Raw genomic sequence first — 165,882 nt, 5'->3', positions numbered from 1 at the left:
TTTGCTCTTCCGTGAACCTTGATCGCTTCATTCTGTCCGTCCTTCGTTGGGCGGACTCTAGCTATTCCTGGAGGAGTTTCAGGGGGTCACGTCAGCGAGCACACCCGCCCGCTGCACAGCACCCTTCTGATTTCGGGCTTTTCGGCGCGTTACTCCACGCTGGAGGACGGGTCGCGTCAGATCACGGAAATCAATGTGTCCGGCGACTTCATCGACCTGCACAGCCTGTTGATGAAGCAGATGGATCACGGCGTCGTCGCCCTGACCGACTGCGTGATCGCAGAGGCGCCGCACAGCGGCTTGATCGACATCACCGAGCGACATCCACACTTGGGCCGACTGCTTTGGCTGGACACCATCATCGACGCCGCCATCCACCGGCAGTGGCTGGTCGCCATGGGCCGGCGTAGCGGTCTGGGCCATCTGGCGCATCTTGTGTGCGAGCTTTACCTTCGGCTCCAGGCCGTCGGCCAGACAGGCGATCTGACCTTCGAACTCCCGCTGACGCAAACGACCTTGGGTGACGCGCTGGGCCTCTCGACCGTCCATGTCAGCCGCCTGATTTCCGAGCTTCGCAGCGAGGGGGTCGTCGCTTGGGCGGGCGGGCGCATCGATATTCTCGACTGGCGTCGCTTGGCCGAGATCGCCGAGTTCGACCCCACCTATTTGCGCCTGCAATCCGAGCCCGTCTGATCACTTAACGCATGTTATCGCACCGAACGGCGATCGGCCGTCTAGACGAGGCATGTCCCAGCCGAACCTCGCGCACGCCCTATTGTCCGCCCTTGCGGTGCAGGGCCTGGACGAAGGCGACGCCTTCTTCGCCGAGGCTGGCGCGCGAACCTCAGCCACACAGAGTGGCGAGGCTGTCGTCACGCTGATCTTGTCCGGTGTTCTGGCGCGGATCGGGCTCAACGGCGCTCTGTCGCATGGGCTGGCGTCCAGCGACGACGTGATCAGCTTCGACGCTGTATTGGGCGGCGGTGAGCCAGAGTCGGCCGTTTGGTTGACGGCCGGACGATACCTGACCGTCTCCGCTCGCAAGCTGGCGCAAAAGATCGATCGCGACAGTCTGGTCGAGATGGCGTTGATTGATCTTCGCCGTCGCAACATCGCCCTTCAGGCTGAGCTTTCGCGCCACGCCACATTAAAAGTCAGCCAGCGCCTGGCCGCCCTATTGCTCGATGTTCACGACCGAAAGGGAGGCGACGTCCTGGCCCTTCGTCAAACCGAGTTGTCGCATCTGATGGCCGTACGACGCGCCAGCATATCGACCGCCTGCACCGAACTCTGCGCCGCCGGCGCCGTGCGGCTGCGGCGCGGCGCGATCCAGATCACCGATGCAGACGCCCTGCGGCGGATGACCGACGCGGCCTATTCGACCGTGACGGATTTGGCCAGGTTGCGGGGCTGATCCACGTCAGTGCCCTTCTGAACGGCGGTGTAATAGGCCAGCAGTTGCACCGGCACGGCATACACCAGGGGCGCGATCAGCGGGTGACAGTCCGGGGCGTGGATTCGGCGAATGCCGGCGCCGTGCGGGTCGGGGGCCTTTTCCGGCGCGATCATGATGACCGGACCGCCCCGCGCGGCGACCTCCTGCAGGTTAGACGCGGTCTTTTCGAACACATCATCCAGCGGAGCCAGGGCGATGGTCGGGGTCTCTTCGTCGATCAAGGCGATCGGGCCGTGCTTCAACTCTCCGGCGGCATAGCCCTCGGCGTGGATATAGCTGATCTCCTTCAGCTTCAGCGCGCCTTCCATCGCCAGCGGGAACATGGCGCCCCGGCCCAGGAACAGGACGTCGTCCGCCTTCGACAGATCGTGGGTCACGGCGCGGATGCTGTCGCCCATCGTCAGTGCCTCGGCGATCAGGCGCGGGCTTTCGAACAGAGCCTTGACCAGCTCGGCCTCGTGAGCCGTATCGATCCGGCCGCGCGCCACGCCCGCCGCCACGGCCAGGGCCAGCAGGGCCGCGACCTGGGCGGTGAAGGCCTTGGTCGAGGCGACGCCGATCTCGGGCCCGGCATGGGTAGGCCACAAGACGGCCGCTTCGCGCGCCATCGAGGACGAGTGAACATTGACGACGGCGGCGGTCTGCAACCCCTGCGCCTTGCACCAGGTCAGACTGGCCAGGGTGTCGGCGGTCTCGCCTGACTGGCTGACGGCGACGGCCAGGGTCGATTTCGACACGGCGGGCGAGCGATAGCGGAACTCGGATGCGATCTCGACGTCGCAGGGCAGGCCGGCGAGCTTCTCGAACGCGTAGCGGCCGATCTGCCCGGCGTAGAAGGCGGTGCCGCAGGCGACGATCTGGATGCGGTCGATGGCGGCGAAATCGACGGGGTTGGTCTTGGCCTTTCCCGTCACCAGGTCGAGATATTCCGACAGGGTGTGCTGGACGCTGTCGGGCTGTTCATGGATCTCCTTTTCCATGAAGTGGCGATACTCGCCCTTCTCGACCATGGCCGAAGAGGCCGAGACCTGAACGATGGCGCGCTCGACGGGATTGCCCGCCACGTCGAACATCTGGGCGCCGGCCTTGGTCACGGCGACGTAATCGCCCTCTTCCAGATAGGAAATCTTCTGCGTGAACGGACCGACCGCGAGCGCGTCCGAGCCCAGATACATCTCGTCCTCGCCCCAGCCGACCACCAGGGGGCTGCCGCGTCGCGCGCCCAGGATCAGGTCGTCCGTCCCGTCGATCAACACCGCCAGCGCATAGGCGCCGGTCAGCCGGTCCAGCGTGATCTTGAACGCCTCCAATGGCGAGCGCCCGGTGTTCAGTTCGGCATTCAGCAGGTGAGCGATGACCTCGGTATCGGTCTGGCTTTCGAAAACATGACCCTCGGCCGCCAGTTCGGCCTTCAGCTCGGCGAAGTTCTCGATGATGCCGTTGTGGACCAGGGTAACGCGCCCAGCCTTGTGCGGGTGAGCGTTTGCGGTCGTGGGCGCGCCGTGCGTGGCCCAGCGCGTATGGCCGATGCCGACCGTCGCCGTCATCGGATTCTCTGCCAGCACGGTTTCCAGATTGCGGATCTTGCCCTTAGCGCGGCGGCGCTCGACCGAGCCGTCCACGACTGCGGCAACGCCAGCGGAATCATAGCCGCGGTACTCCAGCCGTTTCAGGCTGTCGATCAGCCGGGAAACGACAGGACCATTGCCGGTGACGCCGATGATGCCGCACATGAGCGAAGGCTCCGAGAAGTCAGGAAAGGGGCGCCGCTTTGCACTGGCGGCGATCCGAGGCTAAGCCACACATCAAGCCCCACCGGCCGTCTATGCAATCTTAAGGCGGGCTGCATCAAAAAAGGGGTTTCGGAACGTTACCCGAAACAAAGGACCAAGCCTTGGGCGACAGAAAATATTTCGGCACCGACGGCATTCGCGGCCGCGCCAACACCTATCCGATGACGGCCGAGGTCGCGCTGCGCGTCGGTTTGGCCGCCGGGAAACTGTTCCGTACCGACGACGACCGCCGCCATCTGGTGGTGATCGGCAAGGATACGCGTCTGTCCGGCTATACGATCGAGCCGGCCCTGGTCGCGGGGTTTGCTTCGGTCGGAATGGACGTGCGCACCTTCGGACCTGTGCCGACGCCCGGCGTCGCCATGCTGACCCGGTCGATGCGGGCCGATCTGGGCGTGATGATCTCGGCCTCGCACAACGACTATGCCGACAACGGGATCAAGCTGTTCGGCCCGGACGGCTACAAGCTGTCGGACGAGATCGAGCTGAAGATCGAGGCCATGATGGACCAGGGCCTGGACCAGGGCCTGGCGCCGTCGCACAAGCTGGGCCGGGTCAAGCGGATCGACGACGCCCAGGCCCGCTATATTGAGATCGCCAAACAGGCCTTCCCCAAGCGGCTGACGCTGCAGGGGCTGCGCATCGCCGTCGATTGCGCCAACGGCGCCGGCTACAAGGTCGCGCCGACAACCCTTTTCGAACTGGGCGCCGAAGTCTTCCCTGTGGGCGTCACCCCGAACGGCACCAACATCAACGCCGAGTGCGGCTCGACCCATCCGGCGACCCTGGCCGATGCGGTCAAACGCTACCGCGCCGATATCGGCATCGCCCTGGACGGCGACGCCGACCGGCTGATCATCTGCGATGAGACAGGCCGGGTCGTGGACGGCGATCAGATCATGGCCCTGGTCGGACTGGACTGGGCCAGGCGCGGCCTCCTGACCGGCGGGGGCGTGGTGGCCACCGTCATGTCCAATCTGGGGCTGGAGCGTAAACTGAAGTCCGAAGGCCTGACGCTGGAGCGGACCAAGGTCGGCGACCGCTATGTCATGGAACGGATGCGCGAAGGCGGCTTCAACATCGGTGGCGAGCAGTCGGGCCACATCATCCTGCACGACCACGCCACCACCGGCGACGGCCTGATGGCGGCGCTGCAGGTGCTGGCCGTCCTGGTCGAATCCGGCAAGCCGATGAGCGAATTGGCCCGCCAGTTCGATCCCGTGCCGCAAAAGCTGGAGAACGTCCGCTTCACCGCCGACAAGCCGCTGGAGACCGACACGGTCAAGGCCGCCATCGCCGAGGCCGAAGCGGCCCTGAGCGGTCAGGGACGGCTGCTGGTGCGTCCCTCGGGCACGGAAAAGCTGATCCGCGTCATGGCCGAGGGCGACGACGAGGCGCTGGTCAAGCGGGTGGTGGCCGATGTGGCGGGCGCGGTGCGCTCAGCCTAGGGCTTGCACGCCGCCGGCGGGTCGCCGTCGCGTTCCCACAGTTTGCAGGACCGGTTGATCTCCCCCTGGATCAGCTCGCAGGGGTTGGCGGCGTTGCAGGGCGGGCGGGTCGCCGGGCTGACCTGGATGCAGCGCTCGACCAGCCGGGCCGAGGCGGCGGCGCCGATGGCGTCGCGGCAGGGAACCTCACTGATCGGCACCAGCTGAGCGGGCATGTCTGGACCCTCGGGAATGCTGGCCTCAGGGTCCTCGGCCGGTTTGGCGGCTTCCTTCTCCGCAGCCGCCGGCTTGGCGGGCGCGGCAGGCGGCGGAGCGTCCGACGCCAGCGGAACCGCGTCGATGACGTTGCTGCTTGCAGCAGTGTCTCCGGACGCAGGCTGATCGGCTGGATCAGCGCGCTGACATCCGGCCATCAACACAACGCAGGCGGCCATCGAAAGCCAGGGGAATCGACGCATCGACTTGTCTCCGGTCAGGACTGACCGGACGAAGATGCCCGTCCGCGCCTCGAGGTGAAACCCCCTATCGCTTCACCGCCGCCAAGGCCGCCTTTTGCAGGGTGAACAGTTCGGTGCAGCCGATCTCGGCCAGCGAGAAGAGCCGGTCGAACTCGGCGCGTGAGAAGCCGCGCTTCTCGCCGGTGGCCTGGACCTCGACGATCTGGCCCGAGCCGGTCAGGACGAAGTTCGAATCCGCCTCGGCCTCCGAATCCTCTTCGTAATCCAGGTCCAGCACCGGTACGCCGTCGCATACGCCGCACGACACGGCCGCCACCTGGTCCGTGATCGGATCGGCCTTCAGCACGCCCTCGTCGCGCAGATAATTCAGGGCCAGGCTCATGGCGACCCAGGCGCCGGTGATCGACGCCGTGCGGGTGCCGCCGTCGGCCTGGATGACGTCGCAGTCGATCAGCACCTGACGTTCGCCGAGCGCCTTCAAGTCCACCACGGCGCGCAGGGAGCGGCCGATCAATCGCTGGATCTCTTGCGTGCGGCCCGACTGTTTGCCGGCGGCGGCTTCACGACGGCCGCGCGTGTGGGTGGCGCGGGGCAGCATCCCGTATTCGGCGGTCACCCATCCCTGCCCCGAGTTGCGCATCCAGCCCGGCACCTTGTCCTCGATCGAAGCGGTCACCAGCACCTTGGTGTTGCCGAAGCTGATCAGGCACGAGCCCTCGGCATAGCGGTTGACGCCGGTCTCGATGGTCACGGGACGCAGTTGATCGTCGGTGCGTTGCGAATGGCGCATGGGAGGGACTCTTGGAAGTCTGACCTTGGAAGCTGTGGCGGCGGTGCTTATCCTGAAACCGTGAGCCTGTATGCCCCGAAAAACCCGCCGTTCGACGCCGGCCCATCCCCGAATCTGGCCCTCTCGGGTCTGGCGGGGCTGGATGCGCGGGCGCGCGACATCTTCCGTCGTATCGTGGAATCCTATTTGGAAACCGGCGAGCCGGTCGGGTCGCGGACGCTGTCGCTGGGCGGCATCGCCCTGTCGCCCGCCTCGATCCGCAACACCATGCAGGATCTGACCCTCGCGGGCCTGCTGGCGGCGCCCCACACCTCGGCCGGGCGCATCCCGACCCATGCGGGCCTGCGCCTGTTCGTCGACGGCCTGCTAGAAGTCGGCGACCTGACCAAGGAAGAGCGTCGTGAGATCGACGGGCGCTTGGCGGGGCGTGGGCGAAATTTCGAAGCGGCGCTGGATGAAGCGTCGAACCTGCTGTCGGGCCTGGCCGGCGGTGCGGGCGTCGTCTCCAGCCCGGTGCGCGATTCCGGCGTCAAACATGTCGAGTTCGTCGCCTTGGGCGGCGATCAGGCCCTGGCCGTCATCGTCGCCGACGACGGCACGGTCGAGAACCGCATCATGACCTTGTCGGCCGGCGTCACGCCGTCGACCCTGGTCGAGGCGTCCAACTTCCTGAACGCCCGCCTGCGCGGCCGCCCCTTCGCCGACGCCCGGCGCGAGATGGCGCAAGAGCTGGAAATCGCACGGCGTGAACTGGACCAGACCGCCGCCCGCCTGGTCGAGGACGGATTCGCCGCCTGGTCCGGGGGCGCCGACCGGGAGCGCGCCCTTATCGTGCGGGGTCGCGCCAACCTGCTTCAGGAACGGGAAGGCCTGGCCGATCTGGAGCGGGTCCGCGTCCTTTTCGACGATCTGGAGCAGAAGGAACAGCTGATCGGCCTGCTGGACGGTGTCGACGCGGCCCAGGGCGTGCGCATTTTCATCGGCGCGGAGACACGGTTGTTTTCACTTTCGGGTTCCGCCGTGATCGCGGCGCCCTATATGAGCGGCCGACAGCGGGTTCTGGGCGCCATCGGCGTGATAGGCCCCGCAAGACTGAACTACGCCCGTGTCATTCCGTTGGTGGACTATACCGCCCGGGTGCTGGGCCGGATGCTGGACGGGAACGACAAGTGAGCGACAAGCCCCTTAACGACGAACTGAACGCCGTGGACGCCGACATGGCCGAAACCAACGCCGAACACGGCCTGGACGCCCATCCGTCAGACGATCTGGCGCCGCTGGACGCCGTGATTGCCGAGCGTGACGAATGGAAGGACCGCGCCCTGCGTGTCGCCGCCGAGATGGAGAATCTGAAGCGCCGCTCCGAGACGCAGCAGAACGACGCCCGCGCCTTCGCCATCCAGCGCTTCGCCAAGGACCTGCTGGGCGTCGCCGACAATCTGGAGCGCGCCCTGATGGCTGCGCCCAAGGACGCCGAGGGCGCGACCGCCGGTCTGGTGACCGGTCTGGAACTGACGCAGAAGGCCCTGCTGCAAGCCTTCGACGCCAACGGCCTGAAGCGCGTCGCGCCCCAGACCGGCGAGGCCTTCAACCCGCATCTGCACCAGGCGATGATGGAACAGCCGTCCGAGACCGTGCCCGGCGGATCGGTGATCCAGACCATGCAGTCCGGTTTCGAACTGTTCGGTCGCACCGTCCGCCCCGCCATGGTGGTCGTCGCCGCCAAGGGATCCGGCGCCCAGGCTCCCAACCCCTATGGCGCCGCCCCCGCCACCGACGGTCAGGCCTTCGACGGCAAGGCCTGATCCGCAGTCGTCAGGCGGCGTCGGTCAGAACTGACGCCGCCAGGCTCCGATCAAGGCGAACTCCGGCGGCGCGTCTGCGACATGGCGCGGCTCGCGGTTGGCGACCGCTTGAAGCGTCATGCTGGACCCGTCCCACAGCCGGCGTTCGCCACCGAGGATGAAGTCGATCTGACGGCCGCTGGGCGTCGCCGAGATGTTGCGGCGCGAATAGGTCAGCGGATCGAAATATTCGACTGGAACATCCGCCAGCATGGCCGAGAAGGTTCCGCGCTCGATCCTGAGCGGCTGAGCCAGGGTGAAGCTGATTCGGTCGCAGATCATCGAACAGCCCGTCAGCAGGCCCAGCCGCCAGTTCGAACTGATCGCTGCCTGATCCATCGACAGGAACCGGCCCTCGATCCGCGTCGACCCCATCCCCGCCTCGCCGATCAGGCGCAGGCCCGGCCGCAGGGTCCAGTCGCCACCCAAGGCATAGAAGCTGGTCCGTGACGGCAGGGCGAAGTCGGATCCACCCGGCAGGAAGGCGCCCAAAGGCCCGAGCCGTTCATCCAAGGCGCCCACGCTGAACGACAGACCGCCGTCCGCTCCGCGCCATCCGATCGCCGCGCGACTGTAGGTAGAGGCGTCCTGCTCGACACGACGCAGCGGCATCCGGCGATCGCCGCCGCCGCTCTCGCCAGAGACCGTCACCGCGCCGAGCCGCATAGCGCCGCGTACGGCGTGATCGGCCTGGGCCAGGGCGGCGAAACCGTCGCCCGCCGCACCGTTGAACGGCGAGGTCGCCCCGCCCTTGCCTTGCCAGACCGAGAAATTCATACGGCCCGTGGCGACGTCGAGCATCGCCTCCTGACGCGGCTCCTCCCCCATCCAGGGCGCATCGTAGAGATCGTGACGAGGGGCGATCGGGTCGGGTCGGGCGCTGGGTTGGGCCGCGATCAGGTTTAATCGACCGCCGCCCGGCAGGGCCAGGGTGGTTGTCGCCGTGGTGTTCTGCTCGAACGGCGCCGCCTGATAGGACCGGCTGGGCGCAGTCGGATAGGCGCCGCCCAGTTGGACGGCGAACATGCGACCGTAAGCGTCGTAGAGCACCGTATTCAGCGCCGTCTGTCGACGGAAAGCGTCCCCGAACGCCGCGCCGATGAAGCTGCCCGGTTCACTCATGCTGACGATAGAGCTTCCATCGGCCATCGGCGTCGATGTCGTCCCTGCCGGCCGGAAGGCGCGGGCCATGTCCAGCAGGCCGCGCCCATAAACGATGTCCGTGCCGGGATCGCCGGCGTCGCGGGCGGTAGTCAGCAAGATGTCCAGAGCCGCGCGCGCCGTCAGATTGGGGAAAGCCTGCATCAGCAAAGCGAGCGCGCCGGAGACATGCGGCGCTGAGAAGGATGTGCCGTTGACGCGCCAGCACGACGTGCCCTCGCACCCTGTAATCACATCCTCGCCCGGCGCAGAAATATAGCCGGCCGCCGTATCCCCTGCCCGGTTCGAGAAGCTGGACATCGCATCGGTGGCGTTGTGCGATCCGACCGCGCCGACGCTGCCGGCAAACCGGGGGTCGATAGCGTAACGCGCGGGCCAGCCCGGATTGGCGTTTCCGTCATTGCCCGACGAAGCCACGATCACGGCGCCCGAATTCACGGCTCGCAGCAGCGCCGCTTCGAACGCTGAGCCCAGCCTTCCATCGCCGCCCAGCGACATGTTGATGATCTTGACGCCATTGGCGACGGCGTAATCCAGCGCGCGCACCAGATCCGAACTGCTGAAACAGACCTCGGTATTCTTGTCCGTGCAGTCAGAGATATCGGTGCGGATCGACAGGATGGTCGAGTTGTACGCCACCCCGATCGTACCGAACCCGTTGAAGTTCGAGGCGATCACGCCCGACACGCGCGTGCCGTGACTGCTTGACGCCACATAGGGCGTATTGCGCCCCACGACGACGTCCGTCGAGGCGCTGGAGATACGCCCCTCCAACTCTGGCAAGGTATTGGCGATGCCGGAGTCGACAACGGCGACGGTGACGCCGGCCCCGGTCGCCCCGGCCTGCCAGGCGGATTGGACCTTCATATTGGCCAGGCCGTAGTTCCGCAGATACTCGCTCGACGTGACCGAGGGAGGCGGAGGCGGTGGTGGGGGCGGAGGTGGGGGAGGCGGCGGGGGTGGCGGGGGCGGAGGAACGGGGGGCGTGATCGTGCCGCCGCCGCCACCGCCTCCACCACCGCCTCCGCAACCTGCGAGAGGCAGAAACAGCAGACCGATACCCAGGACGATCGCCCCGCGAAGTCGCAATCCGTTCACGCCCTACTCTCCCATACTCGAGACTGCTCCCCGCAGCCTTCGCACCAGTAACACCCTAATTCTTTAACGCTTTATCGAACGTCGCCAGCAGCTTGGACCAGCCGTCCTTGGCGTCCGCCTCCGCGTAGCTGGCGCGGTAGTCGGCGTGGAAGCCGTGCTGGGCGTCGGGATAGACGATGATCTGGCTGCCGGTCTTGCCGGCGCGGGCCAGGGCTTCGCGCATCCGTTGGACGCTGGCCAATGGGATGCCCTGATCCTTGCCGCCGTACAGGCCGAGCACGGGCGCCTTGAGATCGTCGGCGATGTCGACCGGCCAGGGTTGGCCCGATGAGATCTGAACCGGCGTGGCGTCTGCGGCGGGCGCCAAACGGCCATACCAAGCCACGCCCGCGCCGATGGCGGCGAAGCGGGCCGCCGCCTGCCACACCACCTTGCCGCCCCAGCAGTAGCCGGTGATGCCGACCTTGCCGTCCTTGGACCACGACTGCTGGCTGGCCCATTCCAGCGTCGCCGACAGGTCGCCCATCACCTGCTCATAGTTCGCCGCGCCAACGATCTGCATGATCCGCTGCATGTCCAACAGCGGTGCGGGATCCTCGACCCGGACGAAGAAGGACGGCGCAATGGCGGCGTATCCCTGCTTGGCCAGACGGCGGCAGATGTCGCGGATATATTCGTGGACACCGAAGATCTCGGACACCACCACCACGACCGGGAACGGGCCGTCGCCCGCCGGCCGGGCGACATAGGCCGGAAGCTGGAACCCGTCCGGCGCGGCATAGGTCACGGTCTCGGTCGACAGGCCCTCGGCGTCGGTCGTTATGGGCTTGGCTTCCTGGGCCAGGGCCGCGACCGCATAGCCGGAAAAGAGCAAGCCCCCCAAGGCGCCCAGGGTTCGACGGTTCAGTTTCAGATCGTCGGCGCTCTGGCCTTCGGGGCGGATCAGCACGGTCATGGGACGCTCCAACGCGGGAAAGACGTGAGAGCATCACGGCCGACGGCAGTCGTCCAGTCACGATAAGGCGCGCTTTAAAACGGGAAGAAGGGCGCTCAAGCAGCGAGCGACCGCGTCGCGCGCGTTAGCGCCCTTCTTCCCTTCATCAATGCCTGAAGACCCGTACGCCGGTGAAGGCCATGGCGATCCCCTTCTCGTCGGCGGCGGCGATGACTTCGGCGTCACGCATGGAGCCGCCCGGCTGGATCACTGCCGTGGCCCCAGCCGCGACGGCTTCCAGCAAGCCGTCGGCGAAGGGGAAGAAGGCTTCAGACGCACAGGCCGAGCCCTCAGCAAGCGACTGGGTCAGACCCTTGGCCTCTCCAGCCTCCTTGGCGCGGATGGCGGCGATGCGGGCGCTGTCGCGGCGGTTCATCTGGCCGGCGCCGATGCCGGCGGTCTGGCCGTCCTTGGCGTAGACGATGGCGTTGGACTTGACGTGTTTGGCCACGGTGAAGGCGAACAGCATGTCTTGGATCTCGGTCGGCGTCGGCTGGCGCTGGGTGACAATCTTCAGGTCCGATGGCTTGATCAGCGACCGGTCGCGGCTCTGCACCAGGAAGCCGCCGGCGACCGAACGGAACACCTCGCCCGGCCCATGCGGATCGGGCAGGCCGTCGGTGATCAAAAGGCGCAGGTTCTTCTTGGCCGCAAAGACGGCCTTGGCCTCGTCGTCGGCGCCGGGGGCGATGACGACCTCGGTGAAGATGCCAGTAATGGCGCGGGCGTCATCGCCGTTCAGCGGGCGGTTGACCGCGATGACGCCGCCGAAGGCCGAGACAGCGTCGCATTCCAAGGCGCGGGCATAGGCTTCGGACAGATCCTTGCCCACGGCCACGCCGCACGGGTTGGCGTGTTTGACGATGACCACGGCCGGCTGTTCGAATTCGGCCACCAGCTCATAGGCGGCGTCGGCGTCCGCGATGTTGTTGTACCCCAGTTCCTTGCCCTGAACCTGTTCGGCATAGGCCACGCCCGGACGACGCTCGCCGGTACGGTAGAAGGCGCCGGTCTGGTGCGGGTTCTCGCCATAGCGCAGGGTCTGGGCCAGCGCGCCCGCGATGGATTTGCGGGCCGGCGCGGCATCCTCGATCTGACCGGCGAACCAGCCGGAGACGGCGGCGTCATAGGCGGCGGTACGGGCGAAAGCGCGGGCGGCGAGGCGCTTGCGCAGGGCCAGATTGGTCGAGCCTTCTGCCTTCAGCGCCTCGAGGATCAGGCCGATGCTCTCGCCGTCGACGGCGACGGCGACGTAGCCGTGGTTCTTGGAGCCCGAGCGGATCATGGCCGGGCCGCCGATGTCGATGTTCTCGACCGCCGCCTCGAACGCGCCGCCGGCCGCGACGGTGCTTTCGAACGGATAGAGGTCGATCCAGACGATATCGATGGCGCCGATGCCGTGGTCGGTCATGGCCTGGGCGTGGTCGGCCGCGTCACGCACGCCCAAGAGGCCGCCGTGAACGATGGGGTGCAGGGTCTTGACCCGGCCGTCCATCATCTCGGGGAAGCCGGTCAGATCAGCGACATCCTTGACCGGAAGACCCAGCTTCTCGATCGCCGCGCGCGTGCCGCCGGTCGAGACCAGTTCGACGCCCAGATCGTGCAGGACGCGCGCCGCATCCTCCAACCCGGCCTTGTCGGACAGGGAGATCAGGGCGCGTTTCGGCTTGACCCGGTCGGGAGCGGGCGGAAAGTCGGGAGCGGCGGGCATGGGCGGCGTCCGTGATGGCAGGGGAGGATGGCGCGCCGTCTAGACCCAAACCGCTTCGCCGTCACCCCACGGACGGTTTCAGGGCCTGATCGGCAGAGGTCAAATCGCTACGCGATTTGTCGATGCCGTGAATCAGGCTCTTGCGTCACGTCGGTTCGCCGCTGGCGCCGGCCGGGCTCAGCTTCCAGCGGATCTTTGTCTCGCTGTCGGTGCGAGCCGAGCCGCGCACCACGATCTGCAGCGAACGGCGGGTCAGGCCAGCGTCGATATGGACGCTGGGCTCAATGGCCACGTCCGGACCGTCGGTCCTGAACCACCAGCCCCGGCCCGAGGCGCCGCGCAGCAGGATCGAGCGCCGGTCACGCGCCAGAGAGGCCTGAACCCCCGGTTCCAGATGGAAACGGATGGCGTAGGGGGCCGCGATCTGGCGCACCATCTCCTTGCGGCCGGGCGTGGGGAACAGCTTTTCCTCGGCCCGCAGCTCGTCCAGCCGCTGGTCCAGATACAGTCGGCGCTGATGGTTCAGGCCGAACAACTCATTCCAGCCGTCGTGTTCGATCTCCAGCCAGACGGCGCCGTCGCCGTCGCGCAGGTCGGTGGTCACATGGATCGGCGGTCCGACCAAGCGTGGGCCCAACAGATCGCCCTTCCAGCCGCCCAGCGGTTCGTTCAGCGACCGCTCGCCCAGGGTCAGGGTCGAATGGGCGGGCGTCAGGCGCAGGGCCTGGCGGTCGGTGGAGGCCGGCGTCCAGCCCGATCCGGTCACCAGACGATCCTTGCCGCAGGCGATCTCTAGCGCCAGCGGCTGGGCGCAGGCGGCGGCCCCCCACGCGTCGCGCGCCGGCGGGGCGGTGTCGGCGATGATGGTCAGCAGGGGGCTGGCGATGCGCGTCAGGCCGGCGACCGCACCGGTCGCTGCAGGCGCATCTTCGCTTCTGGCCGTCGCTTCGTCGTCGTGGGCGCAGGCGGCCGCGACGCGTTCAATGGTGGAGGGGCCGCCGCCCTGGAAGCTGGCCAGACGACCGTCGGGCAAGGTCAGCAGGCGCAGGCCCTGCGTCAGCCGGGCGATCGCGGCCGAGATGCTCTCCGGCGTCGGTTCGGACAGTTGCGACAGGGCGTCGTCCAGCGTCAGCAGATCGAGCAGCAGCTCGAGGCCCGCCTCGGGACTGCGCGAGGCGTGGCCGCCGTCGGCCTGCACCGTCGTCTTCAGGGCGCCGTCCAGCCGCGACAGCGCGCGGCGACGCAAGGCCTGCCCTGGGGCCCCCGCCAGCACGCAGCCGCCGATGGCCGCCGCCGTCAACCGCTCGGCCCGGCTGGCCAGACCGCCGGGCGGACGCAGCAGTTGTCGGGTCTGGCGCGCCAGACTATCGGCCAGTTTCAGCCGCTCGACCTCGGTCGCAACGGCGCCCATCCGCCGGGCGCCGCACGCCAGATTGACGACCCGCCGCGCCAGGATTTCCGGGCCCCAGGCAAAGGGCGACCATCGTGCGAAGGCGTCGGCCCAGGCCAGGGTCAGACGAAGCGCCTCACGCGCGCCCCGGTCGCCTTGGGCCATCAGCCCCGGCATCCAGGCGAAGGCGTGAAGCTCAACCGCAAAGGGCCGCGAAGGACTGGGCCGGTTCCACGGATCGGACGGGGGCTCGACCTCCATCGAGGCGCCGGCCAGCATGAAACGCCCGGCCAGAACATTGCGCCCCGGCGCCGGATCATGCGGGCGGAAATCGCGCGGGGTGGCGGCGAAAGCGGTCACCTTGCCTCCGCCCAGCGGCGACCCCAGCGTCAGGCCGTAACCGGGCAGGCCGTAAAGCTCGATCCACAGCTGCCGCGTCGCCAACCGTCCGGCGATGGCGGGCCACAGGCCGGGTCCGGCAGTCGTGTCGCCCGATCGAACCGGCGTGCGCACCGGCGCGCCAGGCAGGCCGGGAATCTGACCCGAGGCGACGTCCAGCGTCGTTTCCTGGCCCCGCGGGGCGAAGGGGCCGAGCGGGCTCACGCGAACCTCTGAGCAGCCGGCGCGGCTTTCAGGGCGGCGATATTGGTCGCGTAATCGCCCTTGAACACGAATGAGCCGGCGACCAGCGCATCCGCGCCGGCGGCGACGCAGGCGGCGGCGTTGGCGGAGGTCACGCCGCCGTCCACCTGGAGGTGAGCCGACGAACCGGCGCGGTCGAGAATGGCCCGTGCGCCCGCGATCTTCTTCAGCGAACTGTCGATGAATTTCTGCCCGCCGAAGCCCGGGTTGACCGACATGATCAGCACTAGATCGACCAGATCGACCACCTCTTCCAGGATCGACAGCGGCGTCGCCGGATTGAACACGACGCCGGCCTTGGCGCCCAGCTGGCGAATGCGACCCAGGGTTCGGTGCAGGTGCGGCCCGCTCTCAGGGTGAACGGTTAGGACATCGGCACCCGCCTCGCGGAACGCCTCCAGCCAGGGATCCACCGGCGCGACCATCAGGTGCACGTCGAACGGCAGGGTCGTGTGCGGTCGGATCGCCTTAGCGATGTCGGGGCCGAGCGTGATGTTCGGCACGAAATGGCCGTCCATCACATCGACGTGAATCCAGTCGGCGCCCGCCGCCTCCAGCGCGCGGACTTCTTCACCCAGCCGCGCGAAATCGCTGGCGAGGATCGACGGGCAGATCAGAGGGGTAACGGCCATGGCCTTCCGGATAAGGCGGGTTGCGGGCAGGAGCAAGGCGCTCCCGCTCAGGACACCCGTTCCAGCCTGGCCGCGAAGAAGCCGTCCAGTCCGCCATGTTCGGCCCACATGGAGGGCAGGATGCGCAGCCAGCCTTCGGGCGTCAGCGCCTCGGGCGGAGCGCCGACGGCGGCCGGATCGGCGGCGACGGTGCGGAAGGCAGGGTTGCGACGCAGGAAAGCGATGATCTGGGTCTCGCCCTCCTCACGCTCCAGCGAGCAGGTGCAATAGACCAGACGGCCGCCCGGCTTCACGCGCTCGGCGGCGGCGTCGAGCAGGCGGTGCTGAACGTCGGCCAGCTTGGCGACCTCTGCCGGTTTGGTGGCGCGCAGGACCTCTGGATTGCGGCGGAAGGTGCCCGTCGCAGTGCAGGGCGCATCCAGCAGAACCGCGTCGAAGGTGCGAACATCCTCCCAGTCCTCGGCCGGGACGGCGACGACTTCGGCGGACAGGCCGGTCCGCTCAAGATTCTGCGTCAGGCGTTTCAGGCGCGGGACCGAACGGTCGAGCGCGACGACGGCGGCGCCGGCGGCCGCCAGTTGCAGCGTCTTGCCTCCAGGCGCGGCGCACATGTCGAGCGCCGTCTCGCTGGGCTTCACGTCCAGCAGCCGGCCGGGCACGGCGGCGGCCGCGTCTTGGACCCACCAGTCGCCGTCCTCGAAACCGGGCCAGCCGGCCACGTCGCCGCGACGGCCGGTGCGAACCGTGCCCCCGGGCAAGGCTTCGCCCTCGACAGCGGCAGCCACGGCGGCGGGATCCACGCCTATTTTCAGGCTGAGATCGGTCGCGGGTTCTTCGCGCGCGGCCAAGGCCAGACCTGCCAGGGCGGCCTCGCCATAGGTCGCCTTCCAGCGCGCCGCGATCCAGTCCGGCAGATTGCTTTCGGCCGTGGTCAGGCCGGGGCCTTCGCGTCCAACCCCGCGCAGCACGGCGTTGACCAGGTTCTTGTAAGGCCGGGTCTTGGGATCACGCTCGGCCAGTTTCACCGCCGTCGAGACGGCGGCGAAGGCGGGCGTTTCCAGCACCAGAGTCTGGGCCAGGGCGATGCGCATCAGGGTGCGCACGGCCTCGGGCGGCGACTTCTTCAGGCGGCGATCCAGGATCTGGTCGATCTCGCCCAGACGACGCAGGGCCGCCATGGCGACGGCGCGAGCGAAGGCGCGATCCACCGGCTCCAGCGCGCGGGCGGCAGGCTGGGACAGGGCTTCGTCCAGTCCGTTGCGCTTCTCCAGCGCGGCGTTCAGCAGAATGCCGGCGACGACGCGAGCCTCTACGCCGATGTCATCCTGCGACGGACCTTGAGGGGCCTCGGCCTCAACCGTGGCCGGGCGCGGGCGGCCCCTGGTGGCCATGCGACGCCCGCGCGCCTGCGAGCTCTGCCCGCCCCGTCCCTCGGTGCTCATACCGCCACCTGCGCGCCAAGCTCGACCACGCGGCCGGGCGGGATGTGGAAGAAGTCGGTCGGATTGGCGGCGTTGCGCATCAGGAAGATGAACAGCTTGTCCTGCCACAGCGGCATGCCCTGACGCGCCGACGGGATCAGCGAGCGGCGCCCCAGGAAGAAGCTGGTCGACATGATGTCGAACTTCAGCCCCTGTTTGCGGCACAGGCCCAGGGCGCGCGGCACGTTTGGCGTCTCCATGAAGCCATAGGTGACTGTGACCTTCTTGAAGTCGTCGTTGATCGGCTCCATCCGCACCCGGTCGGCCTCCTTGACGCGCGGGCGCTCGGAGGTGCGGACGGTCAGTATGACGTTCTTCTCGTGCAGCACCTTGTTGTGTTTGAGATTGTGCATCAGGGCGACCGGCGCGACGTCGGGATCCGAGGTCAGGAAGATGGCCATACCCGGCGCACGGTGCGGCGGCCTGGCCTGAAGCATCTCGATCAGATCGGTCAGCGGCAGGCTGTCCTTGCGCGTCTTGGCCGTCAGGATCTGCGTCCCACGCACCCAGGTCCACATCACGACGACCAGCAGGGCGCCCAGCACCAGCGGCATCCACGCCCCGTCCGGAATCTTCAGCAGGTTGGAGGTCAGGAAGACGCTGTCGATAAATGCGAACGGAAGCAAGGTTCCGACCACCGCCCACATCGGCCACTTCCAGCCCTTGCGGATGACCGAGTAGGCCATCAGCGTATTGACCAGCATGGTGCCCGTCACCGCCACCCCATAGGCGGCGGTCAGGTTATGCGAGCTCTGGAACACGACCAGCAGCACCAGAACCCCAACCATCAGGAAGGTGTTGACCGCCGGCACGAAAATCTGGCCGGCTTGGGTCTCGGAGGTATTCTTGATGTCGATGCGCGGCAGAAGGCCCAGCTGCACCGCCTGCTGCGTCACCGAGAAGGCGCCGGTGATCACCGCCTGGGAGGCGATGACAGTCGCGGCGGTCGCCAGGATCAACATCGGCCAATAGGCGAACTGCGGCACCATGTTCCAGAACGGGTTCTCGGACGCGGCCGGATTGTCCAGGATCAGGGCGCCCTGGCCCAGATAGTTCAGCGTCAGGCACGGCAGGACGAAGGCCAGCCAGCCCATGCGGATCGGCGCCTTTCCGAAATGGCCCATGTCGGCATACAGGGCCTCGGCCCCCGTGACGGCGAGGAAGACGCTGCCCAGGATCACAAAGCCCAGGAAGCCGTCGTTGAGCAGAAGCATGACGCCATAGTGGGGCGACAGGGCTCGCAGTACGCTGATGTCGTCGAAGATATGATACAGGCCCAGCGCGCCCAGGCTGAGGAACCAGACGGCGGTGATCGGCCCGAAATACTTGGCCAGGCTGGCTGTGCCGCGCGACTGGACTAGGAATAGGGCGATCAGGATGCCGGCCGAGATCGGCACGATGAAGGAATCCAGCCGCCCGGCCAGACCCGGCGCGTCCTGCAGGCCCTCGACGGCGGACAGGACCGAAATGGCGGGCGTAATGATGCCGTCGCCATAGAACAGGGCCGCGCCGCACACGCCAAGGATGAAGATCCAGGCGCTGCGCCGACCGACCGCGAACTGGGCCAACGCCATCAGGGACAGGGTGCCGCCCTCGCCCTTGTTGTCGGCGCGCATCAGGAAGAAGACGTATTTGAACGTCACCACCACCATCAGCGCCCAGAACGCCAGCGACACGACGCCGATTACGGCCAGATCGCCGCCGACGCCGGAGCGTGCATGGTCGATCGCCTCGCGCAGGGCGTAAAGCGGGCTGGTGCCGATGTCGCCAAACACCACGCCGATCGCGCCGATGGTCAGGGCCCAGAAGCCGCCGTGCTTGGCGGCCTGGCCGCCCGGGATGTGGGATTCCGGACCCGTGGCGTGGGTGGGCTTGTCCGGCGTGTTCGACGCGGGCGAGGGAGCGCTCGCGTCGTGGGGAGTGTCCCCGGCCATGCGTATCCTCCGGGTCTCCGACGCGGCGTCGGTCCCTTCAAAGCGGCGAGCCTTTAGGCCCATTCCACGCGGTCTTCAATCGCGCCGCAACGGATTCGGTTTCGGCGTTCTGCGGCGCGATTTGTGATTCGGACCCTGAACGCCTATTTTCGCACCAGGAACAGAACCATGTCAGACAGCCAACGCTTCCCCGTCGCCGCCCACGCCCTGGCCTATATGGCCCACAAGGGCGCGTTCGGGCCTGCGCAGGCGATGCCCAGCGGCGTGCTGGCGTCCTCGATCCCGACCAATCCCGTCGTGGTGCGCCGCGTGACCGCCCTGCTGGCCAAGGCCGGGCTGATCGCCACCCGTCCGGGCGCGACCGGCGGCTCCTGGCTGTTGCGCCAGCCCGGGGACATCCGGCTGGATCAGGTGCTGAAGGCTGTGAACGGCTGCGCCCACATCGGCTCGCCACCCGCCGGCGCCAAGGGCTGCCCGATCAGCGAACACATCCCCCGCCAGGTGGCCAAGGCCCTGACCGCCGCCGACGAGGCCGCGACCGAGGCTTTGTCCAAGATCACCATCGCCGACCTTCTGGCCGAAAACCCGATCGCGCTGGCGGCCTTTGAGCCGCACAAGTCCTGCCCCGTCGCGGCCTGATCGCGCCGTGAACCGGACCGTCCTGATCACCGGCGCCTCGGCCGGCATCGGCGCGGCCCTGGCCCGGACCTATGCGGCCGAGGGCTGGAATCTGATCCTGACGGCGCGTCGCCAAGCCCCGTTGCAGGCTCTGGCTGACGAACTGACCGCCGCCCGCGGCGTGACCGCGACCGTCATTCCCGAAGACCTGTCCGACCCCGAGGCGCCCGAGCGGCTGGTCGCGACCATCGCGGCCCGTGGACTGACCATCGACGGCCTGGTCAACAATGCGGGTTTCAGCCGGGTCACGGGTTTTCTGGACACCGACCTGAGCGCGCACCGCGCCATGATCCAGGTCATGCTGACCGCGCCGGTCGAGCTGTCGCGGCTGTTGCTGCCCGGCATGATCCAGCGCGGCTTCGGCCGAGTGCTGAACGTCGCCTCCCTGGCTGGCCAGATGCCTGCGACCGGGGGCGACACCCTGTACGGACCGATCAAGAGCTTTCTGATCAAGGCGTCGCAAGGCCTGCATCTGGAGACGCAGGGAACCGGCGTTCACGTGACGGTGTTGAACCCCGGCTACACCCTGACCGAGTTCCACGACGTCAACGGCTCGCGCGACCAGGTCTCCAGCGCCTACCCGGCCTGGATGTGGATGGACGCCGCGCGCGTGGCGCGCATCGGCTATGACGCCTGCGAGGCCAACCGTCCCAGCGTCACCCCCGGCGTCATGAACAACGTCATGGCCGGACTGGCCCGCTTCCTGCCCGATGGCCTGGCGCTCCGCATGGTGGCGAACCATGCGAAGCGGCTGGACCGGATCTGATCAGATGTGGATGGCGTGCCCGAGGGCGCGCAGGCTGGCCTCGTGGAAGGCTTCGCCCAGCGTCGGGTGGACGTGAATCGTCCCGGCGACGTCTTCCAGCACTGCGCCCATCTCCAGCATCTGGGCGAAGCTGTTGGACAGTTCCGACACATGCTGGCCCACCGCCTGGATGCCCAGGATGCGATGATCGCCCTTGTTCGCGATCACCCGCACGAAGCCGCCGTCCTCGCCCGCCTCGATGGCCAGGGCGCGACCGATCGCGGCGAAGGGGAAGACCGACTGGATCACATCGTCGCGGCCCGCGACCTCGTTCGAGCCCAGACCGGCCGAGACGATTTCCGGCTCGGTGAAACAGACGGCGGCGATGGTGACGGGATCGAAGATGCGGTCGTGGCCGGCGATGATTTCGGCGACCACTTCGCCCTGGGCCGAACCCTTGTGGGCCAGCATGGGTTCGCCGGTCAGGTCGCCGACCGCCCAGACGTTCTTCATCGAGGTGGCGCAGCGCTGGTCGATCTTCACGAACGGACCGGCCATGGCCACGCCCATGTTTTCCAGACCCCAGCCTTGCGTACGCGGACGCCGACCGACCGTGACCAGCACCTTGTCGGCGTCCAGTTGCAGCGGCTCGCCGTCCTTCGTCGTGATGGACAGCTTGCCGTCACCGAAGCCCCCGGCGCGCGCGCCCAGATGCAGTTCGACCCCGTGCTTCTCCAGCCATTTGGCGACCGGATCGGTCAGGGCCTTGTCGTAGAGCGGCAGGATGCGCTCGGCCATCTCGACGATGGCCACCTCGGCGCCCAGCTTGCGATAGGCGATGCCCAGTTCCAGGCCGATATAGCCGCCGCCCACGACGACCAGCTTCTTGGGGACGTCCGACAGGCTCAGCGCCTCGGTCGAGGAAATGACGTCGCCGCCGAACGGCAGGAAGGGCAGTTCGACCGGCTCGGACCCCGTCGCCAGGATGACGTGTTCGGCGGTGATGCGGATGTCGCCTTCGTCGGTTTTCACCACGCAGGTCTTGGCGTCGGCGAAATCGGCCCAGCCCTTAATGACCTTGACCTTGGCCTTCTTCAGTAGGGCCGCGACCCCCGCGTTCAGCTTACGGACGATGCCGTCCTTCCACGCGACCGTCTGCGACAGGTCGATGGCCGGCGCCGCCGCCGTGATGCCCAGCGTCCCGCCGCCGGCCGCCTTGGCCACCGTCTCGAACTTGCCCGCCGCATGGATGATGGCCTTGGACGGAATACAGCCGACGTTCAGGCAGGTGCCGCCCAGCCCATCGCCGCCGTCCACCAACACGGTGTCGAGGCCCAACTGGCCGCAGCGAATGCCCGCGACATAGCCGCCGGTGCCCGCGCCAATGATGAGGACTTTGGTTTTCAGGGTCTGGGTCAACGATAGGCCTCAAGGCGGGTGCTGAACTGCGGAGGAACTTGCTGGGGCTCGAAAACGCGGACCGCACCGGATCCGGATTCCATGGCCAAAACGATGTCGCCGGGTTTGACGCGCTGAAAGTCGACGCAAATCATGCCTTGATAGCCGCCCAGCGGACGGGCGGTTTCCGCAGCGGTCAGGGTGTATGTCTCTTGCGGAGCGCCTTGAAGCGTTTCCAGTCTGGCGATGGTCGCCTCGGACTGAATAACCTCGATGGTCGGCGTCCGCCTGGGTTCAGCCAAACGCTCCACCGTCGTCACGCGCCCGATGAACAGCGCCGGCCCATCGGACCGTAGCAGAGACGACCATGCCGGCGGCGGCTCGGGTATGCAGGCGTTCGCGGACGAGGCGACGACGGCTGCTAGCAGGCTGGCGCCAAAGGTCAGCGCTTTGACTTTGAATTGCCGCATCACATTACCCTTCCGATCCCGATGTTCCTCTCTCGGCGACGAGAAAGGATCATCAAGAGCCATGGCGCCAGTTTCGAGGTGATAGCCATAGACGCGGGCGGACCTCGCTTTCCCGCTTAGAAAATGGGCATCAACCCATCCAGAGCGTCGCCGGGTTCTCCAAAAGCCCCTTGATCCGCTGCACGAACACCGCCGCATCATGCCCATCAACGATGCGGTGATCGAAGCTGGAGGACAGGTTCATCATCTTGCGCACGACCATCTGGCCGTCCTTGACCACGACCCGTTCGGCGATCTTGTTCGGACCAACGATGGCGACCTCGGGGTGGTTGATGATCGGGGTGTGGACCACCCCGCCCAGCGTGCCCAGCGAGGTGATGGTGATGGTCGAACCCGACAGTTCCTCACGCTTGGCCGAACCTTCCTTGGCGGCGCCCGACACACGCGCGATTTCCAGAGCCGTATCGTAGGGGTCGCGCGCCTCGGCATGGCGGACCACCGGCACCATCAGGCCATTCGGGGTCTGGGCGGCGATGCCCAGATGGACCGGGGCGTGTTGGGTCAGGACGCCGGCTTCGTCGTCATAGGTGGCGTTGATCTGGGGCTGGTCGCGCAGGGCGACGACGATGGCGCGGGCGATGAAGGGCAGGACGTTCAGCTTGGGCTGATCCTTGGACTTCGTCGCGTTCAGGTGGGCGCGCAACTCCTCCACCGCCGTCATGTCGATTTCCTCGACATAGGTGATGTGGGGAATGCGGCGCACGCTCTCGGCCATCTTCTCCGCAATCTTGCGGCGCAGGCCGATGATCTTGACCTCGGTCGTCCCTTGCGCCTTCGCATAGGTCGAGCCGCCGCCGGACGGCGCCGACGCAGGTTGCGAACCGCCGCGCGCGATGAAGCCGTCCAGATCCTCGTGCGTGATCCGACCCGCCGGGCCGGACCCGGGCACGAAGGTCAGATCGACGCCCAGGTCCCGCGCGCGATTGCGCACGGCCGGCGAGGCCGACGGGCGTTCGCCAGGCGCGCGGCCCGTCAGGGCGGGAACAGGCTTGGACGGCGCAGTCGCTGAAGGCGCCCTTTGAGCCGTCGAAACCGCGGCGGAAGCCGCCGTCGCATTCTCCGCCGGCTTCGGGGCCGGTTTCGGCGCCGCGACGGGCGTCGAGACATTGCCCCGACCCTCGACATCGAACGCGACCAGCGGTCCGCCGACCGGCACCGACCTGCCCGCCTCGCCGTACAGGGCGACGACCGTTCCGGCGACCGGCGAGGTGATTTCGACCGTGGCCTTGTCGGTCATGATGTCGGCGATGATCTGGTCTTCCTCGACCGCGTCCCCGACCTTGACGTGCCAGCCCACCAGCTCGGCCTCGGCCGTGCCTTCGCCGACGTCGGGCAGTTTGAAGACATAGTTGCCGGATGTCGGCGCCTCGACAGCGGGGGCTGCCGGCGTTTCGACCTTCGGCGCCTCGGCGATCACGGGCGCGGGATCCGGCTTTGCGACGGCGACGGGCGTCGGTGCGTCATCGGCATTGCCCGCCCCCTCGACCTCGAACTCCACCAAGGGGCCGCGCACCGGCACCATGGCGCCGGGTTCGCCGTGCAGGGCGATGACCTTGCCGCTGACCGGGGCGGTGATCTCGACGGTGGCCTTGTCGGTCATGACGTCGGCGACGATCTGGTCCTCGGCGACCGTGTCGCCGACCTTGACGTGCCAGCCGACCAGTTCGGCCTCGGCGGTGCCTTCGCCCACGTCGGGCAGTTTGAAGACGAAACGACCCATGTCAGCGACCTCCCGTCATGACGCTCTTCAAGGCGTCTGCGACCCGTTGCGGACCGGGGAAATATTCCCATTCGAAAGCATGGGGATAGGGCGTGTCCCAGCCGGTGACGCGGGCGATCGGCGCCTCCAGCGAATAGAAGCAGCGCTCCTGCACCAGGGCCGACAGTTCTCCGCCGAAGCCCGAGGTCTTGGGCGCCTCGTGCACGATGACGCAGCGGCCGGTCTTCTTCACGCTGGCCTCGATTGCCTCGATATCCAGCGGCACCAGGCTGCGCAGGTCGATCACCTCGGCGTCCACGCCGGCGTGTTCGGCGCCGGCCAGGGCGACCCAGACCATGGTGCCATAGGCCAGGATGGTGACGTCGTTCCCTTCGCGCATGACCCGCGCCTTGCCGATGTGCTCGACATATTTTCCGGTCGGGACCTGGGCCAGGTCCTGCGCTTTCCACGGCGAGACCGGCTTCTCGTGCCAGCCGTCGAACGGGCCGTTGTAGAGGCGTTTCGGCTCGAAGAAGACGACCGGATCATCGTCCTCGATGGCGGCGATCAACAGGCCCTTGGCGTCATAGGGATTGGACGGAATGACGACCTTCAGCCCGGCGATATGGGTGAACAGGCTTTCCGGAGACTGGCTGTGGGTCTGGCCGCCGAAGATGCCGCCGCCATAGGGACTGCGCACCACGATAGGCGAAGTGAACTGACCGCCCGAGCGGTAGCGCATCTTGGCCGCCTCGGAGACGATCTGATCGTAGGCCGGGTAGATGTAGTCGGCGAACTGAATCTCGACCACCGGACGCAGGCCATAGGCGCCCATGCCGATGGCGGCGGCGACGATGCCGCATTCGCTGATCGGAGCGTCGAAGCTGCGGGTCAGGCCGTGCTTCTGTTGAAGCTTGTCGGTGACGCGGAAGACCCCGCCGAAATAGCCGGCGTCCTCGCCGAACGACAGGACGTTCTGATCCTCGGCCATCTTGACGTCGATGGCCGAGTTCAGCGCCTGGATCATGTTCATCGGCACAACGCCGCCGTCGGGCGCGACAGAGGCCGGAGCAGCGTTCTGGTCGACCATGTCCGGCTCGACGCCGTCATTGCGATCGGCGTCGGTGAAGGAGGTTTGCTCGCTCATGGTCAGACCCCCACCTCGCGGCGCTGTTCGATCAGCCGCCAGTCTTCGGTCGCATAGACCTCTTCGAACATCGTCTTCACGCTGGGGCGCGACTGGCCCAGGGTGCCGATGGCTTCGGATTCCTTGCCGGCGGCGCGGACCTGTTCGACCGCCTCGCGCAGGGCCGTGGCGTGGCGCTCGTCATCCCACTCGCCGATTACGGTCAGGTGCCGGCGCAGACGGTCCAGCGGATCGCCCAGCGGCCATTTCTCGTGCTCGTCGCCGGGGCGATAGCGGCTGGGATCGTCGGAGGTCGAGTGCGGGGCGCCGCGATAGGTGAACAGTTCGATCACCGTCGCCCCCCGGTTCGAACGGGCGCGCTCCTCGGCCCACTGGGTTGCGGCCCAGACCGCCAGGAAGTCGTTGCCGTCCACCCGCAAGGCCGGCAGGCCATAGCCGATGGCCTTGGACGCGAAGGTGGTCTCAAGCCCGCCGGCGATGCCCTGGAAGGAACTGATGGCCCACTGGTTGTTGACGACGTTCAGGATGACCGGCGCGCGATAGACGCTGGCGAAGGTCAGGGCGTTGTGGAAGTCGCCTTCGGCCGTGGCGCCGTCGCCGATCCAGCTGATGGCGATCTTGTCGTCGCCCTTGTAGGCGCTGGCCATGGCCCAGCCGACCGCCTGGGGCACCTGGGTGCCGAGGTTGCCGCTGATGGTGAAGAAGCCATAGTCCTTGGCCGAATACATGATCGGCAGCTGGCGGCCTTTGATCGGATCTTCGGCGTTGGAATAGATCTGGTTCATCATCGCGACCAGCGGATAGCCGCGTGCGATCAGAAGCCCCTGCTGGCGATAGGTGGGGAAGCCCATGTCCTCGCGGCTCAGGATCATGCCCTGCGCGACCGCAATAGCCTCTTCGCCGGTGCACTTCATGTAGAAGCTGGTCTTGCCCTGGCGGTGGGCGCGGTGCATCCGGTCGTCGAAGGCGCGCGTCAGGATCATGGCCTTCAGGCCGCGGCGCATCGTCTCGGGATCCAGACGTGGGTTCCACGGACCGACTGCGGAGCCCTCATCGTCCAGCACCCGAATCAGGCGGAAGGCGAGATCGCGCATCTGATAGGGGGTCGATCCGACCTCGGGCCGTTCGACGACACCGGCAGGGTCCATCTGCAGATGGCTGAAGTCCGGCGTATCGCCGGGACGGCCCGACGGCTCCGGCACGCGCAAGGACAGGGGCTGGCTGTTCTTTTTGTTCATTTTATCGTTCATGCGGGCGTCCATATCCGTTCTGGGGTCCGTCCGTGTTTCCTCTGGACGTGTGATAACACGCCGCTTAAGCAGGTGCTCGCTCAATTTGACCTTGCGCAATCCCGATATCGGGTATTTTATTTCGCGATAATCATAATCGGAGAAACGCATTGGCCGACGAACTCGACCCCATCGACGCCCGCATCCTGGATATCCTGCAACAAGACGCCGGGCTGTCGGTCGCAGAGGTCGCCGATCGCGTCGGACTGTCGGCCTCGCCCTGCTGGCGGCGGATCAAGCGGCTGGAGGATTCCGGCCTGATCACCAAGCGCGTCACCCTACTGAACGCGCAGCTGCTGGGCCTGGACTTCGAGGTCTACGCCATCGTGAAACTGATGCTGCCGTCGGCGGAAAACCTCAATGTCTTCGAGGCCGCCGTGGCCAAATGGCCGGAAGTGGTCCAGTGCGCCACCATCACGGGGCGCGAGGACTATGTGCTGCGCATCATCACCTCGGACATGCACGCCTTCGACCTGTTCCTGCGCGAGAAGCTGCTGGCCCTTGGCATCGTCTCGGACTGCGAAAGCCACATCGTCACGCGCGGCGTGAAGAATGTGACCGCCCTGCCTCTTGGCATCATCACGCCTCACGTCGGATAACGTGGCTCAGGCGGCGCGGGCCGCTTTGGGAGCCGACACATGATCGAACTGGTGATCGACGCGCGCCGCAAGGACCTGGGCGGGTTCGAGGTCGGGCGCGTCCTGCCCTTCCATTCGCGCCGGATGGTCGGGCCCTTCATCTTCCTGGACCAGATGGGGCCGGCCGAGTTCGCGCCGGGCGCCACGGCCATCGACGTGCGCCCTCACCCGCATATCGGCCTGTCGACCCTGACCTATCTGTTCGAGGGCGAGATCATGCACCACGACAATCTCGGCTACGATCAGGCGATCCGGCCGGGCGAGGTCAACTGGATGACCGCCGGCAAGGGCATCGTCCATTCCGAGCGCACCGATCCGCTGAAGAAGAGCAGGGGCGGGCCGATGCACGGCATGCAGGCCTGGGTCGCCCTGCCCGATGAGGCCGAAGAGATGGACCCGGCCTTCCATCACCTGGGCGAGGACGCCCAGCCGGCCTACGAGAACGGCGGCCTGTTCGCGCGGCTGGTCGCGGGCGAGGCTTACGGCGCCAAGGCGGCTGTGCCGGTGTCGTCGCCGCTGTTCTATATCCATTGGGAGCTTCAGCCCGGCGTGCGCACCGCCCCGCCGTCCGGCAAGGGCGCCGGGGGCATGAGCGAGCGTGCGCTCTATGTGGCCAAGGGCTCCATCGAGGTCGGCGACCGCACCTTCCACGAGGGCCAGATGATCGTGCTGGAGCCGACGGCCGAGCCGACGGTAAAGGCCGTGACCCAATCAACCGTCATGGTGCTGGGGGGCGAGCCGGTGGGTGAACGGCTGATCTGGTGGAATTTCGTGGCCTCCAGCCAGGCCCGCATCGATCAGGCCAAGGCCGATTGGAAGGCGGGCCGGATGACGCTGCCGGACGCGGACGATCTGGAGTTCATCCCCCTGCCCGACGAACCGGCAAAGGCGCAGGCGGAGCCTGCGCCAGTGACGCCCAAGCCGACTGATCCGGTCTAGCGGGCAAGCAGAAGGTGACGCGGCAAGGTCGGGTCGCTACATGCGGCCTATGAACTTCGATTTCGACGCCCAGGTCACCGCCGCCCTGTTCGACAACACCGGCGCTGTCTTCGCCCTTGGCGACGGCTCGGTCCGGTTCGAGGACCGGACGCGGGTGGAGGCGCACGACGGCGCCGTGCTGTGCGCCTGCGTTCATCCGTCCGGCGACGGGATCGTCACCGGCGGCGACGACGGCAAGGTCGTTTGGACGCGCCGCGACGAAGACGTCGTCGTCCTGGCGACGGCGAAGAACCAATGGATCGACGCCATCGACGCCTCGCCGGCCTCGGGCCTGATCGCCTTTTCCTTCGGCCGCACCCTGTCGGTGATCGACCCCAAGGAGGTGGGCTTCCGGCGCGACTTCCAGCACGAGCGCACCGTCTCCGGCGTCGCCTTCGAGCCCAAGGGCAGGCGCATCGCCACCTCGACCTATGGCGGGGCGGCCCTGTGGTATGCACGGATCGAGAAACAGCAACCGGTGAAGCTGGCCTGGGCCGGGTCGCACACCGGCGTCGCCTTCTCGCCCGACGGCGCCTTCGTCGTCACGACCATGCAGGACAATCAGATGCACGGCTGGCGCATCAAGGACGCCAAGAACCTGCGCATGGGCGGCTATCCGGGCAAGGTGCGCTCGATGGCCTTCCTGGCCAATGGTCAGCTGATGGCGACCTCAGGCGCGCAGGGCGCGGTCCTGTGGCCCTTCATCGGATCAAACGGACCCATGGGCCGCGAGGCGACCGAGATCGGCTATGACGACACGACCCTGGTCAATCTGGTCTCGGCCCGCGCCGATCAGGGTTTGCTGGCCGCCGGCCTGACCGACGGTCGGGTCTGGGTCGCGCATCCGGCGGCCCAGGGTCTGAATTTCGTCAAGGCCGAGAAGGGGCCGGCCATCGTCGCCTTGTCGCTTAGCCCCGCCGTCGACAAGGTGGCCTGGGCCGACGAAGACGGCGCCGCCGGGGTGTTGATCCTCTGATGGCGACGGGCCGCAAGAACTGGCGTCGCGTGGTGCTGACCGCGCTTTTGATCCTCGCCCTGATCCCGGTCGCGGGCGTGCTGATCGTCGCCATCGTCCCGCCGCCGCCCACCATACTGATGCTGCGCCAGCTCGCGAGGGGCGACGGCATGGACTATCAGTGGCGCGGTCTGAACCAGATCTCGCCCAATCTGGTGAACGCCGCCATCGCCGCCGAGGACGCCCGGTTCTGCAGCCACCATGGCTTCGACATGGAGGCGATCCAGAAGGCCCTGGACCACAACGCCGAAGGCGGGCGTCTGCGCGGTGGATCGACCATCAGCCAGCAGACGGCCAAGAACGTCTTCCTCTGGCCCGGCCGCGACTGGATCCGAAAAGGTTTGGAAGCGGGCTACACCGTCCTGATCGAGGCCGTGTGGTCCAAGCGCCGGATCATGGAGGTCTATCTGAACGTGGTGGAATGGGCACCCGGCGTCTATGGCGCCCAGGCCGCCTCTCGCCACTGGTTCGGCAAGGACGCCCGCGACCTGACCCCGCGCGAGGCCGCGCGTCTGGCGGCCATCCTGCCGGCCCCGCGCCGTTACGAAGCCGCCGCGCCCGGCCCCTATGTGCGTCGGCGCGCCTCGCGTATTCAGGCGGCCATGGGCACGGTGCGCAACGAGGGTCTGAACACCTGCGTCGTCGGCCGCTGAACCGCCACGCTTGACGGGCGACCGGGCCTGACCTCTCCTGCCCGCGCTGTTCAGGAGATCCATCATGAAGCGTCAGATGATGACCGCCGTCGCGGTCTGCGCCCTCGCCTTCGCCGCCGGCTGCGCCAGCACCAGCGAACCCGCCGCCGGCGCGCCAGGCGTCGAACAAACGGCCTCGACCACGCCCGCACCCGCCGTCAGCGGCATGCGCGCCGACTATCCGATCACCGCCGAGGGCGCGACCGCCTTCATCGCCGACGCCGAAACCAAATGGGCCGAGGTCAGCGAATATGTCGCCCGCATCCAGTGGGCGCGCGCCACCAACATCACCTTCGACACGATGTGGCTGGAGTCCAAGGCCAACGCCGAAGCGACCGAGCTTCAGGTCCAGCTGGCCAATCAGGCGGCCAAGTTCAACGACGTCCAGGTCGATCCGGTCGTACGCCGCAAGCTGAACCTGCTGCGGCTCAGCCTGGTCCTGCCCGCCCCCAACCGTCCCGGCGCAGCCGAAGAGTTGGCCCAGATCACCACGCGGCTGGATTCCACCTATTCGACCGGCAAGTTCGATTTCAAGGGCAAGCCGATCACGCTGGACGAGGCCTCGCTGATCCTGGCCGACAGCCGCGATCCCGCCGAGACCAAGGCGCTGTATGAAGGCTGGCGCACCATCTCGCCAGTCATGCGCGACGACTACGCCCGCATGGTCGAGATCGCCAACGAAGGCTCGCGCGAACTGGGCTTCGCCGACACCGGCGCCCTGTGGAGGTCAGGCTACGACATGCCCGCCGACGATTTCGCAGCCGAGACCGACCGGCTGTGGGCGCAGGTGAAGCCCTTCTACGAGAATCTGCACTGCTATGTGCGCGCCCGACTGAACGCCAAATACGGCGATGCGGTCCAGCCTGATTACGGCCCGATCCGCGCCGATCTCTTGGGCAATATGTGGTCGCAGCAATGGGGCAATATCTATGACGTGGTCGCCCCGCCCAGCGGCGGCGCTTCCAGCTACGATCTCACCGAACTGCTGAAGGCCGCCGATTACGACGCGACGAAAATGGTCAAGACGGGCGAGGGCTTCTACGTCTCGCTGGGTCTTGATCCGCTGCCCCAGACCTTCTGGGAACGCAGCCAAATCACTCGCCCGCGCGACCGCGAAGTCGTCTGTCACGCCTCGGCCTGGGACCTGGACAACGCCGACGACATCCGCATCAAGATGTGCACCAACGTCAACGGCGACGACTTCTACACCGTCCACCACGAGCTGGGTCACAACTACTATCAGCGCGCCTACAAGAACCAGCCGATGCTGTTCCGGAACGGCGCCAACGACGGCTTCCACGAGGCCATCGGCGACTTCGTCGGCCTGTCGGCCCTGACCCCCACCTATCTGAACCAGATCGGCCTGCTCAAAACCACCCCGGGCGCCGAGGAGGACATTCCCTTTCTGCTCAAGATGGCCTTGGACAAGATCGCGTTCCTGCCGTTCGGCCTGATGGTCGATCGCTGGCGCTGGGACGTCTTCTCGGGCGAGACGGCGCCGGCCGCCTACAATACCGCCTGGACCGCAGACATGCTGCAATATCAGGGTCTGGTCCCGCCCGGTCCGCGTCCGGCCAACGCCTTCGATCCGGGCGCCAAGTACCATGTGCCCGGCAACACGCCCTATACGCGATACTTCCTGGCGGCCATCTATCAGTTCCAGTTCCAGCGCGCGGCCTGCAAACAGGCCGGCTGGACCGGGCCGCTGCATCGCTGCTCCGTCTATGGAAACAAGGAGGTCGGCGCCCGCTTCAACGCCATGCTGCAAATGGGGCAGTCGCGGCCGTGGCAGGAGGCGATGAAGGCCTTCACCGGCGACGACGGCAACGACGCCTCGGCCATCGCCGACTATTTCGCCCCGCTGAACGTCTGGCTCCAGGAACAGAACCGGGGTCATCAGTGCGGATGGAACGCCGCCTGAGCTCTACTCGGGATTAACCGTTCCCTTTGAGGCTTCCCTTAACGGCCCAATGGCAAACTAAAGGCTATTCGGGCGGTATTCGGGCGATCTACGCCCTCGGGGAACGACCATAGTGACGGCTTCCACACTGATCGGCAGAGCGGTTCGAGGCCTGCGCAATCTGGCGGCACGCCTGTCGTCCGACCGCGGCGGCAACGTCGTGATGATCTTCGCCCTGGTCATGCCGGCGCTGGTGATGGTTACCTTGGGCGGCATCGACATCAACCGCATCACCACGGTGAAGGCCCGCGTCCAGGACGCCCTGGACGCGGCCGCTCTGGCCGCCGCAAGGTCGTCCTATACGAACCCGGACGATCTTAGGACTGTCGCCGTCGTGGCCCTGAGGGCCAACTTGCGCAACGCCTCAGTCGAACCCTTCTCCGACAGAGACCTGCAGATTGAACTGACCGACGAGCAGGTGGTGGTCGCCGACCTGACGGTCCAAGTGAAGACCCTGGTGGCCAACATCGTCCTGCCACCCTACGGCAAACTTCTGGATGATACCCTGCCGGTCAACGTCCACTCCGAGGTTAATCGCTCATCCAAGGACATCGAAGTTGCGTTGGTGCTGGACATCACCGGGTCTATGGCCGGCTCACGTCTAACCAGTTTGAAAGACGCCGCCCGCCAGCTTGCCACCATCGTCGTGCAGGACCAGCAATCCCCCTACTATTCTCGTATGGCGGTCATCCCTTATTCGACAGGGGTTAATCTGGGCGACATGGCGAACGCTGCTCGCGGTCCTGCCACTCAGTCCACCGCGATCACTACGGCAGGATGGTCGACGGGCGTGGCCCGGTCGATCACAGCGGTTTCCAAGGCCAACACGGGCTACGTCACCTCTTCCAACCACGGCTTCAAGGATGGCGATTTCATCTGGATCGATGGCGTGCGAGGCATGACGCAGATCAACGCCAAGGCGTATCGCGTCGCCAATGCGGCGACCAACAGCTTCTCGTTACAGTCATGGAACGGCTCGTCCTGGGCGAACGTCAACACATCGAGCAACAATAGCTATACGTCAGCGGGCACCGTGTCCGGCTGCAGGCTGTCGGACTGCACGATCATCGTCACGTCCCCCAATCATGGGCTTTCCGCGACTGATCCCGCGACGGGCGCGCAATCGGGCGTGCGCATCACAGACGTGGCTGGCATGACGCAGATCAACGCCGCCAATGCGAGCTCCTATTGGCTGATATCCAATGTCACCAAGGACACCTTCTCGATCAACGTCGTCGGCCCGCCGACCGGAACCTACTCGTCCGGCGGTAAGGTCTGGTGCGGCAATGACGGATGCCAGTGGCGAATCTATCGAAACGCGTCGGCGGCAATGAGGGTATATCAGATCAGCGACTGCGTGAGCGAAAGAACAGGGCAGCATGACGACGATGACACACGCCCGTCAGTCGCATATGTCGGTCGCTACTATCCAAACCAATCTGGTTCCAACACCAAGTGCACGGTTTCTCCGCTGCTGCCGCTGACCGACGATAGAGCCGAGATCAACAAGCTGATCGGGCCAGTCAATGCGCCCAGTCAAGGCCTCCAAGCTGACGGCTACACTGCAGCACAGATCGGACTAGCTTGGGGATGGTATTCGGTTTCGCCGGAATTCAACTCGCTTTGGAGCACCACCCCTGCGGCGGCCTATGATCAGAACAAGACCCTGAAAGCCGTTATCCTAATGACGGACGGCGAGTTCAATGCCCCCTACTGTTCTGGCGTCCTGGGCCGAGATGCATCCTTTGGGGGTTCAGATCGCGCGGATTGTGCAGCGACGAATGGCGAACCCTACGGTCAGGCCAAGGCTCTTTGCACGGCGATCAAAAACAAGAACATCGTTCTTTACACCGTCGGTTTCCAGGTCTCCGCCAGCAGCACGGCTGGCAAGTTCCTGAAGGATTGCGCCACCACCCCCGCCAATTTCTTCCTGCCTGCCAGCGGCGCCGATCTGACGGAATCGTTCAAGGCCATCGGACGCGACATCACCCGACTACGGATTTCCCGCTGACGGCCTAGAGCAGGCGGATTTCGCGCAGGCGTTCGGTCAGATAATCCTCGGCCAGGATGGTCTTGCCCGCATAGCGATCGGGATTGTCCGGCGTGATGGCGCTGGGCAGGGTCTCGATCGGAAAGTCCGGGTTGAAGTGCAGGAAGAAGGGCGTCGAATAGCGGGCGAAGCCGCGACGCTCAGGCGCCGGATTGACCACGCGGTGGGTCGTTGACGGCAGGACATGGTTGGTCAGCCGCTGCAACATGTCGCCGATATTGACGACCAGGGCGCCGGGCGGCGGGGCGATGTCGAGCCAGCTGCCGTCCTTGTCCTTCAGCTGAAGACCAGCCTCTTCGGCGCCGAGCAGCAGGGTGATGACATTGATGTCTTCATGCGCCCCGGCGCGCACGCCAGGCGCATCGGCCGGAACCGGCGGATAGTGCAGGATGCGCAGGACGCTGTTGCCCATCTCCACCTTGTCGGCGAAGAAGTCGTCGCCCAGCTCCAGATAGCGGGCGATGGCGCGCAGGATCTTGGCGCCCAGCGCATCGAGGTCCTCGAACATGCCATACAGGTGCTCGCGGAAGCCATCGACCTCGGTCGGCCAGACGTTGTCGCGCATATAGCGGCGATAGGGATGGCCTTCGGGCAGTTCACGACCGACGTGCCAGAACTCTTTCAGATCCACCGTCTTGGCGTCCTTGGCCGCCTCGACTCCGAAGGGGGTAAGGCCGCGCGCGCCGCCCGTACCGGGCTGATGGTATTGGCGCTTCACCTCTTCCGGCAGAGCAAAGAAGGTCTTGGCGTCGTCGATGGCCGCGGTGATGCGGGCCTCATCCAGACCATGGTCGGCGACCACAGCGAAGCCATAGCGCGAGAAGGAGGCGCCCAATGCGTCGCTGAACGCTTGAAAATCGGCGTCGTAATGCTTCATCGAAACCGGCTGAATGGCGCGGTCGGTCGTGTGGTCCGTCTGGGTCACGCTCACGGCGTCGTCCTCGATTTGGGGATGTGCGGCGGTTCCCATACGCCTAATCGGCAGCCTTGTCAGGGCCATGGCGAGCGGACGCGGCGGGCATTCATGCCCCGTACAGATTGGAACCTTCACAGTAAGCGCACGTTTCCGCGCCAGATCGCTCAAAAGAAAGGGACTATTCCATGCGCGCCAAGTTCATCGTCGCCAGTGTTTCCATCGCCGCCCTGCTGGGGGCCGCCGCCTGCACTACCACCGACCCCTATCGTTCGGGTCCGGTTCGCAACAACACCGGGACCGGCGCCATCGCGGGTGCGTTGGGCGGCGCGGTTCTCGGCTATCTGACCAACACCTCGAACGGCGAACAGGGCCGCAAGAACGCCCTGATCGGCGCCGGGATCGGCGCGCTGGGCGGCGCCGCCGTCGGCCAATATATGGATCGTCAGCAACGCGCGATGGAAGCTGAACTGTCCGGCTCCGGCGTCGGTGTAGCGCGCCAAGGCGACCTGCTCGTGTTGCGCATGCCGTCGGACGTGACCTTCGCCACGAACCAGTCCTCCATCGATCCGCGCTTCCTGCCGGTTCTGGACGATGTCGCTCGCGTTCTGCAGCAGTATGACCAGTCCACGGTGGACGTGATCGGTCACACCGACTCGTCGGGCGGCGACGCGATCAATCAGCCTCTGTCGGAGCGTCGCGCCAGCAGCGTCGCCTCTGAACTGGTTCGCCGTGGCGTGATCGCGCAGCGCCTCTATGTCGCCGGCAATAGCTCGCGCAACCCGGTGGCCTCGAACGCAACAACAGAAGGCAAGGCGCAGAACCGCCGGGTCGAGATCCTGATCCGTCCGTTCACCGGCTGATCGGGGTCAAAACTAGAGTGCTTGAGGGCGGCGTCGTGAGGCGTCGCCCTTTTCTCTGCGTGGACGCGTCACGCAGCAGGTGAGACGGCGCAAAGAAAAACGCCGCCTCCTATCGGAAGCGGCGTTCTGTCTTTCGACAACTTCGAAGGTTGAAGCTGATCGGGACGAACCAGATCGGCTCCTGAAAGTCTTAGAAGTTGATGTCGATGGTCGCGCGGCGGTTGAGCGGTTCGCGCACACCGTCGGCGGTCGGCTTGGCCAGGTTGGTCTCGCCCTTGCCGTCGAGGGCGATCACGCCGCCGTTGACGCCCGAGGCGACCAGCGCGTCCGCGACGGTGCGCGAACGACGGTTGGACAGACCCAGGTTATAGGCGGCCGAACCCGAGGTGTCGGTGTAGCCGACGATCAGGACGCGCGTCGGACGACCCGACTTGGCGTAGTTGGCGGCCTGCGTCACCACCGAACGGGCTTCCGCCGTCAGGTCCGAGCGATCCCAGTCGAAGTAGACCACGAACTGGCGAGGCATCGGGGTCTGAGCGACCGGCGCCGGCGGAGGCGGCGGGGGCGGAGGCGGGGGAGGCGGCGGGGGCGGAGGAGGCGGCGGGGGCGGAGCATCTTCCGCACCGAAGCTGTAGCGCAGACCCAGGGTCACGGTGTGCGACTGGTCGTAGTCGCCGTCCCATTCGCCGAACTGCGTGGAGCCTGCGCCCGTGCCGGCCGTCGTCGAGGCGAAGTTGGCGTCGCCCGTCAGATAGCGGTAGGTCAGGTCGATGTTGGCGCGGTCGCCGATGGCCCAGGCCAGACCGGCGATCGCCTGAGCGGCGAACTTGGTCGAGGTGTCGTCGGCGGCGAAGGTGGCCAGACGGTTGGCGCGCAGGGCGCCGATCGTGTTGGTGTCGACGCGGTTCACACCGGCGCCGAGACCGACGAACGGACGAACGCCCCAGTATTCGAAGCCGAAGTCATAGATGACGTTGGCCATCAGGGTGGCGGATTCGATGTCGCCTTCGGGCGAGAAGCAGCCGCCCGTCGCCGGGGTCAGGTTGCACAGGCCTTGCGTGCCGGTGACGGCGCGCACGGTGCCGATGTCGCCCGAGCGGTAGCCGCCTTCCAGTTCAACGCGCCAGTGCGGGTTGAAGCGGTAGCCGAGGCGAGCGAAAGCCGCCCAGCCGTCGTTCACTTCCCAGTTCCAGTTGGCGCCGGTCGTGGACGATTCAGCGTTGATATCGTCGATCATGTGGTAGCCGGCGTCGATGGCGCCGTACCAGCCATTGGGTTCTGCCGATGCAGCACCAGCAGACAGGGCCAGGGCGGCCGCTGTGCTGGAGGCCAGCACGAAAGTCTTCATACGCATAGGGGGGTATCCCTCCGCCTCTGTTATAGTAGGGGGCGGGTCAACCGCCTACGCGGGTCTTACCAGCCTTGCCTTATGAGGTCGAGGCGGAAACGTGACGACTTCCATCAGCAAAGCCGATACCGTGGCCTTGATGATACAGATGAATTTGGCGGTGAGGCGCAGAATAGTTAATCTCTGGCCGTTGATGCGTCACAATCTTCGGCAGCCCAACGCTATAACCTATGCGAGCGTCATGGCTCGTTTTTTGAACCGACCATCTGCATCCCGAGCCACTCCGCAATCAGCGCCGGCTTGTCAGCCCCGTCGATCTCGACCGTCAGTTCGTGCTTCAGCAACCAGCGTCCGCCGCCCTTGTCGTCGGCCGATAAAAGCTTGAAGCGACCGCGAATGCGCGATCCTGCCGGAACCGGCGCCAGGAACCGCAGCTTGTCGAAGCCGTAGTTCACGCCCATCACGACGCCCTCCAGCGGCGCGACGGCGTCATAGCTCATGGCCGACGCGAGGCTGAGGGTCAGGAAGCCGTGCGCGATCGTTCCGCCGAACGGCGTGGCCTTGGCCGCTTCCGGATCGACATGGATGAACTGGTGGTCTTCGGTGCAATCGGCGAAGGCGTCGATCCGGGCCTGGGTGACATCGAACCATTTCGACACCCCGATCTCCTGGCCGATCAATGTCTGAAGTTCACTGGCCTTGGCCATTGTGCGTTTCCTCAGTTCATTTGAGACGAGGTTGGCCGACGCTCGCTTCGAAGAAAAGACCTTCAGCCGCCGAAACGCCCCACGATGATCTCGGCGTACAGCGTCGGATCGACGTTGCCGCCAGAAAGCACGATGGCCGTCGTCCGTCCTTTCGTGCCCATCTTTCCGGCGAGCAGAGCCGCGAGCGAGACGGCGCCGCCCGGTTCGAGAATGGTCTTGAGATGGCGGAACGCGAACCGCATCGCTTCCGCGACTTCCGCGTCCGACACGGTGATCGCCCCCGCCAGCCGTCGATTGATCGGCCAGGTCAGCACGCCCGGCATCGGCGACATCAGAGCGTCGCAGATCGACGGCGCGCCTTGCGGATGACCGACCCGCTCTCCGGCCGCCAGCGATCGCGCGGTGTCGTCGAAGGCTTCCGGCTCGACCACGAACACCTGCGTCGCGGGACTGCGTTCGGCCATGACCAGATTGATCCCGGCCATCAACCCGCCGCCTGACGCCCCGCACAGCAACTGGTCGAACGGCGCATCCGCCTGATCCAGCATTTCCAGCGCCGTCGTGCCCTGGCCCTCGATGATGAAGGGATCATCGAACGGCGGAACCAGGATCGAGCCGCGCTCGGCGGCGATGGCCGCGCCGATCGCCTCGCGGCTTTCGGTCCAGCGGTCGTAGAAGCGCACCTCGCCGCCGAAGGCGATCACGCCCTCGACCTTCACCCTGGGCGAATCCGAAGGCATGACGATGATCGCCGGCGTCCCGACCATGGCGGCGGCAGCGGCGACGCCCTGCGCATGGTTTCCGGACGAGAAAGCGACGACGCCGCGCGCCTTCTCCTCGTCGGTCAGTCGGCTGATGCGGTTATAGGCGCCGCGGAACTTGAAGGCTCCGGCGCGTTGCAGGCTTTCCGCCTTCATCAGAACCCGCCCGCCGACCGCCGCGTTCAGAGCCGGGCTTTCGAGCAGGGGCGTGCGGACGGCGACTCCGTCGATCTGGCGGGCGGCGTCGAGGACGCCTTCATAGCTGGGCAGGTGCGTCGTCATATGCTCCCCTTAGCCCAAGACGCAGCCGGGAGAGAACCATGAGCCTGATCCTCGCCATCGACCAGGGCACGACCTCGACCCGCGCCATCGCCTTCGAGGTCGCACCTCAAGCCGCGCCAAGCGCGGTAGGCGGAGAAAAAGGGGACCTGAGGCCCGTCGCGGTCAGCCAGATCGAACTGGCCCAGCATTTCCCCAAATCCGGCTGGGTCGAACATGACGCCGCAGAAATCTGGACCGCGACGCTCCAGACCTGTCGAGAGGTGGTGCGCAAGGCCGGCGGCGTGGCCTGCTTCAACGCCATCGGCATCACCAATCAGCGGGAGACGGCCGTGATCTGGGACGCGGCGACCGGCGAGCCTCTGCATCGCGCCATCGTCTGGCAGGATCGCCGCACCGCCGACGTCACCGCCCGCCTGACCGCCCAGGGCCACGAGCCGAGGGTCCAGACCGCCACCGGCCTGATCCTCGATCCCTATTTCTCGGCGACCAAGTTCGCCTGGCTCTTGGATGCTGTGTCCGGATCGCGCGAGAGGGCGGCGAAGGGCGAGGTCAAGCTGGGCACGATCGACGCCTGGCTGATCTGGAAACTGACCGGCGGCCGGGTCCACGCCACCGATGCGACCAATGCTTCACGCACGTCTTTGATGGATCTGAAGACGGTCGAATGGCGTGACGACCTGTGCGCCTTGTTCGACATTCCGCGCGAAGCCCTGCCCGACATCGTCCCGTGCGCGGGTGTGATCGGCGAGAGCGATCCGGCGCTGTTCGGCCGGCCTCTGCCCATCGCCGGATCGGCGGGGGACCAGCAGGCCGCTCTGGTCGGACATGGGGCGCTGCAGGCCGGGGACGCCAAGATCACCTATGGCACCGGCGCCTTTCTGGTCGCCAATGTCGGCGCAGCGCCCGTGGCCTCGACCCGGCGTCTGTTGGGCACGCTCGGCTATCAGGCCGATGGGCAGTCCGCCTATGCGCTGGAGGGCTCGATCTTCTCCGCCGGCTCGGCGATCCAATGGCTGAGGGACGGGGTCGGGCTGATCTCGGAGTCGCGCCAGTCGGAGGCGATGGCGCAGGCCCTCAAGGACAACGGCGGGGTCTATATGGTCCCCGGCTTCACCGGTCTGGGCGCACCCTGGTGGGAACCGGAAGCGAGGGGAACGATCGTCGGGCTGACACGGGATTCCGGTCCGGCCCATTTCGTGCGCGCCGCGCTGGAGGCCTTGGCCTATCAGACGCGCGACCTGCTCGACGCCCTGGCCGCCGACGGCGCGCCGCCGCTTAAGACGCTGAAGGTGGACGGCGGCGTCACCGCCAACAGTTTCGCCATGCAGTTCGTCGCCGACATCTGCGAGGTGGAGGTGGAGCGTCCGGCCTTCCAGGAAATGACGGCCCTGGGCGCCGCGCGCTTGGCGGCATTGGGCGTCGGCCTTTTGCCGGACTTGGAGGCGCGCCCGGCCGAGGCGCCCGCCTGCTGGAAACCGCGCATGAAGGCGGACGAGCGCGAGCGTCTGCTTTCCGGCTGGCGTCGCGCGGTGAAGGCCGCCATCATCGCCGCGCCGGACCGGGCGTGAGATCCGGACGGCTCAAGGAAACGACGAGGACCGCCGCATGACCTACGCCGCCCCGCTGGACGCCCAGAGCGCCTTTTCCGGCACGCGCGAGGTCGATCCCCGCTATCGCCTGGACGAGGCGGCGCTGGACGCCTGGATGCGCGCCCACGTCTCGGGATACGCCGGCCCGCTAACGGTGCGCCAGTTCAAGGGCGGCCAGTCGAACCCGACCTATGAACTGGTGACGCCCTCGGCCGCCTATGTGCTGCGGCGCAAACCGCCCGGCGTCCTGCTGCCCAGCGCCCATGCCGTCGACCGCGAGTTTCAGGTCATCTCGGCTCTGGCCGCGCAAGGCTTCCCAGTCGCCAAGCCCCATGCCCTATGCCTGGATGAAAGCGTCATCGGATCGATCTTCTATGTGATGGACAAGGTCGAGGGTCGGATCTTCTGGGATTTGAAACTACCCGGCCTGACGCCCGTGGAGCGGCGCGCCGTCTATGAAGCCCAGACGGACACGCTGGCCCGTCTGCACGCCTTCGATCCCGCCGCCATCGGCCTGGGCGACTACGGCAAGGCCGGAAACTATTTCGCGCGTCAGGTCGGCCGCTGGACCAAGCAGTATCGGGCGTCTGAGACCGAGCCGGTTCCGGCGATGGACCGGCTGATCGCCTTCCTGCCCGAAAGCCTCCCGGCCGAGGGACCCAGCCGCATCGTCCACGGCGACTTTCGTCTCGACAACATGATCGTGGCGCCGGACCGCGCAGAGGTTCGTGCCGTGCTGGATTGGGAGCTGTCGACCCTGGGCGATCCGATGGCCGACTTCTCCTATCTGCTGATCGCCTGGGCCATTCCGGCTTCGCTGCGCAACGGCCTCGCCGGCGCTGATCTGGAGGCCTTGGGCATCCCGTCTGTCGAGGAGACCGTCGAACGCTACGCCGCCGCGACGGGAATGCGGCCCGCCAACCTCGACTGGCTCTACGCCTACAACCTGTTCCGCCTGGCCGCCATCTGCCAGGGCATCGCCGGCCGGGTCCGCGACGGCACCGCCGCCAGCGCCCACGCCAAGACCATGGCCGCCCAAGTCGGTCCGCTCAGCGACGCGGCCTGGGGCTTTGCGAAAAAGGCGGGCGCCTAGTCCCTGACGGCGGCGCCCAGGATACGCTTGTCCGTCTTGCCTTGCACCAGCACCGCCACGGCCTCGCCGGGGCGGGATGAGGGCAGGGCGTAGAGCATCGGGCGACCGCGCCATTCGCCAAGGCGCGTCACGCCGCGCACGACGTTCATGTGTCGCACGGCCTGACCGCGGTTCTCGCCCTGACGGACCTCGACCACCTGAGGGCCGGGCGTGTAGGTCACCGCCACCACCTCGGCGCCGCCGACCGGCGCGCGGCCGGAACCGACGCCGACGCCGGTTCCGTTCTCGCGGAACTCGATCTCCGGAGGCCAGGCCTGACGCACCGCCTCCTGACCGATGGCGGTTTCAAGCTCGACGCTGCGGGCGCCCGACACCTGACGTCGGCCGTCGATCACCACCTGGGGCGTCGAGACGCCGCGCTGGCGCAGGGCGGCGCGATAGGCGCGCTGGCGCTGAACGAACTCGGGCCGGGCGAAGGTGTCGGTCCAGCCGAGGTAATCCCAGTAGTCGACGCCGTAGGTCAAAGCGATGACGCCCGGCTGGGCCGCCGCCTTCTCCACCGCTGCATTGGCCTCGATGCAGCCGCCGCAGCCCTGGGCGGTGAACAGTTCGACGACCACCGGCGGGCCGTTGGCCGTCGCATGGCGCGGCGCAAGCGGCGGCCGCCCCGCCACCGGCTGGGCCGCCGAGGCGACGGACATGAGGGCGCCCGCCATGACCGTGCCCGCGATGATCCAGCCCTTGGTGTTCATGCCGTCGTTCTTAATCCTTCGGCTGCCAAGGAGCGCCTCATATTCGCGTGAGGCTCTCTCCGCTTCATTCAATCCATCAGCTGTTGCGACAGATAGACATAGTGGCGAGCCCAGCGACGGGCGTTGGCGACCGGGTCGGCGTCGTTGGAGTGGCCGCCGGCCGTGTCCTCATAATAAAGGTGGTCATAGCCCATATCGCCCAGGCGCGCGGCGAACTTGCGCGCATGGCCGGGGTGGACCCGGTCGTCGCGCGTATTGGTGGTCAGATAGACGCGCGGATAGGGTTGGCCCGGACGGAGCTGCTGATAGGCCGAATATTTGGCGATCCACGCGGCTTCTTCCGGGATGCGCGGGTCGCCGTATTCGCCGATCCACGACGCCCCGGCCGGCAGTTCGTGATAGCGCAGCATGTCCACCAACGGGCTCTCGATCACCGCCGCGTTGAACAACTCCGGGTGCTGGGTGATCGACACCGAGGTCAGGACCCCGCCGTTCGAGCGACCATAAATGCCCAGGCGACGCGGGCTGGTGATCCCGCGCTGTTCCAGATCGCGCGCCACGGCGGCGAAATCGTCAAAGGCCTTTTGACGGTTCCCGTCCAGCGCCGCCTGATGCCAGTCGGGCCCGAACTCGCCGCCGCCCCGGATACTGGCCTGGACGAAGACGCCGCCCCGCTCCAGCCACAGCTTGCCCATTTCGGGCTTGTAGGCCGGGTTCAGACTGACCTGGAAACCGCCGTAGCCCAGCATGACGGTCGGGTTCGACCCATCCAGCTTCATGTCGCGCGGACGGGTGACGAAATAGGGGATTTTCGTCCCGTCGGTCGAGGTCGCTTCGAACTGTTCGGTCACGTCGCGCGACGCGTCGAACTTGGCCGGCGCCGACTTCAGCGTGGTCAGGGTCGCGGCGCCCGCATCGGCCAGGCTGAGAGTCGGTGGAACGAGGAAGCCCTGGGTCGAGACGAAGACCTCGCCGCGTGATTTGGACGAGTCGCCCAGACCGACCGCGAGGTTGTCGGGGACGGAGATGTCAGTCGCGCCCCAGAACGAATACTGTCCCTCAGTCCCCGTCCGCTGAAAGCGAACCAAACGTCCCGCAACATTATCCGAGATGGCGGCGATGAGGGTGTTGTCGAGAACCGCCACACTCTGGAGAGATTGACGGGCATTCGGAACGAAAATCCCGACTGGATCGCGTCCGTCCGTCATCGGCGCCGGTGGAACGTTTGTGGGCGACGGAGCAGCGGACAATGCTCTTAAACCGACGACCAAAAGCGCTCCTGGCTTGTAGTCATGTGCGAGCCAACGCCACTGCTCGTCGTTCGAGAATACAAGCTGATCGCCAACTACGCCGAAGACGCTGACGCGGGCTGGCAGATTGAGCTTTGTCGCCTTGCCGTCGTGACCGAGGCTCCAGGTTTCCGACCGGAAGGTGTCCAGCGGGCGGGTGATGATGACGGCCGTCACCTGGCCGTCCTTGTCGCGATAGACGGCGGGGCTGACGCCATAGCCGCCGTCGCCTTGTTCGCCGCGATAGACCTCGGTCGCCTGGGCCAGGGTCTGACCGCGCTTCAGCGTCTTGACGATGAAGGGATAGCCGGACTCCGTCATGGTTCCGGCGCCGAAGTCGGTGGCGACCAGCAGGGTGTCGCGGTCCAGCCATTCGATGCGGTGCTTGCCTTCGGGCAGGCTGAAACCACCATCCACGAAACGTTTGGTGGTCAGGTCGAACTCGCGCACGACCACCGCATCCTTGCCGCCGTCAGACAGATTGATCAGGCAGCGCGTGTCGTCCGGCGCCAGGCAGTCGGCGCCCTTGAACACCCAGTCCTTGCCCTCGGCCTTGGACAGGGCGTCGATGTCCAGCAGCGTCTCCCACTGCGGCGTCGCGGTGCGGTAGCTGGCCAGCGTCGTGCGACGCCAGACGCCCTTGGGATTGGTCGCGTCCTGCCAGAAGTTGCCGATGCCATCGCCCAGGAAGGACGGACTGGGGATGCGATCGGTCGCCGTCAGGATCGCCTGGGCCTCGGCGCGGAAGGTCTCGTAGCGCGGATCGCCGGTCAGGGCGGCCAGCGACTTGCGGTTCTCTTCGGCGACAAAGGCCATCGCCTCGGCCCCGTCCACCTGCTCCAGCGCCAGATGATCGTCCGCGGCCGCGACGCCCGCCGGGGTCAGATCGCGGGGGAAGCGGGGCGGCGGGCTGTCGTTGGTCGAGACCACGATTTCGTCGACGCCGGTCGCGACGGGCGCCGTTGCGCAAGCGCACATGAGAAGAGCCGGGATGGCGGCGGACAGGATCAGGTGACGCATGGCTTCAAAACTTTCCGCTCATCCCCGCGAAAGCGGGGACCCAGACCTTTGGGCGTTCGGCGTCGCCCGTTCGTACTGAACCTGATCCCAGTCGCCGAACCTTCCGAAAGCACTGGGTCCCCGCTTTCGCGGGGATAAGCGGAACCAGAGACTATTCCTGCGCCGGCGTGTCCATCAGGCGGCGCGACAGATAGGTGTATTCCAGCGCCAGACGACGCGCGGTTTCGCGCAGGTTGGCCCCGGCCGCGTGGCCGCCGTCGACGTTCTCGTAGAACAGCACCGGATAGCCCAGCTCTTCTAGACGCGCCGCCGCCTTGCGGGCATGGCCCGGATGGACGCGGTCGTCCTTGGTCGAGGTATGGATGAAGACTTCCGGATAGGGCTGGCCCGCGCGCAGGTTCTGATACGGCGAATACTGCTCGATCCAGGCGCGCTGCTCGGGGATGTCGGGGTTGCCGTATTCGCCGATCCACGAGGCGCCGGCCAGCAGCTTGTGGAAGCGCAGCATGTCGAACAGCGGCACCTGGATGACGGCGGCGTTGATCAGGTCCGGCCGCTGGGTCAGCATCGCGCCCATGAACAGCCCGCCTTGCGAACCGCCCATGATGCCCAGCTTGGGCTGGCTGGTGATGTCGCGGGCGATCAGGTCCAGGGCCACGGCCTGAAAATCCTCATGCGCGCGCTGGCGGTTCTGTTGCAGGGCCGCCTCGTGCCAGCGCGGGCCGAACTCGCCGCCGCCGCGCGTATTGGCGATGACATAGACGCCGCCCCGCTCCAGCCACAGCTTGCCGACCGTCGCCGAATAGCCGGGCAGCAGCGAGCTTTCGAACCCGCCGTAGCCGTACAGAAGCGTGGGGTTGGAGCCGTCCAGCGGCATGTCCGCCTTATGCACCACGAAATAGGGGATCATTGTCCCGTCGGCCGAGCGGGCCTCGTGCTGATCGACCGTCATGCCGGCGGCGTCGAACTTGGCCGGCATGGACTTGACCTGATCGACCGCGCCCGTCGCCGCATCGGCCAGCCACAGGCTGGACGGGTTCAGATAGCCGGTGACGCTGACAAAGACCTTGTCGTCCTTCTCCGAGGCCAAACCGACGCCGACCGAGACGTTCTGGGGCAGGTCCAGTGTCGTGTGCGCCCATTCTCCCTGGCCAGGGGTGTAGACCCGCACCGAGCCGCGCACATTGTCGTACAGGGCGACGACCAGCCGGTTGCGCGTGACGTTGACGCCTTCGATGGCCTGACGTTCGGTCGGACGCAGCACCAGTTGGGCCGGGGTCGCCTGATCGGCCAGCCAAGCCTCCAGCGGCCAGGCGATCAGGTCGCCGGTCTTGAAATCCTGCCCCGACGGCGCGGTCCAATCCTGTTTCAGCGACACAAGAAGCTGGCCCTGGACCAGGCCGGTGATGTCGGACTTGGCCGGCAGTTGAAGCTGGGTCAGGGCGCCGTCGTCGCCCAGGCGCCAGGTCTCGGACGAATAGAAGTCCACCGAACGGTTGATCAGCGTCGCCTTCACCACCCCGTCGGCGTCGCGCAGCGTATAGCCGGACACCGAAACGTCGGTCGGCTGGCCGGTGAACAGGGTCTCGGCCTGGTCCGGCGTCTGGCCGCGCTTCATGCGCTTGACCACCATCGGATAGCCCGAGTTGGTCAGGGTGCCGGGACCGAAGTCGCGCGAGATCAGCAGGGTGTCCTTATCGATCCAGGATGCGCCGCCCTTGGATTCCGGCAGGGTGATGCCGCCGTCGACGAACTTGCGCTCGACCGTGTCGAACTCGCGCAGGGTCACCGCATCCTTGCCGCCGTTCGACAGGCTGATCAGGCAGTAGCGCTCTTCGGGCTGAAGGCAGGTCGAGCCCTTGTAGACCCAGTTCTGGCCCTCGGCCGCCGCCAGGGCGTCGATGTCGAGGATGGTCTGCCACTCGGGCGTGGCGGTGCGATAGCTGTCCAGCGTCGTGCGGCGCCACAGCCCGCGCACATGCTGGGCGTCCTGCCAGAAGTTGTCGATATGGCCGTCGTGGGTGAAGCCGGGCGACGGGATGCGGTCCTGGGCCTGGACGATCTCCAGCGCCTGCTGATGCAGGGTCTCGTAGCGGGGATCGCCCTGCAGGACGGCGAAGGTGCGTTCGTTGTGGGCCTTGACCCACTCCATCGCCCGCTCGCCCTCAACCTCTTCGAGCCACAGATAGGGATCGGTCGCGTCGCTGGTCGCGAAGCCGCCGGAGGCTGGAGCGGGAGAGGAGGCGGGGGTCTGGGCCATGGATACCGAGGTCAGGCTGGTGGAGGCGAGAAGCGTCGCAAGCGCGACGGCGGAAGCACGGATCATGGACAGGTCCCCGAAAACGAAGCCGGCACCTTAACGACGCCTTCCCGTGCGGCAAGCCGTGCGACCTTACCGTTTTGTCACACCGGTGGGACGCGCCGCCTCAACCCTCGTCGGGAATGCAAAGCAGCTTGCCGCACGCCTTGCAGTGGACGGCGTCGGGGTCGTGGTTCTGCAGGCCGCAGCGGTCGCACGGGAAATGCACCTTGTGCGGTCGGATCAGGGCCTGGGCCAGGCGCAGGAACAGGGTGATGCCGACCAACATGACGGCGATGGACAACAACCGCCCCCACGGCCCGGGCAGGGTGACGTCGCCGAACCCCGTCGTCGTCAGGGTGGCCACGGTGAAATACAGCGCATCGACATAGCCGGCGATGCCGTCATGCCCCCTGAAGGTCGCATAGACGAAGCCGGTGGCCACGAAGACGAAGGTGATCAGATTGGCCAGGGCCCGCGCGATCCCTTCCACCCGCGTATCGTCGAACCGCGCCCCCACGGTGCGCCAGAAGAAGTCCGAGTTCAGCAGGGTCCACAGCCGCAGCATCCGCAGGAAGCCGAGATTGAACAGCCAGGCCGGGAACAGCAGGGTCGCCAGCACGAACAGGTCGACCCAGACGATCGGCCGCTTCAGCCAGTCCTTGATGTTCGCATAGGCATAAGCCCGCGCGGCCAGGTCCAGGGCCAGGATAGCGGCGATGAAATAGTCCAGCGCATAGAAGGCCCAGCCCATGTTCTTCAGGATGGGCGCCGCCAGGAAAAAGCCGATGATCGCCAGGTCGATCACGATGACGGTCAAGCGGAACTTCACCGCCGCCGGCTGGCTGCCGTGATACAGGTATCGCAGTCGAGCGCGCAGTCGCAGGCCGTTGTCCTTGGGGTCGGTTTCGGTCTGGGACACGCTGGTTTCCGCGACGCTGGGTTGGGCCTATATGGCCTGCATGACCCGTCCTTTCGTCAAGATGAACGGCGCCGGCAATGACTTCGTCGTCGTCAATGCGCTGGAACAGCCGTTCGCTCCCGGCGAGGACCAGATTCGTGCGCTGGGCGACCGCCAGACGGGCGAGGGCTTCGATCAGCTGATCGCCATCGAATCGTCGGATACGGCCGACGCCTTCATGCGGGTGTGGAACGCCGATGGATCGATGGTCGAGACCTGCGGCAACGCCCTGCGCTGCGTCGGCTGGCTGTTGATGCAGGCCAACGGATCGGATCGCGTCGTCATTGATACGGCGGGCGGCCCGACCACCGCCACCCGCGCCGGCGACCACCGCGTGACCGTAGACATGGGCAAGCCTCGCCTGACTTGGGACCAGGTGCCGCTGGCCGAGGAGATGGATACCCGAGGGATCGAGCTTCAGGTCGGGCCGATCGACGCGCCGCTCCTGCATACGCCCGGCGCCGTCTCCATGGGCAATCCTCATGTGGTCTTCTTCACCGACCGCCAGGACGACGGCTTCGTCATCGGATCCGGCTCGCTGATCGAGCATCACCCGCTGTTCCCGCAAGGGGTCAATGTCGGCTTCGCAAACGTTCTGGATCGGGACCACATCCGCCTGCGGGTCTGGGAGCGGGGGGCCGGCCTGACCAAGGCCTGCGGCACCGGCGCCTGCGCCGCCCTGGTCGCCACCGCGCGGCGCGGCCTGACCGAGCGCAAGGCGAAGGTGGTCGTCGATGGCGGCGAACTGGTCATCGACTGGGATGCGGAAACCGATCACGTCCTGATGACCGGGCCGGTGGAGATCGAGCGGACGGGCGTGCTGGCGATCTGAGACGGCGATTGCGGAAATCCGCACGAGAGCCGACGCCGCCATCACCTTTTCCGCACAGCGTCGGCGTCGGTGATGCGTCCGACGCCCTTGGCGTCCAGAGACGGCGGCACGCGGCGTGCGCGGTTGTCCCGCCACGCCCGGAGCATTAGGAACATAGCGAGACGATAAAATCGACGCGCCCGGAAACGCCCAAATCATGCCCGATCAGACCGAAAAACAGACCTTCTCCGACGACGAAGCGCTGGACTTCCACCGCATCCCGACGCCGGGCAAGATTTCCATGGCGCCGACCAAGCCGATGGCGACCCAGCGCGATCTGTCGCTGGCCTATTCGCCGGGCGTGGCCGTGCCGGTCCTGGCCATCGCCGCCGATGCGGACAAGGCCTACGATTACACCTCCAAGGGCAATCTGGTCGCCGTCATCTCGAACGGCACCGCGATCCTGGGCCTGGGCAACCTGGGTCACATGGCCTCCAAGCCGGTGATGGAGGGCAAGTCGGTCCTGTTCAAACGGTTCGCCGATGTCGACAGCTTCGACGTCGAGGTGAAGACCACCGACCCGGACGAGTTCATCACGGTCGTCAAGAACATCGGCGACACCTGGGGCGGCATCAATCTGGAGGACATCAAGTCCCCCGAATGCTTCGTCATCGAAAGCGAGCTTCAGGACCTGCTGGACATCCCCGTCTTCCATGACGACCAGCACGGCACCGCCATCATCTCGACCGCCGGCCTGATCAATGCTGTCCATATCGCCGGCAAGAAGCTGGACGAGATTAAGGTCGTGCTGGCCGGCGCCGGGGCGGCGGGCCTGTCCTCCATCGCCCTGATGAAGGCCGCGGGCGTCAAGGCCGAGAACACTGTGATCTGCGACCGAGACGGCGTCGTCTACAAGGGGCGCGACCACGGTATGGATCAGTGGAAGGCCGCCCACGCCACCGATACGCCCCTGCGCACCCTGGCCGAGGCCATGGTCGGCGCCGACGTGGTGCTGGGCCTGTCGGCCAAGGGCGCGATCACCAAGGAGATGGTCGCCTCCATGGCGCCCAATCCGATCATCTTCGCCATGGCCAACCCCGACCCCGAGATCACGCCCGAGGACGTCAAGTCGGTGCGCTCGGACGCCATCATCGCCACGGGCCGCTCGGACTATGTGAACCAGGTCAACAACGTCCTGGCCTTCCCCTATCTGTTCCGCGGCGCGCTGGATGTGCGCGCGCGTCGCGTGAACCACGAGATGAAGATCGCCTGCGCCCAGGCCCTGGCCGCCCTGGCGCGCGAGGACGTGCCGGACGAGGTCGCCGCCGCCTATCGTGGACGCAAGCTGAAGTTCGGCCCGGACTACATCATTCCGACGCCCTTCGACCCGCGCCTGATCTGGTACATCCCGCCCTTCATCGCCCAGGCGGCGATGGACACCGGCGTGGCCCGCGTCCAGATCGAGGACATGGACGCCTATCGTCACGCGCTGCGTTCGCGCGTCGATCCGTCCGCCGCCCTGATGCAGAAGATCAGCTCGGCCGTGCGCGGCGGGCCGAACAAGCGTGTCGTCTTCGCCGAGGGCGAAGAACCCGCCGTCATTCGCGCGGCCTGGGGCTTCAAACAGGCCGATCTGGGCACGCCGATCCTGGTCGGCCGCGAGGATCTGATCCGTCAGAACGCCGCAGAGGCCGGTCTCAACTTCGACGAGCTGGGCATCGAGATCACCAACGCCCGCGTCTCCGACCACAATGTCGAGGACACCGACTGGCTGTACGAAAAACTCCAGCGCCGGGGCTATCTGCGCCGCGACGTGCAGCGGATGATCAATCAGGACCGCAACTATTTCGCCGCCACCCTGGTCGCCAAGGGCCGGGCCGACGCCATGGTCGCGGGCGTGACCCGCAACTTCAACATGGCGCTGAAGGAAGTCCAGCGCGTGCTGGACGTGGACGACACCCTGATCGGCCTGTCGATCCTGCTGGCCAAGGGCCGCACCCTGTTTGTCGCCGACACCACCATACACGAGCTGCCGAACGCCGAGGAGTTGGCCGACATCGCTATCAAGGCCGCCGATACGGTCAGGAAGCTGGGTCGCAATCCGCGCGTGGCCTTCCTGTCCTATTCCACCTTCGGAAACCCGCCCGGCGACCGCGCCGAGAAGGTGCGAGAGGCGATCCGCATCCTGGACAAGAAGGGCGTCGATTTCGAATACGAAGGCGAAATGCCGCCGGAAGTCGCGCTCGACCCCAAGGGTCACGCCGCCTACGCCTTCAACCGTCTTACCAAGCCGGCCAATGTCCTGGTCATGCCCGCCATCCATTCGGCCGCCATCTCGACCAAGCTGGTTCAGGCCCTGGGCGGCGCGACCGTGATCGGTCCGCTGCTGGTCGGCCTGGAGAAGCCGGTGCAGATCGTGTCGCTGGGCGCCTCGGTCAGCGAGATCATCACCGCCGCCACCTTCGCCGCCTATGACGCCGGTCCCGCCTTCCAGGGCTCGGGCCTGACCTCGGCGCCGCGCCCTCCCGCGGCCGTGGTCGAGCGTTGAGCGAACCCTCGCCCTTTCCCCCCGTCGCCCCGCCGCCCCGGCGGGTGGAGCCGGGCCTCTATCTGGTCGCCACCCCGATCGGGAACCTGCGCGACATGACGCTGAGGGCGCTGGACGTGCTGGCTGCCGCCGACCTGGTGCTGGCCGAGGACACGCGCGTCACCGCCAAACTTCTGAGCGCCTATGGGCTGAAGGCCAGGCTGGAACGTTGCGACGACCATGCGTCCGGCCGCGCCGCCGAGCAGGCGATAGAAAGGCTGCGCGAAGGACAGGTCGTGGCCCTGGTGTCGGACGCTGGCACGCCGCTGGTCAGCGATCCCGGCTTCGTCGTCGCCCGCGCGGTGATCGCGGAAGGCCTGCCCGTCCATCCGATCCCCGGCGCCTCGAGTCTGTTGGCCGCCCTGTGCATCGCCGGCCTGCCCGCCGACCGGGTGCTGTTCGCCGGCTTCCTGCCGCCCAAGACGGCCGGCCGCACCGCCGCGCTGGAAGCCTTGAAGAGCCAGCGCCAGACGTTGGTCTTCTTCGAAAGCGGGCCGCGCCTGAAAGACAGTTTGACCGACATGGCCGCCGTGCTGGGCCCGCGCCCCGCCGCCGTCGCCCGCGAACTGACCAAACTCTATGAAGAGTGCGTGCGCGGGACGCTGGACGACTTGGCCGTCGATCCCCGTCTGGACGCTCCCAAGGGCGAAATCGTCGTGGTCGTCGGCCCCGGCGAAGATGTCCAGGCGACCGAGGCTGACGCCGACGCCGCCCTGATCGACGCTCTGCAGACCCTGTCCACCGGCGACGCCGCCTCCGAGGTCGCCAAGGCCCTGGGTCTGAACCGAAAGACCCTGTATCGCCGGGCGCTGGAACTGAAGGGCAAGTGAAGCGCCTGTCTCGTCCCGCGCCGGTCCGTCGCCATAAGGCGGCGTGGCGTCAGGCGAAGGGCGGGACAGCGTTCAAGTCCGGTCACGCCGCCGAATGGATCGCGGCCTTCTGGCTCATCCTGCGCGGCTATCGCGTTCTCGGGTTTCGTCTCAAGAGCCGGGCCGGCGAGATCGACCTGCTGGTCTGTCGCGGTCCGGTGCTGGCGGTGGTCGAGGTCAAACGCCGCGCGACGATGGAGGCGGCCCTGCTGGCGCTGAAGCCGGTCCAGTACGATCGACTGGTCGCAGCGGGCGAGGCGATCCGGCGCAATCGGCCGGGTCTGCAACGTCTGGATTTGAGAATTGATATGGTGGCGCTGGCTCCCTGGCGCGTTCCACGTCATCTTCGCGGCGTCGAGAGGCGCTGACGAGGGGATCGCATGACGCGCGAGGAGGCCGAAGCCGTCCTGACCGCCGCCGGTCAGGCCGAAGACGACGCCTTCCCCCTGCTGGAGGCGGCGATCGCCTGCGCCATCCATGACCATCCGTTGCGCGATCCCGAGCCTGTTCGCGCCCTGGCTCGCAACGCCTGCGAGCGGCTGAAGGAACGGATCGGCGGCGAAGGTCCCGACGAGGCCTTGGCCGAAACCCTGTGCGCCGACCTGCGACTGAACGGCGACCTGATCCATTACGACCATCCCGACAACACCGACATCATCGCCGTCGCCGAGCGTCGGCGCGGCCTGTCCGCCGTTCTGGCGGTCTTCTATCTGCACGCGGCGCGCGCGGCCGGCATCACGGCGGCGGGCGTCGATTTTCCCGGCCATTTCATGGTTCGCGTCGAGACGCCGGAAGGTCCCGTAGCCCTGGATCCGTTCAGCCAGGGGCGGCTGATCCTGCCCAGCGAACTGACTCGCCGCGCTCTTCGCGCCGGTCTGATGCCGCATGTCGCGGATCGGCTGGATATCCTGATGGCGCCGGTGACGGATCGTCAGTCGCTGATCCGGCTGCAAAACGTGCTGTTCAGCCGCGCCATTCGCGGTCGGGACTATGAGGGCGCCGAGCGGTCGGCCCTGCGTCGCGCCTTGCTTGACCCCGAGGACCACCGGCCGTGGCTCGACGTCGCCACGGCGCGCGAGAAGCAGGGGGCGCTCGCGGGCTCTCTGCACGCCCTGGCGCGCGCCCAGGGCCTGGACGGCGTCGAGGAGGCGCGGCGGTTCACGACCTTCGAGCGCGTGCGGATGCAGTTGAACTAGACGACGGCCTCGCCACGCAGCAGCCGGGGCAGGTCGCCTGTCGCGCCGCCCGCCTCCTGCATGAAGGCGCGGCGTAGAGGGCCGATGCGATTGACGGCGGCCATGCCCAGGTCGCGCGCCAGACGCACCGGCGCGATGTCGTTGGAGAACAGGCGTACGAAGGCGTCGAAACCCGCCGCCAGGGCCGCGTTGTCGAACCGGCGCCAGCGGGCGTAACGCTCCAGAACGGTCTCCGACCCGATGTCCTCGCCCAGGCGCGCGGCCTCGGCCAGCACCTCGGCCAGAGCGGCCGCATCCTTCAGCCCCATGTTCAGACCCTGGCCGGCGACCGGATGCACTCCGTGTGCGGCGTCCCCGATCAGGGCGATGCGCGGCGCGATCAGTTTCTCCGCCAGGCTGAGCGACAGCGGATAGACGAAGCGCGGGCCCTCGACCGTCGCCCCGTCGAGAAACTCTCCGAACCGCCGCATCAGATGGGCGTGGAAGGCATCGTCCGAGGCGTCGCGCAGCGCCTCGCCCCGTCGCGTCGTCTCGGTCCAGACCAGGCTGGCGCGCTGATCGGTCAGGGGCAGGATGGCGAAGGGGCCGCTGGGCAGGAAATATTCGTGGGCGACATTGCCGTGGTCGCGACCCAGCCGCACCGTCGCCACCACGCCGCTCTGGCCGTAGCCCCAGCCGACGGTCTCGATCCCGGCCGCACGGCGCACGGTCGAGCCTCGTCCCTCGGCGCCGACGACCAGGGAGGCGATCAGGGTCGATCCATCGGCCAGGGTCACGGTCGCCTTGCCCGCGTCCGTCTCGACGCTGGCGACAGAAGCTGGGGCTCGCACCGCGATCCCCGCGCGCGTCACCGCCTCGGCCAGGGCCGCACGGATGCGACGGTTCTCGACCATATAGCCCAAGGGCTCGCCGCCGGTGCGGCCGCCGATCTCATCGGCGTCGAAGCGCAGGAAGGCGGGCGAGGCGGACCGGCTGGCCGCGCCCGGCCGACGCCCGTCCGTCACCAGAATATGGTCCATCCGGCAGGCGTGGGGACGCAGGGTTTCGCCCAGGCCGAGCGCGTCCAGCATGCGGAATGTCGAAAAGGCGACGGCGGTCGAACGCCCGTCGAAGGTCGGCGCCAGCTGGGCGCTGAACGGCTGCGGATCGACCATCACGACCTTCAACCCGCCTTGCGCCGCCGCCAGGGCGAACGCCGCCCCGGTCAGCCCCGCGCCGGCGATGACGATGTCGTAGCGTTCGGTGTCAGCCATGGAAGGCTTGTCGCGCCGTCGCGGCCAAAGGTCCAGAGGACGGTTTGTCCATCGCCAAGGCCAAGCTGGTAAACAGCCCCTTAACCCTGTGGATGCGACAAAGGCGTCGAACGTCAGCCGCCGGAAGGTTCGACCCTTCATGTCCACCGCCCTCGTCATCGGCCGTCAGGCCTGGATCAGCGCCCGCATCCTGTGGGACGCGCCCTTTGTGGTGCGGTTCAGGGGGGTCTTGCAGGCCCTGCTGGCGACCCTGCTGCTGGTCGCCCTCGTGTCGTGGAATCCGGCGGACGCCAGTCTGAACGCCGCCTCCAGCCTGCCGACGACCAACTGGCTTGGGGCCAACGGCGCCCTGTTCGCCGACCTGTTCATGCAATCGCTGGGCCTTTCGGCCTGGCCCGCCGCCCTGCTGCTGGTCGCCTTCGGCCTGGCGCGCGCGGTCGGCGATGCGATCCAGCAAAGGCTCAAGCCCACGCCGTTGAAAGCCCTGGCCGCGACCGGCGGGGTGCTTCTGCTGTCCAGCGCGCTCGCCGCCCTGGCCGCGCCCGCCGCCTGGCCTCTGGCGGCGGGTCTGGGCGGTCTGTGGGGCGATGCGGTGACAGGCCTGGCGGCGCGCGGTCTCGGCGCCCTGCATATCCCCGGCGGCCGCATCATTGCGGGCCTCGTGTTCCTGATCGCCGGGCTGTGGCTGGTCGGCTTCGCCATCGGCCTGCGGGCCATAGATTTCCTGGACGCCCTGCACTGGGGCAAGTCGTTGCGCGCACCCGCGTCGCCCCAGCCGAAGCCCCAGGCCGCCCGCGAAAAGGCGCCCGCCAAGGCCCGAGCGCCCCGCGCCGCCCCACCGGAAGAGACGCCGCTGGCCCCGACCTATGCCGAAGAGCCGCCTCAGACCGCCTATGACGACCTGCCGCCGTGGGAGGACGACGCCGTCCAGCCCGCGCCCCGCCCCTCGGCCGCCCGCCCGGTCGAGCCGCGCGTCGCTGCGGTCAAGGCGCCCAAGGCCCGTAAGGACGACGTGGACCAGCAGGCCTTCGACTTCACTCGGCCCGAGGGTGATTTCGACCTGCCGCCGCTGGGCATATTGAGCAAACCCGGTCAGCGCACCGCCTCGGTCGACGAGGAGTCTCTGAAGCAGAACGCCAAGATGCTGGAAGGCGTGCTGCAGGAGTTCGGCGTGCGTGGCGTGATCGACCAGATCCGCCCCGGCCCTGTCGTGACGCTCTATGAACTGGTCCCCGCGCCAGGCGTGAAGCACGGCCGCGTGGTCGCTCTGGCCGACGATATCGCCCGATCGATGTCCGCCCGCGCCTGCCGCATTTCCGTGGTCCAGGGCCGTAACGCCATCGGCATCGAACTGCCGAACGCCAAGCGCGAGACCGTCTATCTGCGCGACCTTCTGGCCAGCGCCGAATACGACAAGAAGGGCCATCTGCTGCCCCTGGCCCTGGGTGAGACCATCGGCGGCGAACCCTATGTCGCCGACCTGGCGCGGATGCCGCACCTGCTGATCGCAGGCACCACCGGCTCGGGCAAGTCGGTCGGGGTCAACGCCATGATCCTGTCGATCCTGTATCGCCACAGCCCGGCCGAATGCCGCTTCATCATGATCGACCCCAAGATGCTGGAGTTGTCGGTCTATGACGGCATCCCGCACCTGCTGGCGCCGGTCGTGACCGATCCGAAGAAGGCCGTCGTCGCCCTGAAGTGGACGGTGCGCGAGATGGAGGATCGCTATCGCCGCATGTCCAAACTGGGGGTGCGCAACATCGCCAGCTACAACGAACGCGCCCGCGAGGCCCAGGCCAAGGGCGAGCATTTCGAACGCACGGTCCAGACCGGCTTCGACGACCAAGGCCGCCCGGTCTATGAGTCCGAGAAGATCCGGCCCGAGCCCCTTCCTTTCCTGGTCGTGGTCATGGACGAAATGGCCGACCTGATGCTGGTCGCCGGCAAGGACGTCGAGGGCGCGGTTCAGCGTCTGGCCCAGATGGCCCGCGCCGCCGGCATCCACCTGATCATGGCGACCCAGCGCCCGTCCGTGGACGTCATCACCGGCACCATCAAGGCCAACTTCCCGACCCGCATCTCCTTCCAGGTCACGTCCAAGATCGACAGTCGCACCATCCTTGGCGAACAGGGCGGCGAACAGCTGCTGGGCCAGGGCGACATGCTCTATATGGCCGGCGGCGGGCGGATCACCCGCCTGCACGGCCCGTTCGTCGACGACAAGGAAGTCGAGGACGTCTGCAAACACCTTAAGGCCCAGGCCGAGCCCGACTATCTGGATCTGATCACCGACGAGCCCGACGGCGACGGCGACAACGGCTATGACGAAGGCGGCGCCGGAGGCTCGGGCGACGACCTGTACGACCGCGCCGTCGCCGTCGTCACCCGCGACCGCAAGGCCTCGACCAGCTATGTGCAGCGTCGACTGCAGATCGGTTACAACCGCGCCGCCTCCCTGATCGAGCGAATGGAGCAGGAAGGCGTGGTCAGCCCCGCCAACCACGCCGGCAAGCGCGACGTCCTGGCCGGCCCGCCGCCGATGGTGTGACGGTCCACAGATTTTTTTCTCGACCAATTTGACTTAGACGCAGAATCGAGTCCTCACGCCTTGAATCTCGATTCGAATCAGACGACCCTAAGCACAATAAAAAAAGGGGCGACCCCGAAAGGCCGCCCCAAGTCTACCAGTGTATTCCTAGCCTCGCGGCCAGGAGCGGTAGTGGGCGGTAACCCACTCCGTCTTGCCGTAGCGGAGTCGAACATAAGCGTGAACGAACACGTTTTTTTCGACTTCCGCGCGGTTTGCGGACACCATCTAAATCACCCCCTTTCGCTAAACGGCCGGATTGCCGCGCCGCAACAGCTCACCGCGCCGTAGCCGAAAGAGAGAATCAGACGATTTCCGTCGATATGTTGTGCGTGTTTGCGTCGCCACGTCAACTCATAGTGGTTGGGAACCATTAGCGATGAACAGGGCTTCATCGCAGCGCCGGAATATGGTCAGGCTCGCGTCATTCCGACGCCAAGCCGACCGGGCAAGACGGCAGGATCGACAACCATCCCGAACGGGAGACGAACTTCATGACCTCGCGCGCCAAGACCGTGGCTATGGCCACCTCCGACCTGCACCGCCGCAGCCTGCTGCTGGGCGCCGGCCTGACGACCGGCCTAATCGCGCTGGGCGCCTTCGACGCCGCCCACGCCCAGTCCAACCTGTCGGCCGAGGATCGCGCCGTGGTGCAACAGGCGCAGGGCTATCTGCAGGCCCTGACCTCGGCGCAAGGGACCTTCACCGAAACGGGCCCGAACGGACAGACGCGCCAGGGCCGCTTCTATCTGCAGCGTCCGGGCAAGATGCGGTTCGAATACACCAACCCGGCCGGTCTGCTGGTGGTGTCGGACGGCTATAACGTCAAACGCTACGATCCGCGCCTGAACAGCTTCCAGCAGGTGCCGCTGGGTCGCACCCCGCTGTCGACCTTCCTGGCGCGCAATGTGCGGCTGGACCAGGGCGTGCGCATTGAGCGCGTGACGCGGATGGCTTCGGGCGCCTTCGCCATCACGGCGCGGGATTCCAACCGCCCGAACGACGGTCAGGTCGTGCTGGCCTTCGCCGGCAATCCGATGCGTCTGCAAGAGTGGACCATCACCGATCCGCAGGGCGCCCGCACCCGGACCCAGCTGACCTCGCTGCAACCGGCGTCCGGCCTGTCGGCGCGCCTGTTCCAGCTCAGCGATCCGACCCGTCGTCCCGGCCGCAACTAGGGCTTTCGGGGGCGGGTGACCATTCCTCAACCCCTGTTCCCCTAGACTGGTCGCATGAGCGCGACCGCCCCGCCATCCGGCGTCCCATCGCTGAAATGGATCGCGGCGGTCGGCGCGGGCGCCTTTGCTCTGTTCATGCTGGGCGCCCTGGTGGTCGAACCCGCTCTGAACCGCCTGATCGCGCCGACCGATCTCTCCACCAGGCCTCGCGTGTCCGGACAGGTCGAGGTCGGGGAAGTCGTGCTGTCCGGGCGCTACGTTGCGACCAATTCCGATATGGCGCTCGATGTGGACGGCGGCGCGCTGAGCACGACCACGGGCGGCCGCCTGACCTCGGCGCCGCATCGGCTGGTTCAGGCGGATCAGCCGGCCAGCGTCTCCAGAAGTTTCGCCGACGCCATGGCCGTGCCGCCGATCGCCCAGATCGAGGTGCGGCGCGTCACGGCTGACGAAGACACGCGGCTGTGCGCCGGTCATCCCGTCGGATGGCTGGCCCTAGCCGTGCGGCGCGACGGCTTCGTCCTGATGCCGGTGCGACAGGGGCCGCCGCCGGGCGCTCTTTTGGCCGACGACCGCCTGTGCGCCGTGTTGGACCTCAGCCGATGATGCGAGCTCTGGTGCTGGCGGGGCTGGCCGGACTGGTCGCCGGGCTTCTGACCTGGACCCGACCGGGCGCGACGGATCGCGAAGCGACGGACCCCGTCGTCATTCAGGTGCTCGACAACGGCTTTCACACCGATATCGCCGTGCCGCGCGCCGCGCTGGAACGCCGCGGCGGCTCTCTGGCTCATGCGGTCCAATCCTTGGCGCCCGGCGACTGGATCCTGATCGGCTGGGGCGATGCGAAATTCTACGTCGATCAGCGCCCGATTTCGGATCGGCTGCCTGACGGGGCGCGCGCCTTCCTGCATCCCGGCAATCGATCGGTGCTGATGCTGGCCCCTCGTCGAGAGGATCCGCGGCTGGCCTATGGCGAAGACAGCGCCGCCCTGACCCTGAGCCGTGCCGCATTCAATCATCTGGCCGCGCGGGTCGAGGCCTCGCTTGATCTGTCGAACGGGCGGCCGCGCATCGCAGCCCTGCGGCCCGGCGACGACGCGCGCTTCTTCGCCAGCCGCGAGACCTTCTCCATCCTGCATCTGTGCAATCACTGGACGGCCGGCGTGCTGAACGCCGGCGGCGTCGCCATTCGTCCGGTGCCGGCCATCACCTCGGGCGAGGTGATGCGCTCGGTTCGGGCCGCCGAGCGGGCGCGACAACTGGACAGACCTCCGCTGCGGGACTAGACCGCCCGACTTTCGCCTATCCGGCCGGGTCCGATCCCCAGCGGGCGAACAGGAAGGAGAGGCCGATGGCCCACAAGCAACACACCCGCAACGCCTCCGGTCCTGCTGGACCCAGCCAGCGCCAGCTGCGCGCCGGCGAGCTGATCCGTCACGCCCTGGTCGACATCCTGCGCGAAGAGGATATCCACGACCCGGCCCTGGTCGGCGTCTCCGTCACCGTGACCGAGGTACGGCTGTCGCCCGACCTGAAGCACGCCACCTGTTTCGTCGAGCCGCTGGGGGCCGGGGTCGAGACCGCGCCGACGGCTGGACACGAGAGCGAGATCATCAAGGCGCTGAACGCCCACGCCAAGTTCCTCCGCGGCCAGCTGGGTCGTCGGCTGGACATGAAGTTCACCCCCGATCTGCGCTTCCGCCACGACGAAAGCTTCGACGCCGCCAGCCACATCGACCGCCTGTTCGACGACCCCCGCGTCCGCGCCGACCTGGAGCGCCGCGACGAAGACGAGGGCGATCAGTGATCCTCCGGCCTCAAGTAGCGCGAAGCGCGGTAGGCCAAGCATAATGGCCCGCAAGAAGAAGGGCGACATCGTCGACGGCTGGGTCTGCCTGGACAAGCCGTTCGAGATGGGATCGACCGAGGCCGTCAGCCGCATCCGTCGCCTGTTCAACGCCCAGAAGGCCGGTCACGCCGGGACGCTGGACCCGTTGGCCAGCGGCATCCTGCCTATCGCGCTCGGCGAGGCGACCAAGACCGTGCCGATGATGATGGAGGCGCAGAAGGTCTATCGCTTCACCATCAACTGGGGCGTCTCGACCGACAGCGTGGACCGCGAGGGCGAAATCATAGGCCGCTCCGACATGCGCCCCACGGTCGATCAGGTGAAGACCGCCCTGCCCGCCTTCGTCGGCGAGATCGACCAGACGCCGCCGCGCTTTTCCGCGATCAAGGTGGACGGCGCCCGCGCCTACGACCTGGCCCGCGACGGTGTGGAGTTCGAGCTTCAGGCGCGCCGGGTGACGATCCATTCGGCCGAGGTGACGGATGCGCCCGACGCCGACCACGTGGAGTTGACCATCCGCACCGGCAAGGGCGTCTATGTCCGCTCGCTGGCCCGCGACCTGGCCGCCGCCCTCGGCGCCGAGGGTCATGTCAGCGCCCTGAGACGCGAGCGCGTCGGGCCGTTCAGCACGCAAAACGCCGTCACTCTGGATTCTCTGGAGGAAATGGTGCATAGGGGCGCCGCCTCGGAAGGCTTGCTTGCCGTCGCGACCGCTCTGGACGACATCCCGGAACTGGCCGTGAACGAACAGGACGCCTTCTCGCTTCGGCAGGGACGCCCGATCGTTCTGCTCCCCCGTCAGGTGGAAACCCTCAAGGATCGTCTTACCGGCGGTTCGCGTACGGTTTCAGCCTTTCAGGGCCAGACCCTCGTCGCGCTGTGTCAGTTGCGGGCCGGCCGGCTAGAACCCGACCGCGTTTTCAACCTCTAGGCCCGCGCCATCCGGCAAGGGCCGAGACCCCACGGCCTCAAGTCGCGCGAAGCGCGATAGGCCAAGAAAGGACTCTTACGATGTCGGTTACTGCTGAACGCAAGCACGAGATCATCGCCGATAACGCCCGCTCCGCCGGCGACACCGGCTCGGCCGAGGTTCAGGTCGCGATCCTGTCGGAACGCATCGCCAACCTCACCGAACACTTCAAGACCCACAAGAAGGACAACCACTCGCGTCGTGGCCTTCTGAAGATGGTGTCGCAACGTCGCCGCCTGCTCGACCACCTGAACAAGGTCGACGCCGGTCGCTACCAGGCGCTCATCTCCAAACTGGGCCTGCGCCGCTAAAGCGTCGGATCAGTGTAGAATATGCTTTCGAGGCGCGGGCGGTCACGTCCGCGCCTCGTTGTGCAACTAAGCGCTTCCAGGCCAAGTGGCTGCCGGTTGGCCGCCCGGGAAGCGCGACTACAAGACACGACCTGTGCGCCGCAGGACTTACCGGCGCAGCTGCGAGGGCCATGACGGTCCTCTCCCGGTCGTCGCGATGGCGCGGCGGCCTCTGGATCGAAGGACTGAACGCCGACGCATCCGCCCCATGATGGGACCCCGCACGGAATACGCCGTCCGGGCTACGAAAGACGAAATATGTTCGACATCAAACGCAAGACGATCGACTGGGCCGGCCGCCCGCTGACCCTGGAAACGGGCCGCATCGCCCGCCAGGCCGACGGCGCCGTGCTGGCGACCTACGGCGAGACCGTGGTTCTGGCCACCGTCGTCTATGGCCGCGCGCCCAAGCCCGGCCTGGATTTCTTCCCCCTGACGGTCAACTATCAGGAAAAGACCTTCGCCGCCGGCAAGATTCCGGGCGGCTACTTCAAGCGTGAAGGCCGTCCGTCCGAGAAGGAAACCCTGGTTTCCCGCCTGATCGACCGTCCGATCCGCCCGCTGTTCGTCAAGGGCTTCAAGAACGAGACCCAGGTCGTCGTGACCGTGCTGCAGCACGACATGGAAAACGACCCCGACGTTCTGGGCATGGTCGCCGCCTCGGCCGCCCTGACCATCTCGGGCGTGCCCTTCATGGGCCCCATCGGCGCCGCGCGCGTCGGCCTGATCGATGGCGAGCTGGTTCTGAACCCGGCCATCGACCAGATGCCGTCCTCGGACCTCGACCTGGTGGTCGCCGGCACGCAAGACGCCCTGATGATGGTCGAATCCGAAGCCAAGGAGCTGTCGGAAGAGAAGATGCTCGAGGCCCTGATGTTCGCGCATGCGGGCATGCAGCCGGTGATCGACGCCATCATCGAACTGGCCGAACACGCCGCCAAGGAGCCCTTCGACTTCCAGGCCGAAGATCACTCCGACGTCGTCGCCTCGATCAAGTCGCTGGTCGGCGAAGACATCAAGAGCGCCTACACCCACGCCGGCAAATACGAGCGCCGTTCGGGCGTCGACGCCGCCAAGAAGGCCGCTGCCGCCAAGCTGGTGAAGACCGACGAGAACCCCGACGGCGTCGACGGTTCCAAGTTCTCGGCCGCCTTCAAGGAGTGCGAAGCCGAAGTCCTGCGTCGCGACATCATCGAGAACGCGCACCGCGTCGACGGCCGCGCCCTCGACAAGGTCCGCGCCATCGTGTCGGAAGTCGGCGTCCTGCCGCGCACCCACGGTTCGGCCCTGTTCACGCGTGGGGAAACCCAGGCCCTGGTCGTCGCCACCCTCGGCACCGGCGAGGACGAGCAGTACATCGACAGCCTGCAGGGCACCTACAAAGAGAACTTCCTGCTGCACTACAACTTCCCCCCCTATTCGGTGGGTGAAGCGGGCCGCATGGGTTCGCCCGGCCGTCGCGAGATCGGTCACGGCAAGCTGGCCTGGCGCGCGATCCGTCCGATGCTCCCGACCAAGGAAGACTTCCCCTACACCATCCGTCTGGTCTCCGAGATCACCGAGTCGAACGGCTCGTCCTCGATGGCCACGGTCTGCGGATCGTCCCTGGCCCTGATGGACGCCGGCGTGCCGCTGGTCCGTCCGGTCTCGGGCATCGCCATGGGCCTGATCCTGGAACCGTCGGGCGAGTTCGCCATCCTGTCGGACATCCTGGGTGACGAAGATCACCTGGGCGACATGGACTTCAAGGTCGCCGGCACGTCGGAAGGCATCACCAGCCTTCAGATGGACATCAAGGTCGCCGGCATCACCAAGGAGATCATGCAGCAGGCCCTGACCCAGGCTTCGGCCGGTCGCCTGCATATCCTGGACGAGATGTCCAAGGCCATGGATGCGCCGCGCGCCGAGCTGGGCGAACACGCGCCCAAGATCGAAACGGTCAAGATCCCGGTCGACAAGATCCGTGAAGTCATCGGTTCGGGCGGCAAGGTCATCCGCGAAATCGTCGAGAAGACCGGCGCCAAGATCGACATCGGCGATGACGGCACCATCAAGGTCGCCGCCAACGACCAGGAGAAGATCGACGCCGCCAAGGCCTGGATCCAGTCTATCGCCTCCGAGCCGGAAGTCGGAACCATCTATTCCGGCAAGGTCGTGAAGGTCGTCGACTTCGGCGCCTTCGTGAACTTCTTCGGCGCCAAGGACGGCCTGGTCCACGTGTCCCAGATCGCTCTGGAACGCGTCGCCAACCCGGCCGACGTCCTGTCGGAAGGTCAAGAGGTCAAGGTCAAGTTCCTGGGCTTCGACGATCGCGGCAAGACCAAGCTGTCGATGAAGGTCGTCGATCAGGAAACCGGCGAAGATCTGACGGACAAGATCAACGCCGAGCGCGCCGAGCGCGGCGAGGCCCCGCTGTCGGAAGACACCGGCGGTCGTCCCAAGCGCGACGGTGATCGCGGCGGCGATCGCGGACGTCGTCGTCGCGACTAAGCGACCTCGCATCCAAGACTGATGAGGCCCGGCGGAGCGATCCGCCGGGCCTTTTTCTTTGGTCCGGCGCACAGACTGTCCGCGATTTCACTTGCCGCTTCGGCCCATGCGGTTTCCATTGCCGCATCCAGTTTCGAGGGGCCGTTCCATGTTCGATCGTCGTCGTCTTCTTCAGTCCGCCGCCCTGGGCGCCGGTCTCGTCGCCGTGGGCGGCCCCGCCTTCGCGCGTCAGGCCGGGGCATCGCAGGGCGACGCCGCCGCCCAGCTGAAGACCTTCATGGACGCCACGTTCGAGCAGACGCTGGACAAGAGCCCGGAGGTCGTCACCATGTTCGGCCTGGACAAGGGCGACCGCGCCGCCGCCAAGTCCAAGCTGACCGTTCCGACCGGCGCCGAAGAAGACGACCAGCGCGCCTTCACCCGCCGCCAGCGCGCCGAACTGGCCCGCATCGACCGCTCTAAACTCGATGCACGCAACGCCAACTACTACGACAGCCTGACCCAGAATCTGGACGGGGTGATCGCCACCTACGACATCCCTTACGGGCAGGGCGGCTGGCCCAATCCGTACCGCGTCAGCCAGCAGGGCGGCGCCTATCAGTCCACGCCCGACTTCCTGGCCAACCAGCACACGATCGAGACAACCGCCGACGCCGACGCCTATGTCGCCCGCGTCAACGCCTTCGCTGACGTGCTGCTGGCCGAGACGGATCGATTGAAGGAAGACTATGCGCTGGGCGTCATCCCGCCCGACTTCATTCTGGCCAAGGCGATCCGCCAGCAGGACGGCGTCCTGGCGACGCCTGCGGCGACCTCACCCCTGACCCAGTCGGTCGTGGATCGGGCCCGCGCCAAGGGCCTGACCGGCGATTGGGGCGCGCAGGTGGAACAGCTTGTGACCGAGCGGGTCTATCCGGCCCTGGCCGCCCAGAACACCGTGCTGAAGGCGGCCCAGCCGAACGCCGTGCACGAGGCCTCTGTGCGCCGCCTGCCGCAGGGCGAGCAGTATTACGCCAACAGCCTGCGCTACATCACCACGACCCGGCTGACCGCCGACGAGATCCACCGCACCGGCTTGGAACAGATGGCGGATCTGACGGCGCGCGCCGATGTCCTGCTGAAGGCGCAAGGCCTGACGCAAGGCTCGGTCGCCGAACGGATCAAGGCCCTGGGGGACGATCCCAAATATGTCTACGCCAACACCGACGCCGGCAAGGCCGAGCTGATCACCAAGCTGAACGCCCAGATGGCCGACATGCAGGCCCGTCTGCCCAACGCCTTCGGCCGCCTGCCCAAGGCCAAGGTCGAGATCAAGCGCGTCCCGCCCGAGATCGAGGCCGGCGCGCCGATGGGCTATTACAACTCGCCCAGCCTGGATGGGACGCGACCCGGCATCTACTGGATCAATCTGAAGGACACGGCGGAATGGCCGTCGTGGACCCTGCCGACCCTGACCTATCACGAGGCGACGCCGGGCCACCATCTGCAGATCAGCCTGCAGCAGGAGAGCGAGTCGGCGCCGCTGCTGATGAACCTGCTGGGCTTCTCGTCCTACGTCGAGGGCTGGGGGCTATACGCCGAACAGCTGGCCGACGAACTGGGCGCCTATCAGAGCGATCCGGTGGGCCAGATCGGCTACCTGCAATCGCTGATGTTCCGCGCCGCGCGCTTGGTCGTCGACACCGGCATCCATTCTAAGGGCTGGAGCCGCGAACAGGGCATCCGCTACATGATGGAGGCCTATGGCGATCAGGAAGGCGCTGCGACGTCCGAGGTCGAACGCTATTGCGGCTGGCCAGGCCAGGCCTGCGCCTACAAGGTCGGTCACAACGAATGGGTCCGCCTTCGCGAAAAGGCCAAGACGACCCTGGGGCCCAGGTTCGACATCAAGGGCTTCCACGACACGGCCCTCGCCGCCGGCGGCGTGCCCCTGTCGGTGCTGGAACGGATCGTCGACGGCTGGGTCGCGACCCAAGCCTGAGCACGGCGGCCGCGCCGGGCCGACGAAAAGGATCGGGACGCGTCGGCGCGACGCGTCCGCCCTTTGAGAGTTGCCGCATGCTCGATCGTCGCCGACTTCTGCTGACCGCCGCAGCCACGGCTGCGGTCTCGCCCTCCGTGGCGCAGGCCCAAGCCCAGACCCAGACGACCGACACCGATGCGGACGGGCGCCTGAACAGCCTTCTGGACGGCTGGTTCGAAGCGGACATCGAGGAAAACCCGGAGGGTGCGACCAACCTTGGCCTGGACCGTGGCGCGCGGGCGGGGCTTTCGGCAAAACTCAGCGAAGCCGGGCCGGCCGCCATCCGCAAGGATCGTCAGAAGGCTGTGAGCCGCTGGGCGCACTTGGGCGCCTTCGACCAGAGCGGCCTGTCGCCCGCCGGGGCGCTGAATTACGCCATCGCGGCCTTCGGAGCCGAGACGGCCGCGCAGACGGCGCGCTTCGACTACGGATCGGGCCCGGGACGGCCGTCGCCCTATATCGTGACCCAGCTGTCGGGCGCCTATTTCAGCACGCCCGACTTCCTCGACAATCAGCACCGGATCGAGGACGCAGCGGGCGCCGACGCCTTCCTGTCGCGGCTGGAGGCCTTCTCCGGCGTGCTGGAGGGCGAGACGGCCAAGATCCAAGAAGATGCGGGTCTGGGCGTCATTCCGCCGGACTTCATCATCGACCGGATGCTGCCGCAGATTCGCACCCTGCACGACACGCCCGCCGCCGATCTCGCCATGCTGAAGTCTTTGGCGCGCAAGACCGCCGGGCTGAACCTGACCGGCTATGACGCCCGCGCCGCCGCTATCGTCGATCAGAAGGTCAAGCCGGCCCTGGCCGCCCAGATCGAAGCTTTGGAGGCCCTGCGCCCGCGCGCCACCCACGACGCCGGGGTCTGGCGCCTGCCGGACGGCGAGACCTTCTACGCCGCCGGGCTGAAGGCCAATACGACCACAACTTTGACGGCCAAGGAAATCCACGCGCTGGGTCGCGAACAGGTCGCCGAGATCAGCGCCGAGATCGACGCCATCCTGAAAGCGCAGGGCTATACGCGCGGCACGGTCGGCGAACGCATCCAGGCTCTGAACAAGGAACCGGCCCAACTGTTCGCCAATACAGATGCGGGCAAGGCCGAACTGCTGGCCTGGCTGAACACGCTGGTCGCCGATCTTGAGCCGAAGCTGCCGCAGGTGTTCGGCCGCCTGCCCAAGTCCCACGTCGAGATTCGGCGCGTGCCGGTCTCGATCCAGTCGGGCGCGCCGGGCGGTTACTATCAAGGACCGCCGCTGGATGGATCGCGGCCGGGCGCCTATTACATCAACCTGCGCGACACCGGAAACTGGCCGCGCTTCGCCTTGTCGACCCTGACCTATCATGAGGCGTCGCCGGGGCATCACCTTCAGGTCGCGCTGCAGCGCGAGTCCGGCGAACTGCCGCAATGGCGAAGGGCGGGGGGCTTCTCGGCCTATAATGAAGGCTGGGCCCTGTATGCCGAGGCGGTGGCGGCTGACGATCTGGACGTCTATGCCGGCAATCCATTGGGCCGGGTCGGCTTCCTGATGTCCTATTTGTTCCGCGCCGTGCGACTTGTGGTGGACACGGGCCTGCATTCCGAGCGCTGGAGCCGTGAACAGGCGGTCGACTATATGGCGGCCTCGGGCGCCAAGCCGTTGGATGCGTCCAACAGCGAGATCAACCGATACTGCGTCTGGCCCGGCCAGGCCTGCGCGTACAAGGTCGGCCACACCGTCATCGCGCGCCTGCGCGAAGAGGCCGAAGGCCGACCCGGCTTCGATCTACGGGCCTTCCACGACAAGGTGCTGGAGAACGGATCCTTGCCGCTGGCCGTCCTCGAACGCGTGGTCCGAGGGCAGGCCTAGTTGGCGACCGTCAGGCCGTCGGCCTGGCGCAGGCGGTTGTGGATGTCGGTGGCGGCGACGGCGGCTTCGGCGGTCGCGACGGCGATCTGGTTGAGGCCGCGCACCACGTCTCCGGCGGCATACAGGCCCGGCACGCTGGTGGCCTGGTGCAGATCGACCTCCAACCGGCCGTCGTCGGCGAGGCGCGCGCCCAGCCCTCGGGCCAGGTCGGCGTTCGGCGATGTGCCCAGCGCCGAATAGACCAGGTCGAAGGCGCGACTCTGGCCGGCGTAGGTCAGGGCCGTCACCCGGTCGTTCTCGATGTCGATCGCGTCCAGCGGCGCCAGGATCAGTTCGACGCCCAGCCGTTCCAGTTCGTCACGCCGGCTAAGGGCGTCAGGCGCGCCGATATGGATCAGGGTCACCCGGTCGGAATAGGTGCGCATGAATGCGGCCTCGCGCGCGCCCTTGTCGCTCTGGCCGATGATGGCCACGGCCTTGTCGGTCGCCTCATAGCCGTCGCAGATGGGACAGATGCGGACCAGCGCCTTGCGCACCGCGTCCTCGACGCCCGGCAAGTCGGGATGGTGATCGACGACGCCGGTCGCCAGCAGGACGGCGCGGGCGCGAACGGCGCGGCCATCCATCTCGGCGACAAAGCCGTCGCCGTCCTGGGTCAGCCGCTGGACGCGACCCGGTTCGACGACCGCGCCATACTCCTCGGCCTGTTCACGCATCCGCTTGAGGATGTCCGCGCCGGTGACGCCGGCGGGAAAGCCCGGCATATTGTGGCTGAGCGGGATCCAGCAGGCGCGGGGCGCGCTGCCATCCACCACCAGCGTCCGCCGCCGAAAGCGACCCAGATACGTCGCCGCCGTCAGGCCGGCCGGGCCGGCGCCGATGATCAGAACCTCCGGATCGGTCACCGCGTGCGCCAGGTGACAGCCCACAGGTCGGACGGCACGCCGGCGCATTCGCCCATCACGCTTTCCTGCGTCAGGGTGAAGCCCTGCCCCGTCCAGGCCCAGGTCTGCGCCGCGCCGCAATCGCCCAGGCCGCGCGCCTTGGCGAAGGCCGACAGAGTGCGGGTCTTGGGATCATAGGCGCCGTTGATAGTCGAATTGTCGGGCATGACCGGATCGGACCCCGGCCCTTCCGATCCGGCGAGAACCGCAGGTCGCGGATCGCGACCGCCCGGGCCGGTCAGATGCCAGTTGTGCGTCAGGTTGTAGGCGCCGGCGCCGCAGGGCACCGCCCACAGCTCGGTGCGGGCGTCCAGACGAGCGGACATGACCATGTCGCTGATGTCGGGCGTGGCGGATTCCTTGAGGCAGTCGCCGACGTCGGTGCGAGCGCGTAGCGCGGCGGGCAGGCGCTGGTTCTGATCGCCGAACCCGGCCTGCTCGACGGCCGGAGCGGGGGTGACGATCGGCAGCGGCGGCGCGATCGGCACAAGGGCGGCCGGACGGTCGCCGCGTCGGATCAGCGCGGTGGGCGTATCCAGACGTCCCTGCTTCTCGTCGATCCACAACAGGGCGGCGGCGGCGCCGTGCAAGGACACCTCCTGGGTCGAGGCTCCGCGAATGATCATGACCTTGCCCTGGGCCAGGGCGTCGAGGGCGGCGCGGGCGCCGTCGCGGATTTCACCGACCGGCGCCTCAGCGTCGCTCGTTGCGCCCGACACGGCCGGATAGGCGCGGCCGTCAATGGTCAGGCTGAGGGGGCCGGCGCCCTTGGCCTCGCCGTCGGGCCAATAGCCGAAGACGATCTGCGGCTGGGCGTCAGGGCCCGGCGCCAGGGTGACACGGACCCAGCCGGCGGCGAACTCTGGCGCGAAGCCGAAGGCCCAGCATGTCCCGCCGTTGCCGCAGGTGGCGCTCCAGTCGCGGAAGGTCTTGGTTTCAGGGCGGATCTGCAGCACCGGCGCAGCGGCGGCCGGTGCAGATGGACTGGCGGCCTGGGTCGCGGCAGGCGCCTTGGCCGCATCCCTGTCTCCGCATCCAGCGATGGACAGCGTAGACAGGACAAGGGCCGAAAGGGCGACGCCGCGCGACAGGCCGTTCAGGGTCATGCCTTCTTCAACTCCGACGGCTTGTGCGCCGCGCGTGCGCCGGTCTTGGCGCTCTCGACGATATACTCCGGATTGTCCTTGGAGGCCGCAACCTTGTGGCCCTTGATCTTGGTCTCCGAGGTGACCTTCTTGACCACCTTGCCGGTCGTTGTGCCCTGGCTGTGGTCCCACTTCACCTTGTCGCCGGCCTTGAACGTCTTTTCTGACATGATTGTGCTTCCTTCTGTGTCGCTTCCTGCTCAGCGATCAGCCTGCGCATCAGTTCCGCGTCGATCACGGGCGGCGCCTCGCAGAAGGTGACGATCCAGCGATCCACCAGCTGGCGCTCTTCCTCCGTCATCCTGCCGTCCGTCTCTGTTGCTGGGTTCAAGAGAAGTCCGGGGGCGGCAAAGGGTTCAGGAACGATCTGCGTTATTCCGGGCGGTGACGACGGGCGGCGGGGTTTGCGCGGGCGCGCGGCCTCGCTATACCGCCGCCACGACATTCCCTTCCCCACAGTCACAGGCGGACCGCACGCATGGCCAAGATCAAGGTCGAAAACCCCATCGTCGACATCGACGGCGACGAAATGACCCGCATCATCTGGCAGATGATCAAGGACAAGCTGGTCTTCCCGTTCCTGGATCTCGAGCTGGACTACTACGACCTGGGCATGGAGCACCGCGACGCCACCAACGACCAGGTGACGATCGACGCGGCCCACGCGATCCAGAAGCACGGCGTCGGCGTGAAGTGCGCCACCATCACGCCGGACGAAGCCCGCGTGCAGGAGTTCGGCCTGAAGAAGATGTGGAAGTCGCCGAACGGCACCATCCGCAACATCCTGGGCGGCGTGGTCTTCCGCGAGCCGATCATCTGCTCGAACGTGCCGCGCCTGGTTCCGGGCTGGACCCAGCCGATCGTCGTCGGCCGTCACGCCTTCGGCGACCAGTACAAGGCCACCGACTTCCTGATGCCCGGCCCCGGCACCCTGACGATCAAGTTCGTCGGCGAAGACGGCGAAGTGATCGAGCACGAGGTCTACAAGGCGCCGGGCGCCGGCGTGGCCATGGCCATGTACAACCAGGACGCCTCGATCCGCGAGTTCGCCCACGCCAGCTTCGCCTATGGCCTGCAGCGCAACTACCCGGTCTATCTGTCGACCAAGAACACGATCCTGAAAGCCTATGACGGCCGCTTCAAGGACCTGTTCCAGGAAGTGTTCGACGAGCACTACGCCGCCGAGTTCAAGGCGCGCGGCCTGACCTACGAGCACCGCCTGATCGACGACATGGTCGCGGCTGCGATGAAGTGGTCCGGCGGCTTCGTCTGGGCGTGCAAGAACTACGACGGCGACGTGCAGTCCGACGTCGTGGCCCAGGGCTTCGGCTCGCTGGGCCTGATGACCTCGGTCCTGATGACGCCGGACGGCAAGGTGCTGGAAACGGAAGCCGCCCACGGCACCGTGACCCGCCACTATCGCCAGCATCAGAAGGGCGAGGCCACCTCGACCAACTCGATCGCGTCGATCTTCGCCTGGACGCGCGGCTTCAAGCACCGCGCCAAGCTGGACGGCAACGCCGCCCTGGACCAGTTCGCCGACACCCTGGAGAAGGTGGTCGTGGACACCGTCGAGGCCGGCTTCATGACCAAGGACCTGGCGCTGCTGGTCGGCGACCAACAGGGCTGGCTGACCACCGAAGGCTTCCTCGACAAGGTCGCCGAGAACCTGAAGACCGCTCTGCCGGACGTGGGCTGAGGATAAGGGGAGCTGGAACGCCACGAGGCGTCCGGCCCCCTCCACCGCTTCGCGGTCCCCCTCCCCCGATGGGGGAGGAGACGTCCTCAAGCAGCGCGAAGCGCGATAGGACAAACAAGAATGGCCCCGCCGGATCGCTCCGGCGGGGCTTTTCGTTGTGCGAAGGGCCGGGGCGTGCATGATCGGCGGTAATGAGGATGCGTTCGTGAAGCGGCTGTTCGGAAACCTGGTGCTGGCGGCGGTTGTCGTGGCGGTGCTGTCCTTCTTCGCGGCGCCCGCGGTGGCCTTCTTCGCCGTTCGGTCGGCGGCCGAGGCGAACGACGTGGCTGGGCTGGCGCGGCTGATCGACTTCAACGCGGTGCGCCAGTCGTTGCGGCCGCAGCTGGCGGGACGGCCCGAGGCGATGGCGCCCGCGCCGTCCTTCCTGGAAGACCCCATCGGCGCCTTCCGGCGTCAGATCGAGCAGAACCCGATCCTGCGCCAGCCGGACGTGGACGCCTATCTGACGCCGGCCGCCCTCGACGCGCTGCTGAAGGGCGAGGGCCGATACGCCAGCCAGCGCACGTCGGCGGGCGTGGCGCCGGCCTCGGAGCGCAGCCGCAAGCCCTGGCCCAGCCCCGCCTACTGGAGCGTCAACCGGGCGCGCATGGCGGTGACGGATCAGGGCGGGTCGCGCACCCTGTTCACCTTCGAGCGGCGCGGGCCGTTCGAGTGGAAGCTGGTTCACATCGGCCTGCCCGACGGGACGGCGCCGGCGACGCCGGCCGTCACCGTCACCCCCCGATAAACCCGGCAACCGACGCCGCCCAGCCTGCGTTGGCTTTCCAAGGAGACGACATGAGCCGCAAGATCATAACCGGAGCCCTGATCGCCATCGTCGTCGGCGTGGTCGTCGCCCTGTTCGTCTCGCCCTTCATCGCCGCCCAGGCGCTGGTGCGGGCTGCGCGGACCGGGGATGCGGCCGGGCTGGAGCGGCAGGTGGACTTTCCGGCGTTCCGCACCAGCCTGAAGAGCGAGCTGAACGCCCGCGCGGCCCTGGAAATCCGCAACCGGACCAAGGGCGACACCGGCCTGGCGGCGCTGGGCATGCTGCTGGCCCCGTCGCTGGTCGAAGGCGCGGTCGACAACTTCGTCACGCCGCAAGGCATCGCCGCCATGGTCCGCTCCGGCGAGACGCCCGAACCGGAACGGCCCGTGCCCGCCAACGACACGCCGGCGGTGGACAAGGACAATATCCGCCAGTCCTGGGCCTATCGCGGGCTCAACACCTTCGCCGTCACCCTCACGCGCGACGACCGGCCGGACGATGCGCTGGTGCTGATCATGGAACGCCGCACGCCCTTTACCTGGAAGCTGGCCGGGGTCGATCTGACGCCCGACCCGATGGGTTGAGACGGTCGGGGACAAAAACACTGTCTAAAGTGTCTAATTCGTCTGATTGGACAGCGGGGCGCCGATCAGAATGTGAGTGCAATTGGTGCACTTTGCCTTGGGTGCGCGGCCTCCTCTATGGTGAGCGGAGAGTATAGGGCCGGTGTAGGGCACGCTCAGGAAGCGGACGCTGCGGCCGGCTAAGCCGCTGAGTTGCAAGGCTGTCAGGTTCGAGATTGCGATGGATTACCCTCTCCCTTTGGAGAGGGCTTGAGCGCACGAGCGCGCAGCGATCGTACTTGCGCGAAAGGGTGAGGGTCGGCTGGTGCGACATGGTCCGCCGGCCGACCCTCATCCGGCCCTGCGGGCCACCTTCTCCCACTGGGAGAAGGGCATCGTCATTTAGGCCAGCGCCGCGCGCACCGCCGCCAGGCCGTCTTCGGCCTTGGAGCCGTCGGGGGCGCCGCCTTGGGCGAAGTCGGGTTTGCCGCCGGCGCCCTGGCCGCCCATGGCGATGACGGCGGCGCGGGCCAGGTCGGCGGCGTTGACGCGGTCGGTCAGGTCGGAGGTCACGGCGACGGTGACCGCCGCCTTGCCCTCGGTGACGCCGATCAGGGCGACGACGCCGGTCCCGACCTGTTTCCTGAAGTCTTCGGCGACGCCGCGCAGACCCTTGCCGTCCACGCCGTCCAGCACGCGGGCCATCAGCTTGACGCCGTTGATCTCCTCAGGCGCGGACGCGGCGCCCGAGCCGCCGCCTAGAGCCAGTTGCTTCTTCAGCTCGGCGACCTGTTTCTCCAGCGACTTGACCGAGGCGGTCAGGCTGTCGACGCGGGCAGGGACGTCGGCGGTCTGGACCTTGAAGCTCTGGGCCAGCGAACGGGCGACGCCGGCCTGGGCCAGCAGATACTGACGCGCGGCCTCGCCGGTCAGGGCCTCGATGCGGCGCACCCCGGCGGCGACGCCGGTTTCCTGAACGATCTTGAACAGGGCGATGTCGCCGGTGCGGGCGACGTGGGTGCCGCCGCACAGTTCGACCGAATAGGGGGCGTTGTCGCTGACCAGCGAGCGGCCCAGAGTCAGGACGCGGACCTCGTCGCCGTATTTCTCGCCGAACAGGGCGATGGCGCCGGCCTTGATCGCCTCCTGCGGGGCCATCAGTTTCGTCTCCGCCGGGACGTTCTGACGGATGACCGCATTGACCTCGGTCTCGATGGCCGACAGCTCGGCCTCGGTGAGCGGGGCGCCGTGGCTGAAGTCGAAGCGGGCGCGCTCGGCGTCGACCAGTTGACCCTTCTGGGCGACTGCGGGGCCGAGCACATTCTTCAGCGCCGTGTGCAGCAGGTGGGCGGCGGAGTGGTTGGCGCGGCTGGTGCGGCGCTTCTCGGCGTCCACCAGCTGAGCGGCGCGGGTTCCGATCTCCAGCTTGCCGGCCGTGACCTGGGCCACCAGGACGTGCAGGTCGCCGGCGTGTTTGCGCACATCGATGACCTCGGCCTCTCCGCCCGGCCATTCCAGGGTTCCGTGATCGCCGGCCTGGCCGCCGCTTTCGGCATAGAAGGGGGTGGTGTCGAACAAGACTTCGACGATATCGCCGGCCTCGGCCGTTTCGACCGGCGCGCCGGCGTTCATCAGGGCCAGGACCTCGCCCGAGCCTTCGATATTGTCATAGCCGGTGAAGACGGTCGGCCCCATCCGGTCGCGGATCGCCAGCCATTCGTTGGTGTTGGCGGTCTGGCCCGAGCCCTTCCAGTTCTCGCGCGACCGCTGGCGCTGTTCGGCCATGGCGGCCTCGAAGCCGTCGACATTGACCGAGAAGCCGCGACGACGCGCCTCGTCCTGGGTCAGGTCCAGCGGGAAGCCGTAGGTGTCGGACAGGGTGAAGGCCGTCTGGCCGTCCAGCATGTCGCCGGGACGGAAGCCCTGAACCGCCGTGTCGAACAGGGCCATGCCGCGGCCGAGCGTGGTGCGGAAGCGGACCTCTTCCTGCTTCAGCGTGTCCTCGATGAAGGGCTGGGCGCGGGCCAGTTCGGGATAGGCGTCGCCCATCTGGGCGACCAGGGTCGGGACCAGACGGTGCATCAGGGGGTCGGCGGCGCCCAGCAGGTGGGCGTGGCGCATGGCGCGGCGCATGATGCGGCGCAGCACATAGCCCCGGCCTTCGTTCGACGGAGTGACGCCGTCGGCGATCAGGAATGACGACGAGCGCAGGTGGTCGGCGATGACGCGGTGGCTGGCGGCCTGATCGCCGTCCGACTTGGTCGAGGTGGCGTCTTCGGAGGCGGCGATCAGGGTCTTGAACAGGTCGGTCTCGAACACCGAATGCACGCCCTGGAGCACGGTGGTCATCCGCTCCAGACCCATGCCGGTGTCCACGCTGGGCTTGGGAAGGTTGCGAACGATCTGATCGTTCTCCTTCTCATACTGCATGAAGACGTTGTTCCAGATCTCGACGTAGCGGTCGCCGTCCTCGTCCGGCGAACCGGGAGGGCCGCCCGCGATCTTGTCGCCGTGATCCCAGAAGATTTCGGTGCAGGGGCCGCAGGGGCCCGAGTCGCCCATGGCCCAGAAGTTGTCCGAGCCGGCGATGCGGATGATCTTGTCGTCGGAGAAGCCGGTGACCTTTTTCCAGATCGCGGCGGCCTCATCGTCATCGATATAGACGGTGACCAAGAGGCGTTTGGGATCCAGGTCGAAGTCCTGGGTGACCAGGTTCCACGCCTTCTCGATGGCGTGTTCCTTGAAGTAGTCGCCGAACGAGAAGTTGCCCAGCATCTCGAAGAAGGTCAGGTGGCGGGCGGTATAGCCGACGTTGTCCAAGTCGTTGTGCTTGCCCCCGGCGCGCACGCACTTCTGCGAACTGGTCGCGCGCGGATAGGGCGGCTTGGCGGCGCCGGTGAAATAGTCCTTGAACGGCACCATGCCCGCGTTGACGAACAACAGCGAAGGATCGTTCTGCGGCACCAGCGGGGCCGAATGGACCTTGGCATGGCCGTCCGCCGCGAAATAGTCGAGGTAGGTGGCGCGGATCTCGTTCAGGCTGGGCATTCGGCGTGTCTTCGGCTGGGGCGGTCGCTAGGAACCGGCGTCATATAGGGTTTTGGCGGGGAGCGCATCATCTGCGGGGGGAGAGGCGCGCGCCAGAGAAGACGACGTCTCCTCCCCGCTTTGCGGGGAGGGGGACCGCGAAGCGGTGGAGGGGTTGTGGCCGCCTTACGGCCCTTGATCGGTGACGCTCCGAAGAGCCCCTCCGTCACGGCGCTGAAGAAGCGCCGCGCCACCTCCCCGCAAAGCGGGGAGGAGACGGAAGCGCCTGCTTCACACCCTCGGCGGCGGGCCGAACTTGCCGGACTGGTAGTCCTGGATCGCCTGGATGATCTCGTCGCGGGTGTTCATGACAAAGGGGCCGTGGCTGAAGACCGGTTCGCCGATGGGCTCGGCGTGGCCTAGTAGCACCACGGCGTCGGTGGTCGCCGTGATCTGGACCGTGTCGCCATCGGTCAGGGCGGCGAGGTTCCATTGCGGCACGGGGGCGCCCGCGACGGCGATCTCGCCCTTGACACCATACAGGAAGACATTGCGGCCGGGGGAGACGGACGTCTCGAACGTCGCGCCGGCAGGCAGGCGCACGACGGCCAGATGGATGTCGATCAAAGACTGGATGGGCGCCTTCACGCCCAGCCAGTCGCCAGAGACCGGCTGGACCGTGACGCCGGCCGCGGTGGTAAAGGTCGGGATCTCGGATTTCTGCAGCCCCACATAGTCCGGCCTGGTCATCTTCAGCCGCGACGGCAGGTTCACCCACAGTTGCAGGATCTCCATCGGCCCGCCGTCGCGCTTGAAGGCGGCCGGCGACAGTTCGGCGTGGATCAGGCCCGAGCCGGCGGTCATCCACTGGACGCCGCCCGCCTTGATGATGCTCTCGCCGCCGCCGGAATCGTTGTGGGCCAGCTCGCCATCGAGGATGAAGGTGACGGTCTCGAAGCCCCGGTGCGGGTGCGGACCGAACGGCAGGCCGGCGTTGCCCGGCGCGTAGGTCTGGGGCCCATGGTGGTTCAGGAACAGGAAGGGATCGATCTGGTCCACGCCGGGACCGGGCACTGGGCGACGGGTGGTCAGGTCGCCGATGTCGTCGCGATGGGCGGGGTGCAGGCGAAGGACGGAACGGGGCTGGGTCATTCGCTACATATAGGGTGGCGGATAGATGCTGGCGAGATCAGCCTGAACGGGTCGCCGTGACGGGACGGGCGCGGCCGTCCCGGATCCATTCGCCGGCCCAGCCATTCAAAGCCGGATGCAGATGCAGTTCGCCCTCCGACAGGGGAATGACGACGAGCTCACCCTGGGTCGAGACCGGGCCGGCGAAGCCCATTCGGTCGATCCCGGCCGGCGCGTCCAGACTTCGCCAGGCGCCCTCGACCCGACGGCCCTCGCCCCGGTCAGTCAGGGACAGCGACAGCAAGGGCTTTCCGTCCGGCTGGGCGATGCGCCAGCGGCCGTCCAGCGGACCCATTGCGGCTTCGGCGTCGATCGCGGCCTGGGCCATGCCCTGATCGTAGGTCGTCTGGCTGTCGGAGGGGCTGAACTCATAGTCCCCGGCGTAGTCATCGACCCCGACGGGGGCCGTCAGAGGGCGGCGATGCAGGTCGATCTCGCCGTCCCCCTCGGCCGTTTCGCGCCCGAAACGGGACGGCGGCTGATAGGGGCGGACGGCCGGCGCGCGATAGGTTTCAGGCGTCGCGTCCAGAAGCCCTGTCGTCTGGATGGCGGGCTCCAGGGCGACGGCGGACATCAGGGCGAGCAGCAACATGAGCCCACCCTGCCAAATCGTTCGGCGCGTCGCCTAGCCGTCGAACGGGCGCGGAACGCAAACGTGATCCGTCGTGATGGAACCGACGTAATCCGCACAATCCGTCGATCTGGGGGTCTGTGCGTTGACACCGGCTCCACAGGGTCACAAAAGCCTTGGCAACCGCACACGGCGATTGAATTCATTCGCTTTTGAGAACCATTCGCATGAACCAGCCCAACCCGACGCCGGGTGGCGCCTCAAGCGACCGGACGGGTCGCTTCGTCACTCAACCGAACGGACATATCACGCCGCTGTCGCCTCACATGGGCGTGTGGCGCTGGCACGTCACCATGACGGCCTCGATCCTGTTCCGCGCGACGATCATCGCCGCCACAGTCGGCGTGTTGTTCGTCCTGGCCTGGCTGGGCGCGCTGGCGTTCGGGCCCGAGGCGTTCCAGAGCGCGCTGGATCTGGCTGGATCGCCGCTGGGCCTGCTGGTCTTCTTCGGTCTGACGGTCGTGCTGTTCTCCTTCATCCTGAACGGCGCGCGCCACACCTATAACGACACCGGCAACGGGCTGACGGTGAAGTCGGCGACCGCCCTGTCGAACATCGCCGTCTGGGGGCCGATCCCGCTGGCCGTGCTGTTCTGGGTCGTGCTGTTCGCCACGGGGAGGGTTTCGCTGTGAGCGGCGCCGCAAAGTTCAAGAACAACGTCAAGGTTTCCGAGCGTCACGGCGCCGGCGAATGGCTGATCGAGCGCATCCTGCTGGTGGCCCTGCTGCCGTTGGGCCTGTGGGTCGCCTCGACCGGCTTCACCCTGGCTGGCGCCGGCTATGACGCGGCGATGGCGTGGTTCGCCAATCCGCTGAACGCCGCCCTGATGGCGATCACCGCAGTGATCTTCTTCGGCTACGTCAGCCTGGCTTGGAAAGTCGTTCTGGAAGACTACGTGCCCAACGTCGGAATGCGCGGCCTTCTGGTGCTGCTGCTGAACGTCGTCTTCCTGGTGCTGGCCGCCGCCAGCGTCTTCTTCATCGTGCGGCTGGCGCTGGGCTCGGCGCCGCTGCCCGCTGGTTTCGGAGCCTGATCAACTGATGGCCGCTTACGAACTGATCGATCACGAATACGACGTCGTCGTCGTCGGCGCCGGGGGCTCGGGCCTTCGCGCCGCGCTCGGCGCCGCCCAGCAGGGGCTGAAGGTCGCCTGCGTGACCAAGGTCTTCCCCACCCGCTCGCATACCGTCGCGGCCCAGGGCGGCATCTCCGCCTCGCTCGGCAACATGGGCGAGGACAGCTGGCAGTGGCACATGTACGACACCGTCAAGGGGTCGGACTGGCTGGGCGACCAGGACTCGATCGAATATCTGGTCCGTAACGCGCCCAAGGCCGTCTATGAGCTGGAACACTGGGGCGTGCCCTTCAGCCGCACCGAAGAAGGCAAGATCTATCAGCGCGCCTTCGGCGGCATGACCCGCAACTTCGGCGAAGGCCCGGTGCAGCGCACCTGCGCCGCCGCCGACCGCACCGGTCACGCCATCCTGCACACCCTGTACGGCCAGTCGGTGCGCCGCGAGGTGAAGTTCTTCGTCGAATATTTCGCGCTGGACCTGATCATGCAGGACGGCGCCTGCACCGGCGTGACGGCGCTGCAACTCGACAACGGCCAGCTTCACCAGTTCCGCGCCAAGATGGTGGTTCTGGCGACCGGCGGATACGGCCGCGCCTATTTCAGCGCCACCTCGGCCCACACCTGCACCGGCGACGGCAATGCGATGGTGCTGCGCGCCGGCCTGCCGTTGCAGGACATGGAGTTCGTGCAGTTCCACCCGACCGGCATCTATGGCGCCGGCTGTCTGATCACCGAGGGCGCGCGCGGCGAGGGCGGTTATCTGACCAACTCGGAAGGCGAGCGCTTCATGGAGCGCTATGCGCCGACCGTGAAGGACCTGGCGCCGCGCGACATGGTCTCGCGCTCCATGACCATCGAAATCCGTGAAGGCCGTGGTGTGGGTCCGAACAAGGACCACATCTTCCTGCACCTGGATCACCTGGATCCGAAGATCCTGCACCAGCGCCTGCCGGGCATTTCGGAGTCGGCCAAGATCTTCGCCGGCGTGGATGTGACCAAGGAGCCGATTCCGGTCCTGCCGACCGTGCACTACAACATGGGCGGCATCCCCACGAACTATCACGGCGAAGTCCTGACGCTGCGCGACGGCAACCCCGACAGCGTGGTGCCGGGCCTGATGGCCGTGGGCGAGGCGGCGTGCGTTTCGGTGCACGGCGCCAACCGCCTGGGCTCCAACTCCCTGACCGACCTGGTGGTGTTCGGCCGCGCCGTCGGCCTGCGCTGCGGTGAAGTCGTCGACAAGGCCTCGGCCGTGCCGTCCGCCTCCAAGAGCCAGACCGATCAGCACCTGGCTCGCCTGGACCGCTTCCGCTACGCCGACGGCTCGACCCCGACCGCCGAGCTGCGTCTGTCGATGCAGCGCGCGATGCAGGCCGATGCGGCGGTGTTCCGCACCGGCGAGACCCTGCAACAGGGCACCGACAAGCTGCGCGCCATCGAGGCGGCCGGCGCCGACATCAAGACCACCGATCGCGGCCTGATCTGGAATACGGACCTGGTCGAGACGCTGGAGTACGACAACCTGATCGCCCAGGCGCTGGTGACGATCGAGGGCGGTCTGAACCGCACGGAATCGCGCGGCGCCCACGCCCGCGAAGACTATCCCGATCGCGACGACGTCAACTGGATGAAGCACACCCTGGCGTGGAAGCGTCCGGGCGAGCAGGTCCAGATCGATTATCGTCCGGTCCACAACTACACCATGTCCGACGACATCGCGTATATCGAACCGAAGGCGCGGGTTTACTAAGATGGTCCAGCTGACTCTCCCCCGAGGCTCCAAGCCGACGACCGGCAAGGTCCACAAGGCCGCGCCGGGCTCCAAGGACGTGAAGACCTACAAGGTCTATCGCTACGATCCGGAGACCGACGCCGATCCGCGCTGGGACACCTACGAGGTGCCGACCGGCGACCACGGCCCGATGCTGCTGGACGCCCTGATCCACATCAAGAACACCATCGATCCGACCCTGTCGTTCCGGCGCTCGTGCCGCGAGGGCATCTGCGGCTCGTGCTCGATGAACATCGACGGGCGCAACGCCCTGGCCTGCACCAAGGGCTGGGACGAATGCGCGTCCAGCAACATCACCATCTCCCCCCTGCCCCACCAGCCGGTGGTCAAGGACCTGGTGACGGACCTGAGCCTGTTCTACGCCCAGTACGACTCGATCCAGCCGTATCTGCAATCGGATGAGCCGGACCCCGAGAAGGAACGTCTGCAGACCCCGGCCGAGCGCGAGAAGCTGGACGGCCTGTACGAGTGCATCCTGTGCGCCTGCTGCTCGACCTCGTGCCCCAGCTACTGGTGGAACCAGGAAGAATACCTGGGCCCGGCGGCGCTGCTGCAATCCTATCGCTGGATTTCCGACAGCCGCGACGACGCGACCCAGAAGCGTCTGGACGACCTGGAAGACCCGTTCAAACTGTATCGTTGCCACACGATCATGAACTGCGCCCAGGTCTGCCCCAAGGGTCTGAACCCCGCCAAGGCCATCGCCGAGACCAAGAAGCTGATGGTCGCGCCGAGCCGCAAGAAGGCGGCCTGATTATAGAAACCCCCGAAGCGGCGCTTCGGGGGTTTTTTCTGCGCCCTACTGCGCCAGCTTGAGCCCGCAATGGGCGGCGAAATGCCGAAAATCGGAATCGCCGGAGATCAACGGGATTCCCGCATCGATGCAGGATTGGGCGATCAGGGCGTCGGCCAGCCGCGCCTTGAGGCCCCGCATCGCAAGCGTGCGTCGATTGAGCGCCGCCCGTTCCCAATAGCCGTCGATTACCGGCACGAGCGGCGCCGCGGCCAGAAGACCGTCGAGATCGCTTTCGGGCGATGGGGCGGACAGCAGTTCCGTCAGGACGAGGGGCGGCAACACCAGCCTTTCGTCGCGCAGCGCCTGGCGAACGGCGGGGCGGGACGGACCGTCGAAGCCGTGCAGGAAGTGCAGGACCGCGCTGGTGTCGGCGGCGATCAAGCCGTGCGGTCCGATCCGCCTGGCGTCCGGTCCTGGCGTAGGTCGTCCAGATCGACCTGCAAGGGCGCGCGGCCTTCCAGAGCCAGCATGCGGCGGCTCCAGTCCGCGTGCGTCAGGGTTTCCAGCGCGCGGCGCAGGGTTTCGGTCACGCCTTGGCCCGTTGCATCCTGAGCGGCCGCGAGCAGGCGCGTGGGCAAAATAGCGGTGATCTTTCGCATGTCATTCATCGGTCGATGATGCCATATCGAGATGCTGGCGCCAACTTACGGCCTTGCGCCGCCGCCGTGGCTTGATAAGAGCGGCGCATGGCCAGCATCACCTATATCGAGCATGACGGAACCGAGCACGTCGTCGACGTGAAGCCGGGGCTGAGCGTCATGGAAGGCGCGATCCGCAACAATGTGCCGGGCATCGACGCGGACTGCGGCGGGGCCTGCGCCTGCGCCACCTGCCATGTTTATGTCGACGAGGCCTGGCGCGAGGCGACGGGCAAGCCGTCGGCGATGGAGGAGTCGATGCTGGACTTCGCCGAGGAGGTCGAGCCGAACAGCCGCCTGTCGTGCCAGATCCGGGTGTCGGACGCGCTGAACGGCCTGATCGTGCGGTTGCCGGAAAACCAGCACTGAGATGATCGACGCGCGGCTGATCGACAGGATCGGCCGATGGATCGAGCAGCGCGCCGAGGCGATGGGCCGGGACGGTCCGCCGCCGATCCTGGGGATCGCGGGATCGCAAGGGTCGGGAAAATCGACACTGGCCAAGGCCGTCGCCGAGCGGTTCGGCGGGGCGAGTCTGTCGATGGACGACGTCTATCTGACGAAGGCGGAGCGGGCGGCCATGGCGGCGCGGGTTCATCCGCTGTTCGCCACGCGCGGGCCGCCGGCGACGCATGATCTGGACCTTCTGAACCGTCTGCTGGATCGGTTGCAGACGGTGGGGCCGGACGACCTGACGCCTCTGCCGCGTTTCGACAAGCTGGCCGACGACCGCGCGGCCGTGGCGGACTGGCCTGTCGTGAAGGGTCGGCCGCGGGTCATCGTGCTGGAGGGATGGTGCCTCGGCGCGACGCCGCAGGCCGAGGGGGACCTGGTTGCGCCGATCAACATCCTGGAGGCCCGGCAGGACGTCGGAGGCGAATGGCGCAGGACGGTCAATGCGGCGCTGGCTCAGCCCTACGCCGGTCTGCGCGCGCGTTTGGAAGCCCTGATTTTTCTGAAGGCGCCGGCGTTCGATATCGTGCTGGACTGGCGCTGCGAGCAGGAGGCGGGGCTGAGGGGGCAGGAAACCGTCTCGCCTGAGCGTCGTGCGGCCTTGGCGGTCTTCATCCAGCACTACGAAAGACTGAGCCGTCACATGATGGACGGCGGCGTGGCCGCCGATGTCATCGTCGATCTGGATCGACAGCGCCGGATCGTCGGCTTGGCGAGCGCCGATCAGCCGGTTTAGGCGACGGGCGTCAAAGGTCGGCGGGCATGGAGCCGGCGTTGATGGCGATGCGGCCCACCAGCCCCTTGACGATCAGGTCCAGGGCCGACCCCTCGCGATAGTCGGCGGCGGCGACGAAGTTCACCCGGTCCTCCGAGATCAGGGAATAGACCTTTTTCTGATCCCGTTCGTTCGAGCGCGGGTCATAGACGGCGATCGAAAAGCCGCCCTTGGTGTGCATCATCTTCATGGTCGGCACGTCGGTGTCGCCGTCGCCGATGAAGATCATCCGGTCGAAGGGCACGGCGCGCTCGTCGTCAGGGATGAAGTGGTTGATGCGTTCGTGCTCCCAGTGGTTCTTCACGCCCTTGTTGATGCGGAACAAATACTGGGTCTTGGTGGTGTAGTTGACGCCGACCGCCGGCCAGGCGGCCTCGCCCTTGTCGTCATAGACGTAGTGGGAGGCGAAGACGTGGGTCAGGGCGGGGCGGATCGGCGTGCCGTCGATCATCTCCTCCAGCCCGGCGGAGATGATGTAATGCTCGATCTCCAGCCCGTATTTGGCCCCGAAGGCGTTCATCCGGTCGAACCAGCTGAGATCCTTCAGCCCCTCGAACAGGGCGACGGCCTCGCCGTGCTGGCGCAGGGTCTCGCGCGTCACCGGGGCGCCGTTCTGACGCGCGTGGTGCAGCATCAGCTGCATGTACATCAGGATGCCGTCGCCGTCGGCGTCCTTGGTCAGGCGCTCGGCCTCTTCCCAGAAGGCGCCGATGCCCATGCCGACGGAGGGGATGAAGGACACCTCCTGCATATTGCCGCGCGCCAGGGTGCCGTCGAAATCATAGATCAGGGCGGTCTTCAGCAGCGGGGTCTTGGGTTCGGCCGTATCGGACATGGGGGCGAGATCCTTGGTGGAACCCGCCCTCTATATCAGCCCGCCGCGCCCGTCGATTGGCGCCGCTGGCCGAAGGTGGGCGCAGCCGCCTTCTGCTCGGCCCAGTAGTCGGCGCCCGTCGTCGGCTTGAACATGGTGCGCGGCGAGCCGTTGCGGGCCACGACGGCGAAGGTGTTGGTCGAGGCCTGATAGATCAGGGTGTCGCCATTGGGCCGTTTGACGGTCTCGGCATCGCGCGGAGGTTTTGTCGTGAAAGCCGTGACCTTCGTCAGATAATCCTCGGCCGAGCGCGCGCCGAAGTCTGCGCCGTTGCGGTCATAGAGACGCGCGATCTTGGCGTCGACGGTTTCGCGCCGATTGGCGGTCAGAACAGGCTTCTCCTGAGGCGTCGCAGCCTCTTCACTTGCCGTCGGCATGGACGTCAGGGCGACGGGTTCGGCGCTCGCCGTCCGATCCCGCGTCTCGACCGCCGAGCTGTTGTCGCAGCCGGCAAGCGCCAGCAGACCGCACAGAATCAGCGCGCCCCCTCCCCTCGTCAGCGTTCTCATTCTTCCCTCCAGATACCCGCTGTACGCGACGAAAGCACAACTTTATTGTTCGTGCAATGTTCTCGTCTCGACGGCGTCACGCGCGGCGGCTAGACCGGGGGCATGGACAATTGCCCCCTTTCGAACCGCAAGATCCTGCTGATCGTGGGCGGCGGCATCGCGGCCTATAAGGCGCTGGAGCTGGTGCGGCTGATCGCCAAGGCGGGCGGGCGGACGCGGGTCCTTCTGACCGAATCCGGCGCCGAGTTCGTCACACCCCTGTCGCTGGCGGCGCTGAGCGGCCATCCGGTGCGGTCAGGGCTGTTCCACCCGGACGACGAGACCAGCATGGGCCATATCGAACTGTCGCGATGGGCCGATCTGGTGGTGGTGGCGCCGGCGACGGCGGGGCTGATCGCCAAGGCGGCGAACGGCCTGGCCGACGACCTGGCCTCGACGACCCTGATCGCCACGGACAAGCGGGTGCTGCTGGCTCCGGCGATGAATGTGCGGATGTGGGAGCATCCGGCGGTCCAGGCCAATATGGAGCGGTTGAAGGCCTTTCCGGGCTTCCACGGCGTGGCGGTGGTGGGGCCGGACGACGGCGAGATGGCCTGCGGCGAATACGGGCCGGGGCGCATGGCTGAACCCGCCGCGATCCTGGAGGCCATCGATGGGTTGCTGGCCGGCGCGGCGGGACGACCGCTCGAGGGACGCAAGGCCGTGGTTACGGCCGGGCCGACGTTCGAACCGATCGATCCGGTGCGGGGCCTGACCAATCGCTCCAGCGGCAAACAGGGCTACGCCATAGCCGCCGCCCTGGCCGAGTTGGGGGCCGAGGTGACGCTGGTGTCGGGGCCGACGGCGCTGGCTGCCCCGACCGGCGTGACGCGGATCGATGTCGAGAGCGCGCTGGAGATGCAGGCGGCGACGCAGAGCGCCCTTCCCGCCGACATCGCCGTGCTTTCGGCCGCCGTCGCCGACTGGCGCGTGGACACCATCGCCGGCGGCAAGATCAAGAAGGGACCCGGCGGCCCGCCGACCCTGGCCCTGATCGAGAACCCCGACATCCTGGCCGGCGTCGCCGCGCCCGGGCCGAACCGCCCGGCCCTGGTCATCGGCTTCGCCGCCGAGACGACGGATCTGGAGGCCAATGCCCGCGCCAAGCTGTCGCGAAAGGGCTGCGACTGGATCCTGGGCAACGACGTGTCCGACGACGTGTTCGGATCGGACGGCAACGCCGTGCTGCTGGTCACCGCCGATCGGACCGAGACCTGGCCGCGCCAGTCCAAGACCGCCATCGCCCGGGCTGTCGCCGCCCGCATCGCCGATCATTTCAAGGCCCCCGAATGACTGAGACCCCGATCCAGATCCTGCGCCTGCCGCATTCCGAAGGCCTTCCCCTGCCCGCCTATGAGACGGCCGGTTCAGCGGGCATGGACCTGCGCGCCGCCGTGCCCGAGGATCAGCCGATGACCCTGGCCCCGGGTCAGCGGATGCTGGTGCCCACGGGGCTGAAGATCGCCCTGCCGCTGGGGTGCGAGGCCCAGGTGCGGGCGCGCTCGGGACTGGCTTTGAAACACGGCATCATCTGCCCCAATGCGCCGGGCACCATCGACAGCGACTATCGTGGGGAGTGCGGCGTGATCCTGGCCAACATCGGCGCCGAACCCTTCGTCATCCGCCGCGGCGAACGCATCGCCCAGCTGGTGATCGCCCGGCATGAACGCGCCGACTGGATCGAGGTCGAGACGCTGGACGAGACGGCGCGCGGGACGGGCGGGTTTGGATCAACAGGGCGGTAAAGCTCCCCGTGACACGCCCGTCAGACGCTATCGCTGCTGCATCGTGCGGCAAGGGGCATCGTTGTGTGGGTATAGACGCTCTAATCGCGTTTATGGCTACGCTAGGACCAGATGCGGGTTGGATCGATCTTGTTGAAATCTATGAGATCGCAGGAAATCGGGAAATTCCGCGGATAGATCTCAGCATCTACGGCGATCACGGCGCGTACGATCAACCTACCGAGGAACGCCGACGCTTGGCCAGAGAGCGGGTTGAATGGATGCTGGATGCAGTCTCTCTCGAGCCAAAAGTGTTCATTTTCCAAATCTGGCTAGACAGTCCGAACTAAATTCCTGGCGACTAAACCAGCGGCGCGGTCGGCTGGATGAGGCTGGCCTTGCGGCGGATATGTTCGCGCCAGGCGGTGTAGAGACCGCTGCTGGCGATCAGGGCGGCGCCGGCCAGGGTGGTGAGGGTGGGCGTCACGGCCATCAGCCACCAGCCGAAGACGATGGCGCCGACGATCTGGAGATAGTCGAAGGGCGCGACCACGGCGACCGGGGCCTTTTGCAGCGAGGCGGTCATGAACAGCTGGGCCAGGCCGCCGGCGATGCCCGATCCGATCAGCAGGGCGAAGGTTGCAGGCGCGTGCCAGTGGCCGACGAAGGGCAGCAGGATCGCCCCCACGACCGACGAGCCGACGAAGAACCAGAAGACGATGGCGGCGACGTGTTCGGTGTCGCGCAGCTGGCGCAGGGTGACGGTCACGCCGGCCGTCAGCAGGGCGGCGACCAGGCCGAAGGCGATCCCCTCCATCGGCACGGCTTGATCGGTCGAGCCCGGCCGCATGACGATCAGCACGCCGATGAAGCCGACGGCGACGGCGGCCCAGCGACGCGGGCCGACCGCCTCCTTCAGGATCAGGAAGGACAAGAGGGTGGCGAAGATGGGGGCGGTGAAGCTGAGGGTCGTGGCGTCGGCCAGGGGGAGCAGGGTCAGGGTCTGGAACACACACAGGATCGAGACGATGCCCAGGGCGCTGCGCCCGAGATGGGCCAGGGGACGGCGCGTTTTCAGACCCGACAAACCGCCCGGCTGGGTCAGCACCCAGGCCAAGACGACCGGCAGGCCGAAGAAGGCGCGGTAAAACAGCATCTCGGGCGCGACGACGCCGTCCAGCGACGCCAGTTTCAGCAACGCCGCCATGATCGAGAAACAGCCGGCCGCCGCGATGCGCAGGGCGATGCCGCGCGCAATATCCTCGCCTGACTTGGCCGTCGCCGTCACTACTCTATCCGCGCCTTTCGATGCGGCCGGAACGCCAGAGGCGCCTGGCCGTCGTGCGGCTTACGCCTGGCCGGTTTCGACCGGCTGCTGGGCGATCTGCTGCTGGCGCGCGATGTAGATGGCCGCGAAGTCGATGGGATCCAGCTGGAACGGGGGATAGAAGCCGCCGTCGGCCGTAGCGCCCGAGATGATCTCGCGCGCGAACGGGAACAGGTAGCGCGGGCATTCGATCAGCAGCAGGGGCTCGATGTCCTGCTCCTGGACGTTGGCCAGCTGGAACAGGCCGCCATAGACCAGTTCGACGTGGAAGACGGGCTGGTTCTCGTGCGTCGCCTTGATCGACAGCTTCAGGTCCAGTTCGAACAGGCCGTCGGGGCGGCCTTGGGCGGCCATTTCAACGCCCAGGTCGATGGCGGGCTTACCGTCGATGCGCAGGGATTCCGGGGCGCGCGGGTTCTCGAACGAGAAGTCGCGGACGTATTGCGCCAGGATGCGGAAGCCGGGACCGGCGGGCTGGCCCTGTTGGGCGTCGCCTTGCTGGGGCTGTTCGGCGGGAGGAGCGGCGTCGGTCATGAAACGGTCTTTGGCGCAGTTTGGGGCCGATGAGGCCGGAATGAGGCGCCGCGACTACCATGCCGGGACGCTTGGCCGCAACGTCGCGCACGCGATTGGGGGCGCGCTTCGCCTTGCCTCACCCTATATGAGCCCGTAATCACGCCAGACTAAGTGTTTGGCGCACCCGTCGTTCGCTACAGGAATCTCCTCTTGAACATGCCGGTTCAGTTCCAGGTCGTCGTCTTCGCCTTCATCGCAGCCTTCGTGCTGTTCCAGCTCTACAATGTGCTGGGCAAGCGGGTGGGCCGTCAGCCGCAGGAAGACGCCAAGATCGCGCCGCCCGGCCCGGCCCAGGCCGAAACGCCCAAAGTCGCGGCGATCGACCCGGCGACCCTGGCCTCGATCGCCAGCCTGAAGGCGCGCGATCCGGCGTTCGACCCGGCCCGTTTCCTGGACGGCGCGCGCCAGGCCTATGAAACCATCGTTCGCGGCTACGCCGCCGGCGACCGGGCCGCGCTGAAGCCGTTGCTGAAGCCGAACGTCTTCGCCTCGTTCGAGACCGGCATCGCGGCGCGCGAGACGCGTGGCGAGACCGAGACCGTCGAGTTCCTGTATCCGCCCCGGGCTGATCTGGAAGGCGCGGTCGCCGAGGGCGACAAGGCCGTGGCCAAGGTGCGGTTCCTGGCCGAACTGCGCAGCCGGGTGACCAAGGCTTCTGGCGAAACGGCGGACGCGACGACGGGCGAGCCGCTGGTCGAGGAACGCCGCACGGCCGAACACTGGACGTTCGAACGCACCCTGGGCGCGACGGACCCGAACTGGGTGCTGGCGCGCGTCGAGCCGGCCAACGCCTGATGGCGGTTCGCGGCCGGTCGGGCGGACTGGCGACGCTGACGGCCGCCCTGGCTGTCGCCGCCTGTTCGACCGGGCCGATGACGCCGACTGGGGCGACAGGGCCGCAGACGGGGCCGATACCCTATACGCCTTCGCCGAACCCGACACCGCCTCCCGCGCCGTCCGACGCCCTGAGCCCCGCCGTGCTGCCGGGCTGGAGCCAGGAGGACCATCTGGCCGCCTTCCGGGCCTATGTGGACGGGTGCGGCGCGGCGCGTGAAGAGGCCGCACGCCGGGTCTGCGGACGCGCCAAGGCCATGGCGACGACAATGACGATCACGCCGTCGCAGGCGCGCGCCTTCTTCGAGGCCAGCTTCAGCGCGATCCCGGCTCAGACGCCGGACGGGCGACCGGGCCTGCTGACCTCCTATTTCGCCCCCGAATATCCGGCACGGCGACGGCCGGACGCCGAGTTCTCGGCCCCCGTCCTGCCCAAGCCCGCCAATCCACGCGCGGCCGGCGACCGGACCTATATCGAATCCGCCGCACGGCCTGAGCAGGCCCTGGCCTGGATGCGGGCCGAGGACCTGTTCTTTCTGCAGATCCAGGGGTCGGGCTATCTGACGTTCGAGGACGGCACGCGCGGCCGCGCCGCCTATGCCGCCGACAACGGCAAGCCGTTCGTGGGCATCGCCCGACCGATGGCGCAGCAGGGATTGTTGCCGCAGAACGGCACCTCCGGCGATGCGATCCGGGACTGGCTGGCCAGCCACCGCGGCTATGAGGCGCAGGCGGTCATGGCGCTGAACCCGCGCTACATCTTCTTCCGGCTGGACCCGGACGATGACGGCCACCCGGCGGGGGCGGCGGGCGTGCCCCTGACCGAGCGGCGAGCCATCGCGGTCGACCCGGCCCACTGGCGTTATGGCGAACTGGTCTGGCTGGAGGCCGACGGGGGCAATCTGCGCGGCGCCACGGCCAGCTATCGCGGTCTGGCCATGGCGCTGGATACAGGATCAGCCATTCGCGGACCGGTGCGCGCCGACCTCTATATGGGTCGCGGCGACCGCGCGGGGGCCGAGGCCGGGACCGTGCGCCACCCCTTGCAGATGTGGCGCCTGGTCCCGAAGGGTTAGGCGACGGTCAGGGTCACCGCGATATTGCCCCGCGTGGCGTGCGAATAGGGGCAGACGGTATCCGCCTCGGCGACAAGGGCTTCGGCCTCGGCGCGATCCACGCCAGGCAGGCTGACCTCCAGCGCCACCTCCAGGCCGAAGCCCTTGTCGCTGCGCGGACCGATGCCGACCGTGGCGTTGACGGCGGCGTCGGCAGGCACCTTGGCGTGACCGCCCTGAGAGGCGACGAACTTCATGGCGCCGAGGAAGCAGGCCGCGTAGCCGGCCGCGAACAGCTGTTCGGGGTTGTTGCCGACGCCGGCGCCGCCCAGCTCCTTGGGCGTGCCCAGGGCGACATCCAGAGCGCCGTCGGTGGTGGCGGCGCGGCCGTCGCGGCCGCCCGTTGCGACGGCGGTGGTGCGGTACAGGGTGTTGATGGACATGGGGATCAGCTCCGGGAGATCATCAATATCGTGCGCGATTTAATCGCGTGATGTAATTTAGTGAGTAGAGCTGGAGGCGTCAAGCTTGCGATTGTATCGCGTGCGATTATTATCTGCCTATGACCTCACCCGCCCGCTCCCCCGCCGCCATGGCCGTCGATGACATGCTGTGCTTCGCCGCCTATTCGGCAAACCTGGCGTTCAATCGGTTCTACAAGCCTCTGCTGGACCGGATGGGCCTGACCTATCCGCAGTTCCTGGCCATGGCCCTGCTCTGGCGTGAGGACGAACAGACGGTCGGCCGGCTGGGCGAGCAGTTGTTTCTGGAATCCAACACCCTGACCCCGCTTATCAAACGACTGGAGGCGGCCGGGCTGGTGACGCGCGCCCGCGACAAGGCGGATGAGCGGGTGGTGCGCGTCAGCCTGACCGACGCAGGACGGGCGTTGGCTGTCGAGGCCGCGTGCCTGCCGCAATCGGTATTGGACGCCACCGAGATGACGCCCGAAGCCTTGACCCACCTGCGCCAAGGCCTGGGGGCGCTGCGCGACAAGCTGCGGGCCGCCCAGTCGCCGGCCGAGGGCTAGGCCAGGTCTTCGATCTCGTCTTCGGTCAGTTCGCCGGGGACGATGGTGACGGGCAGTTTGCGGCCGCCGATCTGCGCGCCTTGTTTAATGATGGCCGAGACCAGCGGGCCGGGGCCGCGCGAGCTGGTTCCGGCGGCCAGGACCAGGATCTTGATGTCGGGATCGGCGGCGACGACCTTCTTGATCGCGGCCTGGGCCTCGCCCTTCTCGATCAGGAAGACCGGCGCGGCGCCGGAGCGGGTCTGCGCCTCCTCGCCCAGGCGGTTGAGCAGGATTTCCGCCTCCTGGCGCTGCTGGCGTTCGATTTCCTCGCGCACGCCCGACCAGTGGGCGTCGCTGTCGGTCGGCAGGACGCGCAGCATAACCACGCGCCCGCCCGTCGATTTCGCCCGGCGCGAGGCGAACCGCAGGGCGGCCTCGAACTCCGGACTGTCGTCGACGACGACGAGGAACTTTCTCGGCATTGCGGCCTCCCCAGCCTGATCAGCGGCTGAAGAGGCCGTGAGACGACGGCTTCGTCAAGCGAAGACCCGCTGCTCAGCCATTCACGGCCGCCGTCGCCAGATCGCGGATCGTCGCGTTGGCGATCGTCAGTTTGGCGAAGGTCCAGCCCGAGCCGGACTGTTCGATCTCGTCCACCGAGGCGCGCACGCCCTCGACCGTCGCCTGTTTGGAGCCGATCCAGGCGTCCACGGCGGCCTCGGCCGCATCCTCGCTGACGCCGACCGACGGATCGGAGGCGCGGGCGACGGCGCGGGTCAGGGCCGCCTGCTCGTTCATCAGATCCTCGATCAGACGACGGACGGCGAGACGATCAAAATGATCCGCAGACGGAATGGAGCCGGCGGCGGCGCGCAGACGGTCGAAGTCGAAGGCGGCGCCGACCTGGTGATACAGGCGCGCCATGGCTGCGACGGGCCAGTTCGCTTCCTGCGCCAGATCCCCGATGTCGGAGGCGGCGACGAGGGGGCGCATGATGGCGATGCTGCGGGTCAGATCCTCGGGCGCGCCGTGGTCGGCGAAGCGTTTGACGCGCGCATCCAGACGCCCCTGTTCGAAGCGCGACAGGACCGGCGCGCCCTCGGCCTGCAAGGCGTCGGCGATCGGGCGGTAGCGGTCGATCAGAGCCTGGACCGACAGACCGCCCTTGGCGCGGCGGGCCAACCAGAAGGTCTGGCGACGCAGGACGACGGCGATTTCCTGATAGAGGGCGATCTGGGCCTCGGCCGAGATCTTCAGGTCCAGGGCCGAAACGGCGTCCCAGGCTTCGTCCAGACGGAAGATACGGCGCGCCGCCTCGAAGGCGATGATCAGGGCGGTGGTGTCGCATTCCGCCGAACCGCGCAGGCGGTCGGGGAAGGTCGGGCCGCACATGTTGACGACTTCGTTGGCCATGACGGTGGCGATGATCTCGCGCCGCAGACGGTGGCTCTTCATCTCCGGTTCGAACCGGGCCAGGGCCTCGGGGAAGTAGCGGACCAGGATCTGTTCGAAGAAGGGATCCTCGGGCGCCTGCGAGGCGACGATGCCGTCCGACAGCTCCAGCTTGGCGTAGGCCATCAGAACGGCCAGCTCGGGCCGGGCCAGCGGGATGCCCGCCGTCATCAGCTCCTTGACGCGGGCGTCATTGGGCAGGCCCTCGACCTTGCGGTCCAGCTTGCCGCGCGCCGACAGGCTCTGCATGAACCGCTGCTGGGCGTCCAGGGCGCCGACGCCTTCGGCCTGTTGCAGGGTCAGGGCCAGGGTCTGGTCGTAGTTGTGGGCCAGCACCTTGAGGCCGACCTCGTCGGTCATGGAGGCCAGAAGCGGCGTACGCTCCTCGGCCGGCAGGACGCCGTTGGTCACGGCCGAACCGACCAGGATCTTGATGTTGACCTCGTGGTCGGAGGTGTCGACCCCGGCGGAGTTGTCGATGGCGTCGGTGTTGATCCGGCCGCCGGCCTGGCCGAAGGCGATGCGCCCCGCCTGGGTGAAGCCGAGGTTTGCGCCCTCGCCCACCACCTTGACCCGCAGTTCGTCGGCGTTGATGCGCAGGGCGTCGGTGCCCTTGTCCCCGACCTGGGCGTCGGTTTCCGCCGCCGATTTCACATAGGTGCCGATGCCGCCCAGATAGAGCAGTTCGACCGGGGCCTTCAGAATGGCGCGGATCAAGCTGACGGGGTCCAGTTCGTCCTCGGCGATGTCCAGGGCCGCCTTGATCTGGGGTGTCAGCTGGATCGACTTGCCAGAGCGCGAGAAGACGCCGCCGCCCTCCGAGATCAGGGCCTTGTCATAGTCCTGCCAAGACGAGCGCGGCAGATCGAACAGGCGCTTGCGCTCGACCCAGCTCGAGACATGATCCGGGTTCGGATCAATGAAGATGTCGCGGTGATCGAAGGCGGCGACCAGGCGCGTCGCCTTGGACAGAAGGACGCCGTTGCCGAAGACGTCGCCGGACATGTCGCCGACGCCGACCATGGTGAAGGGCTGGGTCTGGATGTCCTTGCCCATTTCGCGGAAGTGGCGCTTGACCGCCTCCCACGCGCCGCGCGCAGTGATGCCCATGGCCTTGTGGTCATAGCCGATGGAGCCGCCCGAGGCGAAGGCGTCGCCCAGCCAGAAGCCGTAGGCGGCCGAGACGCCGTTGGCGATGTCGGAGAAGGTCGCCGTGCCCTTGTCGGCGGCCACGACCAGATAGGGGTCGTCGCCTTCCCAGGCGATGACATTGGCCGGATGGGTCACCGAACCGTCGGCGGCGATGTTGTCGGTGATGTCCAGAAGCCCGGACAGGAAGGTGCGATAGGCGCGGATGGCCTCGCCCTGAATGGCCTCGCGGTCCGTCGTACGGGGCAGTTGCTTGGGATAGAAGCCGCCCTTGGAGCCGACCGGCACGATGACCGCGTTCTTGACCTGCTGCGCCTTGACCAGGCCCAGCACCTCGGTGCGGAAATCGTCGCGACGGTCCGACCAGCGCAGACCGCCGCGCGCGACGGGACCAAAGCGCAGGTGCACGCCCTCGACGTGCGGCGCCCATACGAAGATCTCGCGATAGGGTTTGGGCAGGGGCAGGTCGTCCAGCTCGCGCGACGCGATCTTGATCGAGATGTGCGGCTTGGGCTGACCGTCGGCGTCCAGCTGGAAATAGTTGGTGCGCTTGATCGCGCCGATCAGGGCGGCGATGCGGCGCAAGGCCCGGTCGTGATCCAGGCTCTTCACGTCCTGCAGCAAGATGACGATCTTGGCGTCCAGCTCGGCGACGGCCGGCGCGCGGTCGTCGGCGGAGCCGCCCAAAGAAACGTCAGAGTGGGGCGCGAACTTGGCCTTGAACAGCGACAACAGGGCGCGGGCGACGTCGGGATATTCGCGCAGGGCCTCTTCCTGCACCGTCTGGGAGGGGTCGAGACCCGTCTGCTGGCGATAGTGGGCCAGAGTGCGGATCAGGGCGGCGTCGCGCCATTCCACGCCCAGTTCGATCACCAGGCGGTTGAAGCCGTCGCTTTCATTGCGGCCGGTCCATACGGCGGCGAAGGCGTCCTCGAACGGGCCCTTCACATCATCGAAGACCAGCGCCTCGCCGCGGGGATCCTCCATCAGGAACTCGTGGACGTGGATCTCCTCTTCGCCATGCGGGCGGATCGGATAGCCGTATTCCTCCAACGTCTTCAGACCCATATCGGCCAGGATCGGCAGGACATCGGACAGGGGCACGGCGGGGCCGCGACGGTAAAGCTTGAAGCGGAACTGCAGACGGCTGTCGTCCGGCGTGCGGAAGGCGCGCACGGCGACGGCCTTGCCCTCGCCCGGCAGGCCGGTCTCGTTCAGCCGGTTCACATATTGCAGGTCGGTCGCGGCCTCATCGGCGTCATAGCGATCGCGATAGGCGGCGCCGAAGGCGCGGGCCCATTGGGCGCTCAGCGGGCCGACGGCGACTTCCTCGACGCCCGAGCGGCGCAGGGCGGCTTCGAAACGATCGACCCAGCCGCGACCAGCCTCGGCGACGTCGGCTTCCAGCTGGGCGGCGTCCGGGATCGGGTGGGCGCCGGGCTCCACGCCGATGATGTAGTGGATGCGCACCAGGGGCGCGTCGGACAGCTCCGGATACCAGGCCGAGATGCGGCCGCCCCAGGCGCGGGCGATGATCTGGCCGATGCGTTCGCGCACGGCGGAATCGAACTTCTCGCGCGGGATGAAGCACAGGACCGAAACGAAGCGGTCGAACGGATCCTGGCGCGAGAACAGACGGATGCGCGGCCGGTCATAGAGGTGAAGGATGCCCAGGGCGATGGACAGCAGCTCGTCCTCGCTGACCTGGAACAGCTCGTCGCGCGGATAATTCTCAAGGATGTTCTTGAGGCGTTTTTCGTTGTGGCTGCCGGGCGCCTTGTCGGCGCGGGCCAGGGCGTTGGCCACCTTGCGACGCAGCAACGGCACCTCGGTCGTCAGCTGGTCGTAGGCTTCCGACGTGAACAGGCCGACAAAACGGGTCTCGCCGGTCGCCTTGCCGTCCGGGCCGTAACGCTTGACCCCGACATAGTCCATGTAGGCGCGGCGATGGACGCGCGAGCGGGCGTTGGCCTTGGCCACCGTCACCGGTTCGCTGAGGTCCAACTGGCGGCGCATCTGGCGCGTCAGGACGGCGGGTTCCGACGCGCGGCGCAGCACGGTGCGCTCGGGGTCGGCCAGGATGCCCAGGCCGTCAGTGGACAGGCCCAGCGGCGCCTCGGCCTCATAGTCGCCGTCGGCGTTCAGCGGATAGTCGTAGTCGCGCGCGCCCAGGAAGACGAAATGGTCGCTCTTCAGCCATTTCAGGAAGGCGATGTTCTCGGCCAGGACGGCGGGATCGACCGGGGGCGGGGTCTCTTCCAGACGCTGCACGGCCTGGCGCATCAGGGACGTCATGGCGTCGTGATCGGCGACGGCGGCGTGGACGTCCGACAGGCTCTGGGCCAGGCCTTCGCCCAGGGCGTCGCGACGCTCCTGCGGCACGCTGTCGATGACCAGCATGATGATCGACAGACGCCGGCCGTCCAGCTCGACCACCGGGTGGAACAGGGCGCGCACGGACACGGCGGCCTCGGCCAGGGCGCCCATGACGCTGTCGACCAGGAAGGGCGCGTCGGACTGGACGATACGCACCAGATCGTAATCCAGAACCCTTTCCGACGCGCCGTGCAGCGGGCCGACGGTGATGGCGGGAGCGGCCGCGTCGGTAGGATAGGCCTTGGCGGCGGTCCAGGAGGCGGCGAGCAGGGCGGCCAGATCCTCGCCGCTCAGCTCGGGCGTCTCATCGGCGGAATAGTCTTCGTGCGCCTGAGTCAGATAGGTCTGTTCGACTGCGCCGGGCCCGGTCCCCACGATCTTGGCGAAGGCCGCCTCCAGCGCGGCCTTGGTGATCGGCTGAACGGGTTGGCGCAGATCGTGGGCGGTCATGGACGAGCAGTCTCGAACGACGCGGCAGGGCCGCAAGGGATGCGGCGCGACGGGGCGCCACCCCCGCTGACTAGGCCAGGTCCGGTCGCTCGGGAAGCCCCCGGCGACCGTTCATTGTAATGATCAGTGATCAGGTTGGAATTATTGTGCAGCGCCACAAAGCAGAAAGCCGCCGGACTGGGGGAGTCCGGCGGCCTGCGCGAGCGGCGCCTGGAGGGGAGGGGAGGGCGCCGGCTTCGCTTCGCTGCGGTTCGGAGGGGGAGTGTCCCGCAGCGTCGAAATCGGAAATGGGAAGCCGCCTGCGGCGTTCAAGAGCGCATCGGGCGGAATCTTTCGCGACATTTTGGCGCCTCGAGCAACGATGAAGACGTCGGCGAATGCGGGCGACAACGGATTCCGATGCTATGCGTTAGGAAGGGTCAACGGTGAAGCTGGAGCACCCGATTACATGCGTCGCTTTTTGATGGGTTCGATCGTGGCGGCCGTGGTCGGCCTGCTGCTCGCCGGCGCCGGATACTGGGCCTATTGGAACTTCTACTCGCGGTTCCAGCCGGTCACCATCAGCCGCAATCAGGCCGAGGTGCAACAACTGCTGGACGAGGCGTCCTGGGTGTCGGACGGCAGCGGGGGACAGGCCCTGTACATCGTCACCTATCGCGACAGCGCTTCAGCCCTGCGTTACGCGCGCGACGAAGCGCCCAAGCTGAAGGCGGCGGGGATCGAGACGCGCTACATCCTGTTCGCCCGACCCGATCTGGAGGGTGCGGCGCAATCGACGGCGGCGGAGCGGGCGACGGTCGCGGAGCTGTGGCTGACGCGCGACTGGCCGCTCTATCAACGCTGGATGGCGACGCCGGCGAACAGCTGGACCGCCGCCGGCGTGCCGCAGGCGGACGGCAATCTGGCGCGCACCGCCGTGGTGGAAGCCGGCCGTCGCTTCAACGAACGGCTGAGCCAGCTGCTCAAGGAGTCCGGCGTCGACATCAGCTATCCGCTGATCCTGTGGCGCGACAAGCAGGGCTTCCTGAAGGCCTGCGGCTGCTCGGACCGTCAGGCCTGGGCCTTCATCCGGGACGATGTCGGCGCGCCCGACCGATTGGGCCAGCCCGACGCGGGACCGATCGCGCCCGATCAAGCGGCGCCGGCGCAGGACGCCCGCCCTTCGGCCATGCCCTATCCGGACCTGCCGGCGATCCCTCCGGTCAATGCGCCGGCGGGAGGGACCATGCCGACACCGTCCTCGCCTGAAGCCCGCCCGGCGACCCCGCTCGCAACGAACCGACCGGCGCCGTCGCCGCGCACGGCGCCTGCGCCCAGCAAGCAGGACGACACGACCTTCTACTGATCAGAGGGATCGGCAGGCCGCGATCAGGCGATCGACGTCCTCGGCGTCCTGATACAGGCCGAAGCCGAAGCGGATGACGTCGTCACGCACATCGGTGACGATGTTGGCCGCCCGCAGACCCGCGCACCAGGCCTGGGCGTCGGGATGACGCAGCGCAAGGAAACGGGCGCGCGGCGCATGGCCCTCGACGGGATTGAGGATTTCGGCCTGCGACAGCACTCCGGCCTGTCCGGCCTGAACGGCCTGCTGGAACCTGGTCGCCAGATCGCGCGCACGGGCGGCGATGGCGGCGGTGTCGAGCCCCTGCTGATCCAGCATTCGGCGCACGGCGTTGAAACGATACAGCGGCGTACAGTCGAAGGTGGCGCCCCAGAACCGACCGCCGTCGCTGCGATACTGAACACCGCCGGGCGGTCCCGACAGGTCGCCGAACTCCGCGAACCAGCCGGTGACGACAGGACGCGGGCAGAAGTCCGGCGGGGCGTGCAGGAAGCAGACGCCTTCGCCCGACATGGCGTATTTGTAGCCGCCGGAAACATAGAAGACCCGGTCGGCCACCGCCGACAGGTCGGTCGGGGTCGCCATGAAGCCGTGATAGCCGTCTACCAGCACCCAAGGGCCTTCAGGTCTCGCCAGGGCGGCGAGCTCCTCGATCCGGTCGAACAGGCCCCCGGTGCGGAAGAAGACCTGGCTGACCACGATCCAGTCGTAGCCGCCCTTGGTCGCCTCGGCGACGAAGCGATCGGAGAAGGTGTCGAAGGGCGCGAGCGGAACGCGCGTGACCACGGCCGCGCCGACCTCTTCCCACCGTTCGGCCTGACGACGGAAGGAGTGGAATTCGCCGTCGGTCGCCAGAACGCGGACCGGCCTGGTCTCCACGCCCGAAAATAGGCGCAGCAGGAAGTCATGGGTGTTGGAGGAAAAGACGATGCTGTCGGGCGAGGGCAGTCCCAGCTCGGCCGCGACATGGGCCTGGGCCTCGGGGATCACCTGACCGAAGACGAGGTCCCACTTGTGGTCGGCATGCAGATTGGCGTCGAGCCAGGTCTGCTGCTGCGCCTCGAAACTGGCGTCGGGCCACAGGTGATGGCTGTGCGCGGCGAAATGCAGCCGACCGGGCGCCGCCGACAGGGCGCGGGAGAAGAGGGACTTGTAGCTCATCGCTTGACCAGATCGAACAGAACGGCGTCGTCCGCGCGCGAGCCATGGATGATGGCAAGGAAGCGAAGTTCGCCCGGAAGAACGGCGTAGTAGAGGTTATAGGCGCCATAGACTGAGCGGCGGATACGCGGATCGAAGGTCGCCTTGGGACGGCTTTCGGGCTCGCGCGCCAAGGCGCGGGCGGCGACGCGAAGTTCGCGGACGAAACTCAGGGCGCGGCGCGGGCTGTCCTTTGCGATGTGATCGGCGATCTGTTCGAGATCGGTCTCGCAGCCGCGCGAGAAGACGACCCTCATCCCTTGAGTTGATCCGCCGCAACAAGGGCGCTGTATTTGGCTTCGAGACGGTCGAACACCGCGTCGGCGTCGTTTCCAGGACCGTCCCGCTCAGTCTGCAGCCGATGGCGAAGTTCATCCATGGCCATCGGCGTTGTGGAACGGCCGATGAGCCAGTGCATCAGGGCCTCTCGCACCACCTCGTCGGTCGAAGCGAACTCTCCAGCGTCCACCGCCGCGCGCAGCTCGCCGACCATATAGGCTGGCAGATCTGTCGATATCCGTTCGTGCCTGCCCATCGCGGCCTCCTTTCGATCAGGATCGTCCAGAGACCGCCTTGAGGCAAGCGGCGCGGTTTAAACCAGCGCCCCGTGGCAGTGTTTGAACTTGCGGCCCGAGCCGCAGGGGCAGGGGGAGTTGCGGCCGGTCATTTCCCAGCCGGGCGGCAGAGCCTCGACAGGCAGTTTGGAGCGGTCGTCGCCGATCAGCGTGCCTTCGGGATTCTGGGCCGACGGATTGGCCATCTCGTTCTCGCCGGTGCCGGGGTTCAGGTGGATTTCCTGGAACTCGGGCAGTTCGGGCGGCGCCTGGAAGCGGAACTCGACCGTCATCAGCCAGCGGGTCACGTTGTGGCGCAGATCGTAGAGCAGGTTCTCGAACAGCGAGAAGGCTTCGGTCTTGTATTCGTTCAGCGGGTCGCGCTGGCCGTAGCCGCGCAGGCCGATGACGCCGCGCAGGTGGTCCAGATGGACCAGATGCTCGCGCCACTGCATGTCGATCATCTGCAGCATGAACTGCTTTTCCAGACCGCGCGTCTGTTCGGCCCCGATCATCTCCAGACGTTCGGCGGCGCGGGCGTCGGCGGCGGCCAGCAGCCGCTCCTCGATCTCCTCGTTCGACACGCCTTCCTCGGCGGCCCAGTCGTGCAGCGGCAGCTCAAGACCCAGGGTCGAGCGGACCTTTTCGTCCAGGCCGTCGATGTCCCACTGCTCGGCATAGGCCTTGGGCGGCATGTAGCGTTCGACCAGGTCCGACACGACGTCGCGGCGGAAGTCGCCGACCAGTTCCGACAGATCCTCGGAGTCCATGAACTCCTGGCGCTGCTCGAACACGGCCTTGCGCTGGTCGTTCACGACGTCGTCGTATTTCAGCAGGTTCTTGCGGATGTCGTAGTTGCGGGTCTCGACGCGCTTCTGGGCGGTCTCGATGGCGCGGTTCAGCCAGGGGTGGGTGATGGCCTCGCCCTCGGCCACGCCGAAAGTCTTCATGATCGAGTCGAGGCGGTCGCCGGCGAAGATGCGCAGCAGGTCGTCCTCGCAGGACAGATAGAATTTCGAGGTGCCGGGGTCGCCCTGACGGCCGGTGCGGCCGCGCAGCTGGTTGTCGATGCGGCGGCTCTCGTGGCGCTCGGTGCCCAGAACGAACAGGCCGCCGGCGGCCAGCGCCTTTTCTTTCTGGACGGCGATCTCGGCCTTGAACTCGGCCTCCTTGGCCGCTTCCATTTCCGGCGTGACCTCGACGGCCATATTGCGCTGTTCCAGCAGCCACTTCTGCATCTTCATCTCGAGGTTGCCCCCGAGTTGAATGTCGGTGCCGCGGCCGGCCATGTTGGTGGCGATGGTCACCGCGCTCGGCAGGCCGGCGTCGGCGACGATATAGGCCTCCTGTTCGTGCTGGCGGGCGTTCAGGACACTGTGCGGAATGCCGCGCAGCTTGGTCTCGTAGGTGATGTTATAGGCGGCGTCGCCGATCTTCTCGGCTTCCTTGGCCTTGCCCGCATATTCCGGCTTCAGCGTGCGCGAGGTCTCGACCTTATACTCGAAGCGGTTCAGCAGGTCCGACAGCTGTTCCGAACGCTCGATCGACACGGTGCCGACCAGGATGGGCTGACCGGCGAGGTGGCATTCGGCGATCTGGCGCGCGATGGCCTGGTTCTTCTCGGCGTGGGTCCGATAGACCTCGTCGTCATAGTCCTTGCGCTGGATGGGCCGGTTAGTCGGCACCTCCAGCACGTCCATCTTGTAGATGTCGCCGAATTCCTGAGCCTCGGTCGCGGCCGTGCCGGTCATGCCCGACAGCTTTTCATACAGGCGGAAGTAGTTCTGGATCGTCACCGAGGCCAGGGTCTGGTTCTCGGGCTGGATCTTGACGTCTTCCTTGGCCTCGATGGCCTGGTGCAGACCTTCGGACAGGCGGCGGCCGGTCATCATGCGGCCGGTGAATTCATCGATCAGGACGATCTCGCCGCCCTTGATGATATAGTCCTTGTCGCGCTGATACAGGGTGTTGGCGCGCAGGGCCTGGTTCGAGTGGTGAACCAGGCTGATGTTGGCGGCGTCGTACAGGCCGGTGGTGTCGGCGGCGAAGTGACCGCCGGCCTCCAGGGCCTCTTCCATCCGCTCGGAGCCCAGCTCGGTCAGTAGGACCTGCTTCTGCTTCTCGTCGAGCTCGAAGGTGTCCTTGTCCTTGATCAGGTCTTTTATCAGGCCGTCGAGGATCTTGTAGAGATCCGAACGGTCCTCGGTCGGGCCCGAGATGATCAGCGGCGTGCGCGCCTCGTCGATCAGGATGGAGTCGACCTCGTCGACGATGGCGAAGTTGTGCGGACGCTGCACCATCTCGCGCCGGTCATAGACCAGGTTGTCGCGCAGATAGTCGAAGCCGAACTCGTTGTTGGTGCCGTAGGTGACGTCGGCGTTGTAGGCCTGCTGGCGCTGGCCCTGGCTGAGGCCGTTGACGATGACGCCGACCTCAAGGCCCAGGAAGCGATAGACCTTGCCCATCGTCTCGGCGTCGCGGCGGGCCAGATAGTCGTTGACGGTGATGACGTGCACGCCCTTGCCGGGCAGGGCGTTCAGATAGACCGGCGCCACGGCGACCAGAGTCTTGCCTTCGCCGGTACGCATCTCGGCGATGCCGCCTTCGTGCAGGATCATGCCGCCGGCCAGCTGAACGTCGTATTGACGCTGGCCCAGCACGCGCTTGGAGGCTTCGCGCACGACCGCGAAGGCTTCGGGCAGGATCTTGTCCAGGGTTTCGCCGTTCGCCAGCCGATCGCGGAAGGCGTCGGTCATCATCCGCAGTTCGTCGTCGGACAGGGCGGCGAACTTGGGCTCCAGCGCATTGATGCGCTGGGCGTGGTCCTGGAAGGCCTTGACCTTGCGGTCGTTGGAAGAGCCGAAAAGTTTCTTGGCGAAGCCGAGCATATTGGATCCGGTAAGCGGTCGAGCGTCTGCGAGCTGAGCGGCTCTGAAATCCCGTGAGGGGCGGCGATACGGACGCCGTGAGAGAGGCCCTGACCGATCGCAGCCCCGGAGCGCCGCATCAGGCGCGCGCGAAGGGCCGCGCAGACGATCAAAACCCCTCGACTTGGGCGCAGGCGGGACTTAAGCACCGGCCTAACCCCTGTCAACGCGAGGGGCTTTCGGCCGCCTTCGACGGAGCGCCCCCTTGACCCCATTCCGGCGATCTTCACGCATCCTGACGGCGGCCTTGCTGACGGCGACGCTTTCGACCGGCGCCTGTTCGCGCGGCGGTGACAACCGGCCGCCCGAACAAGGGGACCAGGCCGTGGCCACGGTGCAGGACGAGACCATCTGGGCCTCGGATGTGAAGCGCGAGGCGGTGGCGCAAGGCCTGATCGGCGAGGACGAGGCGCTGGATGTGACGTCGGATCTTTTCCGCCGGGTGCTGGACGAGGTGATCGATCAAAAGCTGCTGGCCGGAGAGGCGCAGCGGCGGCGGCTGGATTCCTCGCCTCTGGCGCAGCGGCGTCTGGAAGCGACGCGTGAGCGCATCCTGGGCGACATGCTGGTCGAGAGCGTGGTCAACAAGGCCGTCTCGGACCAAGCGGTGCAGACCTTGTATAATGAGCAGCTGCGGCTGGCGAAGACCTCGGAAGAAATCCGCGTGCGGTTGATCCTGTCGCGCACCAAGCCCGAGGCGGACGCCGTGATCGGCATTCTGGGCCAGGGCGCCGGCTTCGAGGCGGTCGCGGCGGAACGGTCGATCGACGAGGCGACGCGGTTTTCCGGCGGGGACCTGGGCTATTCGACGCTGGACGTGATGCCCCAGGCCTATGCCGACGCCCTGCGCGACAAGCCGGCCGGTGCGACCGTCGGGCCGTTCCAGACCGAGGGCGGCTGGGCGGTTCTGAGGGTCGAGGACCGGCGCAAGGAAAACCCGCCGACGCTGGAACAGGCCCGACCGCAGATCGTGCGCTATCTCACCTATGAGGGCGTTCGGCAACTGCTGGAACAACTGCGCGGCAAGGCCAAGGTGGATGTGCGCCTGCCCGCCCAAACGCCGCCCGCATCGCCTGCTCCTTCCGCTCCTCCGGGCGCCTGACATGACCAAGCCTCCCTCCACGACCGGCCAGAAGATCGAGCACGCGTTCGAAAAGGCGCTGGACCCGTTCGCCACGGCGCTGAAGCGCGCCACCCGCACGCCGGGATCGGATGCCGCGCCGGCCGCCGCGGCTGCGCCCGCCGCCGCCGGCAAGCCCGGCTTGGCCATCTCGCCCCTGGCCGTGCCGTTCCCGACCATTCCGCCGATCGGCGGAGTCGAGATCGCGACCGCGCGCGCCGGCTTCTACAAGCATGAGCGCGACGATCTGGTGGTGTTCCGGTTCGCGCGCGGGACCAGCTGCGCCGGGGTCTTCACCCGCCACAAGATCGGGTCGGCGCCCGTCGATTGGTGCAAGAAGCATCTGGCCGGGGCCGACGGCGGCAAGGATGTGCGCGCCTTGGTGATCAACGCAGGCTGCGCCAACGCCTTCACCGGCAAGGCCGGCGCCGACGCGGCGCGGCGCACGGCCTCGGAGGTCGCCAAACGGTTCGGCTGTCGCCAGCGCGACGTGATGCTGGCCTCGACCGGCGTGATCGGGGTGGTGCTGGACGACAAGAAGATCGTCGCCAAACTGCCCGAGATCGAGAACGGACTGGAGGCGGACGCCTGGGCCCGGGCCGGTCGCGGCATCATGACCACCGATACCTTCCCCAAGGGCTCCTACGCCGAGGCCGAGATCGAAGGCTACAAGGTCCGGATCGCCGGCATCGCCAAGGGATCGGGCATGATCGCGCCGGACATGGCGACCATGCTGGCCTTCATCGTCACCGATGCGGACATCCATCCGAACGTGCTGCAGGCGCTGCTGGGCCTGCATGTGCGCACCACCTTCAACAGCGTGACGGTGGATGGGGACACCTCGACCAACGACACGGCCCTGCTGTTCGCCACCGGAACCTCGGGCGCGCCGCGTATCGGGCGGGTCGGCGATCGCCGGCTGAAGAGCTTCTCGGCCGCTCTGGACAAGGTGATGCTGGACCTGGCGCACCAGTTGGTGCGCGACGGCGAAGGCGCGACCAAGTTCGTCAAGGTGACGGTGGACGGCGCCGCTAGCCCCGCCTCGGCCCGCAAGCTGGCCAAGTCGATCGCCGACAGTCCGCTGGTCAAGACCGCCATCGCCGGTCAGGACGCCAACTGGGGCCGGGTCGTCATGGCGGTGGGCAAGACCGAGGAACCGGTCGATCGCGACCGCCTGGCCATCAAGTTCGGACCGCACCAGGCCGCCGTCGACGGCGCCCCGTCCCCGACCTATGACGAGGCCAAGATGACCGCTTACATGAAGAACCCCGAGATCGACATCACCGTCGATGTAGGTTCGGGCCGGGCGTCGGCGACCGTGTGGACCTGCGATTTGACCAAGGGCTACATCGAGATCAACGGCGATTATCGCTCGTGACCGACACGGCGCTTCCCACTGTCCTGGTCGTCGCCGTCGCCCTGATCGACGTGGATGGGCGGGTCCTGATCGCCAAACGTCCCGAGGGCAAGAAGCTGGCCGGCCTGTGGGAGTTTCCGGGTGGCAAGGTGGAGCCCGGAGAGCGGCCGGAACAGGCCCTGATCCGTGAACTAAAGGAAGAGCTGGGCATCGACGTCAGCGAAAACTGTCTGTCGCCGTTCGTTTTCGCCAGTCACGCTTACGATTCGTTTCACCTGTTGATGCCATTGTATCTGTGCCGACGGTGGGACGGCGTGGTCACCGCACGTGAACACGACGGCCTGGCCTGGGTGAAGCCGAGCAAGCTTTCGGACTATCCCATGCCGCCGGCGGACGAACCTCTGGTCGCCTGGTTGCGCGACCTGCTCTGACCACCGCCGACCAGGGAGGCCGGCCATGCGACGTCTTATCGGCCGGTTCCTGCGCAATGAGAGCGGGGCCACAGCCATTGAATACGGCCTGCTCTGCGCCCTGATCTTCCTGGCGATCGTGACTTCGATCAGCGCCTTGGCGAACAGCCAGAACGGCGGCCTGGCCGCCACGGTGAACAAGCTGAGCGCCGCCATACAGGCCGCGATCAGCTAGTCCGGCTCTTCGCCCGTCATTTCCTTGACGCCCAGCGCATCGGCCAGCCGCGTCTTGGCCGAGCCACGCGGCAGGGGCTTCTGCTGGCTGTCGTGGGGTTTCCAGCCGGCCAGATGAATGATCTCGAAGGTCGCCGGGATGCGGCCGTCGTCGAGACCGTATCGCTCGGCATAGAGGGCGGCGGCGCGCGCCACGATGCGGCGGCTTAAGGGTCGAACGGGCCCGTACAGCACATTGGTCTCGCCCATGGCGCGCAGGTCGCGGATCAGGGCGAACAGGTCGGTATATCGGACGGTGAAGCGGTCCACGTCCGACACCGGCAGGGCGAACCCGGCGCGCTGTAACAGGGCCGCCCCGTCATAGCCGTCAGCGAAAGGCGAAACCCGCGCTTGGGCGCCGCCGCGCTCTTCCAGTTCGACCTCGGTCAGGACGGCGCGAAGCTCTTTCAGCGTGCCCGCGCCGAACAGCGTGCCGATGAACAGGCCGTCTGGCTTCAACGCGCGCCGGATCTGGGCCAGGGCGCCGGGCAGGTCATTGGCCCAGTGAAGGGTCAAAAGTGAGACGATCAGATCGGTCGAGGCGTCGGCCAGCGGCAACGCCTCCGCCCCCGGCGCCGCACGCTGGGCCAGGGAGACGGGCGTCTGGACGGGACCGACCCGTCCCGCAGCGTCGCTTGACCGGACCGCCGTATCGAACACCCCTGAATGGGCGGACAGATCGACCGCAACGGGAAAATCGCGCAATATGGCTTCCAGGCTCTCGGCGGCGTTGGCGGCGGCGCGGGCATGCAGGAAGTCAGCCTGGGGGAACCGGGCGGCAGACCGCAAAAGCCGCGCCTGACGTCGAAGGGCGTCGAAGATGCGCGGGGGGCCGTCGGAAGGAGATTGGGGGGCGGTCATGGACGCACAGGATGGGGGCTGGCGACGCGCCTGGGAAGGGGCGGGCCGTCACTTGCGCGGAGCGGGGCGGGGACTGGCCGACCTGATCCTGCCGCCGATGGCGCACGACAGCCGTGAGGCGACGGCTGCGGCCGGCCTGACGCCCGACGCCTGGAGCCGGATCAAATTTCTGGAGGCGCCGGTCTGCGACGGCTGCGGAGCGGCCTTCGACTTCGACGGCGGCACCTTCGCCGAGGATCGCTGCGCCGCCTGTATCGCTAAGCCCTACGCGTTTGAAAGGGCGCGGGCGGCATGCCTGTACGACGAGGCGTCGCGCGGTCTGGTCCTGAGGTTCAAGCACGGGGACCAGCAGCAGTTCGCGCCCCTGTTCGCGCGATGGATCGGGCGGGCCGCCGCCGACCTGGTCGAAGACGCGGACGTCATCCTGCCCGTGCCGCTGCATCGGTTTCGCCTGTTGTCGCGACGGTTCAATCAGGCGGCCGAAATCGCCCGGCCGCTGGCCCGGCACGCCGGCCGCGACTATTTGCCCGACGCCCTGGTTCGCACGACCCACACGACCAGCCAGGGCGGCAAGAGCCAGCGCGGGCGGCGGCTGAACGTCAAGAAGGCCTTTGCCGTGACCGAGGCGGGCCGGCGTCGGATCCGGGGACGACGCATCCTTCTGATCGACGATGTGTTGACCACGGGCGCGACCGGAGAGGCCTGCGCGCGCGCCCTGATCGACGCCGGAGCGCGCGCCGTGGATCTCGCCGTCATCGCGCGGGTGCGAAACGCCCGTGAACTGACTATGTGAAGAGCGCCCTATCGCTCGCCGCGCGGCGGCTCGCGGCTTGAGGGCGCTGGATTTTATATTGGAGATCTGAACTTGGCCGACGTCGTCATCTATACCAAGCCTGGCTGCCCCTACTGCTTCAGCGCCATGTCGCTGCTGAAGAAGAAGGGCGTGGACTATACGGAGATCGTCGCCTCCAACGATCCCGACAAGAAGGCCGAGATGGTCGAGAAGTCGGGCGGCCGCATGACCTTCCCGCAGATCTTCATCGACGGCCAGCACGTCGGCGGTTCCGACGACATCCATGCGCTGGATCGCGACGGCAAGCTGGACGGACTTCTGGCCGCCTGATCCATGAGCAGCGGGCTAGACATCGCCCTGATCCAGACGCGCACGCCGGCGACGGCGCGAGCGGCGCTGGCCCATGTCGAGCCCCTGATCCGCGAGGCGGCGTCGGGCGGGGCGAAGTTCGTCCTGACGCCCGAGGGGACCAATGTCCTTGAGCAACGCCGCGACCGGCGCGATGCGGCGATCACGACCGAGGACGAAGATGTCGCCGTGCTGGGCCTGCGTCGTCTGGCGGCGGAGCTGGGCGTGTGGCTGCTGATCGGTTCGGCCATCGTCCGGTCGGGCCAGGCGGGAGACGGCCGCGCCGCCAATCGGTCGCTTCTGATCGATGCGTCGGGCGGGATCGTGGCCCGATACGACAAGCTGCATGTCTTCGACGTGAACCTGCCCAATGGCGAAAGCTATCGCGAAAGCGCGACGGTGAGGCCCGGCGACGGGGCGTCGGTGGCGGACACGCCCTGGGGCCGGCTGGGCCTGACCATCTGCTACGACATCCGCTTTCCCCATCTGCATCGCCAGCTGGCAAAGGCCGAGGCGGCGATGATCGCCGTGCCGGCCGCCTTCACCGCCCCGACCGGGGAGGCGCATTGGGAAACCCTGTTGCGCGCCCGCGCCATCGAAACGGGCGCCTTCGTCCTGGCCCCGGCGCAGGGCGGACGGCACGAGGACGGCCGTCGCACCTGGGGGCGATCCACCGTGGTCGGCCCGTGGGGCCAGATCATCGCCAAGGCGGATCACGACGAACCTTGCATCGTGCGTGCGAAACTGGACATGGAGGCCGTGGCCAGGGCGCGCGCCGCCGTGCCCAGCCTGACCCACGATCGCGATTTCCTGCCCGCCACCTGACGCCCCATGATCCGCTACGCCCTCAAATGCGACCAGGCCCACGCCTTCGAAGCCTGGTTCGGCTCCTCGACCGAATATGACGATCAGGCGGCGCGGGGGCTGGTGGAATGCCCGTTTTGCGGTTCGCACGCGGTCGAAAAGGCCGTCATGGCCCCGGCGGTCAGCGGCGCCCGCGAGGCCGATCCCGCCTCTGACGTCGCCGCCAAGATGCAGACGATGATGATGGCCGCCGCCCGCGAGATTCGCGCCCATGTCGAGGCCAACTTCGACTATGTCGGCGACGCCTTCGCCCGCGAGGCGCGCGACATCCACGAGGGTCGGTCCGAGAAGCGTGAAATCTATGGCGAGGCGACGCCGGCCGAGGTCCGGAAACTGAAGGACGACGGCGTCCCGGTCTCAGCCCTGCCGGCTGCGCCCGTCGATCCGGCAAAGGTGAACTGATGACCGTGCAATGGCGGTCCATGCGGCCGACGGACATCGATGCGGTGGTGGAGGTGGCGCGGCTGTCGTTTCCCGACCACTTCGAGGATCGGGCCTGTTTCCAAAACCGGCTGGCGCTTTATCCGCGCGGCTGTTTCGTGCTGGCGGAGGGCGACGGCGCCGCGCGGGGCTATCTGATCGCCTATCCGTGGAAGGCCGAGAGCGCGCCGCCGCTGAATACGGTGATCGAAGGCCTGCCGGCCGAGCCGGACCTGATCTATCTGCACGATCTGGCCCTGCATCCCGAGGCGCGGGGCGGAGGCGTGACCGGCGCCATCGTCGAGCGATTGGCCGAACAGGCGACGGAAGACGGCTGGCCCGCCATCGCCCTGGTCGCGGTCAATGACGCCGTCGGCTTCTGGTCACGACACGGTTTCGTCGAACAGCCCGCAGAGGCCATGGCGGCCAAACTGGCCAGCTACGGCGCCTATGCCCGCTATATGCTGCGACCGCTTTAGCGACGATTGAGCGCGGTCTGGCCGCCCGCGCGTACGAAGTGGATGCGTTGAGGACGGGGCAGGGCGACATAGGTCCGGCGTCTCATTTCACGCTCGCAGACGCTGGCGTCGCCAAGGCTGTCGGGCGTCAGGACGGCGCGATGGACGGCGCACCAGTCGCGGCTGGCGGCGCGGATCCGGCTGGCCAGGATCATGACTTCGCCCGGTCGGGCCATGTTCAACCCCTCGGCGTTCACATGCATGTCCGGCGCCTGGCCCGCGGCCAGGGCGGCGGCAAGCGCGGCTGCGATCATCAAACCCATATTCATCTCCCCTTCGGAATGGGCCTGCGCCAGGCCCGTCGTGGGAAGGAGGCGTCCGTCAGCAGCGTCGGATGCGGCGTCGGGGATGAAATATCGGTAAGGCGTCGATCGGCGCGACGAACGCCCGCTCTGGTCTTTCTGTCCACATGCCTGTAAGAGGCGCGCGCCTCCCGCATGCCTTTTCATGACCAGCGGCCGCCCGTATGCCGGCCGCGCCTTTTCGCGATACTCAAATGAACCTGCGCAACGTCGCCATCATCGCCCACGTTGACCACGGCAAAACGACCCTGGTTGACCAACTGCTCGCCCAATCCGGCGTGTTCCGAGCCAATGAGGCGACGACCGAGCGCGCCATGGACTCCAACGACCAGGAAAAAGAGCGCGGCATCACCATCCTGGCCAAGTGCACCTCGGTGCTCTGGAACGGCAAGGAGGGCGAAACCCGCATCAACATCATCGACACCCCCGGCCACGCCGACTTCGGCGGCGAGGTCGAGCGCATCCTGGGCATGGTGGACGGCTGCGTCATCCTGGTGGACGCGGAAGAGGGCGTCATGCCCCAGACCAAGTTCGTGCTGACCAAGGCGCTGAAGATGGGCCTGCGCCCGATCCTGTGCATCAACAAGGTCGATCGCGCCCACGCCGATCCGGACCGCGTCCACAACGAGACCTTCGACCTGTTCGCCGCCATCGGCGCGACGGACGAGCAGCTGGACTTCCCGCACATCTACGCCTCGGGCCGCAACGGCTGGGCGACGCTGGACCTGAACCAGCCCAACGACAATCTGGCCCCGCTGTTCGACCTGATCGTCGATCACGTCCCGCCGCCCGCCGTTCAGGCCAACAAGGACAAGCCGTTCCGCATGCTGGACGTGCTGATCGAAAGCGATCCGTTCCTGGGCCGCCTGCTGACCGGCCGGATCGAGAGCGGCAAGGCCGTGCCCGGCATGGCGATCCACGCCCTGGACCGTGAAGGCAAGGAAATCGAACGCGGCCGCATCACCAAGGTGCTGGCCTTCCGCGGCCTGAAGCGCCAGCCGCTGGACGAGGGTTCGGAAGCGGGCGACATCGTCGCCATCGCCGGCATGTCCAAGGCGACCGTGGCCGACACCCTGTGCGCCATGGAAGTGACCGAGCCGCTGGACGCCCAGCCGATCGATCCGCCGACCATCTCCATGACCGTCTCGGTCAACGACAGCCCCCTGGCCGGCCGTGAAGGCGACAAGGTCCAGTCGCGCGTCATCCGCGATCGCCTGCTGAAGGAAGCCGAGGCCAACGTCGCCATCCGTGTCACCACGACCGAAGGCGGCGACGCCTATGAGGTCGCCGGCCGCGGCGAACTGCAGCTGGGCGTTCTGATCGAGAACATGCGTCGCGAAGGCTTCGAGGTTTCGATCTCGCGTCCGCGCGTCGTGTTCAAGGAAGGCGAGAACGGCGAGAAGCTGGAGCCGATCGAAGACGTCATGATCGACGTGGACGACGAGTTCACCGGCGTGGTCATCGAAAAGCTGTCGGCCCGCAAGGCCGAGCTGGCCGACATGGGCCCGTCGGGCGCCGGCAAGACCCGCATCAGCCTGAAGGCGCCGTCGCGCGCCCTGATCGGCTATCAGGGCGAGTTCCTGACCGACACGCGCGGTTCGGGCGTGCTGAACCGCGTGTTCAGCCACTATGAGCCGCACAAGGGCGCCATCGCCGGCCGTCTGAAGGGCGTTCTGATCTCGAACTCGGACGGTGAAACCGCCGCCTTCGCCCTGTGGAACCTGGAAGACCGCGGCGTCATGTTCGTCGGCGCCGGCGAAAAGACCTATCAGGGCATGATCATCGGCGAGAACGCGCGCTGGGACGACCTGGACGTCAACCCGATCAAGGGCAAGCAGCTGACCAACGTCCGCGCCGCCGGCAAGGACGAGGCCGTTCGCCTGACCCCGCCGCGCCAGATGTCGCTGGAACAGGCCATCGCCTATATCGACGACGACGAGCTGGTCGAGGTGACGCCCAAGTCCATCCGCCTGCGCAAGCAGGTGCTGAACCCGTCGTTCCGCAAGAAGCGCGTTCGCCCGGAGTAGTCCGCAATCCCTGACTGACGTGCGGTGGAATGGGGCCTATAGACGGCTGACATGAACGCCTCGCCCAGTCTGGATGACCGCCTTGACGAGGCCGCCCGCGCGGAAGACCCGCGCGCGGCGGTCTCTGTCGTTTTGCGCGAGACCTATGACGCCGCGCGTGCTCGCGCCGAGCGCAAGCTGGACGGCGGCATGAAGGGTCGCGACGTGGCGCGTCTGTACGCCGCGGCCGCCGACGAGATGCTGGCCGGCCTGTGGCGGGTGGCGACCCAGGCGCTGTGGCCAACCTCGCCGGTCGAGGCCGAGCGGCTGGCCCTTGTCGCGGTCGGGGGCTACGGCCGGGGCGTGCTGGCGCCCCATTCCGATCTGGACCTGCTGTTCCTGAGGTCGTCGAAGGCGACGCCGCGCGGCGAGCAGGTGATCCAGTTCGTGCTCTATGTGCTTTGGGACCTGGGGGCCAAGGTCGGGTCGGCGGTGCGCTCGGTCGAGGAATGTCTGAGCCTGTCGCGAACCGACATGACGGTGCAGACGACCCTGCTGGAGGCGCGTCCGCTGGCGGGGGACGAGGCGCTGGCCCAGCTGATGATCGGCCGGTTTCGCGACATGGTGTCGAAATCCGATCCCCGCCCCTTCATCGCCGCCAAGCTGGAGGAGCGGGCCGCCCGGCACGAGAAGGCCGGCTCGACCCGCTACAAGGTCGAACCCAACGTCAAGGACGGCAAAGGGGGCTTGCGCGACCTGAACACCCTGTACTGGATCGCCCGGTCCCTGGCGCCCGAAAGCCGGCTGGGCGCGACGGTGATGGACGAACTGTTCACCCCGCGCGAGCGCCGCACGTCGGACGAGGCGTTCGACTTCCTGTGGCGGGTCCGCATTCATCTGCATCTGATCGCGGGCCGGGCCGAAGAGAAGCTGACGTTCGACATGCAGCCCGAGGTGGCCCGGCGCATGGGCTGGCGTGGGCGCGGCGACGAACCGGCGGTCGAGCGGTTCATGCGGCGATATTTTCTGGTCGCCCGCGACGTCGGCGCTCTGACCCGCGCCATGTCGGCCAAGCTGGAGGCGCGCCACCAGAAGACGGCGCACGGCCTGTCGCGGCTGATGGCGCCGTTTCGGCCCGCCCCCCGGCGCAAGCTGGAGGTCGAGGGGTTCTGGATCGACCAGGGCCGTCTGTCGGTCGAGGGGCCGGAGGTGTTCGCCGCCGATCCGGTCAAGCTGCTGACCCTGTTCGTCTGCGCCGACAAGCATGACCTGGACCTGCATCCGGACGCCTTTTCGGCGGTGACGCGGTCGCTGTCGCTGGTGACGCCCCGGCTGAGGCGCGATCCGGCGGCGACGCTGGCGTTTCTGGACATTCTGGCGCACGGTCAGCGGCCCTATCGCGTCCTGACCATCATGAACGAGACGGGCCTGCTGGGCCGTTTCCTGCCCGAATGGGGGCGGATCGTCGGCCAGACCCAGTTCAACATGTATCACGCCTATACGGTCGACGAGCACACGCTTCAGGCCATCGGCATCATCAACGACATCGCGCGCGGCAAGCTGAAGACCGACCACCCGATGGCCAGCGAGATCGTGCATCTGATCTCGGACATGGAAGCCCTGATGCTGGGCATGCTGTTGCACGACGTCGGCAAAGGCGGCGAGCGGGGGCAGTTGGAGGACGGCGCCATCGCCGCGCGCCGGGCGTGCGAGCGGCTGGGCGTCGATCCGCGCCGGATCGAACTGGTGGTCTGGCTGGTGCGCAGCCATCTGGCGCTGTCGGACTATGCCCAGAAGCGCGACTTGTCGGACCCAGCGACGATCCGCGCCTTCGCCGAACTGGTCGGCGACCCTGAGCGACTGCGGATGCTGCTGGTCCTGACGGTCGCCGATATTCGGGCCGTGGGGCCGGGCGTGTGGAACGGCTGGAAGGGTCAGCTGATGCGCACCCTCTACAACCAGGTCGCCGCCCTGTTCCGGGGCGAGGACGTGGCGCGCGAGGATCCGCTGGCGGCGCATCCCGCCCTGGTCCAGCGGGCGCGCGAGACGGGCGCGGCGGCCGAAGCGGCCCCGACCGCGCCGGTGCAGGGGCTGGCGGTCCAGACCACCGAAATCTCCATCGCCGCCGCCGACCGGCCGGGCCTGTTCGCCGATCTGGCCCAGACCATGGCCGCGCTTGGGGCCGACGTGACCGACGCCCGCGTGGCGACCGAGGACGGCGTCGTTCTGGACGTGTTTCGTGTTCAGGACGGAGCGGGCCTGCCCTATGGCCAGGCCGAGCCGCGTCGCCTGAAGGCTTTGGTCGAGGCCCTGGAAAAGGCCGCGCGGGGCGAGGGCCGCATCGGCCAGGCCCCCGATCCGACCGGCAATGCGCGCAAGGCGGCCTTCGAGGTCCGGCCCGTGGTCATGGTTGATCACCACGCCAGCGAGGTCGCCACCGTGGTCGAGGTGTCCTGCGCCGACCGACCGGGGCTGCTGGCGGACCTGTCGCGCGTATTCAACGACGAAGGCCTGAGCATCCGCTCCGCCCACGTCGCCGGCTATGGCGAGCGGGCGGTGGACAGTTTCTACGTCGTGGATCGCAAGGGGCGAAAGATCACCTCGGAACAGCGGATCGCCGAATTGCGCACCGCGCTTGAGGCCGTGCTGGACAGCCGCGCGCCCGCGCCCGCCGGACGCAAGGTCGCCTCGGCCCGCGCCAGCGCGCGCGACGTCTCCGACCTGGGCCGCCGCAGCCCGCGCGCAAAGCCCGTATCGCCCGGCGAACAAGCGCGCTAAGCGACAGGATCAGATGTCCGCTCATCCCCGCGAAAGCGGGGACCCAGGTCTTTGGGCGATCAGGCCTTTCCAGTTGGCGATATGCCAATCCCGGACAGGTCAGTGCGCCCCGAAAGCACTGGATCCCCGCTTTCGCGGGGATGAGCGGGGAGAATAGAGCCAAAGATCGCATGAGCCTCGCCCGAAACACCCTGGTGCAGTCGACCCTGACGCTGGGCAGCCGAATTCTCGGCTTCGTGCGCGACATGGCGCTGGCGGCGCGCTTCGGCCAGGGGCCGATGATGGACGCCTTCACCACGGCGTTGATGCTGCCCAACATGTTCCGCCGCCTGTTCGCCGAGGGCGCCTTCGCCCAGGCCTTCGTGCCGGTCTATGGCGGGGTTCGGGCGCGCGAGGGCGAGGAGGCCGCCGCCGTCACCGCGTCCGAGGCGCTCAGCTTCATGCTGGCGGTCGTCGCCGGCTTCTGCATCTTGCTGCAGATCGTGATGCCGTGGATCATGCCGTGGCTGCTGTCGGCCTATCGGGGTCAGCCCGAGGTGCTGCGCGCCGCCGTGATCGCGACCCAGCTGGCCATGCCCTATCTGGCCTGTATGACCGTGGCCTCGCTGCTGTCGGGCGTGTTGAACACGGGCGGTCGGTTCGCCCTGTCGGCGGCCGTGCCGGTGTTTCTGAACCTGTGCACCCTGGCCGCCCTGATGCCGCCGCTGATCCTGCCGATCCCGCAGGAGACGGTGCTGCTGATGGTGACGGCGGCGGTGACGGTGTCGGGCCTGATCCAGGCCGGTCTGCTGTGGTGGGGCGTACGGCGTCTGGGCGTTCGGCTGAAGATCGGCCTGCCGCGCATCACGCCGAACGTGCGTCACACCCTAACGCTGGCCGTGCCCGGCGCCCTGGCCGGCGGGGCGCTTCAGATCAACTCTCTGGTGTCGCAGTTCCTGACCGGGTCAGACGAGGGCGCGCGCTCGGTGCTCTATAACGCCGACCGCCTTTATCAACTGCCGCTGGGCCTGGTGGGGGTCGCCATCGGTCTGGCCCTGGTGCCGCGCCTGACCAAGGCGTTCGTCGACGGCGATCACGAGGGCGGGCAAAAGACGCTGGACGACGGCATAAATCTGGCGATGGCCTTCACCCTGCCGGCGGCGGTGGCCCTGTTCGTCATTCCCTTCTTCATCATCGACGCGACCGTAACGCGCGGCGCCTTCACCTCGGCCGACGCCGCCCGCACCGCCGATGTGCTGCGTCAGTTCGCCTGGGGCGTGCCGGCCTTCGTCCTGGCCAAGGTTCTGACCCCGCCCTTCTTCGCGCGCCAGGACACGCGCCGTCCGATGATCTTCGCCGTGGCCAGCGTGGTCATCACCGTCATCCTGGGCTCAGCCCTATTCTTCTGGTTCCGCCGTCAGGGCTGGGACGGGGTGCTGGGCCTGGCCATCGCCACCAGCGCCTCGGCCTGGGTCAATGTCGCCCTGCTGGGCGGCGTCCTGATCCGCGAGAACAGCTGGCGGCCGTCGCCGGCCTTCCTGTCGCGCATCGCCCGCGTGATTGCGGCCAGCGCCATGATGGCCGCCCTGCTGTTCGCCGCCGACATCTTCTATCCGCAGCTGAGCCGCCTGTTCCTGGCCAAGGAGATCGCGGTGCTGGTTGTCTGCGGCGCCGGAGCCGGGCTTTACGGCTTCTGCCTGCTGGCGTTCCGGGCCGTCACGATCACGGAACTGAAGGCCACGTTGAAGCGCGAGCCCGGCGGCGGCGCGGTCTCCGGTCTGGACTGACCGGCGGGGAACCGATAAGCGCGAGGCCATGACGACCTCGGGCCTGATCCATGACCTGCGATGGCGCGGCTGAACCGCCGCCTGCCCCGCCACGCCTGCCTTTCGACCTTCCGAGACCCGATCCCATGACCGACCAAACCCCCGCCGTTGCGACCTATGACGGCCCTCGCCGCATCTTGTCCGGCATCCAGGCCTCAGGCGCGCTGCACCTGGGCAACTACCTCGGCGCCCTGAAGCGGTTCGTGGAACTGCAGGACCAGGGCGCGCCGGTTTATGTCTTCGTCGCCGACATGCATGCCATCACCGTGTGGCAGGATCCGGCCAAACTGACGGCCCAGACGCGCGAGATCGCCGCCGCCTATCTCGCCTCGGGCCTGGATCCGGGAAAGGCGATCATCTTCCCGCAGTCGGCCGTGCGCGCCCATGCGGAACTGGCCTGGATCTTCAACTGCGTCGCCCGCCTCGGCTGGCTCGACCGGATGACCCAGTTCAAGGAGAAGTCGGGCAAGCACAAGGAACGCTCCTCGGTCGGTCTCTACACCTATCCCGTGCTCCAGGCGGCCGACATCCTGTTGTACAAGGCCACCGAAGTGCCGGTCGGCGAGGACCAGAAGCAGCATCTGGAGCTGACCCGCGACATCGCCGCGAAGTTCAACAACGACTTCGGCGTTCCCGGCTTCTTCCCCGTGCCTGAGCCGATCATCCAGGGGCCGGCGACCCGCGTCATGTCCCTGCGCGACGGGGCGGCCAAGATGTCCAAGTCGGACCTGTCCGACAACAGCCGCATCAATCTGACCGACGACGCCGACACGATCGCCTCCAAGATCAAGAAGGCCAAGACCGATCCCGAGCCTTTGCCGGAAACCCTGGACGGCCTGAATGAACGGCCCGAGGCCAAGAATCTGGTCGCCATCTATGCGGCGCTGGCGGGCCTGACCCGCGAACAGGTGATCGCACAGTTCGGCGGCCAGGGCTTCGGCGCCTTCAAGCCGGCGCTGGCGGACCTGGCAGTGTCGTCGCTGGCGCCCGTGACGGCCGAGATGCGCCGCCTGATGGACGATCCGGCCGAGATCGACCGCGTGCTGAAGGCCGGGGCCGAGCGCGCCGCCGAGGTCGCCGATCCCGTGGTGGACGAGGTCAAGAAGATCGTCGGCTTCTGGAGGGCGTAATGGGCGTCTACGAGGCCAAGGTCGTCTGGAACCGGGGCGACCAGCCCTTCCTGGACAAAAGCTACAGCCGCGCCCATTCCTGGAGCTTCGACGGCGGGGCGGTGGTGCCGGGATCGTCGGCGCCGTCCAGCGTGCCCGTGCCGATGTCCGATCCGGCCGGCGTCGATCCGGAGGAGGCGATGATCGCCTCCCTGTCCAGCTGCCATATGCTGTGGTTCCTGGCTTTCGCCGCGAACGCCGGCCTGTTGGTCGACACCTATGTCGACGAGGCCTCGGGCAAGATGGGCAAGGACGATAACGGCAAGCGCTACCTCGCCGAGGTGACGCTGCGCCCCTTCACCAGTTTCACCGGCCGCGAGCCCGATCAGGCCGAGATCGACGCCCTGCACCACCAGGCCCACGACCATTGCGAAATGGCCCATTCGGTCCGCGCGACCATCACGGTCGAGGCGACGATCGGCTGACGGCTCAGCCGTGTGGGACGGCGTCGGTCAGGAAGGCGCCGAAACGGCGCAGGGCTTCGGTCGTCAGTTCCGGGTCGTGGCGCATGGGGCCGTTGTTGGTCGGTTCGTCGAAGGCGTGAGTGCCCCCGGCGATCCAGCTTTCGACCTGGGAGCCGCAGTTGCGGATCATGGCGTTGACCTGCTCGGCGTTGCGGACGGTCGTCAGGTGGTCGCGCTTGCAGGTGACGGCCAGGACGCGTGGGCAATGCCGCCAGGGCTTCAGCCGGTTGAAGGCGAACGGGCCGATGTAGGGATAGGCCAGCCAAACCGCCTTGACGCCGGATAGATCGGCCTCGGCGGGATCGGCCACGCCAAAGGCGCCGGGCGTCGGCGCGCCGCTCATCATCTCCATGATCGACCAGCCGCCGTGGCTCCAGCCGGCCAGGGCCAGCTTCGTCGCGTCGACATCAGGGCGGGCCGAAACGCCTTGGATCGCCGCCAGCACGTCGCCCACCCGCTCATAGCCCCGGAACGACAGGCCGGTGCAGACCGCTGCCAGGGTGAAGACCCGGCCCCAGCCGCGCGGGCCGTAGGAATCGACGATGACGGCGCGCCAGCCCGCCGCCTTGGCGACCTCGGCGTAGCGGGGCAGGTGATCGCGCAGCCCCCCGCAGCCATGGAACATCAGCACGGCGGGCCGGGGCCGGTCGTCGTCCGGGCCCACGACAGTAATGTGGGGCTCCAGCCGGGCCCAACGACGCTTCAGATCATCCATCTCCGACATACGCCGCAGCCGGACGGCGAAAGCCAGTCCAAAAATCCGGTGCTCAACCGGCGCAGCGCAGCGTCAGGTTCAGCCGGCCGCCGCCGGGGATCAGGCGCGACGATCCGGCCAGCACGCGGTCGACGCCGTGTCGGGCCAGGCGCGCGGGGCCGGTCAGGGCGCAGACGTCGCCGCTGTCCAGCCTCAACGTCGTGGTGCGTCCGCCCTCCGCCGCGCCGATGCGGAACATCGCCGTGTCTCCCAGCGACACCGACAGGACGGGCGCGCCGAGGTCGGCCTCATCCTTGTCCTGGTGCAGGCCCATCTTGGCCGCATCGCGATACAGATTGACCAGACAGGCGTCCGGCGGCGTGGGCCAGCCGACCGTGGCGTCCCACAGGTCGAGCAGCACAGTCGGGATCGCCGGCCAGGGTCGCCCGGTTTCGGGATGGGTCGACTGATAGCGATAGCCGCCCCGGTCGGAGACCCAGCCCAGCGGCCCGAAGTTGCTCATTTGAACCGAAAAAGGTCGCCCGCCCGGCGTGGTCGGCCGATACAGCGGCGCGTCATCCAACCGGGCGAACACCTCGGCGACCAGATCAGCCTGCGCCGCGGCGTCGAGCGCCCCCGGCCAGAGCCGGAAGCCCTCGCCGGCGGTCTTCACCTCAACGGGTGTAGGTGTATTCGCTGACCTCACAGACATTGATGCGCGACCGCGTCAGCTCCTGACCGTTGGTGAACTCGGCCTTGAAGTCATAGATGCAGGCGCCCGAGCCGTCATCGATGTTGATGCGCACATCCTGCCCGCTTTCCAGCACGTCCGAGCCCAGGATGTCCTCTTCCCAATCGTCGCTGCGCGAATCCGACGCGTAGAATCGCAACATGGTCCAGCCGGTGCGGTTCTTGATGGTGACGTGGCGATCATAGCCGTCACGCGACTGTATGGCCGGCGCCCCGGCAGGCGGCGCGGCGGCGGCGGCCGCAGCGCCGACCAGAATGGCGGCGGCGACGGCCGCCTTGAGCATGGTCTTGATCATTGTTTCCTCTCCCTTCCTTCATCGCGGTCCCCTGAGCGCGATGGGAAATCTTATGCCCGACGATCGCTGTCTCCGCATCTTCGAATTTCGGCGTTCTTCGAAAGCGTTTCATCGCATAACGCCCTTGCGGGCGGGGGGGATTTTCCCATATCGGGGCCAGCTTCGGAGAAACCCCGCGAAACTTGGGGCTATCCAGCCTGATCCACGCCAACCCAACCGGGGGCGGTCACGCGCGGCGCTTCGTCGAAGGCCGCCGCATCGCCCGCCGAACCAGAGAGACTGAAGAACACATGGCCAAGATTATCGGCATCGACCTGGGCACCACCAACTCGTGCGTCGCCGTCATGGACGGCAAGACGCCGAAGGTGATCGAAAACGCCGAGGGCAACCGCACGACCCCGTCGGTCGTGGCGATCCAGGACGGCGCGGAAGTGCTGGTGGGTCAGCCCGCCAAGCGCCAGGCCGTCACCAACCCGTCCAACACCTTCTTCGCGATCAAGCGCCTGATCGGCCGCAACTTCGATGATCCCGTCGTCGCCAAGGACAAGGGCATGGTGCCCTATGAAATCGTCAAGGGCCCGAACGGCGACGCCTGGGTGCGCGCCTTCGGCAAGGACTATTCTCCGCAGCAGATTTCGGCCTTCACCCTGACCAAGATGAAGGAAGCGGCCGAGGCCTATCTGGGCGACAAGGTCACCCAGGCCGTGATCACCGTGCCGGCCTACTTCAACGACAGCCAACGTCAGGCGACCAAGGACGCCGGCAAGATCGCCGGCCTGGAAGTGCTGCGCATCATCAACGAGCCGACCGCGGCGGCCCTGGCCTATGGTCTGGAAAAGAACGACGGCCAGAAGATCGCCGTCTATGACCTGGGCGGCGGCACCTTCGACGTTTCGATCCTGGAGATCGGCGACGGCGTGTTCGAGGTGAAGTCGACCAACGGCGACACCTTCCTGGGCGGCGAAGACTTCGACCTGCGTCTGGTCGACTACCTGGCCGACGAGTTCAAGAAGGAGCAGTCGGTCGACCTGCGTCAGGACAAGCTGGCCCTGCAGCGCCTGAAGGAAGAGGCCGAGAAGGCCAAGAAGGAGCTGTCGACCACGACCCAGTACGAGGTCAACCTGCCGTTCATCACCATGAACGCCTCGGGTCCGCTGCACCTGAACATCAAGCTGACGCGCGCCAAGCTGGAAAGCCTGGTCGAGGATCTGGTCCAGCGCACGATCGAGCCGTGCAAGAAGGCCCTGGCCGACGCCGGTCTGAAGGCCTCGGACATCGACGAAGTGGTGCTGGTCGGCGGCATGACCCGCATGCCCAAGGTCGTGGAGGCCGTGAAGGCCTTCTTTGGCAAGGAACCGCACAAGGGCGTGAACCCTGACGAAGTCGTGGCCCTGGGCGCCGCCGTTCAGGCCGGCGTTCTGCAAGGCGACGTCAAGGACGTGCTGCTGCTGGACGTGACGCCGCTGACCCTGGGCATCGAAACCCTGGGCGGCGTCTTCACGCCCCTGATCGAGCGCAACACGACGATCCCGACCAAGAAGAGCCAGACCTTCTCGACCGCCGACGACAACCAGTCGGCCGTGACGATCAGGGTCTTCCAGGGCGAGCGTCCGATGGCGTCGGACAACAAGATGCTGGGCCAGTTCGACCTGATGGGCATCCCGCCGGCGCCGCGCGGCATGCCGCAGATCGAGGTCGCCTTCGACATCGACGCCAACGGCATCGTCAACGTCTCGGCCAAGGACAAGGCGACCAACAAGGAGCAGTCGATCCGCATCCAGGCGAACGGCGGCCTTTCGGACGCCGACATCGACAAGATGGTCAAGGAAGCCGAGGCCAACGCCGCGACGGACAAGGCCAAGAAGGATCTGGTCGAGGCGCAGAACGCCGCCGACAGCCTGATCCACTCGACCGAAAAGGCCCTGGCCGAGCACGGCGACAAGGTCGGCGCGGACGAGAAGACGGCCATCGAGACCGGCCTGGCCGAGCTGAAGACCGCGCGCGAAGGCACCGACCCGGAAGACATCCGCGCCAAGACCAACACTCTGGTCCAGGCCTCGATGAAGCTGGGTGAAGCCATGTATGCCCAGCAGCAAGGCGACGCCGCCGCCGAAGGCCAGCCGGCCGACGACGGCGTGGTCGACGCCGAGTTCGAGGAAGTGTCGGACACGGACGGCGACGACAAGAAGAGCGCCTGATCCGTCACAGGTCGCTGAAATGATACGGCCCCGCTTGTCTTGCGATAGGCGGGGCCTTTTCATGAAACTTGCATCATTGGTCCCGGACCCCATGTCAGCCGGGACATCGATTTCGACCAACGCTCGATAAGAGGCGAGGCGAAAGCGAACGGGGAAGTATGAGGACGAACGCCCGATGGCGCGTGATTATTACGAAGTTCTGGGTGTCGAACGCACGATCGACGCCCCCGGCCTGAAAGCCGCCTACCGCAAGCTGGCCATGATCCACCACCCGGACCGCAACGGCGGCTCGGAAGAGTCGATGGCCAAGTTCAAGGAGCTGTCCGAGGCCTACACAGTGCTGTCGGACGACAATAAGCGCGCGGCCTATGATCGTTACGGCCACGCGGGCGTGAACGGCGGCGGGGGCGGCAATCCCTTCGGCCAGGGCGGCCAGGGCTTCTCGGACATCAACGACATCTTCTCCCAGGTCTTTGGCGATGCGTTCGGCGACGCGTTCGGTGGACGCCAGGGCCGGGGCCAGCAGGGCGGACCGCGCCGGGGCTCGGACCTGCGCTACGATCTGGAGATCACCCTGGAGCAGGCCTACAAGGGCGAAGACGTCGAGATCGACATCCCCTCGACCATGACCTGCGACACCTGCGAGGGGTCGGGCGCCAAGCCGGGCACCAAGCCCGTCACCTGCACCACCTGCCAGGGCGCCGGTCGCGTGCGCCAGGCCAACGGCTTCTTCCAGGTCGAGCGCACCTGCCCCCGCTGCCACGGCCAGGGTCAGATGATCGCCGATCCCTGCACCACCTGCCACGGGCATGGCCAGGTTCGCAAAACCCGCACCCTGAACCTGAAAATCCCCGCCGGCGTGGACGACGGTTCGCGCATCCGTCTGTCGGGCGAGGGCGATGCGGGCCAGCGCGGCGGACCGCGCGGGGATTTGTACGTCTTTATCTCGGTCACGCCGCACGACCTGTTCGAGCGCGACAACCTGGACCTGCTGGTCACGGTACCGGTGCCGATGACGGTGGCGGCCCTGGGCGGCGAGATCGACGCGCCCTGCCTGGTCTCCACGGCCTGCGACGGCAAGTGCAAGGCCTCGGTCGCCGTGCCGGCCGGCGCCCAGACCGGCAAGACCGTGCGCATCAAGGGCAAGGGCATGCCCCATCTGAACGGCCGCAACCGCGGCGATCTGGTGGTCGAACTGTTCGTCGAGACGCCCACCGATCTGACCGCGCGCCAGCGTGAGTTGCTGGAAGAGCTTGCCCTGTCGTTCGGGGAGGGGCAGAACCCCAGGAATTCCAGCTTTGCCGGAAAGGCGAAGCGTTTCTGGGCCGACATCCTGGGCAATCAGGACGCGGACGGGTCGAAAGAGAACGCGGTTTGAGCGCAATCTTCCACGCCGGCATTTCCGGCTATCGCGGCCGGATGGGGCGTGCGGTCTCTCAGGTTCTGGACGCCCGCGAGGACGTGGTGGTCGCCGCCCGCTTCGATTGGGGCGAAACCGCCGACCTGTCGCTGTGCGACGTGATCATCGACTTCTCCACCCCGGCCGCCTCGGTGGCCTTGGCCCAGGGCGCAGCCGAGCGGGGCGGCCCGGCCCTGGTGATCGGCTCGACCGGCTTCACGGACGAGCAGGAGGCCGACCTGATGAAGGCCGCCGAAAAGGTCGCCATCGTCAAGAGCGGCAACTTCTCCCTGGGCGTGAACATCCTGATCGGCCTGGTCCAGCACGCGGCCCAGCGTCTGGACGCCCAGGACTGGGACATCGAGATCACCGAGGCCCACCACCGCCGCAAGGTCGATTCACCCTCGGGCACGGCCCTGATGCTGGGCGAAGCCGCCGCCGAGGGGCGGTTCGCGGATCTGGATGACCTGCGCTCCAAACCCTACGACGGGGTCCAGGGCGAGCGCGAGAGCGGCAAGATCGGCTTCTCCTCCATCCGCGCCGGCGGGATCATCGGCGAACATACGGTGCTGTTCGCATCGGAAGACGAGGTGCTGACCCTGAGCCATTCGGCGATCGATCGGTCGCTGTTCGCCAAGGGCGCTGTCGCCGCCGCCGCCTGGGTGCGGACGCGAGGCCCCGGTCTCTACGACATGCAGGACGTGCTTGGCTTTCGGCAGGCTTAAGCCTGGGGCGCTGCGCGCCGCGCTATGTTCGCGACGCGGTCGCTCACGACTTGAGCGCTAAAAGAGACTAAGCCGCGTCTTCCTGAACAGGCAGGCCGTAGGCTTCCCACAGCGACCGGTCCTTCAGCGCCTTGGCGAGGAAGGCGACGTGGGCGGCCTGTTCCTCGGGCGTGGAGCGCGGCGCCAGGGGGCGGGGACGCTGACCATAGGCGGCGGTTTCGATGCCGCCGCCGGGGCCACGACCGACCGGCGCGGAGGACAGGTCCAGCACCCGTTCCTTGCCGCCGCGAAGCTCCAGATAGACCTCGGCCAGCAGACGGGCGTCGATCAGGGCGCCGTGCAGCGTCCGCTCGACCAGCGACACCTTGTAGCGTTTGCACAGGGCGTCCAGCGAGTTGGGCATGCCGGGAAACCGCGTCTGGGCCAGTTTCAGCGTATCGATCCAGCGCGCCTCGCCGGTGATCGGCCGGCCGCACCGCGCATATTCGAAGTCGATGAAGTTACGGTCGAAGGCGGCGTTGTGGGCGATCATCTGCGCATCGCCGATAAATTCGATCAGCTCGTCGGCGATCTCGGCGAACTTGGGCGCATCCTTGACCTTTTCGTCGGTGATGCCGTGAACCCGGATGGCGTCGGGCGGGATCAGCCGCTCGGGATTGACGAACCGATGGAAAGTCCGCCCCGTCGGCAGCAGATCCTGAATCTCGATACAGCCGACCTCGATCAGCCGGTCGCCCGTCTTGGGGTCGAAGCCGGTGGTTTCGGTATCCAGAACGATCTCGCGCGCCATTCGCCCTTAATGGCGGCATTCGCCTCAGCGCGAAAGGCTCGCCGCGCCGCGCCGGGGAGATATCCACGACGGGTCGAGAACGGCGGCGACGATCGCCTCGACCTCGGCCCGCGCGGCCTCCAAACCCCGGCCGGTGTCGATGACGAAATCGGCGCGGGCGCGCTTTTCCGCGTCCGGCATCTGGCGCGCCAGGATGGCGTCGAACCGTTCGCGGGTCATGCCGGGACGGGCCAGGACGCGCTCCGCCTGGATCGCCGGATCGGCGGTGACCACCACGACGGCGTCGACAGCCCTGTCTCCACCCGTCTCGAACAGCAGGGGGATGTCCAGAACCGCCAGTTTCACGCCCGCCGTGCGCGCCGCCTCCAGATCTGCCGCGCGCCCCTGGGCGACCAGGGGGTGCACGATAGCCTCCAGACGACGGAACGCCGTGTCGTCTTTCCCGAGCGCCTCGGCCAGACGCGTGCGATCGACCGCACCGTCCACCACGACCCCGGGGAAGGCCTCGCCCACAGGACCGACCGCCGCACCGCCGGGCGCGTAGAGGCGGTGGACCGCGTCGTCGGCGTTCCAGACGACGGCCCCCAAATCGGCGAACATGGCCGTCGTCGTCGACTTACCCATGCCGATGGAGCCGGTGAGACCGAGCAGGATCATGCCGCCTCGCCCAGATGCGTCATCAACAGGGCGCGAAGATCGAGAGGCGGCGGCGGGCGGCGGAACAGGGCTTCGAACGACGGCGCCGCTTGGCCGATCAACATGGCCAATCCATCCACCGTCGGCAGGCCGCGTTCGCGCGCCGCCTTCAGGAACGTCGTGGCCAGCGGCTTGTACGTCATGTCCATCATCACCGTGGCGGACGCGATCTGGTCGAAGTCGATGCTGGGCGCAACGCTGAGCGCATTGATGACCAGAACCGCGCCGTCGAAGGCGTTCTCGGCCGCCATGACCCGAACCGAGGGTCCAAGATCAACGGCCAAAGCCTCAGCGCGTTCGAGCGAACGGTTGACGATGCGCACCTCGGCGCCGGCCTCGACCAGGGCGCCGGAGCCTGCGCGGGCCGCGCCGCCGGCGCCCAGCATCACCACCGGCCGCCCGGCCACGTCGAGTTCCGACGCCTGTTCCTTCAGGCCGCGCATCAGGCCGATCCCGTCGGAACTGTCGGCCAGCACCCGCCCGTTTTCGAACTGCAGGATATTGGCCGACGACGTCAGCCGCGCCGCCGCCGTCGCCTGATCCGCCAGGGCGAAGGCCTGTTCCTTGAACGGCGCGGTGACGTTCAGACCCATGATCAGACCGGCGCGCCCCGCCGCGACCAAGGCCTCGAAACCGGCTGCATCGGCAGGGGCGAAGGGGACATAGGCGCCGTCGATCCCGCCGGCCGTCAGCCAGGCGTTGTGGATGACCGGGCTGAGCGAATGGCCGACCGGGTTTCCGGCGATCCCGGCGACCATGGCGGCCCCGGTAATGCGGTGCGTGCTCATGCCGCGATCACCCCCGCCCGACGCAGCTCTTTCAGCACCGGCCAGAGCGGCAGGCCCAGCACCGTGAAATAGTCGCCGTCCACCGCCTCGAACAGCTGCGAGCCCAGCCCCTCGAGCCGATAGGAGCCGACACAGGACAGCAGGGCCTCGCCCTCGGCCGCCAGATAGGCGTCGAGGAAGGCGTCCGAGAAATCGCGCATCCGCATCTGAACCGTATCGACGCCGGACCAGACGATCTGGCCCTTGGTCGCCAGCGCTGCGCCGGAATGCAGTTGGTGCGACTTCCCACGCATGGCTTTCAGCCGCTCACGCGCCGCGTCCAGAGACCTGGCCTTGGACACCAGGCCGCCGTCAAAGGCTAGCGTCTGATCCGAGCCCAGGACCCAGGCGGTTTCGTCGTCGCGCGAGACGGCCAGGGCCTTGGCTTCCGCGAGACGAACGGCGAGGGCGGCGGCGTCCAGGTCGGTCGAAACGGCCTTGATGGCGTCCTCGTCCACATCGGCGACGCGCACCTCAAAGGCGACGCCGGCGTTTTCCAGCATGGCGCGGCGGGCAGCGCTCTTGGACGCCAGGATCACGGTTTCGCTCTCAAGCAGCCCGGAGGGCGATAGCGCAACAGAAACACTCATCACCAGGTCGTCCCGATCTTGTGGTTGCGATGCTCGCTCAGAAGATTGGTGATCGCCGCCGCCGTCTCTTCCACCGAGCGGCGGGTCACGTCGATGGTGGGCCAGCCGCGCCGCTCGAAGGCCCGCCGGGCCTTGATCGTCTCGTCGCGCACAGCGTCCTGATCGGTGTAGTTCGACGACTGGCTGGCGTTCAGAGTGTCGATGCGGTTGCGCCGGATCTGAACCAGCCGATCGGGCGACACGGTCAGGCCGATCACCAAGGGGTTCTTCAGCTTGGTCAGCCGCTCGCCGTCCTCCTGGCCCGGCACCAGGGGCACGTTGGCCGCCCGGATGCCCCGGTGGGCCAGATAGATGCAGGTCGGCGTCTTGGACGTCCGGCTGACCCCGCACAGGACGACGTCGGCGCCCTCCAGCTGATCCAGCGAGCCTTGGCCGTCATCGTAGGCCATGGCGAAGTCCAGCGCCGCGATCCGGTTGAAATAGTCGTGGTCCAGCGCGTGCTGGGCGCCCACGCGGGTGGACAGGGCTGCGCCGAGATAGCGCGACATGGCGCCGACCAAGGGATCCAGCGCCCCGATCTGGGGCATGTCCAGACGACGACAACCCTCTTCCAATTGCTCGCGCAGATCGCGGTCCACCAGGGTATGGAGAACGACGCCCGGCGCGGATTCAACCTCCTGCAGCACCCGCTCCATCTGCTTTGCCGATCGCACCAGGGAATAGATGTGCTCGATCGGAATGACGCCGTCGAAGCGTGCGGTCACCGCCTTGGCCATGGCGTTCAAGGTCTCGCCGGTGGAGTCCGACACCAGGTGAACGTGGAAATAGGTGGCCAGACGGGCCGGTCCCGAGGGTCTCGCAGGGCTCATGAGACTGTCTGTCTCCCTGTTGAAAGTTGGGGGACGGCGTTGGACCGTCGGGGCGCCGTTTTTCTTAGCCGCTGATCGATCCGCCCGCGAGCGGGGATGATGGTGGATCGCGTTGGTCGTCCGCCGCCGGATCATCCCAAGGCGGGAAACCGAATTTCTAACCGCTGTGGAAAATCCTAATGAAAGGTTAACGACGCTTAACCGTGTTCACAGGCGCACGTCCCCGCAAACCCTTGCTTGTTAAGGTTTCGTTAGGGATTGTCCACCGGCGGGATCAGTCGTTTCGCCATCCCCGTTAAGGATACGGCAGGCGTGGATATCCGCTTTTGTTCCGCCGCCACCGATCGAGTCATCCCCGCCATTCCACCGCCCTACCTGCCACTTCGAATCTTTTAATTCTTAATCTGATTAGGGATTGAGAGCGGGGGGCTGTGACCTTAATCCTCCGGCATGACCGATCAGACCCAGACTGCCGATCCGACACCCCTGGTGCTCCGGGCTCTCCGCGGGGAGACGCTGGAGCGTCCGCCGGTTTGGTTCATGCGCCAGGCCGGTCGGTATCTGCCGGAATATCGTAAGCTGAGGGCCGAGGCGCCCGACTTCATCGCCTTCTGTCTGAACCCCGAAATGGCCGCCGAGGCGACGCTTCAGCCCATGCGCCGGTTCGGCTTCGATGCGGCGATCGTCTTCGCCGACATCCTGCTGATCCCGCGCGCCCTAGGCCAGGACGTCTGGTTCGAGACGGGGGAGGGGCCGCGTCTTGGCGAAATGCCGATTCCGGGTCGGATGGCCGAACTGGCCCCGGCGGCGGGCGAGCATCTGTCGGCGGTGGGGGAGACCCTGTCGATCGTGCGCGCGGCCCTGGAGCCTGAACGCGCCCTGATCGGGTTCGCCGGCGCGCCCTGGACCGTGGCGACCTATATGCTGGACGGCCAGGCGCGCACCATCGGCAAGGGTGAACGCGCCCAAGCCCGCACCTACGCCTATGCCGATCCCGAGCGCGTCGACGAGACGCTGGAGGTGCTGGTTGAGGCCACGGCCCGATATCTGAAGATGCAGGCCGACGCCGGCGCGCAGGTTTTGAAGATCTTCGAGAGCTGGGCCGAGGGGCTGCCGGACGACCTGTTCGAAAGACTGGTCCTGAAGCCCCACCAGGCGCTGGTGAAGCGTACGCGGGAGCTGGGGGTCACCATACCCCTGATCGGCTTCCCACGGGGCTCTGCGGCGCTTGCAGAGCGGTATGCCGAGGCGGTCGAGGTCGACGCCGTCGCCCTGGACACCGCCTGCCCGCTCGAGGTCGGCAAACGGGTGCAGCAGATCAAGCCGATCCAGGGGGCGCTCGACCCGCTGTTGCTGCGCGCCGGCGGCGATCTGCTGGACCGACGCGTCGATGAACTGATGAAGGCCTGGGGGCAGGGGCCCTGGCTGTTCAACCTGGGCCACGGCATCCTGCCGGACGTGCCGATCGACCATGTCGAACAGGTTCTGAGACGGATCGGCGCCCAATGAGCGATATGAACCCCAGCCGCCGCATTGCGGTGGTTCTGTTCAATCTGGGCGGGCCGGACGATCAGGCTTCGGTCAAGCCGTTCCTGTTCAACCTGTTCAACGATCCGGCCATCATCGGTCTTCCGAGGATCTTGCGCACGCCTCTGGCCAGGCTGATCTCCAGCCGGCGCGAAACCAGCGCCCAGGCCAACTACGCCCTGATGGGCGGAGGATCGCCGCTGCTGCCCGAAACCCGTCGCCAGGCGGAGGCTTTGCAGGCCGTGCTTGGCGCGCGGCTTGGCGGCGATGAGGTCAAGGTCTTCATCGCCATGCGCTACTGGCATCCGTTGACCGAAGAGACAGCGGCCGAGGTCGCCGCCTTCGGACCCGACGAGGTCGTCCTACTGCCGCTCTATCCGCAGTTTTCGACCACGACGACAGAATCCTCGCTGAAGGCCTGGAACGCCTGCTATGCCGGGCCGGGCGTCAGCCGCGCCGTCTGCTGCTACCCGGCCGCGACAGGCTGGGTCGAGGCCCAGGCCCAGGCGATCGGCGAGAAGCTGGACGAGGCTGTAGGTCAGCCGGTGCGAGTGCTGTTCTCCGCCCACGGCATCCCCGAGAAGCTGGTGACCGGCAAGGGCGATCCCTATCAGGAGCAGATCGAGAGGACGGTCGCCGCCGTGGTCGCCGCCATCGAGGCGCAGCGCGGGCCGATCGACCACGCCATCTGCTACCAAAGCCGGGTCGGGCCGATGAAATGGCTGGGCCCGTCAACGCCTGAAGCCATCGAAACCGCAGCCAAAGACGGCGTGGGGGTCGTCGTCACGCCTATCGCCTTTGTCTCGGAGCATATCGAGACCCTGGTCGAGCTGGATATCGAATACGGCGAACTGGCCCACGAAAAAGGGGCCAGTCCCTATTTGCGGGCGTCGGCTGTCGGGATCGCGCCTCTATTCATCGGCGCCTTGGCCGATGCGACAGTGGGCGCACTGTCTCACCGGGGCGTCGCGCCGTTTGGCCAGGGGTGCAAGGCCGACTGGAAGGCTTGTCCGCATCGCAAGGGAAGACAGGCGGCATGAACACCTACGATCTCGCACGCGGGCTGCACATTCTGGCGGTGATCGCCTGGATGGCGGGTCTGCTGTTCCTGCCTCGGCTCTACGCCTATGACGCCGAGCAGAACGCCAAGCCCGAACCGCTGAAAAGCGAGATGCAGACGTTGTTGCGCCTGTGGCAGACGCGACTGCTGCGCATCATCCTGAACCCGGCGATGATCCTGGCCTGGGGCTTCGGGCTGTGGCTGATCCACATCGACGTCTCGGCGCGCGGCGCGGCGTTTCTGGGCGAGCCTTGGATGGTCGCCAAGCTGGCTGGTGTCGTCCTGCTCAGCGGCTGGCACGGCTTCCTGGCGGCCCAAAGGAAGAAGATCGCGGCCGGCACGTCGAAATATTCCGGCAAGTTCTGGCGCATGACCAACGAGGTTCCGTTCGTCCTGGCCATCATCATGGTGCTGTCGGTGACGACGGAGTGGACGTTCCGATAAGCGGCTCCGCTTGACCTCGTCCGCCGCCTGTGGTTCCGCTGGCGGCGAACCGTTCGGCGTCCTGCGCCGGCGGTCCCTCTCTTTCGTGACGCCTGCAGGCCTTGTAGCCAGCGGGAGCCCGTCGCACCTCCCTTCGGCCTTTCGGCCAGACATTTTCAGAGACCCGCGCCGCAGCCGTCTGGCCGCGTGCGCCCGCGAGCCTGCATCATGACCGACGTCCGCGACACCCAGCCCGACACTCCCGAGACCGAAGGCGTGGAGGTCGAAGCCCCCACCCATCACGGGGCCGCGCACGAAGCCGGCGAGGCGGCGGGCGCCGATTCCGGCGTGGACACGACGGCGGATGACGAAGAGGACGACGAGCCCGTCGTCGCCAACGGCCGCATTACGCTGGCCGAACTGAACGAGAAGACCCCGGCCGACCTTGTCGCCTTCGCTGAACAGCTGGAGGTCGAGAACGCCTCGAACCTGCGCAAACAGGATCTGTTGTTCGCCATCCTGAAGGCTCTGGCCGACGAAGAAGTCGAGATCATCGCCGACGGCGTGCTGGAGATCCTGCCGGACGGCTTCGGCTTCCTGCGCAGCTCGGACGCCAACTATCTGCCGGGTCCGGACGACGTCTATGTCTCGCCGTCGCAGATCCGCCGCTTCGGCCTGCGGTCGGGCGACACCGTCCACGGGGCCGTGCGCGCCCCGCGCGAAGGCGAACGCTACTTCGCCCTGCTCAAGGTCGACACGATCAATCTGGAAGATCCGGAAGCGGTCAAAACCAAGGTCCTGTTCGACAACCTGACGCCCCTCTATCCAGAGGAGCGTCTGCACATGGAAATCCAGGATCCGACGTTGAAGGATCGCTCGGGCCGGGTCATCGATATCGTCGCGCCTTTGGGCAAGGGCCAACGCTGCCTGATCGTGGCGCCGCCGCGCGTGGGTAAGACAGTGATGTTGCAGAACATCGCCAAGTCGATCGAGCGGAACCACCCGGAAGTCTTCCTGATCGTCCTGCTGATCGACGAACGCCCTGAAGAAGTGACGGACATGCAGCGCACGGTGAAGGGCGAGGTCGTCGCCTCCACCTTTGATGAGCCCGCGACCCGCCACGTCGCCGTCGCCGAAATGGTGATCGAAAAGGCCAAGCGCCTGGTCGAACACAAGAAGGATGTGGTGATCCTGCTGGACTCCATCACGCGCCTTGGCCGCGCCTACAACGCCACCGTACCCTCGTCGGGCAAGGTGCTGACGGGCGGTGTGGACGCCAACGCCCTGCAACGGCCCAAGCGGTTCTTCGGCGCCGCGCGTAACGTGGAGCAAGGCGGTTCGCTGACGATCATCGCCACGGCCCTGATCGACACCGGCAGCCGGATGGACGAGGTGATCTTCGAAGAGTTCAAGGGCACCGGCAACTCGGAAATCGTGCTGGACCGCAAGGTCGCAGACAAGCGCATCTTCCCCGCCATCGACGTGCTGAAGTCCGGCACGCGCAAGGAAGACCTGATCACGCCGAAGGATCAGTTGGCCAAGACCTATGTTCTGCGCCGCATCCTGAACCCGATGGGACCGCAGGACGCGATCGAGTTCCTGCTCGACAAACTGCGTCAGTCGAAAAACAACTCGGACTTCTTCCAGTCGATGAACACGTAATCCATCATCCTCAAGCAGCCACGCGCCGCGCGCGTGGCGTTAGGGCAGAATTGACGTTTCACGTGAAACAGGAGACCGGGCGATGAAGGTCAATGTGGAAGTCGAGTGCACACCGGCGGAGGCGCGCGCCTTTCTCGGTCTGCCGGACGTGACGCCGCTGAACGACGCCATGGTCGCGGAGATGCAGAAGCGGATGGAGGCCAATGTCGCCGCCATGCAGCCCGAGGAATTGATGAAGACCTGGACCAGCTTCGGCCTCCAGGCTCAGGACCAGTTCCGTCGCCTGATGGAAGCGGCGGTGAAGTGAGGACGCGCTCGCTTCGGAGCCGCTCGGTCTGAGTTGATGATCGACACCATCTTCGCCTTGGCGACGCCGCCCGGCCGAGGCGCCATTGCGGTTCTCCGCCTGTCGGGCCCCGGCGTCGAGGCCGCGTTGACGGCGCTGGGCGCAATCCGTTTGAAACCGCGCATGGCGTCGGTTCGTGACCTCAGCCATGCCGGCGGCAACATCGATCAGGCGCTAGTCCTGCGTTTTGTGGCGCCCAACAGCTATACGGGCGAGGACGCCGCCGAACTGCATCTTCACGGCGGTCGTGCGGTCGTCGAGGCGGCCAGCCGCGCATTGATCGCGTTGGGCTTGCGCCCGGCCGAGCCCGGCGAATTCACACGCCGCGCGTTTCAGAATGGCCGCATGGATCTGGCGCAGGCCGAGGCGGTCGCCGATCTCATCGACGCGGAAACCAGCGCCCAGGCCAAACAGGCCTTGGGGCAGTTGGACGGCAAGCTCAGCGAGACCTATGCTGGTTTTCGTCGTGACCTTCTCCACGCCTTGGCTCTGGTCGAGGCCGAGATCGATTTTCCCGATGAAGAGGTGCCGGACAATCTGGCCCGTACGGCGGGGCCGGTGTTGGACCGACTTGGCGCAGACCTGCGACGCGCGGTTGATACCGGGCGGCGTGGCGAACGGGTGAGGGACGGTTATCGCATCGTCCTGATCGGAGAGACGAACGCCGGCAAGTCGTCGCTGTTCAATGCGCTGGTTGCGCGTGAGGCGGCCATCGTGACGCCGATCGCCGGCACCACGCGCGATGTGCTGGATGCGGATCTCGTGATCGGCGGCTATGCCGTGACGTTGTCGGATACGGCCGGCTTGAGAGACAGCGATGACCCGGTCGAGGCGGAGGGCGTGCGCCGCGCCCGGCTTCGCGCCGAACACGCAGACCTCCGTCTTTGGGTTCGCGCACCTGGCGATCCGGACGGTGTAGCTGCGGCCTACGTCGAGGATGGCGATCTGGTCGTGGCGACCAAGTCCGACCTTGGCGTCAGTTTAGCACGCGGCGGGCATGAGACTCTGGCGGTCAGCACCACCACTGGCGATGGCTTGGCCGAGGTTCGGGACTGGATTGCTGCTCGTCTTGCGAAAGATCTGTCAGGCGCCGATTTCCCTGCCGTGACCCAGGAACGGCATCGGCTGCGTTTGCTTGAGGCGTTGGAAAGCGTCGATGCGGCGCGCAAGGCGCTTGATGTTGCGCCGGAAATGGCGGGCGACGATCTGAGACGGGCGGCCGACGCGCTGGCGCGTGTCACCGGCGCAATCGGCGTCGAGGACATTCTGGGCGAAGTCTTTTCAACCTTCTGTATCGGAAAGTAGGTCCAGCCATACCAGCGTTTCACGTGAAACAGAGGCGGGTCGCGAGCCGATCCGATTGGCCCACCTCTGGCGATCACACGCGTTTTGGCTTATGTGGCGGCGATGAATTCTCCCTTTGATTTCGTGTTCGACGTCGTCGTTATCGGCGGCGGCCATGCCGGCTGTGAAGCGGCGGCGGCTTCTGCGCGCGCCGGCGCCAACACGGTTCTGCTGACCCAGAAGCTGGATACGATTGGCGAGATGTCGTGCAACCCGGCCATCGGAGGGCTGGGGAAGGGCCATCTGGTTCGCGAGATCGACGCCATGGACGGCGTCATGGGGCGGCTGGCCGATGTGTCCGGCATCCAATTCCGCCTTCTGAACCGATCCAAAGGGGCCGCAGTTCGGGGCCCGCGCAGCCAGATCGACCGCCGCCTCTACCGCGAGGCCATGCAGGCCGAACTGAACGGCACACCCAACCTGACCCTGATGGCGGGGACGGCCGAGCGACTTATCCTTGAAGGTGAGCGGGTCGTCGGCGTCGTGACCGGCGACGGAGAGACAGTTCGCGCAGGGGCGGTCGTCTTGACGACCGGCACCTTCCTGAACGGGGTCATCCATCGCGGCGACGAACGCATCCCGGCGGGGCGGCATGGCGAGGAGCCCTCGACGGGTCTGGCCGCCGATCTTCACGCCGCCGGCCTGATGATGGGACGTTTGAAGACGGGCACGCCCGCACGCCTGGACGGCCGGACGATCGTCTGGGACCGTCTGGAAATGCAGCAGGCGGACGAGGCGCCGTCAGCCTTTTCCTTCCTGACCGACCGGATCGACGTGCCCCAGATCGCCTGCGGCGTGACCCACACGACGGAAGAGACTCACCGGATCATCGCAGAGAATCTCGGTGAGAGCGCCGTCTATGGCGGCAAGCTGTCGGGACGGGGGCCGCGGTATTGTCCGTCGATCGAGGACAAGGTCGTTCGGTTCGCCGACAAGACCAGCCATCAGATCTTCCTGGAGCCGGAAGGCTTGGACGATCCGACGGTTTATCCGAATGGAATTTCGACCTCGGTATCGGAGCCGACGCAACTCGCCTTCCTGCGCACCATTCCCGGCCTGGAAGCGGTTGAGGTCTTCCGATACGGCTACGCCATAGAATACGACTATGTCGATCCGCGCGAACTGACAGCGGCGCTGGAGGTCAAGAAGCGCCCGGGGCTGTATTTGGCCGGACAGATCAACGGCACGACCGGTTATGAGGAGGCTGCGGCTCAGGGGCTGATGGCGGGGCTAAACGCCGCGCGGTCGGCGGCCGGGCAGGAGCCGGTGATCCTGGGGCGTGATCAGGCCTATATCGGCGTCATGATCGACGATCTGGTGACGCGCGGTGTCACCGAACCTTATCGAATGTTCACCAGCCGGGCGGAATATCGGCTGACGCTGCGAGCCGACAACGCCGACCTTCGGCTCACACCGCTTGCGATCAAGCTGGGCATCGTCAGCGATGAGCGGCGCACTCGTTTTGAAGCCAAAGCTTCGGCGCTTGCGGCAGCGAGCGCTGTTTCACGTGAAACGCTATTCACGCCCAACGAGGCCGGTGCGCTCGGCATTTCGGTCAATGCTGATGGTCGTCGGCGCTCGATGCGCGAACTGTTGGCCTTCCCCGATGTGTCTTTGGATAAGTTCGTTTCGGCAGTGCCCGTCATCGCCGATTGGACCGACGACGTTCGCGAGCAGGTTCAAATCGACGCTGCATACGCCAACTATCTGGATCGACAGTCGCAGGATGCGGATGCGCTGAAGGCGGAGGAGGGTCTGATGCTGCCGACCGATCTCGACTACGGCGCCGTCGGCGGTCTGTCGAACGAGGTGAAGGAAAAGCTGGCGCGCGTCCAACCGCGCACCTTGGGTCAGGCCGGACGGATCGAGGGCATGACGCCTGGCGCTTTGACGGCGCTCTTGGCCTACGTGAAGCGCGCGCCCAAGGCGTCGGTCGCGGCCTGATGTTGGAGGCAGAACAACAGTCGTTCCGCGCACGTGCCAGTGCATCTGCGGAACAGATCGCCGACCTTGAGGCCTTTCGACTGCGGTTGGTCGAGACCAATGCGGTGATGAATCTGGTGGGGCCGGATAGTCTGCCGGACTTCTGGAACCGCCATGTCTGGGACAGTGCGCAACTGCTCGATCTGGCCCCGGAAGCGAAGACCTGGGCGGATCTGGGGGCAGGGGCCGGCTTTCCCGGACTGGTTCTTTCCATCATGCTGAAGGGGCGGGAGGGGGCGCATGTCTGGCTGATCGACAGCCTGGCAAAGCGCTGCCGATTTCTTCAGGAGATGGTGAATGTGCTGTCCTTGCCGGCGACGGTCATCGTCGGCCGGGCGGAGGCGCAGTCCGTGACGTGTGACATCGTCACCGCCCGCGCTGTGGCCCCGATGGACAAACTGCTGGGTTATGCACAGCCCTACTTCCAAAGGGGTGCACAAGGTCTGTTCCTGAAGGGGGAACGTGCCGGATCCGAGTTGATCGAAGCGCGGAAATCCTGGCATTTCGAGGCTGAACTGGCCCCGTCGCAAAGCGACGTGCGCGGCCGCATCGTGACAATCCGGAGCCTCCGCCGTGCCCGCTCAACGCGCTAGAAAGCCCGCCCGCGTCCTCGCTGTTTCCAACCAGAAGGGCGGGGTCGGCAAGACGACGACGGCGATCAACCTCGGCACCGCCTTGGCCGCCATCGGCGAGCGTGTGCTGATCGTGGATATGGACCCGCAGGGCAATGCCTCGACGGGCCTGGGTGTTCCACGTGAAACACGGCGTGTCACGATCTATGATGTCGTCGTGGATCAGCGCTCCATCGCCGATGCCTCGGTGCAGACGACTGTGCCGGGTTTGTGGATCGTCCCGGCCGACGCCGATATGTCGGGCGTTGAGATCGAGCTTAGCCAGGCGGATCGCCGATCCTACCGGCTGCGCGACGCCCTGCGCGCCCACGACGATGGCCCTACCGCGTATGACTATGTGCTGATCGACTGCCCGCCGTCGCTGAACCTGCTGACGCTGAATGCGATGGCGGCGGCGGATGCGGTGCTGGTGCCGCTGCAGTGCGAGTTCTTCGCCTTGGAAGGCCTGAGCCAGCTGATGCGCACCATCGATATGGTCAAGCACAGCCTCAACCCATCGCTGGAAATCCAGGGCCTGGTCCTGACGATGTTCGATCGTCGCAGCGCCCTGTCGGGACAGGTGGCGAACGACGTCCGCGCCCACTTCGGCGACAAGGTCTATGAGAGCGTGATCCCGCGGAACGTCCGCGTCGCCGAGGCGCCGTCGTTCGGCAAGCCGGCGCTGATCTATGACCTGAAGTGCGCCGGCAGCCAGGCCTATCTGCGGCTGGCCAAGGAAGTGGTGAAGCGCGAACGCCAGCGCCTGAAGCTGGCCGCCTGAGTTTTAATAGAACGGAACAGTATCTTGGCTGAACGACAAAGAGGTCTGGGCCGCGGCCTGTCGGCGTTGATGGGACAGGACGCCGAAGCGCCGGTCGCATCCGACGCGCCCGTGCCCGCCGGCGTGCAACGCGTACCGATCGAAAGCCTGAAGCCGAACCCCGACCAACCGCGCAAGACCTTCCGCCAGGAGGATCTGGAGGAACTGACCGCCTCGATCCGCGACAAGGGAGTGCTGCAGCCGATCCTAGTGCGGACTCAACCGGGCGAGGACGGCGTCTGGCAGATCATTGCCGGCGAACGCCGCTGGCGCGCGTCGCAGGCGGCGCGCCTGACCCAAGTGCCGATCGTGGTCCACGAGATGGACGACGTCGAGGTGTTCGAAGTCGCCATCGTCGAGAACGTCCAGCGCGCGGATCTGAACCCTCTGGAAGAGGCCGAAGCCTACCGCGTTTTGATGGAGCGCTTTGGACGGACGCAGGATGCCGTTGCGGGCGTGGTCGGCAAGAGCCGCAGTCATGTGGCCAACACTATGCGCCTGCTGCAACTGCCTGAGCGGGTGCTGTTCTATGTGCGCGAAGGCAAGCTGTCCGCGGGTCACGCCCGCGCGCTGATCAATACGCCCGATCCGGGTCAGTTGGCGGACATCGCCTTCGTGGATGGTCTGAGCGTCCGTGAGACCGAGGCCCTAGCGCGCCGTGCGGTCGAGGGGCCGAAGCCGACGAAGGCCAAATCGGCGCCGGCGGCCGCAGGCGGGGAGGGGGCGGCCGATGTCGCCGCCTTGCAGCAGGACCTGGCCGATGCGCTGGGCTTGAAGGTGCAGTTGTCGGACAAGGGCGGAAAGGGCGAACTGACGATCGGCTACGGCTCGCTGGAGCAGCTCGACGACCTGTGCCGCCGTTTGATGCGCGGTTGAGCGAGGACTGTGCTAGGGTGTCGATATGACTGAAGACACGACACCCACCGCCGCCGACAAGCTGAAACAGGCGCTCGCCGCCAAGAAGGCCAAGGCGGGTCATGGGTTCAACGCCCAACCGGGCGCCAAGGCCGAAGAGAAGGCTGTGTCGGCGCGCAATGTCGCCATGGCCCAGCCCGCCTTCCGCAAGGCGTCAAAGCGCGGCTAGGGCTACAGCCCCAGCCGTCTGGCGCGACCTGCGATTTCCAGCAGCAGGCGTTCGGCGATCAGTTGGTCCGGCATTCCGGTCGTCTTGGTGGCGATGTCGGCCGTGTTGATGCTGTCCAAGACCTCGTCCAGGGCTTCGAGCCGCCAGGACCGCGCCTGACGCAACATTTCCGCCTCCTGTTTCCAGAAGACGCCGGCGGCCTTGGCGGCCTCCTTGGCGTTCGCGCCATTGGCCTGCAAGATGTTGATCCGGCGTAACTTTCCGAGATGGATGGCGGCGGAGCGAACGGCGAGCACCGACGATTCGCCCTCGGCGAAGGCGCGCCTGAGCCCCGCTTGCGCCGGACCCGGCCGCGCGCCGAAAGCCTGAAGCGCCGCATCCGACAGGGAGGCGTCCGGCTCGACGCCGAGATGATGCTCCAGCGCGTCCATATCCAGCGTCTTGCCGGAGCCGGGGCCGATGAACAGGGCCAGGCGCTCGATCTCCTGCCGCATCAAGCCCCGCTCGCGCGGAAGGCGCGCGACGAAACGGTCCAGAGCGTCGGAGGTCAGGCCGACCTTGTCGGCGGCCAAGGCCTCTCGGACCATGCGGGCGACATCGCCGGTCTCATCCTCATAGCAGACGATGCCGACCGCGCCGTTTTCCTTCTCGGCCGCCTTTCTGAGCGCGGATTCGCGGCCCAGCTGGTCGGCCTCGACCACCATCATGGCGTCGGGATTGTAGCCGCCATCGGCGTGGATTTTCAGCGCGGCGGCGACAGCCTTGTCCACGCCCGGCTTCAGCGCCGACAGACGGATGCGCACCAGACGACGGCCGCCCATCAGGGACATGGCCGTCAGCGCCTCTTCCAGCTTCGTTTCATCGCCATCGATGTCGCTGTCGGTCAGGACGGTGACGTTGAAGGGGTCGTTCAGGTCGGGCGTGACCGTCTTGCACAACACTTCGGCCCGCTCGGCGACGCCCGACCGGTCCTTGCCGTGGATCACCGCCGCCCGGATCGCCGGATCGGGCGCCTTCAGGAAGCGATCGATCTCAGGGCGTTTGGCCAGGATCACGGGTTCGACAGCGCCTGCATGAGATCCAGTCGGATCAGGCGAGCCAGTTCGGCCGCGGCGCGCTCCTCTCCGTCCTGCTGGGCGGCGATGGCGGCATAGGGCTGGTCGGCGGTGGCGTAGGTCGTGGTGACCGTTTCCGTGCCACTGACGGGCGTTCCCCCGGCGGCCGGGGTCAACGTCCAGGTCGCCTTGACCGTCAGTTCATAGCGGGTGGCGGTGTCGTCGATGCGGCGACCCAGCGAGCGGCGGTTCTGCTGGACCTCTGTCGTCAGACGATACAGCGGCGTCGCGCCGCGATCCCAGGCGAGGACGTCTTCCAGCTGCTCGCGCAGGCGATAGCCCAGACGGTCATCCTGGGTCGTAACGGCGATCCGGCGCAGGGATGAACCCACGGCCGGCTCGGCATACATGGGCGTGAAGCCGCAGGCGGAAACCGCCAGAGACGCGAGAACCGCGAGAGCCATCGCGATACGCATCAGCCGGCCACCAGATTGACGATGCGGTCCTTGACCACGACGATCTTCTTCACGCTCAGACCCTCCAGCCGCGCCTTGACCGTTTCGTCGGCCAGGACCAGCGCTTCGACCTCGGACGGCTCCATGCCGCGCGGCACGCGGATTTCCGCGCGACGCTTGCCGTTGATCTGGATGGGCAGGACCACCTCGTCGTCGGCCGCGAGCGCAGCGTCCCACACGGGCCACGGCGCGTCCAGAACCATCCCGTCCTCACCCAGCCGCGTCCAGGCTTCTTCGGCCAGATGTGGGGTGAAGGGGGCGATCAGGCGGGCCAGCGCCGACAGAGCCTGACGCCTGGCGTCGCCGCCGGCCTGGGCATTGTCGCGGATGGTGGCGACGAAGGCATAGAGCTTGGCTATGGCCGAGTTGAAGCGGAAGCCTTCCACCCCTTCGGACACGGCCTTGATGGCCTTGTGCGTTTCGCGCAGCAGCTCGGCGTTGGCCTTGTCCTCGCCCGCGAAGCCGGCGTCATAGGTGTCGAACAGGGTCCAGGCGCGCTGGACAAACCGGCTGGCGCCCTCGACGCCGCCAGGGGTCCACTGCACGTCCCGCTCGGGCGGGCTGTCGGACAGGACGAACAGGCGGCCTGCGTCCACGCCGTGGCTTTCCAGGATTTCGGCCGGAGCGACGACGTTCTTCTTGGACTTGGACATCTTTTCGATGTCGCCGATGACCAGGGTCTCGCCGGTCGAAAGCTGGCGGGCGGAACGCACGCCGTTGTCGTTCTTGAGCTCCACGTCAGTCGGCTCGACCCAGGCGCCGTCGGCGCGGCGATAGGTCTCGTGAACCACCATGCCTTGCGTGAACAGGCCGGCGAACGGCTCCTTCACCGACAGCATGCCGGCGTCAGACAGGGCGCGGGTGATGAAGCGAGCGTACAGCAGGTGCAGGACCGCGTGCTCGACCCCGCCGATATATTGATCCACGGCCAGCCAGCGGTCGGCGGCGGCCTTGTCGATCGGCGCCTCGGCCGTCGGATCGGTGAACCGAGCGAAATACCAGCTGGAATCGACGAAGGTGTCGAGCGTGTCGGTCTCGCGCGTCGCCTCCGCGCCGCACGAAGGGCATTTGACGTGCTTCCAGGTCGCGTGACGCGCCAACGGGTTGCCGGGCACGTCGAAGGTCACATCATCAGGCAGGACGACCGGCAACTGATCGGCAGGAACCTCGACGACGCCGCAGGATGGGCAGTGGATGATCGGAATCGGGCAACCCCAATACCGCTGGCGTGAAACGCCCCAGTCGCGCAGGCGATAGATGGTCTCGGCGCGGCCCTGGCCGGCGGCCTCGACCTTGGCGATCGCGGCGGCCTTGGCGGCCTCGACGTCCATGCCGTTCAGGAAGTCGGAGTTGAAGATGCGGCCGGGGCCGACATAGGCCTCGGTTCCGATCTCGACCGTGTCGGCGTCGTCGGGTTTGACCACAGGCGTCACCGGCAGATCGTATTTGCGGGCGAAGTCCAGGTCGCGCTGGTCGTGGGCCGGGCAGCCGAAGATGGCGCCCGAACCATAGGTCGACAGCACGAAGTTGGCGGCCCAGACGGGCAGGGTCTTGTCCGGATCGAAGGGATGGCGGACGCGAACGCCCAGATCCACGCCCAGCTTCTCGGCCTTTTCGATCTCGGCTTCGCTGGTGCCGGTCTGAGCACAGGCCTTGATGAAGTCCGCCACGTCCGGCCGATGTTCGGCGATGGCCTTGGTCAGGGGATGGTCGGGCGCCAGGGCCAGGAAGCTGGCGCCGAACAGGGTGTCGGGGCGGGTGGTGTAGACCTCGATCGGATCGCGAGCGTGGTTGGGCTCGCCCTCGGGGGAGGCGGGCAGGAAGTCCGGCGCCTCGGCGATGTCCCACCACAGGGTCGCGCCCTTGGACTTGCCGATCCAGTTCTCCTGCATCAGCCGGACCTTTTCGGGCCAGCGGTCCAGGGTCTTCAGACCGTCGATCAGGTCGTCAGCATAGTCGGTGATGCGCAGGAACCACTGGTTCAGCTTGCGCTTCTCGACCAAGGCGCCCGAGCGCCAGCCGCGTCCATCGATCACCTGTTCGTTGGCCAGGACGGTGTTGTCGACCGGATCCCAGTTGACCACCGCATCCTTGCGATAGACTAGACCGCGCCGATACAGCTCCAGGAACCAGGCCTGCTGCTTTCCGTAGTATTCCGGGTCGCAGGTGGCGAACTCACGCGACCAGTCCAGCGACAAGCCCAGCAGCTTCAGCTGCTCGCGCATGTTGGCTATGTTGGAGTAGGTCCAGCCTTTCGGGTGGATGCCGCGCTCCATGGCCGCGTTTTCGGCCGGCATGCCGAAGGCGTCCCAGCCCATCGGATGCAGAACGTCGTACCCCTGCGCGCGCTTGGACCGCGCCACCACGTCGCCCATCACATAGTTGCGGGCGTGACCCATGTGGATGTTGCCCGACGGATAGGGGAACATCTCCAGCACATAGTATTTCGGCCGACCGGTGTCCTTCGTGACGAAGGCGGAAGCCTCGGCCCATCGGGCCTGCTGGCGGGGTTCGGCGGTCTTGGGTTCGTAACGGGCCACGGTCGTCCTGAAAGTCGAAAGGGCGCTGACGCCCTCCCGGCTCAACTAGCCCGAAGGACGACAGCGCCCAAGAAGTAATCCGTTTCGGCGTTCCCAGCAGGTCCGACGAAACTAAACCAGTCGGCGCTCAAGCAGCCGAAAGGCGGTAGCGCCAAAATAATGCGAGCGCCCGCGTTAGCGGGCGTTCGACAGATTCAGCTGGCGCGCCTTGGTCAGGATGGCGTTTTCCAGATCGGCCTCGGTCTGGGCGGCGACCGGGGCGGCGGTCCACTGACCATCGGCGCCCTTCACTTCCTTGGTCACCGTGACGTTCAGCGCGTCGGCGCGCAAACGGGTGTCCAGGATGAAGACGGTCGCCTTGAAGCGCTCGTTCGGCGTCTGGGGGTTGATGTACCAATCATAGTTGATGACGCCGCCCCACGGATCGGCGGTCAGCAGCGGCATGAAGCTGAGGGTGTCGAGCGAGGCGCGCCACAGGAAGGCGTTGACGCCGATGCCCTGTTGCACGTTCGTCTTGGGCGCAGACTTTTTGCCGCCGACGAAGGGAATGCTCGAGCAGGCCGACAGGGACGCGCCCAGGGCCACGCCCGAGACCAGCACGACCGCGACGTTCCGAACCAGGGCCTTGTTGAGGCTCATCAAGAGAAGTCTCCGTAAACTCAGGGACGTGAGAGCCCTCGCCCGCACGCGCGCACGGCACGAGGAATGCCGACTGCCAGGCTCTATAACACGGCGAAAAGGGGCGATGACAAGGCGAAGTCGGTTCCCGTGGCATCGCACGTCGCGGTGTTTTGTGAAGGGCATGTGAGATTTCGCCGGAATCCGCCCGAATCCCGTGACGCTTGAGACACATACGCCACAACAATGCGCGGGAACCTTGTTATCGCCGGCTCATTGCGTTGACCGCGCAGACACCCGGTGTCTAATCGCGGGGCTCACGACCATATAAGGTCGGTTCAGGGTTGAAACGCCGCTTCATGGCGGGGTTCGAAGGATTTGGTATGCGGTTCGGTGGTTTCCTGGCTGTGATGATGGCGACGACGGCGATGGCCGCGTCGACGTCGGCGCTCGCCCAAAGCACGTCCGCCGTTTCCCTTTCGGAGGCCCAGGCGGCGCAGCGCAACGCGCCGGCGCCGCAGCGTCGCGGTCTGCGCCTGAACGACCGTGGCCGCTGGGGTCTGGATTTCAACCTGAACCAGCCCGTGGGTCGCGAGACCGACTGGGGTGATGTCGAGGCCGGCGCTTATTACCGGCTGAACGACCGTCTGCGTGTGGGCGCCGCCGCCGCCGTCAGCACGCCGGAAGCCGATCCGGCCCGCGCGCCCGAAACCAACGGCCGGGCCCAGCCCCGCGTCCGTCTAGAAACCATCTTCAAGTTCTGATCTCGACCGTTCAGCGAAACGCTGACTGGATCGCATTTACCGCCGCCAGGCCGCAGGCGCCTGTGTGTGCGAGCTTTGCGGCGTTCTCTGGCGTGACGCCGCCCAGCGCATAGACCGGCAGGCGGGCGGCTTTCACGTTCTGCTCGAATGCCGCGACGCCCAGGACGGGTTTAGCTGCGGACGCGCCGCCCGCCGGAAACACCGGCGACAGGATCAGCGCGTTCAGGTCTTCGGGCGGGGGGGATAGACCGTGCCAGGCCGCCGTCAAAATCCAGCCTGGTCGGTTCGATCGAATGCGCGCCGCTTCGTCCGCCACACGTTCGGGCAGGTGCAGCCCGTCGGCGTCGATCGCCTCGGCCAGATCGGGGTCCAGCCCGACCAGCAGTTTCACGTCCCGATCGGCCGTCTCTTCCCGAAGTCGATATCCCGTCTCGACGGCATCGGAGGCGCCAAAGGCGCGATAGACCACCGCCGAACCGGCAGGCAGGCGCGCCACCGTCTCCCACGGTCGGGGCGTGCGATCGGGGTCGGTGAAGAACAGCATCGGCGGCAAGGCTGCGGCGGCCGGGCTGACAGCGGCGGCGGCGCGGTTTAGAGCGGTCGCGGCGTTCCAGAGCGCGCGCGCATCGTCGCTGTAACCGGCCGGCAGGATCATGACCTCTTCTTCCTCCGCTTTTTCCGCCCCGTCCATCGCCGAAAGGGTCGCCGAGGTGCGGGCGCGCATCGACGCGGCCTGCCATGCGGCCGGTCGGGATCCAGCGGACGTGACCCTGACCGCGGTCTCCAAGACTCAGGCCCCAGAGGCTATCGACGCCATCCTGGCGACGGGTCAGCGGATCTTCGGCGAGAACCGGGTGCAGGAGGCCCAGGGCCGGTGGACTGACCGTCGCGGGGAAGTGCCGGGTCTGGAACTGCGGCTGATCGGCCCCCTGCAGACCAACAAGGCCGAGGATGCAGTCGCCCTGTTCGATGTGATCGAAACCTTGGACCGTGAAAAACTGGCGCGCGCCTTGGCGCAGGCGGGCGAAAAGCGCGGCCGATCGCCGCGCGTCCTGGTCCAGGTCAACACCGGCGCGGAGCCCCAGAAGGCCGGGGTCCTGCCCGACGCCGCCGACACCCTGATCGCCGCTGCCCGCGACACCTATGGGCTGACGGTCGAGGGATTGATGTGCATTCCTCCTGCGGATCAGGACGCAGAGCCGCATTTTCAGATGTTGCGGGGCATTTCCGAACGAAACGGTTTGTCGGTCCTGTCGATGGGCATGAGCGGCGATTATGAAACTGCCATCCGATGCGGCGCGACGCACGTCAGGGTCGGGACGGCCTTGTTCGGGGAACGAAATCGACCCGAAACGCCCTCTAGCTCGTAACCCTATATGAATATTCGCACCCCCAAGCCTTGGCGCGGGGGCCAAGCCTCGCCATTGTCTGTCCCATGCCTACGCCCAAGACCATTCTGATCATCGACGACGACGACGACCTGCGCGAGGCCTTGGCCGAGCAGCTGAACCTGCATGAGGAATTCAAGACCCAGCAGGCCGCGACCGCCACGGACGGGGTGCGGATGGGACGCGAGATCCGCGCCGACCTGATCCTGCTGGACGTCGATCTGCCCGATATGGATGGCCGCGAGGCCTGTCGCCTGTTGCGCAAGGACGGGGTTTCGACCCCGGTCATCATGCTGACGGCGCAGTCGGCGGACGCCGACGCCATCCTCGGCCTGGACGCCGGGGCCAACGACTATGTCACCAAGCCCTTCCGGTTCGCCGTGCTGCTGGCGCGCATCCGCGCCCATCTGCGCAGCCATGAACAGTCGGAAAACGCGGTCTTCACCATTGGTCCCTACGAGTTCCGGCCCGCCGCCAAGGTGCTGATGGACGCCAAGGGTAAGAAGGTGCGGTTGACCGAGAAGGAAACCAATATCCTGAAATACCTCTATCGCGCCGGGGCCAAGCCGGTGTCGCGCGAAGAGCTGCTGACAGAAGTTTGGGGCTACAACGCCGGGGTCACGACCCATACGCTGGAAACCCATATCTATCGTCTGCGCCAGAAGATCGAGCCGGAGCCGGGTTATGCCCGCCTGTTGCTGACCGATGCGGGCGGATACCGGCTGCAGCCTTAAGGGCTCAGTCGGCCGTCTTTGGGCGGATCGTGAACAGCGGCAGGAAGATGTGCACCAGCGGGCCGATGGTCAGGGCGTAGAGCACCGTGCCCAAGCCGACCGAGCCGCCCAACAGCCAGCCGACGGCGATAACGGTCAGTTCGATGGCCGTCCGCACCCATTTCACCGGCCAGCCTGTGCGCGCGACAATGCCGGTCATCAGGCCGTCGCGCGGGCCGGGGCCGAGGCCTGCGCCGATATAGGCGCCACTGGCAACGCCGTTCAGGACGATGCCGGCGATCAGCAGGCCGGCCCGGAGCGGTAGGCCCAGGTCGGACGGGATCCAGTCCAGGCCGAAATTGGCGATCGTTCCGAATGATCAGCACATTGGCGACGGTCCCGATCCCCGGCTTCTGGCGCAGGGGAATCCATAGCAGCAGCACGGCCATACCGATCAAATTGACCACCAGACCGAAGCTGACTCCGGCGGGTTTCGCGAAGCGCTCGAACACGCCTTGGTTCAGCACGTCCCACGGATCGAGCCCAAGATCGGCGCGGACGATCAGGGCGATGGACAGGCCGTAAAGGACGAGGCCGATGAACAGCTGGATCAGACGACGGGTCATAAACAGACGAAATGCCTGATACTGGCTATCGAAAACAGGGCCAGTTATGGCATTCTGGCGTGATGTTGTCGCGATCGATCGGTCTTGTTTCCCTGACGCGCCATCTCGGCGCCTGGCGGTCGCCGGGTACTGGCGCAGCCTATCGGCAGCTGGCAGGTGCAGTACGGCTTCTGATTCTGGATGGCCGACTGCCCTTAGCGGCGCGGTTGCCCGGCGAACGTGAACTGGCCCAGGCGCTGGGCTTGAGCCGCACGACCGTGTCCGCCGCCTACGGGCGCTTGCGGGACGACGGGTTCCTGACAGGCGGGCAGGGCGCCGCCGCGCGCACCAGCTTGCCAACCGGACCGGCGCCACGTCATGAGACGACGCCAACGGACAAGGCCGGCCTGATCGACATGACCGCCGCCGTCCTGCCGGCCGATCCGAATGTGCACGCGGCCTATGCGCGGGCGCTGGAGCGGTTGCCGGCGAACTTGCCGGGACACGGTTATGAGACGGCGGGGCTGGAGGAACTGCGTGAGGCGGTGGCGGCCGGCTATCGGCGGCGCGGCCTGGCGACCTCGTCGGGGCAGATTCTGATCACGCACGGCGCGCACAACGGCCTCGTGCATCTTCTGCGCCTGACGACGCGCCCCGGCGCCCCGGTGGTGTTCGACCATCCCACCTATCCGCAGGCGATCGACGCCATCCTGGCGGCGGGCGGTCGCGCCGTACCCGTCGCCTTGCCGGACGGCGAGGGCGAGGAGGGTTGGGATGTCGAGGGTCTGGTTGCGGCCTGCCGAAGCAGCAACGCGGCGATGGCCTATCTGGTGCTGGACCACAACAATCCGACCGGGCGGATGATGCGCGCGGCGGACCGGACGCGGTTGCTGTCGGGGCTGAAGGGGTCGGAGACCCTGCTGGTGCTGGACGAGACCTTGGTCGAACTGACCTTGAGCGGACCGCCGGCGCTCAGCGCCTCGGCCGTCGACGCGCCGCGGATGGTCAGGCTGGGTTCGATGTCCAAAAGCGTCTGGGGCGGATTGCGGATCGGCTGGATCCGCGCTGACCGGGCGGTGATCCAACGTTTGGCCCAAAGTCGCGCCAGCTTCGATCTGGGCGTTCCGATCCTGGAGCAGCTGGCGGCGGTCGAACTGTTGAACGACGGCGGCAAGGCCCTGGCGGCGCGCCGGCCCCTTTTGCGCGCGCGGCGGGATCATCTGAGGGCGCGGCTCGCTGAAAAACTGCCCGACTGGGTCTGTCCGCGCCCGGCTGGGGGACTGTCCCTGTGGGCGCGGCTGCCGGAGACGATCAGTTCCGCTCTCACGATCGCGGCGGAGGCCGAAGGTCTGCGCCTCGCCGCCGGTCCGCGATTCGGCGTCGACGGCGCCTTCGAACGCCGGCTGCGCCTGCCCTACACCTTGCCGGAAGATCAGCTGGACGAGGCGGTGGTCCGGCTCGGGCGCGCCGCCAGAAAGGTCGGCCGGGGGCGAAAGGCGCCGGCGTCGGTCAAGCCGGTCGCCGTCTATTGAGGATCAGACGTGCAGATCAACCGTGACCGGCGCATGGTCGCTGGGACGATCCCATTCGCGGACGTCGTCGTGGATGCGGGCGGTATCCTTGACCACGGCGGGGGTCAGGCCGGGCGACGTCCAGATGTGGTCCAGGCGCAGGCCGCGATTCGATTTGCGGAAGTCGGCGGCGCGATAGCTCCACCAGCTGGCCAGTTTCTGGGGCTCGGGGAAACGGTCGCGCAGCACATCGGCGAAACCGCCCGTCTCCTGAAGCCGGTTCAGGGTCTCGACCTCGATCGGCGTGTGGCTGACGATCTTGGACATGTAGCGGTGGTTCCAGACATCGCCTTCGCCCGGGGCGATATTGAAGTCGCCGGCCATGACCAGGGGGCGAGACTTGTCCTGCCTGGCCACGATCGCGGTCAGCTGCTCGTAAAAATCCATCTTGTGATCGAACTTGGGATTCAGCGCCCGGTCGGGAACGTCGCCGCCGGCCGGGATGTAGAAGTTCTGCACGTCGATGCCGGACACGCGGGCCGAGACGCAGCGCGCGTGACCCAGTTTGCAGACCTGGAAGGTGTCGCTGTCCTCAAGCGGCAGGCGGCTGGCGATGGCGACGCCGTGCCAGCCCTTTTGGCCCGCCACGCGAAGGTGGGGCATGCCCATCTCCTCGAAGGCGCCGCGCGGGAACTGGTCGGTGGTGCATTTGATCTCCTGCAGCATCAGGACATCGGGCGCGCGTTCGGCGACGAAGCGGGCGACCTGGTCGATGCGCAGGCGGACGGAGTTGATGTTCCAGGTGGCGAGGCGAAGGGTCATGCCCCCGTCTAGCAGGCGCGCGGCGTAAAAAAAGCCCGGCCGCGACGGGCCGGGCTCTGGGAGGTTCGTCTCTCTCGCCGCCGGGGAGGGGGATATTCCAGGGCGGTAGAACGGCCGCCGCCGCTCGTGTGCCTAAAGTGTCACTGACGATTATAAAAGTCAAATCGTCACAATTGTCCTCTTGTCCGTGCTGATTATGAAACAGTCAGGACGCGGATCAGTCTCGCGGGGTTTGCGTCTGCGGCGCCGTGGCCCATTCGCCGCGCCAGTCGTAGCTGAGCGTCACGCAGTGTCGGTAGGCGCCGTCCGACCAACGGCCCACGGCCTGCATGGTCAGGGGACGCGGCGCACGGACGCGACCCATGATCAGCCAGACCTCGTCGGCGCCGGGACACAGGGCGCGCGACAGGCCGCGGCCGTCGCCGTCCTGATCGATGGCGTAGATATCGTTTTCCTCGGCGCCCTGAGGCATGACGCGTCGCGCGGCGTCCGGTCCGCCGCGCGTGAAACCGGCCGTGCCGCGCGCGGTGGTGGAGAACAGACGTTCCACCTGCACCGCGCCGAACAGACCGCGCCGCACTTGCAAGGTGACGCCCTTGGTCAGCGCCTGGGTGATCCGGTCCGACGCATTATAGGCCAGGTAGCGGGTGTCCGCATGGGCGGGCGCCGCCGCCGAAACGCTGGCGATCAGGGCGAGTGCGGTGGCGGTGATACGGCGCATACGTTTCTCTTCCTCAGTTTTTGCGGCGAGAACGGGGCCTGATCCGATCAGTGCTCGCCGAGGCAGCGCAGCGCGACTTCGAGATTGCGCAGGCCGTCTTCGCCGGTGACGGCTGGCGTTTCGCCGGTCGTGATGGCGTGCGCGAAGGCTTCCAGCTCCTTCTTCAGCGGTTCGGCCGGCCAGCTGTTCAGCATCCGGGTCGAGTAGGAGCCGTCCGGCTGCTGGCCGAAATATTCGGTGACCTGGCGCGTGATCAGATCGGCGACGATGAATTTGGTCTTGGTCGCGACCTGCAGCGTGCGGGTCTTGTAGGGGGTGACCCAGTTGGTGGTGATGTGGGCGATCACGCCGCTGTCCAGGCGGAACTGAAGCAAGGCCGTGTCCTCGCGATCGGCGCGCGTTCGGGCCAGTTGCGGCTGGACCTCGACGATCTCGGAGCCCGTCAGGTGGCGGATGATGTCGATGTCGTGCACCGCCAGGTCGATGACCACGCCGACCTCGCCCATGCGGGGCGGGAAGGGACCGACGCGAGTGACCTGGATCGAGATGATGTCATCGTCGGCGACGGCGCGCTTGACGGTCTCGACCGCGGGATTGAAGCGCTCGACCTGACCGACCATCAGAACGCGGTCATTGGCTTTGGCCGCATCGATCATGCGCTGGGCGTCGGGGACGCTGGCGGCGATCGGCTTTTCGACAAGGACGTGGACGCCCTTTTCCAGCAGGGCGACGCCGATCTCGGCGTGGAATCGGTTGGGCGTGGCGACGATGGCGGCGTCCAGACCGGCGTCGACGAAGGCCTGGGCGGTCGTGACGGGCGATGCGCCATAGGCGGCGGCGACGCCCTCGGCCGTCACCGCATCGGGATCGAAGACGGTGGTCAGGTCGAACTCGCGCATCTCGGAGGCGACGCGTGCATGGTTGCGGCCCATGACGCCGACGCCGGCGACGCCGATCTTGAGGGCGGGGGTGTTCGGCATCGGCTTAGCCCTTGTAGCTGGCGACGGCGGCGACGACCTTGTCCTGGGTCGCCTCGTCCAGATCGGCGTGCATCGGCAGGCTGAGGACCCGGTTCCTCAGCCGTTCGGTGACGGGCAGGCCGCCCGCGCCCTGCGGGAAGCGCTGATAGGCCGGCTGCATGTGCATGGGCACCGGATAATAGACGGCGGTGGGCACGCCGTGATCCTTCAGGTGCGCGGCCAGACCGTCGCGATCCTCATGCTCGATCGTGTATTGCGCCCAGATAGACACCCCGCCGTCGATGACATGGGGCACGGCCGCGACATGGGGCGCGAGGCGTTCGTTGTAGCGGGCGGCGATCCGGTTGCGCCATTCGATCTCCTGACCGAAGACCTTCAGCTTCTCGATCAGGATGGCGGCCTGGATAGTATCCAGCCGGCTGTTCATGCCGATGCGCATGGCCAGATACTTGGGGTCGTGGGCGAAGGCGGCGGCGCCGGCTTCCAGGTCCTTGGCGACGACCTTGCCGTGCACGCGAAGGGAATCCATTTCCTGCGACAGATCGTCGTCGTCGGTCAGCACCGCACCGCCGTCGCCGTAGCAGCCCAGGGGCTTGGCCGGGAAGAAGCTGGTCGTGGTGACATCGGCCCACTTCAGCGGGTGATCGCCGTTCAGGGTGCAGCCGAAGCCTTGCGCTGAATCCGAGATCAGCTTCAGGCCATGGCGGTCGCAGATGGCGCGGATGGCAGGATAGTCGGCGGGCTGGCCGAACAGGTCAACGGCGATGACCACCTTGGGCGTCAGGCGCCCTTCGGCCTTGACCGCTTCGATGGCCGTCTCAAGCTTGGCCGGGTCCATATTGTAGGTGTGGGCGTCGACGTCCACGAATACGGGCGAGGCGCCCAGCCACGGCACGACCTCGGCCGTGGCCGTGAAGGTGAAGCTGGGGCAGAAGACAGCGTCGCCGGTGCGGACGCCCCAGGCGATCAACGGCAGGATCAGGGCGTCGGTGCCGTTGCCGCAGCCCAAGGCATGTTTGGCCTGACCGAAGGCGGCGAGGTCTGCCTCGAACTGACGGACCTGCGGACCCATGACCCAGGCGCCGCCGACGACGGCCTCCTGAACGGCGGCCTCGATCTTGCCGCCAAGGCGCTGGCGCTGGGCCTGAAGGTCGATGAAGGGGATCATGGGGGACGCTCTCCACGGGGGATCGGGGGCGGCGGCCGGACAGGCGGGCCGCGAATGTCGGGTCGTCCTAGCAAGATCGGGCGCGCGGGCCAAATCGCGCGGCGTCACATCGCGTTGCCCTTTGCTACCGCACACAGGCCTTGGCGCCCGTCGGCTTGCGGCCTAAGCCAGCGCCATGACGACACTTTCCGCCGCCCGGACCAGGGTCTCGAACTGGCTGTTCGACCAAGCCCTGCCATTGTGGGCCGAGCGGGGCGTGGATGCGCAGGGGCGGTTCTTCGAGCAACTGGCTTTCGACGGTCGGCCGGTGACCGGCCTTCGTCGTCGCACGCGGGTTCAGGCGCGTCAGGTCTATGTGTTCTGCGAAGCGGCGGCCTTGGGATGGGCGCAGGGTCGTGCGTTGGCCAAGGCCGGGCTGGATCAACTGATAGCCGACCGCCGATGTGAGGACGGCCTTTGGGTCGCGGCGACCGATGACGACGGCGTGGTAATCGATGAGACGCCTGATCTTTACGACCTGGCCTTCGTCCTGTTCGCGCTCGCGGCGGCGCACCGCGTCCTGGATGATGCGCGAGCGCGGCCTCTGGCGCTTGAGACGCTGGCCGCGATCGATCGGTTGATGGCGTCTTCGCGGGGAGGATGGGAGGAGGCCCTGCCGCCGCGCCTGCCGCGGCGTCAAAATCCTCACATGCATATGCTGGAGGCGATGCTGGCCTGGCAGGCGATCGCGCCCAATCCCGCGTTCGAGGCGGCGGCGCGGATGTCGCTGGACCTGTGCAAACAGCACTTCCTGATCGACGGCGCGATCCGCGAATATTTCACCGAGGACTGGTCCGCCGATCCGGCGACGGGTCATGTGATCGAGCCGGGCCACCTCGAAGAATGGGCCTGGCTGGTGAAGCAAGCCGGGGACGACTCGGATCTGGCCACGGCGCTGCATCGCCGAGCGACAGCGCAGGGTTATCGCGACGGATTCGCCATCCGCGAGATCGGCCCGGCGGGAGAGGCGCTGGATGGCGGACGGCGCCTGTGGGCGCAGACCGAGGCCATCCGCACGGGGTTGAGTTTTGGCGACGCGGGCGTTTCGGCACTGATCGCCGCCGTGTTCGACACGCATCTGGCCACCACTGTGCCGGGCCTCTGGGTGGACAGCTACGACGCCCAAGGCCGCTCTCATGACGCGGCGGCGCCGGCGTCCAGCCTCTATCACCTGATGACCGCCTTTTCTGAACTGCTCCGGAGCGACGCATGACCGGCCGGCCCGCCGCCTTTCTGGATCGGGACGGGGTGCTGATCGAGGACAGCGGTTATCCGCATCGTCCGGAGCATCTGATGCTGATCCCCGGCGCTGCGGCGGCGGTGCGGCGGATGAACCAGGCCGGTTATCGCACCGTGATCGTGACGAACCAGTCGGGCGTGGCGCGAGGCCTGTTCAGCGAAGAGACGATGAACGCCTTCAATGATCTGCTGGTCGCGCGACTGGCCGAGGAGGGCGCGATCATCGACGCCGTTTATTCCGCGCCCTTCCATCCCGAGGCGATCGAGGCGCGCTATCGCCATCCCGACCACCCTGATCGCAAACCCAATCCGGGCATGTTGCTGCGCGCCATCGCGGAGCACGATCTGGACCCGACGCGGTCCTTCATCATCGGCGATCAGAAGCGGGATCTGCAGGCCGGAGAGCGGGCCGGGGTGGCGGGCTACCTCTTCAAAGGCGGCGATCTGGACGCCTTCGTGCGCGATGTGGTGGGCCTCTGACGCCGGGCGGTAAGCGGGCGTCGCATTTCCTCGCCTGGTGAATTACTCTGATCGAAAATCGGAGGAGATCGCCAATGAACGCGTCCTATCCCTTTGTCGAACGGCGTTGGACCTCGCCGGATGGTCTCAGCCTGTTCGCGCGCGAGTATGCACCCGGTCCCGGCGTCGCGCGGCCGCCGGTGATCGCCATCCACGGCCTGACTCGCAACAGCGCCGATTTCGAAGCCATAGCGCCGCTTCTGGCCCAAAGCGGGCGGCGGGTGCTGGCGGTGGATGTGCGCGGGCGCGGCCTGTCGGACCGTGCGCCCGACCCCATGACCTATATGCCCGACGTCTATGCGCGCGACGTTCTGGCCCTGATGGAGCAGGCTGGAATCGATCGAGCGGTCTTCGTCGGCACCTCGATGGGCGGGCTCATCACCATGGCGCTGACGGCGATCCGGCCCAGGGCGGTGGTCGCGGCTATCCTGAACGACATCGGGCCGGAGGTGGCGCCGGAAGGTCTGGCGCGGATCGCCGCCTACAGCGGTCAGCCGGTGGAGATCGGCTCCTGGGCCGATGCGGCGGCCTATGCGAAGCGGATCAATGCGGTGGCCTTCCCGCACTATACGGAGCGGGACTGGGACGCCTTCGCGCGACGCATTTTCCGCCAGCAGCCCGACGGCGAGATCACGCTGGACTACGATCCCGACATCGCCGTACCGATCCGCGCGGCGGGGGCCAAGGCGTTGGTCCCCAATCTGTGGCCCATGTTCCGGCGGCTGGCGAAGAAGAGGCCGACGCTGCTGGTGCGGGGAGCCAACTCTGACTTGCTGAGCGCCGACATCGCCGCGCGGATGAAGAAGGCGGCCCCGACGATGTCTTATGTCGAGGTTCCTGGCATCGGCCACGCGCCCATGTTGGACGAGGCCGAGGCCAAGGCGGCGATCTTCGAATTCCTGGCCGAGGTCGATTAGTCCTTGGTCGGATCGACCCGCGACGTATCGCCGTATGTCAGGGCCAGGAAGACGTCCTCCAGGTCCGGATCTTCGGTGGTGATGTCGGCGATGGTGACGCCGGCGGCGCGCACGGCGTTGATGACCTGCTCGACCGACGACTGCCCCTTCTTGTAGGCGACCGCGAAGGCGCCGCCCGGCCGGGGCGTGACCTCGAAGCCAGCCAGCACCGGCGGCGTCGCCTGGGGCGTTTCCGGGGTCACGACGACATTGCGGCTGTCCAGCCGGCGCAGAAGCTGCGGCGTCGGCTCGCAGGCCACAACCTCGCCCCGGTTGACGATGGCGATAGTGTCGCAAAGCTCCTGCGCTTCTTCGAGATAGTGGGTGGTCAGGACGATGGTCACCCCCTCTTCGTTGATGCGCCGGACATAGGCCCAAAGCTGGCGACGCAGTTCGACGTCCACACCGGCCGTCGGCTCGTCCAGGATCAGGATCGGCGGATTGTGGACCAGGGCCTTGGCCACCATCAGGCGGCGCTTCATGCCGCCGGACAGGGCGCGGACATAGGCGTTGGCCTTGTCCGACAGGCCCAGCGCGGCCAGAAGTTCGTCGGACCGGCGCTCGTCCTTCGGTACGCCGTAAAAGCCCGCCTGCACCTCCAGCGATTCGCGCGGGGTGAAGAAGACGTCAGCGACGATCTCCTGCGGCACGACGCCCAGGGCGGCGGCGGCGTCGCGCGGCTCCTTGTCGATGTCGCGGCCCCAGATGGTCACCGAGCCCTCGGACTTCTTCACCACCCCGGCCAGGATGTTGATCAGGGTCGACTTGCCGGCGCCGTTCGGGCCCAGCAGGCCGAAGACCGAGCCGCGCGGAATGACCAGGTCGACGCCGCGCAGGGCCGTCTTGGGCGCAGCCTTCTTGGACCCGGCATAGGTCTTCTTCAATCCCCGCACCTCGATGGCGTTGTCGGGCAGGGCGGGGGTCTCAGACATGGTCGGTTATTCACTCGGACGGGACGGCGAGCGGCATAGGTAGGGCGAGGGACCGCAATCGCCAACCTGTCTAACCAACAGCATCAGACAAGCAGGCTTATCCATGTGTCAATGTTGCTTGACTTGCACGACTGACGTGTCTAGCGTGCTTGTCATAAAGACAACCGCACTTGATGGAGATCGCCGTGACAGCCGTTCAAAAAGCCAAGCCGCCTCTGACCCGCACCCGCCTGATCGGCTTCGTCGCCATGGCGGTCTGCGCCATCGGCTACATCGGTGGAGGACTGGCGCTGCTGGCGGGCAAGACGGATCAGATCGAGATGACGCATGCCGCCATCGCCGGCGCCGCCCTGTTGCTGATCGGCGAGATCGGTCTGTGGGTCGGCGCGGCCTGTCTAGGCCTGACACTGTTCAAGAAGCGCAAGGCGATGCTGAACCGTCTTCTGGGCCGTCGCCCGGCGGCGCCCAGCGAGGTTTGACCTTCGGGGCCGGTCCGCCTAGGAAGCCCGCAAGCCTTTCAGACCCGGACCGGACCATGCCTCCCCGCCATTCCGACGCCATCATCCCGCCGCCCGAAGAGATCGTCGTCTCGACCAAACGCGTGGCCTGCGACGGCGGCGGCGGGGCTCTGGGCCATCCGCTGGTCTATATGGACATGGGCGAGGACGACTTCATCGAGTGCGGCTATTGCGACCGGCGTTTCGTCCTGTCGGCCCAGGCCCACGACGAGAACGAATATCTGAGCCCCGCGGCCCGCGCGCCCGAGGCCCACTGAGACCGTAACCTCAGTTCAGTCGCGGTGTCGCGGCGGTTGGGTCTATAGACGGCTGACACGCTGTTCGGACGGAGACGAGCCTTGCGCTATCTGCACACCATGGTCCGGGTAAAGGACATCGACGCCTCGCTGCATTTCTACTGCGACCTGCTGGGTCTGCAGGAGGTGCGCCGCACCGAGAATGAGGCGGGTCGGTTCACGCTCGTGTTTCTCGCCGCGCCCAAGAATCTGGAACAGTCGGCGGCGGAACGCTGCCCCGAGGTCGAGCTGACCTTCAATTGGGACCCGGAAGAGTATCAGGGCGGCCGCAACTTCGGTCACCTGGCTTACAAGGTCGATGACATCTACGCCGCCTGCCAGAAGCTGATGGACGGCGGGGTGACGATCAACCGTCCGCCGCGCGACGGCAACATGGCCTTCGTCCGCTCGCCCGACGGCATCTCCATCGAACTGCTTCAGGAGGGCGCGCCGCTGGCGCCGGCTGAGCCCTGGGCATCCATGCCGAACGTCGGCGCCTGGTGATGACGGTGCGGACGGCGGCTCTGCTGACGGTTGCGGCGGTCGTGCTGTCGGCCTGCGCCTCGACCACCGAGAGCAACACCGGCCGCACGGCGACGGAGCAGCTGCTCCTGGCGCGCGCCTCGGACCGGGCGGTCGAGGGGCTGGTCCTGCCGTTGCCGACAGGCGCTTCGGTCTTCATCGACGACGCCTATTTCCAGGGCGAGGGCACCCGCTATGCCGTCAGCGCGATCCGGGGGGCGATCTCGGACGCCGGTTTCAGCCTGGCCCGCAACAAGGACGAGGCGAACGCCGTGTTCGAGATCCGCGCCGGCGCCCTGTCGCTGGAGCAGATGCGCCGGGTCTTCGGCATTCCCGAGATGCGGATCCCGATCAACGAGACCTTCAATGTCGTCTCCCTGCCGGAACTGTCGGTCTACAGCCACCGCGACCGTGTCGGGGTCGCCGAGTTTTCCGGCTTCCTCTATGAGGCCAAGACCGGTGCGCCGCTGGGCGCCGTTGTGCCGATGATCGGCACCTATCGCATCCGCAGCCACAAGGCCTTCATGGTCGTGTCCTGGGGCCAGCAGCAGGCCCAGCCGGGTCAACGCGATCCCGGATCGAGCTGGACCGAATTCTGACGCTGACGCGGGGGCGTTGGAGCCCTATGTTCTCGCGATGACCGAGACGACTGCGCCCGAAAATCCAGAGACCGAACGCCCGATGACGCAGGACGGCCCTGCGCTGCGGCTGTGGATGATCGACGCCTCGGCCTACATCTTTCGCGCCTATCACGCCCTGCCGCCTCTGACGCGCAAGTCCGACGGCCTGCCGGTCGGCGCGGTCCAGGGCTACTGCAACATGTTGTGGAAGCTGCTGAAGGACATGAAGGGCGCCGATGGCCCGACCCATCTGGTGGCCATCTTCGACCACTCGGAAAAGACGTTCCGCAACACCCTCTACGATCAGTACAAGGCCCATCGCCCCCCGCCGCCCGAGGATCTGGTCCCGCAGTTTCCGCTGGTGCGCGAAGCGACGGCGGCGTTCGGCGTCCATTGCGTCGAACTGCCCGGCTATGAGGCCGACGACCTTATCGCCACATACGCCTGCAAGGCGCGCGATGCGGGCGGGGAGGCGGTGATCGTCTCGTCGGACAAGGACCTGATGCAGCTGATCGGCGGCGGCGTCGTGATGTGGGATCCGATGAAGGACCGACGTCTGGCCGAGCCTGAGGTCTTTGAAAAGTTCGGGGTTGCGCCTGAGAAGATGGTCGATCTGCAAGCCCTGATCGGCGACAGCGTGGACAACGTCCCCGGCGCGCCAGGCATCGGGCCCAAGACGGCGGCGCAGCTGCTGGACGAATACGGCGATCTGGACACTCTGCTGGCCACCGCCGGCGAGATCAAACAGCCAAAGCGCCGCCAGACCCTGATCGACTTCGCCGACCAGATCCGTCTGTCGCGCGAGCTGGTGCGCCTGACTTGTGATGCGCCGGCCCCCGAGGCGATCGAGGATTTCGCCGTGCGCGATCCCGATCCCGCGATCCTGTCGGCCTTTTTGGAGACGATGGAGTTTCGCTCGCTGCAACGCCGCGTCGGCGACGGCAAGGCCGGGCCCAGCGACGTCTCGGCCTTTGCGCCCAAGCGTGCGCCGAACCTGAACGCGCCGGTCGCAACCCCTCGCTACGGCCAGGTCGTCGAAGGCCCGGCCGAGGTTCAGACCTTCGATCACGCGGCTTACGAATGCGTCCAGACCGAAGAGGCGCTGGATCGCTGGATCGCCCGCGCGATCGAGGTCGGCGTCGTCGGCTTCGACACCGAGACCGATACGTTGTCGGCGACCCATGCGGGGCTGTGCGGCGTGTCGCTGGCGGTGGGGCCGAATGAGGCCTGCTACATCCCCCTGACGCACGAACACGAGCCGCAGGCCGGCGAGGGCGGACTTTTCGGCGAAGCGGGCGAGGCGCCCGAGCCGATCCATCAGCTGGACAAGCCCACGACCCTGGCCAAGCTGAAGACGCTGCTGGAAGACCCGTCGGTCCTGAAGGTGCTTCAGAACGCCAAATACGACATCGCCGTCATGGCGCGCCGGGGCATTCGCGTCGCGCCTTATGACGACACGATGCTGATTTCCTATGTGCTGGAGGGCGGACTACACGGCCACGGCATGGACGAGCTGGCGCGCCTGCACCTGGGCCACGAGCCGATTCCGTTCAAGAGCGTGGCGGGGACCGGCAAGAGCCAGAAATCCTTCAAGCACGTTGCGCTGAAGCCGGCCTCGGAATATGCCGCCGAGGATGCAGATGTGACCCTGCGGCTATGGCGGATCCTGAAACCCCGGCTGGCGCGTGAGGGCCTGTCCACCGTCTATGAGACGCTGGAACGCGGCATGCCGACGGTGCTGGCGGACATGGAGTTGAACGGGGTTCGCATCGATCCCGATCGGCTGAAGCGCCTGTCCAGCGAGTTCGGCCTGCGCATGGCCGAGCTGGAGGCCCAGGCTCATGAGATCGCCGGGCGTCCCTTCAACATCGGCTCGCCGCGCCAGATCGGCGAGATCCTGTTCGGCGAACTGAACCTGCCGGGCGGTAAGAAGACCGCCTCGGGCCAGTGGGGCACCGACGCCAGCGTGCTGGAGGAACTGGCGCTAAGCCACGATCTGCCGCGCGCGATCCTGGACTGGCGCCAGCTGTCCAAGCTGAAGGGCACCTACACGGACGCCCTGACCGCGGCGGCCGATCCAAAGACGGACCGGGTGCACACCAGCTATCAACTGGCCGCCGCCACCACGGGTCGTCTGGCGTCCAGCGATCCCAACCTGCAGAACATCCCGATCCGCACCGAGACGGGCCGCGAGATCCGCCAGGCCTTCATCGCCGCGCCCGGCAATGTTCTGATCAGCGCCGACTACAGCCAGATCGAACTGCGTCTGCTGGCCCATATCGGCGATATCCCCGAGCTGAAGCGGGCCTTCAAGGCCGGGCTGGACATTCACGCCGCGACCGCTTCGGAGATGTTCGGCGTGCCGGTCGAGGGGATGCCGTCCGAAACCCGCCGTCGCGCCAAGGCGATCAACTTCGGCATCGTCTACGGCATTTCGGCCTTCGGCCTGGCCAACCAGCTGAGCATCGATCAGGGCGAGGCCGGGGCCTATATCAAGACCTATTTCGAACGCTTCCCCGGCATCCGCGCCTATATGGACAAGACCAAGGCCGAGGTGCGCCAGACCGGCTTCGTCTCGACCGTCTTCGGCCGCCGAATCCATATCCCGGCCATTCACTCCAAGTCCGGCGCCGAGCGCCAGTTCGGCGAGCGCGCCGCCATCAACGCCCCGATCCAGGGCGCGGCCGCCGACATCATCCGCCGCGCCATGATCCGCATGCCTGCCGCTCTGACCGAAGCGGGCTTAAGCACGCGCATGCTGCTTCAGGTCCACGACGAACTGGTGTTCGAGGCGCCGGAAGCCGAGGCCGAGCGCGCGATCTCTGTGATCAAGCGCGTGATGGAGAACGCTGCAGACCCGGCCGTGGCCCTGACAGTTCCGCTGGTGGTGGATGCTCGCGCGGCCTCGAACTGGGACGCGGCGCACTAGGATCGGGCTAGGCGGCGATCATGCCGATGTCGTCGGGGAGTTCGCCGCGGCCGAGCAGGCCGGTTTCGAAGTCCATGAAGATGTCCATCAACTCCTCGACGTTCACCGGGGAGGCCGACGGGCCGAAGCGGAAGCGCCAGTAGCTGACGATGTGCTGGACGGCCCCCAACTGGTCGCCCAGCTTGGCGAACATGGACGGGGCGTCCAGCAGGAAGTCGCGAAAGGCGATGGGTTGGCCTTCCTGGGTCAGTTTGGCGTAGGCGTCGTCATAGACGCGCAGGGTTCGGCTGACTTCGTCGCATGTCTTGATGATGCGGCCGCGCAGGACGTCGCGACTGCGCCCCAGATATTCCTTGGCGGCGTGATCGACCTTGCCGGCGGGCTTGATGGTGCGGACGGCCTCGGCGACGCCGGCGACCTCGCCCAGCAGGGCGGCGAGCGTCCATTTGTAGTAGAGGAAGCCTTTCCAGCAGAAGACGCCCTCCTGATACTGTTCGGGCGCCAGGCGCAGCGTCAGTCTCAGGGCATCCAGCTGATCGCCGGGCGTGTTCGACAGAATCTTGGACGCCATCCGCCCGGCGGAGTCCGAATTCACGGCCACCGTATCCGCGCCCAGGCTCAGCGTCACCAGCGGCTCGATCTCGCTGCGGACGAAGGCCAGCATGCGCTGAAGGTCGCTGTCGCTGATCGAGAAGTAGCAGGGCGAGGGGTCCAGGCCGCCGCGACGCAATTGCTCGCGCAGCAAAAAGGGGTCCAGCGACGGCAGTTTGTCGATCAGGCGCAGGGTCTCGATGTCGGGATGGTTGGGCGCAACGCCGAACGCCTCCATCATCATCCGCTCGAAGCCGATCTGATTGACGAAGACGTATCGGCCGCCGGTCTTCAGGTCCGCATCGTCGATGGGGATGACCACTTTGGTCGCGACCTGGCGTCGGCCGGTGAATAGATCGGTCTCATTGCGCCGGAGACGATGTTTGATGATCAGGGCGCGGTTCAGCGCCGCCGTACGAAAGATCGGCCGCGCCGCCCAGTCGGGATTGCGCACGGCGCCGTCGGGCCCGCTGTCTCCGTTTTCTTCCCACACACGCAGCAGGTTGAGCACGCGTGCGGTGGAGGCCGAGCCCTTGAGGTGCTCGAGGTTGCGGACGGCGCGATCGGTCATGGCGCTGACGTTAAGCCAACAATCGTCACCAAATGGCTTAGCTCGCGAAATAAAATAGCTGCGGTTGGTGAACTGCTGCCGTTCGACACTACCCGTGGAACAAAGGCTTTGCGCGCCATGCTGGCGCGTGACGGCGATCCGGGTCTAGAACGGCGGCATGCAGATTTTCGACATTCTGATCATCCTCGCGATCCTGGCCGTGACGATCACCTTGGGCTTCGGCCTCTATTCGCTGTTTCGGGGCGGGGACTATGCGCGCAGCCATTCCAACAAGCTGATGCGCCTGCGCGTCGGGCTTCAGGCGGTGGCCGTCATCCTGCTGGTCGTCGGCATGATGTGGAAGGCGACGCAGGGGGCCTGATCATGGTGACGCTGAACAAGATCTACACCCGCACGGGCGATGACGGTCGCACGCGGCTGGCGTCCGGCGCGCCGGTGTCCAAGAGCGATGCCCGGGTCGAAGCCTATGGCGCGGTGGACGAGCTGAACGCGGTGATCGGCGTCGCCCGCCTGAACAGCGGCCAGAACGACCGGATCGACTCCATGCTGGGCCGGATCCAGAACGAACTGTTCGACTTGGGCGCCGATCTGGCTACGCCCCTGGACCCGCCACCTGCGTGGGAGGCCCTGCGCATCGTCGAGAGCCAGGTCGCGCGGCTGGAGCAGGAAATCGACTGGATGAACGAGAGCCTGAAGGCGCTCGACAGCTTCATCCTGCCGGGCGGCGCGCCCTTGTCGGCGCATTTGCATGTCGCGCGCACCGTCTGCCGACGGGCCGAACGCGAGGCGGTGCGCCTGATCGAAAACGGCGAGGCCGTGAACGTCGATGCGGTCAAATATCTGAACCGTCTGTCCGACCATCTGTTCGTCGCCGCGCGACGCGCCAACGCCAACGGCGCCGGCGACATCAAATGGAAGCCCGGCGCGACCCGCTAGGCGAAACCGGTCAGGCGGCGGGACGCGCCGCCGCCAGTGCGGCTTTCTGACGCTCGGCCTCTGCGGCGCGGGCGCGGCTCTGGGCGGCGAGGTCCTGTTCGATCCGAACCAGCTCGCGGTTCTTCTCGGCCGACGCCTCGGCGCGCGACACGCCATTGGGGCGGCCGGTGATCTGGGCGATGGAGATGGGCTGGGCGCAGATGCGGCTTTCCATATCGTACCATTTGCCGGCCGCCTCGCAGCGTTTGCCGGGCGCGACCCAGTAGTCCTGTAGGACGAAAATCCCGACGACCGTGATGCCGAACAGGCCGAAGAAGATCATCGCCAGGCGGGGAAAGGTCAGGAAACGCTTCATCTCGTGGTCCGTTGGATAGGGATCGAAGCCACAGCTTGACCCCACGTTACGTTGACAGGCCTTCGCGACCGCTCCATGTCCTGCCCACACATTCAGGCGATTTCACGGATAGACCCATGAAGGTACTCGTCCCCGTCAAACGGGTGATCGACTATAACGTCAAGGCCCGCGTCAAGGCGGATCAGTCGGGCGTCGATCTGGCCAACGTCAAGATGAGCATGAACCCCTTCGACGAGATCGCCGTCGAAGAGGCGGTTCGGCTGAAGGAAGGCAAGGAACACCATGCCGCCGGCACCGCGACGGAAATCGTCGTGGTCTCCATCGGCGTCACCCAGGCCCAGGAAACCATCCGCACGGCGCTGGCCATGGGCGCGGATCGGGGTCTGCTGATCCAGTCGGACACGGATCTTGAACCGCTGGCGGTCGCCAAGCTGCTGAAGGCGGTGGTCGAGGAAGAAAAACCCGACCTGGTCTTGATGGGCAAACAGTCGATCGACGGCGACAACAATGCGGTCGGCCAGATGCTGGCCGCCCTGCTGGACTGGCCCCAGGCGACCTTCGCCGGGAAACTGGTGATCGATGCCGGCAAGGCCACGGTCACGCGCGAGGTCGATGGCGGCCTGCAGACGATCGCCGCCGAACTGCCGGCGGTGGTGACGGTGGATCTGCGGCTGAATACGCCGCGCTACGCCTCCCTGCCGAACATCATGAAGGCCAAGAAGAAGGAGATCGCCATGAAGGCGGTCGCCGACTACGGCGTTGATGTCGCCGACCGCCTGAAGGTGGTCAAGGTCACCGAGCCGCCCAAGCGCGCCGCCGGCGTCAAGATCGACAGCGCCGCCCAACTGGTCGAAACCCTCAAGTCCGCGGGAGTGCTGTAAGATGGCCGTCCTCGTCATCGCCGATCACGACGGCTTGGCCGTTCGCGACACCACCAATAAGACCGTGACCGCCGCCCTGGCTCTGTCGTCCGAGGTGGACGTTCTGGTCGTGGGGCAGGGGGCGCAGGCCGCCGCCGATAGCGCCGCCAAGATCGCGGGCGTCCGCAAGGTTCTGCTGGCTGAAGGCGCCGGTCTGGGCAAGATGCTGGCCGAGGCGGTCGAGGCGACCGTCCTGCCGCTGGCCTGGGGCTACGACGCCATCCTGACGCCTGCGACCACGGACGGGAAGAACTTCGCCCCGCGTCTGGCCGCCAAGCTGGATGTCGCGCCGATCTCGGACATCATCGAGGTGGTGTCGGCCGATACCTTCGTGCGCCCCATCTATGCCGGCAATGCGCTGGAGACGATCCAGTCGCCGGACGCCAAGAAGGTGATCACGGTGCGACCGACCGCCTTCGCGGCCGCTGCTGATGGCGGTTCGGCCCCGGTCGAGAGCGTCGCCGGCGCCGATGCGCCCAAGACGGCCTTCGTGTCCGAGGAAATGGTCAAGTCGGACCGGCCCGAACTGGGCGCCGCCAAGATCATCGTCTCGGGCGGTCGCGCCCTGGGCTCGGCGGACGAGTTCCATGCCGTGATGGAGCCGCTCGCCGACAAGCTGGGCGCCGCCATCGGCGCCTCGCGCGCGGCGGTCGACGCCGGCTATGCGCCCAACGACTATCAGGTCGGTCAGACCGGCAAGGTGGTCGCCCCGGCGCTCTACATCGCCATCGGCATCTCGGGCGCCATTCAGCACCTGGCCGGGATGAAGGACTCCAAGACCATCGTCGCCATCAACAAGGATGCGGACGCCCCGATCTTCCAGGTCGCGGACTATGGTCTGGTCGGCGACTACAAGACGGTTGTGCCGGAACTGATGGCCGCCTTGGGCTAGGCCCAGGTCGCATCGATCTGAAAAGGGCGCGGCGCCGATCGGAGCCGCGCCCTTTTTCTTGCCCGCAGAGGACCGCATGGCGAATTTGCCTGTAAGGCTGCAGCCCGGCGCTGCGGTTGACCGCATCGACGGCTGGATGAGCGACGCCGAGGGACGACCCGTGCTCAAGGTGCGCGTCCGCGCCCGCCCGATCGAGGGAGAGGCCAACGACGCCCTGACCCGGCTCCTGGCCAAAAGCCTTGGCGTCCCCAAGTCGGCGGTCAGCGTGGGACGCGGTGGACAGTCGCGCTCTAAGATGATCGTCGTGCACGGCCTGGATGACGAAGAGCTGCGCTTGCGCCTCGTCGACGGTCTTTCTGGCGATTGAGGAGAGCCATCCGGCCGATTGGTGCGTTCTATATCTGAACAGGAGACCAGCCCAATGACGATGGACGCCCGCATCCTCCACGCCCGCAGCGGCGTTACGCTCGAGCAGAAGGGCGATGTCTACGCGGTCTCGAGCCTGCGGCTGTCCGAGCCGGCGACCTTTAGCGAAGAAGCGGATGCCCAACGCGCCTTCGATGATGAGGTCGCGGCCTGCGAGCAGGATCCAGAACTGATGTCGCGTCTCGGCGGGGCCTGAGAAGGCGAAACGCCTGTATTTACGGGCTTCAAATTGCCCGGAGGATTACGATTCCTGATCGACGATCTCGGTTTTGCGAGAAACTTCCTCCGAACTCTCAGAATCCGCTTGCTGACAAATCAGCCTCTCCGTATAGAGCCGCCTCGCTCGGAAACGGGCCGGCCGGCGGGGTCGCGGGGGTGAAGATCTCCAAGGTCCCACGGAAGAAAGAGTTGAAAAACTTCTTGCTTTCATCGGTTGGTTTCACTAGGTTCCGCGCTCCAATCGAATCGCCGACGGGTTTTTAGAGGTAAGCCTCGCTTTCCTCCGGTGGTTTCTTGCGGTCTGAAGGGTTCGCTCTTCTCTCCGAAAGATCTCTGAAAAGAGCGGTTGACACGGGG

At 66.9% G+C, this 165,882-nt stretch carries 159 protein-coding genes and 1 pseudogene; 92 read left to right on the top strand and 68 right to left on the bottom strand.

Going from position 1 to position 165,882, the window contains the following annotated elements:
- Positions 1-18 precede the first annotated feature (18 nt).
- Positions 19-693, top strand: coding sequence for a Crp/Fnr family transcriptional regulator (locus ABIB58_RS12425; protein ID WP_354041209.1), 675 nt, complete (start codon positions 19-21; stop codon positions 691-693).
- 52 nt (positions 694-745) lie between these two features.
- On the top strand, positions 746-1,414 hold the full coding sequence (locus ABIB58_RS12420; protein WP_354041207.1) for a Crp/Fnr family transcriptional regulator: 669 nt from the start codon (positions 746-748) through the stop codon (positions 1,412-1,414).
- On the opposite strand, the gene glmS is transcribed toward ABIB58_RS12420, so the two are convergent.
- Positions 1,375-3,189: a glutamine--fructose-6-phosphate transaminase (isomerizing) gene (gene glmS, locus ABIB58_RS12415; RefSeq protein ID WP_354041205.1), complete on the bottom strand. Its 1,815-nt coding sequence runs from the start codon at positions 3,187-3,189 to the stop codon at positions 1,375-1,377. The two genes, ABIB58_RS12420 and glmS, sit on opposite strands and share 40 nt — an antisense overlap.
- Before the next feature lie 161 nt (positions 3,190-3,350).
- On the opposite strand from glmS, the gene glmM reads away from it, so the two are divergent.
- On the top strand, positions 3,351-4,697 hold the full coding sequence (glmM, locus tag ABIB58_RS12410) for a phosphoglucosamine mutase (protein WP_354041203.1): 1,347 nt from the start codon (positions 3,351-3,353) through the stop codon (positions 4,695-4,697).
- Here the strand turns inward: glmM and ABIB58_RS12405 are convergent.
- Entirely contained in the window at positions 4,694-5,155 is a 462-nt protein-coding gene (locus tag ABIB58_RS12405) for a hypothetical protein (protein WP_354041201.1), read from the bottom strand. The two genes, glmM and ABIB58_RS12405, sit on opposite strands and share 4 nt — an antisense overlap.
- Positions 5,156-5,219: 64 nt before the next feature.
- Positions 5,220-5,945, bottom strand: coding sequence for a ribonuclease PH (gene rph / locus ABIB58_RS12400; protein ID WP_354041199.1), 726 nt, complete (start codon positions 5,943-5,945; stop codon positions 5,220-5,222).
- Between the two features lie 114 nt (positions 5,946-6,059).
- Here rph and hrcA point away from each other — a divergent pair, with 114 nt between their 5' ends.
- Together hrcA and grpE are read left to right on the top strand one after the other, a co-directional pair.
- Complete coding sequence (gene hrcA, locus ABIB58_RS12395; protein WP_354041225.1) at positions 6,060-7,118, top strand: heat-inducible transcriptional repressor HrcA; 1,059 nt, start codon at positions 6,060-6,062, stop codon at positions 7,116-7,118.
- 44 nt (positions 7,119-7,162) lie between these two features.
- Positions 7,163-7,750 (top strand): nucleotide exchange factor GrpE, encoded by a 588-nt coding sequence (gene grpE / locus ABIB58_RS12390; protein WP_354041223.1) that lies wholly within the window; start codon positions 7,163-7,165, stop codon positions 7,748-7,750.
- Between the two features lie 24 nt (positions 7,751-7,774).
- Here the strand turns inward: grpE and ABIB58_RS12385 are convergent, their stop codons facing one another.
- From ABIB58_RS12385 to ABIB58_RS12355, 7 genes are all read right to left on the bottom strand, one after another.
- Positions 7,775-9,817, bottom strand: coding sequence for a S8 family peptidase (locus tag ABIB58_RS12385; protein WP_354041197.1), 2,043 nt, complete (start codon positions 9,815-9,817; stop codon positions 7,775-7,777).
- 286 nt (positions 9,818-10,103) lie between these two features.
- A complete protein-coding gene (locus ABIB58_RS12380) occupies positions 10,104-11,003 on the bottom strand; it encodes a dienelactone hydrolase family protein (protein ID WP_354041195.1) in 900 nt (299 codons plus the stop codon).
- A 145-nt stretch (positions 11,004-11,148) separates the two neighbouring features.
- Positions 11,149-12,753 carry a bifunctional phosphoribosylaminoimidazolecarboxamide formyltransferase/IMP cyclohydrolase gene (gene purH / locus ABIB58_RS12375; protein ID WP_354041193.1) on the bottom strand — a complete coding sequence of 535 codons (1,605 nt, stop codon included), beginning with the start codon at positions 12,751-12,753 and terminating at the stop codon, positions 11,149-11,151.
- A gap of 145 nt (positions 12,754-12,898) precedes the next feature.
- A complete protein-coding gene (locus ABIB58_RS12370) occupies positions 12,899-14,746 on the bottom strand; it encodes a heparinase II/III family protein (RefSeq protein ID WP_354041192.1) in 1,848 nt (615 codons plus the stop codon).
- Entirely contained in the window at positions 14,743-15,417 is a 675-nt protein-coding gene (gene rpe, locus ABIB58_RS12365) for a ribulose-phosphate 3-epimerase (protein ID WP_354041190.1), read from the bottom strand. Before rpe ends, ABIB58_RS12370 begins: the two co-directional genes overlap by 4 nt.
- Before the next feature lie 47 nt (positions 15,418-15,464).
- Positions 15,465-16,859 (bottom strand): RsmB/NOP family class I SAM-dependent RNA methyltransferase, encoded by a 1,395-nt coding sequence (locus tag ABIB58_RS12360; protein WP_502909755.1) that lies wholly within the window; start codon positions 16,857-16,859, stop codon positions 15,465-15,467.
- Positions 16,856-18,832, bottom strand: a complete 1,977-nt coding sequence (locus ABIB58_RS12355) for a potassium transporter Kup (protein ID WP_354041188.1) — start codon at positions 18,830-18,832, stop codon at positions 16,856-16,858. Before ABIB58_RS12355 ends, ABIB58_RS12360 begins: the two co-directional genes overlap by 4 nt.
- A gap of 168 nt (positions 18,833-19,000) precedes the next feature.
- On the opposite strand from ABIB58_RS12355, the gene ABIB58_RS12350 reads away from it, so the two are divergent.
- Both ABIB58_RS12350 and ABIB58_RS12345 read left to right on the top strand, forming a co-directional pair.
- The gene (locus ABIB58_RS12350; protein ID WP_354041186.1) at positions 19,001-19,471 is read left to right on the top strand and encodes an Rrf2 family transcriptional regulator; all 471 of its coding nucleotides are present in this window, start codon (positions 19,001-19,003) and stop codon (positions 19,469-19,471) included.
- A 7-nt stretch (positions 19,472-19,478) separates the two neighbouring features.
- Entirely contained in the window at positions 19,479-20,276 is a 798-nt protein-coding gene (locus tag ABIB58_RS12345) for an SDR family NAD(P)-dependent oxidoreductase (RefSeq protein WP_354041184.1), read from the top strand.
- On the opposite strand, the gene lpdA is transcribed toward ABIB58_RS12345, so the two are convergent.
- The 5 genes from lpdA to ABIB58_RS12320 form a co-directional block, all read right to left on the bottom strand.
- On the bottom strand, positions 20,277-21,674 hold the full coding sequence (gene lpdA / locus ABIB58_RS12340) for a dihydrolipoyl dehydrogenase (protein WP_354041182.1): 1,398 nt from the start codon (positions 21,672-21,674) through the stop codon (positions 20,277-20,279).
- The gene (locus tag ABIB58_RS12335; RefSeq protein ID WP_354041180.1) at positions 21,671-22,186 is read right to left on the bottom strand and encodes a hypothetical protein; all 516 of its coding nucleotides are present in this window, start codon (positions 22,184-22,186) and stop codon (positions 21,671-21,673) included. The genes lpdA and ABIB58_RS12335 overlap by 4 nt, the downstream gene beginning before the upstream one ends.
- Positions 22,187-22,253: 67 nt before the next feature.
- A complete protein-coding gene (locus ABIB58_RS12330) occupies positions 22,254-23,903 on the bottom strand; it encodes a 2-oxo acid dehydrogenase subunit E2 (protein ID WP_354041178.1) in 1,650 nt (549 codons plus the stop codon).
- Position 23,904: 1 nt separating this feature from the next.
- Positions 23,905-25,029, bottom strand: a complete 1,125-nt coding sequence (locus ABIB58_RS12325; RefSeq protein WP_502909753.1) for an alpha-ketoacid dehydrogenase subunit beta — start codon at positions 25,027-25,029, stop codon at positions 23,905-23,907.
- A gap of 2 nt (positions 25,030-25,031) precedes the next feature.
- Complete coding sequence (locus ABIB58_RS12320) at positions 25,032-26,267, bottom strand: thiamine pyrophosphate-dependent enzyme (protein WP_354041176.1); 1,236 nt, start codon at positions 26,265-26,267, stop codon at positions 25,032-25,034.
- A gap of 161 nt (positions 26,268-26,428) precedes the next feature.
- On the opposite strand from ABIB58_RS12320, the gene ABIB58_RS12315 reads away from it, so the two are divergent.
- From ABIB58_RS12315 to ABIB58_RS12290, 6 genes are all read left to right on the top strand, one after another.
- Positions 26,429-26,917 carry an Lrp/AsnC family transcriptional regulator gene (locus ABIB58_RS12315; RefSeq protein WP_066553406.1) on the top strand — a complete coding sequence of 163 codons (489 nt, stop codon included), beginning with the start codon at positions 26,429-26,431 and terminating at the stop codon, positions 26,915-26,917.
- A gap of 39 nt (positions 26,918-26,956) precedes the next feature.
- Entirely contained in the window at positions 26,957-27,895 is a 939-nt protein-coding gene (locus tag ABIB58_RS12310; RefSeq protein WP_354041173.1) for a pirin family protein, read from the top strand.
- A 49-nt stretch (positions 27,896-27,944) separates the two neighbouring features.
- Positions 27,945-28,910: a WD40 repeat domain-containing protein gene (locus ABIB58_RS12305; RefSeq protein ID WP_354041217.1), complete on the top strand. Its 966-nt coding sequence runs from the start codon at positions 27,945-27,947 to the stop codon at positions 28,908-28,910.
- The gene (gene mtgA, locus ABIB58_RS12300) at positions 28,910-29,602 is read left to right on the top strand and encodes a monofunctional biosynthetic peptidoglycan transglycosylase (protein WP_354041171.1); all 693 of its coding nucleotides are present in this window, start codon (positions 28,910-28,912) and stop codon (positions 29,600-29,602) included. The genes ABIB58_RS12305 and mtgA overlap by 1 nt, the downstream gene beginning before the upstream one ends.
- A gap of 64 nt (positions 29,603-29,666) precedes the next feature.
- Positions 29,667-31,562, top strand: coding sequence for a M2 family metallopeptidase (locus ABIB58_RS12295; RefSeq protein ID WP_354041169.1), 1,896 nt, complete (start codon positions 29,667-29,669; stop codon positions 31,560-31,562).
- Positions 31,563-31,674: 112 nt separating this feature from the next.
- The gene (locus tag ABIB58_RS12290; RefSeq protein ID WP_265150496.1) at positions 31,675-33,612 is read left to right on the top strand and encodes a ubiquitin-activating E1 FCCH domain-containing protein; all 1,938 of its coding nucleotides are present in this window, start codon (positions 31,675-31,677) and stop codon (positions 33,610-33,612) included.
- Between the two features lie 4 nt (positions 33,613-33,616).
- On the opposite strand, the gene ABIB58_RS12285 is transcribed toward ABIB58_RS12290, so the two are convergent.
- On the bottom strand, positions 33,617-34,528 hold the full coding sequence (locus tag ABIB58_RS12285) for an isopenicillin N synthase family dioxygenase (RefSeq protein ID WP_265150510.1): 912 nt from the start codon (positions 34,526-34,528) through the stop codon (positions 33,617-33,619).
- A gap of 224 nt (positions 34,529-34,752) precedes the next feature.
- On the opposite strand from ABIB58_RS12285, the gene ABIB58_RS12280 reads away from it, so the two are divergent.
- The gene (locus ABIB58_RS12280; protein WP_265150498.1) at positions 34,753-35,427 is read left to right on the top strand and encodes a YiaD family glycine zipper/OmpA-like lipoprotein; all 675 of its coding nucleotides are present in this window, start codon (positions 34,753-34,755) and stop codon (positions 35,425-35,427) included.
- A 190-nt stretch (positions 35,428-35,617) separates the two neighbouring features.
- On the opposite strand, the gene ABIB58_RS12275 is transcribed toward ABIB58_RS12280, so the two are convergent.
- The 3 genes from ABIB58_RS12275 to ABIB58_RS12265 form a co-directional block, all read right to left on the bottom strand.
- Positions 35,618-36,775: an OmpA family protein gene (locus ABIB58_RS12275; protein ID WP_354041215.1), complete on the bottom strand. Its 1,158-nt coding sequence runs from the start codon at positions 36,773-36,775 to the stop codon at positions 35,618-35,620.
- Between the two features lie 239 nt (positions 36,776-37,014).
- Positions 37,015-37,482 (bottom strand): MaoC family dehydratase, encoded by a 468-nt coding sequence (locus tag ABIB58_RS12270; protein ID WP_265150668.1) that lies wholly within the window; start codon positions 37,480-37,482, stop codon positions 37,015-37,017.
- Positions 37,483-37,544: 62 nt separating this feature from the next.
- Complete coding sequence (locus tag ABIB58_RS12265) at positions 37,545-38,525, bottom strand: threonine ammonia-lyase (protein ID WP_265150666.1); 981 nt, start codon at positions 38,523-38,525, stop codon at positions 37,545-37,547.
- Between the two features lie 38 nt (positions 38,526-38,563).
- Here ABIB58_RS12265 and glpK point away from each other — a divergent pair, with 38 nt between their 5' ends.
- A complete protein-coding gene (glpK, locus tag ABIB58_RS12260) occupies positions 38,564-40,093 on the top strand; it encodes a glycerol kinase GlpK (RefSeq protein ID WP_354041166.1) in 1,530 nt (509 codons plus the stop codon).
- Positions 40,094-40,130: 37 nt separating this feature from the next.
- Complete coding sequence (locus ABIB58_RS12255; RefSeq protein ID WP_265150661.1) at positions 40,131-41,207, top strand: phosphotransferase family protein; 1,077 nt, start codon at positions 40,131-40,133, stop codon at positions 41,205-41,207.
- Here the strand turns inward: ABIB58_RS12255 and ABIB58_RS12250 are convergent.
- The 4 genes from ABIB58_RS12250 to ABIB58_RS12235 form a co-directional block, all read right to left on the bottom strand.
- Entirely contained in the window at positions 41,204-41,959 is a 756-nt protein-coding gene (locus ABIB58_RS12250; RefSeq protein WP_265150660.1) for a DUF1223 domain-containing protein, read from the bottom strand. The two genes, ABIB58_RS12255 and ABIB58_RS12250, sit on opposite strands and share 4 nt — an antisense overlap.
- Positions 41,960-42,027: 68 nt before the next feature.
- Positions 42,028-44,268, bottom strand: coding sequence for a prolyl oligopeptidase family serine peptidase (locus ABIB58_RS12245; RefSeq protein WP_354041163.1), 2,241 nt, complete (start codon positions 44,266-44,268; stop codon positions 42,028-42,030).
- Between the two features lie 151 nt (positions 44,269-44,419).
- A complete protein-coding gene (locus ABIB58_RS12240; RefSeq protein ID WP_354041161.1) occupies positions 44,420-46,594 on the bottom strand; it encodes a prolyl oligopeptidase family serine peptidase in 2,175 nt (724 codons plus the stop codon).
- A 100-nt stretch (positions 46,595-46,694) separates the two neighbouring features.
- Complete coding sequence (locus tag ABIB58_RS12235) at positions 46,695-47,489, bottom strand: potassium channel family protein (RefSeq protein WP_066627342.1); 795 nt, start codon at positions 47,487-47,489, stop codon at positions 46,695-46,697.
- A gap of 40 nt (positions 47,490-47,529) precedes the next feature.
- On the opposite strand from ABIB58_RS12235, the gene dapF reads away from it, so the two are divergent.
- The 5 genes from dapF (at position 47,530) to ABIB58_RS12210 (ending at position 52,991) form a co-directional block, all read left to right on the top strand.
- Positions 47,530-48,360 (top strand): diaminopimelate epimerase, encoded by an 831-nt coding sequence (gene dapF, locus ABIB58_RS12230; protein WP_354041159.1) that lies wholly within the window; start codon positions 47,530-47,532, stop codon positions 48,358-48,360.
- A gap of 196 nt (positions 48,361-48,556) precedes the next feature.
- The gene (locus ABIB58_RS12225; protein ID WP_137720507.1) at positions 48,557-50,887 is read left to right on the top strand and encodes an NADP-dependent malic enzyme; all 2,331 of its coding nucleotides are present in this window, start codon (positions 48,557-48,559) and stop codon (positions 50,885-50,887) included.
- The gene (gene rsmI, locus ABIB58_RS12220; protein ID WP_354041156.1) at positions 50,884-51,756 is read left to right on the top strand and encodes a 16S rRNA (cytidine(1402)-2'-O)-methyltransferase; all 873 of its coding nucleotides are present in this window, start codon (positions 50,884-50,886) and stop codon (positions 51,754-51,756) included. Before ABIB58_RS12225 ends, rsmI begins: the two co-directional genes overlap by 4 nt.
- Before the next feature lie 5 nt (positions 51,757-51,761).
- Positions 51,762-52,163: a YraN family protein gene (locus tag ABIB58_RS12215; RefSeq protein ID WP_045811032.1), complete on the top strand. Its 402-nt coding sequence runs from the start codon at positions 51,762-51,764 to the stop codon at positions 52,161-52,163.
- Positions 52,164-52,175: 12 nt separating this feature from the next.
- A complete protein-coding gene (locus ABIB58_RS12210; RefSeq protein ID WP_354041154.1) occupies positions 52,176-52,991 on the top strand; it encodes a transglutaminase family protein in 816 nt (271 codons plus the stop codon).
- Here ABIB58_RS12210 and ABIB58_RS12205 read toward each other — a convergent pair.
- Positions 52,988-54,244, bottom strand: a complete 1,257-nt coding sequence (locus ABIB58_RS12205; protein ID WP_354041152.1) for a UbiH/UbiF/VisC/COQ6 family ubiquinone biosynthesis hydroxylase — start codon at positions 54,242-54,244, stop codon at positions 52,988-52,990. The genes ABIB58_RS12210 and ABIB58_RS12205 overlap by 4 nt on opposite strands.
- A 139-nt stretch (positions 54,245-54,383) precedes the next feature.
- On the opposite strand from ABIB58_RS12205, the gene ABIB58_RS12200 reads away from it, so the two are divergent.
- From ABIB58_RS12200 to ABIB58_RS12155, 10 genes are all read left to right on the top strand, one after another.
- The gene (locus ABIB58_RS12200; protein WP_354041150.1) at positions 54,384-56,795 is read left to right on the top strand and encodes an FtsK/SpoIIIE family DNA translocase; all 2,412 of its coding nucleotides are present in this window, start codon (positions 54,384-54,386) and stop codon (positions 56,793-56,795) included.
- A gap of 533 nt (positions 56,796-57,328) precedes the next feature.
- Positions 57,329-58,012: a LolA family protein gene (locus ABIB58_RS12195; protein ID WP_265150647.1), complete on the top strand. Its 684-nt coding sequence runs from the start codon at positions 57,329-57,331 to the stop codon at positions 58,010-58,012.
- Positions 58,013-58,066: 54 nt separating this feature from the next.
- Positions 58,067-58,618 (top strand): hypothetical protein, encoded by a 552-nt coding sequence (locus ABIB58_RS12190; protein WP_265150645.1) that lies wholly within the window; start codon positions 58,067-58,069, stop codon positions 58,616-58,618.
- Entirely contained in the window at positions 58,615-59,298 is a 684-nt protein-coding gene (locus ABIB58_RS12185) for a DUF2459 domain-containing protein (RefSeq protein ID WP_265150643.1), read from the top strand. The genes ABIB58_RS12190 and ABIB58_RS12185 overlap by 4 nt, the downstream gene beginning before the upstream one ends.
- A gap of 65 nt (positions 59,299-59,363) precedes the next feature.
- Complete coding sequence (gene rbfA, locus ABIB58_RS12180) at positions 59,364-59,819, top strand: 30S ribosome-binding factor RbfA (protein ID WP_039246761.1); 456 nt, start codon at positions 59,364-59,366, stop codon at positions 59,817-59,819.
- 43 nt (positions 59,820-59,862) lie between these two features.
- Complete coding sequence (gene truB / locus ABIB58_RS12175) at positions 59,863-60,792, top strand: tRNA pseudouridine(55) synthase TruB (RefSeq protein ID WP_265150641.1); 930 nt, start codon at positions 59,863-59,865, stop codon at positions 60,790-60,792.
- A gap of 80 nt (positions 60,793-60,872) precedes the next feature.
- Positions 60,873-61,142 (top strand): 30S ribosomal protein S15, encoded by a 270-nt coding sequence (gene rpsO / locus ABIB58_RS12170; RefSeq protein WP_017506665.1) that lies wholly within the window; start codon positions 60,873-60,875, stop codon positions 61,140-61,142.
- A gap of 297 nt (positions 61,143-61,439) precedes the next feature.
- Complete coding sequence (pnp, locus tag ABIB58_RS12165) at positions 61,440-63,671, top strand: polyribonucleotide nucleotidyltransferase (protein WP_185224896.1); 2,232 nt, start codon at positions 61,440-61,442, stop codon at positions 63,669-63,671.
- Positions 63,672-63,819: 148 nt separating this feature from the next.
- Complete coding sequence (locus ABIB58_RS12160; protein ID WP_265150639.1) at positions 63,820-65,652, top strand: DUF885 domain-containing protein; 1,833 nt, start codon at positions 63,820-63,822, stop codon at positions 65,650-65,652.
- Between the two features lie 77 nt (positions 65,653-65,729).
- Positions 65,730-67,544: a DUF885 domain-containing protein gene (locus ABIB58_RS12155; protein ID WP_265150638.1), complete on the top strand. Its 1,815-nt coding sequence runs from the start codon at positions 65,730-65,732 to the stop codon at positions 67,542-67,544.
- Here the strand turns inward: ABIB58_RS12155 and ABIB58_RS12150 are convergent.
- Genes ABIB58_RS12150 through ABIB58_RS12135 form a run of 4 tightly spaced genes read right to left on the bottom strand, consistent with a single transcriptional unit; the run spans position 67,541 to position 69,934 of the window.
- The gene (locus ABIB58_RS12150) at positions 67,541-68,449 is read right to left on the bottom strand and encodes an NAD(P)/FAD-dependent oxidoreductase (RefSeq protein ID WP_265150637.1); all 909 of its coding nucleotides are present in this window, start codon (positions 68,447-68,449) and stop codon (positions 67,541-67,543) included. The genes ABIB58_RS12155 and ABIB58_RS12150 overlap by 4 nt on opposite strands.
- Positions 68,446-69,594, bottom strand: a complete 1,149-nt coding sequence (locus ABIB58_RS12145; RefSeq protein ID WP_265150636.1) for a DUF1176 domain-containing protein — start codon at positions 69,592-69,594, stop codon at positions 68,446-68,448. Before ABIB58_RS12145 ends, ABIB58_RS12150 begins: the two co-directional genes overlap by 4 nt.
- Complete coding sequence (locus ABIB58_RS12140; RefSeq protein ID WP_017506660.1) at positions 69,591-69,803, bottom strand: hypervirulence associated TUDOR domain-containing protein; 213 nt, start codon at positions 69,801-69,803, stop codon at positions 69,591-69,593. The genes ABIB58_RS12145 and ABIB58_RS12140 overlap by 4 nt, the downstream gene beginning before the upstream one ends.
- A complete protein-coding gene (locus tag ABIB58_RS12135; RefSeq protein WP_265150635.1) occupies positions 69,767-69,934 on the bottom strand; it encodes a hypothetical protein in 168 nt (55 codons plus the stop codon). Before ABIB58_RS12135 ends, ABIB58_RS12140 begins: the two co-directional genes overlap by 37 nt.
- 177 nt (positions 69,935-70,111) lie before the next feature.
- On the opposite strand from ABIB58_RS12135, the gene ABIB58_RS12130 reads away from it, so the two are divergent.
- From ABIB58_RS12130 to ABIB58_RS12120, 3 genes are all read left to right on the top strand, one after another.
- Positions 70,112-71,332, top strand: a complete 1,221-nt coding sequence (locus ABIB58_RS12130; protein WP_265150634.1) for an NADP-dependent isocitrate dehydrogenase — start codon at positions 70,112-70,114, stop codon at positions 71,330-71,332.
- A 178-nt stretch (positions 71,333-71,510) separates the two neighbouring features.
- The gene (locus tag ABIB58_RS12125) at positions 71,511-72,119 is read left to right on the top strand and encodes a DUF2939 domain-containing protein (protein WP_354041143.1); all 609 of its coding nucleotides are present in this window, start codon (positions 71,511-71,513) and stop codon (positions 72,117-72,119) included.
- Positions 72,120-72,169: 50 nt separating this feature from the next.
- Entirely contained in the window at positions 72,170-72,724 is a 555-nt protein-coding gene (locus ABIB58_RS12120) for a DUF2939 domain-containing protein (protein ID WP_265150632.1), read from the top strand.
- A gap of 381 nt (positions 72,725-73,105) precedes the next feature.
- Here ABIB58_RS12120 and alaS read toward each other — a convergent pair whose 3' ends face one another.
- The 3 genes from alaS to ABIB58_RS12105 form a co-directional block, all read right to left on the bottom strand.
- Positions 73,106-75,751: an alanine--tRNA ligase gene (gene alaS, locus ABIB58_RS12115; RefSeq protein ID WP_354041140.1), complete on the bottom strand. Its 2,646-nt coding sequence runs from the start codon at positions 75,749-75,751 to the stop codon at positions 73,106-73,108.
- A 270-nt stretch (positions 75,752-76,021) separates the two neighbouring features.
- The gene (locus ABIB58_RS12110) at positions 76,022-76,882 is read right to left on the bottom strand and encodes a pirin family protein (protein ID WP_354041138.1); all 861 of its coding nucleotides are present in this window, start codon (positions 76,880-76,882) and stop codon (positions 76,022-76,024) included.
- Between the two features lie 37 nt (positions 76,883-76,919).
- Positions 76,920-77,513: a hypothetical protein gene (locus tag ABIB58_RS12105; protein WP_354041136.1), complete on the bottom strand. Its 594-nt coding sequence runs from the start codon at positions 77,511-77,513 to the stop codon at positions 76,920-76,922.
- A gap of 206 nt (positions 77,514-77,719) precedes the next feature.
- Between ABIB58_RS12105 and sdhC the strand changes: the two genes are divergently transcribed.
- Genes sdhC through ABIB58_RS12085 form a run of 4 tightly spaced genes read left to right on the top strand, consistent with a single transcriptional unit; the run spans position 77,720 to position 81,173 of the window.
- Entirely contained in the window at positions 77,720-78,184 is a 465-nt protein-coding gene (gene sdhC, locus ABIB58_RS12100; RefSeq protein ID WP_205618599.1) for a succinate dehydrogenase, cytochrome b556 subunit, read from the top strand.
- Entirely contained in the window at positions 78,181-78,585 is a 405-nt protein-coding gene (sdhD, locus tag ABIB58_RS12095; RefSeq protein WP_354041134.1) for a succinate dehydrogenase, hydrophobic membrane anchor protein, read from the top strand. Before sdhC ends, sdhD begins: the two co-directional genes overlap by 4 nt.
- A 7-nt stretch (positions 78,586-78,592) precedes the next feature.
- Complete coding sequence (sdhA, locus tag ABIB58_RS12090; RefSeq protein WP_039246736.1) at positions 78,593-80,377, top strand: succinate dehydrogenase flavoprotein subunit; 1,785 nt, start codon at positions 78,593-78,595, stop codon at positions 80,375-80,377.
- A gap of 1 nt (position 80,378) precedes the next feature.
- Positions 80,379-81,173 (top strand): succinate dehydrogenase iron-sulfur subunit, encoded by a 795-nt coding sequence (locus ABIB58_RS12085; protein ID WP_017506650.1) that lies wholly within the window; start codon positions 80,379-80,381, stop codon positions 81,171-81,173.
- 45 nt (positions 81,174-81,218) lie between these two features.
- Here the strand turns inward: ABIB58_RS12085 and ABIB58_RS12080 are convergent, their stop codons facing one another.
- On the bottom strand, positions 81,219-81,596 hold the full coding sequence (locus tag ABIB58_RS12080) for a PIN domain-containing protein (protein WP_354041131.1): 378 nt from the start codon (positions 81,594-81,596) through the stop codon (positions 81,219-81,221).
- On the bottom strand, positions 81,593-81,814 hold the full coding sequence (locus tag ABIB58_RS12075) for a hypothetical protein (protein WP_265150625.1): 222 nt from the start codon (positions 81,812-81,814) through the stop codon (positions 81,593-81,595). Before ABIB58_RS12075 ends, ABIB58_RS12080 begins: the two co-directional genes overlap by 4 nt.
- Positions 81,815-81,901: 87 nt before the next feature.
- On the opposite strand from ABIB58_RS12075, the gene ABIB58_RS12070 reads away from it, so the two are divergent.
- Positions 81,902-82,222: a 2Fe-2S iron-sulfur cluster-binding protein gene (locus tag ABIB58_RS12070; protein WP_039246732.1), complete on the top strand. Its 321-nt coding sequence runs from the start codon at positions 81,902-81,904 to the stop codon at positions 82,220-82,222.
- Position 82,223: 1 nt separating this feature from the next.
- Complete coding sequence (locus ABIB58_RS12065; RefSeq protein ID WP_265150624.1) at positions 82,224-83,042, top strand: kinase; 819 nt, start codon at positions 82,224-82,226, stop codon at positions 83,040-83,042.
- A 10-nt stretch (positions 83,043-83,052) separates the two neighbouring features.
- On the opposite strand, the gene ABIB58_RS12060 is transcribed toward ABIB58_RS12065, so the two are convergent.
- Both ABIB58_RS12060 and ABIB58_RS12055 read right to left on the bottom strand, forming a co-directional pair.
- Positions 83,053-83,916 carry an HAD family hydrolase gene (locus ABIB58_RS12060; RefSeq protein ID WP_354041128.1) on the bottom strand — a complete coding sequence of 288 codons (864 nt, stop codon included), beginning with the start codon at positions 83,914-83,916 and terminating at the stop codon, positions 83,053-83,055.
- A gap of 35 nt (positions 83,917-83,951) precedes the next feature.
- On the bottom strand, positions 83,952-84,464 hold the full coding sequence (locus ABIB58_RS12055; protein WP_354041126.1) for an S-type pyocin family protein: 513 nt from the start codon (positions 84,462-84,464) through the stop codon (positions 83,952-83,954).
- Positions 84,465-84,566: 102 nt separating this feature from the next.
- On the opposite strand from ABIB58_RS12055, the gene coaBC reads away from it, so the two are divergent.
- Positions 84,567-85,796 carry a bifunctional phosphopantothenoylcysteine decarboxylase/phosphopantothenate--cysteine ligase CoaBC gene (gene coaBC, locus ABIB58_RS12050; RefSeq protein WP_354041124.1) on the top strand — a complete coding sequence of 410 codons (1,230 nt, stop codon included), beginning with the start codon at positions 84,567-84,569 and terminating at the stop codon, positions 85,794-85,796.
- Complete coding sequence (dut, locus tag ABIB58_RS12045) at positions 85,793-86,248, top strand: dUTP diphosphatase (protein ID WP_265150618.1); 456 nt, start codon at positions 85,793-85,795, stop codon at positions 86,246-86,248. The genes coaBC and dut overlap by 4 nt, the downstream gene beginning before the upstream one ends.
- 340 nt (positions 86,249-86,588) lie before the next feature.
- Here the strand turns inward: dut and ABIB58_RS12040 are convergent, their stop codons facing one another.
- Both ABIB58_RS12040 and secB read right to left on the bottom strand, forming a co-directional pair.
- Positions 86,589-87,515, bottom strand: coding sequence for a DMT family transporter (locus ABIB58_RS12040; RefSeq protein WP_265150615.1), 927 nt, complete (start codon positions 87,513-87,515; stop codon positions 86,589-86,591).
- 60 nt (positions 87,516-87,575) lie between these two features.
- On the bottom strand, positions 87,576-88,088 hold the full coding sequence (gene secB / locus ABIB58_RS12035) for a protein-export chaperone SecB (RefSeq protein ID WP_017505358.1): 513 nt from the start codon (positions 88,086-88,088) through the stop codon (positions 87,576-87,578).
- A 198-nt stretch (positions 88,089-88,286) separates the two neighbouring features.
- Between secB and timA the strand changes: the two genes are divergently transcribed.
- A complete protein-coding gene (timA, locus tag ABIB58_RS12030) occupies positions 88,287-88,925 on the top strand; it encodes a TIM44-related membrane protein TimA (protein ID WP_039246722.1) in 639 nt (212 codons plus the stop codon).
- On the top strand, positions 88,925-90,040 hold the full coding sequence (locus ABIB58_RS12025; protein ID WP_265150614.1) for an MltA domain-containing protein: 1,116 nt from the start codon (positions 88,925-88,927) through the stop codon (positions 90,038-90,040). The genes timA and ABIB58_RS12025 overlap by 1 nt, the downstream gene beginning before the upstream one ends.
- On the opposite strand, the gene ABIB58_RS12020 is transcribed toward ABIB58_RS12025, so the two are convergent.
- The gene (locus ABIB58_RS12020) at positions 90,037-90,456 is read right to left on the bottom strand and encodes an organic hydroperoxide resistance protein (protein ID WP_320442876.1); all 420 of its coding nucleotides are present in this window, start codon (positions 90,454-90,456) and stop codon (positions 90,037-90,039) included. The genes ABIB58_RS12025 and ABIB58_RS12020 overlap by 4 nt on opposite strands.
- Before the next feature lie 125 nt (positions 90,457-90,581).
- Here ABIB58_RS12020 and ABIB58_RS12015 point away from each other — a divergent pair, with 125 nt between their 5' ends.
- On the top strand, positions 90,582-91,049 hold the full coding sequence (locus tag ABIB58_RS12015; RefSeq protein WP_265150613.1) for a MarR family winged helix-turn-helix transcriptional regulator: 468 nt from the start codon (positions 90,582-90,584) through the stop codon (positions 91,047-91,049).
- Here ABIB58_RS12015 and ABIB58_RS12010 read toward each other — a convergent pair.
- Together ABIB58_RS12010 and ABIB58_RS12005 are read right to left on the bottom strand one after the other, a co-directional pair.
- Entirely contained in the window at positions 91,046-91,513 is a 468-nt protein-coding gene (locus ABIB58_RS12010; RefSeq protein WP_017505361.1) for a universal stress protein, read from the bottom strand. The two genes, ABIB58_RS12015 and ABIB58_RS12010, sit on opposite strands and share 4 nt — an antisense overlap.
- A 73-nt stretch (positions 91,514-91,586) precedes the next feature.
- On the bottom strand, positions 91,587-96,458 hold the full coding sequence (locus ABIB58_RS12005; protein WP_354041119.1) for an NAD-glutamate dehydrogenase: 4,872 nt from the start codon (positions 96,456-96,458) through the stop codon (positions 91,587-91,589).
- A 448-nt stretch (positions 96,459-96,906) separates the two neighbouring features.
- Here ABIB58_RS12005 and ABIB58_RS12000 point away from each other — a divergent pair, with 448 nt between their 5' ends.
- Positions 96,907-97,803: a hypothetical protein gene (locus ABIB58_RS12000; protein WP_354041117.1), complete on the top strand. Its 897-nt coding sequence runs from the start codon at positions 96,907-96,909 to the stop codon at positions 97,801-97,803.
- On the opposite strand, the gene ABIB58_RS11995 is transcribed toward ABIB58_RS12000, so the two are convergent.
- The 4 genes from ABIB58_RS11995 to secA are packed head-to-tail and all read right to left on the bottom strand — an operon-like array spanning position 97,804 to position 102,445.
- Positions 97,804-98,964 carry an aminotransferase class V-fold PLP-dependent enzyme gene (locus tag ABIB58_RS11995; protein WP_354041115.1) on the bottom strand — a complete coding sequence of 387 codons (1,161 nt, stop codon included), beginning with the start codon at positions 98,962-98,964 and terminating at the stop codon, positions 97,804-97,806.
- Positions 98,961-99,260: a type II toxin-antitoxin system RelE/ParE family toxin gene (locus ABIB58_RS11990; RefSeq protein ID WP_039246714.1), complete on the bottom strand. Its 300-nt coding sequence runs from the start codon at positions 99,258-99,260 to the stop codon at positions 98,961-98,963. The genes ABIB58_RS11995 and ABIB58_RS11990 overlap by 4 nt, the downstream gene beginning before the upstream one ends.
- On the bottom strand, positions 99,257-99,538 hold the full coding sequence (locus ABIB58_RS11985; RefSeq protein WP_039246711.1) for a ribbon-helix-helix domain-containing protein: 282 nt from the start codon (positions 99,536-99,538) through the stop codon (positions 99,257-99,259). Before ABIB58_RS11985 ends, ABIB58_RS11990 begins: the two co-directional genes overlap by 4 nt.
- Before the next feature lie 57 nt (positions 99,539-99,595).
- A complete protein-coding gene (secA, locus tag ABIB58_RS11980; RefSeq protein WP_354041112.1) occupies positions 99,596-102,445 on the bottom strand; it encodes a preprotein translocase subunit SecA in 2,850 nt (949 codons plus the stop codon).
- Positions 102,446-102,689: 244 nt separating this feature from the next.
- On the opposite strand from secA, the gene ABIB58_RS11975 reads away from it, so the two are divergent.
- Genes ABIB58_RS11975 through ABIB58_RS11960 form a run of 4 tightly spaced genes read left to right on the top strand, consistent with a single transcriptional unit; the run spans position 102,690 to position 105,606 of the window.
- Positions 102,690-103,586, top strand: coding sequence for a peptidylprolyl isomerase (locus ABIB58_RS11975; protein ID WP_372342825.1), 897 nt, complete (start codon positions 102,690-102,692; stop codon positions 103,584-103,586).
- 1 nt (position 103,587) lies between these two features.
- Entirely contained in the window at positions 103,588-104,982 is a 1,395-nt protein-coding gene (gene argJ, locus ABIB58_RS11970) for a bifunctional glutamate N-acetyltransferase/amino-acid acetyltransferase ArgJ (RefSeq protein ID WP_265150603.1), read from the top strand.
- Complete coding sequence (locus ABIB58_RS11965) at positions 104,979-105,392, top strand: (deoxy)nucleoside triphosphate pyrophosphohydrolase (RefSeq protein ID WP_045810978.1); 414 nt, start codon at positions 104,979-104,981, stop codon at positions 105,390-105,392. The genes argJ and ABIB58_RS11965 overlap by 4 nt, the downstream gene beginning before the upstream one ends.
- 25 nt (positions 105,393-105,417) lie before the next feature.
- A complete protein-coding gene (locus ABIB58_RS11960) occupies positions 105,418-105,606 on the top strand; it encodes a Flp family type IVb pilin (protein WP_039246696.1) in 189 nt (62 codons plus the stop codon).
- On the opposite strand, the gene ABIB58_RS11955 is transcribed toward ABIB58_RS11960, so the two are convergent.
- Complete coding sequence (locus ABIB58_RS11955) at positions 105,603-106,505, bottom strand: class I SAM-dependent methyltransferase (RefSeq protein ID WP_354041108.1); 903 nt, start codon at positions 106,503-106,505, stop codon at positions 105,603-105,605. The genes ABIB58_RS11960 and ABIB58_RS11955 overlap by 4 nt on opposite strands.
- Between ABIB58_RS11955 and ABIB58_RS11950 the strand changes: the two genes are divergently transcribed.
- The 5 genes from ABIB58_RS11950 (at position 106,504) to ABIB58_RS11930 (ending at position 109,409) form a co-directional block, all read left to right on the top strand.
- Positions 106,504-107,298, top strand: a complete 795-nt coding sequence (locus ABIB58_RS11950; protein ID WP_354041106.1) for a ComF family protein — start codon at positions 106,504-106,506, stop codon at positions 107,296-107,298. The two genes, ABIB58_RS11955 and ABIB58_RS11950, sit on opposite strands and share 2 nt — an antisense overlap.
- 72 nt (positions 107,299-107,370) lie before the next feature.
- Positions 107,371-107,628, top strand: a complete 258-nt coding sequence (gene grxC, locus ABIB58_RS11945; protein ID WP_055755096.1) for a glutaredoxin 3 — start codon at positions 107,371-107,373, stop codon at positions 107,626-107,628.
- Between the two features lie 3 nt (positions 107,629-107,631).
- Positions 107,632-108,471 (top strand): carbon-nitrogen hydrolase family protein, encoded by an 840-nt coding sequence (locus ABIB58_RS11940; protein WP_354041104.1) that lies wholly within the window; start codon positions 107,632-107,634, stop codon positions 108,469-108,471.
- Between the two features lie 6 nt (positions 108,472-108,477).
- Positions 108,478-108,912 carry a DUF1178 family protein gene (locus tag ABIB58_RS11935; RefSeq protein ID WP_354041102.1) on the top strand — a complete coding sequence of 145 codons (435 nt, stop codon included), beginning with the start codon at positions 108,478-108,480 and terminating at the stop codon, positions 108,910-108,912.
- Positions 108,912-109,409, top strand: a complete 498-nt coding sequence (locus tag ABIB58_RS11930; protein WP_354041100.1) for a GNAT family N-acetyltransferase — start codon at positions 108,912-108,914, stop codon at positions 109,407-109,409. The genes ABIB58_RS11935 and ABIB58_RS11930 overlap by 1 nt, the downstream gene beginning before the upstream one ends.
- Here ABIB58_RS11930 and ABIB58_RS11925 read toward each other — a convergent pair.
- Positions 109,406-109,711, bottom strand: a complete 306-nt coding sequence (locus ABIB58_RS11925; protein ID WP_354041098.1) for a UrcA family protein — start codon at positions 109,709-109,711, stop codon at positions 109,406-109,408. The two genes, ABIB58_RS11930 and ABIB58_RS11925, sit on opposite strands and share 4 nt — an antisense overlap.
- A 233-nt stretch (positions 109,712-109,944) precedes the next feature.
- On the opposite strand from ABIB58_RS11925, the gene typA reads away from it, so the two are divergent.
- The 5 genes from typA to ABIB58_RS11900 all read left to right on the top strand — a co-directional run bounded on the left by typA (position 109,945) and on the right by ABIB58_RS11900 (position 117,933).
- Positions 109,945-111,777 (top strand): translational GTPase TypA, encoded by a 1,833-nt coding sequence (gene typA, locus ABIB58_RS11920; protein ID WP_354041096.1) that lies wholly within the window; start codon positions 109,945-109,947, stop codon positions 111,775-111,777.
- Between the two features lie 51 nt (positions 111,778-111,828).
- The gene (gene glnD, locus ABIB58_RS11915) at positions 111,829-114,534 is read left to right on the top strand and encodes a [protein-PII] uridylyltransferase (RefSeq protein WP_354041094.1); all 2,706 of its coding nucleotides are present in this window, start codon (positions 111,829-111,831) and stop codon (positions 114,532-114,534) included.
- 170 nt (positions 114,535-114,704) lie between these two features.
- On the top strand, positions 114,705-116,300 hold the full coding sequence (gene murJ, locus ABIB58_RS11910; protein WP_265150586.1) for a murein biosynthesis integral membrane protein MurJ: 1,596 nt from the start codon (positions 114,705-114,707) through the stop codon (positions 116,298-116,300).
- A 125-nt stretch (positions 116,301-116,425) separates the two neighbouring features.
- Complete coding sequence (gene trpS / locus ABIB58_RS11905) at positions 116,426-117,469, top strand: tryptophan--tRNA ligase (RefSeq protein ID WP_354041091.1); 1,044 nt, start codon at positions 116,426-116,428, stop codon at positions 117,467-117,469.
- A complete protein-coding gene (locus ABIB58_RS11900; protein ID WP_354041089.1) occupies positions 117,469-117,933 on the top strand; it encodes an OsmC family protein in 465 nt (154 codons plus the stop codon). Before trpS ends, ABIB58_RS11900 begins: the two co-directional genes overlap by 1 nt.
- A 4-nt stretch (positions 117,934-117,937) precedes the next feature.
- Here ABIB58_RS11900 and ABIB58_RS11895 read toward each other — a convergent pair whose 3' ends face one another.
- From ABIB58_RS11895 to ABIB58_RS11885, 3 genes are read right to left on the bottom strand one after another with little or no spacing between them, the layout of a single operon-like run.
- On the bottom strand, positions 117,938-118,696 hold the full coding sequence (locus ABIB58_RS11895) for a dienelactone hydrolase family protein (RefSeq protein ID WP_354041087.1): 759 nt from the start codon (positions 118,694-118,696) through the stop codon (positions 117,938-117,940).
- Between the two features lie 43 nt (positions 118,697-118,739).
- A complete protein-coding gene (locus ABIB58_RS11890) occupies positions 118,740-119,378 on the bottom strand; it encodes an alpha-ketoglutarate-dependent dioxygenase AlkB (RefSeq protein ID WP_354041085.1) in 639 nt (212 codons plus the stop codon).
- Positions 119,341-119,712, bottom strand: coding sequence for a hypothetical protein (locus tag ABIB58_RS11885; protein WP_354041083.1), 372 nt, complete (start codon positions 119,710-119,712; stop codon positions 119,341-119,343). Before ABIB58_RS11885 ends, ABIB58_RS11890 begins: the two co-directional genes overlap by 38 nt.
- 257 nt (positions 119,713-119,969) lie before the next feature.
- Here ABIB58_RS11885 and dnaK point away from each other — a divergent pair, with 257 nt between their 5' ends.
- The 3 genes from dnaK to dapB all read left to right on the top strand — a co-directional run bounded on the left by dnaK (position 119,970) and on the right by dapB (position 124,034).
- Positions 119,970-121,910, top strand: coding sequence for a molecular chaperone DnaK (gene dnaK / locus ABIB58_RS11880; RefSeq protein ID WP_255353582.1), 1,941 nt, complete (start codon positions 119,970-119,972; stop codon positions 121,908-121,910).
- Between the two features lie 175 nt (positions 121,911-122,085).
- The gene (gene dnaJ / locus ABIB58_RS11875) at positions 122,086-123,288 is read left to right on the top strand and encodes a molecular chaperone DnaJ (protein ID WP_017505388.1); all 1,203 of its coding nucleotides are present in this window, start codon (positions 122,086-122,088) and stop codon (positions 123,286-123,288) included.
- A complete protein-coding gene (gene dapB, locus ABIB58_RS11870; RefSeq protein WP_045810963.1) occupies positions 123,285-124,034 on the top strand; it encodes a 4-hydroxy-tetrahydrodipicolinate reductase in 750 nt (249 codons plus the stop codon). The genes dnaJ and dapB overlap by 4 nt, the downstream gene beginning before the upstream one ends.
- 67 nt (positions 124,035-124,101) lie before the next feature.
- Here dapB and dnaQ read toward each other — a convergent pair whose 3' ends face one another.
- Genes dnaQ through ABIB58_RS11845 form a run of 5 tightly spaced genes read right to left on the bottom strand, consistent with a single transcriptional unit; the run spans position 124,102 to position 127,806 of the window.
- A complete protein-coding gene (gene dnaQ, locus ABIB58_RS11865; protein WP_354041080.1) occupies positions 124,102-124,824 on the bottom strand; it encodes a DNA polymerase III subunit epsilon in 723 nt (240 codons plus the stop codon).
- Positions 124,825-124,848: 24 nt separating this feature from the next.
- Positions 124,849-125,481, bottom strand: a complete 633-nt coding sequence (coaE, locus tag ABIB58_RS11860; RefSeq protein WP_354041078.1) for a dephospho-CoA kinase — start codon at positions 125,479-125,481, stop codon at positions 124,849-124,851.
- A complete protein-coding gene (locus ABIB58_RS11855) occupies positions 125,478-126,308 on the bottom strand; it encodes a shikimate dehydrogenase family protein (protein WP_354041076.1) in 831 nt (276 codons plus the stop codon). The genes coaE and ABIB58_RS11855 overlap by 4 nt, the downstream gene beginning before the upstream one ends.
- Complete coding sequence (locus tag ABIB58_RS11850; protein WP_184279980.1) at positions 126,305-126,937, bottom strand: Maf family protein; 633 nt, start codon at positions 126,935-126,937, stop codon at positions 126,305-126,307. The genes ABIB58_RS11855 and ABIB58_RS11850 overlap by 4 nt, the downstream gene beginning before the upstream one ends.
- Entirely contained in the window at positions 126,937-127,806 is an 870-nt protein-coding gene (locus tag ABIB58_RS11845) for a pyruvate, water dikinase regulatory protein (protein ID WP_265150572.1), read from the bottom strand. The genes ABIB58_RS11850 and ABIB58_RS11845 overlap by 1 nt, the downstream gene beginning before the upstream one ends.
- 450 nt (positions 127,807-128,256) lie before the next feature.
- Between ABIB58_RS11845 and hemE the strand changes: the two genes are divergently transcribed.
- The 11 genes from hemE (at position 128,257) to ABIB58_RS11790 (ending at position 138,666) form a co-directional block, all read left to right on the top strand.
- Positions 128,257-129,315 (top strand): uroporphyrinogen decarboxylase, encoded by a 1,059-nt coding sequence (gene hemE / locus ABIB58_RS11840; RefSeq protein WP_265150571.1) that lies wholly within the window; start codon positions 128,257-128,259, stop codon positions 129,313-129,315.
- Between the two features lie 5 nt (positions 129,316-129,320).
- Positions 129,321-130,373 (top strand): ferrochelatase, encoded by a 1,053-nt coding sequence (hemH, locus tag ABIB58_RS11835; protein WP_354041211.1) that lies wholly within the window; start codon positions 129,321-129,323, stop codon positions 130,371-130,373.
- Entirely contained in the window at positions 130,370-130,837 is a 468-nt protein-coding gene (locus ABIB58_RS11830; protein WP_354041073.1) for a CopD family protein, read from the top strand. The genes hemH and ABIB58_RS11830 overlap by 4 nt, the downstream gene beginning before the upstream one ends.
- A gap of 207 nt (positions 130,838-131,044) precedes the next feature.
- On the top strand, positions 131,045-132,478 hold the full coding sequence (gene rho / locus ABIB58_RS11825) for a transcription termination factor Rho (RefSeq protein ID WP_354041071.1): 1,434 nt from the start codon (positions 131,045-131,047) through the stop codon (positions 132,476-132,478).
- 82 nt (positions 132,479-132,560) lie between these two features.
- Positions 132,561-132,785: a DUF6489 family protein gene (locus tag ABIB58_RS11820; protein ID WP_137720449.1), complete on the top strand. Its 225-nt coding sequence runs from the start codon at positions 132,561-132,563 to the stop codon at positions 132,783-132,785.
- Positions 132,786-132,821: 36 nt separating this feature from the next.
- Positions 132,822-134,129: a tRNA uridine-5-carboxymethylaminomethyl(34) synthesis GTPase MnmE gene (gene mnmE / locus ABIB58_RS11815; RefSeq protein WP_354041069.1), complete on the top strand. Its 1,308-nt coding sequence runs from the start codon at positions 132,822-132,824 to the stop codon at positions 134,127-134,129.
- Positions 134,130-134,231: 102 nt separating this feature from the next.
- On the top strand, positions 134,232-136,112 hold the full coding sequence (gene mnmG / locus ABIB58_RS11810; protein WP_265150563.1) for a tRNA uridine-5-carboxymethylaminomethyl(34) synthesis enzyme MnmG: 1,881 nt from the start codon (positions 134,232-134,234) through the stop codon (positions 136,110-136,112).
- On the top strand, positions 136,112-136,744 hold the full coding sequence (gene rsmG / locus ABIB58_RS11805) for a 16S rRNA (guanine(527)-N(7))-methyltransferase RsmG (protein WP_265150561.1): 633 nt from the start codon (positions 136,112-136,114) through the stop codon (positions 136,742-136,744). The genes mnmG and rsmG overlap by 1 nt, the downstream gene beginning before the upstream one ends.
- The gene (locus ABIB58_RS11800; protein ID WP_039246649.1) at positions 136,725-137,543 is read left to right on the top strand and encodes a ParA family protein; all 819 of its coding nucleotides are present in this window, start codon (positions 136,725-136,727) and stop codon (positions 137,541-137,543) included. The genes rsmG and ABIB58_RS11800 overlap by 20 nt, the downstream gene beginning before the upstream one ends.
- Positions 137,544-137,567: 24 nt before the next feature.
- Entirely contained in the window at positions 137,568-138,458 is an 891-nt protein-coding gene (locus ABIB58_RS11795; RefSeq protein ID WP_265150558.1) for a ParB/RepB/Spo0J family partition protein, read from the top strand.
- Between the two features lie 25 nt (positions 138,459-138,483).
- The gene (locus tag ABIB58_RS11790; RefSeq protein WP_055755069.1) at positions 138,484-138,666 is read left to right on the top strand and encodes a hypothetical protein; all 183 of its coding nucleotides are present in this window, start codon (positions 138,484-138,486) and stop codon (positions 138,664-138,666) included.
- A 2-nt stretch (positions 138,667-138,668) separates the two neighbouring features.
- Here ABIB58_RS11790 and holA read toward each other — a convergent pair whose 3' ends face one another.
- The 4 genes from holA to ABIB58_RS11770 form a co-directional block, all read right to left on the bottom strand.
- Entirely contained in the window at positions 138,669-139,721 is a 1,053-nt protein-coding gene (gene holA / locus ABIB58_RS11785; RefSeq protein WP_265150556.1) for a DNA polymerase III subunit delta, read from the bottom strand.
- Positions 139,718-140,197, bottom strand: a complete 480-nt coding sequence (gene lptE / locus ABIB58_RS11780) for an LPS assembly lipoprotein LptE (protein ID WP_265150555.1) — start codon at positions 140,195-140,197, stop codon at positions 139,718-139,720. Before lptE ends, holA begins: the two co-directional genes overlap by 4 nt.
- Positions 140,197-142,776 (bottom strand): leucine--tRNA ligase, encoded by a 2,580-nt coding sequence (gene leuS / locus ABIB58_RS11775; RefSeq protein ID WP_265150554.1) that lies wholly within the window; start codon positions 142,774-142,776, stop codon positions 140,197-140,199. The genes lptE and leuS overlap by 1 nt, the downstream gene beginning before the upstream one ends.
- Before the next feature lie 174 nt (positions 142,777-142,950).
- On the bottom strand, positions 142,951-143,415 hold the full coding sequence (locus ABIB58_RS11770) for a DUF3576 domain-containing protein (protein ID WP_159847019.1): 465 nt from the start codon (positions 143,413-143,415) through the stop codon (positions 142,951-142,953).
- A gap of 338 nt (positions 143,416-143,753) precedes the next feature.
- Here ABIB58_RS11770 and ABIB58_RS11765 point away from each other — a divergent pair, with 338 nt between their 5' ends.
- The gene (locus ABIB58_RS11765) at positions 143,754-144,158 is read left to right on the top strand and encodes an NtrZ family periplasmic regulatory protein (protein ID WP_242077602.1); all 405 of its coding nucleotides are present in this window, start codon (positions 143,754-143,756) and stop codon (positions 144,156-144,158) included.
- 10 nt (positions 144,159-144,168) lie between these two features.
- On the opposite strand, the gene ABIB58_RS11760 is transcribed toward ABIB58_RS11765, so the two are convergent.
- The gene (locus ABIB58_RS11760; protein WP_265150551.1) at positions 144,169-144,813 is read right to left on the bottom strand and encodes a thiamine phosphate synthase; all 645 of its coding nucleotides are present in this window, start codon (positions 144,811-144,813) and stop codon (positions 144,169-144,171) included.
- On the opposite strand from ABIB58_RS11760, the gene ABIB58_RS11755 reads away from it, so the two are divergent.
- Together ABIB58_RS11755 and ABIB58_RS11750 are read left to right on the top strand one after the other, a co-directional pair.
- Positions 144,812-145,528 carry a YggS family pyridoxal phosphate-dependent enzyme gene (locus ABIB58_RS11755; RefSeq protein WP_354041062.1) on the top strand — a complete coding sequence of 239 codons (717 nt, stop codon included), beginning with the start codon at positions 144,812-144,814 and terminating at the stop codon, positions 145,526-145,528. The genes ABIB58_RS11760 and ABIB58_RS11755 overlap by 2 nt on opposite strands.
- A 65-nt stretch (positions 145,529-145,593) precedes the next feature.
- Complete coding sequence (locus tag ABIB58_RS11750) at positions 145,594-146,280, top strand: response regulator transcription factor (RefSeq protein WP_265150548.1); 687 nt, start codon at positions 145,594-145,596, stop codon at positions 146,278-146,280.
- A 4-nt stretch (positions 146,281-146,284) separates the two neighbouring features.
- On the opposite strand, the gene ABIB58_RS16420 is transcribed toward ABIB58_RS11750, so the two are convergent.
- Together ABIB58_RS16420 and ABIB58_RS16415 are read right to left on the bottom strand one after the other, a co-directional pair.
- The gene (locus ABIB58_RS16420; protein ID WP_502909756.1) at positions 146,285-146,590 is read right to left on the bottom strand and encodes a YczE/YyaS/YitT family protein; all 306 of its coding nucleotides are present in this window, start codon (positions 146,588-146,590) and stop codon (positions 146,285-146,287) included.
- 139 nt (positions 146,591-146,729) lie between these two features.
- Positions 146,730-146,885 (bottom strand): annotated as a pseudogene (locus tag ABIB58_RS16415) (DUF6198 family protein); the annotation flags it as partial.
- Between the two features lie 11 nt (positions 146,886-146,896).
- On the opposite strand from ABIB58_RS16415, the gene yczR reads away from it, so the two are divergent.
- Positions 146,897-148,396 carry a MocR-like transcription factor YczR gene (gene yczR / locus ABIB58_RS11735; RefSeq protein WP_320442875.1) on the top strand — a complete coding sequence of 500 codons (1,500 nt, stop codon included), beginning with the start codon at positions 146,897-146,899 and terminating at the stop codon, positions 148,394-148,396.
- A gap of 3 nt (positions 148,397-148,399) precedes the next feature.
- Here yczR and ABIB58_RS11730 read toward each other — a convergent pair whose 3' ends face one another.
- The 4 genes from ABIB58_RS11730 to ABIB58_RS11715 all read right to left on the bottom strand — a co-directional run bounded on the left by ABIB58_RS11730 (position 148,400) and on the right by ABIB58_RS11715 (position 152,066).
- Positions 148,400-149,197: an exodeoxyribonuclease III gene (locus ABIB58_RS11730; protein ID WP_265150543.1), complete on the bottom strand. Its 798-nt coding sequence runs from the start codon at positions 149,195-149,197 to the stop codon at positions 148,400-148,402.
- A 217-nt stretch (positions 149,198-149,414) separates the two neighbouring features.
- A complete protein-coding gene (locus ABIB58_RS11725) occupies positions 149,415-149,918 on the bottom strand; it encodes a hypothetical protein (RefSeq protein ID WP_265150541.1) in 504 nt (167 codons plus the stop codon).
- A gap of 47 nt (positions 149,919-149,965) precedes the next feature.
- On the bottom strand, positions 149,966-150,898 hold the full coding sequence (locus tag ABIB58_RS11720; protein ID WP_265150540.1) for a Gfo/Idh/MocA family protein: 933 nt from the start codon (positions 150,896-150,898) through the stop codon (positions 149,966-149,968).
- A 4-nt stretch (positions 150,899-150,902) separates the two neighbouring features.
- Positions 150,903-152,066, bottom strand: coding sequence for a DegT/DnrJ/EryC1/StrS family aminotransferase (locus ABIB58_RS11715; protein WP_265150539.1), 1,164 nt, complete (start codon positions 152,064-152,066; stop codon positions 150,903-150,905).
- Between the two features lie 175 nt (positions 152,067-152,241).
- On the opposite strand from ABIB58_RS11715, the gene ABIB58_RS11710 reads away from it, so the two are divergent.
- The 3 genes from ABIB58_RS11710 to ABIB58_RS11700 all read left to right on the top strand — a co-directional run bounded on the left by ABIB58_RS11710 (position 152,242) and on the right by ABIB58_RS11700 (position 154,780).
- A complete protein-coding gene (locus ABIB58_RS11710) occupies positions 152,242-153,318 on the top strand; it encodes an AGE family epimerase/isomerase (RefSeq protein ID WP_354041057.1) in 1,077 nt (358 codons plus the stop codon).
- Positions 153,315-153,824 (top strand): D-glycero-alpha-D-manno-heptose-1,7-bisphosphate 7-phosphatase, encoded by a 510-nt coding sequence (locus ABIB58_RS11705; RefSeq protein ID WP_265150536.1) that lies wholly within the window; start codon positions 153,315-153,317, stop codon positions 153,822-153,824. The genes ABIB58_RS11710 and ABIB58_RS11705 overlap by 4 nt, the downstream gene beginning before the upstream one ends.
- Positions 153,825-153,898: 74 nt before the next feature.
- Positions 153,899-154,780 (top strand): alpha/beta fold hydrolase, encoded by an 882-nt coding sequence (locus tag ABIB58_RS11700; protein ID WP_265150534.1) that lies wholly within the window; start codon positions 153,899-153,901, stop codon positions 154,778-154,780.
- On the opposite strand, the gene ABIB58_RS11695 is transcribed toward ABIB58_RS11700, so the two are convergent.
- Entirely contained in the window at positions 154,777-155,751 is a 975-nt protein-coding gene (locus ABIB58_RS11695) for an ABC transporter ATP-binding protein (RefSeq protein ID WP_265150533.1), read from the bottom strand. The genes ABIB58_RS11700 and ABIB58_RS11695 overlap by 4 nt on opposite strands.
- Positions 155,752-155,936: 185 nt before the next feature.
- On the opposite strand from ABIB58_RS11695, the gene ABIB58_RS11690 reads away from it, so the two are divergent.
- The 5 genes from ABIB58_RS11690 (at position 155,937) to polA (ending at position 160,615) form a co-directional block, all read left to right on the top strand.
- A complete protein-coding gene (locus ABIB58_RS11690) occupies positions 155,937-156,230 on the top strand; it encodes a hypothetical protein (protein ID WP_265150531.1) in 294 nt (97 codons plus the stop codon).
- A gap of 56 nt (positions 156,231-156,286) precedes the next feature.
- Positions 156,287-156,526, top strand: coding sequence for a zinc-finger domain-containing protein (locus ABIB58_RS11685; protein WP_017505425.1), 240 nt, complete (start codon positions 156,287-156,289; stop codon positions 156,524-156,526).
- A gap of 81 nt (positions 156,527-156,607) precedes the next feature.
- Positions 156,608-157,048, top strand: a complete 441-nt coding sequence (locus ABIB58_RS11680) for a VOC family protein (protein WP_017505426.1) — start codon at positions 156,608-156,610, stop codon at positions 157,046-157,048.
- Entirely contained in the window at positions 157,048-157,665 is a 618-nt protein-coding gene (locus ABIB58_RS11675; protein WP_055809524.1) for a DUF6655 family protein, read from the top strand. Before ABIB58_RS11680 ends, ABIB58_RS11675 begins: the two co-directional genes overlap by 1 nt.
- A 37-nt stretch (positions 157,666-157,702) precedes the next feature.
- Positions 157,703-160,615: a DNA polymerase I gene (gene polA / locus ABIB58_RS11670; RefSeq protein ID WP_354041052.1), complete on the top strand. Its 2,913-nt coding sequence runs from the start codon at positions 157,703-157,705 to the stop codon at positions 160,613-160,615.
- A 7-nt stretch (positions 160,616-160,622) separates the two neighbouring features.
- On the opposite strand, the gene ABIB58_RS11665 is transcribed toward polA, so the two are convergent.
- Entirely contained in the window at positions 160,623-161,777 is a 1,155-nt protein-coding gene (locus tag ABIB58_RS11665) for a hypothetical protein (RefSeq protein WP_354041050.1), read from the bottom strand.
- A gap of 157 nt (positions 161,778-161,934) precedes the next feature.
- Between ABIB58_RS11665 and ABIB58_RS11660 the strand changes: the two genes are divergently transcribed.
- Both ABIB58_RS11660 and ABIB58_RS11655 read left to right on the top strand, forming a co-directional pair.
- The gene (locus tag ABIB58_RS11660) at positions 161,935-162,138 is read left to right on the top strand and encodes a twin transmembrane helix small protein (protein WP_055755048.1); all 204 of its coding nucleotides are present in this window, start codon (positions 161,935-161,937) and stop codon (positions 162,136-162,138) included.
- A gap of 2 nt (positions 162,139-162,140) precedes the next feature.
- The gene (locus ABIB58_RS11655; RefSeq protein WP_354041047.1) at positions 162,141-162,713 is read left to right on the top strand and encodes a cob(I)yrinic acid a,c-diamide adenosyltransferase; all 573 of its coding nucleotides are present in this window, start codon (positions 162,141-162,143) and stop codon (positions 162,711-162,713) included.
- Positions 162,714-162,723: 10 nt separating this feature from the next.
- On the opposite strand, the gene ABIB58_RS11650 is transcribed toward ABIB58_RS11655, so the two are convergent.
- Positions 162,724-163,068, bottom strand: a complete 345-nt coding sequence (locus ABIB58_RS11650; RefSeq protein WP_354041045.1) for a hypothetical protein — start codon at positions 163,066-163,068, stop codon at positions 162,724-162,726.
- 116 nt (positions 163,069-163,184) lie between these two features.
- On the opposite strand from ABIB58_RS11650, the gene ABIB58_RS11645 reads away from it, so the two are divergent.
- The 4 genes from ABIB58_RS11645 (at position 163,185) to ABIB58_RS11630 (ending at position 165,502) form a co-directional block, all read left to right on the top strand.
- On the top strand, positions 163,185-163,949 hold the full coding sequence (locus ABIB58_RS11645; protein ID WP_184280012.1) for an electron transfer flavoprotein subunit beta/FixA family protein: 765 nt from the start codon (positions 163,185-163,187) through the stop codon (positions 163,947-163,949).
- 1 nt (position 163,950) lies between these two features.
- Entirely contained in the window at positions 163,951-164,880 is a 930-nt protein-coding gene (locus ABIB58_RS11640; RefSeq protein ID WP_354041042.1) for an electron transfer flavoprotein subunit alpha/FixB family protein, read from the top strand.
- A gap of 76 nt (positions 164,881-164,956) precedes the next feature.
- Entirely contained in the window at positions 164,957-165,247 is a 291-nt protein-coding gene (locus ABIB58_RS11635; RefSeq protein ID WP_161642926.1) for a DUF167 domain-containing protein, read from the top strand.
- A 54-nt stretch (positions 165,248-165,301) separates the two neighbouring features.
- Positions 165,302-165,502 (top strand): hypothetical protein, encoded by a 201-nt coding sequence (locus ABIB58_RS11630; protein WP_242077583.1) that lies wholly within the window; start codon positions 165,302-165,304, stop codon positions 165,500-165,502.
- Positions 165,503-165,882: the final 380 nt, after the last annotated feature.

This window comes from Brevundimonas sp. UYEF29 (genome assembly GCF_040546195.1).
Classification (GTDB): Bacteria; Pseudomonadota; Alphaproteobacteria; order Caulobacterales; family Caulobacteraceae; genus Brevundimonas; species Brevundimonas huaxiensis.
This window is presented reverse-complemented; position numbering and strand designations above follow the sequence as displayed.

Excerpts from the sequence above, each read along its gene's own strand:
- ABIB58_RS12420 (WP_354041207.1), top strand. The coding sequence starts at position 746 with ATGTCCCAGCCGAACCTCGCGCACGCCCTATTGTCCGCCCTTGCGGTG.
- glmS (WP_354041205.1), bottom strand. The coding sequence starts at position 3,189 with ATGTGCGGCATCATCGGCGTCACCGGCAATGGTCCTGTCGTTTCCCGG.
- ABIB58_RS12405 (WP_354041201.1), bottom strand. The coding sequence starts at position 5,155 with ATGCGTCGATTCCCCTGGCTTTCGATGGCCGCCTGCGTTGTGTTGATG.
- rph (WP_354041199.1), bottom strand. The coding sequence starts at position 5,945 with ATGCGCCATTCGCAACGCACCGACGATCAACTGCGTCCCGTGACCATC.
- grpE (WP_354041223.1), top strand. The coding sequence starts at position 7,163 with ATGGCCGAAACCAACGCCGAACACGGCCTGGACGCCCATCCGTCAGAC.
- ABIB58_RS12385 (WP_354041197.1), bottom strand. The coding sequence starts at position 9,817 with ATGAAGGTCCAATCCGCCTGGCAGGCCGGGGCGACCGGGGCCGGCGTC.
- ABIB58_RS12380 (WP_354041195.1), bottom strand. The coding sequence starts at position 11,003 with ATGACCGTGCTGATCCGCCCCGAAGGCCAGAGCGCCGACGATCTGAAA.
- purH (WP_354041193.1), bottom strand. The coding sequence starts at position 12,753 with ATGCCCGCCGCTCCCGACTTTCCGCCCGCTCCCGACCGGGTCAAGCCG.
- rpe (WP_354041190.1), bottom strand. The coding sequence starts at position 15,417 with ATGGCCGTTACCCCTCTGATCTGCCCGTCGATCCTCGCCAGCGATTTC.
- ABIB58_RS12360 (WP_502909755.1), bottom strand. The coding sequence starts at position 16,859 with ATGAGCACCGAGGGACGGGGCGGGCAGAGCTCGCAGGCGCGCGGGCGT.
- ABIB58_RS12355 (WP_354041188.1), bottom strand. The coding sequence starts at position 18,832 with ATGGCCGGGGACACTCCCCACGACGCGAGCGCTCCCTCGCCCGCGTCG.
- ABIB58_RS12350 (WP_354041186.1), top strand. The coding sequence starts at position 19,001 with ATGTCAGACAGCCAACGCTTCCCCGTCGCCGCCCACGCCCTGGCCTAT.
- ABIB58_RS12335 (WP_354041180.1), bottom strand. The coding sequence starts at position 22,186 with ATGGCTCTTGATGATCCTTTCTCGTCGCCGAGAGAGGAACATCGGGAT.
- ABIB58_RS12330 (WP_354041178.1), bottom strand. The coding sequence starts at position 23,903 with ATGGGTCGTTTCGTCTTCAAACTGCCCGACGTGGGCGAAGGCACCGCC.
- ABIB58_RS12325 (WP_502909753.1), bottom strand. The coding sequence starts at position 25,029 with ATGAGCGAGCAAACCTCCTTCACCGACGCCGATCGCAATGACGGCGTC.
- ABIB58_RS12320 (WP_354041176.1), bottom strand. The coding sequence starts at position 26,267 with ATGAACAAAAAGAACAGCCAGCCCCTGTCCTTGCGCGTGCCGGAGCCG.
- ABIB58_RS12310 (WP_354041173.1), top strand. The coding sequence starts at position 26,957 with ATGATCGAACTGGTGATCGACGCGCGCCGCAAGGACCTGGGCGGGTTC.
- ABIB58_RS12305 (WP_354041217.1), top strand. The coding sequence starts at position 27,945 with ATGAACTTCGATTTCGACGCCCAGGTCACCGCCGCCCTGTTCGACAAC.
- mtgA (WP_354041171.1), top strand. The coding sequence starts at position 28,910 with ATGGCGACGGGCCGCAAGAACTGGCGTCGCGTGGTGCTGACCGCGCTT.
- ABIB58_RS12295 (WP_354041169.1), top strand. The coding sequence starts at position 29,667 with ATGAAGCGTCAGATGATGACCGCCGTCGCGGTCTGCGCCCTCGCCTTC.
- ABIB58_RS12285 (WP_265150510.1), bottom strand. The coding sequence starts at position 34,528 with ATGAAGCATTACGACGCCGATTTTCAAGCGTTCAGCGACGCATTGGGC.
- ABIB58_RS12280 (WP_265150498.1), top strand. The coding sequence starts at position 34,753 with ATGCGCGCCAAGTTCATCGTCGCCAGTGTTTCCATCGCCGCCCTGCTG.
- ABIB58_RS12275 (WP_354041215.1), bottom strand. The coding sequence starts at position 36,775 with ATGAAGACTTTCGTGCTGGCCTCCAGCACAGCGGCCGCCCTGGCCCTG.
- ABIB58_RS12270 (WP_265150668.1), bottom strand. The coding sequence starts at position 37,482 with ATGGCCAAGGCCAGTGAACTTCAGACATTGATCGGCCAGGAGATCGGG.
- ABIB58_RS12265 (WP_265150666.1), bottom strand. The coding sequence starts at position 38,525 with ATGACGACGCACCTGCCCAGCTATGAAGGCGTCCTCGACGCCGCCCGC.
- glpK (WP_354041166.1), top strand. The coding sequence starts at position 38,564 with ATGAGCCTGATCCTCGCCATCGACCAGGGCACGACCTCGACCCGCGCC.
- ABIB58_RS12255 (WP_265150661.1), top strand. The coding sequence starts at position 40,131 with ATGACCTACGCCGCCCCGCTGGACGCCCAGAGCGCCTTTTCCGGCACG.
- ABIB58_RS12250 (WP_265150660.1), bottom strand. The coding sequence starts at position 41,959 with ATGAACACCAAGGGCTGGATCATCGCGGGCACGGTCATGGCGGGCGCC.
- ABIB58_RS12245 (WP_354041163.1), bottom strand. The coding sequence starts at position 44,268 with ATGCGTCACCTGATCCTGTCCGCCGCCATCCCGGCTCTTCTCATGTGC.
- ABIB58_RS12240 (WP_354041161.1), bottom strand. The coding sequence starts at position 46,594 with ATGATCCGTGCTTCCGCCGTCGCGCTTGCGACGCTTCTCGCCTCCACC.
- dapF (WP_354041159.1), top strand. The coding sequence starts at position 47,530 with ATGACCCGTCCTTTCGTCAAGATGAACGGCGCCGGCAATGACTTCGTC.
- ABIB58_RS12225 (WP_137720507.1), top strand. The coding sequence starts at position 48,557 with ATGCCCGATCAGACCGAAAAACAGACCTTCTCCGACGACGAAGCGCTG.
- ABIB58_RS12210 (WP_354041154.1), top strand. The coding sequence starts at position 52,176 with ATGACGCGCGAGGAGGCCGAAGCCGTCCTGACCGCCGCCGGTCAGGCC.
- ABIB58_RS12205 (WP_354041152.1), bottom strand. The coding sequence starts at position 54,244 with ATGGCTGACACCGAACGCTACGACATCGTCATCGCCGGCGCGGGGCTG.
- ABIB58_RS12200 (WP_354041150.1), top strand. The coding sequence starts at position 54,384 with ATGTCCACCGCCCTCGTCATCGGCCGTCAGGCCTGGATCAGCGCCCGC.
- ABIB58_RS12195 (WP_265150647.1), top strand. The coding sequence starts at position 57,329 with ATGACCTCGCGCGCCAAGACCGTGGCTATGGCCACCTCCGACCTGCAC.
- ABIB58_RS12190 (WP_265150645.1), top strand. The coding sequence starts at position 58,067 with ATGAGCGCGACCGCCCCGCCATCCGGCGTCCCATCGCTGAAATGGATC.
- ABIB58_RS12185 (WP_265150643.1), top strand. The coding sequence starts at position 58,615 with ATGATGCGAGCTCTGGTGCTGGCGGGGCTGGCCGGACTGGTCGCCGGG.
- rbfA (WP_039246761.1), top strand. The coding sequence starts at position 59,364 with ATGGCCCACAAGCAACACACCCGCAACGCCTCCGGTCCTGCTGGACCC.
- truB (WP_265150641.1), top strand. The coding sequence starts at position 59,863 with ATGGCCCGCAAGAAGAAGGGCGACATCGTCGACGGCTGGGTCTGCCTG.
- rpsO (WP_017506665.1), top strand. The coding sequence starts at position 60,873 with ATGTCGGTTACTGCTGAACGCAAGCACGAGATCATCGCCGATAACGCC.
- pnp (WP_185224896.1), top strand. The coding sequence starts at position 61,440 with ATGTTCGACATCAAACGCAAGACGATCGACTGGGCCGGCCGCCCGCTG.
- ABIB58_RS12160 (WP_265150639.1), top strand. The coding sequence starts at position 63,820 with ATGTTCGATCGTCGTCGTCTTCTTCAGTCCGCCGCCCTGGGCGCCGGT.
- ABIB58_RS12155 (WP_265150638.1), top strand. The coding sequence starts at position 65,730 with ATGCTCGATCGTCGCCGACTTCTGCTGACCGCCGCAGCCACGGCTGCG.
- ABIB58_RS12145 (WP_265150636.1), bottom strand. The coding sequence starts at position 69,594 with ATGACCCTGAACGGCCTGTCGCGCGGCGTCGCCCTTTCGGCCCTTGTC.
- ABIB58_RS12140 (WP_017506660.1), bottom strand. The coding sequence starts at position 69,803 with ATGTCAGAAAAGACGTTCAAGGCCGGCGACAAGGTGAAGTGGGACCAC.
- ABIB58_RS12135 (WP_265150635.1), bottom strand. The coding sequence starts at position 69,934 with ATGACGGAGGAAGAGCGCCAGCTGGTGGATCGCTGGATCGTCACCTTC.
- ABIB58_RS12130 (WP_265150634.1), top strand. The coding sequence starts at position 70,112 with ATGGCCAAGATCAAGGTCGAAAACCCCATCGTCGACATCGACGGCGAC.
- ABIB58_RS12125 (WP_354041143.1), top strand. The coding sequence starts at position 71,511 with ATGATCGGCGGTAATGAGGATGCGTTCGTGAAGCGGCTGTTCGGAAAC.
- ABIB58_RS12120 (WP_265150632.1), top strand. The coding sequence starts at position 72,170 with ATGAGCCGCAAGATCATAACCGGAGCCCTGATCGCCATCGTCGTCGGC.
- alaS (WP_354041140.1), bottom strand. The coding sequence starts at position 75,751 with ATGCCCAGCCTGAACGAGATCCGCGCCACCTACCTCGACTATTTCGCG.
- ABIB58_RS12110 (WP_354041138.1), bottom strand. The coding sequence starts at position 76,882 with ATGACCCAGCCCCGTTCCGTCCTTCGCCTGCACCCCGCCCATCGCGAC.
- ABIB58_RS12105 (WP_354041136.1), bottom strand. The coding sequence starts at position 77,513 with ATGTTGCTGCTCGCCCTGATGTCCGCCGTCGCCCTGGAGCCCGCCATC.
- sdhC (WP_205618599.1), top strand. The coding sequence starts at position 77,720 with ATGAACCAGCCCAACCCGACGCCGGGTGGCGCCTCAAGCGACCGGACG.
- sdhA (WP_039246736.1), top strand. The coding sequence starts at position 78,593 with ATGGCCGCTTACGAACTGATCGATCACGAATACGACGTCGTCGTCGTC.
- ABIB58_RS12085 (WP_017506650.1), top strand. The coding sequence starts at position 80,379 with ATGGTCCAGCTGACTCTCCCCCGAGGCTCCAAGCCGACGACCGGCAAG.
- ABIB58_RS12075 (WP_265150625.1), bottom strand. The coding sequence starts at position 81,814 with ATGCGAAAGATCACCGCTATTTTGCCCACGCGCCTGCTCGCGGCCGCT.
- ABIB58_RS12070 (WP_039246732.1), top strand. The coding sequence starts at position 81,902 with ATGGCCAGCATCACCTATATCGAGCATGACGGAACCGAGCACGTCGTC.
- ABIB58_RS12065 (WP_265150624.1), top strand. The coding sequence starts at position 82,224 with ATGATCGACGCGCGGCTGATCGACAGGATCGGCCGATGGATCGAGCAG.
- ABIB58_RS12060 (WP_354041128.1), bottom strand. The coding sequence starts at position 83,916 with ATGTCCGATACGGCCGAACCCAAGACCCCGCTGCTGAAGACCGCCCTG.
- ABIB58_RS12055 (WP_354041126.1), bottom strand. The coding sequence starts at position 84,464 with ATGAGAACGCTGACGAGGGGAGGGGGCGCGCTGATTCTGTGCGGTCTG.
- coaBC (WP_354041124.1), top strand. The coding sequence starts at position 84,567 with ATGGACAATTGCCCCCTTTCGAACCGCAAGATCCTGCTGATCGTGGGC.
- dut (WP_265150618.1), top strand. The coding sequence starts at position 85,793 with ATGACTGAGACCCCGATCCAGATCCTGCGCCTGCCGCATTCCGAAGGC.
- secB (WP_017505358.1), bottom strand. The coding sequence starts at position 88,088 with ATGACCGACGCCGCTCCTCCCGCCGAACAGCCCCAGCAAGGCGACGCC.
- timA (WP_039246722.1), top strand. The coding sequence starts at position 88,287 with ATGCCGGTTCAGTTCCAGGTCGTCGTCTTCGCCTTCATCGCAGCCTTC.
- ABIB58_RS12025 (WP_265150614.1), top strand. The coding sequence starts at position 88,925 with ATGGCGGTTCGCGGCCGGTCGGGCGGACTGGCGACGCTGACGGCCGCC.
- ABIB58_RS12015 (WP_265150613.1), top strand. The coding sequence starts at position 90,582 with ATGACCTCACCCGCCCGCTCCCCCGCCGCCATGGCCGTCGATGACATG.
- ABIB58_RS12010 (WP_017505361.1), bottom strand. The coding sequence starts at position 91,513 with ATGCCGAGAAAGTTCCTCGTCGTCGTCGACGACAGTCCGGAGTTCGAG.
- ABIB58_RS12005 (WP_354041119.1), bottom strand. The coding sequence starts at position 96,458 with ATGACCGCCCACGATCTGCGCCAACCCGTTCAGCCGATCACCAAGGCC.
- ABIB58_RS12000 (WP_354041117.1), top strand. The coding sequence starts at position 96,907 with ATGCGTCGCTTTTTGATGGGTTCGATCGTGGCGGCCGTGGTCGGCCTG.
- ABIB58_RS11995 (WP_354041115.1), bottom strand. The coding sequence starts at position 98,964 with ATGAGCTACAAGTCCCTCTTCTCCCGCGCCCTGTCGGCGGCGCCCGGT.
- ABIB58_RS11990 (WP_039246714.1), bottom strand. The coding sequence starts at position 99,260 with ATGAGGGTCGTCTTCTCGCGCGGCTGCGAGACCGATCTCGAACAGATC.
- ABIB58_RS11985 (WP_039246711.1), bottom strand. The coding sequence starts at position 99,538 with ATGGGCAGGCACGAACGGATATCGACAGATCTGCCAGCCTATATGGTC.
- secA (WP_354041112.1), bottom strand. The coding sequence starts at position 102,445 with ATGCTCGGCTTCGCCAAGAAACTTTTCGGCTCTTCCAACGACCGCAAG.
- argJ (WP_265150603.1), top strand. The coding sequence starts at position 103,588 with ATGACCAAGCCTCCCTCCACGACCGGCCAGAAGATCGAGCACGCGTTC.
- ABIB58_RS11960 (WP_039246696.1), top strand. The coding sequence starts at position 105,418 with ATGCGACGTCTTATCGGCCGGTTCCTGCGCAATGAGAGCGGGGCCACA.
- ABIB58_RS11950 (WP_354041106.1), top strand. The coding sequence starts at position 106,504 with ATGGACGCACAGGATGGGGGCTGGCGACGCGCCTGGGAAGGGGCGGGC.
- ABIB58_RS11955 (WP_354041108.1), bottom strand. The coding sequence starts at position 106,505 with ATGACCGCCCCCCAATCTCCTTCCGACGGCCCCCCGCGCATCTTCGAC.
- ABIB58_RS11940 (WP_354041104.1), top strand. The coding sequence starts at position 107,632 with ATGAGCAGCGGGCTAGACATCGCCCTGATCCAGACGCGCACGCCGGCG.
- ABIB58_RS11935 (WP_354041102.1), top strand. The coding sequence starts at position 108,478 with ATGATCCGCTACGCCCTCAAATGCGACCAGGCCCACGCCTTCGAAGCC.
- ABIB58_RS11930 (WP_354041100.1), top strand. The coding sequence starts at position 108,912 with ATGACCGTGCAATGGCGGTCCATGCGGCCGACGGACATCGATGCGGTG.
- ABIB58_RS11925 (WP_354041098.1), bottom strand. The coding sequence starts at position 109,711 with ATGGGTTTGATGATCGCAGCCGCGCTTGCCGCCGCCCTGGCCGCGGGC.
- typA (WP_354041096.1), top strand. The coding sequence starts at position 109,945 with ATGAACCTGCGCAACGTCGCCATCATCGCCCACGTTGACCACGGCAAA.
- glnD (WP_354041094.1), top strand. The coding sequence starts at position 111,829 with ATGAACGCCTCGCCCAGTCTGGATGACCGCCTTGACGAGGCCGCCCGC.
- murJ (WP_265150586.1), top strand. The coding sequence starts at position 114,705 with ATGAGCCTCGCCCGAAACACCCTGGTGCAGTCGACCCTGACGCTGGGC.
- trpS (WP_354041091.1), top strand. The coding sequence starts at position 116,426 with ATGACCGACCAAACCCCCGCCGTTGCGACCTATGACGGCCCTCGCCGC.
- ABIB58_RS11900 (WP_354041089.1), top strand. The coding sequence starts at position 117,469 with ATGGGCGTCTACGAGGCCAAGGTCGTCTGGAACCGGGGCGACCAGCCC.
- ABIB58_RS11895 (WP_354041087.1), bottom strand. The coding sequence starts at position 118,696 with ATGTCGGAGATGGATGATCTGAAGCGTCGTTGGGCCCGGCTGGAGCCC.
- ABIB58_RS11890 (WP_354041085.1), bottom strand. The coding sequence starts at position 119,378 with ATGTCTGTGAGGTCAGCGAATACACCTACACCCGTTGAGGTGAAGACC.
- ABIB58_RS11885 (WP_354041083.1), bottom strand. The coding sequence starts at position 119,712 with ATGATCAAGACCATGCTCAAGGCGGCCGTCGCCGCCGCCATTCTGGTC.
- dnaJ (WP_017505388.1), top strand. The coding sequence starts at position 122,086 with ATGGCGCGTGATTATTACGAAGTTCTGGGTGTCGAACGCACGATCGAC.
- dnaQ (WP_354041080.1), bottom strand. The coding sequence starts at position 124,824 with ATGGCGCGCGAGATCGTTCTGGATACCGAAACCACCGGCTTCGACCCC.
- coaE (WP_354041078.1), bottom strand. The coding sequence starts at position 125,481 with ATGATCCTGCTCGGTCTCACCGGCTCCATCGGCATGGGTAAGTCGACG.
- ABIB58_RS11855 (WP_354041076.1), bottom strand. The coding sequence starts at position 126,308 with ATGAGCACGCACCGCATTACCGGGGCCGCCATGGTCGCCGGGATCGCC.
- ABIB58_RS11850 (WP_184279980.1), bottom strand. The coding sequence starts at position 126,937 with ATGAGTGTTTCTGTTGCGCTATCGCCCTCCGGGCTGCTTGAGAGCGAA.
- ABIB58_RS11845 (WP_265150572.1), bottom strand. The coding sequence starts at position 127,806 with ATGAGCCCTGCGAGACCCTCGGGACCGGCCCGTCTGGCCACCTATTTC.
- hemE (WP_265150571.1), top strand. The coding sequence starts at position 128,257 with ATGACCGATCAGACCCAGACTGCCGATCCGACACCCCTGGTGCTCCGG.
- hemH (WP_354041211.1), top strand. The coding sequence starts at position 129,321 with ATGAACCCCAGCCGCCGCATTGCGGTGGTTCTGTTCAATCTGGGCGGG.
- ABIB58_RS11830 (WP_354041073.1), top strand. The coding sequence starts at position 130,370 with ATGAACACCTACGATCTCGCACGCGGGCTGCACATTCTGGCGGTGATC.
- rho (WP_354041071.1), top strand. The coding sequence starts at position 131,045 with ATGACCGACGTCCGCGACACCCAGCCCGACACTCCCGAGACCGAAGGC.
- ABIB58_RS11820 (WP_137720449.1), top strand. The coding sequence starts at position 132,561 with ATGAAGGTCAATGTGGAAGTCGAGTGCACACCGGCGGAGGCGCGCGCC.
- mnmE (WP_354041069.1), top strand. The coding sequence starts at position 132,822 with ATGATCGACACCATCTTCGCCTTGGCGACGCCGCCCGGCCGAGGCGCC.
- mnmG (WP_265150563.1), top strand. The coding sequence starts at position 134,232 with ATGAATTCTCCCTTTGATTTCGTGTTCGACGTCGTCGTTATCGGCGGC.
- rsmG (WP_265150561.1), top strand. The coding sequence starts at position 136,112 with ATGTTGGAGGCAGAACAACAGTCGTTCCGCGCACGTGCCAGTGCATCT.
- ABIB58_RS11790 (WP_055755069.1), top strand. The coding sequence starts at position 138,484 with ATGACTGAAGACACGACACCCACCGCCGCCGACAAGCTGAAACAGGCG.
- lptE (WP_265150555.1), bottom strand. The coding sequence starts at position 140,197 with ATGCGTATCGCGATGGCTCTCGCGGTTCTCGCGTCTCTGGCGGTTTCC.
- ABIB58_RS11770 (WP_159847019.1), bottom strand. The coding sequence starts at position 143,415 with ATGAGCCTCAACAAGGCCCTGGTTCGGAACGTCGCGGTCGTGCTGGTC.
- ABIB58_RS11765 (WP_242077602.1), top strand. The coding sequence starts at position 143,754 with ATGGCGGGGTTCGAAGGATTTGGTATGCGGTTCGGTGGTTTCCTGGCT.
- ABIB58_RS11755 (WP_354041062.1), top strand. The coding sequence starts at position 144,812 with ATGACCTCTTCTTCCTCCGCTTTTTCCGCCCCGTCCATCGCCGAAAGG.
- ABIB58_RS11760 (WP_265150551.1), bottom strand. The coding sequence starts at position 144,813 with ATGATCCTGCCGGCCGGTTACAGCGACGATGCGCGCGCGCTCTGGAAC.
- ABIB58_RS11750 (WP_265150548.1), top strand. The coding sequence starts at position 145,594 with ATGCCTACGCCCAAGACCATTCTGATCATCGACGACGACGACGACCTG.
- yczR (WP_320442875.1), top strand. The coding sequence starts at position 146,897 with ATGCCTGATACTGGCTATCGAAAACAGGGCCAGTTATGGCATTCTGGC.
- ABIB58_RS11730 (WP_265150543.1), bottom strand. The coding sequence starts at position 149,197 with ATGACCCTTCGCCTCGCCACCTGGAACATCAACTCCGTCCGCCTGCGC.
- ABIB58_RS11725 (WP_265150541.1), bottom strand. The coding sequence starts at position 149,918 with ATGCGCCGTATCACCGCCACCGCACTCGCCCTGATCGCCAGCGTTTCG.
- ABIB58_RS11720 (WP_265150540.1), bottom strand. The coding sequence starts at position 150,898 with ATGCCGAACACCCCCGCCCTCAAGATCGGCGTCGCCGGCGTCGGCGTC.
- ABIB58_RS11715 (WP_265150539.1), bottom strand. The coding sequence starts at position 152,066 with ATGATCCCCTTCATCGACCTTCAGGCCCAGCGCCAGCGCCTTGGCGGC.
- ABIB58_RS11710 (WP_354041057.1), top strand. The coding sequence starts at position 152,242 with ATGACGACACTTTCCGCCGCCCGGACCAGGGTCTCGAACTGGCTGTTC.
- ABIB58_RS11705 (WP_265150536.1), top strand. The coding sequence starts at position 153,315 with ATGACCGGCCGGCCCGCCGCCTTTCTGGATCGGGACGGGGTGCTGATC.
- ABIB58_RS11700 (WP_265150534.1), top strand. The coding sequence starts at position 153,899 with ATGAACGCGTCCTATCCCTTTGTCGAACGGCGTTGGACCTCGCCGGAT.
- ABIB58_RS11695 (WP_265150533.1), bottom strand. The coding sequence starts at position 155,751 with ATGTCTGAGACCCCCGCCCTGCCCGACAACGCCATCGAGGTGCGGGGA.
- ABIB58_RS11685 (WP_017505425.1), top strand. The coding sequence starts at position 156,287 with ATGCCTCCCCGCCATTCCGACGCCATCATCCCGCCGCCCGAAGAGATC.
- ABIB58_RS11675 (WP_055809524.1), top strand. The coding sequence starts at position 157,048 with ATGACGGTGCGGACGGCGGCTCTGCTGACGGTTGCGGCGGTCGTGCTG.
- polA (WP_354041052.1), top strand. The coding sequence starts at position 157,703 with ATGACCGAGACGACTGCGCCCGAAAATCCAGAGACCGAACGCCCGATG.
- ABIB58_RS11665 (WP_354041050.1), bottom strand. The coding sequence starts at position 161,777 with ATGACCGATCGCGCCGTCCGCAACCTCGAGCACCTCAAGGGCTCGGCC.
- ABIB58_RS11660 (WP_055755048.1), top strand. The coding sequence starts at position 161,935 with ATGCAGATTTTCGACATTCTGATCATCCTCGCGATCCTGGCCGTGACG.
- ABIB58_RS11655 (WP_354041047.1), top strand. The coding sequence starts at position 162,141 with ATGGTGACGCTGAACAAGATCTACACCCGCACGGGCGATGACGGTCGC.
- ABIB58_RS11650 (WP_354041045.1), bottom strand. The coding sequence starts at position 163,068 with ATGAAGCGTTTCCTGACCTTTCCCCGCCTGGCGATGATCTTCTTCGGC.
- ABIB58_RS11645 (WP_184280012.1), top strand. The coding sequence starts at position 163,185 with ATGAAGGTACTCGTCCCCGTCAAACGGGTGATCGACTATAACGTCAAG.
- ABIB58_RS11640 (WP_354041042.1), top strand. The coding sequence starts at position 163,951 with ATGGCCGTCCTCGTCATCGCCGATCACGACGGCTTGGCCGTTCGCGAC.
- ABIB58_RS11635 (WP_161642926.1), top strand. The coding sequence starts at position 164,957 with ATGGCGAATTTGCCTGTAAGGCTGCAGCCCGGCGCTGCGGTTGACCGC.
- ABIB58_RS11630 (WP_242077583.1), top strand. The coding sequence starts at position 165,302 with ATGACGATGGACGCCCGCATCCTCCACGCCCGCAGCGGCGTTACGCTC.